The organism is Rahnella sp. CFA14(1/10), assembly GCF_004195095.1.
Taxonomy (GTDB): domain Bacteria; phylum Pseudomonadota; class Gammaproteobacteria; order Enterobacterales; family Enterobacteriaceae; genus Rahnella; species Rahnella perminowiae.
Window position 1 is genome coordinate 346,029 of sequence record NZ_SEWS01000002.1, and the last position, 230,686, is coordinate 576,714.

General features: G+C 52.6%; 186 protein-coding genes, 1 other RNA gene and 2 pseudogenes. 90 read left to right on the forward strand and 99 right to left on the reverse strand.

The annotated features are described in order from the left end of the window. Nucleotides 1-26: 26 nt before the first annotated feature. The 3 genes from EVX52_RS05240 to EVX52_RS05250 all read right to left on the reverse strand — a co-directional run bounded on the left by EVX52_RS05240 (nt 27) and on the right by EVX52_RS05250 (nt 2,588). Nucleotides 27-356 carry a hypothetical protein gene (locus tag EVX52_RS05240; RefSeq protein ID WP_129951197.1) on the reverse strand — a complete coding sequence of 110 codons (330 nt, stop codon included), beginning with the start codon at nt 354-356 and terminating at the stop codon, nt 27-29. A 1-nt stretch (nt 357) separates the two neighbouring features. Continuing rightward, nucleotides 358-921 carry a hypothetical protein gene (locus tag EVX52_RS25445; RefSeq protein WP_370278309.1) on the reverse strand — a complete coding sequence of 188 codons (564 nt, stop codon included), beginning with the start codon at nt 919-921 and terminating at the stop codon, nt 358-360. 158 nt (nt 922-1,079) lie between these two features. Further along, entirely contained in the window at nt 1,080-2,588 is a 1,509-nt protein-coding gene (locus tag EVX52_RS05250) for a YchO/YchP family invasin (protein ID WP_129990768.1), read from the reverse strand. A 348-nt stretch (nt 2,589-2,936) separates the two neighbouring features. Here EVX52_RS05250 and EVX52_RS05255 point away from each other — a divergent pair, with 348 nt between their 5' ends. The 3 genes from EVX52_RS05255 to EVX52_RS05265 are packed head-to-tail and all read left to right on the forward strand — an operon-like array spanning nt 2,937 to nt 6,697. Continuing rightward, nucleotides 2,937-3,686: a gluconate 2-dehydrogenase subunit 3 family protein gene (locus EVX52_RS05255; RefSeq protein ID WP_129990769.1), complete on the forward strand. Its 750-nt coding sequence runs from the start codon at nt 2,937-2,939 to the stop codon at nt 3,684-3,686. 15 nt (nt 3,687-3,701) lie between these two features. Further along, nucleotides 3,702-5,465, forward strand: a complete 1,764-nt coding sequence (locus EVX52_RS05260) for a GMC family oxidoreductase (RefSeq protein WP_129951194.1) — start codon at nt 3,702-3,704, stop codon at nt 5,463-5,465. Then, nucleotides 5,462-6,697 carry a cytochrome c gene (locus EVX52_RS05265; RefSeq protein ID WP_129990770.1) on the forward strand — a complete coding sequence of 412 codons (1,236 nt, stop codon included), beginning with the start codon at nt 5,462-5,464 and terminating at the stop codon, nt 6,695-6,697. Before EVX52_RS05260 ends, EVX52_RS05265 begins: the two co-directional genes overlap by 4 nt. A 63-nt stretch (nt 6,698-6,760) precedes the next feature. Here EVX52_RS05265 and EVX52_RS05270 read toward each other — a convergent pair whose 3' ends face one another. Beyond that, nucleotides 6,761-7,180: a hypothetical protein gene (locus tag EVX52_RS05270; RefSeq protein WP_129951192.1), complete on the reverse strand. Its 420-nt coding sequence runs from the start codon at nt 7,178-7,180 to the stop codon at nt 6,761-6,763. Nucleotides 7,181-7,463: 283 nt separating this feature from the next. Here EVX52_RS05270 and rstA point away from each other — a divergent pair, with 283 nt between their 5' ends. The 5 genes from rstA (at nt 7,464) to EVX52_RS05295 (ending at nt 13,407) form a co-directional block, all read left to right on the forward strand. Then, nucleotides 7,464-8,195 (forward strand): two-component system response regulator RstA, encoded by a 732-nt coding sequence (gene rstA / locus EVX52_RS05275; RefSeq protein ID WP_129951191.1) that lies wholly within the window; start codon nt 7,464-7,466, stop codon nt 8,193-8,195. After that, nucleotides 8,192-9,535, forward strand: coding sequence for a two-component system sensor histidine kinase RstB (gene rstB, locus EVX52_RS05280; RefSeq protein WP_129951190.1), 1,344 nt, complete (start codon nt 8,192-8,194; stop codon nt 9,533-9,535). The genes rstA and rstB overlap by 4 nt, the downstream gene beginning before the upstream one ends. Beyond that, complete coding sequence (locus EVX52_RS05285; RefSeq protein WP_129990771.1) at nt 9,519-11,000, forward strand: carboxypeptidase M32; 1,482 nt, start codon at nt 9,519-9,521, stop codon at nt 10,998-11,000. The genes rstB and EVX52_RS05285 overlap by 17 nt, the downstream gene beginning before the upstream one ends. Nucleotides 11,001-11,757: 757 nt before the next feature. Next, complete coding sequence (asr, locus tag EVX52_RS05290) at nt 11,758-12,186, forward strand: acid resistance repetitive basic protein Asr (RefSeq protein ID WP_129951188.1); 429 nt, start codon at nt 11,758-11,760, stop codon at nt 12,184-12,186. A 339-nt stretch (nt 12,187-12,525) separates the two neighbouring features. Next, entirely contained in the window at nt 12,526-13,407 is an 882-nt protein-coding gene (locus tag EVX52_RS05295) for a serine protease (protein ID WP_129990772.1), read from the forward strand. 77 nt (nt 13,408-13,484) lie between these two features. On the opposite strand, the gene hrpA is transcribed toward EVX52_RS05295, so the two are convergent. Further along, on the reverse strand, nt 13,485-17,360 hold the full coding sequence (hrpA, locus tag EVX52_RS05300) for an ATP-dependent RNA helicase HrpA (protein WP_129990773.1): 3,876 nt from the start codon (nt 17,358-17,360) through the stop codon (nt 13,485-13,487). 300 nt (nt 17,361-17,660) lie between these two features. On the opposite strand from hrpA, the gene EVX52_RS05305 reads away from it, so the two are divergent. After that, complete coding sequence (locus EVX52_RS05305) at nt 17,661-18,278, forward strand: FMN-dependent NADH-azoreductase (RefSeq protein WP_129951185.1); 618 nt, start codon at nt 17,661-17,663, stop codon at nt 18,276-18,278. A 123-nt stretch (nt 18,279-18,401) separates the two neighbouring features. On the opposite strand, the gene EVX52_RS05310 is transcribed toward EVX52_RS05305, so the two are convergent. From EVX52_RS05310 to EVX52_RS05320, 3 genes are read right to left on the reverse strand one after another with little or no spacing between them, the layout of a single operon-like run. Next, nucleotides 18,402-18,755, reverse strand: coding sequence for a YdbL family protein (locus EVX52_RS05310; protein WP_370278311.1), 354 nt, complete (start codon nt 18,753-18,755; stop codon nt 18,402-18,404). Between the two features lie 8 nt (nt 18,756-18,763). Further along, nucleotides 18,764-18,958: a YnbE family lipoprotein gene (locus EVX52_RS05315; RefSeq protein ID WP_129951184.1), complete on the reverse strand. Its 195-nt coding sequence runs from the start codon at nt 18,956-18,958 to the stop codon at nt 18,764-18,766. After that, nucleotides 18,955-21,681 carry a YdbH family protein gene (locus tag EVX52_RS05320; protein ID WP_129990774.1) on the reverse strand — a complete coding sequence of 909 codons (2,727 nt, stop codon included), beginning with the start codon at nt 21,679-21,681 and terminating at the stop codon, nt 18,955-18,957. Before EVX52_RS05320 ends, EVX52_RS05315 begins: the two co-directional genes overlap by 4 nt. A gap of 242 nt (nt 21,682-21,923) precedes the next feature. Here EVX52_RS05320 and EVX52_RS05325 point away from each other — a divergent pair, with 242 nt between their 5' ends. Continuing rightward, nucleotides 21,924-22,910, forward strand: coding sequence for a 2-hydroxyacid dehydrogenase (locus EVX52_RS05325; RefSeq protein WP_129951182.1), 987 nt, complete (start codon nt 21,924-21,926; stop codon nt 22,908-22,910). A gap of 73 nt (nt 22,911-22,983) precedes the next feature. Here the strand turns inward: EVX52_RS05325 and EVX52_RS05330 are convergent, their stop codons facing one another. From EVX52_RS05330 to EVX52_RS05350, 5 genes are all read right to left on the reverse strand, one after another. After that, nucleotides 22,984-23,913: a metallophosphoesterase gene (locus EVX52_RS05330; RefSeq protein WP_129990775.1), complete on the reverse strand. Its 930-nt coding sequence runs from the start codon at nt 23,911-23,913 to the stop codon at nt 22,984-22,986. 20 nt (nt 23,914-23,933) lie between these two features. Then, a complete protein-coding gene (locus EVX52_RS05335) occupies nt 23,934-24,749 on the reverse strand; it encodes a carbohydrate ABC transporter permease (RefSeq protein ID WP_129951180.1) in 816 nt (271 codons plus the stop codon). After that, on the reverse strand, nt 24,746-25,657 hold the full coding sequence (locus tag EVX52_RS05340; RefSeq protein WP_129990776.1) for a carbohydrate ABC transporter permease: 912 nt from the start codon (nt 25,655-25,657) through the stop codon (nt 24,746-24,748). Before EVX52_RS05340 ends, EVX52_RS05335 begins: the two co-directional genes overlap by 4 nt. Nucleotides 25,658-25,674: 17 nt before the next feature. Then, on the reverse strand, nt 25,675-26,955 hold the full coding sequence (locus EVX52_RS05345) for an ABC transporter substrate-binding protein (RefSeq protein ID WP_129990777.1): 1,281 nt from the start codon (nt 26,953-26,955) through the stop codon (nt 25,675-25,677). Nucleotides 26,956-27,019: 64 nt separating this feature from the next. After that, nucleotides 27,020-28,123: an ABC transporter ATP-binding protein gene (locus tag EVX52_RS05350; protein ID WP_129951177.1), complete on the reverse strand. Its 1,104-nt coding sequence runs from the start codon at nt 28,121-28,123 to the stop codon at nt 27,020-27,022. A 243-nt stretch (nt 28,124-28,366) separates the two neighbouring features. On the opposite strand from EVX52_RS05350, the gene hslJ reads away from it, so the two are divergent. Continuing rightward, nucleotides 28,367-28,789 (forward strand): heat shock protein HslJ, encoded by a 423-nt coding sequence (gene hslJ, locus EVX52_RS05355; RefSeq protein WP_129990778.1) that lies wholly within the window; start codon nt 28,367-28,369, stop codon nt 28,787-28,789. 57 nt (nt 28,790-28,846) lie between these two features. Here hslJ and EVX52_RS05360 read toward each other — a convergent pair whose 3' ends face one another. Beyond that, nucleotides 28,847-29,128, reverse strand: a complete 282-nt coding sequence (locus EVX52_RS05360; protein WP_129951175.1) for a DUF333 domain-containing protein — start codon at nt 29,126-29,128, stop codon at nt 28,847-28,849. Nucleotides 29,129-29,363: 235 nt separating this feature from the next. Between EVX52_RS05360 and EVX52_RS05365 the strand changes: the two genes are divergently transcribed. The 3 genes from EVX52_RS05365 (at nt 29,364) to EVX52_RS05375 (ending at nt 34,205) form a co-directional block, all read left to right on the forward strand. Then, nucleotides 29,364-30,020: an MgtC/SapB family protein gene (locus EVX52_RS05365; protein WP_129990779.1), complete on the forward strand. Its 657-nt coding sequence runs from the start codon at nt 29,364-29,366 to the stop codon at nt 30,018-30,020. Between the two features lie 241 nt (nt 30,021-30,261). Next, nucleotides 30,262-33,792: a pyruvate:ferredoxin (flavodoxin) oxidoreductase gene (nifJ, locus tag EVX52_RS05370; protein WP_129990780.1), complete on the forward strand. Its 3,531-nt coding sequence runs from the start codon at nt 30,262-30,264 to the stop codon at nt 33,790-33,792. 330 nt (nt 33,793-34,122) lie between these two features. After that, nucleotides 34,123-34,205, forward strand: a non-coding RNA gene (locus EVX52_RS05375) — RtT sRNA. Nucleotides 34,206-34,407: 202 nt separating this feature from the next. On the opposite strand, the gene EVX52_RS05380 is transcribed toward EVX52_RS05375, so the two are convergent. The 7 genes from EVX52_RS05380 to EVX52_RS05410 all read right to left on the reverse strand — a co-directional run bounded on the left by EVX52_RS05380 (nt 34,408) and on the right by EVX52_RS05410 (nt 44,720). Then, entirely contained in the window at nt 34,408-37,065 is a 2,658-nt protein-coding gene (locus tag EVX52_RS05380) for a glycoside hydrolase family 78 protein (protein WP_129990781.1), read from the reverse strand. Between the two features lie 46 nt (nt 37,066-37,111). Then, nucleotides 37,112-38,410: an MFS transporter gene (locus tag EVX52_RS05385; RefSeq protein WP_129990782.1), complete on the reverse strand. Its 1,299-nt coding sequence runs from the start codon at nt 38,408-38,410 to the stop codon at nt 37,112-37,114. A 109-nt stretch (nt 38,411-38,519) separates the two neighbouring features. After that, nucleotides 38,520-39,386, reverse strand: a complete 867-nt coding sequence (locus EVX52_RS05390; protein ID WP_129951170.1) for a helix-turn-helix domain-containing protein — start codon at nt 39,384-39,386, stop codon at nt 38,520-38,522. Nucleotides 39,387-39,637: 251 nt separating this feature from the next. Continuing rightward, nucleotides 39,638-40,348, reverse strand: coding sequence for a FadR/GntR family transcriptional regulator (locus tag EVX52_RS05395; protein ID WP_129951169.1), 711 nt, complete (start codon nt 40,346-40,348; stop codon nt 39,638-39,640). Nucleotides 40,349-40,442: 94 nt separating this feature from the next. Then, nucleotides 40,443-41,219 carry an SDR family NAD(P)-dependent oxidoreductase gene (locus EVX52_RS05400; RefSeq protein WP_129951168.1) on the reverse strand — a complete coding sequence of 259 codons (777 nt, stop codon included), beginning with the start codon at nt 41,217-41,219 and terminating at the stop codon, nt 40,443-40,445. 10 nt (nt 41,220-41,229) lie between these two features. Beyond that, on the reverse strand, nt 41,230-43,368 hold the full coding sequence (locus EVX52_RS05405) for a heparinase II/III family protein (RefSeq protein ID WP_129990783.1): 2,139 nt from the start codon (nt 43,366-43,368) through the stop codon (nt 41,230-41,232). Next, nucleotides 43,365-44,720 (reverse strand): alginate lyase family protein, encoded by a 1,356-nt coding sequence (locus tag EVX52_RS05410; protein WP_129990784.1) that lies wholly within the window; start codon nt 44,718-44,720, stop codon nt 43,365-43,367. Before EVX52_RS05410 ends, EVX52_RS05405 begins: the two co-directional genes overlap by 4 nt. A 257-nt stretch (nt 44,721-44,977) precedes the next feature. Here EVX52_RS05410 and EVX52_RS05415 point away from each other — a divergent pair, with 257 nt between their 5' ends. Beyond that, nucleotides 44,978-46,777, forward strand: coding sequence for a transporter (locus EVX52_RS05415; protein WP_129951165.1), 1,800 nt, complete (start codon nt 44,978-44,980; stop codon nt 46,775-46,777). A gap of 43 nt (nt 46,778-46,820) precedes the next feature. On the opposite strand, the gene nudI is transcribed toward EVX52_RS05415, so the two are convergent. The 3 genes from nudI to EVX52_RS05430 all read right to left on the reverse strand — a co-directional run bounded on the left by nudI (nt 46,821) and on the right by EVX52_RS05430 (nt 47,895). Beyond that, nucleotides 46,821-47,246: a nucleoside triphosphatase NudI gene (nudI, locus tag EVX52_RS05420; protein WP_129951164.1), complete on the reverse strand. Its 426-nt coding sequence runs from the start codon at nt 47,244-47,246 to the stop codon at nt 46,821-46,823. Between the two features lie 140 nt (nt 47,247-47,386). Next, entirely contained in the window at nt 47,387-47,629 is a 243-nt protein-coding gene (locus EVX52_RS05425; RefSeq protein WP_129951163.1) for a YgdI/YgdR family lipoprotein, read from the reverse strand. Between the two features lie 32 nt (nt 47,630-47,661). Next, nucleotides 47,662-47,895, reverse strand: a complete 234-nt coding sequence (locus EVX52_RS05430) for a YgdI/YgdR family lipoprotein (protein ID WP_015689902.1) — start codon at nt 47,893-47,895, stop codon at nt 47,662-47,664. A gap of 155 nt (nt 47,896-48,050) precedes the next feature. On the opposite strand from EVX52_RS05430, the pseudogene EVX52_RS25450 reads away from it, so the two are divergent. Further along, nucleotides 48,051-48,182: pseudogene (locus EVX52_RS25450) on the forward strand (site-specific integrase); the annotation flags it as partial. 101 nt (nt 48,183-48,283) lie between these two features. After that, nucleotides 48,284-49,219, forward strand: a complete 936-nt coding sequence (ttcA, locus tag EVX52_RS05435; protein WP_129990785.1) for a tRNA 2-thiocytidine(32) synthetase TtcA — start codon at nt 48,284-48,286, stop codon at nt 49,217-49,219. 59 nt (nt 49,220-49,278) lie between these two features. On the opposite strand, the gene EVX52_RS05440 is transcribed toward ttcA, so the two are convergent. The 3 genes from EVX52_RS05440 to EVX52_RS05450 form a co-directional block, all read right to left on the reverse strand. Further along, nucleotides 49,279-49,956 carry a hypothetical protein gene (locus EVX52_RS05440; RefSeq protein WP_129990786.1) on the reverse strand — a complete coding sequence of 226 codons (678 nt, stop codon included), beginning with the start codon at nt 49,954-49,956 and terminating at the stop codon, nt 49,279-49,281. Nucleotides 49,957-50,236: 280 nt separating this feature from the next. Next, a complete protein-coding gene (zntB, locus tag EVX52_RS05445; RefSeq protein ID WP_129951159.1) occupies nt 50,237-51,220 on the reverse strand; it encodes a zinc transporter ZntB in 984 nt (327 codons plus the stop codon). Nucleotides 51,221-51,369: 149 nt separating this feature from the next. Beyond that, on the reverse strand, nt 51,370-52,335 hold the full coding sequence (locus EVX52_RS05450; protein ID WP_129990787.1) for a LysR family transcriptional regulator: 966 nt from the start codon (nt 52,333-52,335) through the stop codon (nt 51,370-51,372). A gap of 113 nt (nt 52,336-52,448) precedes the next feature. Between EVX52_RS05450 and EVX52_RS05455 the strand changes: the two genes are divergently transcribed. Then, entirely contained in the window at nt 52,449-53,651 is a 1,203-nt protein-coding gene (locus EVX52_RS05455) for an MFS transporter (protein ID WP_129990788.1), read from the forward strand. A gap of 64 nt (nt 53,652-53,715) precedes the next feature. On the opposite strand, the gene EVX52_RS05460 is transcribed toward EVX52_RS05455, so the two are convergent. Further along, nucleotides 53,716-55,350, reverse strand: coding sequence for an ABC transporter substrate-binding protein (locus EVX52_RS05460; protein ID WP_129990789.1), 1,635 nt, complete (start codon nt 55,348-55,350; stop codon nt 53,716-53,718). A 145-nt stretch (nt 55,351-55,495) separates the two neighbouring features. Next, entirely contained in the window at nt 55,496-56,473 is a 978-nt protein-coding gene (ycjG, locus tag EVX52_RS05465) for an L-Ala-D/L-Glu epimerase (RefSeq protein ID WP_129990790.1), read from the reverse strand. A gap of 136 nt (nt 56,474-56,609) precedes the next feature. On the opposite strand from ycjG, the gene tpx reads away from it, so the two are divergent. Next, nucleotides 56,610-57,113, forward strand: a complete 504-nt coding sequence (tpx, locus tag EVX52_RS05470) for a thiol peroxidase (protein WP_129951154.1) — start codon at nt 56,610-56,612, stop codon at nt 57,111-57,113. A gap of 84 nt (nt 57,114-57,197) precedes the next feature. On the opposite strand, the gene tyrR is transcribed toward tpx, so the two are convergent. Beyond that, nucleotides 57,198-58,772: a transcriptional regulator TyrR gene (gene tyrR, locus EVX52_RS05475; RefSeq protein WP_129951153.1), complete on the reverse strand. Its 1,575-nt coding sequence runs from the start codon at nt 58,770-58,772 to the stop codon at nt 57,198-57,200. Between the two features lie 255 nt (nt 58,773-59,027). Between tyrR and xthA the strand changes: the two genes are divergently transcribed. Together xthA and EVX52_RS05485 are read left to right on the forward strand one after the other, a co-directional pair. Further along, complete coding sequence (xthA, locus tag EVX52_RS05480) at nt 59,028-59,837, forward strand: exodeoxyribonuclease III (protein WP_129990791.1); 810 nt, start codon at nt 59,028-59,030, stop codon at nt 59,835-59,837. Between the two features lie 4 nt (nt 59,838-59,841). Beyond that, the gene (locus tag EVX52_RS05485; protein ID WP_129990792.1) at nt 59,842-60,237 is read left to right on the forward strand and encodes a pyrimidine (deoxy)nucleoside triphosphate diphosphatase; all 396 of its coding nucleotides are present in this window, start codon (nt 59,842-59,844) and stop codon (nt 60,235-60,237) included. Between the two features lie 75 nt (nt 60,238-60,312). Here EVX52_RS05485 and EVX52_RS05490 read toward each other — a convergent pair whose 3' ends face one another. The 3 genes from EVX52_RS05490 to EVX52_RS05500 form a co-directional block, all read right to left on the reverse strand. After that, a complete protein-coding gene (locus EVX52_RS05490; RefSeq protein ID WP_129990793.1) occupies nt 60,313-60,627 on the reverse strand; it encodes a DUF1496 domain-containing protein in 315 nt (104 codons plus the stop codon). After that, a complete protein-coding gene (locus tag EVX52_RS05495; protein WP_165383681.1) occupies nt 60,620-62,569 on the reverse strand; it encodes a DNA topoisomerase III in 1,950 nt (649 codons plus the stop codon). The genes EVX52_RS05490 and EVX52_RS05495 overlap by 8 nt, the downstream gene beginning before the upstream one ends. Nucleotides 62,570-62,789: 220 nt before the next feature. Then, the gene (locus EVX52_RS05500; RefSeq protein WP_129951148.1) at nt 62,790-63,341 is read right to left on the reverse strand and encodes an NAD(P)H nitroreductase; all 552 of its coding nucleotides are present in this window, start codon (nt 63,339-63,341) and stop codon (nt 62,790-62,792) included. A 179-nt stretch (nt 63,342-63,520) separates the two neighbouring features. Between EVX52_RS05500 and sppA the strand changes: the two genes are divergently transcribed. From sppA to pncA, 3 genes are all read left to right on the forward strand, one after another. Continuing rightward, entirely contained in the window at nt 63,521-65,374 is a 1,854-nt protein-coding gene (gene sppA, locus EVX52_RS05505) for a signal peptide peptidase SppA (RefSeq protein WP_129951147.1), read from the forward strand. Nucleotides 65,375-65,521: 147 nt separating this feature from the next. Beyond that, complete coding sequence (gene ansA, locus EVX52_RS05510; RefSeq protein ID WP_129951146.1) at nt 65,522-66,535, forward strand: asparaginase; 1,014 nt, start codon at nt 65,522-65,524, stop codon at nt 66,533-66,535. A gap of 14 nt (nt 66,536-66,549) precedes the next feature. Beyond that, entirely contained in the window at nt 66,550-67,179 is a 630-nt protein-coding gene (pncA, locus tag EVX52_RS05515) for a bifunctional nicotinamidase/pyrazinamidase (RefSeq protein WP_129951145.1), read from the forward strand. Between the two features lie 78 nt (nt 67,180-67,257). Here pncA and EVX52_RS05520 read toward each other — a convergent pair whose 3' ends face one another. Next, nucleotides 67,258-68,418 carry a Gfo/Idh/MocA family protein gene (locus EVX52_RS05520; RefSeq protein WP_129951144.1) on the reverse strand — a complete coding sequence of 387 codons (1,161 nt, stop codon included), beginning with the start codon at nt 68,416-68,418 and terminating at the stop codon, nt 67,258-67,260. A gap of 318 nt (nt 68,419-68,736) precedes the next feature. On the opposite strand from EVX52_RS05520, the gene EVX52_RS05525 reads away from it, so the two are divergent. Together EVX52_RS05525 and EVX52_RS05530 are read left to right on the forward strand one after the other, a co-directional pair. Then, nucleotides 68,737-69,663 carry a BadF/BadG/BcrA/BcrD ATPase family protein gene (locus tag EVX52_RS05525; RefSeq protein WP_129990794.1) on the forward strand — a complete coding sequence of 309 codons (927 nt, stop codon included), beginning with the start codon at nt 68,737-68,739 and terminating at the stop codon, nt 69,661-69,663. Next, nucleotides 69,660-70,787 carry an ROK family transcriptional regulator gene (locus tag EVX52_RS05530; protein ID WP_129990795.1) on the forward strand — a complete coding sequence of 376 codons (1,128 nt, stop codon included), beginning with the start codon at nt 69,660-69,662 and terminating at the stop codon, nt 70,785-70,787. The genes EVX52_RS05525 and EVX52_RS05530 overlap by 4 nt, the downstream gene beginning before the upstream one ends. 48 nt (nt 70,788-70,835) lie before the next feature. On the opposite strand, the gene EVX52_RS05535 is transcribed toward EVX52_RS05530, so the two are convergent. Together EVX52_RS05535 and EVX52_RS05540 are read right to left on the reverse strand one after the other, a co-directional pair. Next, nucleotides 70,836-71,921, reverse strand: a complete 1,086-nt coding sequence (locus EVX52_RS05535) for an ABC transporter ATP-binding protein (protein ID WP_129990796.1) — start codon at nt 71,919-71,921, stop codon at nt 70,836-70,838. Between the two features lie 10 nt (nt 71,922-71,931). Continuing rightward, nucleotides 71,932-72,534 carry a GNAT family N-acetyltransferase gene (locus EVX52_RS05540; RefSeq protein ID WP_129951140.1) on the reverse strand — a complete coding sequence of 201 codons (603 nt, stop codon included), beginning with the start codon at nt 72,532-72,534 and terminating at the stop codon, nt 71,932-71,934. A gap of 555 nt (nt 72,535-73,089) precedes the next feature. Between EVX52_RS05540 and EVX52_RS05545 the strand changes: the two genes are divergently transcribed. The 3 genes from EVX52_RS05545 to EVX52_RS05555 all read left to right on the forward strand — a co-directional run bounded on the left by EVX52_RS05545 (nt 73,090) and on the right by EVX52_RS05555 (nt 76,222). Further along, nucleotides 73,090-74,436 (forward strand): extracellular solute-binding protein, encoded by a 1,347-nt coding sequence (locus EVX52_RS05545; RefSeq protein ID WP_129990797.1) that lies wholly within the window; start codon nt 73,090-73,092, stop codon nt 74,434-74,436. A gap of 98 nt (nt 74,437-74,534) precedes the next feature. Next, complete coding sequence (locus EVX52_RS05550) at nt 74,535-75,407, forward strand: carbohydrate ABC transporter permease (protein ID WP_129990798.1); 873 nt, start codon at nt 74,535-74,537, stop codon at nt 75,405-75,407. Then, nucleotides 75,407-76,222, forward strand: a complete 816-nt coding sequence (locus tag EVX52_RS05555; protein ID WP_129990799.1) for a carbohydrate ABC transporter permease — start codon at nt 75,407-75,409, stop codon at nt 76,220-76,222. The genes EVX52_RS05550 and EVX52_RS05555 overlap by 1 nt, the downstream gene beginning before the upstream one ends. Before the next feature lie 92 nt (nt 76,223-76,314). Here the strand turns inward: EVX52_RS05555 and EVX52_RS05560 are convergent, their stop codons facing one another. Together EVX52_RS05560 and msrB are read right to left on the reverse strand one after the other, a co-directional pair. After that, nucleotides 76,315-76,587 (reverse strand): YeaC family protein, encoded by a 273-nt coding sequence (locus EVX52_RS05560; RefSeq protein WP_129990800.1) that lies wholly within the window; start codon nt 76,585-76,587, stop codon nt 76,315-76,317. 95 nt (nt 76,588-76,682) lie between these two features. Next, nucleotides 76,683-77,096, reverse strand: a complete 414-nt coding sequence (gene msrB, locus EVX52_RS05565) for a peptide-methionine (R)-S-oxide reductase MsrB (protein ID WP_129990801.1) — start codon at nt 77,094-77,096, stop codon at nt 76,683-76,685. A gap of 350 nt (nt 77,097-77,446) precedes the next feature. Here msrB and gapA point away from each other — a divergent pair, with 350 nt between their 5' ends. Further along, complete coding sequence (gapA, locus tag EVX52_RS05570) at nt 77,447-78,445, forward strand: glyceraldehyde-3-phosphate dehydrogenase (RefSeq protein WP_013575362.1); 999 nt, start codon at nt 77,447-77,449, stop codon at nt 78,443-78,445. 166 nt (nt 78,446-78,611) lie between these two features. Continuing rightward, nucleotides 78,612-79,481 (forward strand): D-hexose-6-phosphate mutarotase, encoded by an 870-nt coding sequence (locus EVX52_RS05575; protein ID WP_129990802.1) that lies wholly within the window; start codon nt 78,612-78,614, stop codon nt 79,479-79,481. Between the two features lie 82 nt (nt 79,482-79,563). Here the strand turns inward: EVX52_RS05575 and EVX52_RS05580 are convergent, their stop codons facing one another. Then, a complete protein-coding gene (locus EVX52_RS05580) occupies nt 79,564-80,418 on the reverse strand; it encodes an aldo/keto reductase (RefSeq protein WP_129951133.1) in 855 nt (284 codons plus the stop codon). A gap of 110 nt (nt 80,419-80,528) precedes the next feature. Then, nucleotides 80,529-81,278 carry a MipA/OmpV family protein gene (locus tag EVX52_RS05585; RefSeq protein ID WP_129951132.1) on the reverse strand — a complete coding sequence of 250 codons (750 nt, stop codon included), beginning with the start codon at nt 81,276-81,278 and terminating at the stop codon, nt 80,529-80,531. Nucleotides 81,279-81,808: 530 nt separating this feature from the next. On the opposite strand from EVX52_RS05585, the gene yeaG reads away from it, so the two are divergent. Continuing rightward, nucleotides 81,809-83,743, forward strand: a complete 1,935-nt coding sequence (gene yeaG / locus EVX52_RS05590) for a protein kinase YeaG (RefSeq protein WP_129951131.1) — start codon at nt 81,809-81,811, stop codon at nt 83,741-83,743. 34 nt (nt 83,744-83,777) lie between these two features. After that, nucleotides 83,778-85,052 (forward strand): YeaH/YhbH family protein, encoded by a 1,275-nt coding sequence (locus tag EVX52_RS05595; RefSeq protein WP_129990803.1) that lies wholly within the window; start codon nt 83,778-83,780, stop codon nt 85,050-85,052. A gap of 804 nt (nt 85,053-85,856) precedes the next feature. Here EVX52_RS05595 and EVX52_RS05600 read toward each other — a convergent pair. The 3 genes and pseudogenes from EVX52_RS05600 to EVX52_RS25460 form a co-directional block, all read right to left on the reverse strand. Next, complete coding sequence (locus tag EVX52_RS05600) at nt 85,857-86,294, reverse strand: hypothetical protein (protein WP_015697206.1); 438 nt, start codon at nt 86,292-86,294, stop codon at nt 85,857-85,859. Continuing rightward, a complete protein-coding gene (locus EVX52_RS25455) occupies nt 86,291-87,241 on the reverse strand; it encodes a VENN motif pre-toxin domain-containing protein (protein WP_217138567.1) in 951 nt (316 codons plus the stop codon). Before EVX52_RS25455 ends, EVX52_RS05600 begins: the two co-directional genes overlap by 4 nt. 89 nt (nt 87,242-87,330) lie before the next feature. Next, a pseudogene (locus EVX52_RS25460) lies at nt 87,331-87,420 on the reverse strand (transposase); the annotation flags it as partial. A 176-nt stretch (nt 87,421-87,596) separates the two neighbouring features. On the opposite strand from EVX52_RS25460, the gene EVX52_RS05610 reads away from it, so the two are divergent. Next, the gene (locus EVX52_RS05610) at nt 87,597-88,145 is read left to right on the forward strand and encodes an RNA 2'-phosphotransferase (RefSeq protein ID WP_129952107.1); all 549 of its coding nucleotides are present in this window, start codon (nt 87,597-87,599) and stop codon (nt 88,143-88,145) included. On the opposite strand, the gene EVX52_RS05615 is transcribed toward EVX52_RS05610, so the two are convergent. The 4 genes from EVX52_RS05615 to EVX52_RS05630 all read right to left on the reverse strand — a co-directional run bounded on the left by EVX52_RS05615 (nt 88,136) and on the right by EVX52_RS05630 (nt 102,042). Further along, nucleotides 88,136-88,570, reverse strand: a complete 435-nt coding sequence (locus EVX52_RS05615; RefSeq protein ID WP_013575348.1) for a hypothetical protein — start codon at nt 88,568-88,570, stop codon at nt 88,136-88,138. The genes EVX52_RS05610 and EVX52_RS05615 overlap by 10 nt on opposite strands. Next, entirely contained in the window at nt 88,570-99,099 is a 10,530-nt protein-coding gene (locus EVX52_RS05620; RefSeq protein WP_129990804.1) for a hemagglutinin repeat-containing protein, read from the reverse strand. Before EVX52_RS05620 ends, EVX52_RS05615 begins: the two co-directional genes overlap by 1 nt. A 36-nt stretch (nt 99,100-99,135) precedes the next feature. Further along, a complete protein-coding gene (locus EVX52_RS05625; RefSeq protein ID WP_165385163.1) occupies nt 99,136-100,770 on the reverse strand; it encodes a ShlB/FhaC/HecB family hemolysin secretion/activation protein in 1,635 nt (544 codons plus the stop codon). 507 nt (nt 100,771-101,277) lie between these two features. Then, nucleotides 101,278-102,042: a YdiY family protein gene (locus EVX52_RS05630; protein WP_129951128.1), complete on the reverse strand. Its 765-nt coding sequence runs from the start codon at nt 102,040-102,042 to the stop codon at nt 101,278-101,280. A gap of 467 nt (nt 102,043-102,509) precedes the next feature. Between EVX52_RS05630 and nadE the strand changes: the two genes are divergently transcribed. Next, on the forward strand, nt 102,510-103,340 hold the full coding sequence (nadE, locus tag EVX52_RS05635; RefSeq protein ID WP_129990805.1) for an ammonia-dependent NAD(+) synthetase: 831 nt from the start codon (nt 102,510-102,512) through the stop codon (nt 103,338-103,340). A gap of 150 nt (nt 103,341-103,490) precedes the next feature. After that, a complete protein-coding gene (locus EVX52_RS05640; protein WP_129990806.1) occupies nt 103,491-104,687 on the forward strand; it encodes a multidrug effflux MFS transporter in 1,197 nt (398 codons plus the stop codon). Between the two features lie 6 nt (nt 104,688-104,693). On the opposite strand, the gene dadX is transcribed toward EVX52_RS05640, so the two are convergent. Further along, nucleotides 104,694-105,767 (reverse strand): catabolic alanine racemase DadX, encoded by a 1,074-nt coding sequence (gene dadX / locus EVX52_RS05645; protein ID WP_129951125.1) that lies wholly within the window; start codon nt 105,765-105,767, stop codon nt 104,694-104,696. 72 nt (nt 105,768-105,839) lie between these two features. Then, nucleotides 105,840-107,141: a D-amino acid dehydrogenase gene (locus EVX52_RS05650; RefSeq protein ID WP_129990807.1), complete on the reverse strand. Its 1,302-nt coding sequence runs from the start codon at nt 107,139-107,141 to the stop codon at nt 105,840-105,842. 646 nt (nt 107,142-107,787) lie between these two features. On the opposite strand from EVX52_RS05650, the gene EVX52_RS05655 reads away from it, so the two are divergent. Both EVX52_RS05655 and EVX52_RS05660 read left to right on the forward strand, forming a co-directional pair. Next, complete coding sequence (locus EVX52_RS05655) at nt 107,788-108,618, forward strand: alpha/beta fold hydrolase (protein WP_129990808.1); 831 nt, start codon at nt 107,788-107,790, stop codon at nt 108,616-108,618. A 251-nt stretch (nt 108,619-108,869) separates the two neighbouring features. After that, nucleotides 108,870-110,405: a SpoVR family protein gene (locus tag EVX52_RS05660; RefSeq protein ID WP_129990809.1), complete on the forward strand. Its 1,536-nt coding sequence runs from the start codon at nt 108,870-108,872 to the stop codon at nt 110,403-110,405. A 66-nt stretch (nt 110,406-110,471) separates the two neighbouring features. On the opposite strand, the gene fadR is transcribed toward EVX52_RS05660, so the two are convergent. Then, nucleotides 110,472-111,194, reverse strand: coding sequence for a fatty acid metabolism transcriptional regulator FadR (fadR, locus tag EVX52_RS05665; RefSeq protein WP_129951121.1), 723 nt, complete (start codon nt 111,192-111,194; stop codon nt 110,472-110,474). Between the two features lie 242 nt (nt 111,195-111,436). Between fadR and nhaB the strand changes: the two genes are divergently transcribed. From nhaB to iraP, 4 genes are all read left to right on the forward strand, one after another. Further along, a complete protein-coding gene (gene nhaB, locus EVX52_RS05670) occupies nt 111,437-113,014 on the forward strand; it encodes a sodium/proton antiporter NhaB (protein WP_129951120.1) in 1,578 nt (525 codons plus the stop codon). A gap of 181 nt (nt 113,015-113,195) precedes the next feature. Continuing rightward, complete coding sequence (dsbB, locus tag EVX52_RS05675; RefSeq protein ID WP_015697193.1) at nt 113,196-113,726, forward strand: disulfide bond formation protein DsbB; 531 nt, start codon at nt 113,196-113,198, stop codon at nt 113,724-113,726. 492 nt (nt 113,727-114,218) lie between these two features. Continuing rightward, nucleotides 114,219-115,328: an AI-2E family transporter gene (locus EVX52_RS05685; RefSeq protein ID WP_129951119.1), complete on the forward strand. Its 1,110-nt coding sequence runs from the start codon at nt 114,219-114,221 to the stop codon at nt 115,326-115,328. Nucleotides 115,329-115,442: 114 nt separating this feature from the next. Further along, the gene (iraP, locus tag EVX52_RS05690) at nt 115,443-115,784 is read left to right on the forward strand and encodes an anti-adapter protein IraP (protein ID WP_129951118.1); all 342 of its coding nucleotides are present in this window, start codon (nt 115,443-115,445) and stop codon (nt 115,782-115,784) included. Between the two features lie 79 nt (nt 115,785-115,863). Here iraP and EVX52_RS05695 read toward each other — a convergent pair whose 3' ends face one another. The 4 genes from EVX52_RS05695 to EVX52_RS05710 all read right to left on the reverse strand — a co-directional run bounded on the left by EVX52_RS05695 (nt 115,864) and on the right by EVX52_RS05710 (nt 118,662). After that, a complete protein-coding gene (locus EVX52_RS05695) occupies nt 115,864-116,313 on the reverse strand; it encodes a YcgN family cysteine cluster protein (RefSeq protein ID WP_129951117.1) in 450 nt (149 codons plus the stop codon). A 107-nt stretch (nt 116,314-116,420) separates the two neighbouring features. Beyond that, nucleotides 116,421-117,077, reverse strand: a complete 657-nt coding sequence (locus EVX52_RS05700; RefSeq protein ID WP_129951116.1) for a fumarylacetoacetate hydrolase family protein — start codon at nt 117,075-117,077, stop codon at nt 116,421-116,423. A gap of 26 nt (nt 117,078-117,103) precedes the next feature. After that, nucleotides 117,104-118,267, reverse strand: coding sequence for a lytic transglycosylase domain-containing protein (locus EVX52_RS05705; protein ID WP_129990810.1), 1,164 nt, complete (start codon nt 118,265-118,267; stop codon nt 117,104-117,106). Nucleotides 118,268-118,389: 122 nt separating this feature from the next. After that, nucleotides 118,390-118,662 (reverse strand): YcgL domain-containing protein, encoded by a 273-nt coding sequence (locus EVX52_RS05710; protein ID WP_129951114.1) that lies wholly within the window; start codon nt 118,660-118,662, stop codon nt 118,390-118,392. Nucleotides 118,663-118,798: 136 nt separating this feature from the next. On the opposite strand from EVX52_RS05710, the gene minC reads away from it, so the two are divergent. From minC to minE, 3 genes are read left to right on the forward strand one after another with little or no spacing between them, the layout of a single operon-like run. Beyond that, a complete protein-coding gene (gene minC, locus EVX52_RS05715; protein ID WP_129951113.1) occupies nt 118,799-119,488 on the forward strand; it encodes a septum site-determining protein MinC in 690 nt (229 codons plus the stop codon). 24 nt (nt 119,489-119,512) lie between these two features. Then, nucleotides 119,513-120,325 carry a septum site-determining protein MinD gene (gene minD, locus EVX52_RS05720; protein WP_013575324.1) on the forward strand — a complete coding sequence of 271 codons (813 nt, stop codon included), beginning with the start codon at nt 119,513-119,515 and terminating at the stop codon, nt 120,323-120,325. A gap of 3 nt (nt 120,326-120,328) precedes the next feature. Beyond that, entirely contained in the window at nt 120,329-120,598 is a 270-nt protein-coding gene (gene minE, locus EVX52_RS05725) for a cell division topological specificity factor MinE (protein ID WP_112290033.1), read from the forward strand. A gap of 336 nt (nt 120,599-120,934) precedes the next feature. Here minE and rnd read toward each other — a convergent pair whose 3' ends face one another. The 5 genes from rnd to EVX52_RS05750 all read right to left on the reverse strand — a co-directional run bounded on the left by rnd (nt 120,935) and on the right by EVX52_RS05750 (nt 127,679). Further along, nucleotides 120,935-122,056 carry a ribonuclease D gene (gene rnd, locus EVX52_RS05730; protein WP_129990811.1) on the reverse strand — a complete coding sequence of 374 codons (1,122 nt, stop codon included), beginning with the start codon at nt 122,054-122,056 and terminating at the stop codon, nt 120,935-120,937. Between the two features lie 97 nt (nt 122,057-122,153). Further along, nucleotides 122,154-123,851: a long-chain-fatty-acid--CoA ligase FadD gene (gene fadD, locus EVX52_RS05735; RefSeq protein ID WP_129951111.1), complete on the reverse strand. Its 1,698-nt coding sequence runs from the start codon at nt 123,849-123,851 to the stop codon at nt 122,154-122,156. Nucleotides 123,852-124,171: 320 nt separating this feature from the next. After that, nucleotides 124,172-124,804 carry a Slp family lipoprotein gene (locus EVX52_RS05740; RefSeq protein ID WP_129951110.1) on the reverse strand — a complete coding sequence of 211 codons (633 nt, stop codon included), beginning with the start codon at nt 124,802-124,804 and terminating at the stop codon, nt 124,172-124,174. Between the two features lie 62 nt (nt 124,805-124,866). Next, on the reverse strand, nt 124,867-125,568 hold the full coding sequence (gene tsaB / locus EVX52_RS05745; RefSeq protein WP_129951109.1) for a tRNA (adenosine(37)-N6)-threonylcarbamoyltransferase complex dimerization subunit type 1 TsaB: 702 nt from the start codon (nt 125,566-125,568) through the stop codon (nt 124,867-124,869). A 197-nt stretch (nt 125,569-125,765) separates the two neighbouring features. Then, complete coding sequence (locus EVX52_RS05750) at nt 125,766-127,679, reverse strand: ATP-dependent DNA helicase (protein WP_129951108.1); 1,914 nt, start codon at nt 127,677-127,679, stop codon at nt 125,766-125,768. A gap of 143 nt (nt 127,680-127,822) precedes the next feature. Between EVX52_RS05750 and EVX52_RS05755 the strand changes: the two genes are divergently transcribed. Then, nucleotides 127,823-128,167, forward strand: coding sequence for a RidA family protein (locus tag EVX52_RS05755; protein ID WP_129951107.1), 345 nt, complete (start codon nt 127,823-127,825; stop codon nt 128,165-128,167). A gap of 64 nt (nt 128,168-128,231) precedes the next feature. Here the strand turns inward: EVX52_RS05755 and EVX52_RS05760 are convergent, their stop codons facing one another. Both EVX52_RS05760 and zwf read right to left on the reverse strand, forming a co-directional pair. Further along, nucleotides 128,232-128,873: a bifunctional 4-hydroxy-2-oxoglutarate aldolase/2-dehydro-3-deoxy-phosphogluconate aldolase gene (locus tag EVX52_RS05760; protein WP_129990812.1), complete on the reverse strand. Its 642-nt coding sequence runs from the start codon at nt 128,871-128,873 to the stop codon at nt 128,232-128,234. A 258-nt stretch (nt 128,874-129,131) separates the two neighbouring features. After that, the gene (zwf, locus tag EVX52_RS05765) at nt 129,132-130,607 is read right to left on the reverse strand and encodes a glucose-6-phosphate dehydrogenase (protein WP_129951105.1); all 1,476 of its coding nucleotides are present in this window, start codon (nt 130,605-130,607) and stop codon (nt 129,132-129,134) included. 408 nt (nt 130,608-131,015) lie between these two features. Between zwf and EVX52_RS05770 the strand changes: the two genes are divergently transcribed. From EVX52_RS05770 to EVX52_RS05795, 6 genes are all read left to right on the forward strand, one after another. Beyond that, a complete protein-coding gene (locus EVX52_RS05770; RefSeq protein WP_129951104.1) occupies nt 131,016-131,885 on the forward strand; it encodes a MurR/RpiR family transcriptional regulator in 870 nt (289 codons plus the stop codon). 232 nt (nt 131,886-132,117) lie between these two features. Next, nucleotides 132,118-133,560, forward strand: a complete 1,443-nt coding sequence (gene pyk, locus EVX52_RS05775; RefSeq protein WP_129951103.1) for a pyruvate kinase — start codon at nt 132,118-132,120, stop codon at nt 133,558-133,560. A 658-nt stretch (nt 133,561-134,218) separates the two neighbouring features. Further along, complete coding sequence (locus tag EVX52_RS05780; RefSeq protein ID WP_370278317.1) at nt 134,219-135,760, forward strand: aspartate aminotransferase family protein; 1,542 nt, start codon at nt 134,219-134,221, stop codon at nt 135,758-135,760. Nucleotides 135,761-135,773: 13 nt separating this feature from the next. Then, nucleotides 135,774-137,084: a lysine N(6)-hydroxylase/L-ornithine N(5)-oxygenase family protein gene (locus tag EVX52_RS05785; protein ID WP_129990814.1), complete on the forward strand. Its 1,311-nt coding sequence runs from the start codon at nt 135,774-135,776 to the stop codon at nt 137,082-137,084. Nucleotides 137,085-137,097: 13 nt separating this feature from the next. Next, entirely contained in the window at nt 137,098-139,482 is a 2,385-nt protein-coding gene (locus EVX52_RS05790; protein ID WP_129990815.1) for a GNAT family N-acetyltransferase, read from the forward strand. A gap of 84 nt (nt 139,483-139,566) precedes the next feature. Next, a complete protein-coding gene (locus EVX52_RS05795) occupies nt 139,567-140,799 on the forward strand; it encodes an MFS transporter (RefSeq protein ID WP_129990816.1) in 1,233 nt (410 codons plus the stop codon). A 33-nt stretch (nt 140,800-140,832) separates the two neighbouring features. Here EVX52_RS05795 and lpxM read toward each other — a convergent pair whose 3' ends face one another. The 3 genes from lpxM to znuA form a co-directional block, all read right to left on the reverse strand. After that, the gene (gene lpxM, locus EVX52_RS05800; protein ID WP_129990817.1) at nt 140,833-141,813 is read right to left on the reverse strand and encodes a lauroyl-Kdo(2)-lipid IV(A) myristoyltransferase; all 981 of its coding nucleotides are present in this window, start codon (nt 141,811-141,813) and stop codon (nt 140,833-140,835) included. Nucleotides 141,814-141,906: 93 nt separating this feature from the next. Further along, complete coding sequence (gene mepM / locus EVX52_RS05805) at nt 141,907-143,241, reverse strand: murein DD-endopeptidase MepM (RefSeq protein WP_129951097.1); 1,335 nt, start codon at nt 143,239-143,241, stop codon at nt 141,907-141,909. Between the two features lie 20 nt (nt 143,242-143,261). Further along, on the reverse strand, nt 143,262-144,194 hold the full coding sequence (gene znuA / locus EVX52_RS05810; RefSeq protein ID WP_129990818.1) for a zinc ABC transporter substrate-binding protein ZnuA: 933 nt from the start codon (nt 144,192-144,194) through the stop codon (nt 143,262-143,264). A gap of 95 nt (nt 144,195-144,289) precedes the next feature. Between znuA and znuC the strand changes: the two genes are divergently transcribed. Both znuC and znuB read left to right on the forward strand, forming a co-directional pair. Beyond that, complete coding sequence (gene znuC, locus EVX52_RS05815) at nt 144,290-145,048, forward strand: zinc ABC transporter ATP-binding protein ZnuC (protein ID WP_129951095.1); 759 nt, start codon at nt 144,290-144,292, stop codon at nt 145,046-145,048. Next, nucleotides 145,045-145,830, forward strand: a complete 786-nt coding sequence (gene znuB / locus EVX52_RS05820; RefSeq protein WP_129951094.1) for a zinc ABC transporter permease subunit ZnuB — start codon at nt 145,045-145,047, stop codon at nt 145,828-145,830. The genes znuC and znuB overlap by 4 nt, the downstream gene beginning before the upstream one ends. A 45-nt stretch (nt 145,831-145,875) precedes the next feature. On the opposite strand, the gene EVX52_RS05825 is transcribed toward znuB, so the two are convergent. Continuing rightward, a complete protein-coding gene (locus EVX52_RS05825) occupies nt 145,876-147,255 on the reverse strand; it encodes a sodium:proton antiporter (RefSeq protein WP_129951093.1) in 1,380 nt (459 codons plus the stop codon). A gap of 154 nt (nt 147,256-147,409) precedes the next feature. Between EVX52_RS05825 and EVX52_RS05830 the strand changes: the two genes are divergently transcribed. Beyond that, complete coding sequence (locus tag EVX52_RS05830; RefSeq protein WP_129951092.1) at nt 147,410-147,715, forward strand: EthD family reductase; 306 nt, start codon at nt 147,410-147,412, stop codon at nt 147,713-147,715. Nucleotides 147,716-147,816: 101 nt separating this feature from the next. Here EVX52_RS05830 and EVX52_RS05835 read toward each other — a convergent pair whose 3' ends face one another. Next, nucleotides 147,817-148,143 carry a hypothetical protein gene (locus EVX52_RS05835; RefSeq protein WP_129951091.1) on the reverse strand — a complete coding sequence of 109 codons (327 nt, stop codon included), beginning with the start codon at nt 148,141-148,143 and terminating at the stop codon, nt 147,817-147,819. A 331-nt stretch (nt 148,144-148,474) separates the two neighbouring features. Between EVX52_RS05835 and EVX52_RS25470 the strand changes: the two genes are divergently transcribed. The 3 genes from EVX52_RS25470 (at nt 148,475) to wrbA (ending at nt 150,956) form a co-directional block, all read left to right on the forward strand. Continuing rightward, nucleotides 148,475-149,755: a YadA C-terminal domain-containing protein gene (locus tag EVX52_RS25470; RefSeq protein WP_240783434.1), complete on the forward strand. Its 1,281-nt coding sequence runs from the start codon at nt 148,475-148,477 to the stop codon at nt 149,753-149,755. Between the two features lie 62 nt (nt 149,756-149,817). Then, complete coding sequence (locus EVX52_RS05845; RefSeq protein ID WP_129951090.1) at nt 149,818-150,039, forward strand: hypothetical protein; 222 nt, start codon at nt 149,818-149,820, stop codon at nt 150,037-150,039. Nucleotides 150,040-150,356: 317 nt separating this feature from the next. Beyond that, nucleotides 150,357-150,956: an NAD(P)H:quinone oxidoreductase gene (gene wrbA / locus EVX52_RS05850; protein ID WP_129990819.1), complete on the forward strand. Its 600-nt coding sequence runs from the start codon at nt 150,357-150,359 to the stop codon at nt 150,954-150,956. Nucleotides 150,957-150,992: 36 nt separating this feature from the next. Here wrbA and EVX52_RS05855 read toward each other — a convergent pair whose 3' ends face one another. The 3 genes from EVX52_RS05855 to fusA form a co-directional block, all read right to left on the reverse strand. After that, nucleotides 150,993-151,304: a CcdB family protein gene (locus EVX52_RS05855; RefSeq protein WP_129990820.1), complete on the reverse strand. Its 312-nt coding sequence runs from the start codon at nt 151,302-151,304 to the stop codon at nt 150,993-150,995. Continuing rightward, nucleotides 151,304-151,540, reverse strand: a complete 237-nt coding sequence (locus EVX52_RS05860; RefSeq protein ID WP_129951087.1) for a type II toxin-antitoxin system CcdA family antitoxin — start codon at nt 151,538-151,540, stop codon at nt 151,304-151,306. The genes EVX52_RS05855 and EVX52_RS05860 overlap by 1 nt, the downstream gene beginning before the upstream one ends. 139 nt (nt 151,541-151,679) lie before the next feature. After that, nucleotides 151,680-153,785, reverse strand: coding sequence for an elongation factor G (gene fusA, locus EVX52_RS05865; protein ID WP_129990821.1), 2,106 nt, complete (start codon nt 153,783-153,785; stop codon nt 151,680-151,682). Nucleotides 153,786-154,022: 237 nt separating this feature from the next. Between fusA and EVX52_RS05870 the strand changes: the two genes are divergently transcribed. Next, on the forward strand, nt 154,023-154,376 hold the full coding sequence (locus EVX52_RS05870; RefSeq protein WP_129951085.1) for a helix-turn-helix transcriptional regulator: 354 nt from the start codon (nt 154,023-154,025) through the stop codon (nt 154,374-154,376). Here EVX52_RS05870 and EVX52_RS05875 read toward each other — a convergent pair. Next, nucleotides 154,373-155,290 (reverse strand): LysR family transcriptional regulator, encoded by a 918-nt coding sequence (locus tag EVX52_RS05875; RefSeq protein WP_205952631.1) that lies wholly within the window; start codon nt 155,288-155,290, stop codon nt 154,373-154,375. The two genes, EVX52_RS05870 and EVX52_RS05875, sit on opposite strands and share 4 nt — an antisense overlap. A gap of 123 nt (nt 155,291-155,413) precedes the next feature. On the opposite strand from EVX52_RS05875, the gene EVX52_RS05880 reads away from it, so the two are divergent. Beyond that, on the forward strand, nt 155,414-155,998 hold the full coding sequence (locus EVX52_RS05880) for a chromate transporter (RefSeq protein WP_129990822.1): 585 nt from the start codon (nt 155,414-155,416) through the stop codon (nt 155,996-155,998). Then, nucleotides 155,998-156,516 carry a chromate transporter gene (locus EVX52_RS05885; RefSeq protein ID WP_129990823.1) on the forward strand — a complete coding sequence of 173 codons (519 nt, stop codon included), beginning with the start codon at nt 155,998-156,000 and terminating at the stop codon, nt 156,514-156,516. The genes EVX52_RS05880 and EVX52_RS05885 overlap by 1 nt, the downstream gene beginning before the upstream one ends. Nucleotides 156,517-156,574: 58 nt before the next feature. On the opposite strand, the gene EVX52_RS05890 is transcribed toward EVX52_RS05885, so the two are convergent. Beyond that, a complete protein-coding gene (locus EVX52_RS05890; protein ID WP_129951082.1) occupies nt 156,575-156,862 on the reverse strand; it encodes a Bor family protein in 288 nt (95 codons plus the stop codon). A 256-nt stretch (nt 156,863-157,118) separates the two neighbouring features. Between EVX52_RS05890 and EVX52_RS05895 the strand changes: the two genes are divergently transcribed. Next, a complete protein-coding gene (locus EVX52_RS05895; protein WP_129990824.1) occupies nt 157,119-159,077 on the forward strand; it encodes a glycoside hydrolase family 3 protein in 1,959 nt (652 codons plus the stop codon). 6 nt (nt 159,078-159,083) lie between these two features. Here the strand turns inward: EVX52_RS05895 and EVX52_RS05900 are convergent, their stop codons facing one another. Further along, the gene (locus EVX52_RS05900) at nt 159,084-159,767 is read right to left on the reverse strand and encodes an O-methyltransferase (RefSeq protein WP_129990825.1); all 684 of its coding nucleotides are present in this window, start codon (nt 159,765-159,767) and stop codon (nt 159,084-159,086) included. A gap of 352 nt (nt 159,768-160,119) precedes the next feature. On the opposite strand from EVX52_RS05900, the gene EVX52_RS05905 reads away from it, so the two are divergent. Further along, nucleotides 160,120-162,231 (forward strand): TonB-dependent siderophore receptor, encoded by a 2,112-nt coding sequence (locus tag EVX52_RS05905; RefSeq protein ID WP_129951079.1) that lies wholly within the window; start codon nt 160,120-160,122, stop codon nt 162,229-162,231. 85 nt (nt 162,232-162,316) lie between these two features. Here the strand turns inward: EVX52_RS05905 and EVX52_RS05910 are convergent, their stop codons facing one another. Both EVX52_RS05910 and EVX52_RS05915 read right to left on the reverse strand, forming a co-directional pair. After that, entirely contained in the window at nt 162,317-162,904 is a 588-nt protein-coding gene (locus EVX52_RS05910) for a TetR/AcrR family transcriptional regulator (protein ID WP_129990826.1), read from the reverse strand. A gap of 37 nt (nt 162,905-162,941) precedes the next feature. Next, entirely contained in the window at nt 162,942-164,066 is a 1,125-nt protein-coding gene (locus EVX52_RS05915; RefSeq protein ID WP_129990827.1) for an HlyD family secretion protein, read from the reverse strand. A gap of 79 nt (nt 164,067-164,145) precedes the next feature. Here EVX52_RS05915 and EVX52_RS05920 point away from each other — a divergent pair, with 79 nt between their 5' ends. From EVX52_RS05920 to phoA, 3 genes are all read left to right on the forward strand, one after another. Then, entirely contained in the window at nt 164,146-165,699 is a 1,554-nt protein-coding gene (locus EVX52_RS05920) for a DHA2 family efflux MFS transporter permease subunit (RefSeq protein WP_129990828.1), read from the forward strand. Between the two features lie 261 nt (nt 165,700-165,960). Continuing rightward, nucleotides 165,961-166,881, forward strand: coding sequence for a L,D-transpeptidase family protein (locus tag EVX52_RS05925; protein WP_129951075.1), 921 nt, complete (start codon nt 165,961-165,963; stop codon nt 166,879-166,881). A gap of 228 nt (nt 166,882-167,109) precedes the next feature. After that, nucleotides 167,110-168,534 (forward strand): alkaline phosphatase, encoded by a 1,425-nt coding sequence (phoA, locus tag EVX52_RS05930; RefSeq protein WP_129990829.1) that lies wholly within the window; start codon nt 167,110-167,112, stop codon nt 168,532-168,534. Nucleotides 168,535-169,003: 469 nt separating this feature from the next. Here the strand turns inward: phoA and EVX52_RS05935 are convergent, their stop codons facing one another. Then, the gene (locus EVX52_RS05935) at nt 169,004-169,915 is read right to left on the reverse strand and encodes a cation diffusion facilitator family transporter (protein ID WP_129990830.1); all 912 of its coding nucleotides are present in this window, start codon (nt 169,913-169,915) and stop codon (nt 169,004-169,006) included. 261 nt (nt 169,916-170,176) lie between these two features. On the opposite strand from EVX52_RS05935, the gene EVX52_RS05940 reads away from it, so the two are divergent. From EVX52_RS05940 to EVX52_RS05950, 3 genes are read left to right on the forward strand one after another with little or no spacing between them, the layout of a single operon-like run. Next, complete coding sequence (locus EVX52_RS05940) at nt 170,177-171,367, forward strand: HlyD family secretion protein (protein ID WP_129951072.1); 1,191 nt, start codon at nt 170,177-170,179, stop codon at nt 171,365-171,367. After that, nucleotides 171,364-172,932, forward strand: coding sequence for a DHA2 family efflux MFS transporter permease subunit (locus tag EVX52_RS05945; RefSeq protein WP_129990831.1), 1,569 nt, complete (start codon nt 171,364-171,366; stop codon nt 172,930-172,932). Before EVX52_RS05940 ends, EVX52_RS05945 begins: the two co-directional genes overlap by 4 nt. After that, the gene (locus tag EVX52_RS05950) at nt 172,916-174,595 is read left to right on the forward strand and encodes an efflux transporter outer membrane subunit (protein WP_129990832.1); all 1,680 of its coding nucleotides are present in this window, start codon (nt 172,916-172,918) and stop codon (nt 174,593-174,595) included. The genes EVX52_RS05945 and EVX52_RS05950 overlap by 17 nt, the downstream gene beginning before the upstream one ends. Nucleotides 174,596-174,602: 7 nt before the next feature. Here the strand turns inward: EVX52_RS05950 and EVX52_RS05955 are convergent, their stop codons facing one another. Then, nucleotides 174,603-175,544, reverse strand: coding sequence for an AraC family transcriptional regulator (locus tag EVX52_RS05955; RefSeq protein ID WP_129951069.1), 942 nt, complete (start codon nt 175,542-175,544; stop codon nt 174,603-174,605). Nucleotides 175,545-175,707: 163 nt separating this feature from the next. Here EVX52_RS05955 and EVX52_RS05960 point away from each other — a divergent pair, with 163 nt between their 5' ends. The 7 genes from EVX52_RS05960 (at nt 175,708) to EVX52_RS05990 (ending at nt 184,349) form a co-directional block, all read left to right on the forward strand. Further along, nucleotides 175,708-176,541, forward strand: a complete 834-nt coding sequence (locus EVX52_RS05960; protein WP_129951068.1) for an oxidoreductase — start codon at nt 175,708-175,710, stop codon at nt 176,539-176,541. A gap of 118 nt (nt 176,542-176,659) precedes the next feature. Next, nucleotides 176,660-177,667 carry a magnesium/cobalt transporter CorA gene (gene corA / locus EVX52_RS05965; RefSeq protein ID WP_129951067.1) on the forward strand — a complete coding sequence of 336 codons (1,008 nt, stop codon included), beginning with the start codon at nt 176,660-176,662 and terminating at the stop codon, nt 177,665-177,667. Between the two features lie 177 nt (nt 177,668-177,844). After that, on the forward strand, nt 177,845-178,264 hold the full coding sequence (locus tag EVX52_RS05970) for a hypothetical protein (protein ID WP_129990833.1): 420 nt from the start codon (nt 177,845-177,847) through the stop codon (nt 178,262-178,264). Nucleotides 178,265-178,451: 187 nt separating this feature from the next. Continuing rightward, entirely contained in the window at nt 178,452-178,718 is a 267-nt protein-coding gene (locus EVX52_RS05975) for a copper-binding protein (protein ID WP_235174085.1), read from the forward strand. Nucleotides 178,719-178,732: 14 nt separating this feature from the next. Then, on the forward strand, nt 178,733-179,986 hold the full coding sequence (locus EVX52_RS05980; protein WP_129990835.1) for a TolC family protein: 1,254 nt from the start codon (nt 178,733-178,735) through the stop codon (nt 179,984-179,986). After that, nucleotides 179,986-181,230 (forward strand): efflux RND transporter periplasmic adaptor subunit, encoded by a 1,245-nt coding sequence (locus tag EVX52_RS05985; protein ID WP_129990836.1) that lies wholly within the window; start codon nt 179,986-179,988, stop codon nt 181,228-181,230. Before EVX52_RS05980 ends, EVX52_RS05985 begins: the two co-directional genes overlap by 1 nt. After that, nucleotides 181,227-184,349, forward strand: a complete 3,123-nt coding sequence (locus EVX52_RS05990) for an efflux RND transporter permease subunit (protein ID WP_129990837.1) — start codon at nt 181,227-181,229, stop codon at nt 184,347-184,349. Before EVX52_RS05985 ends, EVX52_RS05990 begins: the two co-directional genes overlap by 4 nt. A 639-nt stretch (nt 184,350-184,988) precedes the next feature. Here EVX52_RS05990 and EVX52_RS05995 read toward each other — a convergent pair. From EVX52_RS05995 to EVX52_RS06010, 4 genes are all read right to left on the reverse strand, one after another. After that, a complete protein-coding gene (locus EVX52_RS05995) occupies nt 184,989-187,415 on the reverse strand; it encodes a DUF3772 domain-containing protein (protein ID WP_129951061.1) in 2,427 nt (808 codons plus the stop codon). 109 nt (nt 187,416-187,524) lie between these two features. Further along, complete coding sequence (locus tag EVX52_RS06000; protein ID WP_129990838.1) at nt 187,525-188,343, reverse strand: hypothetical protein; 819 nt, start codon at nt 188,341-188,343, stop codon at nt 187,525-187,527. Between the two features lie 25 nt (nt 188,344-188,368). Next, entirely contained in the window at nt 188,369-190,030 is a 1,662-nt protein-coding gene (locus EVX52_RS06005; protein ID WP_129990839.1) for a multidrug ABC transporter permease/ATP-binding protein, read from the reverse strand. Nucleotides 190,031-190,109: 79 nt separating this feature from the next. Further along, nucleotides 190,110-191,498 (reverse strand): MFS transporter, encoded by a 1,389-nt coding sequence (locus tag EVX52_RS06010; protein ID WP_129951058.1) that lies wholly within the window; start codon nt 191,496-191,498, stop codon nt 190,110-190,112. Nucleotides 191,499-191,669: 171 nt separating this feature from the next. On the opposite strand from EVX52_RS06010, the gene EVX52_RS06015 reads away from it, so the two are divergent. Beyond that, nucleotides 191,670-192,605: a LysR family transcriptional regulator gene (locus tag EVX52_RS06015; protein WP_129990840.1), complete on the forward strand. Its 936-nt coding sequence runs from the start codon at nt 191,670-191,672 to the stop codon at nt 192,603-192,605. On the opposite strand, the gene EVX52_RS06020 is transcribed toward EVX52_RS06015, so the two are convergent. Then, entirely contained in the window at nt 192,597-194,855 is a 2,259-nt protein-coding gene (locus EVX52_RS06020) for an FAD-dependent oxidoreductase (protein ID WP_129990841.1), read from the reverse strand. The genes EVX52_RS06015 and EVX52_RS06020 overlap by 9 nt on opposite strands. Nucleotides 194,856-194,918: 63 nt before the next feature. Here EVX52_RS06020 and EVX52_RS06025 point away from each other — a divergent pair, with 63 nt between their 5' ends. Continuing rightward, nucleotides 194,919-195,614, forward strand: a complete 696-nt coding sequence (locus EVX52_RS06025; protein WP_129990842.1) for an IclR family transcriptional regulator — start codon at nt 194,919-194,921, stop codon at nt 195,612-195,614. Here EVX52_RS06025 and EVX52_RS06030 read toward each other — a convergent pair. Next, complete coding sequence (locus tag EVX52_RS06030; protein ID WP_129990843.1) at nt 195,583-196,920, reverse strand: MFS transporter; 1,338 nt, start codon at nt 196,918-196,920, stop codon at nt 195,583-195,585. The two genes, EVX52_RS06025 and EVX52_RS06030, sit on opposite strands and share 32 nt — an antisense overlap. Before the next feature lie 238 nt (nt 196,921-197,158). Between EVX52_RS06030 and EVX52_RS06035 the strand changes: the two genes are divergently transcribed. Beyond that, nucleotides 197,159-198,445 (forward strand): DUF445 domain-containing protein, encoded by a 1,287-nt coding sequence (locus EVX52_RS06035; protein WP_129990844.1) that lies wholly within the window; start codon nt 197,159-197,161, stop codon nt 198,443-198,445. Between the two features lie 130 nt (nt 198,446-198,575). Here the strand turns inward: EVX52_RS06035 and EVX52_RS06040 are convergent, their stop codons facing one another. The 8 genes from EVX52_RS06040 to EVX52_RS06075 all read right to left on the reverse strand — a co-directional run bounded on the left by EVX52_RS06040 (nt 198,576) and on the right by EVX52_RS06075 (nt 208,053). After that, a complete protein-coding gene (locus tag EVX52_RS06040) occupies nt 198,576-199,646 on the reverse strand; it encodes a hypothetical protein (RefSeq protein ID WP_129990845.1) in 1,071 nt (356 codons plus the stop codon). Continuing rightward, entirely contained in the window at nt 199,643-199,903 is a 261-nt protein-coding gene (locus EVX52_RS06045) for a PAAR domain-containing protein (protein ID WP_129951051.1), read from the reverse strand. Before EVX52_RS06045 ends, EVX52_RS06040 begins: the two co-directional genes overlap by 4 nt. A 1-nt stretch (nt 199,904) precedes the next feature. Next, the gene (locus tag EVX52_RS06050) at nt 199,905-200,648 is read right to left on the reverse strand and encodes a hypothetical protein (protein WP_129990846.1); all 744 of its coding nucleotides are present in this window, start codon (nt 200,646-200,648) and stop codon (nt 199,905-199,907) included. A gap of 13 nt (nt 200,649-200,661) precedes the next feature. Continuing rightward, the gene (locus EVX52_RS06055) at nt 200,662-201,357 is read right to left on the reverse strand and encodes a hypothetical protein (RefSeq protein ID WP_129990847.1); all 696 of its coding nucleotides are present in this window, start codon (nt 201,355-201,357) and stop codon (nt 200,662-200,664) included. A gap of 13 nt (nt 201,358-201,370) precedes the next feature. Next, complete coding sequence (locus EVX52_RS06060) at nt 201,371-202,066, reverse strand: hypothetical protein (protein ID WP_165385161.1); 696 nt, start codon at nt 202,064-202,066, stop codon at nt 201,371-201,373. 10 nt (nt 202,067-202,076) lie between these two features. Beyond that, nucleotides 202,077-204,212 carry a DUF3274 domain-containing protein gene (locus EVX52_RS06065; RefSeq protein ID WP_129990848.1) on the reverse strand — a complete coding sequence of 712 codons (2,136 nt, stop codon included), beginning with the start codon at nt 204,210-204,212 and terminating at the stop codon, nt 202,077-202,079. After that, entirely contained in the window at nt 204,205-206,712 is a 2,508-nt protein-coding gene (locus EVX52_RS06070) for a type VI secretion system Vgr family protein (RefSeq protein WP_129990849.1), read from the reverse strand. Before EVX52_RS06070 ends, EVX52_RS06065 begins: the two co-directional genes overlap by 8 nt. Nucleotides 206,713-206,955: 243 nt before the next feature. Next, nucleotides 206,956-208,053 (reverse strand): glycerol dehydrogenase, encoded by a 1,098-nt coding sequence (locus EVX52_RS06075; RefSeq protein WP_129990850.1) that lies wholly within the window; start codon nt 208,051-208,053, stop codon nt 206,956-206,958. Between the two features lie 390 nt (nt 208,054-208,443). On the opposite strand from EVX52_RS06075, the gene EVX52_RS06080 reads away from it, so the two are divergent. After that, complete coding sequence (locus EVX52_RS06080) at nt 208,444-208,626, forward strand: hypothetical protein (RefSeq protein ID WP_129951045.1); 183 nt, start codon at nt 208,444-208,446, stop codon at nt 208,624-208,626. Between the two features lie 158 nt (nt 208,627-208,784). On the opposite strand, the gene EVX52_RS06085 is transcribed toward EVX52_RS06080, so the two are convergent. Then, entirely contained in the window at nt 208,785-210,443 is a 1,659-nt protein-coding gene (locus EVX52_RS06085; protein ID WP_129990851.1) for a glucan biosynthesis protein D, read from the reverse strand. A gap of 415 nt (nt 210,444-210,858) precedes the next feature. On the opposite strand from EVX52_RS06085, the gene EVX52_RS06090 reads away from it, so the two are divergent. Further along, nucleotides 210,859-212,241 carry a CoA transferase gene (locus EVX52_RS06090; RefSeq protein WP_129990852.1) on the forward strand — a complete coding sequence of 461 codons (1,383 nt, stop codon included), beginning with the start codon at nt 210,859-210,861 and terminating at the stop codon, nt 212,239-212,241. On the opposite strand, the gene EVX52_RS06095 is transcribed toward EVX52_RS06090, so the two are convergent. After that, nucleotides 212,238-213,089, reverse strand: coding sequence for a helix-turn-helix domain-containing protein (locus EVX52_RS06095; protein ID WP_129951042.1), 852 nt, complete (start codon nt 213,087-213,089; stop codon nt 212,238-212,240). The two genes, EVX52_RS06090 and EVX52_RS06095, sit on opposite strands and share 4 nt — an antisense overlap. 261 nt (nt 213,090-213,350) lie before the next feature. Between EVX52_RS06095 and EVX52_RS06100 the strand changes: the two genes are divergently transcribed. The 5 genes from EVX52_RS06100 (at nt 213,351) to EVX52_RS06120 (ending at nt 220,638) form a co-directional block, all read left to right on the forward strand. Beyond that, nucleotides 213,351-215,189, forward strand: a complete 1,839-nt coding sequence (locus EVX52_RS06100; RefSeq protein ID WP_129990853.1) for a DUF2264 domain-containing protein — start codon at nt 213,351-213,353, stop codon at nt 215,187-215,189. A gap of 26 nt (nt 215,190-215,215) precedes the next feature. Beyond that, entirely contained in the window at nt 215,216-216,505 is a 1,290-nt protein-coding gene (locus tag EVX52_RS06105; RefSeq protein WP_129990854.1) for an oligosaccharide MFS transporter, read from the forward strand. Further along, nucleotides 216,502-217,692, forward strand: a complete 1,191-nt coding sequence (locus tag EVX52_RS06110) for a glycoside hydrolase family 88 protein (protein ID WP_129990855.1) — start codon at nt 216,502-216,504, stop codon at nt 217,690-217,692. The genes EVX52_RS06105 and EVX52_RS06110 overlap by 4 nt, the downstream gene beginning before the upstream one ends. Nucleotides 217,693-218,080: 388 nt before the next feature. Continuing rightward, complete coding sequence (gene rcsA / locus EVX52_RS06115; RefSeq protein WP_129951038.1) at nt 218,081-218,695, forward strand: transcriptional regulator RcsA; 615 nt, start codon at nt 218,081-218,083, stop codon at nt 218,693-218,695. Between the two features lie 242 nt (nt 218,696-218,937). Continuing rightward, nucleotides 218,938-220,638, forward strand: coding sequence for a methyl-accepting chemotaxis protein (locus EVX52_RS06120; RefSeq protein WP_129951037.1), 1,701 nt, complete (start codon nt 218,938-218,940; stop codon nt 220,636-220,638). Between the two features lie 101 nt (nt 220,639-220,739). Here EVX52_RS06120 and dsrB read toward each other — a convergent pair whose 3' ends face one another. The 6 genes from dsrB to EVX52_RS06150 form a co-directional block, all read right to left on the reverse strand. After that, nucleotides 220,740-220,937: a protein DsrB gene (gene dsrB / locus EVX52_RS06125; RefSeq protein ID WP_015697634.1), complete on the reverse strand. Its 198-nt coding sequence runs from the start codon at nt 220,935-220,937 to the stop codon at nt 220,740-220,742. A gap of 408 nt (nt 220,938-221,345) precedes the next feature. Beyond that, complete coding sequence (cspE, locus tag EVX52_RS06130) at nt 221,346-221,555, reverse strand: transcription antiterminator/RNA stability regulator CspE (protein WP_013575246.1); 210 nt, start codon at nt 221,553-221,555, stop codon at nt 221,346-221,348. Nucleotides 221,556-221,853: 298 nt separating this feature from the next. After that, on the reverse strand, nt 221,854-222,777 hold the full coding sequence (locus EVX52_RS06135) for a potassium channel family protein (RefSeq protein ID WP_129951036.1): 924 nt from the start codon (nt 222,775-222,777) through the stop codon (nt 221,854-221,856). 109 nt (nt 222,778-222,886) lie between these two features. Next, nucleotides 222,887-223,225: a hypothetical protein gene (locus EVX52_RS06140; RefSeq protein WP_129951035.1), complete on the reverse strand. Its 339-nt coding sequence runs from the start codon at nt 223,223-223,225 to the stop codon at nt 222,887-222,889. 187 nt (nt 223,226-223,412) lie between these two features. After that, nucleotides 223,413-224,471, reverse strand: a complete 1,059-nt coding sequence (locus tag EVX52_RS06145; RefSeq protein WP_129951034.1) for an NAD(P)-dependent alcohol dehydrogenase — start codon at nt 224,469-224,471, stop codon at nt 223,413-223,415. A 206-nt stretch (nt 224,472-224,677) separates the two neighbouring features. Continuing rightward, nucleotides 224,678-225,688 (reverse strand): AI-2E family transporter, encoded by a 1,011-nt coding sequence (locus EVX52_RS06150; RefSeq protein WP_129951033.1) that lies wholly within the window; start codon nt 225,686-225,688, stop codon nt 224,678-224,680. Between the two features lie 185 nt (nt 225,689-225,873). On the opposite strand from EVX52_RS06150, the gene EVX52_RS06155 reads away from it, so the two are divergent. The 4 genes from EVX52_RS06155 to EVX52_RS06170 all read left to right on the forward strand — a co-directional run bounded on the left by EVX52_RS06155 (nt 225,874) and on the right by EVX52_RS06170 (nt 229,541). Beyond that, nucleotides 225,874-226,533, forward strand: a complete 660-nt coding sequence (locus EVX52_RS06155) for an epoxyqueuosine reductase QueH (RefSeq protein ID WP_129951032.1) — start codon at nt 225,874-225,876, stop codon at nt 226,531-226,533. Nucleotides 226,534-226,869: 336 nt separating this feature from the next. After that, nucleotides 226,870-227,559 carry a DUF969 domain-containing protein gene (locus tag EVX52_RS06160; protein ID WP_129951031.1) on the forward strand — a complete coding sequence of 230 codons (690 nt, stop codon included), beginning with the start codon at nt 226,870-226,872 and terminating at the stop codon, nt 227,557-227,559. Further along, a complete protein-coding gene (locus EVX52_RS06165) occupies nt 227,556-228,506 on the forward strand; it encodes a DUF979 domain-containing protein (protein WP_129951030.1) in 951 nt (316 codons plus the stop codon). Before EVX52_RS06160 ends, EVX52_RS06165 begins: the two co-directional genes overlap by 4 nt. Nucleotides 228,507-228,518: 12 nt before the next feature. Then, nucleotides 228,519-229,541 (forward strand): DUF2891 domain-containing protein, encoded by a 1,023-nt coding sequence (locus EVX52_RS06170; protein ID WP_129951029.1) that lies wholly within the window; start codon nt 228,519-228,521, stop codon nt 229,539-229,541. 43 nt (nt 229,542-229,584) lie between these two features. Here the strand turns inward: EVX52_RS06170 and lpxA are convergent, their stop codons facing one another. Next, a complete protein-coding gene (gene lpxA / locus EVX52_RS06175; RefSeq protein WP_238485999.1) occupies nt 229,585-230,373 on the reverse strand; it encodes an acyl-ACP--UDP-N-acetylglucosamine O-acyltransferase in 789 nt (262 codons plus the stop codon). Between the last annotated feature and the right edge of the window lie 313 nt (nt 230,374-230,686).

Consider the following 230,686-nt stretch of genomic DNA (forward strand, 5'->3'; position numbering starts at 1 on the left):
GTGGAGGAGCACTCCGAGTATTAAGGTCAAAAATAAAAGAATACGCCAGTATTGTACTCAATCGCTTTATTTATTTGGGACACCAATACTTCAGCATTGGCACGATCTGATGGAGAAACCTGCCCCAGAATACTCTTAGCCAATGTTAAATCACGAATGCCGATAATTTTCTCATCTTCGAATTCGTCTATGTTAATTTCGATGAACTGGTTCAATTGACTGATAACACCTGTATCGATTAGAGACTGAAATTGTTCATCAGTTATCGTAACTTCGATCAAATCTCCCTCAAGAGATACATCAAGATCAAGACGTTGCATGGCATCTTGGCTGGTCGGTACAGAGATACATTTCATGTTATTTACGTCCTGGAATGTTAAAATGCGTGACTTCATTATATTCACTCTGAGTCCTTCCTATTTGCTTGCCCCCTTCAAGTATTTTGTTATTTGGAACAATACCATCAAGATCTAAATAGGTTCTTTTGCCTGACAGGGAGGGGTCATTGATGCGGAAATAGTCGCCGTTTAAGTCTTCAACGACTTGTACACCAGTCTCAGGGTGAGCGTAAATCCGTTTTCCTGAGTTCGTAGTTGTAACCAAAGGATGATTTCCGGCAAATTTCTTCAATGCTGCATCCAGATCCGCAGTCGGCCAATTTCCTGAAAATTTCTTAGCGCGGACAGCCCCTGCTGCTAACGTGCTGTGTCTTGGAGCTAGTCTTTCTAACTGGGAAATTTCACTGACAGCCCCTAACCCACTAAGCCCGAGCCCGGCCACCACTGACGTGATTGCAATAGCAGAACCCACAGTTGTCTCATTTAATACCTGATCATAACCGGCCTGAGCATCCCCGCCGAGTTGCTGCGCTGTTTTAGCAAAACCTTCATTATTTCCATTATAAATGCCTCCGGCGGCCAATAAACGGCCTGCTGCTTTGCTGTTGATCGTCCTTGCAGCCTGATCTTGATGAGGAGATCTGATAAAGAGACTGCTCGCAGGGGGAGGAGCAAAAAGCTAAACCCTCAGTGGCCAGGTCGGCTCCCTTCCCCTGCGAAGGGGGGGAGCGAAAAACCCGATCAGAAATTCAGCCCTGAATCATTACCGTATTGCGGCTGAGCCGTCAGTGGCGGGGATACATTCAGCGTGATCCAGTTGGAGGTGACTTTCTGCGATTTGCTGTCTTCCACAGTCACCGACAGATGATAAATGTTGGTGGCGTCCGGGGAATCATCCCATGGTGGCACAATCACACTCCAGCCATCAGGATTCCGGTTATTCGCAGGTGGCGTCAGGCTCAGCGCCTGCGTATCGCCCTGCCAGCTCAGCGCCACCACAGAATTCAGCGCGTGCAGTTGCAGTTTCAGCGGTACCGTTTCGCCTGGCTGTAATGACCACGGCGGCGTGGCCAGAAATACCGACAAGGTCTTACGCTGTTTGAATTCCATCACCGGCATATTATTGCGGTCAACCATGTCCATCCGGCTTCCGCGCAGCGAGCGCGCTGCCGCGACGTTCTGTGAGGACAACTGCTGCGACAGTGGCACCCCCAGCCGGTAATTCAGTGTCAGTTTCACTACATCCTGATTATCCCCATCCTGTCCGGCCTGATGCTCAGCCATCACCGTCACGATCGGCACCGGGGTGTAATTGACGCCAAACGACACTGCCGACGGATTACTCTGCCGCGTGCCGTTGCCGAACAAATCCACCTGATTACCGAAATACTGCTCATAACTCAGCGAAGCGCCTAACTGGCGGTAGAAAGGTAAATAGCCTTTGGTGGTAATGTCGTAGCCACGCGCCTGACGCCGCAGTTGCGCAGACGTGCTGCTGTCGGCTTTATAGGAGGAAAACGGCTGATAATAATTGGTAGAAAAGCGCAGGTAATCTGTCCCCGCCTCCGCGCCCAGACTGCCGCGCGTCAGCTGATGGTCGAAGTCGTTATCCACAAACGCGTTATACCCCAGCATCCACGTACCGGTATTAAAGCGCTGGCCGAGGCCGAAATTACCAACCGTGGCATCCGTCTCGCTTTGCAGACCGATCTGGCTGTAAACCAGATTGGTTTCAGACTGGTACAGCGGGCTGAATAACCGACCGGAACTGCCGTCAAGATTATGGCCGGTCATGTCCAGCGAGGTGCTGACGGTGCCCAGCGGCGAAAGCAAACTGCTGGTTTCTTTTTGCACCAGTTTCGCCGCCTGACTCAGTGCCAGCGTTTCCGCCTGCACCCGTAAGGGATCATCGCTGTCCGCCGTCGTGGTTCCCAGCTCTTTCAGAGCGGTGGCAAGCTGTTTTTCCATGGCCGTGGGCCCGGTATTGTTCTGTATGTACTGGCTGCCGAGGCTCGGCAACATCCCGGCGGGTTGTGCCGGCGTTCCGTTATTAAAGACGGAACTTTGGTCACTGGCGGGCAGAAAACCGTTGAGGTTATAACCGGGAACGCCGTATTCGCCAGATCCTACCGTCAGCGCACTGGCGCTTACAGCATAGAAGGCGGCTCCCCCTGCAAGCAGCAAAGAGGCGCAGGTGTTTCCTGCAAATCGCTTCAATAAATCAGAAAAAAAATCTGTGACTTCAGTCATACCTTACACATTTCATAAGTAAGGTATGATCTTACCGTACAGTCAGCATAATTCAACCTTCACGCCACGAACGGCCACACACCGCCTTATCGCCAGTCAAATCATGCTCATTCATTTCCAGAGTGAATGCAGGGCTAATTTGTTGCCACATCGCAAAAAATATCGCCTAAAATTACATCAAAGATATCAATCACACACATTTAATAACATTTTTAACAAACGAACTATTTATCTTTACATTCTATTTTCATTTATCCTTAGCAGGTTAACGATTATCCCGATGCCACCCGACTGCCCTGGCAGAGTGCGTCCGGACCTTAAAGTGATATGTACAAACAGGGAACATAAATGAGCAAAAAAACCTTGCCCGGCGTGACCCGCAGACAAATTCTCTCATTCACGGCCGCCTCCGCAGTATTGGGTGCAGCCAAAGCCGCAAATGCGGTGACGCTCAAAGGCACGCCCGTGTGGAGCCCCTTTGACGCCAGCCCGCCGCCGCACATCGAGACCGATGGCTGGGTGTTCTTCACCGAAGCCGAAGCCGCCGCCATGGAAGCCATTGTTGACCGTCTGGTGCCCGCCGATGATCTGAGCGTGGGCGGAAAAGACGCCGGATGCGCGGTATTTATTGACCGCCAGCTGGCCGGATTCTACGGCACCGCCTCCCGGCTTTATATGCAAGGCCCTTTCCAGGATGGCACGCCGGAACAAGGCGATCAGTCGTCGCTGGTTCCGCAACAGCGCTACCGTCTTGGCCTGGCCGCATTAGATAAATACACCCGGTCACAGCATCAGAAGTTATTCAAAGATCTGCCCGGTGAGCAGCAGGATCACATCCTGTCAGGTCTCGAGAGCGGAAAAATTGCCCTTGAAGGGATCGATTCTAAAATGTTCTTTGCCATTGCACTGAAGAACACGATGGAAGGTTTCTTTGCTGACCCGATTTACGGCGGTAACCGCAATATGGTGTCGTGGAAAATGCTGGGCTTCCCCGGCGCACGTTACGACTACCGCGACTATATCGGCAAGCACAATCAGAAACTCGATCTCGAACCGCTGAGTATTTCCGGCGGTGACGCATGGAAAATAAAAAGCTAAGGGCAGAACACGATTATGGCAAAAAAATTACCTAAAACCGACGTCGTGGTGATCGGGCTCGGCTGGGCAGGTTCGATCATCGCCAATGAGTTGTGCGACGAAGGGCTGAATGTGGTGGCGATTGAACGCGGCCCGTGGCGTGATACCGCCCGTGATTTTAACGTGTCGACGGTGACAGATGAGTTACGCTACAGCTCCCGGCAGGAACTGATGTTACGTACCCGCCAGAACACCATTACCATCCGCAACAACCCGGCGCAAACCGCGTTGCCGATGCGCGAATGGGGTTCTTTTCACCCGGGAAATGGCACCGGCGGCGCAGGCAACCACTGGGCGGGGATTACTTTCCGCTTTCAGCCGGATGAATTCCGCCTGAAAAGTCATCTGACCGAGCGTTACGGCGCTAACGCCATCCCGGAAGAGTTGGTTCTGCAAGACTGGGGCACCGACTGGGATGAAATGGAACCGCATTACGCCTCTTTCGAACGTCTGGCCGGGGTTTCCGGTAAAGCCAGCAACGTCAAAGGGGAACATCATGAAGGCGGTAACCCGTATGAAGGGATGCGCTCGATTGAATATCCGACCCGCCCGCTCGATCAGCCCTATGGCCCGACATTGTTTGCTGAAGCGGCGCGCAATATGGGTTACAAAGCGTTCCCGGTGCCCTCCTCCCTGATTTCCGAGCCTTATACTAACCCGCTCGGGGTGAAAATGGGGCCGTGCACCTTCTGCGGTTTCTGCACAAACTTCGGCTGCGCGAACTACTCCAAGGCCAGCGCCATCACCACCGTATTACCGGCGCTGATCCGCAAGGAGAATTTCGAAGCCCGCACTAACTGTGAAGTGATGCAGGTGCTGACCGACTCTACCGGCAAACGCGCCACGGGCGTGGTCTATATCGATTCTTCGGGCGATGAATGGGAACAACCGGCTGACCTGGTGATTGTGAGTGCGTTTACCTTCGAAAACGTCCGCCTGATGCTACTTTCCGGCATCGGCAAACCCTATGATCCGGTTACGTTAAGCGGCACCACTGGCCGTAATTATGCCTATCAGACCGCGAACGGCGTACAGCTCTTCTTTGATGACAAAAACTTTAACCCGTTCATCGGCGCAGGCGCGGTAGGAATGGGCATTGATGATTTCAATAACGATAACTTTGACCACAGCGGCCTGGGCTTCTTTGGCGGTGGCAGTATCCGCGTAACGCCCATCGGCGGAGCGCCCATCGGCTACCGCCCTGTTCCGCCGGGAACGCCGAAATGGGGCAGCGAATGGAAAAAAGCCACAGTCGCCAATTATCTCAGTTCGATGTCGATCGGTTGTGAAGCCAGTAGCTACACCACTAAAACCAACTATCTGTCGCTTGATCCGAACTATAAAGACCGTCTGGGGCGTCCGCTGCTGCGCGTCACTTTTGACTTCCCGGCAAATGACCTGAAAATGGCCGCCTATTGCACCGGTAAAGTAGCCGAAATCGCCAAGGCGATGAATCCTCGTCAATTGGTGGCCACCCCGATGAAAGGTCACTGGAACGGTACGCCGTATCAGTCTTCGCACGTCGTCGGCGGGTTTGTGATGGGTGCGGATCCGTCCACCAGTTCGGTGAATAAACATCTGCAGGTCTGGGATGTGCCTAATCTGTTTGTGGTCGGCGCGTCTGCCTTTCCGCAAAACCCGGGCTATAACCCGACCGGAACCGTCGGCGCACTGGCGTTTAAAGCCGCCCATGCAATCCGTAACTACTATCTGAAAAAACCGGGAGAGATGATCGCATGAAAAAGTTAACGTCATTCTCACTCGGTTTAGTGGCTTTGAGCATCAGCGGACTGAGCCACGCGGCGGGCGATGGCTCTTTCGAACAGGTTGAACGTGGCCGTTATCTGGCAACCGTGGGCGACTGCGCCGCCTGTCATACCGCCTCCACGCCGGACGCCAAACCCTTTGCCGGCGGTGTGCCAATTGAAACCCCGTTCGGCCGTTTAGTCGGTGCAAACATTACGCCGGATGTGCAAACCGGTATCGGCAGATGGAGTTTCGATGATTTCCAGCGCGCCATGTCGGAGGGCATCGGTCACGGCGGAAAACGTCTTTACGGCGCGATGCCGTTCACGGCGTACACGAAAGTGACACGCGAAGATAACGCCGCCATCTGGGCGTATCTGCAAACTCTGCAACCGGTGCATAATGAAATTGAAACCAACCAGTTGCCCTTCCCGTTCAACGTGCGTACCAGTCTGATGGGCTGGAACTGGCTGAACTTCAACAAAGGCGAATTTAAACCGCAGATGGATAAGTCGGCGCAATGGAATCGCGGTGCTTACATCGTTGAAGGTCTGGGACACTGCGGTACCTGTCATACGCCGAAGAACCTGCTCGGCGGCGACAAAGACAGTGAATTCCTGCAAGGGACCGTGATAGAAGGCTGGGTCGCGCCGGATATCACCAGCAACAAACACACCGGTGTCGGTAACTGGACGCAGGAAGATCTGATGCAATATCTGAAAACCGGTTCTAACCGTTTCGATATTGCTTCCGGTCCGATGGCGGAAGAAGTCACCAATTCGTCCCGTCACTGGACGGATGATGATCTTAAGGCCGTGGCGGTTTATCTGAAAGACAGCGGACATGACAGCGGTAACAACGCCCCTGAGCCAGTAAAAGCTGACGATAAGGCGATGATAGCCGGCAAGAATATTTATGCTGATCGTTGTTCTGCCTGCCATACCCCAACCGGTATGGGCCAGGAAGGTTTGTTCCCTCGTCTGGCCGATTCACCGCTTATCAACCAGACCGACGCCACTTCACTTATGCGCGTAGTACTGGCGGGCAGCCGTCCTGTGGCAACGGACAGCAAACCGACCGCGCCATCAATGCCATCGTTTGATGCCACCATGAGCGATGCCGATGTGGCTAATGTGCTGACGTATATCCGTAACAGCTGGGGAAATGCCGCCGCGCCGGTTTCTGCCTCAGACGTGAAAGACTTACGCGCAGAACTGAAAAAATAAGCGGAAAGCCTGAAAACATAAAGGCCGCGAAAGCGGTCTTTTTCATGAATGCAGCCGGGGAAATCAATGCCGGGGAGGCATCTGCATAATCTGGACTAACAAATGATCATTATTCTGGCTTAACTGCACCAGGTGTTTGCATTCTACTTTTATTGCTGTGAGTTGTTCTTCCGTCAGCGAGTAAGGCAGATTGATATCAATACTGTACATATTTTGCTGCTCAGCCAGTTCTATCAGCCGGACAATATTGGTCTCGTCGCTGACCTGGGTGGAAACCACCTGTAAGGCCAGTGCACGCAAAGCTTCCTGCCTGGATTTTTCTTTTTTCGAACGGGATTTCAGAACCATACCAAAAAATGGCATCACGCCATAAATAGCATCAACAAAACTCCATTTCTTTTTGCAGGATGCGGACAGGTATTCCATATAGTCAAAGGATACTTTTTGACTGCGCGCATCGGGTACCAGGCGGTTTTCATTCATCCCCTCTTCCTCTTCCTGGTCAGGGTCAATCAATTATTTAATCAATGTATAACGCCGAAGATATTCATCTATATAATGGCATAATTCACTGACACTTTGCCAGTCGCTTGCGGTGCTTTGCGTAACGGAAACTGACAACGGCAATATTTCAGAATTTGACCAAAGTATTTTGCGGTTATGGAAAATACCGCGCAAAACTGACATGTTCTATTACGCTAGCACGATAGCGTCGCCCTGCGGGTCACGTTATGCTAATCACCGGATTTCTTAAAGCAGCAAGCCAATGAATAAAATCGTTTTTGTTGAAGATGATGCAGAAGTCGGCAACCTGATCGCCGCCTATCTGGGTAAACATGATATTGACGTGCTGGTTGAACCACGTGGCGATACCGCGCAGGCACGTATTGAAAAAGAAAAACCCGATCTGGTTCTGCTCGACATCATGTTGCCGGGCAAAGATGGCATGACACTGTGCCGGGATTTACGGCCGGTGTTCCCCGGTCCGATTGTGTTGCTTACGTCGCTCGACAGCGACATGAACCACATTTTATCGCTGGAAATGGGGGCCAACGATTACATTCTGAAAACGACGCCACCGGCGGTGCTTCTGGCCCGTTTGCGGCTGCATTTACGTCAGAGTCCGGCGCAGAATACCCAAAATGAACAACCGGTTCAGACACTCCGCAGTGGCAATGCCCTGCATTTCGGTCAGTTGTGCATCGACCCGGTTAACCGTGAAGTGACGCTGGTGGATGAAACGATAGTGCTTTCTACTTCCGACTTTGATTTATTGTGGGAACTGGCGACACACGCAGGCCGCATTATGGATCGCGAAGCGCTGCTGAAAAACCTTCGCGGGGTCAGCTATGACGGGTTGGATCGTAGCATTGATGTCGCGATTTCCCGCCTGCGCCGCAAACTGTACGACAACACTCTGGAGCCCTTTCGCATCAAAACCGTACGCAATAAAGGCTATTTGTTTGCTCCCAATGCCTGGGAGACCTTGCAGGAATGAAAAAGCTTTTCATTCAGTTCTTTCTGTTACTGCTGGTCTGTTTTCTGGTAATGGCGATGCTGGTCGGGCTGGTTTACAAAGTCACCGCAGAACGCACCGGCCGTCAGTCCATGAACGATTTGATGAAAAGCTCGCTCTACCTGATGCGTAGTGAGCTGCGGGAAATTCCGATAAAAGACTGGAACAAGACCATCAATACGCTGGATCTGAATCTGTCTTTCAAACTGCATATCGAGCCGCTAGGTAAACGCAAACTCAGTCCCGCACTGGATCAGCGTCTTAAAGATGGCGAAATTATTGCGCTCGATGACGAATATACCTTTATTCAGCGTGTGCCGCGCAGCCATTACGTACTGGTCGTTGGCCCTATTCCGTACCTGTTTTATATGCACGAAATGCGGCTGCTGGATCTGGGGTTGCTGATCTTCATCGGTTTATCGCTGGCCCTGCCGGTATTTCTGTGGATGCGCCCACACTGGCAGGATTTGCTGCGGCTGGAGAATTCCGCGCTGCGCCTCGGTAACGGTCATCTCGACGAACGTATTGATTTTGATTCGACATCCAGCCTCAACCGGCTGGGCGTTGCCTTTAACCAGATGGCAGACAACATCAGCACCCTGGTTGCCAGTAAAAAACTTCTGATTGACGGCATCGCCCATGAACTGCGTACGCCGCTGGTGCGCCTGCGTTACCGGCTGGCAATCAGTGAAAATCTGCCGGAGTCGGAACAAAACGCCATTAACCGCGATATCGGCCAGCTTGAAGCGCTGATCGACGAATTGCTCACTTATGCACGCCTGGACCGTCCGCAGGTGGCACTTAATCTGGAAAAAGTTAATCTGGCCGAATGGCTGGAAGACAAAGTCGATGATTTCCGGCTGATCACCGCGCGCACGATCCTTTATGACGCGCCGCAAAATACCGATTTCGGCGGCGTGGATTTACGCCTGATGGAACGCGTGCTCGACAATCTGGTCAACAACGGTCTGCGTTATTCTCAGGAGACATTGCGCGTCAGCCTGTGGCTCGACGGTGAACTGGCCTGCCTGCAGGTGGAAGACGACGGGCCGGGCATCCCGCCGGAAGAACGGACCCGCATCTTTGAGCCCTTTGTTCGCCTTGATCCGAGCCGCGACCGCGCCACCGGCGGCTGCGGGCTGGGGCTGGCAATCGTCCATTCCATCGCCGTCGCTTATCAGGGGCGGGTTGCTGTTGACGGCAGCCCGCTCGGCGGTGCCAGCCTGCGTTTCAGCTGGCCGGTAAAACCCACATTCAACCTGGCTGCAGAACAGCCTAATAACGAAAATCAGGAAGGGAGCCACAATGACCAGCGCCTATAAAAAATTACACGATACCTTCGCCCGCTTGTCCCGCTTTGGCCATTTATCGGCGATTGCAGGCTGGGATGCAGCAGCCATGATGCCTCCGGAAGGCGGCCAGGCCCGCTCGGAAGCGCTGGCCGAGCTGAGCGTGCTGACGCATCAGATCCTCACCGCGAAGCAGGTTGGTGAATGGCTGGAACAGGCCGGCGGCGAACAGCTTAATGACCTGGAACAGGCCAATCTGCGTGAAATGCGCCGTCATTATCAGCAGGCCGCTTTACTGCCGGAAAGCCTGGTTCAGGCCAAATCGCTGGCAGGCGCACGTTGTGAACAGGCGTGGCGTATCCAGCGTAAATCGAATGACTGGGAAGGCTTCTCAGAAAATCTCAAAGAAGTGGTGAAACTGAGCCGTCAGGAGGCGCAGTTACGCGCTGAGGCCGCGGGCATAAGCCGCTATGATGCCCTGCTCGATTTATACGAACCGGGCATGACCTCGCAGAAACTGGATGTGCTGTTTGGCGATCTCAAAACCTGGCTGCCGGATCTGTTACAAACCGTGGTCGAAAAGCAAAAAACGGAGACACGCATTTCGCCACAGGGGCCCTTTGACATCGAAAAACAGCGCCAACTGGGTCTGAAAGTGATGGGCAAACTGGGCTTTAATTTCGATGCCGGTCGTCTGGATGTCAGCGCGCACCCGTTCTGCGGCGGTGTCCCGCAGGATGTGCGTATCACCACCCGTTACAACGAAAATGAATTCCTCAGCGCCATGATGGGCGTTATCCATGAAACCGGTCATGCACGTTACGAGCAAAATCTGCCAAAAGAATGGCTGGGCCAGCCGGTTTCCAACGCCCGTTCAATGGGAGTACACGAATCTCAAAGCCTGCTGTTTGAAATGCAACTGGGTTGCAGTGAGCCGTTCCTGAAATCTGTCTATCCGCTGGTTATCGAACAATTCGGCCATCGCGAAGGACTGGACGAAAGCAACTTTATGAAGCTGAACCAGCGCGTCCAGCCGGGCTTTATCCGGGTTGACGCCGATGAACTGAGCTATCCGGCGCACGTCATCCTGCGTTATGAAATCGAAAAAGCGCTGATGGAAGGTGAAATTGAAGTGGATGATATCCCGGCCCTGTGGAACAGAAAGATGAAGGAATATCTGGGCATCGATACCGTTGGCAACTACCGCGACGGCTGTATGCAGGATATCCACTGGACCGACGGCGGCTTCGGTTACTTCCCGACCTACACCCTGGGCGCGATGTACGCTGCACAACTGTTCCGGACTGCCAATAAAGCCATACCCACGTTGCAGGATGATATTGTCCGTGGCGACCTGACAGCGCTGTTCCAGTGGCTGCAACAGAATATCTGGCAGCATGGCAGCCGGTTCACGACAGATCAGCTGATGAAAAACGCGACAGGCGAAACGCTGAACCCGGCATTCTTCCGGGCGCATCTGGAAGGGCGATACTTGTAGGCGGAGGGAGTGGCCTTAAGGTCAAAGTCAAGACTGTGGGTTGCCACCCACACCGGCAAAACCGTGGGTTGCCACCCAAACCGGCCTTAAGGTCAAGACCTTGGGTTGCCACCCAAACCGGCCTTAAGAGGCGCCTATCGCCGCACCTCTTAAGAATCTCCGGCTCTTTTACTGCGCGCTCCGCTCGCTGGCTATGTTTCAGGTACCGCAGCGACAGGCTGGAAATCATGCCGCTACGCGGTTCCTTCTCTCGGTCCTGGAGCCTTGGGTCTCCAGGCCGCTCCGTTCAGCAAGATTTCTGAATCGCCCGCACGATCTTAAATTCAACAACAAAATGTCTTTTATCTTTTAGATAAGTTTATTGGTGTGCTCAAAAATGGCACCGAATGAACGGTTCGAGACCCAAGGCTCGAATCCTGAAATTCGGGAATCGCGCAGCGATGACATTTTGCGCCACTCACTAATGTGGCAGGACATGTCCTTCATAACCGCGACAGCGCGCAGTGAAAAAAGCGCGGAGTCCAGAGGCCCGCGCGTTACCGGGTCTCTGGTCGGTGTGGGCCGACGCCCACGGTTTTGAAGTTGAATTTGAAGTTGAAAGACTATCTTATTGATTTTCCTAAAACCCCTCCTTTGTACATTCCGTTACACGCCGAAACCAATCACTCACGGACAACCTGACCTGACACGCCTAGTATTCCTCATACCGGCCCCGCAGTGGGGTGGACACTTAAACAAAAATTCTGAGGAATTAAAGATGAAAAAAGTATTAGCTCTGGTTGTAGCCGCTGCAATGGGTCTGTCTTCTGTCGCTTTCGCTGCTGAAACTACTGCAGCTCCGGCACCTGCTGCTGCAGCAACTACCGCTGCTCCGGCACCGGCTGCCAAGCACGTGACTAAGCACAAGACTCACAAGAAAGTCGCCCAGAAAGCGCAGGCTGCTAAAAAACACAAAAAACACGCTAAGAAAGCAGCTCCTGTAGCTCAGAAAGCGCAAGCGGCTAAAAAACACGTGAAACACGCTAAGAAAGCAGCTCCTGTAGCTCAGAAAGCGCAGGCTGCCAAAAAACACGTGAAACACGCTAAAAAAGCGGCTCCTGTAGCTCAGAAAGCGCAGGCTGCTAAAAAACACGTAAAACACGCTAAAAAAGCTGCACCGGCTGCAAAAGCAACACCAGCAGCATAAGTAGTCAGTAAGAAGTCTTTGTGAGCGTATCTACTCACCATTATCAAGACTGATGATTTAACACCCGGTTCGCCGGGTGTTTTTTTCTCCGGTTTTCTATCTTGAGGTACTGATGGAAGATGCTGCGCCGCTATCTGTTCGAAATCACCCTGTGCTCTCTGATCCTTTGCGGACTGATCACCCTGTTCTTCTACTTCTGAAGTACCCCGCGATGACGCCCGTCATCGGCTCAAAAGGCTGAGTTACCGGACAAATATATCCACCACGAAATATAACCGTCTATAATCGTTCCATAATAACGGCTTCCTGGGTTCTCCCTGTTTTCAAGGTCAGAATGTTATGCGCATCGCGTTACCGCTGTTTTTGTGCTTTTTCTGTTTTACCGCCAGTCCCCTCGTACATGCAGACTCTCCTGATGATGCAGATTCCGACACACCTTCAATCAGTTTGAAAGAAAAAACAGCCCTATTCTTTGGCCACGATCAACGCATACCGGTGGCCGCTGCGGCGCACTGGCCATGGCAGGCCATCGGGCAAATTGAAACCGAGAGCGGCAATTTATGCACTGCAACCCTCATTTCTAAACATCTTGTCCTCACGGCAGGCCACTGTGTGCTGGCACCTCCGGGTAAAATAGACAAAGTTGTGGCACTGCGATTCATTTCTCATCATCAGAAATGGCGATATCAGATCACCGCATTACAAACGCTGGTCGATCCGAAATTGGGCAAGAAGCTGAAAGCCGATGGCGATGGCTGGATTGTTCCGCCTAAGGCGGCGCCGTTTGATTTTGCACTGGTTCGCCTGACGGATGAACAGCTGGCATTGCCGATTAAACCCCTGCCATTGTGGGAAGGCACACGCGACGATCTGACCGCTCTGCTAAAACAGGAAGGCAGAAAAGTGACTCAGGCAGGATACCCGGAAGATCATCTGGATGATTTGTACGTCCATCAGGATTGTCTGATCACCGGATGGGCACAGCCAGGCGTGTTATCGCACCGCTGCGATACTTTGCCGGGAGACAGCGGCTCACCACTGTTGCTGAAAAACGCCGATGGCTGGTCGCTGGTCGCAATTCAAAGCTCCGCGCCGGCAGCAAAAGACCGGTATCTGGCCGATAACCGCGCACTGGCCGTTCCGGCTATCCGCGATGCCCTGAATACCCTTTCTTCAGGGATAATCAGCGCGAGTACTGCGGTAACGATGCCCGCTCAGTAACCGTAAGCATCACCATTTCAGAACATAAAAAAACCGCCTTTGAGGGTATAAGGCGGTTTCTTAGTGTTGAGAACCCGTTAAATCAGTTGCTCCATCGTCTGCAAAATCCTTTTATCCGAGATGGGATACGGGGTACCCAGTTGCTGGGCAAAGTAGCTGACACGCAATTCTTCAATCATCCAGCGCACTTCTTTCACTTCCTCACTTTGCTGACGCACCGGCGGCAATTTATTGAACCACTGCTGCCATTGCTGCTGGATGTGTTCTACTTTCAACATCTGCGCACGGTCGCGGTGAGGGTCCATGGCCAGTTTGTCCATCCTGCGCTCAATCGCCTGCAAATAACGCAGCGTATCCGGCAACCGTTTCCAGCCATTTTGTGTCACGAATCCACGATAAATCAGCCCGGACATCTGCGCCTTGATATCTGAAAGCGCCAGTGCCAGGGTGATATCAATTCGTCCTTTCAGCCGTTTATTAATGCTGAATACTGTCGTCAGGATCTGTTCCACCTGAATGGCGATTTGCACCACCGTATCATTCAGATTTGCGCGAACATGCTCATGTAATTTGGCAAAATCTTCTTCGCGCCACACCAGCCCGCCGGACTCTGCAATCAGTTTGTCGATGCCGCACGAAATGCAGTCGTCAATCAGATCCAGCACTTTACCGTACGGGTTAAAATACAATCCCAGTTTGGCTTTGTTCGGCAACTTCTCGTGCAGGTATTTGACGGGCGAAGGAATGTTCAGCAACAGCAAACGCCGCATCCCGCTGAGCATGGCCTGCTGCTGTTCCAGTTCACTGTCGAACAGGCGGATTGCCACGCTGTCCTTTTCATCGACAATCGCCGGATAAGCCTTCACTTCATAGCCGCCGCGCTTTTGTTCATAGCGTTCCGGCAAGGTGCCAAAGCTCCAGACATGCAGATCGCGCTGTTCGATGCCGTCATCAGCCACCGCAGAAAGCGTTTGCTGCACCTGCTCTTTCAGACCCGATTTCAGCGCAGTGAGATCCTTACCCTCACGAAGTGTTTTGTTTTTATCATCGACGATGCGGAACGTCATTTTGAGATGATCCGGGACCTGATCCCATTGCCAGCTTTCCCGTGACACTGTCACGCCGCTCATTTTACGCAGTTCTTTTTCCATCGCATCCAGCAACGGCATCTCAAACGGTTTGATGCGCCCGAGCAAGGCATCGGCGTAATTTGGTGCGGGCACAAAGTTACGACGAACCGGTTTTGGCAGCGATTTGATCAGCGCCATAATCAGATCACGGCGGATCCCCGGAATTTGCCAGTCGAAACCTTCCTCACTCACCTGATTGAGCAGAGGTAAAGGAATATGTACGGTCACGCCATCCGCATCGGTACCTGGCTCAAACTGGTACGTAATACGCAGCTTGAGGTTACCCTGATGCCAGAAATTCGGGTAATCGTGGGCGCTGATATTGCCCGCACCCTCTTTAATCAGCATACTTTTTTCAAAGTTCAGGCTGTCCTGCGGCTGCGTTTTCCACCAGGTATCAAAGTGACGCGCCGATACTACTTCCTGCCCGATGCGTTGTTCGTAGAACAGGAAGAGAGTCTCGTCATCGACCAGAATATCGCGACGACGGGATTTATGTTCCAGCTCTTCCACTTCGGTACGCAGGCGCAGGTTAGCGCGGAAGAACGCATGACGCGTCTGCCAGTCGCCTTCCACCAGTGCATGACGGATAAACAGTTCGCGCGAGACTACCGGATCGATGGTGCCGTAATTCACCCGACGCGCCGCCACAATCGGCAGTCCGTAGAGTGTCACTTTCTCCGTTGCCATCACAGCGCCCTGCGCTTTTTCCCAGTGCGGCTCACTGTAACTGCTTTTCGCCAGATGCCTGGCCAGCGGCTCGATCCATTCCGGTTCGATTCGTGCGGCAATGCGCCCCCACAGACGACTGGTTTCCACCAGTTCGGCCACCATCACCCATTTCGGTGGCTTTTTGAATAATCCGGAGCCCGGGAAGACGGCAAAACGGGCATTGCGCGCACCGGTATATTCCTGTTTATCGGCATCTTTCTGGCCGATATGCGACAGCAAACCGGTCAGCAATGCACAGTGGATTTCACGGTATTCGGCGGGTGTGCTGTTAACCGGCAGCCCCAGTTCTTTCACTACCTGTCGCAGCTGGGTATAAATATCCTGCCATTCGCGCACGCGCAAATAATTGAGGAAATCGCTGCGGCACAACTTGCGGAACTGTGCTGAAGACAGCTCTTTTTGCTGCACTTTCAGATAATCCCACAAATTCACAAATGCCAGGAAATCAGAATCTTTATCAGCAAAACGGCGATGTTTTTCATCAGACGCCTGCTGTTTATCCATCGGGCGTTCACGCGGATCCTGAATCGACAGCGCGGCGGTAATGATCATCACTTCGCGTACGCAGCCATTTTTCTGTGCTTCCAGCACCATGCGGGCCAGACGCGGATCCACCGGCAATTGCGCCAGCTGACGCCCCAGCGGCGTCAGCGTATAGCGGCCATCGACAGCACTGTTAATGGCGTTCAGCTCTTCCAGCAGACGTACGCCGTCCTGAATATTGCGTTTATCCGGCGCTTCAACAAACGGGAACGCAGCGATATCACCGAGACCCAGCGACGTCATTTGTAAAATGACGGAAGCCAGATTGGTGCGCAGGATTTCAGGATCGGTAAATTCCGGGCGCGACAGGAAATCCTGCTCAGAATACAGGCGAATACAGATACCTTCAGAAACGCGTCCGCAACGGCCTTTACGCTGGTTAGCGGAAGCCTGCGAAACCGGCTCAATCGGCAGGCGCTGCACTTTAGTGCGGAAACTGTAACGGCTGATACGCGCGGTGCCAGGATCAATGACATATTTAATGCCCGGCACGGTCAGCGAGGTTTCGGCAACGTTGGTCGCCAGCACGATACGGCGGCCGGAATGCGACTGGAATACGCGGTTCTGTTCGCTGTTCGACAGCCGTGCATACAGCGGCAAAATCTCCGTGTGCGGCAAATCGAGCCGGTTCAGTGCATCGGCAGTATCACGAATTTCACGTTCACCGCTCATGAATATCAGAATGTCGCCCATGCTTTCACGACCCAGTTCATCGACTGCGTCGAAAATCGCCTGCAACTGATCACGATCCACATCATCTGCGTCATCCACAATCGGACGATAACGCACGTCAACCGGATAAGTCCGGCCGGAGACTTCAATGACCGGCGCATGATTAAAATGACGTGAAAACCGCTGAGGATCGATGGTCGCCGAGGTAATAATGACTTTCAGATCCGGGCGTTTGGGCAGCAACTGGCGCAGATAACCGAGAATAAAGTCGATGTTCAGGCTGCGCTCATGCGCTTCATCGATGATCAGCGTGTCGTACTGCATCAGCATGCGATCTTGCTGGATTTCGGCCAGCAAAATGCCGTCGGTCATCAGCTTAACGAGGGTGTTTTCACTGATCTGATCGTTAAATCGCACTTTATAACCGACCGTGTTACCCAGCGTGGTATCCAGCTCGTCAGCAATACGGTTGGCCACGGTACGCGCGGCCAGACGACGCGGCTGGGTATGACCAATCACGCCTTTGATACCGCGCCCGAGTTCCATACAGATTTTAGGGATCTGCGTGGTTTTACCGGAACCGGTTTCACCCGCCACAATCACCACCTGATGATCACGGATGGCGTTATAAATATCGTCTTTCTTCTGACTGACCGGCAGGTTTTCCGGGTAGCTGATTTTTGGCCGCGAGGCTTCACGGGCGCTGACTTTTTTCAGGCTCTCGTTGATGGCAGTCTGGATCTCAGCACGTAACGCATCGAGTGCTTCGGGTTTATCAATCTTTCTGGCACCCTGCAAACGACGTTGCAGGCGTTGCCGGTCACGTAGCATCAGCCCGTCTAACTGCGCTGATAGTGCCGCGAGCGGTGATTTCACGTTCACAATTCCTTGTTGCATGTCAGCCGGAGGACATGGGCCGCCACCGGCTGAATCTGAATGGGTGATGAGGAAGGTTTATGCCTTACCTGCTTGCGTCTATGTTAACACAAGGGATTGAACATGCTGAAAACAGGCGTGCGATGCCTGGATTTTAAGTTGTTCAAAAAAATCGATGATAGGTCTCTAAATATTGCGCTATCACTGAATAAGCTTTGTGAATAAAGTAAGTTCCATTCCGGGGACATCGTGGTTATAAAAACCAATACCCTATGTATCACACCGTTAAGGAACTCACTAATGAGCAAAATACTCGTTCTGAAATCAAGCATTCTGGCTAACTTCTCTCAGTCAAACCAGCTGGCCGATTACCTGGTTGCGCAGTATCAGGCTGCAAACAGCGGTTCTGCCGTAACAGTTCGTGACCTGGCTGCTGATCCGATCCCGGTACTTGACGGTGAACTGGTTGGCGCACTGCGTCCATCCGATGCTCCGCTGACACCACGTCAGGAAGAAGCCCTGGCGCTGTCCAATACCCTGATTGAAGAATTGCAGGCGCATGACGTGATCGTGATCGCGGCACCCATGTACAACTTCAACATTCCTACCCAGCTGAAAAACTATTTTGATCTGGTGGCACGTGCCGGTGTGACCTTCAAATACACCGAGAAAGGCCCGGAAGGCCTGGTGAAAGGTAAACGTGTTATCGTTCTGACCAGCCGTGGTGGCATCCATAAAGACACCCCGAGTGACCTGGTTGCGCCATACCTGTCGCTGTTCCTGGGCTTCCTGGGCATGAGCGACGTAGAGTTCGTTTACGCGGAAGGCATCGCATACGGTCCTGAAGTCGCCACAAAAGCGCAGGCTGATGCGAAAACAGCAATCGATGCCGCTATCAAAGAACTGTCTGCCGCATAATTATCGTTATCACAATCTGAGCACCCATTCACTTAAGAATCTGTCCGTTCCGCTCAGATGATGTTGTGATAAAGCTATTGCGCGCTGAAAGGCGCGCTTTTTTTTGCCCTGTGTTTCCCCCGTTTACTTTTGCAACCACTGCCCGTTGATGCCCCGGACATATTCGCCCTTACCGGCTCTGGCGACCAGTTTTTGCCCGGCCAGTTTAGCCACATCCTCGGTGCTGACGTTGTTGTCCCGCGCAACTTGGGTGTATTGCTGCTTGCGGGCGTCGTTGATTTTTACAGCAAGTGCGACACTTTCCGGGTCCTGTTTAAGCGGAGCCAGATAGCCAGACAGCGTTTCACCCACGCGCCCCTGCTGTTTGGCTTCACTGAGCGTTAACGCGAATGCCTGGCTGCAAAACAGTAATCCGCTGATCAGCCACATCAGGCTGATTTTTTTAATGCCGTTCTTTTTGATAAATAGCCCGGACATACGTGCTCCTAGAATAAATCACTTTGATTTTTCAGCAGATCTTCCACATCTTTATCCACTTTAATATGAATTTCGTGTTCAATTTTCACGTTCATGTTGATGGTGATCGGCTCTTTCGGCGCGGCCAGTTCGATACGTGGCACACAGCCGCTGAGCATCATTACGCAAAGCACCATGCCCGGGCCGACAAGTCGCAATTTCATTGTTCCTTCCTCACTGTTGGATCCTTTTTCTGTCCCGCTGCGGGCGGACGTTTTGACAGCGCATCAGCAGGCAAAGACATCTGCTGTTGCAGCCACTCCTGAAGATTGTCGCCAAAACGCAAACTGCGCCAAAGCTGATAGATATTTTCCTCATGGGAATAATTGAGGACGATTTCACGTTTTTCTTTGTTGCCACCGTGCGTCGTGTCGGTGTAATTCACGCCGTCAACTTTGGCCTTCATGGTCAGCACACCAAGATTATCCAGGCTGACCCGCGCATCGGAACGGCTGATTTCCAGATACCGCAGCAGGCCAATTACCATACTATTGGCGAAATTACCGCTGGCCATGGCATCGGCAAACTGCGGATCGAGGCGCAGCGTCAGGCTGCCGTCGTTTTTGATCCAGCCGTTATGAATGATCCATTGCGGATTTTCCACATACAGCGGCAGCTCACCATAAATCACCCCCGACATCGCCAGTTGCTTAGGCTTAAGCGCCGTAAACAGTTCGCTGAGATTGATTTTTTCGAGCTTCAGCACTGCCGCATCATGTTGCGGCATGCGCAGCGCCGACAGGCTGAGATGGCCGCGCAACATATCAACGCCCAGATTGCTCAGGGTCAGCGGCGATTGTTCACTCCACGGATAATGCCCCTGTAAATCGGCCGTCACGTTCTGCATTTTGACCAGATTATTCACTTCGCCGATACGCAGCGTCACCGGCTTTTTCACGCCAAGCTGCCAGACCTGGTCCTGAAGGCGGTACGGCAGGCTGAAATCCAGCCCGCTCAGGTCGCCGTCTTTCATCCAGAAGCCACCGTTTTTCACCACCCAGTGGCCACCGGCCACAAACCCCTGACCACGGGCAGCCGAAAAAGCCGACTGTGCGTAGAAGGTTCCTTCACGTAATTTGATGTTCAGATCGGGTGTGAGCAGCGTCTGGAATGCCGTCAGTTGTTGTTTCGGCCACCAGCCTTCACCGCGCAGCCTTTCGCCGTCCCAGCGTCCGTTGAGTCGGATCGGGCCGATCGGTTTGGCATCCAGCATCCCGCGCATCATGAAACTGTCCGGACTGTCGCCGCTGAGCTGTAACGCCAGCGTGGCAGGCGGCAGGTAGCCTCCGTTCGCCAGCGAAATCTTCCTGGCCACCAGCCTGATGTCCCCCTTAAATGCCGTCGGCATATCAGGATACTGCGGTTTGAAGCGGGCGGAGGGCGGACGTTTCCAGAGTAAAGGGTGTACAAGCGTAAGACGTGGGGCATCGACATCCACCAGCCCGTAATGCAGGCGGTCAAAGCCGGTCGAGAGCGAATTAATGCTGATCAGATTATCATGCCACTGGCCTTTGCCGGACATGTCCCAGCGGCCATTGAGTGGCGGCAGATGGCCATTGCCCCAGTAATTGAAATTCCACAGTCCGACATCCGGCCAGAATGCCAGCGACTTGCCGCTGAGATGCAGATCAAACGCGCCCCAGAAACGGTGACGGGCTTTCAGGATCGCCTGTAACGGCCCGCTCACGCCCTCTGCGGACACTTTGACCCCTGCCAGCGGCCATCGCGCATCGCTGATGGTCAGTTCCGGCGTCGGCTTACCCCATGCACGTAACAGCGAACCACTGCGCAACGAAAGCGTCGGGTTCAGCAGCGATCCGCTGAGCTGACCGGGCAATGACGCACTCAGGGACGTGGCCTGGAGATTTGCCTGACCGGTCAGGCGAAAGCCTACATCGCTGTCGAGTAAACCGATACGTCCCGGCCCGAGTGTCAGTACCACGTTGGCCTTGCCGTTGTGGCCCTGCGTCAGCACGTTCAGCCGGGCGGTGATGTTGGTCTGATCAAACGCCGGTGACCAGTCGCTGAGCGTCAGGTTTACGCCCCCGGCCAGCGGTTGTGTGCCATAAGGCCAGCGCCATTGTCCCTGCGTGATCTGTAATTCATTATTGTTCAGTTTCCAGGGCAGCATCGCCAGAGGCTTATCGCTGCCCTTTTCGGCCAGCGTCAGTATGCCTTCGGTTGTCTGCCAGCTCAGCGTAATATCCAGCGGCTGAGGCACTTGTGCCGTCTGCATTTCGGCATGCAGTTCGCCGGATTCAGGCAACTGATCGAGATTCGCCGGAAGCAGCAGTTTACCGCTGAGCATCACCGGCTGCGGGCTGCCCGGCGGTGTCAGGCTGAATGAACGGATGGCAAGCTGAAGGTTGCCGTCAAGTTCGGCCTCAAGTTTCAGGGCATCGCCGCTGGCCGACAGATGCTGTACGCCGTCAAGATTGGTGATCTGAACATTGGCGGCGTAACGTTGCCACGGCGTTACGGAAAGCTGACCAATGCTGACGCTGCCGGCAGGCAGCATGTTTTGAATGTCTGAGAGGGAAAACGTTGTCTGACTGTCGTTTTTGGGCAGTTTTGCCAGACAGGCGGTGTCGACCGTCAGTGCATCGAGCTTCAGCGCCCAGCGACCGGTGTCGTGACTCAGACGGGCATTTCGCGCCGTTGCAAGGGTGCAGTCGCCGGCCAGATAGCGCAGGCCCGGCAATTGCAGATTACCGCCGGACCAGCGCGGCGTCCCCTTCAGCACCAGTTGTGTTCCGCCAGGCAGCCAGTGGCTGGCGATAACCGGTAACCAGCGCGGCACAGTTTTCCATAACACCCACAGCAGCAGCGCCATAATCACCACTATACTCAGGAGTATCTGCGCGCCTTTCTTTAGTCCGTTCCTCATGACTTGCCTTGTCTTATGCTTCACTAAAAGGTCTAAACGCCCGCAAGATATCATAATTAGCGTAATAACTGATGACAGGAATGCCAGGACGCCTGAATCAAATAGCACAGGATAAATTGTCTGCCTTCCTGCGCTCTGCTAGTTTGGTAACATATTGCGAATAGTTTCTGAAACTGTTTATTCCTTATAAAACATGCAGAAAGCATTTCGCCAGAGATTCAAACTCACTGCGGAGAAACACCATGAAAGTGGCTGTCTACAGTACTAAAAATTACGACCGGAAATATCTGGAACTGGTCAACGAACACTATGGCTATCAACTGGAATTTTTCGATTTTTTGCTGACCCCGCAAACGGCGAAAACGGCGGTAGGTGCCGATGCAGTCTGCCTTTTCGTTAATGACGATGGCAGCCGCGAAGTACTGCAGGAACTGGCGTCTCTGGGGATAAAAACGCTGGCCCTGCGTTGCGCGGGTTTTAACAATGTCGATTTAGACGCCGCGAAAGAACTGGGGATTTCCGTTGTCCGCGTACCGGCCTATTCGCCGGAAGCGGTGGCCGAGCATGCAGTGGGTATGATGATGTGTCTTAACCGCCACATCCATCGCGCTTATCAGCGCACACGTGAAGCCAACTTCTCGCTGGAAGGCCTGATCGGTTTTAATATGTATCAGCGCACCGCAGGTATTATCGGTACAGGTAAAATTGGCGTGGCTACGATGCGTATCCTGAAAGGTTTCGGCATGCGCATTCTGGCGTTTGATCCGTATCCAAGCCCGCTGGCACTGGAGCTCGGTGCGGAATATGTTGATCTGGATACGCTGTATGCAGAATCTGATGTCATTTCCCTGCACTGCCCGCTGACGCCGGAAAATCATCATCTGCTCAACGCAGAAGCGTTCTCTAAAATGAAGGACGGTGTGATGATCGTCAACACCAGCCGTGGCGGATTGCTGGATGCCACCGCCGCTATCGATGCCCTGAAAAAGCAAAAAATCGGCGCGCTGGGTATGGACGTTTACGAGAATGAACGCGATTTATTCTTCGAGGATAATTCTAATGAAGTGATCCTTGACGACGTTTTCCGCCGCCTGTCGTCCTGCCACAACGTGCTGTTCACCGGCCATCAGGCCTTCCTGACCAGCGACGCGCTGACCAGCATTTCAGAAACCACACTGATGAATATTGATCAGCTGGCGAAAGGGGTGGCCTGCCCGAATCTGCTCTGATCGCATTATCCGGTCAGGTGTCTGAGGCTCACTCAGGTGAGCCTTTTCTTTTAGCATTACTGCCGAAGCGCATTCAGCGACTCAGCACCCGGCTGATTTCCGTGCCGTAACCGGTGAGGGTCAGCACATCATCAGCCAACGTGACCGAGGCAAATGGCAGGCTGCTTTCCCCGTCGACCATGCCTTTGAGGGTAATAAAATCCGTATTATCCACACGGTCGTAGCCACCCCGGTGATCGTGGCCGGCGAAGTAAGCACGAACGTCGTAACGGCACAGCAATTCCACCAGCGTTTCGCAATTCCACAAGTTGTGGCTGTTAACCGGTGTCAGCGGGTAATGACCGAAAACCAGTACGGCCTCGCGCTGCTCACGCGCTTCATGCAGATTTTTCTCAATCCATTCAAGTTGTTTCCGCCCGACAGCACCGTTCCACGGCTGCGCCTGTGACTGCTGGCATTCGGTCAGTTCTGCCAGCATATATTCCGCTAACTGACGGTCATCGCCATTGGCGTGGTTGCAGTACAAACTGACGTCGTTACCGTCGATGATCAGGAAACGATAACCCGGCAAACTGAAGGAATAATAACTTTTCGGTAAGCCGAGGGCCGGTTTCTGCGCCCCGAGATGCTCGGAAATAACCTGTGCGTCGTGGTTGCCGATCACCGCCGCATGCGGGTGACGAAGCGCGTCATAACGGGCAAGAACGGCCTGAAAACTGCTCCAGTCTCTGTCCACCAGATCGCCAAGGGTGACGACAAAATCGAGTTTGAGATCATTAAGCTCATTGATGGCGGTGGCCAGTTTATTCAGGCTGTTGCGGTAGTAACGGATTTTCTCTGGTTCAGCATCGGCGTATTGCGGGTCAGCAATCAGCCCGAAGCGCAGCCTTGCGCCATTGACCAGCGCGTCGTGGACTTCCGGCAACTGATAGAGCGAACTGACATTGCCCAGTGCCTGTTCCTGCCGTTCAGATAATAAAGGGGATAACGTGGACACGGTCATAATATTCTCCTGTCGGGATCTTACCGGATCCCTGCCCGCATAAAAGATTGAACAAACTGACGCTGAAATATCAGGAACAGCACCAGCAGCGGTAACACCGTCATCAGGGTGGCGGCGCTGATCAGCGCCCATTGCACGCCCTGCTCCGGCGCAGAAAATAACTGCAATCCGACCGTGACCGGCCGCACTTTGACTGAATCGGTGATCACTAACGGCCAGAGGAAATCGTTCCAGTGGAAGCTGACGGATACCAGCGCGAAGGCGACGTAGATCGGTTTCGCCAGCGGAATGTAGATTTTGCGCAGGATATAAAACCGGCTGGCACCTTCCACCACCGCCGCTTCTTCCAGTACCAGCGGGATACTTTTAAACGTCTGGCGCAGCAGGAAAATGGCAAACGCCGAGGCAAAATACGGCAGCGCGATGCCCGCCAGCGTATCGCGCAACCCGAGCGCACCAATGGTTTTGTAGTTATTCAGGATCAGCACATCGGGGCTTATCATCAGTTGCAGCAGGATCAGCGCGAAGATAAGCCCGGCACCTTTGAGTTTAAACCGCACCAGGGCATACGCTGCCAGTGTTGCCAGAATCAGCTGACAGACCACAATCATCAGCACCAGCAAGGTGGTATTCATAAAGTAGCGGGCAAACGGTGCCGCCTGCCAGGCATTAATGAAATTCTGCAAAGTGAGCGGCGCAAACAGTGAAAAACTGCCCTGCACCGATGCCGGATGAATAGCCACCCAGACCGCGACCAGCACCGGTAAAAACCACAGTAACGCCGCCAGCCAGATAGTGAAATTCAGGATCAGACGGCTGAAAGAAAATGGTTTCACTGATAGTGCGTCCTTTTATCCAGCAGGTTGAATTTAATCAGCGCGATAACGGCCAGGATCACCAGCAGTACCACAGTCATTGCCGACGCGGCCGGTAAATCCCAGTAACTGAATGCCGTGCGGTAAATGTAAAACAGCAGCAAGCTGGTGCTGTTGTCGGGTCCGCCGTTGGTCATCGCAATCACCTGATCGACAATCCTGAAGGCATTCATCGAGGCGTTGATCAGCACGAATAATGTGGTCGGCATCAGCAATGGCCACTGCACCCGCCGGAAGAAATAGCGGCGCGATGCCCCTTCGATTTGTGCCGCTTCAGCCAGTCGCGGGTCGATTTGCTGTAATGCGGCCAGATAGAAAATCATGAAGAATCCGGCCTCACGCCAGACTGAAACCGCCATCAGGCTGTAAAGTGCCGTACCCGGCTCGCCCAGCCAGTTGACCGCTGGCAACGAAAACAACGCCAGCATTTTGTTAAGCAAACCGAGCTGAGGCGTATAGAAAAACAGCCACAGATTGGCAATCGCCACCATCGGTAACAGCGAAGGAATAAAGAAAGCGGCGCGGGTCAGAGCATTCCCCCGCAGACGGCGGTTTACCGCCAGCGCCATCAGCAGCGCAATCGCGACGGACAGCGGAATGGTGATCAGGGCGTACAGTAAATTATTGCGTAATGACAACATAAACACATCGTCATCGAGCAGCGCACGGTAGTTATCCAGTCCGACAAACTGCGCCGGATGCCCGCTGCGGGCAGCGCTGAACAGGCTTTCCCATACCGTTGCCAGCGCCGGATAGTGGGTAAATAACAGCAGAAATCCTAAAGCAGGCAACACCAACAGATAGCCATAAAGTTGTAATGACAACCCGCGTGTGCGGGTGGCCGGAAGGACCGCGTGAAATGTGCTCATGCTGTTCCTTTTTATCCTTACTGATAAGGTTTCAGCAGCCGGTCAGCCTGTTTCTGCGCCGAACTCAGCGCCTCGGCTGGCGTTTTTGCCTGCGTGACGGCAGCTTCAATCGCGTGGTTCATCAGTTCCTGGATTTGCACACTGTTATAAGTTGAAAGTTCCGGCTGTGAATATTTCAGCTGTTCGCGGGCCACCAGTGCCTGCGGAACCTGTTTCACATAATCCTGCATGACCGGGGTTTCCCACGCGGCAGGCGATGTCGCGACATACCCGGTGGCGATGCTCCAGCGCGCGGCCTGCTCCGGAGCGGAAACCCAGCGGATAAACGTCAGCGCCGCTTTCTGTTGTTCCGGCGTAGTGTTTTTGAAGACGTAAAGATTGCCACCGCCGGTCGGGCTGCCACGCTGCGTTTTCTCCGGTAGCATCGCTACGCCGAAAGGGAATTTGGCATTTTCACGCACGGTAGTCAGGTTGCCGGTGGTCGTGACCATCATCGCGGTTTTACCGTCGATAAAGTCCTGCGGCGTGGTGCCCCAGGCAATAGTACCTTTCGGCGAAACCGCTTCCTTCTGCGCCAGATCAGTCAGCCATTGCAGGGCTTCTACGTTGGCTGGCGTGTCGAAAGTCACCGCCGTACCTTTACCATTATCCAGATGGCCGCCGTTGGTGGCTGCAATCCCCTGGAAATTCCAGTAACCGTTTGGGGTGGAAGGAATTTCAATGCCCCACTGCTTCACCTGAGAACCGTCATGTACGACCAGTTTTTTACCGAAATCGACCACCTGCTGCCAGCTGGCAGGCGGTGTGTCGCCATTCAGACCGGCCTTCTCAAACGCCTGTTTATTCCAGTACAACACGACCGTCGAACGCTGGAACGGAATGCTCCACACTTTGCCCTGAATATGGCGGATAAAGGCCGGATAAAAACCGTCGATCCATTGTTTGCCGTCCGCGTCATTCGCCAGATCGCTGACTGGCAAAATCGCGCCCGCGTCGATCAGGGAATATGCTTCGATATCGCCGATTACCGCGATTTGCGGAGCATTGCCGCCACGAAATGCAGTAAGCGCTTTGGTGACCGTCGTGGCGTAATCACCGGTATAGACCGGCTGAATGCTGATATCAGGATGCGTTTTCTGGAAATCTTCCACCAGCGTATCCACCGTGTGACTGATTTTCCCACCGACAGCAATCGGGTAATACATTTGGAGTTTCACCGGATCTGCTGCAAAAGCAGAGGTGCTGGTGATGAGCAGAACGGCGGTAGCAAGACGTGAAAAACGGTGAACAATAGACATAATTTTCCCTTCGGCAATAGGCGTTGTATGAGTCAGAAAAATAAATAACTGCAAAAAATGACAACTACACGGCAACTCTCTGATCTGACTGCAAACAGGATTGCTCAGCGTGGAAGCAGCGTTTTCCGTCTGCTGTGATGAAAAAATATTGTGCGCCCGTGGTCCATTGCAGCCCGATTCTCTGGCCGTCGGCAAAACGTTTCATGCCCGCAACTTTCACTGTCAGCAGCGCCGGATAGCCGGTCAGTGCGCAGGCCACCAGGGTATCTGCCCCCATGTATTCATGGCTGACCACCTGCGCGGTCAAACTGGCGTGTTCAGGCGAAATCAGCTGAATATCTTCGGCTCGCAGGCCAAGACTCAGATCGTTTTCATTAAAGTTTTCCACCACGGGCAACGGCGTACCGGCAAGATAGTGATGCTGCCCGCGGCGTTCGAGCGGCAGAATATTCATCGGCGGCGCGCCAATAAATTGTGCGGCAAAAATACTGGTCGGGTTGTTGTAAAGGTTATCCGGCGTGTCGTGCTGTTCAATACAGCCGTCGTTGAGCAGGATGATTTTGTCGGCCATGCTCATCGCTTCTGTCTGATCGTGGGTGACATATAACAAGGTCAGGCCGAGCTTTTTCTGAATTGCACGGATTTCGCGGCGCATACTCTGGCGCAGTTTGGCATCAAGATTAGACAGCGGCTCATCCATCAGGCACAGCCTGTTATTGGCGATCACCGCCCGGCCCAGCGCCACGCGCTGTTGCTGACCACCGGAAAGCTGCGCAGGTAACCTGTCGAGCAGAGGTTCCAGTTCCATCAGCTTGCTGACATCCGCCAGCCGCGTCGCAAAATGCCGCTTGTCTTCACCGCGTGCGCGCAATCCGAATAGCAGATTTTCGCGAACATTCATGTGCGGGAATAATGCATAAGACTGGAACACCATCGACAGCTTGCGCTGAGAAGGCGTCAGCGTGGTGACATCAGATTGCTGAAAATATAACGTGCCGCTTTCTGCTGTTTCCAGCCCGGCAATGGTCCGTAGTAATGTCGATTTTCCGCAGCCTGAGGGACCGAGTAAGGCAATAAAATCACCCTCTTCCACATCAAAGCTGATGTCATTGAGTGCAATTTTTGTTCCCCAGGATTTCCGGATATGACGGAGTGATAAAAAGCTCATGCCGCGATGCATCTCTCTGAACCATGATGGGCATAACCTAGCGGGCTAAAATGACGTTTTTATGATGGGAAGATGACGGGATAAAGACGGACAAGGTTTTAAGCTCCTTCCCCTTCGCAGGCGAGGGAGTTAAGGGCTTAAAATTCTCATTCATTCACGCTATAATGCTCCAGAAAATATCGCATAAGTCAGTTGAATGTATCGACATGGCAAGCACCAAAGGAATATTTCTCAGGAGAGAAGATGAAAAAGTCACTGTTTGTTCTGGCCGCCGCAATAACTCTGGGGGCTTGCAGCATGAATCAGAACACTGGCGTTAAACAGACTGATCTGCAGCATCACCGTTTTGAGTTGCTGAGCGTAGATGGGCAGACTGTCCCTGCTGCGCAAGGACGCATTCCGGAAATTGAATTTGGCTCAAACATGCACATATCCGGCAAAATGTGTAATAACTTCCTGGGTCAGGGTCAGTTGCATAATAATGTACTGACCGTAAAAGGGCTCGCATCCACCATGATGTTATGCCCGGATGAAAACCTGAATAAATGGGATCATGTGATCAGTGATGTGCTCAATAACGGTGCGGCGCTCACCTTGCAGGATAGCAAGCTGACCCTCACCCAGGGCAAACACCAGTTGGTTTATCGTTTGAAAGACCGGATGTAAACGGGCAATTTGCTGCCGCGTTAAATGCAAAAACGCCAGACGGCTGTCTGGCGATTATCAGGCTTTACACACGCCCTGCATCAAAGCACTTTCCGAGCACTGGCGACCGTTGGCCAGCGAACACATACCGACGCGGCTGCCATCGAGTTGCGGCGCCATCCGTAATTGCCCGCCCGCCATTGAACAGGCTGCATAGGCCGGGCTGTCCATGTTCACGGTACGTTGCCCGATATTAACGCTGTTACCTTTTTGGGGAACATCAGCCGAATCGTCATGGCTGCTGCATGCGGCTAACACCAGCACACCGGCGGCCAGTAACACGCGAAACGCAGTGATCATCTGTACTGCTCCTGAATATGACGGTTTTTTTTGCGAGTCGCCATCATATCCGACGTTTTTCGCCTGAGTCGAGCCCTTCAGTAAAATAACATCAACTTTTTCCTAAAATAATCTTAAATTTAAACACTCAGACACATTTTATTTCTACGGGTTATTTCTTTGGCTAATAAAATTAACAGTAATTAACCACTTTTTCCCCTGCATTGTCTGGAAAATATAATGATAAGGAGCTTGTATGCTGACAGACTTTTTACTTCGTATTGCCCTCGCCGGTGCCCTGGGCGGCTTAATTGGTATTGAGCGTCAGTTACGTGCCAAAGAGGCCGGTCTGCGTACTCATATACTGGTAGGGATTGGCAGCGCTATGTTTATGATTGTATCGAAATACGGCTTTGCCGATATTCTGATGCAAACTCACGTCAGCTTTGACCCGAGCCGTGTGGCGGCACAGGTGGTCAGTGGCATGGGGTTCCTTGGCGCCGGAACCATTATTATTCAGAAACAGATTGTGAAAGGTTTAACCACCGCGGCCGGACTCTGGGTGACCGCCGCCATCGGGCTGGTGATAGGTAGCGGACTCTATGAAATCGGCATCTATGGCGCGTTCATGACATTAATTGTGCTGGAGGTTTTCCGCCAGATCAGCAACCACTGGGTCGGACATCACCATTTAATTGAAATACGTCTGCTGCCGGAAAGTGTGCCGGTGGTGTTACTGGAGTTACAAAAAATGCGAATTCGTCCGGGCCATATCAAAATTAATCAGCGCGACGAAGATGACAGTAAATGTGAACTGGTTCTGGATGTGATCCTGCGGCCGAAACAAAGTGTGGATAAATTGTATGAAGCGCTGATGTCGGTGAAAGGAATAAAACGTATCGATATTAATTAATCCCCTCGGGCATTTCTTCTGTACCCTATTTAGCCGCTGTCTCAAACCGGTTGAAGCACAGCGGCTAATAATAATCCCAGTGCCTGTGGTCATTGCGTAACCACTTCAAATACCAGCTGAAATAGCCCTGCACACAATCAGGATAAATCGATTAATCCGGCCTCTGCTAAGCTTTTAACATTCTCGCCAGCAAAACGACTTTTCCGCTGGCCGCCATTATGAGCAAAGCAAAAGGTATTCCATGATCACCACTGATGGTAATAATGCAGTCGCTTCCGTGGCTTATCGCACCAATGAAGTGATTGCTATCTACCCGATCACGCCCAGTTCAACCATGGCCGAAATTGCGGGAGCCTGGTCAGGCGAAGGAAAGAAAAATCTGTGGGGCGATGTCCCGGCCGTCATGGAAATGCAGTCGGAAGCCGGTGCGATTTCTACCGTCCATGGCGCGTTACAAACCGGCGCACTGTCAACCTCGTTCACGTCGTCGCAGGGTCTGTTGCTGATGATCCCGACGCTGTACAAGCTGGCCGGTGAGCTGACGCCGTTTGTGCTGCATGTGGCGGCGCGTACCGTGGCAACCCATGCTTTGTCAATTTTTGGTGATCATTCTGATGTCATGGCCGTGCGCCAGACTGGCTGCGCCCTGCTCTCTGCGGCCAGCGTGCAGGAAGCGCAGGATTTTGCGCTGATTTCTCAGGTTGCCAGTCTCAACAGCCGCGTACCCTTTATCCATTTCTTCGATGGTTTCCGTACCTCACACGAAATCAACAAAATTGCGCCGCTCAGTGATGACACCCTTCGGCTGATGTTGCCGCAGGCGCAGATTGACGCCCACCGCGCCCGCGCGCTGTCACCGGATCATCCGGTGATCCGCGGCACCTCGGCTAACCCGGACACCTATTTCCAGTCCCGTGAAGCCACTAATCCTTATTACAATGCTACCTGCCAGCACGTTATCGACGCGATGAAGGCCTTTGCTGCCCTCACCGGTCGTGAATATAAGCCGTTCGAATATATCGGTGATCCGCAGGCTGAACGGGTGATTGTGCTGATGGGTTCCGGGATCGGCACCGCAGAAGAAGTGATTGAAACCCTGATGGCCCGCGGCGAGAAAGTGGGCGTGCTGAAAGTGCGGCTGTACCGGCCATTCAGCGCTGAATATTTGTTATCTGTGCTGCCGCAAACGGTAAAAAGCATTGCCGTGCTTGACCGCACCAAAGAACCGGGTGCGCTGGCAGAACCGTTATACCTTGATGTGATGACTGCGCTGGCGGAAGCGTATTCGCGTGGCGAACGTGATTCACTGCCAAAAGTGACCGGCGGCCGTTACGGCTTATCCTCAAAAGAATTCGGGCCGGATTGCGTGCTCGCCGTGTTCCGTGAACTGTCACTCAGCCAGCCGCGCCCGCGTTTTACCGTCGGCATTTATGACGACATCACCGGCTTGTCGCTGCCGGTCGCAGAAGAAGAGTTACCACAGCACGCGTCGCTCGAAGCCCTGTTCTACGGGCTGGGCAGCGATGGTTCCGTGTCGGCCACCAAAAACAATATCAAGATTATCGGCAACAGCACGCCAATGTACGCACAGGGTTATTTTGTTTATGACTCTAAAAAGGCCGGTGGCCTGACGGTGTCGCATCTGCGCGTCAGTACAAAGCCGATCAAATCCGCCTATCTGGTGAGTCAGGCGCATTTTGTCGCCTGCCATCAGTGGCAGTTTATCGATTTGTACCAGATGGCAGAACGTCTGCGTCCGGGGGGCATTTTCCTGCTCAATACCCCGTTCAGCGCCGGTGAGGTCTGGTCACGTTTACCGCTCGAAGTACAGGCCACACTGCTTGAGCGCGGGGCGCGTTTCTATGTGATTAACGCAGCCAAAATCGCCCGCGAATGTAAACTTGGTGCACGCATTAATACCGTCATGCAGATGGCGTTTTTCCACCTGACACAGATTCTGCCGGGCGATGACGCGCTGAAAGAATTGCAGGGCGCGATTGCCCGCAGTTACCGCAGCAAAGGTGAAGAGATCGTGACCCGCAACTGGATGGCGCTGGCCGCCACGCTGGAAGAACTGGTCGCCGTGCCGCTGCAACCTGTTCCTGAAAATCCCCGCAAACGTCCGCCGATTGTGTCCGACGCAGCACCGGATTTCGTCAAAACCGTCACTGCCACTATGCTGGCAGGTCTTGGCGATGCGCTGCCGGTCTCGGCCTTCCCGCCGGATGGCACCTGGCCGACCGGCACCACCCAATGGGAAAAACGTAACATTGCCGAAGAAGTGCCGATCTGGAAGCCGGATTTGTGCACGCAATGCAATCACTGTGTCGCCGCCTGCCCGCATTCGGCGATCCGCGCCAAAGTGGTTCAGCCGGAATTTATGGCAGACGCCCCGTCTGCGCTGCAATCGCTGGATGTGAAATCCCGCGACATGCGCGGTCAGAAATATGTCTTGCAGGTCGCACCGGAAGACTGCACCGGCTGTAATCTGTGCGTTGAAGTCTGTCCGGCGAAAGACCGTCAGGATCCGTCGGTCAAAGCCATTAATATGGCGGATCGCATCACCCATCTTGAAGAAGAACGCGCCAGTTACGATTTCTTCCTTAAACTGCCGGAAATTGATAAAACCACGCTGGAACGTATTGATATCCGCACCTCTCAGTTGATCACCCCGTTGTTTGAGTACTCCGGTGCCTGTTCAGGCTGTGGTGAAACACCTTACATCAAACTGCTGACTCAGCTTTATGGCGACCGTTTGCTGATCGCTAATGCCACCGGTTGTTCCTCTATTTATGGCGGTAATCTGCCCTCAACGCCTTACACCACCAACGCTGATGGCCGTGGTCCGGCATGGGCAAACTCTCTGTTTGAAGACAACGCCGAGTTCGGGCTGGGCTTCCGCCTGACCGTTGATCAGCATCGCCGCCGCGTGCTGCGTCTGCTGACTTCACTGGAAGAGCATATTCCGGCTGACGTGCTCGGCGGACTGCGCGATGACACCTCCGCACCGGAAGTGAAACGCGGACATGTCACGGCGTTGCGTAAAATTCTGGCAGATATCGGCACACCGGATGCGCGTCAGTTATCAACGGATGCGGATTATCTGGTAGACAAATCCATCTGGCTGATTGGCGGTGACGGCTGGGCTTATGACATTGGTTTCGGCGGGCTGGATCATGTGCTGAGTCTGACCGAAAACGTCAACGTACTGGTGCTCGATACACAATGTTATTCCAACACCGGCGGACAACAATCGAAAGCCACCCCGCTCGGCGCAGTCACGAAATTCGCTGAGCAGGGTAAACGCAAATCGCGCAAAGATCTGGGGGTGAGCATGATGATGTACGGTCATGTGTATGTCGCGCAGATATCGCTCGGTGCCCAGCTTAACCAGACCGTCAAAGCTATACAGGAAGCCGAAGCGTATCCGGGGCCGTCGCTGATTATTGCGTACAGCCCGTGTGAAGAACACGGCTATGATCTGGCGCTCAGCCACGACCAGATGAAACAACTGACCACCACCGGTTTCTGGCCGCTGTACCGCTTCGATCCGCGTCGCGTGGAAGAAGGTAAACCGGCACTGACTCTCGATTCCAGACCGCCATCCGGCGGGCTGACCGATACGCTCAATAATGAGCAGCGGTTCAGAAGATTAAATGCCCAACAGCCGGAAGTGGCAGACATGTTGTATGCGGCGGCGGAGAAAGAGTTACAACAGAAATATGACTTTTTGGCCATGCTGGCGGGGAAGAAGACCGAATCAGAGTCTTGAGTCTTTTTTCTCAACTTCAAGTTCAAAGTCGTGGGCGTCGGCCCACACCGACTTGGGGGCGGCTTATCGCCGCCGCCCCCAAGACCCCCGGGCTCTTTCACTGCGCGCTCCGCTGGAGGCTATGTTTCAGCGGGCGCGGTGATAGCCGCAAAATTCCGCCGCTGCGCGGTGCCCTCCCATCGGGTTACAACCCGCGCAAAATACCGCGCGGTTTTCCACCTCTCGTCCGGCGTGATTTTGGAACCGGCCTCTGGCTTCTACTGCGCAACTTAACTGATTGTGGTTTTAAAAAAGCTGAAGGCGATTCAGAAATCTTGCTGAACGGAGCGGCTTCGAGACCTGTGGCTCGGGTCGAGCTATGCGAGACAACGTCACGAAGTGACGGCCCGAAGGGCGAGGCCACAGGCCGAGTAACACCGAGAGAAGGCACCGCGCAGCGGCAAGATTTCAAGCCTGTCACTGCGGTACCTGAAACATAGCCAGCAAGCGGTAGCGGGCAGTTAAAAAAGCGCGGAGTCCAGAGGCCCGCGCGTTACCGGGTCTCTGGTCGGTGTGGGCCGACGCCCACGGTCTTGACCTTGAAGCCCGTTTGGGTGGCAACCCAATGTCTTGACCTTAAACTAACCGGTACTCGATCCGATATTCCCCCGAACCCACCTCAGCGGTATATCCGTCAGCACAGCGCACAAAATCAATCCCGTCCGCCTCCTGCACAGATTGACCGTCCGTCAGGACCACGGTGGCGGAGGTATTCGCCGGAACAGTGACGTTAAGGAACACGGTCTGACCGCTCACTTCCCAGCGCACACCGATTGCACCGTAAATGGACTGATAGCGGGTATCCAGCCAGCTCAGGCCGCCGCCGGTCTGTGGTCTGATGATGGCGTGTTTGAAACCCGGCTGCTCTTCATCGGCTTCAATCCCGGCCGCCACCCGGTAGAGCCATTCGCCCACCGCGCCGTAAGCATAGTGATTGAAGGAGTTCATGTCCGCGCTCCACATGCTGCCGTCCGGTTTGATGCCGTCCCAGTGTTCCCAGACCGTGGTGGCACCGGCTTTCACCTGGTACAGCCATGACGGGAAATCATCTTTCAGCAGTAAACTCCACGCCTCTTTGTTCCGGCCATTCTGGCTGAGTGCGTGACAGAAATATGGCGTGCCGATGAAGCCGGTGACTAAATGCCCGTCGTGTTCATTAAGCAGTTCTACCAGCGTATCGGTGGTGCGCTGACGGAACGCATCAGGAACCAGATTAAAGTACAGGGCCAGAATATGTGCGGTTTGCGTTCTGGCCGCCAGACGGCCGGATGGAGTGAAGAATTCCTCCTGAAAACGCCTGACAATGGCCTGATGTAAGGCATCGTAATGCTGATAGTCTTCAGTGCGGTTCAGCGCTTTCGCCGCTTTGGCGAACAATTGCGTGGAATACGCATAATACGCCGTGCACGTCAGGTCATCGGGCGTGGCACCGAAATAACTGCCCTCTTTGGCATCCAGCGCCACCCAATCGCCAAACTGTAATTTGTAATGCCAGAGGTGGTTTTCAGCATGCGCGGTCATGAAATCTATCCAGCCTTTCATGCTGGCGTACTGGTTTTCCAGCACCCGCGTATCGCCATACATCAGGTACATCGTCCACGGGTTGATCACTGCGGCATCCGCCCAGGCCGATGCGGAATGGGTTCCGCCTTCGGACAGCAGCCGGTCTTTGCCACAATAGCCGGTCAGGATATCCGGGACAACGTGAGGCACACCGCCCTCAGGCGTCTGATCATAACGAAGATCGGTCAGCCATTTGGCGAAAAAATTACGGGTTTGCATCAGGTAACTCGCGGTACGGCAAAAAATCTGCGCATCGCCCGTCCAGCCCAGCCGCTCGTCGCGTTGCGGGCAGTCCGTCGGCACATCAACAAAATTACCTTTCAGCCCCCAAAGGATATTGTGATGTAGCTGATTCAGCGCCGGGTCTGAGCAGGCGAAATGCCCGGTCTGTTCCATCGAGGAGTGCAAAACAATGGCGGTGAAGTTATTCAGATCCAGCGGCGCCGGATATTGCTCAACTTTCACAAAGCGGAAACCTTGCCAGGTAAAGTGCGGATGCCAGGTCTCTTCGGCCTCGCCTTTGAGCACATACTCGGTTCGCTGTCTGGCAGTGCGCAGATTATCCAGATACACATTACCCTGCGCATCGAGCACCTCAAAGTGTCGCAATACCACTTTATCACCCGCCTTGCCGCTGGCCCTGAACGCAACCCAGCCACTGAGATTCTGGCCAAAATCAATAACAGTGTCGCCCTGCGGCGTCGTGATCAGCGCAACAGGCTTAATTTCTCCCATTTTTCTGACCGTGTTACTTCCCTGCGCCACCAGCGTGGATTTTTCATGCGCCACCACGCTGACGGGCCGCCAGCCATCCTCTGCGAAACCCTGCGCACACCAGCCGGGAGTTTCCCGGCGTGCATCGTAAATTTCACCGTCATAGATTTCTGAAAACAGAATGGCTGAATCGTATCCTTTCCAGCTTTCATCACTGACCACAATTTCACGTGAGCCATCTTTATAATTAATCATCAGCTGAGAAATAAGCGCGCTCCGTTCACCATAATAATTACGATGACGGCTGAAACCCATGTCACCTTTGTACCAGCCTGCACCTAAAATGGCACCCAGGACATTTTCACCTTTTTTCAGATGACCGGTTACCTCGTAAGTCTGATAAAGTAAATGGTTGTGATAACTCGTCCAACCCGGCGTCAGGCTATCTTCTCCGACTTTACAACCGTTGAGATGGCATTCATAAAGCCCGAGCGCACTGACATGAATAAAAGCCGACTGAATATCTGCTGCCCGGTTCAGAACAAAAGATTTCCGTAACAGTGTCGCCCTGGAATTATCTTTATCTGCCGGCGTTTCGACGGTGATGAAATCAGCCAGCCATTCACGGGGATAAAGCACGCCGGAAATCATCTCCGCAGGCGAACTCCAGGCACTGGTGTCGCCATAATTATCACGGATCTGCACCCGGATAAAATAATGCTGTGAAGAGATGAGAGTGAATTCATTCAGGGTGACATTATTAGAATATTCGCTGTCCTGCCATTCGCCCCGAAACAGGATTTTATCAAAACCCTGATCCTGGCTAATTTGGATCCGGTAAGCGGTTTGCCGGACATTTCTGTTATGGCTTGCAATTTCCCAGCCTAATACCGGAAATTCCTGCACACCGTACAATGCTGATTCCTGATTTAATGTAAGTCTGATCACTGTGAGCATATTCCTGACTCCTCATGTAATATTGCCTGAGCGGTAAAATAAACCACTAGATTTGCTTGATAACGGATGCCGGATATTCAGATGCCGTTTCTTTAGTCACCGTACCGGCCTCGCTGTTGAATTCATTCCGTTGTTTGCCATGGAAACAGATCCAGCCGATCAACAAACCGGAAGCCACCGTAGCGGATAAAAGGGTATACAACACCAGCGGACCGGCATCGAGCAGCAGAGGCGTAATAAATGCCAGTACACCGCATAACAACCGGGAAATAGCGACGATAATACCTTGCGCAGTAGAGCGGAGCATGGTCGGGAAAGATTCCTGCGACCAGACTTTCATTATCCCTTCAAATGCCAGGCCGCTGCCTATGGCAGTAAAAAATAAGCAGCAGAACCAGGATGCGGGAGAAAATTTAAATAATACCGGCAGGAAGAATCCCCCCGCAAAACAACATGCCCCCAGAATAAATACCGGGATGCGTTTTGGTGTATCGACAAAACGCATAAACATGATCCCGGCAAATACACCGACCGGCATAGTCAGCAGGTCCCACAGTGAATGTTGCCCGACGGAAATACCCACGACATTCACCGCAATATACGTGCCAAACTGACCGCCGGTATTCGCGGCCAGATTGGTAAAGGCATAGAACAGACACAGCGCTACAAAAGGCCACAGGTATTTCCCGTGAATAAGATCCTTAAACGAGGCTTTCTGCGCACGTACCGTGACAATCCCTGCACGCCGTTCGTTTCGGGCAATCAGCCACAATGGAGACTCCGGGATTGTCCAGCGCAACGCCAGCAAAATCACGGCCACAGCGCAGACATGCAGATACATAATCTGCGCACCCGGACGCCCCCAGCCGCCGACGATGGCTGAAATCGCCATGGTTGTACCAATCCCCAAAAACCACAGTAAATTCGACAGTCCGATAATTTTCCCGCGATTTTTATCCGTTGCGGCTTCGGCAATGGTCGCCAGAGATACCGGCAAGTCTGCGCCGGTAGCCAGCCCGACCAGTAATGTGCCGGTCAGCAGCACCGGAAAGGTATTACCGAAAGCCAGCAACAGCGTACCCATAATGATCATCGCCATAGTGACAATAAAGACTTTGCGTCTGCCATAACAATCCCCCAGCCTGCCGCCCAGAAAAGCACCCAGTGCAATACTCAGCGTTAATATGCCGGAAAGTATGCCGATCTGAGCCGATGTTGTTCCTATTGCTTTCTGATAAATAACCAGGGCCGTTCCGTTTGAAACAATTGCGGCAGAATCAATATATGATGCCATGCCGGAAACCACCCCGACGTACCAGGGATTAGGTTGTTTAATGGTTGACATAATCATGTCCTTCAGAGGTAACGGTGAAAAAAATAATTCGTGAGCTGTCCTTAACACCTGCTGTTATTATGATTCCCTATTGGACGTTTCTTGTTTATGACGGTTATTATTAATAGTGCGCTTTAAGGACACTATTACTGACTCTCATTCGTTCCTGAGAGGGGGTTCTGTGAAATTGTTTTTTATAGGCCTCCGTCAGACGTGATGTGGTGGAGAAACCGCACCGGGTAGCAATTTTGCCGACAGTTAAATCGGAGGTGCGTAATAACTCCTGGGTTTTTAATAAACGGTAACGCAACTGAAATTTTTCGGGCGTAAAGCCGGTCATTTCTTTGATAAATCTGAACATGGTTCTTTTTGCCACACCACTTTCCTCACACAAATAATCCCAGTTAATACTGCACGCGTAATTTTCGCGTAAATAATTCAGCAGATGTCGCTTGCCGGATTCTGTCGGACTGGCCCGGCATTCCCTGCGGGTGGCACATTGGTACAGCATGACTATCATCGATAAGAGATAAGATTCTGAAGCAGCAAAGTAGGCGTTATCATAACGGGTGTCCCACTGACAGGTAATTTTATCGGTCAGTTCAGTCACTGTCGTCAGTTCCGCGTCCGTTAATCCGGTACGCCGTTTTTTTATTGAGGTGGTATATTCTTTTATCCCCGCAGTGAGTTGATCAATGTTATTGATAAAATGAAAGGGTCGTTGTTTATGCAGTAATATATTGGTAATTGATAGTTTATTGGTGGATTCATAGCAGTGGGCATCATGAGCGCTGACGATAAAAAAATCGCCTTTATGAATAAATTCCACCTGGTCGTTAATGATATGAAATCCGCTGCCGTTGCGGACAATAACCAACTCATCGAATTCATGCCTGTGCACATCTTCCATCGACTGACGGTTCATATCGAATAAACTAAAAGCATGATGTTTCGAAAGGAAGAAATCACTGACCTTGAGTATTTTCATACATTCACCGGCTTAATGAATAAAATAATTAACTTTAATCAATGTGTGTAATAAAAATATATTTTCCTGATAAAATGATTAGACCGTAATAATTATGACAAGTCTATATGAGCCACTGGCACTGTGGCGTAACCGCCCGTGACATTTGTTTCATTTTTGTATCAGAAATCACTTCCGGGGATCATCAGACATAAAAATGCGCAGAAAGATCTGCGCAGCGGGGAAATAGAATGAGACGGTTTTACTGGGCGTTATCTCTGGTGTAACCGGTGCTTATGCCCTTTCATCAGGCTCAGTGAGGCTGAAAACGCCGCGCCTTCGTCGCCGGCCATGATGGCTTCGTAAATGCGTTGATGTTCGCTGAGGCACATCCCCCCTTCTTTTGAGGAATACTCAAAAAACCATTTAAAAATGGTGGTCAGAACGTTGCCGAACGGCACGTAAAAACAGTTACCGGAAGCGATGAAGATCATCCTGTGGAACTGCGTATCGATATCCACCCAATGTTGGGCATCGAAATTTTCAGCGACGTGGCACATCTGGCGGTAAATACGCGACAGTTCAATGCGTTGCTCTTTACTGGCATTCACCGCAGCCAGCGCGGTAGCATGCGGTTCAATCGCCTTGCGGAATTCCAGAAACTGATGATAGATCTCTTCTGTCGCTTCCATGCCCTGCATCCATTCCAGCAACTGCGGATCCAGCATGTTCCATTGCGGACGCTCTTTCACACGGGTACCAATTTTGGGCCGCGACTCAAGTAACCCCTTGGAGGTCAGTAATTTCAGCGCTTCACGCAGCGCGGTGCGGCTGACGCCAAACTGTTCGCCCAGTTCAATTTCACTCGGCAGGATCGCGCCCGACGCCAGTTCGCCCGACAGAATTTTGCGGGCGATATCGCGGGCGATATGGGTATTCAGGCCACGGGTCATGCCTGCAGCGGTTTCAAACTGCATCGTCATATTCTTCCCTTTTTCCTGTGCAGGTTGCCGTCATCATAGTTCAGGCGGCGGTGAGCTGCATGCCTGCGCCGCACTGAAACTCCCGAACTGTGCGCTATGGCGCCATCTGGCCGCCATTCACATCCAGAATCTGACCGGTTATGTAGCCACTGCAGGCATGCGAGGCGAAAAACAGATAAGACGGTGCCAGCTCTTCAGCCGTGCCGAAGCGCCCCATTGCGATGGAACCGGCAATTTTCTCCCGCACTTCCGCACTTTTATCCGCATGGAAGACGGTGTCGATGGTGCCCGGCGCAATCACGTTAAAGCGGATGTTGTCCCGGGTGAACTCCTTCACCCAGTTGCGGTGCACATTGTGCAGCCAGGCTTTCGAGGCGGCGTAGAGACTGGCACCTGGCCCGCCGCCTTCCCGGCCGGCAATCGAGCCGGTGCTGATCACCGAGGTGGTTCTGCCGCTCTGTTTCGCCGCGTGACGCAAATGCGGAATGGCAAATTTCGTCACCATCAGCGCCGAACGGGCATTAAGATCCATCACGTGGTCATAAAAATCATCATCGATGTTTTCCAGCCCCTGCCGTCCGCCGAGTCCGCCTGCGTTATTGACCAGCACATCAATGCCGCCAAACCGTTCGACAAAGTTCGCCACCAGCGTTTCGCATTCTGCAGACTTTGTGACATCTGCGCCAAAATAGACCACCTCACCGCCGTTTGTAGCGATTTCTGTCGCCAGTTTGTCGAGACTGGCATCATGACGGTGGCCGTTAATACCGACTTTTGCGCCTGCCGCCGCGAACGCTTTTGCCGCAGCCAGCCCGATGCCTTTGGTTGAACCGGTGATCAGGACTCGCTGACCTTTCAAATCGTTAAACATAATGACTCCTTTATGATTCAGGGATATTCAGGGGTGAAACGGATTGCCACGCCACGCTGAAAGCGTCTTGCGCTGCCGGCGCGTCGCGGTTACTGATACGAACGTTTAGCGTCCGTTGAGCAGCAAAGAAAATATTCAGTTCGGTTTGTTGATCATCATGACTGACCACGCTGACCCGCTCGACCTTGCCACGCGCGTCCAGGGACGTTTCGCTGGCTTCATCGAAGTTACCGTGAGTTTCAAATACGCTGGCAAAAAGGGCGTGAGTGCCGTGGGTTCGCAGCAGTAATGCCGGTTCATTACGCAGGTTGAAATGCGGGTCGCTGGCACCGGTACGGGCGACAATCAGTTCGCCGCCATCCGGGAAGGCGCTGATCAGCGTGCGGTAGCTGTCACCGTCGAGCCAGCTGAATAAGGCCGAATCCCCCGCCGCCATCCCAGCCCGTGCGCAATCCCACAAATGCTGATATCCGTGCCCTTCGCCAAGCGGCGTTAGCTGGCTGGCTGCATGAAGGCTGGTATCAGTGCGGACAAACTGACCGAGATGATGCAGGCAATAATCGTACTGATGGAGTTCATGACTGGTAAGCCGGAATACATCGACGATCAGCGGCGAGGACAGTTCCGGCAGGTTCAGCATCAGCACCGTGCGTTGCTGATTGACACCCGGATAGTAGCTGCCGAGCCGCGCACTCATGCCTTGTCCGGCCGGATTATCCGTGACAAAGAAATGCCGTTCGCCCCAGCGTTTTTCTGCCTCCAGACTGTTACCGCCATTCTGGCTTTGTTCGTCAACCACCACGGTGTTATGTGCGACGGTCTGCTTACAATAACTATTGTTTTCAGGAATATAGCGACCACCGAATTTGGGCTCGACGTTAACCCAGCGGCCAAAGCCATAATCACGCAGGAACTCGCGTCCGCAGCTGAACAGGCTCAGATGCAGTCCGTCAAAATGGCCGTGATTAAGTGCCGAATGCAGGCGCGGGATACTGCCGTGCTGGCCATACCACATCAGCGCCATAGCCTGATTTTCTGCGCCACTGCGCAAAATTCCGATGCCGCCCTGCGCGCCTTGCGGCCCATCACGCAGTTCGATGCTTCCCCAGTCCACGGGCGTTGCCGGAGCATCTTTCAGGGCAGCTGAAAGTTCCAGCGCAGCCTCACTGGCCCATACCGTCTGTTGTTGTTGCGCGACAGCGATCCACTGCGGGTGGTGACCATAGCGGGAATAGCAGACGCTGGCGGCGATCACCGCGCCGTCATCACGAATATTGATGGTTTTAGAGGAATCATTCAGTGCAGGCCAGACGCCATCGGGGAATGCCGTCTGCATCAGGGCTTCACAGGTTTTACGGATAATCTGATCGCGGAACTGATAAATCTTTAACGCCGGCTGACGCCGTTCAATGGCCTCCGCCAGCAGCAGCAACGGGCGCAGCGCGAAACGGTGATAATAGGGCCCTTCAATGTAATAACCGTCCGGCGAAAAAAGCTGACTGAGCTGGGCAAAGAATCCGCCACTTTCACTGTCACCTTTCAGACCATACAACGCTTTTTCGACCAGCGCCGGATCGCCCAGCGCGTAACCGCTGATCGCCGCCGCCGCCACCGACCAGATCCCGTGGTTATGCACGATATCAAAATCGCGGCTGTGCCGCTTCAGTGCATCATCCGCCATCACCCGAAACAGATTAGCTTCAATATATTCACGCTGAGCTGCATCAAGTGAGGGCATCACGCAGTGATAACCTTCGGCGGCGTACAGCCAGAACATATTCTCATTCAGTGTCTGATGGAACAGGCGTCCTGGAGTATTGCTGTCTTTGCTGGTTGCGCTGCCCAGCGAGGGATAAATGTCAGCATAAGCGTTCAGCAGTGCCAGCGCGTAATCCGTATAACGGGGCTCCCCTGTGATCAACGCGAAACGCCCTGCCAGGTTGATCCCCAGATAGTTCTGCTTATGCTGCGTATGCTCCGGGCCGCCCGCTTCACCCTGGCCGGGAACCGACACGGGCTGCATGAGCATGTTTTCCAGCGTGGCGATTTGCGCACGCAGCGCCACCCCCAGAGGGGAATCTGCGTTAATCTGCCTGTGCAGTTTTTCCGCCCCGTCAGGGCTTATCAGCAACGGCTGCCAGTGATTCATTTTTGTACCTCCGGCGGCTGCGGCGCGACATAACCAGCCGCAAAAGACGGCAATGACAGCAGCCAGGTGTCACGTTCGGCTTCCATTACCGCACCACGCGTAACATCTTCGTGATAACCGCCGGATGCCGGTTTCACCGCCGGCGGCAAGGTAAATTTCGCGCTGCGGATGTACTGTTCGTAACGTTTTTCCCCCGTCGCGTTATCCGCCCACGAGAGCAAAGGCACCGGACGCACTCGGATCTGATCGAGTGATTTGTACGGCCACGGCACCGCCGGATCGGTAAAGCGCGCCATGAAATCCAGCGAGGTCAGCACGCTGCCGCCTTGTGGTGTTTTGTAATGCCAGAGGTCAATGCCGTTTTTCTGCGCCAGCACCGCCATCATGCTGATCGCCTGTAAATTGAAATAGCTGTAATGAAAAGAACGTGTGCGCGCCAGCTCGGCGGGCTGAGTACCGTCAGGTTTCAGCTGTACATCAAGCTTACTTTTCATCAGTTTCGCCATATCGCCAATCACCGCGTTATCCCCCAGATACCATGCAATGCCCGATACCTGCGTCACATACCAGTTACCGTGATTGTTCTCTGTGCGCCCTTCTTTTTTCGCGATTTTACTGGCCTGTAACCAGCGGAGATACGCCTGCATCCACGCCCGCATTTGCTGTTCGTCGTTGTCCGTCCATGCCGGATCCCCGCGCAACAACACTAATGAATCCACGATCCGGGTGGAAAAATAGCGACCATCCAGCACACCGGCGTTGCGTCCCGGCGAGATGCCCGGTACGCCCTGCGCAAAATTCAGATTCGGGTTCATGCGCGTTTCCGGCGTGATAAACCAGGTACGCAGCAGGCTGACCGCCTTATCCGCGTATTTCTGTTCGCCGGAGAAATACCACGCCAGCGTCAGGTTCTGCACCCGTGCGGTAAAATCGGCCAGCCGCACCCCGTCGCTCTGATCGTTTTTACTGGCGGGATTCACATGGCCATCCTTGCGGATCCAGGGCAGCCCGTCGGATTTACTTTCGTCCGGCCACCAGTACGCACTCAGGCTGAGATAATCGTGCTTCGATCCCCCGGGCGGCGTCATCCCTTTGTCAGTGACGCTCAGTTCAGGCTTCTTCAGCGCGGAATCCGCCGCCGCCAGCAAGTGCTGATAGGCCTCTGCCGTTTGCGGTGCCGCACGGTGATCATGCAGTTGCTGACGGACAACGGCCATTTGTGCCGTATTTAAAAATGCCGGTTCGCCCGCCAGTGCATCCGCAGAAGCGGCCATCAGCGTCAGTATCAGCATCGCGCCCACCGTGATCCCCGTTCCCGCATCTTTCACATTACAGCGCTGAATTAACTTCATGTTTTCTCCCGGCTACACGCCGCTGCTCCGTTGAGATTTCACGCTTTAGTCATACTAATAAAGCAATGAACCTTCAGTTTCGCCAGTCGGAATTGACTCAAAAGCAGACAATAAGCCCAAATAGCGACCAGAATCACAATTTGATAACAAACTAAGCATTTCTTATTTGTCCGACTTTTAATTTCCATTCCCTCTTCTACGCTTGCTCATTACATAACCAAAAAACATCTCACCCTACAAACGAGAGAGTAACGACAATGGATATTAACGTTCTGGTCATGATCGGTTACTTCGTCTTAATGATTGCCATCAGTTATGCCTTCAAAAAAATGGCGTCCGGTTCCTCCAGCCATTATTTCCGCGGCGGCGGGCGAATGCTCTGGTGGATGGTTGGCGCGACCGCCTTTATGATTCAGTTCAGCGCCTGGACGTTTACCGGCGCGGCCGGTCAGGCTTACCGCTACGGTTTCAATGTCGTCAGCGTATTTGCAGGTAACGTGTTCGGTTATCTGATTGCCTGGTGGTGGTTTGCCGCACGCTTTCGCCAGTTGCGCGTCGATACTGCCACCGAGGCCATCAACCATCGCTTCGGCAAAGGCAACGAACAGTTTTTCACCTGGATGATCATTCCGCTGAGCATCCTCAGTGCCGGCGTATGGCTGAACAGCCTGGCGGTGTTTGCCAGTGCAGTATTCCGGCATGACATCACGCTGACACTGTGGGTGACGGGCACCGTGGTGCTGGTGATTTCGCTGCTGAGTGGTGCCTGGGGCGTGGTGGCCAGTGACTTTGTGCAGACGCTGGTAGTAGCAATTATTTCTATCGCCTGTGCGGCAGTGGCACTGTTTAAAGTCGGCGGCCCGGTCAAACTGGTGACTGAGTTTCCGTCCGGCTTCATTACCGGCCCTGACGTTGGGCCGCATTACATTTCCCTGCTGGTGGCCTGTTTTCTGTTCTTCTTTATCAAGAATGTACAGAGCATCAATAACCTGCAGGATTCGTACCGTTTCCTGAATGCTAAAGACAGCTTCAATGCCAAAAAAGCGGCATTGTTCGCGTTAGTGTTGATGCTGGCCGGTACGATTATCTGGTTCATTCCGCCATGGGCGGTAGCGATCTTGTATCCTGACGCGGCAACTGCACATCCGGAACTCGGCAAAAACGCAACGGATGCGGTGTATTTGATTTTCGCTGAACGCGCGATGCCGGCAGGCACCGTGGGCCTGCTGATGGCCGGATTGTTTGCTGCCACCATGTCCTCAATGGATTGTGCACTGAACCGAAACTCGGGAATTTTTGTACGCAGTTTCTGGACGCCCGTCATCAACCGCCACAGCGAGCGCAGCGACAAATACCAGTTGCGCGTTGGCCAGATTGCCTGCGTGGTGAATGGTGTACTGGTGATCCTGGTCGCGCAGTATATGCATACCATGCAGACGGTCAGCCTGTTCGATCTGATGATGAAAGTCGGCACGCTGATGCAGGCACCGATTGTCGTCCCGCTGTTCCTCGGCGTGTTTATCCGCAAAACTCCGGACTGGGCCGCGTGGGTGACTGTACTGTTTGGATTATGCGTGTCTTATGTCGTCGCCAATCTGTTCACGGCACCGGATGTCGCCCGCCTGCTGGGTATCTCGCTGACGACACGTGAGCTGCTGGATGTGGCCATCATGTGGAACATCTTTGCGCATCTGGTGTTTACCGGCGGGTTTTTCTGCCTGACCACCTTGTTTTATCGTGAGACTAATACAGCGCGTGAAACCCGGCGCAAACAGTTCTTCACCGATAGGGAAACGCCTGTCTATGCCGACCATGAACAGGATGAATTTGACCGGTTGCAACGCGATAAAATCGGCCGAATTTCGATGTACATGGGTGCGGGTTTGCTGCTGATGGTGCTGGTACCTAACCCGCTGTGGGGACGACTCCTGTTCCTGCTGTGCGCCCTGTCAATTCTGCTCTTTGGCTGGATATTGCATCGCAGCGCAGAAAAAGGCATGAAAGCGGCTCAGGCTGAAAAAGCCTTAAAACGGCATGTAGTAACGTCACAACGATAGGGAAAATCACGCAGGGTTTCCGCCGGAAGCCCTGCCCGTTTATTTACAACAGTCCGCGCTGTTTCAGCGTCATGCGCGTGGCTTCATTGAGATCGTACTTCGCCAAATCTTCTTTGCGCACCCAGGCATAACGTTCAAATTCATCGTTAAGGGTGATGAGGGTATTCTTCGCCTGGCAATGGAAGATCAGATAAATCATGTAGATCTCTTCTTTGCGACCATCCGGATAAGTTTTAGTGCGAATATCATCACGGAAGGTCCAGGGCGTGATATGGGACAGTTCCAGCGATTCACCCAACTCTTCCCGCACTTCACGCAGTAATGCCTGTTCGATGGTTTCTCCCGGCTCCATCCCTCCCCCTGACAGTGCCCACTGACCGGGAAAGACACCCCGGCCGGAGGGCATTTTACACAGCAGATATGTTTCTTCATGTTCAATTAACGGGCAGACAATAGTTCTCTGGCGCATATTTTCCTACACAGTTATCGGGGATTTTCAGCAGGGAAAAATAGCATATTGCGGGGAACGGATACCGGTATTCATGTCATAAAAAACCCGTCCTGACGACGGGTTTTAATAGGAAACAAAATAAAGATTACGCACCGGATTTATTTCGGGAGTTCTGATACCTGTTTCACTTCAGTTTTGCTGATTTGCTGTTTCACACCATTAGCATCAGTGTATTCGAGCAAGCCGGAATCGGCCTCTTTCGGTTTACCGTCACTGATTATGGTTCGCGCATCATTGGTCTGAATGGCATAACTGGTACGGGTGCAGCCTGATAGCGCAGCGACACACATGATAGCAGCTAAAGGTAATAGCATTTTTTGTGGCAATAAATTCCTGTTCATCGTTCTCTCCTTAGGGGTTGTTTCAGGGTAAATCAGTTATCCAGTTCACTCATATTTTTAACCTGGTCGCGGTTAATCTGCTCGGTTTTACCCGTCTCGGCATTTTTATAAGACACCAGACCGGTATCATCATCTACCTGAGGTTTACCGTCCGTGACGATGGTTTTCCCGTCCGTGGTTTTAATCGCCTGATTAGACGCACAACCTGCAACAAAAAGAATGGATACGGCAGCAAGTGATGCGGCAATAAGGTTTTTCCTGTTCATACTTTCTCTCCTGAAAGGGATCCTGATTTAACAATTTTTTGAGTAAGCTTAGTTAACATTTCAGACTCTTCATTCAGAAACATCTGTATTTGCCCTTCGTCACTTTATAAGCGGCGCGTCATTAAAAGCACAAAAACCCTTAACAGACCGGCGACTCCCTTTCCCCAATCGGCGCATGCTGGAATGCTGCTATAAAACGCGCTGACTTTTCACGGCGTAATCCGTATCATACGCGCCACACGTACGCATGCCGGATGCTGACTGCGGGAACGAACCCGCCTTTTATCATCCGCCGGTAAAGCATGAAAGCGACCCGACCGGTATGCTGAACAAGAAACTCGCGTTACAGGTTTTCCCTGTTGCGTCATCAGATGAATCGAACATAAAAATGTCAGATAATCAAACAGTTAATAAAAAAGAGCAGTACAACCTCAATAAATTGCAAAAACGCCTGCGTCGTGACGTAGGGAAAGCGATTGCTGACTTCGATATGATCGAAGAAGGTGATCGCATTATGGTGTGTCTCTCCGGCGGGAAAGACAGCTACACCATGCTGGAAATTTTGCGCAATCTGCAACAAAGCGCGCCGGTGAATTTTTCACTGGTGGCGGTCAATCTTGACCAGAAACAACCGGGTTTCCCGGCACACATCCTGCCTGAGTATTTAGAAACACTGGGCGTGGAATATAAGATTGTCACCGAAGACACCTATTCCATCGTCAAAGATAAAATCCCGGAAGGCAAAACAACCTGTTCACTGTGTTCACGTCTGCGCCGCGGCATTTTGTACCGTACTGCGACAGAACTGGGTTGTACCAAAATTGCCCTCGGCCATCACCGCGATGACATTCTGCAGACGCTGTTCCTGAATATGTTCTACGGCGGCAAGCTGAAAGGGATGCCACCAAAACTGATGAGCGACGACGGCAAACACATCGTGATCCGCCCGCTGGCCTACTGCCGCGAGAAAGATATCGAGCGTTTTGCGATTGCGCGCGAATACCCGATTATCCCTTGTAACCTGTGCGGTTCGCAGCCAAATCTTCAACGCCAGGTGATCGGCGACATGCTGAAAGACTGGGATAAAAAATATCCGGGCCGTATTGAGACCATGTTCAGCGCAATGCAAAATGTGGTGCCTTCACATCTTAACGACATGAATCTTTTCGATTTTAAAGGGATCCGTCACGGCGACGAGGTTGTGGGCGGCGGCGACCTGGCCTTTGATCGCGAAGATATTCCGCTGCAACCGGCTGGCTGGCAACCGGAAGAAGATGAAGCGACGGCGCCGGCTGAGCGCCTGAACGTACTGGAAATTAAATAGTCTCCGGCGCAGCGTTCGTTGTGAATCTTATAGCCCGCGCAATGCGGGCTTTTTGTTTTTCAGGCTAATGTGAACGTTTCAGTCCAGTTGTAATTCGTCATGACCAGTTTCACCGGCAGACTCAGCGAGCCAAAGTCTTTCTGCCGGTTTTCCCGGAACCAGACACGCAGCGTTTCGGGCAGGTATTGCGCGCTGTAACGCAGCAACGTGCTGTGCCAGAAAACTTGCGGGATTTCCGTGTTGGGATATCGCTCTCTGATTTTTACTGCCCAGGACGTATTCAGTAAATGCTCCACCAGCGCCTGCCTCAACCGCAAACTTTCCGCATCCGGAAATCCCGCCAGCAAAAGTTGATCCGGTAAAGCCACCAGCCGCAAATCGCTTATCTGCATAACATGGCTGCGGCAATATTGTTCAAAGATACTGATCAGATCCGCGAGATCTTCCGCGTCTTCCGGTTTGTCATACAACGCCTGCGTGATGGCGAAAAAGGTGAAATGCATTCCGTTCACCTGTGCCACATCGGCCAGCGGATCCCCCTGCGCCGCAGTGGCTAACTCGTCCAGTAACGCTGCCATCGGGGAGCCTGCGCGATGGCCACTGGTGATAGCAAGCCGTGTCGGGTGATAGAAAGGTTCAGTGCGGATTTCGCCCGTTCCGCGGTGGGTATTCCAGATTGCTGACGTTTTAGCCGTCGTATTTTCATACGCCTGATGAATAATTTCCCGTGTGTGCAAAGCCACCTCCTGTTATGTCGAAAATAAGATCGTCAGGCGAAAATGCCTGTGCAGGCCTTCCGCAGCGAGAAACCCCAAAAAGATTGAGCGAAATCAACATTAGACAGGCCGGATCGGTGCAATATCTATTCCGCAGGTGAATGCAACGTCAAGCGATGGGCGTTGTGCTCCATATTGTCTTATTTCCAAATTTTTAGAATTAATGCATAGCACAATTTAATTCGAACGACGCCGGTCTTATGACCGGCTTTTTTTTGCTTTTTTTCAGCAGGTTAACCTTCTACAGCCAGCGACTTTTCTTCATCCACAGTGCCACCCCTCCGCCCAGTGCCACCAGACAGGCACAGAAAATTCCGAAGCCAAACGGTGACGTATTACCGGGAATACCGCCCAGATTGACCCCAAACAGCCCCGTCAGGAACGTCGCCGGCAGGAAGACCATCGCCAGCAGTGACATGGTGTAAGTGCGGCGGTTCAGTGAATCAGCCATCAGTGAACTGATTTCATCCGAGAGCACCGCTGTACGCGCAATGCTGGCATCCAGATCATCGAGCCCGCGCCCTAAACGGTCCGAAATTTCCTGCATCAGACGGCGGTCATCATCATTCATCCACGGCAGGCGTTCACTGGCAAGGCGCGAGAATACATCGCGCTGCGGTGCCATATAGCGACGTAATACAATAAGTTGTTTGCGCAGCAACGCCATTGCGCCCCGCTCCGGCACCTGCTGCTCCATCAAATCATCTTCAATATCGATAATTTTATCATGCAGGTCCTCAATGAAATTACTGGTGTGTTCAGTCAGCGCATCACAAATTTCCACCAACCAGCGCCCCGTATTCTTCGGCCCGCTGCCTTGTTTCATATCCCCGATCATCTCTTCCATGGAAAACACTTTCCGGTGACGCGTGGAAACAATCATTTTGTCGGTAAGATAGACACGGATAGTGACCAGCTGATCGGGCCGTGCATCGGCATTAAGGTTGATACTACGTAAGGTGATCAGCGTACCCTCGCCAACGCGCATGACTTTCGGACGGACGCTGTCCCCGGCCAGGGCTTCACGCACGGTATCCGGCAGCACCGGGGTGCTGTTAATCCATTGTTCGCTGGCGGGAAGCGTGTAATCGAGATGCAACCAACAGGGTTTATCTTCACTGGCGACACATTGCGGGCTGATGACATTCACACCGCCCTGTCCGTCCATCTGGAAAGCATAAACGGCATCTGAAACCTGTAATTCTTTTCCCTTAATGACTTCCACGACGTTCCTCGCTTTTTCTTCGTTATCAGTGTTAAGTCTGGCGTTAAGTCTCTGACATTCAAAAACCCGACTCAGGCCAACATGGCTGGCATCCCCTGCCAAAGCAGATCATGCCACGGGATTTATCTAAAGATGTTACACATATGCTGTTAAATATGTCGTGATATCACAGAGTGTGTCTCTCCGCCGGGCGCCTGCATTTCGGCCAGTTCAGGCATCACGCTGCGCATCATTTCGAGGAATTTACGCAGGCGCGCCGGATAATAACTGGAGTACGGATAAACCAGATACACCGGCAGCGGTAAGGCGTTCCAGCCGGGTAATACCCGCTGCAATCGCCCTTCAGCGATATCTTCTTTAACAATCCATGCCGACACAATGCCGGCTCCTAATCCCGACAGAACGGCCTTTCGCACGGCGTATAAACTGTCAGTCGCCATACGCGGCGAGATGCTGCAACTTTCCATTCTGCCGTCGTTATCATGTTTTAGCGCGAATTCGTTGCGGTAAAAGGTGCTTAAAGAAATCCAGGGCAATTGTGGCAGTTCGCTGACCCGGTTAACCGGATGCTGTTGCAGCAGTTCCGGTGTCGCCACCACAATACGAGGTACCTCGGCCAGCAAAATGGCGACCATCGACGGATCGACAATATTCCCCACCTGAATGGCGCAATCGATATCTTCCGAAATGAAGTCCGGCGTGCGGTCATTCAGCATCCAGTCCACGGAAAGATTCGGATAACGCTGTAAATAACGGGTCAGCGGCGCGATCAGCTGGTCCTGCCCGAACGCATGCGGCGCACGCACCCGCAGGATCCCCACCGGTTCATCGCCCGCACCGTTTAACTGATCTTCCAGCGAAACCCACCGCTCAAGCAGTAATTTTGCCTGCTCATAACACCGCTGACCGTCGTCGGTGAGCTTCATCGCGTGGGTGGTGCGCAGGATAAGTTTCGCACCCAGCAGACGCTCAAGTGACTGCAAACGGCGGCTGACGGTCGGCTGGCTGGTGCTCAGTTGCGACGCGGCGGCGGACAAACTGCCGCTTTCCACTATCCGCACAAAGGTTTGCATCAGGTCGATGCGGTCGATACCACTGGTGCCGGGATTGTTCATACGCCTCACGTATAACAGTTTTACCTTTCTGCAGGCTACCACTTATAACCGTTTGGGTGAAGAATGCATTCCACGTACTTGCAGTTATAAACTTATTATTCAGGGGTCAGGCCATGTCAGAACTTACCAGCACATCCCATGTTGAGGGATCCGCCCTGTCGGGCAAAATCATTTTTACGCTGGCCGCCGGTGCGGGATTAAGCGTCGCCTCGATTTACTACAGTCAGCCGATGCTCGGCATTATGGGCGATAATCTGCACGCCAGCCCCCCATCTGTCGGCCTTATACCGACGCTTACTCAGGCCGGTTATGCATTGGGGATCCTGTTCCTCATTCCGCTGGGTGACCGCCATGACCGCCGCACCATTATTTTGCTGAAAAGCATGCTGCTGGCCGCGGCGTTGCTGCTGTGTGGTTTTGTACCGGGCATTCACGGCTTGCTGGTAGCCAGCCTGATCACCGGCATCGGTGCAACCATGGCGCAGGATATCGTGCCCGCCTCAGCGCATCTTGCACCCGCCGCGCTACGGGGGAAAACGGTCGGCACCGTGATGACCGGACTTCTGGTCGGGATTTTACTGTCCCGCGTACTCAGTGGTTTTGTGGCAGAGTATTTTGGCTGGCGGGTGATGTATCAGCTGGCGGCGCTGAGCGTCGCGCTGATTGGCATTGCGTTGTGGCGGGTTCTGCCGCGTTTTACGCCGGACACACGCCTCAGTTATGCCAGCCTGTTGCATTCAATGTTTGGTCTGTGGAAAAACTATAAAACACTACGCCATGCCGCGCTGGCTCAGGGGTTATTGTCCGTAGCGTTCAGCGCCTTCTGGTCCACGCTGGCGATTATGCTCAACGAACAGTTCCACCTGGGCAGTGCGGTGGCCGGCGCATTTGGTCTGGCGGGGGCAGCAGGCGCCCTGGCAGCACCGCTGGCCGGTGCGTTAGCGGATAAAAAAGGGCCGGCGCGCGTAACCCAGATGGGCTCAGCGCTGGTGATGATTTCTTTTGCGGCAATGTTTCTGTTACCGCTGTTGTCACCGCACGCTCAGCTGGCGCTGATTGTTCTGAGTGCCATCGGTTTTGACTTAGGTATTCAGGCTACGCTGGTAGCACATCAGACGCTGGTTTATGGTCTTGAACCGGCCGCCCGTGGTCGTCTGAATGCCCTGCTGTTCACCGTCGTCTTTATCGGCATGTCAGCCGGGGCGGCGCTGGGCAGTAAAGCGCTGGCAACCGGGGGCTGGACAGGTGTAGTGGCGTTGGCAACGATTGCGGCGGGTGCGGCACTTTTGCTGCGTCTGTTCAGCCGTAAAAGCTGAAGGGTGGGATAAAAGATCAGCGCCCGCGGCTATTCGCTGCGGGCGCTTTTTTATGTCAGTCAGATCAGTGTTTCAGAATATACATTTCCTGACTGTAAGCCACGTCTTCAGGATTATCAATCGGATAACCTTTCACCCAGGGCTTAATCAGACGCCCGTTGGTGTACTGATAAATCGGCGCAATCGGTGCCTGTCCGGCGATAATTTGCTCGGCTTTGTTGTAGTCATTGTTGCGGCGTGCGTCATTCGTTTCACGGCTGGCGTCACTGATGACTTTGTCATATTCCGCGTTGCTGAATTTGCTGATGTTGCCATTGTGCGTGGACGTCAGCAGCGACAGGAAGGTGGAGGCTTCGTTGTAATCGCCCACCCAGGAGGCACGGATCACATCGAAATTGCCGGTATTGCGGCTGTCGATGTAGGTTTTCCATTCCTGATTCACCAGTTTCACATCGGCACCCAGCGTTTTTTTCCACATTGAGGCCACTGCGATGGCAATCTTCTGATGACTTTCCGACGTGTTATACAACAGCGTCAGATGCAGCGGTTTAGCCGGGCCGTAACCTGCCGCCGCCAGCAGGCTTTTCGCCTGTGCGTTCAGTTCTTCCTGCGAATATTGTTGTAACTCACTTTCAGCCGGTTTGAAGCCGTTCGTCACATCCGGTGTAAAGCGCCACGCCGGTTTTTCACCGGTGCCCAGCACTTTTTCAGCAATAATTTTACGATCGATACTCAGTGAGAGTGCCTGACGCACGCGGGCATCATCGGTCGGCGCACGACGGGTATTGAAAGCGTAATAGTACGTTCCCAGCTGATACGGCGTGTAAACCTGTCCCGGCAGATCATGCAGCAACTTTTTATACTGGTCTTTTGGGAAGGATTCGGTGATATCGATATCATTAGCCAGATAACGTTTCGTCGCGTTGGACTCTTTATTGATCGGCACAAAAGTGACTTTGGTCAGCACCGTATGGGCATGATCCCAGTAATACGGATTCGGCTCCAGCACCAGCTTTTCATTGACCACGCGGTCTTTCAGCACATACGCGCCGTTACCCACCAGATTGCCCGGTTTAGTCCAGTCATCACCGTATTTTTCAACAGTGGCTTTATGTACCGGGAACAGGCTGAAGTTCGCCAGCAGACTGACAAAATAAGGCACCGGCTTATCCAGAGTAACGCGCAAAAGCGTCGGGCTGACAGCGGTCACGCCAAGTTTATCCACCGGCATTTTCCCGGCGATGATCGCATCAGCGTTAGCAATACCAGCCAGACCGGCAAACCACGCGCCGGATGATGACCCTTTCGGATCCACCAGACGCTGCCAGCTGTAAACGAAATCTTGTGCAGTCACCGGATCGCCATTCGACCATTTGGCGTCTTTGCGCAAGGTAAACAGGAATACCTGATTGTTCTGGTTTTGCCAGCTTTCCGCTACGCCCGGAATACTTTTCCCGGTGGCATCCTGATTTACCAGCCCTTCGAATAAGTCACGCGCCACCTGCGCTTCAGGCAAACCGACAACTTTAGCCGGATCCAGTGAGGCGGGTTCGTCTTTAATATGACGGACAATTTCCTGTTTCGCAGCAAGCTGGGTACCGGCGGGAACCTGTGCTGCCGTAGCCTGACCGGCAGTCAGTGCGACCAGTGCGGCGCATGCGGAATAGGATAAAAGCGGAAATGAATTTCCCTGCGGCATAAATTCTCCTGAACTGACAAAGGGCTACGCCCTGAAACATTCACGAGTTTTATCATTATCGGTAAGAATCCCCTATAAGAAATCGTTACAGATTTGCCTTCACGCACAAAACCGCCGGGTTTGATGAATAAAAAGCCGGATGAAATCAGTCCGAACCGGCAACATCAATGCCGCCGCAGTGGAATTTCAGCGCCGGTTCGACATCCTGTGCCAGCCAGGTCGGTCCATCAAGATCGATAAACTTCGCCCCTGCCGTCAGCGGTAAAGCGGCGCGAACCGCCCGTGATGTGCACAACATGCAGCCGGGCATGATCTCAAAACCCTGTTCACGCGCGGCGGCTGCCAGCAGCAGTGCGCCGGTCAGACCGCCGGTTTTATCCAGTTTAATATTCACCATGTCATAACGGTTTTTCAGCGCGGGTAAGCCTTCCACCGTATGACAACTTTCGTCGGCGCAAACCGGCAGCGGGTGGATAAAATTTTCCAGCGCCGAATCTTCACCGGCGGGCAGCGGTTGTTCGAGCATCAGGATGCCAAGGTCAGCCAGCAACTGACAGCGCGCCGCCAGCCCGTCGCTCTGCCAGGCTTCATTGGCATCGACAATCAGCGAGGCATTCGGCACGGCGGCCCGCACAGCCACCAGACGCTCTGCGATCAGCCGGTCATCAAGTTTGATTTTCAGCAGCGTCGCCCCCTTCTGTTGCAAGGCCAGCGCCGCTTCGGCCATGGCTTCCGGCGTACCCATGCTCACGGTCTGCGCCATGCTGACGGATGCCAGTGGTTCTGTGCCGGTCAGTTGCCATAAATTCAGGCCACTCGTCCGGGATTCAAGGTTCCACAGCGCACAGTCCAGCGCATTACGTGCAGCACCCGCCGGAAGCATATGTTGCAATTGTTCACGGGTAGCGCCCTGTTCAATCGCCGTTGCCACGCTGCCAATTTGCGCCATCACCGATGTTTCACTTTCATCATAACGCGGATACGGCGTACATTCCCCGACGCCACGAATGCCGTTTTCTTCAATTTCAACCACGACTACCCGCGCTTCAGTACGGCTGCCACGCGAAATGACGAACGGTGTATGTAACGGCCAGGCTTCCGGATAAAAACGAACATTTCTCATAACGTCTCCAGTGGTGAAATGCGCCCTGCGGGTTACAATCAACATATACAAGTTATTAACAAATAATCTATATCCAACATAGCATTGTTACCCTAAACTGAAAGCCGTTTGACTCCAATGGACATAGGAAATAATCATGACCCAGACAGTACACTTTCAGAGCAACCCGGTTAGCGTTGCAGGCAAAATCCCACAAAAAGGCGATGTCGCCAAGCCTTTCAGCCTGGTCGCTAAAGATCTTTCTGATGTCAGCCTGAGCAGCTTTGCAGGCAAGCGTAAAGTCCTGAACATTTTCCCAAGTATTGATACCGGCGTTTGCGCCACGTCTGTGCGCAAATTCAATCAGCTGGCGGGCGAAATCGACAACACCGTGGTACTGTGCATTTCGGCTGATCTGCCCTTCGCCCAGTCCCGTTTCTGCGGCGCGGAAGGTCTGTCTAACGTGGTCACATTGTCCACCCTGCGTGGCGGTGATTTCAAATCCGAATACGGCGTGGGTATCACCGACGGCGCATTGGCGGGTCTGACCGCGCGTGCCGTGGTGGTTCTGGATGGTCAGGACAACGTGCTGTACAGCGAACTGGTGAATGAAATCACCACCGAGCCTGACTATGAATCTGCGCTGGCTGTGCTGAAGTAATCACCGCTTCACAGGCAACAGATGAAAAAAAAGCAACGGCGTAATCCGTTGCTTTTTTTATGTATGCGATCCCTGAGAAGCAAATTACTCTTCGCTGTCGCCCGTTTCTCCCCGACGGCTGCTGAGGCCGTATTCGCGCAGTTTATTGGCAATGGCCGTATGCGACACCCCCAGACGTTTCGCCAGTTTACGCGTACTCGGATAAGTGCGGTAAAGACGGGTCAGCACGGAACGTTCGAAACGTTTACTGATATCGTCGAGCGAGCCGTTCAGCGCTTCCTCACCGAGGGTCACTTCCGCATCAAAATCTGGCAGAACGATGTCCTGCGGGCGCAGTTCGCCGCCTTCCAGTTGCGTCAGTGCGCGATAAATGGCGTTCTTCAACTGACGGACGTTGCCCGGCCAGCCGTAATGCGTCAGGTAATTCGCCAACTGTGAGGACAGCCTTGGACGCGGCATGCCCTGTTCATCAGAGAAACGCGCCACGAACAGCTCGGTCAGTGGCATCACATCCGCCGGGCGATCGCGCAGTGGTGGCAGTGTCAGGCTCAGCACGTTAAGACGGTAATACAGATCCTCACGGAATTCGCCACGCTGCACCAGTTCCACCAGATTTTTTTGGGTGGCGCACATCACACGGACGTCCACCTTCACTTCATGCTCTTCACCCACGCGGCGGAAGGTACCGTCATTGAGAAAACGCAGCAGTTTGATCTGCATCCGGGGTGACATCTCACCGATTTCATCGAGAAGTACGGAACCGCCGTTAGCCTGTTCGAAGAAGCCTTTCTTGCCTTCCAGCGCATTCGGATAGGCGCCGGCAGCGTAACCAAACAGCTCGCTTTCTACTACGTCATCCGGCAAAGAGGCACAGTTAAGGCCGAGGAACGGTTTCTTACCCCGTGCGCTGCGCAGATGGCAGGCGTGAGCCAGTAAATCTTTGCCGGTGCCGGTGTCACCGACAATCAGCAGCGGCGCATCCAGCATGGCAAGTTTGCGCGCCTGATCTAAAACGTGACGCATTTTGGTACTGACCGCGACGATGTGGTCAAACTCGCTGTCGTCGTTAACGGTCAGATCCTGCAACTGGCGCCCCATGCGGGCGGCCGATTTGAGCATGACAACAGCGCCGGCAATCCCGCCTTTTTTGTCTTCGTCATCCACGTGGATTGGCGTGAGGTCCATCAGAAAATCCTGACTGCGGATCACAATACGTTCAGTATGTGGCTGGGCATTGTCGCTTTCCAGCCAGCGCGTGACGTTGTAACCGGTGATCAGGTTTGCTGCCGTCACGGTGCGGATTTTGTCTTCATCGAGTTCAAACAATGCCATCGCGGCCGGGTTAGCCTGTTCGACCTTGCCTTTCATATCAATGGAAAAAACCGGTTCCGGCATGGAAACCAGCAAAGCGCGCAGCGCGCGGTGTTCGCGCTCGGAAGGCATGAACGGCACGGTCCGCACATCCGTTACGCCATCGATGCGGCGGATTTCAGCCATCAGGGCGCGAAAAGTATCAAAATCCAGTTGGGAAAAATTCAGGTAAATGCGGCCAATCGAGGCAATCTCGATACCGCGTAAATCGATACTGCGTAAAACCAGTAAATCGAGGAGTTCACGGGTGAGACCCAGGCGGTCTTCGCAAAAAACTTCCAGACGCATCAGTGTTGACCTTTTTCTGCCGGTGCGGAAATCGCTGCAGGCATAATACTCTTTCATGTACAGCGGAAGAAGAGACTGTCACGAAAAGTTGACAAAATAATTCACTTAATGACCACGGCCCACCCTGATGATCCGGTCTGTATTTTGCTGTGGCAGTGATTTGTGCTGTCCGCACCCGCCATATGCCGGTTTCTCCCTTCGCCCTTTTTCTGCTACTATCGCCCTTCTGATTTCATCGCCCAATGGTTCCCGACTATGAAGTTCGTCTCCTTTAATATCAACGGATTGCGCGCCCGCCCACATCAGCTTGCGGCAATAATCGAACAGCACCAGCCTGACGTTATTGGTTTACAAGAAACCAAGGTGCATGACGATATGTTCCCGCTGGAAGAAGTCAGCCAGCATGGTTACCACGTCTTTTATCATGGACAAAAAGGCCATTACGGCGTCGCCATGCTGACGAAGCAAGAACCCGTCGCTGTACGCCGGGGTTTCCCCGGTGATGATGAAGAATCTCAGCGCCGTATCATCATGACCGATATCGAAACGCCGCAAGGTATTCTGACGGTGATCAACGGTTATTTCCCGCAAGGCGAGAGCCGTGACCATCCGACCAAATTCCCGGCCAAAGAGAAATTTTACCGTGATTTGCAGGATTATCTGACCACCAGCTTGTCGGTGAATAATCCGGTCGTGGTGATGGGCGATGTGAATATCAGTCCGACTGATCTGGACATCGGTATCGGCGAAGATAGCCGTAAACGCTGGCTGCGCACCGGTAAATGTTCCTTCCTGCCGGAAGAGCGTGAGTGGATGGATCGCCTGAAAGGCTGGGGGCTGGTAGACACCTTTCGCGCGGCGAACCCGGACACTGCCGATCAATTTTCGTGGTTTGATTACCGCTCGCGCGGCTTCGATGAAAACCGCGGTCTGCGTATCGATCTGATCATGGCGAGCACGCCGCTGGCCGCGCGTTGCACCGCCACCGGGATTGATTACGCTATCCGCGGGATGGAAAAGCCGTCTGACCATGCGCCTATCTGGGCAACGTTCGATCTGAAATAATGCCATGAAGACGATTGAGGTGGTCGCTGCCCTGATTGAGTGCGAAGGCAAATTGCTGATCGCCCGACGGGATGCGTCCGGCGATCAGGCCGGTTTGTGGGAATTCCCCGGCGGAAAAGTGGAAGCCGGGGAAAGTCAGCCCGCCGCATTAGTGCGTGAGTTGTGGGAAGAAATGCGCATTAACGCGACGGTGACCGGTTTTGTCGCCACCAGCGAGGTACAACACGCGGCACGGCTGATCCGTCTGCACGGCTGGCGGGTCAGCGGATTCACCGGGACAATAACGTTACAGTGTCACTCTGAAATCCGCTGGGTAACGCCCGCCGAAGTGTTATCGTTTGAACTGGCACCGGCAGATGTTCCGCTTATCGAAGCTTATCTGATGAAACTTGCCACGTAACCGGCTACTGCAAACAAAAAGGCGCGGACTGTTGCCCGTCACGCGCCTTTTCTTTATCTGAAGATTGAGACGGTGTTATTTCTTCAACACTTCCCATTTCAGCTCGTTGGTGCCCACCACGTTCGGGTCACGTGAGCATTGCAACACCACGCTGTCTTCCGTAACCACCGCACCTTCGCTGTAACTCTGGTTATTGTAGATGCAACAATTGTGACAGGTCGGCGCACTGTTATTGTTGTTGCCGCTGTTCTCCCAGATTTGCGGCGGCAAGGGCACCACAACATCCGCGCCGTTGCCAATATTGCTGCGGTTAGCCATTGCGGGTGCAGCCAGCAATGCGGAACTGATCAGCCATGTCATCAGCGCTTTACGGATAAAAATATTATTCATCACTGTTTGCGTCCTTCCCTTTGGTGCTCGCTTTGCGTCGTTTAGGGGCGCTTTTGCCTTTCGCTGCAGCGCCTGCTGGTTTGGAAGGCAGACTGCGGAATGCTGAAGACACCCGGTTCGTTTTGGCCTGCATGATGAGATTCTGCAACGTGGCGACCAGCGGTTGCATGAAATCCTGATAACGGCAGCTTTTTTCACTGATACGCGTCAGCGTGGATTCCCAGTCAGCGGTCATATCCGGGCGGGCAGCGATGTCCGGCAGCGAGTGGATCAAGGCACGCCCCGTATCGCTGGAATGAATATAGCGCCCTTTCTTATACAAAAATTCGCGGCGAAACAGCAGTTCGATAATCCCGGCACGCGTCGCTTCGGTCCCCAGTCCGTCAGTCGCACGCAGAATTTTTTTCAGTTCCTTATCCTGCACAAAACGCGCAATCCCGGTCATGGCGGAAAGTAATGTCGCATCGGTAAAAGGCCGCGGCGGCTGGGTCTGACGCTCAACCACTTCTCCGTGCTCGCACAACAGTTCATCACCTTTTGCGACCACCGGCAGCGGAGTACCTTCGTTTTCCTCGTCGCGTTCTTTACTGCCCAGCAATGTGCGCCAGCCTGCCTCAGCCAGGAAACGCGCTTTGGCGATAAATTTACCGCCCGCGATATCCAGGTCGATCACACATTTGCGATACACCGCATCCGGGCAGAATTGCATCAGATACTGACGTGCCACCAGACCGTAAATCTTACGTTCGTCATCGGTCAGGTTGACGTGACTGCTGCGCGCTGTCGGGATGATCGCATGGTGCGCATCGACCTTTTTGTCGTCCCAGCAGCGGTTACGCAAATCAGTATCTATCACCGGTTGTGGCATCAGATCAGGACGGTGAATACCGATAGCGTTCAGCACGGCGTGACGCCCGGCAAAGTGCTCTTCTGGCAGATATCGGCAATCCGAACGCGGATACGTAATCAATTTGTGCGTTTCGTACAATTTCTGGCAGATATCGAGGATCTGCTGGGCGCTCAGGCCAAAGGCTTTTGAGCCTTCAATCTGCAATGTGGAGAGCGAAAACGGCAACGGCGCAATGTCATTCTCACGCTTGTCATTATAGCCGGTGACCATTGCCGGTTGTCCGGCAATGCGGGCCACAACGTGATCGGCCAGCGGACGGTGCAGCAAACGGCCCTCTTCATCCTGATAGGGTTCGCAGGAATCACTCGGCTGCCACAGCGCCACAAAACGCTCTTCGGCAGGCGTAACAATGTGGGCTTTCACTTCAAAGAAATCTTTCGGCACGAAGTTTTCGATATCTTCGTCGCGGCGTACCACCAGCCCGAGAACCGGCGTCTGCACGCGTCCGACGGAAAGCACACCGTTGTAACCGGCGTTGCGCCCCAGAATTGTATAGGCGCGGGTCATGTTGATGCCGTAAAGCCAGTCGGCGCGGGCGCGGGCCAGCGCGGAGACACACAGCGGAATAAAATCGCGGTTATCACGCAGACGTTCAATAGCGCGCTCAACGGCCTGCGGGTTGAGATCGTTAATCAGGCAGCGCTGGGTAGCCTGGCGTTTTTCCGGCGTCAGTTCGAGATAATCCAGCACTTCATCCACCAGTAATTGCCCTTCGCGATCCGGGTCGCCGGCGTGGACGACCTGCGAGGCTTCGAGCAATAAACGCTTAATCACGTTGAGTTGTTTGGCGACTGAAGCGCGCGGCTGAAGCTGCCATTTTTCAGGAATAATGGGCAGATCCGCCAGTGACCAGCGCGCAAAACGGCTGTCGTAGGCGTCGGGTTGCGCCTGTTCAAGTAAGTGCCCGACGCACCAGGTCACTACCTGATCGTTACCACAGGCAATATAACCATCACCGCGGCGATGAGGTTTCGGCAGGACATCCGCAATCGCACGGGCAAGGCTGGGCTTTTCGGCAATGAACAGACGCATCAACAGGCACCTGTTTGCGGTGTAATCGCGACAAAAATTTCCATTCCACCCTTCATTTCACTACGTCCTCATCATGCAGAATGGCTATGTTAGCCGCTGGCGGCGTAATTAGTAAGATGGTTAAAAGGATCCGCGAGAGTGGTCGCTCATTTAGGCAGCAAAAAACCGGTTTAATCGGAAAAGGCCGATCAAAACCGGTTAATCAGTGAGCATTCTGGTTTTATAAATGCGTGACGAAGGGTGAGCTGTCGGCCGGGATCACCTGCAGACTGGCTTTCAGCTGCGGCGTGCCGAGATACAGGAAACCGACAATTTTGTCGTTTTCACCGCATTTGAATGCCTTGCGCACGTCCGGATGATCGGTCCACGCGCCGGTACGCCAGATGCCATTAAAACCCTGCGCCAGCGCGGCCATCTGCATGGCGTGCACGGCGCATCCGGCGGAAAGCAGCTGTTCCCACTGTGGCACTTTCGGGCTTTCTTTGCAGGCAGCAATCACGGTAATAATTTGTGGTGCACGCAAGGGGGCCTGCGTGGCTTTTTCGATGGCTTTTTCATCGGCACCGTCTTTGATGGCTGCCGCGCGCAGCACTTCGCTGAAGCGGGTCAGACCGTCGTTTTCAGCAATCACAAACCGCCAGGGCTGGAGCGCACCGTGATCCGGAGCCCGCATACCGGCATGGATGATATTTTGCAGTGCTTCGCCCGCCGGTGCCGGAGCAGCCAGACGGGAAGCAGAACGGCGGTTAAGTAATAAATCCAAAGCGTCCATGGTGTTCTCCTGAGAATAATTGCTATTTGGATTACGTTAACATAAGCGTAACGCCTTTTTCCAACAGTCAGATGGCTTTCAGATAATGCATCACTGCCAAATTCTGACATGATTTAAAGCTGACATTTTTCTGGCGGGTCATTAGGATAGCGGGACTTATCTGTCTTGTTGGAGAGACCATGCGCACATTGTGGCGAATTATCGCCGGTTTTTTTAAGTGGACCTGGCGTCTTCTTAATTTCGTCAGAGAATTTATTCTCAACGTATTTCTGATCCTCATCATTCTGGCCGGTGTTGGCATCTGGTATGCCGTACAGGACAAACCGGTTGAGGCGACTAAAGGCGCGCTGCTGGTTGACCTGAGCGGAACGGTGGTCGATAAACCTTCTGTGAATAATAAAATTCGCCAGTGGGGTCGCGAATTGCTCGGCACCTCGAGCAGCCGTCTGCAGGAAAACTCACTGTTTGATCTCGTCGATACGATTCGCGCGGCAAAAGATGACAAAAACGTTACCGGGATTGTGTTACAGCTGACCGATTTCACCGGTACGGATCAGTCATCGATGCAGTATATCGGTAAAGCACTGCGTGAATTCCGCGATACAGGCAAACCGGTTTACGCCATCGGCGACAGTTATAACCAGTCGCAATATTATCTGGCCAGCTATGCCAACAAAATTTACCTGTCGCCACAGGGCGCGGTCGATCTTCACGGTTTTGCAACCAATAATCTGTATTACAAATCGCTGCTGGATAAGCTGAAAGTCACCACCCATATCTTCCGCGTCGGAACCTATAAATCTGCCGTTGAGCCATTGATCCGTGATGATATGTCCCCTGCCGCCCGTGAGGCCGATAGCCGCTGGATCGGCGGACTCTGGACCAACTATCTCAATACCGTCTCAGCTAACCGCCAGATAACCCCTGAACAATTGTTCCCGGGGGCAGCGGGCGTGCTGGCGGGGATGCAGGCAACCGGCGGTGACATGGCGCAATATGCGCTGAAAGCCAAACTCGTTGATGCACTGGCGTCACGCACCGAAGCCGACAATGAAATGGTAAAAGCCTTTGGCTGGAATAAAAACACCAAAGACTTTAATTACACCAGCATTTACGATTACTCGCCGAAACCAAAACCGGACAATAACGATCCGCAAATCGCAGTGATCTTTGCGACCGGTGCGATCAACGACGGTGAGGAACAACCGGGTGCCGTCGGTGGTGACACCACAGCACAGCAAATTCGTGATGCCCGTCTGGATCCGAAAGTGAAAGCGATTATCCTGCGCGTTAACAGCCCGGGCGGCAGCGTCAGTGCTTCTGAAGTGATCCGTTCTGAACTGGCTGCCGCAAAAGCCGCAGGCAAGCCGGTTGTGGTATCAATGGGCGGGATGGCGGCATCCGGCGGTTACTGGATTTCAACCCCGGCCAACTATATTATCGCCAGCCCGAGCACCCTCACCGGCTCCATCGGTATCTTTGGCGTGATCAACACCTATCAGAACACGCTCGATTATGCGGGCGTGCATACCGATGGCGTGGCAACGTCGCCGCTGGCGGATATCGCTTCCACCAAAGCGCTGCCACCAGAATTCTCGCAGATGATGCAGCTGAACATTGAGAATGGTTACAAAACCTTCCTGGGTCTGGTGGCCGATTCCCGCCACAGAACACCTGAGCAAATCGATCAGATTGCCCAGGGTCATGTGTGGATCGGTTCTGATGCCAAAGCCAATGGTCTGGTGGATGAGCTGGGTGATTTCGATGATGCCGTGAAGAAAGCCGCTGAACTGGCGAAGCTACCAAACTGGCAACTGAACTGGTATGTCAGTGAACCAAGCCTGAGCGACCTGGTGTTCTCGCAGGTCAGCACATCGGTCCATGCCATGTTACCGGCTGCGATCCAGGCTTATTTGCCTGCGCCTGTCAGCAAAATGGCGACGGAGTTGAAATCGCAGGCTGATCTGTTCAGCAATATGAATGACCCGCAAAACCGTTACGCACTTTGCCTGACCTGTGGGGATGTGAAGTAAGGTTCAGTGTTGGGATAAAGAATCACCCTAATATACAGCCCGGAGCTTCTTGCTGAGAACTCCGGGCTTTTTTATGGTGGGACGCCAGCCGCGAAGTCTTTATACTTAGGGCAGTTGCTTTCACCTTTCTAAAAAAAGAACCTCTCGATGACTAAAAAATCTATTTACGTTGCCTATACCGGCGGCACAATCGGTATGCAGCGTTCTGAACAGGGTTACATTCCGGTTTCCGGCCATTTACAACGCCAGCTGGCGCTGATGCCGGAGTTCCACCGCCCGGAAATGCCTGAATTCACTATTCAGGAATATGCGCCCCTGATGGATTCCTCCGACATGACGCCGGAAGACTGGCAACACATTGCCGACGATATCCAGGCGCATTATGACGACTATGACGGTTTCGTTATCCTGCACGGCACCGACACCATGGCGTTTACCGCTTCCGCCCTGTCGTTCATGCTGGAAAACCTGAGCAAGCCGGTTATTGTGACAGGGTCACAAATCCCACTGGAAGCATTGCGTTCTGACGGGCAAATCAACCTGCTGAACTCGCTGTATATCGCGGCGAATCATCCGGTCAACGAAGTCACCCTGTTCTTCAATAACCGCCTGTACCGGGGTAACCGCAGCACCAAGGCACATGCCGATGGTTTCGATGCCTTTGCGTCACCGAACCTTTCGCCACTGCTGGAAGCCGGGATCCACATCCGCCGCCTTTCCACCCCCTCACTGCCACAAGTGCCTGCGGCGAAACTGAAAGTTCACCACATTACACCGCAGCCCATTGGCGTGGTGACAATTTATCCGGGCATTTCAGCCGAAGTGGTACAAAATTTCCTGATGCAACCGGTGAAAGCGCTGATCCTGCGTTCGTACGGCGTCGGTAACGCCCCGCAAAAAGGTGATCTGCTGAAAGTGCTGAAAGACGCGTCTGAGCGTGGCATCGTGGTAGTCAATCTGACCCAATGCATCTCAGGACGCGTCAACATGGGCGGCTATGCCACCGGCAATGCCCTTGCCCATTCAGGCGTGATCAGCGGCTTTGATATGACCGTAGAAGCGGCGCTGACTAAACTGCATTATCTGCTGAGTCAGTCGCATTCTCCGCAGGTCATCCGCGAACTGATGCAGCAAAATCTGCGCGGTGAACTGACTGAATAAATAAGGGGAGCGAGATGAAATCTGCTTTGTTGCTGGTCGATCTGCAAAACGATTTTTGTCGCGGTGGCGCACTGGCCGTGACTGACGGCGACGCCACGGTTGCGGTCGCCAATAAAATGATGACGTGGTGTAAAGAACAAGATATTGCCGTGGTGGCGTCGCAGGACTGGCATCCTGCCGGTCATCGCAGCTTTGCTACCAATTCCCGCGCGGAGCCCTGGACGCAGGGCGAGCTTAACGGCCTGCCGCAGGTCTGGTGGCCGGTTCACTGCGTTCAGCATGAACCGGGCGCAGAATTTCATCCGGCACTGAACCTGCCGTTGGTGGATTTTGTGGTGCAGAAAGGCACCAATCCTGACATCGACAGTTACAGTGCATTCTTCGACAACGGACATCGTGCTGCAACGGTGCTCAATGACTGGCTGAAAGCGGCGCAGATCACGCATTTATATGTGATGGGGCTGGCGACGGACTACTGTGTGAAATTCACCGTGCTGGATGCGCTGGAACTGGGATATCAGGTGACCCTGCTGACCGACGGCTGCCGTGGTGTCAACTTACAGCCAGAAGACAGTACTGAAGCGGTTGTGACCCTGCGTAAGGCGGGTGCGAAAATCAGTACGTCTGCGGATATTACCGGCTGACGCTGTCTTCCGGCTTATGAAAAAAACCGCCCCGAAAAGGAGGGCGGTTTGCCGCAAAGGTTTCCCTGGTGTCGGGGGTCAAGATGATGATACGCGGCCTAACTCTTGATCGAAACGCTGCCAGCTTTCTGTTAAATCGATGACTGAACGTTTTTTTCGCGCTTCGTCGATTTTTATTGCCGTTAACCCGGCCTCAAGTGCATCCACCACAGAGACATTAAGCGGGCTGCCTGTCTTAAGATGTTTCACTACATGTTCGGCCATCAGTGCATCCGCACCGTAATGACCGTCATAGGCATTACCTTCGTATTCGGTAGAAATTACTTTATCCCCCGAACGTGCATCATGAACCCGGAAGAAATTACGTACAAAGTCCCCCTCTGCCATGCCCTGTGAGCCAATCACGCAGAAACGGCGGAATTCATCAGGAACGTTCAGATTGGCGTGAAACGCCAGCGTTGCACCGCCGCTATATTCAATCAACGCAGTCTGGTAATCGATAATGTCGGCATCGCTGGTAAATACCGCATCGGTACCTGACCAGCCGCTGGGTTTACTATGGTAAAGCCCGGCACTGGCGTTAAAATCACCCCGGGGTTCCTGATCTGGTGTGAACGACTTTCGCCCGCCAAAACTCGCCACTCTCACCGGTCTTTCCCCCATCAGGCCCTGATAGAGATCGATATCGTGGCAGCATTTTTCCAGAATGTACGGGCCGGCATATTTCTCATAGCGACGCCAGTCCCGTTGGAAAAAAGCGCCATGGAACGGGCGGATGTGCTCGGTGGCCTCAATCGAAGCAATCTCCCCCAACAACCCTTGCTGCCTGGCGTGCATCAAATCAATAAACAACGGCGAATAGCGCAGCACCAGACCCACAATAATATTGTCTGAGCCGTATTGCCTGATCAGCGCGGCCATCGCCAGGGTTTGCTCTTCGTTAATCACCACTGGCTTTTCAGTAAACACTCGCTTACCCGCCTCAAGGCCAGCCCTGACATGCTCCAGATGCAGATAATTTGGTGAGCCCACCATTAACAGGTCGAAATCGGCATTTTTAAGCAGATCATCGAGCGACGAATACGCATCTCCCGGCTTGATACCAAAGGTATGAAGATTAGGCAGACCGGCAGGCGCGGGGTCAACGTACCCGGCGATACTAAATTCCGGGTCTACCTTATGAAACTCATTAACCACATTGGACATGCGAAAACCGAGACCGACAATGCCTACTTTCATGTTTTATCCCCTGGCTGCCTTAATAAGGTGAGCTCAATGCTAAGGTCTGCGCCGGAGGAAGGTCGCCCGGCATACAATTGTATAATGATTAAACACCAACTTATTACGGTGATAAAAGTAATGTCAACAAACCTGACAGCGCATAAAGAGCATTATTGATTTATATCATTGAATATATTGATATTAATTTTATAATTATTTTCGATGTTTTTTACTGTTGCGATTTATGTTTTTTTACCCTATCTTTTGGCTCATCACAGGTCATCCGTTTCAATAGCTTATAAGGCTTGTGCTGCGGCGTCAGGCAGGAGGGGAATTTTGCAACCAGAATACTTCGTTGGAATTGATGCCGGTGGAACACAATGTCGGGCACGACTTACCGACCATCAGGGCAATGTGTTGGCACATAGCAGCACAGGCTCAGCCAACATATTCAGCGACTTTAAGGGCGCAATCGACGCCGCGCTGGCCGCCGTTGAAAACTGCTTCAGTATTGCTGAACTCCCCGCAGGTTCGCATCAAAAAACCGCTGCCGCCTTTGGTTTTGCCGGTGCAAATGTTACCCGCATTCGTCAGCAGGCGCTGGACTGGCCGATGCCCTTTCTGCAACGGGACATCGCCTCCGATGTGGAGATTGCCTGCCTCGGCGCACACGCGGGCCAGCCAGGCGCGGTGCTGATTGTCGGCACCGGAAGTCAGGGAACGGCCTACGACGGTCAGCACTTTCATTCCGTCGGTGGATGGGGATTTGCCCTTTCCGATGGCGGCTCCGGCGCGCAGCTGGGCCGCAGCGCACTTCGGCTCGCCCTGCGTTGCCACGAGGGTCTTTCCGCGCCCTCGCCGCTCACAGATATCGTCATGGCGTATTTCGACAACAGCCCTGAAAATATGCTCCAGTGGACGCTTGCGGCAACGCCCGCGCAATGGGGAACATTTGCACCGTGGGTTTTCGAACATGCCGCGCGTCAGGACAGCAACGCTCTGTCGCTGGTTCATCGCCTTGCCGCAGATATCGGGCAACATCTTTCCTTTCTGGTGAACACCAGTCAGGCTAAAGTTTGCCTGATGGGCGGCATTGCACAACCTGTGACTCCCTATCTTTCACCCAAATTACAGCAACAACTGGTTGCACCGCAGGGTGATGCCCTGCAGGGCGCGTTGTTGTTGGCAGCACATCATCAAACGCTTGTGCTAAATTCAACGCAACGCCCCCCTTACACAAAAGATGACCGCCTAAAATTATGACCGCTGCTAACAAAATTGCTCCTAACGTTTCGGCCCGCCTCCTGCGTCTGATTGTCGAAAACGCCCCCATCAGCCAGTCTGATTTGAAAGTCCGCAGCGGATTAAGTATGTCGACGGTTTCTCAGGCCACTAACCGGCTGCTGGCAAAAGGCATCATCCACGAACTTGGTCTGCGCCGGGAATCGATGGGACGCCCCAAAATTTTACTGGGTCTTGATCCGGATCAGGCAGCCGTAGTGGGTATTCAGCTTAACGCTGAACGCAATCTGATTGTGATGACCGATCTTAACGGCAGGCTGATTGGCGAACAGCAAATTCCGAGCGGCGCCATGACGCCTAAACAGCTCAGCGATGCGCTGGCGAAATTCCTTAAAAGTGTAGATGCCAACAAAGTCGGAGCAATCGGGCTGGCGTTATCGGGTATTGTCGACCCTGACAGCGGCTCGTGCGTTCGCTCCAAAGTCCTGGACTGGACAAATGTGCCCATTGCCAACATTCTGGCCGAGCGCTTCAACATACCGGTTTATATCGAAAACGATGCCAACGCCATGGCACTGGCCACACTGGTGTTCGGTCAGTTGGGCAATGCGCAATCGGCGATTATTGCCACCTACGGCAAGGGGATTGGCGCGGGGATCATTATCGAACGCCAGCTCTATCGCGGCAGGCACGGGACGGCGGGAGAAATTGGAAACGGCCTGATTGGTGACGGGACATCAGCCAATCTGGAGGAAGTCGCATCTTCAGGCGCTATTCTCAAGGCGCTGGCGGCACAAACTAATAGCCCTGAAATGACCAATCTGCTTGAAATTGATCAACATCCCTCTCCCGCCGCACTTGAAATTTTGGCCAGTGCCGGGCAGTACATCGGCATCTCACTTGCCAACCTCTCGATAGCACTCGATCCGGATGTTGTTTATCTGGCGATGGAACCTTCTATGGCCTCGCGGATCTTGCTGGAAAACATCACCATGAATTTTCAGGCAAACCGCCTGAAACTCACGCCGCAACTGACGCCGCTGATGTTTCTCACTGATTCAAACAGGATGTGGGCGCTGGGCGCAGCGGGCTTTGCGGTGAATAAACTGATTGATATTTTAGCGGCATCGGCAGACGAAGAGTAACTGAGCGGAGCCTCCTCCCGTCGGGAGGAGGCAACCGACGGGAAAAACTTAGCGAATTCTCTCACCGCTTTGCGCAAACAGCAGGCACTCTTTTGCATTGATGCCAAACCTGACGGTGTCGCCGTTGGCACACAACTCCAGCTGACGTTGTTCAACAACCAACGTTTTCTCGTCCTCATAATCCAGATAAAGGTAGTTAGTGTGGCCCAGCCGTTCAGCAAAGGTTAATGTGGCGCTGAACTGGCAATCCGCGCTGTCCGGAGAAACGAAATGTTCAGGACGGACCCCCAGCCAGACCTTTCCGCCCTCACCCGGTGGATGCAGGAGCGGTACAATCAGGCTTTCTACACCCAGCGCCGCAATACGTAGTTGAACGTGCCCCCCGGTGGCCGCCACCACCTCAGCCGCCATAAAGTTAATCCGCGGAGAACCGATAAAACCGGCGACAAACATGTTGTCAGGATCATGGTAAAGCCCGAGCGGTGAACCCACCTGTTCAATCACGCCCTGTCGCAGCACAACAATGCGGTCCGCCAGCGTCATCGCTTCAAGCTGATCGTGAGTCACATAAATCATGGTGTTGCCCAGGGATTCATGGAGTTTGGCAATTTCAATGCGCATTTGCAGACGCAATTCGGCGTCCAGGTTCGACAGCGGCTCATCAAAAAGGAAAATTCGTGGCTCGCGGATAATCGCCCGCCCGATGGCGACACGCTGGCGCTGACCACCGGAGAGCGCGCGCGGCATGCGGTCAAGCAGTTCGTTTAAATGCAACTTCTGTGCTGTCAACCCGACCAGCCGTTTGATCTCCGCTTTCGGGCGTTTCGCCACTTCCAGCGGATAGCTTAGATTACCGCGCACGGTCATATTGGGGTACAGAGCGTAAGACTGAAACACCATGGCAATCCCGCGTTCGGTTGCGGGTTGCTGAGTCATATCTACGCCGTCTACCCAGAGGCTTCCCTGTGTAATCTCTTCCAGTCCGGCAATCATGCGCAGCAGCGTTGACTTGCCGCAGCCCGACGGGCCGACAAACACCACAAATTCACCGTCGTTAATCTCCAGATCGATGCCGTGGATCACATTGACGTTTTCATAGGACTTCTTGATCGCCTTGAGCTGTAGGTTAGCCATAAGTCCTCTTTTATAAGATTAAGCCCATATAAATGGCATTGCTGCGCATCAGAAATTTGAATCCCAGCCTGGAATAGAACCCGCAAACTTGCTCGTTTTGCAGGCTGACACCAAGATGTACGCCGCTGACGCCCGCTGCACGTAATGCATTGAGTTCAGTTTCAATCATCATCCGGCCATGTCCGCCCTTCTGTGCGGCGGGCAAGATATTAATATGCAGATGTGCGGGATAAGTGCCGGTCAGTTCATCGGAAGCAGGAGAAGGTTGGCGAATGGCATCCAGCACTTTGTCATCAAGCGGCGCGACAGGCTGACGACCGGCAAACTTTTCACGCAGGGCTGGCCACCACTGCGTTTCGAGACGCCGGTTAAACGCCACCGTATCCCGGGTGCCGACCACATAGCCAACAACCTGATCGTTCTGACACAGCACAAAGGCTAAATCAGGTTCTAATACGGCATAGGGTACAGAGAAGCGCAGCCCAGGATAGGTGGCATCGCTGTACAGCGCCGTGCCATCCTGGCCGGCGTCGGACGTTTTCAAACAAATTGCGGACAGGACGTCGAGGTCACCGGTTGTGGCCTGGCGAATAATAACAGACGGCGTTGGCATAAAAAGTCCCCAGGGTTGTATAAAACCTGTCTTTAAACTAAAGAATGCCTACTTAGTTTGCAATATATAATAATTGCCATTCCGGGCAATCAGTCAACCTATGACGACGATCACAGGTTCACCCAAAAGAAAAACTGATTACCGGCTCATTCCCCGTTAACATCCTATCCTTTATTACCCGGCTAACGCGCTGTAAAGATTACGCAACTCCGTGCACATAACCATAAATTTATCCTATGACTGACAATAAGTTAGCCGGGAAATCACTGTTCAGTATATTCATATGAATTTCTCACTGACATTTAAAATAATTACATTGCAGTGAGCATATTGTACAGTGTTTAACCGCATGATTTAGCCCTAACAGCAGTGATTAATCTGGTTTTAAATCGGTCACAAGTCATACGAAAAGCTGTTTGACTTTATTTTATGATTAAAGTAAGTATTGATAGTCGGGTGAATTTTGAGTCAAAACATCATGCAAAGTGCCGGATGTGCCTTTGCCGCCAAAGAAAGGGATGCCTGTTTGTGTTGGATTGAGAGGAACGCACCACCATGTCTAAAGCCTTGCATGCACCACATCTTCATCACACCGTCGGCAATCGTGCGCCACGCGCCCTGCTTTCACTGCTGGCTCTCTCCCTCGGACTGAGTATCCTGCCGGCACAGGCCGGGACAATCGCTGCCTGGGATATCTATAACCACCCTTCGCAAACTGAGGTCATTGATCAGGCCATCAAAGATTTCGAGGCCCAGAATCCGGGTGAGAAAATCACCCGCAGCGTTCACTCCTTTGACGACACGCGCATTCCGCTGAAGCTGGCGCTTTCCTCCGGCGAAGGCCCGCAGGTGGCACAGGTTAACCAGGGCGGCGGTGACATGGGGGCTCTGGTCAAAGAGAAGTTGCTTTTTCCCATGGACGCCTACGCCAAGCAGTACGGCTGGGAAACGCGTTTTCCGAGTTCGATCCTCAAACGCAACCGTTGGTCTGATACACAAGACTTTGGCAGCGGTCATCTTTATGGCGTAGCCAGCCTCGGCGAAATGGTGGGTTTGTACTACAACAAAGCCGTGCTGGATAAAGCCGGAATACCGGTACCTAAAACTATGCCGGAGTTTGAAGCCGCGCTGGCCAGGTTAAAACAACAAGGCACCGTGCCCATCATGCTCGGTCTGCTCGATGGTTCTGTGGGTGCACAGTTGCTTTCAACCCTCTGGGAAGAGCAAATTGAAAGCAGCGATCGCAAAACGCTGGACGATCTGATTTATGACGTGGGAGGTTCGTTTAAAGACAGCAAGCTGGTAAAAGCCGCTCAAATCATGAAGGACTGGAATGCCCAAGGCTATTTCTTCCCGGGTTATCAGGGGATGGGTCGCGATGATGCCGCTTCACTGTTTCAGAATGGCCAGGCCGCCTTTTTCATCAGTGGCACCTGGTACATGGGGCAGTTTAAACCGAATAAAGACATTCATTTCTCGGCAATGCCTGCCGTGCCAGGCGTAAAAGCACCGCTGATGGTGGGCGGAACTGATTTACCGTTCTCTATTACAGTCACCGCCAAAACCAAAGCGCAGCAGGACACTGCGGCGAAATACATTAATTACATTGTTTCTGACAAGGTTGCCGAAGCCTGGCTTAAAGCCGGTTTCCTGCCCGCCTCGGCAGATAAAAATGCCAAACTTCCCGCTGATAATCCGCTGCTGGCCGACGTGTACCAAGTCTGGACTACCGTCAATGCTAATGACGGACTGGGCCATTATGTCGACTGGGCAACGCCGACCATGGGTGACGTATTGAATGCCAACGTGCAACAACTGCTGGCCGGACGCATAACACCTCAGCAATTGACTGAAAAGCTTGACGAAAATTACCAGCAATACCTTAAAACCCTAAAGCATTAAGGCGCAAAGACAGCCCAAAATGTGACAACAGGCTAACAGGCCTGTTGTCACCTCAGTAAAGCAGAAGGTCATGATGAGGGTAACCATGAGGCGTATCCATGCTCAATAAATCAATGCTGCAAAATATGCTTTTTGTTTTGCCGTCGCTGCTGATCTACGGCGTATTTCTGCTGGCACCGCTGCTGTTTTCAATCTGGGCGAGTTTTACTGCCTGGGATGGAACCTCGTGGCCTGTATTCATCGGCATACAGAATTTTGTTCGTATGTTTTCCGATGCAACATTCTGGACTTCCATTGCTAACAACGCCCTGCTGCTGCTGTTTTACACGCTTTGCCCGATAGTCATTGGCCTCGCGCTTTGCAGTTTCCTTAACGATACCCGTCACCACGTTGAGCGCAGCATGCTGCGTATTCTGTTTTTCCTGCCCTATATCATGCCAATGGCGGTGCTGGGTGTGGTGTGGCGCTGGCTGTACAACCCGGCATTTGGCCCGATCGATCAATTGCTGCGCGCCGTTGGACAGCCACAACTCGCCTTAGCCTGGCTGGGCGATTTTAACTGGGCGCTGCCTGCGGTGGGCTTCGTCGCAACCTGGTATTTTTTTGGCTTCTGCCTGGTGCTGTTCATGGCTGGTTTGCAACGCATGGATCCCTCACTGCTTGAGGCGGCGGAACTTGACGGCTCAAGCCGCCGGCAGAAATTCATGCGCATTACGCTGCCGGCCCTAAAACCGGAAATCCGCGTCGCGCTGCTGTTGACAGTGATCGCGGGCATCAAATCCTTCGACCTGGTCTACGTCATGACCCATGGCGGGCCTGGTACTTCGACTCTGGTCACTAATATTTATATGTATCAACAAGGTTTTGACTTACGCCATTTTGGCTATGCCTCCGCTGTGGCGATTATCGGTATGGTGATGGTGTTTATTCTAAATGGATTAATCCATCTGGCACTCAGGGAGCGTCGTTAATGCGTAGCACTTCTCTTTTCTCACGCAGTGTGATTTGGCTGATAGCAATAATGACTATTCTGCCCTTTTTGCTGGCCCTGATGACCTCTTTCAAGACCCAGGCAGAACTGTTTCAGGGAGCCTTCACCCTGCCGGGCAGCCTGCAACTCGGCAACTATCTTTCCGCCTGGCGCGAAGGTCATTTTAATGTTTACTTTCTGAATTCAGTGATTGTGGTCATTCCGGTGATCGTCATCAGCATTTTTGCCGGGATTTTGTCGGGATTTGGTTTTGCTTTTTTGCGCCTGCCGGGGAAAAAATTCCTGGCATTTTTGCTGGGGCTGGGCATGGTCTTACCTTCGGAAGCTTTTATTATTCCGCTTTACCATGAGCTGCACTGGGTGGGCATGACAAACACTTATCTGGCGCTGATTATTCCGCAGGTTGCGCTTTCGATCCCCTTCAGCACGCTAATGGTCGCCACTGCGTTCCAGCAGGTGCCGAAAGAGCTGGTCGAAGCGGCTGTGATGGACGGTTCGAGCCGCAGCAAGATTTTGTGGGGGATATTGGTACCGGCTATCTGGCCAACGCTGTCAACGCTGTCGCTGTTACTGTTTATCTGGACCTGGAACGAGTTTCTGATCCCGCTGATCCTGGTCAATAAAGATGAACTGCGCACTTTGCCGATCGGCATGATGTTTTTCCAGAATAAAAACACCTTAAATATTCCGGAACTGATGGCCGGTGCCATGATTGCTATTCTGCCCATCGTGGCGGTATTTCTGGCATTTCAGCGCAAATTTATCAGCGGCGTGACGGAAGGTGCCGTCAAATAGAGCCAATATCTTCCCGCTGCCTTAAAAAATTCATCCTTAAAGGCGCTCATCTGCGCCTTTTATCAGTCACCCCCCTTTCGCTAGCAGGGCACTCACTCAGGCTTAAGCTTAATCAGCATATCCTGCGCGAATTGCTGTTTCAGTTCCTGCTTGCTTTTCGTAACGATCTGCCCGTCCGTGCCAATGCTCATATGCTGGGCATCAACATTGTGACGCGACTGGTACAGCATTACGGCCTGCAGGCTGTGTTCTTTCTGTTGCGGTGTCAGTGCGACACCATCGGGCCATTTCCCGAGTTCAACAGCCAGGGCGAGGCGTGAATAAATTTCCGGCGTCATCACATCAATAAGTTGATTAATTTCCATCTGGGCACCTCGTTTTCGTGCGCGATTATTCATACGGCTTGAATAATAGCTGAATCGATTTTGTCGGTTAGATTACATCACCATTTTCATACGCATTAACCGGCGGTTTTATCGCCGCTTTTGCCATCAGTGAAGCTCATTGAAGCAGAGTTTATGCAGTAACGCTCACCCGTCGGCTTCGGGCCATCCGGGAAAACATGTCCCAAATGGGCCCCGCAGCAGGTGCAGCGGATTTCAATACGCGCCATATTATGCAAATTATCAGTGAGATAATTTATCGCATCCGGGTGAACGGGTTGATAAAAACTTGGCCAGCCACATCCGGAATCGTATTTGGTATCAGAGTAGAACAAGGCTGAGTCACAGACCACGCAATGATAAATCCCTTCGCGGCGGTTGTGCAGCAGCTTTCCGGTGAACGGGGGTTCAGTGCCGCGTTTCTGTGTGACATAACGTTGTATTTCAGTGAGTTGTTCGAGTGTACAGGAGGATTTAGTTTCTATGCCCATAGTTTTCGTTCTCTGACGAATATAAAAATCAACGTAAATAACAGTTTATAATAACAAAAAATTAACAACGAGTCTGTCTGTTTTGTCCTAAACTGTATGGCATCAGCGTTAGCCAGCTTACAACTTGTGATGGCGATCACACTCTTGTTCATCCGGCTCTTTATATTCTGTTTTTCGCCCCCATGTGGTTGTGAGCCGATTAAAAAACCGGAACGTGCAATAAGCGAGCAGCAGTAGGTCGTCGCTTTGACTTACAGCAATAATTGACACGATTCCGCTTGACGCTCAGCAAGGTTTTTGTAATTTTACAACCAACCTTTTATTCACTAAAAAAATAGCTGGTGGAATATATGACTATCAAAGTAGGTATCAACGGTTTTGGCCGTATCGGTCGCATTGTTTTCCGTGCTGCTCAAGAACGTTCTGACATCGAGATCGTAGCAATCAACGATCTGTTAGACGCGGACTACATGGCATACATGCTGAAGTACGACTCAACTCATGGTCGTTTCAACGGTACTGTTGAAGTTAAAGACGGTCACCTGGTTGTTAATGGCAAAACCATCCGTGTTACCGCTGAGCGTGATCCAGCTAACCTGAAATGGAACGAAGTTAACGTTGACGTTGTAGCTGAAGCGACAGGTTTGTTCCTGGATGATGCAACTGCGCGTAAACACATCACTGCGGGCGCTAAGAAAGTTGTTCTGACTGGTCCTTCTAAAGACAACACGCCAATGTTCGTTATGGGTGTTAACCATAAAGAATACGCAGGTCAGGAAATTGTTTCTAACGCATCTTGCACCACTAACTGCCTGGCACCACTGGCTAAAGTTATCAACGACAACTTCGGTATCGTTGAAGCGCTGATGACCACCGTGCATGCAACTACCGCAACACAGAAAACTGTCGATGGCCCGTCTCACAAAGACTGGCGCGGCGGCCGCGGCGCATCCCAGAACATCATCCCTTCTTCTACCGGTGCAGCTAAAGCTGTAGGTAAAGTAATCCCGGCTCTGAACGGTAAACTGACAGGTATGGCGTTCCGCGTTCCTACTCCTAACGTTTCTGTTGTTGACCTGACTGCACGTCTGGAAAAACCAGCTTCTTACAAAGAAATCTGCGCAGTAATCAAAGCAGCTTCTGAAGCAGGCGATCTGAAAGGCGTTCTGGGTTACACCGAAGACGACGTAGTATCTACCGACTTCAACGGCGAAAAACTGACTTCCGTATTCGATGCGAAAGCAGGTATCGCGCTGAACGACAACTTTGTGAAACTGGTTTCCTGGTACGATAACGAAACTGGCTACTCAAACAAAGTATTGGATCTGATCGCTCACGTTTCCAAATAATTGGTAATGTGGATGAACTGATTGAAGGGCGACGCAAGTCGCCCTTTTGCTTTCTGTCGGATGCACTTTTTTATCAGCACATGAGTGCGATCAAACAGACAGGTTTGGTTCATGTGTAGTCTTGGTTCAAAATCGTAATTGTTTAACCCTGACAGGACTTTAGATAATGACAGAACAACTCTTTTCTCTTCCGGTCGTAAATCAGATCTCTACCTCCGTCAGCCAGCGTCTTATCGACGAACTGCCGGTGCTCGTGGTTACCCATCCTAAAGTACGTGCTGCGATTGCCCTGCAAGGCGCGCATCTGCTGTCATGGCAGCCTGAAGGCGAAGCACCTGTACTGTGGATGAGCAGCGCCAGTGCGTTCAAAGAAGGCGTCGCGATTCGTGGCGGTATTCCCATTTGCTGGCCGTGGTTTGGTCCGGCAGGCAAACCTTCCCACGGTTTCGCGCGTAACGTGGCATGGGAACTGACTGATCGTCAGGAAACTGCTGAAGGTGTAGTACTGACTTTAACGCTGAAAAGCTCCCCTGAAACGCTGGAGTTGTGGCCGCATGAGTTCACGCTGACCGCACGCTTCACACTCGGCTCAACCTGCCATATCGAGCTGGAATCTACCGGTGATTTCGAAGCCAACAGCGCCCTGCACACTTATTTCAACATTGGTGATATCGCCGGTGTCAGCATCAAAGGTCTGGGCAACAGCTTTATCGATAAAGTCGATGGCGCAAAAGCCAAGCAGGAAGAAGGTGACCTGACCTTCACGGGCCAGACTGACCGCATCTATACCCAGCCACAAGCCACCAGCGAAATCGTTGATCCGGTTCTGAAACGTACGCTGGTTGTTGCGCATGAAAATAATGCTGATGTAGTGGCCTGGAACCCGGGTTCAGCACTCTCGGTGAGCATGGCTGATATGCCGGATGATGGGTATAAAACCATGGTGTGTGTGGAAACAGCGCAGGTTTCCCAGACACATAAATCAACACATGCTGCCCCGGCGCGTCTGGCGGTGACCTTCTCAATCCGGAAATAACCGGTTTGTGGGGGTAATCAAGACGAAAAAGGGGCAATTTTGCCCCTTTTTGTCGTCAGATGATTGATATGAAGGGCTGATGTCAGACCATGTCCAGCGGCGTTTTATGATCCGGCGCCGGAAACGCTGTGTCAATTCGTGCTATTTCCTCTTCCGTCAGGCTAAGCGTCAACGCCGCCGCATTCTCTTTCACGTGCTGGGGTTGTACCGCTTTAGGAATGGCGATGACATTACCCGTGCGTATTACCCAGGCCAGTGCAATCTGTGCACCGCTGACACCCCGTGTTTGGGCGATTTCCTGGATCACCGGTGCCGTCAGCACCTCGTGACGTAACTTTCCTGCCTGTGCCAGCGGGCAATAGGCCATCACAGGAACACTGTGCTCCTCACACCATGGCAGCAGGTCAAACTCAATGCCACGGGCCGCCGCGTGATACAGCACCTGATTGGTCATACATTCATTGCCACCGGGGATTTTCCACAACGCCTGCATATCGTCAGTGTCCAGATTAGAGACACCCCAGCGGCGAATTTTGCCCGATTGCTGCAATGTTTCCATCGCCGCGACAGTGTCATGTAGCGGAATCGAACCACGCCAGTGCAACAGATACAGATCCAGACAATCGGTTTTTAATCGCTTCAGACTCTGCTCACAGGCGGCAATCGCTTTCGCACCACCTGCATGGTGCGGATAGACTTTTGACACCAGAAACACATCATCGCGACGACCGGCGATGGCTTCACCTACCACCCTCTCCGCGCCGCCATCGGCGTACATTTCTGCGGTATCGATCAGCGTCATACCGCTATCCAACCCTTGCTGTAAGGCTTTCACTTCGGCACGGAGGTCGCTGTTCCGTTCCCCCATATACCAGGTACCTTGTCCGATTGCGGGTATTGTCGTGCCATCAGGCAACTGCACGGTTTTCGCTTTCATCTGTTTCCTCCGGTTGGGTCATGGGTGAAAAGCCCGTTGAACCATAAATGTGCAAATGGGGCGAATCGCCCCATTACTGTGCACATCACTCACCAGAACAGTGCATCAGATCAGAAGGTGTAAGTCACTCCCGTCCACAGTACGCCTGTCCATTCTTTTTCAATGATCGGGCTGTCAGTCACTTCACTGGACAGGCGCAGGTAGCGGCCGGTCACGAATCCTTGCCAGTCAGGCGTGAAGTTGTATTTAGCGGAAACTTCGACGTACGGGCTAAAGCTGTCGCCCGGGGAATAGCTTTCGAAGCCACTACGACGAGATTCGTCTTTGGTGACGCCATAATAATACTCATTGAGATTCGAGCTGAACCAGGTCACGCCAAAGCCCGGCACCACAGCCCAGTTAGCCCCTTTAATCGCATACAGATAACCCAGATCAGCGGTCATGCCGTTGCTGGTGTCAAGCGTATCGGCATTAAAGCTGGCGCGGACAGTCCCCCACTCAGCGTTATGCGAATAAGCCAGACCAGCCATCAGTGTTGAGTGACGTTTATCAAGTCGCTTCATGCGCTTATCATCGCTGTCACTTGGGTCGAAGCTTAATGGAAAGTAGCTGCCGGTGATGCTGAGTTTGTTGACGTCATCATTCCACAAGTAATAACCCGCCATCAGGGTGTGGAAGTAGAAGTCATCATTGTCGTAGTTGATGATCGGCACCGGGTAAACATGATCGTTATTCCCACGATACGGATCAGGGGCAACTAACGCTGAAGCACCCAGCTGCCAGGTCCCTGCAACGGCAACATGACTGCAAAGCACTGCCGCGCCGGCGAGTGACAGTGTTTTAAGATTAATCATTTTCATTGTCTTAATTCCATTAAGTAAAAAATCATCGCTAGTTTAAATGAACCGTAAACGTCGCGCTTAGCAATTTTCGGCCTATAAAAAGACATCTCCGGAAAAACCGTGGCGATCGCACAATTTAACTGCAAAATATGAAATAAAAATGACTAAAGAAACAACTTCCGCTCTGCAGAGCACGTCCTGTAAGGCTTTTCAGAGCATTCCTGATAACTGAGTCATTGATATGACTTAAAAAACGCCTAAACCATAGAGGAAATTTTCTTAATGCCAAACTACGCTTATAAATAGATGAAAGACTTAGCCTGAACGGTTGCCCGTCCCACCGGGTCTGACAGTGACACATCATCAAGACTGTCAGCTTTGAAGGGTTCTGCAAGTTGGCATAAGGGTTGCTGTAATCAGGTGGGAGATCTTTCTTCCGGGGGCGCTGAAAAAGCTCTCATTAACCTGTGCGTTACCCGAATATTTGGAATTACAGCACGTTGGTGGTTCCAGAGACGAAGGGTAAAATAACGAAGGACGGGCATCGTATGAACATATTTGACCACTATCGCCAGCGCTATGAGGCTGCCAAGGACGAAGAGTTCACACTGCAGGAATTTCTTACCATTGCACGGCAAGATCGCAGTGCTTATGTCAATGCGGCGGAACGTCTGTTGATGGCAATCGGTGAACCAGTGATGGTAGATACCGCGCTTGAACCACGCCTGTCGCGTTTATTCTCGAACCGTGTTGTTGCACGTTACCCTGCATTTGAAGAATTTTACGGCATGGAAGAGGCTATTGAACAGATTGTCTCCTACCTGAAACATGCCGCGCAGGGTCTGGAAGAAAAGAAACAAATCCTTTATTTACTGGGCCCGGTGGGTGGTGGTAAATCGTCACTGGCCGAACGGCTGAAATCCCTGATGCAACGCGTCCCGATTTACGTGCTGAGCGCCAACGGCGAACGCAGCCCGGTAAACGATCACCCGCTGTGCCTGTTTAACCCGCAGGAAGATGCGCATATTCTCGAAAAAGAATACAACATTCCGCCGCGCTATCTCGGCACGATCATGTCGCCATGGGCGGCAAAACGTCTGCATGAATTCGGGGGCGACATCACGAAGTTTAAAGTCGTGAAAGTCTGGCCGTCGATTCTCGAACAAATCGCCATCGCTAAAACGGAACCGGGCGATGAAAACAACCAGGACATTTCCGCGCTGGTCGGGAAAGTGGATATCCGTAAACTGGAAAACCACGCGCAAAACGATCCGGATGCTTACGGTTATTCCGGTGCATTATGCCGCGCAAACCAGGGTTTAATGGAATTCGTCGAAATGTTTAAGGCACCGATTAAAGTGCTGCATCCGTTACTGACGGCGACTCAGGAAGGTAACTATAACGGTACGGAGGGGATCTCCGCCCTGCCGTTCAATGGCATTATTCTGGCGCACTCCAACGAATCTGAATGGGTGACGTTCCGTAACAACAAGAATAATGAAGCGTTCCTTGACCGTGTATACATCGTCAAAGTGCCATACTGCCTGCGTGTGTCTGAAGAGATGAAAATCTACGATAAACTGCTCAGCAACAGTGAGCTCTCGCATGCCCCTTGCGCACCGGGAACCCTGGAAACGCTCGCGCGCTTTTCGATTCTCTCGCGTCTGAAAACACCAGAAAACTCCAGCAGCTATTCCAAAATGCGGGTGTATGACGGTGAAAGCCTGAAAGATACCGATCCGAAAGCCAAGTCCTATCAGGAATACCGCGATTATGCGGGCGTGGACGAAGGCATGAACGGGCTGTCGACACGTTTTGCATTTAAAATTCTCTCCCGTGTTTTCAACTTTGACCATGCCGAAGTGGCCGCCAACCCGGTTCATCTGTTCTACGTGCTGGAACAGCAAATCGAGCGTGAACAGTTCCCGCAGGATATCGCCGAGAAATATCTGGAGCACCTGAAAGGTTATCTGATCCCAAAATACGCTGAGTTTATCGGCAAAGAGATCCAGACCGCTTATCTTGAGTCCTACTCAGAATACGGACAAAACATTTTCGACCGTTATGTCACGTACGCTGACTTCTGGATCCAGGATCAGGAATACCGCGATCCGGATACCGGACAACTCTTCGACCGTGAATCGCTGAATGCCGAGCTGGAGAAAATTGAAAAACCGGCCGGGATCAGTAATCCAAAAGATTTCCGTAACGAAATCGTCAACTTCGTGCTGCGTGCCCGCGCTAATAACAGCGGCCGCAATCCAAACTGGACCAGTTACGAAAAACTGCGCACGGTGATTGAGAAAAAAATGTTCTCAAATACCGAGGAATTACTGCCAGTTATCTCGTTTAACGCCAAGACGTCGACTGATGAACAGAAAAAACATGATGATTTTGTCGACAGAATGATGGAGAAAGGATACACACGTAAACAGGTCCGCCTGCTATGTGAATGGTACCTGCGCGTGAGAAAATCCTCATAACAGAAGATCGTTGGCAACGTCGTTTGGGGGAAATATGACGTATTTTATTGACCGCCGGCTGAATGGCAAAAATAAAAGCGCGGTGAACCGCCAGCGCTTTTTGCGCCGCTATAAGTCGCAAATCAAACAGTCGATTGCCGAGGCCATCAACAAGCGTTCGGTCACCGACGTGGATAGTGGGGAGTCGGTTTCGATCCCCAATTCCGATATCAACGAGCCCATGTTTCATCAGGGCCGCGGTGGCTTGCGCCACCGTGTTCACCCCGGCAACGACCACTTTGTACAGAATGACCGCATCGAACGACCGCAGGGGGGCGGCGGCGGCGGCAGTGGTCAGGGCGAAGCCAGTCAGGACGGTGAAGGCGAAGATGAGTTTTCATTCCAGATTTCAAAGGACGAATATCTCGATCTGCTGTTTGAAGATCTGGCGCTGCCAAACCTGAGGAAAAACCAGCACAAGCAGCTGAATGAATTCAAAACCCACCGCTCCGGTTACACGTCTAATGGTGTGCCGGCCAATATCAGTGTGGTACGTTCTTTGCAAAACTCGCTGGCACGCCGTACGGCGATGACCGCGGGTAAAAAACGGGAGCTGCGTCAACTGGAATCGACGCTGACCGAGGTCGAGCACAGCGAACCGGCACAGTTACTGGAAGAAGAACGGTTGCGCAAAGCGATTGCTGAGCTGCGGGCAAAAATTGCCAAAACGCCGTTTATCGATACCTTTGATTTACGTTACCGTAACTATGAACGTCGCCCCGAGCCTTCCAGCCAGGCGGTGATGTTCTGTCTGATGGATGTCTCCGGTTCGATGGATCAGGCAACCAAGGACATGGCCAAACGTTTCTATATCCTGCTTTATCTGTTCCTGAGCCGGACGTACAAGAACGTCGATGTGGTCTATATCCGTCACCATACACAAGCTAAAGAAGTGGATGAACAGGAGTTCTTCTACTCGCAGGAGACCGGCGGCACCATTGTGTCGAGTGCCCTGAAACTGATGGATGAAGTCATTCAGGAACGCTACGACCCGGCGCAGTGGAATATTTATGCCGCGCAGGCCTCCGATGGCGATAACTGGGCTGACGACTCCCCGCTCTGTCACCAGCTTCTGGCACAGAAGATCCTGCCGATGGTGCGTTATTACAGCTATATCGAAATCACCCGCCGCGCCCACCAGACGCTGTGGCGTGAATACGAAGTGCTACAGGAGAAATTCGATAATTTCGCTATGCAGCATATCCGCGAGCAGGAAGATATTTATCCGGTATTCAGGGAGCTGTTTCATAAACAAGTTCAAGAACGCTGATGTTTAGCCTTTAAAACAGCTGGTTAAGTGGCATTATCCAGCTGTTTTTCCTCTTCCCAAGCGCCTTTCCCTTTTCAATGAGAGCAGATATTTACCCTTCATTCTGGGGAAGCGCTCCTCTCTGCAAAATCTTTTCTTACGATTGCCTATGAGGCCATGACGTGTATGAATGAAAATATTACGTCCTTGTAAGCACATTCTGCTGCTAACTAGGTGCATCATATAACGGATCTTTAACGCCATTACCAGCCCACTGCGCTTCACTCGCCAGAGACTTATTTAGATTCAGGCACTCATCGCCCCCAGACTGCGCAATATCTTGAACAACTCCAGCAGTTTCTTAGCACCAACTGAATTTTAAATATTTATAGCTAACAATTCCCGATTGTCTTGATATGCGGGGCGCTTACAGATCGTCTTTGCCCGCCAGTAAGTCACCTACAGATGCTTTTACAGGCTGAAAAATAAAACTGAGCTTTTGCGAAGCCTTTGACACGGACGCGGCAGCGAAATGGATGAAGCATTACCCCGGCGGCCTGATGTTTGCCGAGTAATCACACCCTCATCCCCGGCCAGCGCCGGGGTTTTTATTTTAACGCTAGGGTGTCGGGGCATGGCCCTGACCGGATGGTTTCGTCATACCGTCGGCATGACGGTAATGACAAAACATTTCCAGCCCGGTTGCTGAAGCATTTCCAGGCAACCGCCAAAGATCACGAACAAGAGCAATGGGATGAAGGCAGCACGGAGAGTCTGACCGGTAAAAATAACGTTCCCGGCGCGAGGGCTAGGACGTTTTTAACGTTAAATAGGTTCACTTGTTTCTAAAACTGCTTCCTTATATCCTTCAAGATTACTACTTAACCAATTTTCGTTCTGACGCTTCACATGAAACTTAACCACTGCACCAAATTCATCATGAGAAATAATCACATTTAATTTCTGGGACTGATTGTATTTTTTCCAGCAAGCTAATATTTGCTCACAAAATAAAAATGAGTAATCCAGATACCGTTCGGATACATAATCATCAATATGAAAAGAGTTTACAAAACATTCAACCCCTGTCCTATCAGGGAAATTATCTAACCCTTGGTAATTTTTGTATAGAGAGCGTAAAAAAACACAGCCGTTATCTTCTAAAAAACCGCCATTAATCCATGACTGCAAATCATCAGGAAGAGATAACCCCCTCCAATCTGCAACCTTCATTTCCTTTTCCATCAAATAATTACACTTCATTTCTTCTCTCCTAAATACTGAGTCAACCCTTTATTGATCGCCTTCTTAAATGATGGGTCATTCAATAGATTATTTACCGACTTAGGTGCATCGGGGAATGAATCCGTCTTGGGATCATAAAGATATTTATTATCCTTATTATCTTGATAATGTAGTTGCCCCGCTCTTTGTCCTGGTGCAGGATTTTCAACATCTATTCGTTCCTTACCGGCACCTTTCCATATAGTTTTACTGGACGTCTGAACTCCATTGGCCCCCAACATATGCCCATCAGCCAAATAAGCCAAGTCATCCTTATTCGGCCCATCCGGGATCGGCGTCGTGGTGGTATTTCCGGCAGTAGACGGTGCGCCATCGGTATTTCCGGTATGACTGGCTCCGTTCTTATCCGACTGATCCGGGGTCGTCAGCGTGGTGGCTGTGCTCTCCGCCGGGGCCGGATTTTCGAGCTTACCGCCGGTCGGATCTTTATCCGCTATCGGTAACTCCGTATGCCCCGGTCCACGGGTGCCGTCACGCACCGCGCACTGTTCGCGGGTACCTTCACAAGTATATCCCGCACCTTGATCTTCTTTAGTATCCTGTTGTTGCTGGCTTCCATTTCCAATTGCACCAGAGATTGCTGCATTCAGTGCAGATGCAGTGCTGCCTAATGCCAGCGCATTATTCTCAACCGCATTCTTCCCCGCCTGCGCCCCTGTCGTCGCAGAAGACAGGTTATTGCCCGCTGTTGCTCCGGCAACACCCGCCGCCAGCGTACTCAGTAAGCTGATTTCCTGCCGGTCGCTCTGCGAAAGTTTATCTATATCCGCCTGAGTGGTCGCATGGTAATAATATTCCGCTATATAACGCGCGGCAAGTTCACCACTGAACGCGCCGGCAGCACCCGCTGCTGCATTGCCTCCGGACATTTGCGCTGCTACAGCGCCCCAGACGGCATGGGCCATCGCATTAGCCGCGACATTGGTCGTACCGTCGTCATTCAGCGTGTGACTTTTGATTTCCCGGGCAATCAGCGGGCTTATTCCCCCTGCGATTTACGGCAGACTTCAGGCACCGGTGTTCCCTGCTCGGCCTGTTTTAGGGCAAAAACACTCTGCTCTTCGGTGAATCGTGACTTTTTCATCGGCACATCCTCCGTTCAGGGGAGTCATTATCATGCCGGAATCCTGTTTCTGAATGGGGCAGGATTTTGGGGTAAGGTCAATATTCGGGGTCAGGGTCATAAACGTGGAAGAGACGTGTTTTGGGTGTGCTAATATCTCAGGCATCACACCCATGGCAAACATAATTAGGGCAATCATGGACAGCAAGATGCTTAACGAAATAAGTAAATTTCTAAGTTATATTTTACGTCATAAACCTGACACCATCGGATTGCAACTTGATGTAGAAGGCTGGGCAGATATCAATACTTTGATTCTCGGCGCGGCGAAAGAAGGCCGCGTACTTGATCAGGCAATAATTCAGACAGTAGTAAATAGCAGTGATAAGAAACGTTTTACTCTCTCCGAAGATGGCCAGCGTATTCGTGCAGTTCAGGGACATTCTACACCAGACGTGAACCTTCAATATATGGAGAAAAAACCGCCAGAATTCCTCTACCATGGCACTGCAACACGCTTTCTTGAATCTATTCTTCAGCAAGGATTGATTGCAGGTTCACGTCACCATGTGCATCTATCACAAGACATAACCACAGCCGTAGCTGTCGGACAGCGATATGGAAAGCCTGCGGTGCTAAAAGTTGAAGCCCTGCGGATGCACCAACAGGGATTCAACTTTTTTCAGGCTGAGAATGGCGTATGGTTAACGAACCATGTCCCCAATTTTTTCATATATCAGGAATAGCCATTGTCTTTGTCTTCGACTTGCTCGGCTTTATAGCGGGAAGACTCTTCTTTGGCAGCACTAAACCATTCAGAGAAACCAGAATAAGACAAATTATCCCAAGGACTTAACTTCGGTTTTGAATAATCATAAATCCGGACACCCGTAGTGCCATCCTTACCTCCCCCATCAAAACAAGCAAGAACAACCCAGCCATCATTATACAGCCCTGACTCATCTTGAATAATTGCAAAGGGAACCAGGGCAGCCCCCGAAAACTTCAAAAGCATCGAGCTGTAATAAAAAAGAGATGTCGCCATATCTTTCGATAGAAGCCGCCAAGGCTCTATATCTAAAAACTCATCAGCTAAAACCACATCTAAATAATCAACAGGGAATTCAAAACTATTGGGTAAAATTGGAAGGTCGTACAAAAAAGGCTTCATTATTTAGCACCTCCAGAAATACGTGGTGGTTCTGTTGAACCGTAAGGATTAGAAGTAGAAAACCCCCCTGACTGTTTGTTTATACGACCAGTAATGGCCTCACCCCAAGTATTAAAATTCTGCCACCCTCTAGCCTCTTGAATAGCTGGCGTCAATGGATCATCAAATCCACGGACGCTAGCTTTAACGTCGATCCCCGCCTCTCTGGCCGCGGCAATTCGAGTGTTATCCATGCTAGTCAGCTTGCCATCAGGCATTTTAACGACGTCAACTGGATCACCTTTCCAACCATTAGTCCGCATGCTTTGTACCAAATCGTCGTATGTGTAATTTTTACCCGTGTCTCGGTCAGTTTTATTGAATGAAAAGCTATTTTGCGAGAACCGAATATCATCAGCCGCATGGAATGTGACACTGCCAGCGCCTTTTGTACCTACATCGGCAGTAACTGACGTCGCTTTTCCTACTCCGCCAATCCCCGCCGCGCCCACCTGCGTCAGACCATAAATCCCTTCCGAGTACTCCGGAGAAACGCCCAATCCTTCAAGTAAATACGCACCGCTGGTTTTCTGGTTGATGCCTGACAGGAAACTATTAGCACCCGCGTAAGCCGTATCTATTCCAGAGGCTGCCAGATAAGTACCCGCCAGGCAAGCCACGCCGGTCGTGCACATTGCCATGCCGCCCAGCGCCTGCAGCTCTCCTCCGGTGGTTTGCACCAAACCACCTAAACGCGTCCCCACACCGTAGTGAGATAGCGCATCCCCGGTTTGATCACTAACCGAATACCCGAACATCGGCAAACTGGCGCTGGCATAGCTGCCCATTGCGTAGATCAGCTGGTTGCCGCTCTGTGATGCCAGTAGTGTACGCTCACTGGCATACGCATCACTGTTACCTAACTGTTCCAGCGCCTGCGCTTTCACATAATCCGCAGAACCTTCCGCAAACTCAGCGGAACATTTCACCAGCGCACAGGCCGCCGCTTTCAGACGCGCTTCTTTATCTTTATCCCCCCCGGACAATTGCTTGATCCGGGCTACTTCATCCGGGTGTAACTGGCGGTTATAGCGTTCAGCATCCAGTGAGACGGCTGCGCCGGACTGTGCACCGGTCGTTCCGCCAATAATTCCGCCAATTGCACTACCACTTAACGTGGCGGCCCACTGGGTGATAGCCCCTCTTTCATTGCGGTCCAGTTGTGTGTTGTTACTCAGATAAGTATCGATCATCTGACTAAACGCTTCGCTGCTCATCCCGGCCAACCCGCCGGCCAGCGCATTGCCGCCGCCGAAACTCGCCTGGATTGCACCTATCACACCGTGGATCGCGGCTTTTTCGGGGCTATTCGGTCCCCAGCCCATCGCCTCACCAAGATCACCGGCAGCTGAGTTCGCCATCTGCCCGAACACCGCCGCCAGTTCCTGTTGCTCGGCAATTTTCTTCTCATCGAAGATCTTATCGATATGACCATTGGCGTTGTCGGTATCGCGGCTTAGCCCTGCAATATCCTGCGTCTGCTTCTCACTGTCTCGGATGACGATACTGCCCGCAGCAATGGCCGATTGCGTTGTACCTGAAGCGTCACCGCTGCTCTTAACACCAATAACAGGGACAACGCCGCCGCCGTTAACCCGCTCGCCTTTATTATTTTTTTCCGATGAAAAGCCACCGGCAAGCCCTTGGCTACTGGCACTGTACTGCGCTTCGTTATTGATATCGCTCCAGCCCAACGAACCGGTATCAAGAAGGTTCTTATCGGCTGTTGCAGTGCTCGCTATGACTGCACCACCCAGTTGGGTATGGTTGCCTACCGTAATATCGAACCCTTTATCCCCGGCAAACAACCCGCTTTGCTCACCAACGCTGGCATAGTCGCTGTCGGTTTTACTTTTATTAATACTCAGTGAGGCTGAACCGGTCATTGACCCGAAAGTGAAACTGGCGCCGCCACTCACACTTTTCTGCTGGCTGTGGTACTCGTCAGTATCCTGCAGGCTGGTTATGGTCAGATCGCGCCCCACCTCAGCAGTGATTTTTTCACCCAACACCTGCGCACCGGAAATAACCGTATCCCGTCCGCTGCTCAGGCTCAGCCCATCACTGGCGTTGACCCGCGTATTAACATATTCGGTACTCTTACCGTCAGCCGTTCCTTTTGACTGGTAACCGCTGGCCGACACACCAATTCCCGTTTCCTGACCCAGCGATATATGCACACCGACATTCCAGCCGCTGCTGTTATTCTTACTGGTTTGCTCGGTGTTGTTCGATGCGGCATCCAGCAGCAGATCATTCTGCGCCACAAGGGTGACATTATTGCCCGTCACACCACTGCCGCTGATATGAAGATCACCGCTGGTACCTTTGTTACCCGTAGCCACCAGCGTGGTATTTCCGCCTGCGCTGAGGGTGCTCCCGCGTACCTGATTTTGTGTGGAACTGGATTCAGATGAGCTTTTACTCGAACCTACGCTGAGTTCCACCTTCACGGCGTTCAGATTGCCCTGGGCTACATCAGTCGCCATGGAAGAGGCACCCGCGACAGCTATCCATGCGTTATCTGCTGCCTGCACGGCATACAGCGTTTTCAGCCGTTCGTCGCTGACCTCCCCACTTCGTTTGAGTGTGCTGTTCGCTGCAAGAATGGCATCGGTCACCGGGCTGGACACTGACAATGTCAGACCGCTCTTTTTCTGTTCGTAACTCTCTTTACGTCTCAACAGATCGTTACCGGGGTCAACCACAATTTCGCCCGCGACAACGTTCAGGTTTTTATCGGCAATCACATCCGCGCCGCTGATATGTGCTTTTTCACCCGCGATAATATTTGCGTTACCGCCGGTTGAACCAATAGTGCTGACACTCTGACTTTGCGTGGTGCCATCTTCATTGAGCTGATGTCGCGATTGTGCGCTGCCGATGGTTACACCAAAACCTCCCGTGCCCATCAGCCCGCTTTTTTTAGTCTCGCTCAGGCGGTAGCTGGAACTGGTATCGGTGGCTGCAAGGATATTGACATCTTTCCCCGCTTTCAGCGTCACATCCTCGTCACCGACCACGGATGAACCTTTCACCGTCAGGTCCTGCCCGGCAACAACTGACACCTTGTCGCCACTCAGCTGCGAGGCTTTTTCAGTAGTGGCATAGTCCTCAGCGACCGTGTGCGTGGTCGTGCTGGAGAACAGGTGTTTCTTGGTTTTAGTTTTTTCGTCGTAGCTGTACTGGCTTTCCTGTGCGGTAGTGATATTCACATCCCGCCCGGCGTTCAGGGTCAGGTCGCCGGTGGCCTGTACTTGCGCAGCCTGTGTCGTAATGTCACGCCCGGCGGCAATGCTGGTGCTTCCGCCGCTCACCACTGCTGTCCCTTCCTGCCCGACATTTTCACGGATACTCACGCTTTTGCTGCCGTGGGTTTCGCTGTAGGTGCTGGTCTGCTGCGCGTTCAGGTTGACGTCGCGACCGGCGCTGAGTGAGGCGTTGAGATCGGCGGTCAGTTGCGCCGCCTGCGAGTTCAAATCCCGGCCTGCACTGAGCGTCAGGTCGCCGCCGCTGCTCACCACCGTGCGGGTGGCGTTGTTGCTGTCAGCCTGATTTTTTCCGCTGGTCTGATAGCTGCTCTGGTCCATCGTGTTGAGGTTGATGTCGTTAACTGCTGCCAGCGTGGCGTCGCCTTTAGCGGTCACGGCGCTGCCCGCCACCGTCAGGTCGTGCCCCGCGCTGGCCGATAAATTACCGCCCGCGCTGACCGTGCTGGCCTGGCTGTCGGTGGTCTGCGCGCTGCTTTTCGCCGTGGTTTTGCTGGTGCTGAGCGCGTTGCCGGTGATGTTAACGTCGTTCAGCGCCACCAACTGCAGGTCACTGCCCGCCGTGAGCCGGGCGCCGGTGTTGTTGATGTCGTGACCGGCGGTAAGCGAGAGCCCGTCAGTGGCCGAGATACCGGCCACGTCGCCGGTCTGGGTCTGGCTGAAGGTCAGCTGAGACGTTTTGCTTTTGCTGGTGGTCGGCGCGGCCGTCCACTGCTGCGCCTGCGTGACGTTGTTAATATCGCCGCTGACCGAAGCCAGTGCCACGGTCTGTCCGCTAATCGAAGAACCGATATTATTGATATCACCCAGCGCGCTCAGCTGCAGGCTGCCGTTAGAGGCAATCAGCCCGGCGCTGAGGTTATCCAGCGAACTGCTGCTTTTTGCGGCCAGTTCCGTCTGGGCCTGCAGGGTACTGCCCGCGTTGACGATATGCCCGGCGTCGAGATTGACGGTGTTCCCGGAAATCACGCTGCCGGTCACCGCGTGGGTGTCGTTGGCAGAAAGATAGAGTTTAGGGGCCAGAACCGTCTGGCCGTTGACGGTGGTTTTTTCCCACCAGACGATGCTTTTGGTCAGGGCCGCGACCTGTTCCGGCGACAGGCTAACGCCAAGTTGCAGACCCAGACCGGCCTGCTGTTCGGCGGCGTTATCAATCAGATACTGCATCTGCGCGAGGTCTGACCCTGTGCCGCCGACGTAGCGCTGCCCGGTCTGACTGAGCACGGCGTTATCGACATAACGGGTATCGAAGGCGGCATCGCCGAGGAACTTATAGTCATAGTCCGGCGTCAGCTTCAGCCGGTCCATAAAGTAGGCCGAGCCGAGAAATTTGCTCTCGTCGGTATAGACCGGTGCCGTTTCAATGCGCGGGTTGGACGGCGTGCCGGGCTGAACCGCAGGCGTCAGCGTGCCGGACGTCGGGTGCGCGAGATAATCATTAAGCGCATTAAACAGCGAAGGATCAGTTTTCCCCAGACTGCCCAGTTGCGGGTTGGTAGTGATCAGATACGGGCTGGCAGGATTAGTGCTCGCCACAAACAAACCGTTATTGCCGGTCGGCAGCGGGTAATCCGTCAGCGCAGCGCCCTGATTGCCAATCTGCTTTAACGCATCGGTGACGGAATTGTTCCACTGAACGGATCCGACGGTCAGGTTTTGAGCGGATGCCAGCTGTTTGCTTTGCGAACCGCTGACCGGTTGCAGGCCCGACGTGCCGTTCAGTGACGGTGCGCTTATCGCATGGGATAAACCGCCTGCGTTAGCAGAGGTCGTGGTATTGCTGATGTTATTACTGAAACTGGCGTTAACCGCCCCACCGGCCTGAATAACGGCGCGGAGACCTTCGCCGGTGCTGAGGGTTTCGTAAGCGGGTCCACCGGTTAATGTGTAGGTAAACTTATCCCCTAAATCCGTCCTGTACTCTACCCCCCTTCTTTTCCCTTTCCGGATATCAGGGATAACGGTGGCATCGGCCGGTTGCACCCCTGTTGTGCCACTGTACTGATAGGTCAGGTACTCATTCTCAATGCTGTTTTCATAGGACTGGTTGTTCAGGTTGGTGCCGGAAAGCGTTATGTTGCTTCCGGCAAGAACAGTACTGGCAATATTATCTAACGTGTCGCCAGATATCGTTAAATTGCGGTTTGCGGCAATGCGGCCCGGCCCGCCGCTGGCAATGGCGGTTACAGTGGAAGTACCTACAAGAAATTTTCTGTCAGAGGCAGCTTTCGTAGGCGCTAAACCAACAAAAGTATATTCTTCTTCAGCGCCGTCTCCTTTGCCATTGCTCCCACCGGTGTGACGCCAGCCCGTTCCGGTATAAACCCCAATTTCATCATCATCTAACAAGCCGAGCTGAATGCTCATCGTGGCCTGCCCCAGCGATGCCGGGCTATTCGCCGCCTGATAGGTACTCGACGTGCTCAACCCGTCCCGCTGATTCAGCAGATGCCCGGTATTGATGGTGATATCGCCGTTAGTAGTCTCAATATCCCCCGACGTGTTGACCACTTCGCTGTTGGCGTTGCCCGCCGCGTCCCGCTGCAGCCACAGGCTGTTGCCTGCCAGAATATCGCCGTAGTTATTGTGAATACTGTCGGCCAGCAACTGCATGTTGTTACCGGCGTACAGCAGCGCGCTGTTGGTCAGTTGGCCGCCAGCGGACATCACCACGTTGCCCGCCCCGCCGACAAAGCCGCTGTTGTTAAGCACGCCACGGCTGGCCAGGCGGATATCCCCGCCGGACTGCACGCTGCCGCTGCCGTTGAGCTGGATGTTGCCGGCGTCCACGCCCACCGAGCCACCGCCGCCGCGCAGCTGACCGCTGTTGGTAAAGTTGCCCGTGGAACTGAGCTGGATGCCGTTGCCCTGCAGGGTGCCGAGCACGTTCAGGTCGCCCTGCGTGCTGAGGCTGAGGGTCTGCCCCGCGGCCAGCGTGCCGGTCTGGGTAAAGCCCGAACCGAGTTGCAGCGTCATATCCCCCAGCGCCAGCAGGCTGCCCGCCTGATTGAGCACCGGCGTCACCAGCGTCAGGTTGCCTGCGCTGTAGAGTTTTCCGCCCGCCTGGTTGTCGGCGTTCTGAACGTTAAGCCCCAGCGACTGGCTGCCCAATACAGTGCCGGTGTTATGCAGTTCGTTACCGGTCAGCGTCAGCCGGTCGCCCTGAAGCTGGCCCTGATTGGTCATCTGCGTGACGTTCAGCGCGCTGTCGCCCTGTCCGGTCAGCGTACCGCTGTTGGCAAGCGTGCCGCCGGTCAGGGTCAGGCCCTGCGCCTGCAGCGTGCCGCTGTTGGTCAGCACCGGTGCAGACACCGTCAGCCTGCCGCCGGTCAGTAAGGTGCCCTGATTATTGAGGTTACCGGTGAGGGTCAGATGAGTGACGCCGTCGCCCTGCATCTGGCCCTGATTGAGCAGCGTCTGTGCGCCCAAATCTAACGTGCCCTGACTGCGTACGGTGCCGCCGCTCAGGTTGGTGATGCCGTTTTGAACCGTGCCCTGCAGGCTTTGCTGGCCCTGTAACTGCCCGGCGTTTAAAATGCTGTTGGTGGTGAGCGTCAGGTTACCGGCCTGAAGCGTACCGCTGTTAGCAATATTCCCGGCGTTCACCGTGGCGCTGCCGCCGCTGAGTAATGTGCCGCCCTGCTGAACCTGAAGTTGCCCGCTGAGCGTGGCCGTAAGCGCGCTGACACCGCTGATGCCGCCGCTGCTGGTCAGCGAACCGCCGGTCAGGGTCAGGTTATCCGCCGACCAGCTCCCCTGATTATTCAGGTTCGCCGCCTGCAAAATAGCCAGACCGGTGGAGATGATTTTGCCCTGCGCCTGCGTGTTGAGCGCACCGGTCAGGTTGAGGTTCGCGCGCGAAGCGGTCTGGATAGCGCCGTTAAGATCTAACTGCCCGGCGTGTACATCGGCGCTGTCGGCCTGCCAGTTGCCGTTGTTGGTGACGTGCGCGGCGGTGACGGTGAGTGCGCCCTGCGTCAGCATCTTGCCGGACGTGGCGTTGGTTAAATCCTGCTGCAGTTGCGCCGTCAGGCCCTTCAGGCCAATCAGGTTGCCGCTGTTGTCCGCGTTGTTCGCCGTAAGCGCCAGCGTGTCGCCCTGGATTTGCCCCTGATTGGTCAGATGGTCAGCCGTCACCGTGGCGGTTTTATCGCTGAGCAACTGGCCACTGTTTTCCAGCGTGGCGGCGTTCACCGTGACGTTACCGGATGAGAGCAGGCTGCCGCTGTTGGTGAGGTCACCCTGCATCTGCGCGTTCAGGCCATTCGTGCCTAATGCCGTGCCGCCGTTGGTCAGGCTGTTGCCGGTAAGAGTAAGCTGGCTGCCCTGTAAACGTCCCTGATTCTGGGTATCACCCACCCGCACCCCCAGCGTGCCGCCGGACAATACCTGCCCCTGCGCGCCGTTGGTTAAGGTGCTGGCGGTAAGCGTGGTGCCGCCGTTGCCCTGCATCAGCCCGTTATTGCTGATACCCGTGGCATTCACGCCGACCGTTTGTGCCAGAAGCTGGCCGCTGTTGGTCACAACCGGTGCCGTCACGGTCAGACCATTACCCGCCGATATCACGCCGGTGCCCTGATTGGTCAGGCTGCCGGTGACATTCACGCCGACGTTACCGCCCGACACGTTGCCCTGATTGACCAGCGTCTGGCCTTCCAGCGTCATCTGGCTCAGCGCAGACAGGCTGCCTTGCTGCTGCAAGGTACCGGCTTTCACATGCAGGCCGTCGTCGGCGGTGATGGCACCGTTGTTGGTCAGCGAGGTGGCGGTGATATCCACATTGTCCGCGCCCAGCGCCGCGCCGTTGGTCAGCGTACCGGCCTGAACTGTCAGCGTGCCCGGTGTCACCAGTTTCCCGGCCAGATCGGCTTTTTCAGACGCACTGATCCCCAGCGCGTTTTTACCCTGCGTCTGCGAGCCGTTGCCGGTGGTGAGCTGTTGCGTGGTCAGCGCCGCGTTGCCGTCGGCGGAGAGAAAACCGTTTAAGTTCGCAGTATCAGTCTTCAGATCCACATCGCCCTGGCTGGACTGTACCGATCCGGCGCGGGTGGTTAGCGCGGTGGCGTTAAGCGTTGCCCCCTGCGTGCCGGTCAGCGTGCCGCCCAGATCTGCCTGGGCGGTATTGAGCGTAAACTGACCATCGGCCAGTAAGGTTGCCGTATCACCGTTGGTCACGCCGTCCCGCGCGTTCAGTATGATGTCGCCGCGGGTACCGGTCAGCCCCTGATTGTTGAGCTGATTCAGGGTCAGCGTCTGGTCACCGCCGGACTGCGCCGTGCCGTTGTTATTGAAAGTGTCGCCGTCAAGCTGCTGCGTGCCGAGGGACTGCAGCAGGCCGTTATTGGTCAGGGTGCCGAAGCTGAACTGGCCGTTGCGGTTGGCGGCCAGCGTACCGCCGTTGCTGAAATCGTGTGCGGTAAAGTGCAGGTCACGCCCGGCGATCAGGCTGCCGGACCACTGCCCGCCGCTGGCAACCGTGGCCTGCACGTCATTTTGCGCCGAGGTTTTACCACCCTGTGCGGCATTAAGCTGGTCAGCGTTAATCGAAAGAGTATTGCCCGCGCTGGTGGTGCCGTCGAGCTGCTGCTGCGCGGCAGATAACTGCATATCTCCCGTGGAGGCCAGCGAACCGCTGCCGGTCACCTGCAATGTGCCGCCACCGGCTTGCAACGTGTTGCCGTCGAGCGCACCGGCCAGCGTGGCGCTGCCGGTTGCCGTCAGGGATAAATCTTTATCGCTGTGAACGGACCCCTGCGCCCCGACGGACAGATCCGTAGCGTTCAGGCCCACGTTGCCGGAGGTCGACAGCTGGCCGCCCAGCGCCTGCTGCGCGGCATTGAGCTGAATATCGCCGAGGCTGGTGATCAGCGAGTGTTGCCCGGCGTTCAGGGAAGTACTGTTGAGCGTCAGGCCATTTTTGCCGGTCAGTGTACCGTCCACGTTCATCTGACCGCCGCCGATGTTCAGCCGGTCACCGGCAAACAGCGAGCCTTGTTCACCCACGTCCATCTGGTCCGCAACCTGTAAATCCAGCCCCTGCTGCGAGCCGATCAGCCCCTGATTGCTGAGGGTATTAGCGGTGATGTTTTGCGCGCCGCCGGACTGCATTTTGCCGCTGTTGTTCAGGGCCGACGCACTGACGGTCTGTGCGCCCTGCGCCTGGATCAGCCCGCCGTTGGTCAGCGTTTGTGCCCGCAATTGTGCGTTACCGCCCGCCACCAGTGTGCCGTTGCTGGTGAGGTCACCCGCCGATGTGAGCGCCATATCGCCGCCCGACTGCTGGGTACCGTTAAGGGCGATGGCCTGCGCATTCGCCGTCAGCTTGCCGGTGGCGGTCGCATTACTCAGCGTCAGCCTGCCGCTGGCATCAATCTGCATATCGCCGACCGAGGCGTTCAGGTTGCCGAGGTTGACCCCGACGCCTTTGTCGCTGGAGACCAGATGAATGCGGTTGGCGTACATGCCGCCGAGTGCGCCGGTGTCAATTGCCACCGCCGGTACGCCTGCGCCGGATATCGGCGTGGCATTACCCTGCGCATCGACGTGATTGGCACCCAGGGTGACGTTCAGGTCTCTGGCGTACAGCCCGGCGTTAATCTGCGCGGCGCGGGAAATCAATGAAAAAGAATCGCTCGTGCGGGCATCCAGCCCCTGACCTTCAACGGTGATCGCACCCTGCGTGACCTCGAGGGACTGCAGCGAGCCGTCCGCATTCAGCACCGGTTTACCGGTGGTCAGCGTGGCGTTCGGGGTGTTGAGGAAGCCGCAGCCGTTACAGGTGATGCCGTAGGGGTTGGCGACCATGACGTTGGCGGCTTTTCCCGCGACTTCCATGTAGCCGTTAAGCTGTGAAGGGTTCGACGACACCACTTCGTTAATGATGCCCTTCGCTTCCTGACCTGCCGTAAGATTGGGGTTGTTCTGGATCAGCCCGCCCAGCTGAGTCCGGGGCAGTTTGCCGGTGGCGTTGTTGAGAATGAGGCCCTGCTGGCCGACGTTGAAATCGTTGTATTTGTTATGCGAAATCCCGGCCTGATTCGGGGTGGCGATGTTCACCACCGGCACGCCGTTACCCGCCTGATCGGTGCGGGTGTTGCCTTCGGCTACCGTGATACCGGCCGCAAATGCGGGCATCACCGGTTGCCAGACCAGCCACCCCATTAGCCCGTAGGCCAGTGCCTTACGCCATAACGCGACCGGTTGCTCTGTGATCGATTTCATCGCCGAATTCCTTCTCTCTTATGTAGAGTTACAACGCTAAAGTGCAAAGCCGATACGGTAGTAGACCGTGACGCGATCCGGTGCCAGTGAGTCCGGATAGCTCAGCGGCCAGCCGACGGTAAACTGGCTGGAGAAATGTGCGTTACTGCTCGATAAACCCACCGCCCCGCCCCATAAGGTGCCGGACGCATTGGTGTCGTGATTGCTGCGTTGCAGGTAGCCGCCGTCAAGCGCGGTCACGGCGCTGATTTGTCCGAGCACCGGCAGCGTGAACAGTTGGGTATCCAGCTCATTACGCCAGTAGCCGCCGTTGTCGCCGGAGAGGTATTGCTCTTTGAACCCCCGCACCGAGCTTTCACCGCCAATCGTCAGGCGTTCGCTGCCGTAAAGACGGTCATCGCCCCACTGGCCGTAGGCGCTGGTCAGCCAGGTAATGCGTTGCGTGACAGGCCGGTAATAGCTGGTGGACAGCGTCCATTTAGAGAACTCCGCGCGCGGGGCATCCGGATTTTTATCTTCATCGCTTTCGCCGCCAAACCACGCCACGCCACGGCTGAACGCCGGGTTGAGCGTGGCGTATCCGCCCCAGAGTTTCTGGCTGTGATTAATGCCTGCGGTCCAGCTGGTCAGGCTGCGGGTGCTGCTTTCCAGCGGGGCATCGTTGAGATAATTTCGGTTGAGGCGGTGCGTCAGCCCGAGGCTGGCGGCGGTTTTCATGTCGCCGTTGCGAAACAGTACGCGGGAAAGGGTGAAGCGGTGCGCCTGGCTGTCGCCGGTGGAGCGCCACAGATAGCCCTGCGATTCAATGGTGCTCAGGTAGTCGCTGTAGCTGTAGTTGTAATCAAACAGCCAGTAGCCGTAAGGCAGATTGACGCCCGCCTGCACGCTTTTCGCGTCGTGGTCGCTTGCGCCGTCGCTGCTGCGTGACGCGCTGACAAACCACTGGTCCGCCAGCCCGAGCAGGTTATTGCCGGTCAGCGAGCCGCTGACCTGTCCGGTGCCGGTGCTTTTCTGCCCTGAGTTATCAAAACCGGCGCTGGCCTGCAGGGGAAGCTCAGGCTTTGAGGTGAGGTTGACGATGGAGTATCCTGGCTGGCTGCCGGGCTGGATTTCAATCTGCACCGGCGTTTTGCGCAGCCGGTTAATCTGCTCCATCCCCTGTTCGATATCACGCAGGTTAAGGATATTGCCGGTCAGCCCCGGAAACGCCATCGCCAGCATTGCGCCGCGCTGGTTTTCCATTTTGATGGCTTCGAGTTTGCCTTCCATCACCGTGAGTTGCAGCGTGCCGGAAGATAAATCCTGTTCGGTGAGAAACGCGCGGCTGGTGATGTAACCCTGGCCGATATACCAGTCGGAGACCTGTTTCACCAGGGCATTAATCTGGCCAATGCCGAGGCACTGTTGCAGATAGGGTTGAGTCAGTTTTTGCTGTATTCGCGCGGGCATATGGTCTGCGCCGCTGAGGGTAATGTCGTGAATATCGAAGCACGGGCCGCCGGGTTGCGCTGGGGTTTGCGGTGCGGGTGTTATCGGTGTGCTGCGCTCCAGTTCCTGACGCTGCTGCTGGTTCTGCTGCAGAAGTTGCCGCTGCTGCTGTTCGATACTGTCGCGGTCGGCGGGGCTGAGCGGCGCGGCCTGCACGGCAAGGGAAAATATCACCGGTAGCATCAGCAGACAGGAAACGCGCCATCGCTGGGCAAGACGCACGTACGCTGAAACAGTGCGGGCTAATGGTGTAACAGTGCTTATGATTTCCATATCCGCTGTTTTCTCGGGCCTGCACCACTTTGCTGTATGCCTCAAAAACACAGCATCAGAAATGGCTATGGCATTGATCTAAGATTAAACATTCACCTCCTATCGGCAGGGATAAAATTTACTTTAGGCATTTTTTTTAAATTTCCGTAAAAAATTCTACAAGAGAAAAAATTGAATCATAAGAAATTATGATTTGTAGGGGTATTCATCCCGTTTATGCTGCCTGCAGGGTTACCGGTCTTTTCCAGGTATTTTCGTATGCTTAAAAAAAACAGAATTCAGACAATGAAAGTCAGACGTTTCGTTTAACAGCCCTCCGCTTATTTAAAATCCAGTTTAATATTCTGGCAAAATAAGCCATAAAAAAAGCCAGAGGATTTCTCCTCTGACTTTTTGGCATAACGTCCCGAAAGGAAGTTACAGACCGTACACCAGGTTTACAGACGTCACGGTATCGGTTTTATCCGGCGCGCTGGCTGGTGGCTTGGTGTTATAGGTGACGTCATACGCCACTTTCAACGAGAAGTGGGAGTTGATCGCAACGGTCAGCGCGGTTTCTGAGTTCAGCGTCGTTTCGTCGTTCGCTAATACAGACACACCCTGCGTGAAGCGCGCAGTATCGCTGATCTGATAACCGTAAGTGCCTGAGGCATAAGCCAGCGCACGGGTGGTGTTACCGCCCTGTTCGAACTCATCATGACGTACACCCGGACCGGCTTCCAGATTCAGTGTATGAACCGGACCGCTCCAGATCTGACGTCCATAACCGACGGCACCCACAGTACGTGAACGGTAACCGTTATAACGGTCACTCAGCCAGCTGCCCTGACCGAAAACATAGTTCGCGTTGTCAAGGTTATAACGTGTACGGCCACCGGCCTGATACTTCTCGGAGGAACGCACACCGGAAGAAGAGGTATTACGCGCAGAACCCCACAGGCTGTATGCCGTGTTGGTATCAAACCAGGTCATGGTGGTATCAGCATTCAGCGTGGAGTTGCTGGTGTTACCGGTTTGCGCACTGTAACCCGCCTGAACATTGCCCTCGAACGGCTTTTTCGCCTGAGCAGGGTCATCTAACGCGGTGAAAATGGTGGTGTCTGCAAGGCTTGAAATACTGAACAGCGCTGCACCGCAGACTACGGCACAAGCTGGTAAACGACGAACAACCCGAAAAAACATTTTGTTTCCCCAATAGGACTTAAGGCAAATAACGACACTGGAACCACACGATTTATGCCATTAATTAGGATCCGTTAATCAAGCCTGGCAACTCCATTTCGATGGCATATGCATACAAATATTTCTACCGCAACAAATATAACGCACTCAGCCCAGGATATCTTAATAAAGCGGCTTTTTTGGATAGTTCCGAGTGACATATATTTCCGGCAATAGAAACATACGAAATCATTACAATCCTGTTCATTGATTTTTTATTCCAATGAGGGGCGAAAATGATTTATTACGCGCCACACTTTACTTCTTCCTGCCGCTTTGGTTCGAAATATTGCGAGCCGGCAGCGTACAGATTTCCGCCTAACTCGTCGCTGAATCTTGTCCTTTTGAGTAATGCGGGGTAGTTTTACCCTGATAACGTCTTATTTTTGCCTCGGGTTCCTCGAAGGCAGCCTTCAGGAGGAGTAGTCATGGCTTTACAACAAGAGATTATTCAGGCTCTGCACGTTAAACCCCACATCGATGCCGCACAGGAAGTTCGTGTCAGCGTTGATTTTCTCAAAAGTTACCTGCTGGCCCACCCGTTCATCAAGACACTGGTTCTGGGTATCAGCGGCGGGCAAGATTCTACTCTTACCGGCAAACTTTGCCAAACAGCAATTAATGAATTACGTGCACAAACCCATGATGGCGACTACCAGTTCATTGCCGTGCGCTTGCCGTATGGCGTGCAGGCGGATGAATCGGACTGTCAGGATGCCATTGCGTTCATTCAGCCGGATCAGGTTCTGACCGTCAATATCAAAAATGCTGTCCTGGCGAGCGAAGCGACCTTACGTGAAATTGGCATTGAACTGAGCGATTTTATTAAAGGGAACGAAAAAGCCCGTGAGCGCATGAAAGCGCAGTACAGCATCGCCGGGATGAAAAAAGGCGTGGTCGTCGGGACGGATCATGCCGCCGAAGCCGTAACCGGTTTCTATACCAAATATGGCGATGGCGGTACGGATATTAATCCCCTTTTCCGTCTGAATAAACGTCAGGGGAAAGCACTGCTCAGGGAAATGGGTTGCCCGGCGCATCTGTATACAAAAGCCCCGACGGCGGATCTTGAAGACAACCGCCCTGCCTTGCCGGATGAAGCCGCGCTCGGTGTAACCTATGATTTGATCGACGACTATCTGGAAGGCAAGAAAATCGACGATAAATATGCCGCCATTATTGAGGGCTGGTACCTGCGCACTGAGCATAAACGTCAGCTGCCGGTAACCGTATTTGATGATTTCTGGAAGAAAAAATAAGCCTTCCGTCATGGCTTAGCTACCGGGCACCTGCGGGTGTCCGGATTTATTCACCGTGCTCACCGGTCTGATTATCACAAGCTTCTTTCCATTCATTAACGAAATCATTACCCTTAGCGTCCTTCCGGATGACTGACAGTGATGTTTTCAATGCAAAAATTTCTTTTCCTGCTGCTGAGTATGGTGCTGCTTGGCCCTTTAGGTATTGATTTATACCTGCCTGCCATTCCCGCCATTGCACTCGGTTTACAGAGCACCGAGGCGGTGATCCAGTCCTCAATTTCATTATTTATTCTGGTGATGGGGCTCGGACAGCTGGTGGCCGGTCCGCTGGTTGATAAATGGGGTCGTCGCCCGATCGCCATTATCGGCGTTGTGGTGTATCTGGCGGGTGCAATCGTTGCCGCGACGTCCGTCACACCGTGGATGTTTTTATTATCCCGCGTCATTCAGGGGCTGGCTGTCTGCTGCACGTCCGTGGTGATTTTCAGCAGCGTGCGCGACCGGATGAGTGGCAATGAGGCCGCCCGCGCATATGGTTTTCTCAACGGCACACTGAATATTATCCCTGCACTGGCCCCGCTGATCGGCGGCCTGATCGCCCAGTATTATGGCTGGCGTGCACCTTTCTGGGCATTGGCCGGTTATACGCTGGCGGTGATGTTGCTGGTGATATTCAAACTACCGGAGACACGCCCTGCTGATACCCAGACCAACAGCGGTCTGCCTTTCCGTCAGTATGCCCGCATTTTGTTCAACGCCCGCTTCGTGACCTTTGCACTGGTAAATGCCGGCGCCATGGGGATGGCGCTGACGTATGTATCGCTGGCACCGACCGTATTGATGAACATCGCCGGGCTGACGCCATTGCAATTTTCGCTGGTATTCGGGGCGAACGGCTTCTGGATTATGGCGGTGAGTTTTATCGCCAACCGCATTATTCATAAAGTGGGACGCCCGGTTTGTCTGACTGCCGGCGGCATTCTTATGTTTGCCGGTTGCCTCGGGCTGATTGCCGGTATTACGCTGGTTTCACCTGCAGACCAAACCGCCACCTGGCTGTATATGCTGCCGGTCGCCAGCGCCTGTGCCGGTCTGGCGTTTCTGGTGGGTCCGGCCACCAGTTATGCACTGGAACCGTTCTCCGGCGAAGCAGGCGTTGCTTCAGCCCTGGTAGGTTCGGTGCAAATGGCGGGCGGTGCACTACTCGGTTTTATCGCCATGGCATTACCGTTACAGCCTAAACTGAGCCTGTCGCTGGTGATGCTGGCAGGCGGATGTCTGGCAGTGCTGGCACGTCGTGCGAGCAAAAAATCGACGGGCCGTCTGACCCGCCTGGAACCGTAATACTTTCTAACCGATTGTCGATACCGGTACGCGGGGTGCCAGCGCACTCAGCAATTCGTAGCCCAGCGTACCGGCCGCCGTTGCCACTTCATCCACCGGTAAATTATTTCCCCACAACTCAACCGGCGAACCAATCTGTGCCTGCGGACAGGGTGTTAAATCCACGGCCAGCATATCCATTGAAACCGTGCCGACCGTCGTTGTTCGCACGCCATCAACCCAAACCGGCGTACCGGAAGTGGCATGGCGCGGATATCCGTCTGCATAACCACAGGCCACCACGCCGATGCGCTGAGGCCGCGTGACACTGTAACGCCCGCCGTAACCCACCCGTGCGCCGGCGTTAAGCTCCTGTATGGCGATCAGCTCACTGTTAAGCGTCATCACCGGTTGCAGGCCGGTATGCGCAATATCTTTCCACTCACCGCTCGGCGACGCACCATAGATAATAATTCCCGGGCGGATCCAGTCATGATGCGTATGCGGATGCCACAACGTCGCAGCGGAATTCGCCAGACATCGCGGGCCGCGGATATTCTGCCCGGCGAGGTTAATCGCAGCCATCTGCGCGTCAACCCCCTCCACGCTGTCAGCAGTGGCGAAATGGCTCATCAGCGTCATTTCTCCCACCTGCTTCAGCTCGCGTAACTGCTGCCAGACATCCCCGGCACGTTCCGGCGCAAAACCCAGACGGTTCATACCACTGTTTACTTTCAGGTAGATATCGACCGGCTGGCTGACGCTGGCATGTGCAAGGGCTTTTATTTGCCATTCGCTGTGTACGGACGTGGTCAGACGATATTGATCAACCCTCGTCAAATCCTCAGCCGTAAAAAAACCTTCGAGCAGTAATATCGGCCCCTGCCAGCCGGACTCACGCAATAAAATAGCTTCATTGAAATCAAGCAACGCGAAACCATCGGTGGCCGATAAACTGCGCCAGATACGGGAAATACCATGACCGTAACCGTTCGCTTTCACCACCGTCCAGACTTTACTGCGAGGGGCAAAGCCGCGAATGAGGTGTAAATTATGGGTTAATGCAGACAGGGATAATGTGGCTGAAATCGGGCGTGGCATACCGGCTCCGGCAATAAGCAAAGTAAAACCCATACAATGTCAGTCACCGTATGGGATGGGATTACAGCAGATTCAGCCTACCGGATGCATGTTATGCGGACCTGCCGGACGGGCGATGAAATCCGGGCTGTAACGCTCAACCGACAGATCATCGGACGGGATCGCAGGCGTCACGCCGGACATAATATCCGACAGCAACTGCCCGGAGCCACAGGCCATCGTCCAGCCGAGCGTCCCGTGGCCGGTATTGAGATACAAATTCTTAATGCGCGTACGTCCGACAATCGGCGTGCCATCCGGTGTCATCGGTCGTAACCCCGTCCAGAAGGTTGCCTGTCCGACATTACCGCCGTGAGGATAGAGATCTTTCACCACCATCTCCAGCGTTTCACGGCGCGCCTGCGCCAGCTTCAGGTTGAAGCCGACAATCTCCGCCATCCCCCCCACGCGGATGCGGTTATCAAAACGGGTGATGGCAATTTTGTAGGTTTCATCAAGCACGGTAGACACCGGTGCAGAGGCCGGATCGGTAATCGGAATGGTCAGCGAATAGCCTTTCAGCGGATAAACCGGAATGGCGATCAGATCGCGCAACAACGCAGTCGAATATGAACCGAATGCCACAACGTAAGCATCCGCCCTGACGATCTCATTGCCACACTGCACGCCGGTGATCTCGCCATTTTCAACATGCAGCTTATCTACCGTGCGGTTGAATTCGAAAACAACGCCCGCCTGACGCGCCATATCGGCCAGTTTACGGGTAAACATCTGGCAGTCACCGGTTTCATCATTAGGTAAACGCAGGCCACCGGTCAGTTTGTGCGCGACCTGTGCCAGCGCCGGCTCTGCGGTCGCCAGCTGGCTGGATTCGAGCAACTGATACGGCACACCGGCGTCTTCCAGCACGGCAATATCTTTCGCTGCACTTTCGAACTGCTGTGCGGTACGGAAAAGCTGCAATGTGCCGCCCTGCCGGCCCTCGTACTGAATGCCGGTGTCGTCACGCAGCGCTTTCATGCAGTCACGGCTGTATTCCGCCAGACGAACCATGCGGCTCTTGTTAGTCTGATAATGGTCCATATTGCAGTTACGCAACATTTGCCACATCCATTTCAGCTGAAACTGCGTTCCGTCGAGACGGATCGCCAGAGGCGCATGCTTCTGGAACATCCATTTAACGGCTTTGACCGGAACACCCGGAGCCGCCCATGGCGCGGCATAGCCCGGTGAGATCTGTCCCGCATTGCCCGCGCTGGTTTCTTCTGCCGGGCCTGGCTGACGATCAATGACCGTCACCTGATGGCCCGCTTTAGCCAGATACCATGCACTGGCGACACCGACCACACCACTGCCTAAAATCACCACACGCATATCGACTCCACTCCGCGACAAAACAAAGCATAATATTCTGATGACAGGAAATTAACCTGACTAAGAAAAATCACCAACACAGCCACTCATAACCGTGAGGTCTTTCACATTTATTTATCGTTCATGACAGCATTTTTTTCAATAGCCACAAATAAATAACGATATTTCGCAACATTCTGGCCATCCGGGAAGAAATTTATGGCGATATGACAGCAATGACTTCATTGAAATCAGAAGATATCCGGTACTTCAGGCGGCGTTTTGTTTTAGTTTTTTATTCTTTTATATCGTTACATTTAAAGAACAAAACACCACAAACCATCGCAAGTGTGATATTCCCTCGTCCCGGACAGAAAATTGACGTTCCGGTTGAACGGGGATTTATAAACGAGGCAAAGCAGAAGCTGATCCGTAAGGCGCTGAGAGCAGGGAGAATAGTGCCCTTAATAAGCAAAATTCTGGCGGCGTCACCGGGACACCAGGTTTCAATATATCCCCCCGCGTTCAACATCGGTTAATTTTTGCCACCCAGTCCTGCGATATTGTCAGTTTAAAATGTGATGCACATCGCAACTGTTTAATTACTGACCTACACTTCGAGTGGATTCATATCCGCACTGTTCATTTCAGCCATAAGGAGTCGCCTGTGAATAACTCAAACTTTCTGAAGCTTAAAGATGGTACACAACTTTTTTATAAGGACTGGGGCAGCGGCCAGCCGGTGGTTTTCAGTCACGGCTGGCCCCTGTCATCTGATGCTTTTGAAGATCAAATGCTGTTTCTGGCGAATAGAGGTTATCGCGTTATCGCCCATGACCGCCGCGGCCACGGACGTTCTTCCCAGACCTGGGAGGGCAATAATATGGACCAGTACGGTGATGATATGGCCGAGCTGACAGCGCATCTGGACCTTAAGGATGCCATTCACGTCGGGCACTCCACCGGCGGTGGCGAGGTGGCCCGTTATATCGGCCGGCATGGCACTTCACGTGTGGCAAAAGCGGTGCTGATTGGCGCGGTGCCACCGATTATGATCAAAACTGAATTCAACCCGGTCGGTTTGCCGCTTTCTGTTTTCGACGGGATCCGTGAAGGCGTACGGAAAGACCGTTCACAGTTCTTCCTCGATTTGCCTGATGCCTTTTATGGCTTTAACCGCCCGGGTGCGCAGGCATCCGAAGGCTTGCGTCAGAGCTTCTGGTTGCAGGGTATGCAGGGTTCAATCAAGGCACTTTATGATTGTGTCAAAGCGTTTTCTGAAACCGACCAGCGCGAAGATCTGAAAAAAATGACTATCCCGACGCTGGTGATTTACGGTGATGATGACCAGATTGTGCCACCGGCATCCTCCAGCGAAGCCGCGCTTAAATTGTTACCGAATGGTAAACGTAAAGTTTATCCGGGTGCCTCTCATGGTTTGTGCAGCACCCATAAAGATCAGATAAATCAAGATTTGTTAGAATTTATCCGCAGTTAATCCCCGCCGTTCGTTTTATTCTCTCCGGTTGTTCACCCAAAGCCTGACTGCCTGCGGCTTTGGGTTCTTCATGGCCCCCGATTGACAGTGTCCTGCCATAAGGATATAGATTTGTTGAGGAAGGGATTCAAGGTGTTTATCTAACGACACACTCAGATTGAGCTACGATTATCAATGGACGTACGAAATCTTAAGAAAAGGTTGTGAATCAAACACTCTGTAACGTCCATAACTGAATGAGGGTGCGGCTTATGACGACAGTGACCCATGAGCAAAAAACTGCGGACAAACGTCTTAGCGATGGACCGGACTGGACGTTTGAGTTATTGCAAACCTATCTTGAAGAGATTGACCGGGTGGCAAAGTCCTACCGGCTGGAAACTTATCCGCATCAAATCGAGATCATTACCTCCGAACAAATGATGGATGCCTATTCCAGTATTGGCATGCCGATCAATTACACACACTGGTCGTTCGGGAAGAAATTCATCGAAACCGAACAATTGTACAAACACGGGCAGCAAGGTCTGGCGTACGAAATCGTCATTAACTCCAATCCCTGTATCGCCTATCTGATGGAAGAAAATACCATCACCATGCAGGCGCTGGTGATGGCGCACGCCTGCTACGGGCATAATTCTTTCTTCAAAAATAACTATCTGTTTAAAAGCTGGACCGACGCCAGTTCCATCGTCGATTACCTGCTGTTCGCCAAACGTTATATCAGCGAATGCGAAGAGCGTTACGGGGTCGATGAAGTCGAGAAACTGCTGGACTCCTGCCATGCGCTGATGAATTACGGGGTTGACCGCTATAAGCGTCCGCAAAAAATATCGCTGCAGGAGGAACTGGCACGGCAAAAAAGCCGCGAGGAATACCTGCAAAGCCAGGTGAATTCCCTGTGGAAAACATTGCCGCGCAAAGACAGCGTAGACACACCAGAACAGGCACGCCGTTTCCCGCCGGAACCGCAGGAAAATCTGCTGTATTTTATGGAAAAAAATGCCCCTCTGCTGGAATCCTGGCAGCGGGAAATTTTGCGTATTGTGCGTAAAATCAGCCAGTATTTTTACCCGCAGAAGCAAACACAGGTCATGAACGAAGGCTGGGCGACGTTCTGGCATTACACCATCCTGAATCATCTGTATGACGAAGGAAAAGTCTCCGACCGTTTCATCCTGGAGTTTCTGCACAGTCACACGAATGTGGTGTATCAGCCGCCTTATAACAGCCCGTATTACAGTGGCATCAACCCGTATGCTCTGGGTTTTGCGATGATGCAGGACATCAAGCGTATCTGTCAGGAGCCGACGGAGGAAGACCGCTACTGGTTCCCGGATATCGCCGGGTCAGACTGGCTCGACACGCTGCATTTTGCGATGCGTGACTTTAAGGACGAAAGCTTCATCAGCCAGTTTCTTTCACCGAAAGTGATGCGTGATTTCCGTTTGTTTACGGTGCTCGATGATGATCACAATAACTACCTGGAAATCGCCGCCATCCATAATGAGGAAGGTTATCGTGCAATCCGTCAGGAATTATCGGCGCAATACAATCTGAGCAATCACGAACCGAATATTCAGGTCTGGAATGTGGATTTGCGCGGAGACCGTTCGCTGACCTTGCGCTATATTCCTCAGGATCGCGCGCCGCTTGATAAGAGCCGTCGTGAAGTCATGAAACACGTCCACCGTCTGTGGGGCTTCGATGTCTTCATCGAGCAACTCAATGAAGATGGCAGCGTTGAACTGCTGGAGCGCTGCCCGCCACGTCCGACGCCGCTGTAACTGAATAGACTTCTGGCATTAAAAAAGGGCGCTGAGCGCCCTTTCTGATATTTGTCTATCTCACTCTTAACGATGCTTTTGCTCAGTCAGATCACCCGGCATCGCGCCCTGCATGCTGTGCCAGATTTCACCACTCTGACGTCCATAATTGCGCACACAATCCACAATTTGTTCGTAGCTTTTTTCGTGGCAAATTTCTGACAGTTTTTTATAAAAGCTGATGGCTAATTTGCGCGCTTCAGGGTTGGAGAAGTAATAGCGTCCGACGCGGGTATAAAGACCCCGCAGCCCGTTGATGATAAGACCATAAATCGGGTTACCGGAAGCAAATGCCAGACCACGGAAAATACCGTAATCAAGCGCCGTAAACGCTTCGGCATGATCTTCCACCTCTGTAGCCTTAGCGAGAACCTGCTGGGTTTCCTCCGGGTTGGTACGCATCGCTTTACGGATAAAAATCGTCGCGATGTTAGTACGCACGGACAGAAGATTATCAATCAGTTGCGGTACGCTGTCGTGATCCAGACGCGCCAGCGTTTCAAGAATATTCAGGCCGGATGTTTCCCAGAAATTATTCACTTTCGTCGGCTTGCCATGCTGGATAGTTAACCAACCGTCTCGGGCAAGCCGCTGTAACACTTCACGCAATGTGGTTCGGGTCACGCCAATGAGTTCTGAAAGCTCTCTCTCAGCAGGCAAAATGGAGCCCGGAGGGAAGCGGCTGTTCCAGATACTTTCGATGATATACTCTTCGGCAAAACCGGCAGGACTTTGTGCCTTAATAACCATGTGTTTGTCGTTCCGTGTGGGGCTTTTATTAGGGATATAGTTCTGCTCATCATACCAGATGAAAATGCCCTGTTATAGCGTCCGCAGGGAACTAATGCTGAAACTGTGGAAGGGCTTACAGAATTTCACCTTTTTCAAGCGTTTATTACCTTGTCCCTGGCATTGGAAAAATCCAGTCAGACGATTAAACTTACTTATCTTTTTGACATATTGACAAGCTATATAAAGGATCTTTAGGGAATATGGAAACAACCTACAGTCGTGCATTTATAAAGAATTTTCTCGGTCAGTCGCCAGCCTGGTACAAAATAGCAATTCTGGCTTTTCTGATCATTAACCCGCTGATTTTCTTCCTGGTCAGTCCTTTTATCGCGGGCTGGTTGCTGGTCGTCGAGTTCATTTTAACATTAGGCATGGCGCTTAAATGCTACCCGCTGCAGCCGGGTGGATTGCTCGCCATCGAAGCCGTGATGATCGGCATGACCAGCGCAGAGCGCATCCGCGAAGAAGTCTCTGCTAATCTGGAAGTCATCTTGTTGCTGATTTTCATGGTTGCTGGCATCTATTTCATGAAGCAGCTGCTGTTAACCGTGTTCACCAAACTGTTATTGAATCTGCGCAACAAAATCGCCCTTTCACTGGCTTTCTGTTTTGCTGCGGCATTTCTCTCCGCATTCCTGGACGCATTGACCGTGATTGCCGTGGTGATCAGCGTTTCAGCGGGCTTTTATTCGATTTATCACAACGTCGCTTCAAATCAGAACGAAAATGCTGAGATCACCGATGACAGCTCGTTTACGGGTAATCAGCAGCACCAGGCGGTACTTGAACAATTCCGCGCATTTTTACGCAGCCTGATGATGCACGCCGGTGTCGGTACGGCACTCGGCGGCGTGATGACGATGGTTGGCGAACCGCAAAACCTGATCATCGCGAAAAGTGCAGGCTGGCAATTCACTGATTTCCTGATCCGCATGTCGCCCGTCAGCGTGCCCGTTTTTATCTGCGGATTAATCGTATGTGCCCTGGTAGAACGCTTCCGCTGGTTTGGCTACGGTGCGCAACTGCCACACCCGGTGTATGAAGTACTTAAAAAGTTTGATCAAAAGAACAGCGAGAACAGCACCCGGCAGGAACGTATTAAACTGGCCATACAGGCGCTGATTGGCGTGTGGCTGATTGTTGCGCTGGCATTCCATCTGGCTGAAGTTGGCCTGATTGGCCTTACGGTGATTATCTTTGCAACCGCATTATGCGGCGTCACGGATGAACATGCGATCGGCAAGGCATTCCAGGATTCACTGCCGTTTACCGCCCTGCTGACGGTGTTTTTTGCCATTGTCGCCGTGATCGTAGAACAACATCTGTTCAGCCCTATCATTCACTTTGTGCTTCAGGCTGCGCCATCGAGCCAGCTTTCGCTATTTTACCTGTTCAACGGATTGCTTTCCTCGGTGTCAGATAACGTTTTCGTCGGTACGGTTTACATCAACGAAGCAAAATCGGCGCTGGAAAATGGCATCATCGATCTGAAACAATTTGAGATGCTGGCGGTGGCGATTAATACCGGTACTAACCTGCCTTCCGTGGCGACACCAAATGGTCAGGCGGCATTCCTGTTCCTGCTGACTTCTGCCCTCGCACCGCTGATCCGGCTTTCTTATGGAAGAATGGTCTGGATGGCATTGCCATACACCGTCGTCATGACGCTGGTTGGCCTGTTGTGTGTTCAGTATCTGCTGCCCGATATGACGCAGTGGTTTAACGACATGGGATGGCTGAGTTTGCCCCCGGTAACGCAAATCATGACGGTGCATTGATCGGGGTAAGCGTGAGTCAGTAATTTCCTCTAAACGGCTTCACTCAGAAAATTACAGAATTTAAAGTCGAATTGTCCGATTTATATTAATTATTTACCGAATATTTAATCGGACAGGCTGGCAGCGGCAAGCAATTGGTTTACACTGCGTGTCAGTAGCTCACTGCAGGGAAAAATTTTCTATGTTGCAATATCTTAACCGCTGTTCACAAGGCCGCGGTGCATGGCTTCTGATGGCTCTGACTGCACTGGCACTTGAGCTGGTTGCACTGTATTTCCAACACGTGATGTTACTTAAGCCCTGTGTCATGTGTATTTATGAACGTTGTGCCCTGATGGGGATTCTGCTGGCTGGCCTCGTCGGTGCTATCGCGCCTTCTACGTGGTTGCGTTATGCCGGGATCCTTATCTGGATCTACAGCGCTTACGAAGGTATCCGCCTGTCATGGGAACACACCATGATTCAGCTGCACCCTTCTCCGTTCGCCACCTGTGATTTTGCCGCGCGTTTCCCAACATGGTTACCACTGGACAAGTGGTTCCCGTGGATGTTTATCGCCAGCGGTGATTGTGCAGAAAAACAGTGGGAATTCCTGTCACTGGGCATGCCCCAGTGGCTGGTTGTGATTTTCAGCGTGTTCATGGTAATTGCTGTTCTGGTGCTGCTGGCTCAGTTCGTCAAACCCAAACGCCGCGATTTATTTGGTCGTTAATTAAACTATCGTTGAAACAAAAAAGCGCCTATCATGGCGCTTTTTTTATGTCTGTGGAGGAGAAGATGTTATCCCTAACAGACGTGATGTATTATCTGCAGCGCCCGATCAACACGGGCTTTCTGCCTCTGTGAGTTTTATTACCATTATTGGAACGTGCAATGAAAAATCTTCCCGTCTGGGCCATTTGGGTCATTTGTGTTGGAGCCTGCGTCGCCTTCTGGATCGTCGCTGGTTTCGTGTTATACGGCCTGTTTAAATAAACTTTAAACATCAGGGAAGAAGGCAGCAGTGGCATTTAAGGGAAATGGAATGACAAGGTATTAACGCGGGGGCAATGGCGGAGTCCCATTAATCCCGACGTTGGTTTTGATCAGAGGTCACATTTTCTCCTTCCCGGCACGCTGCGCTGCATAAAAAGAAACCTACCTTTGTAAATTTCTCAATGCATTCTATGCTACGAGGGCTAAAAGATTTATCAGAGGAAAAAACATGTTCATTAAGGGATTTTCAAAAGGCTTTTTCATTGCGATTCTTCTTATCGTAACTTTGGCTTTTTTTGATGTATTAAGGCCTTACTATTCTTCCGTACTATGGGCAATTATTCTTGCTGTCATCTTCAATCCGCTAAAAAACCGGCTTAAACAGGTTGTCGGCGATCGTAACGGTATCGTCTCTCTGCTGACCGTTTTGATTATTTGTCTGATTGTCTTCACACCGCTGGCGATTATAACCTCGTCGCTGGCGCTTGAATTCAATACGGTTTACACCAAACTGCAGGGAAATCAGACACAGTTACCCGTGATCCTGGCGGATTTTATCCACCATTTACCACGGTGGGCACGACACTTCCTGTCGGATAACGATCTCGACAGCACGGCGGAGATCCAGAAAAAACTTTCTGATGCAGCACTTCAGGGCAGCCAGTATCTTGCCGGGAGTGTTTTCGTGATAGGTAAGAGCACGTTCGGCTTTGTCGTAGGTTTCGGCATCATGCTGTATATCTTGTTCTTCCTGATCAAAGATGGCGCTTATCTGGTCAATATGACTCTCGCCACGCTGCCGCTGTCACGCTATGTGAAGCATCACCTGTTTATGAAGTTTGCAGCAGTTTCGCGCGCGACAGTAAAAGGGACCGTTGTGGTGGCGATTGTACAGGGTGCGCTGGGCGGTGTTGCATTTTACATCGCCGGTCTGGACGGAAGTCTGCTTTGGGGCGCGCTGATGGCGTTCCTGTCGATCATTCCGGCAGTGGGATCGGCCATTATCTGGGTACCCGCAGCGATTTATTTCTTCGCGTCCGGCATGCTTTGGCAGGGGATCTTTATTGTGGTCTTCTTCGTTGTGGTGATTGGCATTGTGGATAACGTCTTACGCCCGTTACTGGTCGGTAAAGACACTAAAATGCCGGATTACCTTATCCTGATCACCACCCTGGGTGGCATGGAAGTGTATGGCATCAATGGCTTCGTGATTGGTCCGCTGATTGCAGCATTATTCATCGCCTGCTGGAACATTCTTTCCGGCAGAGATCATCAGAATAATACCGATGAGATTGATGAAGATTTTATCGAAGAAGGGAAAAAGCGTCCTGATGCCTGATGTTCTCAGCGGCTTCGACAATCCGCTGAGTTTTACCAAATATGATTATGAAGTTTTCATAACCTGGCGTAGAAATAAGAAGCAACAAATACTCTTTGTCTGAAGGGGCAATGAATGAAAAATATCATCTTAAGTATGGTCGCAAAGATCTCCAGGATGGAAGCTGATTCCAAGCAACTTACCGCTCAGGTTGAGGCTCAGTCCCTTTTGCTGAGTGCAGTATTTTTAACGCTTGGTAAAAATGGCGGCCCCCAGGAAACTATCGAAAGCGTCAATAAAGCCATCAATTCAGTGCTCGATTCTGCTGATGAGATGCTTAAATCAGACGCGACGATTTTATTCGAACAATTCCAGGCACTTATTGAACTAACCCGGCTGATTGATAAAGCCGATCCGGAGCTGGATGCTGAAGCACTGAGTGCCATGAACGGTGTCACACCCGACTCCGGGATCTAGTGTAAAAGCATCGGTAATAAAAAAGCCCCGGCCATAAATTGCCGGGGCTTTTTGCTTTCTGATGACGGACAAAATCAGCTTATTTCGCCCAGCTTGGCTTGTTCAGGATGTGATCCTGCCAGTCTTCCACGTCATCTTCACGCACAGCGATGTAGCGTACGGAAATCTGTGCCGTGTGCATGGCTGATTTTGATGCTTTGTTCAGCAGCGGATGCCACGGGAGCAACGGGCGTCCTTCACCGATCAGACGATAGGCGCAGGTTGGCGGCAGCCAGTCGAAGGTTGTCAGATTTTCGCGGGTCAGTTTGATGCAATCTTCTTCCAGCGTGAAACGACGTTCGTAGTTGCGACACTGGCACGATTTGATGTTGAGCTGATTACAGGCAACGTTGGTGAAGTAGATTTCATCGGTGTCTTCATCGATCAGCTTATGCAAGCAGCATTGTCCGCAGCCATCGCACAATGCTTCCCATTCTTCGTCGGTCATTTCAGACAGCGTTTTTTGCTGCCAAAAAGCGGGTTCAGTCATGATGTGCATCCGGTATAGAGAAAATGAGGGTGCTTATATAGACGCTTTAGCCTGCAGATGCAAGTAAAGCCGCCGGAAAACAGCTCCGGTGGAGAGGAGAAACACCGTCAGATCACGCGTGAGTTAACCTGTTTACCATTAAGTGTAGCCACAATTTCGTCACCCGCTTTTAACGGGCCGATGCCATGTGGCGTACCGGTCAGAATGATGTCACCCGCACGCAGCGTAAAGAAGCGGCTCATATAGGCAATCAGCGGCAGAAGCGGTGTCAGCATATCGCGGGTATTCCCGGCCTGACGGACTTCTCCGTTGATCTCTAACCGGAGTTCAGCCTGTTGTGCATCACCAAATTCGCTCACCGGAATAAATCCGCTCATCGGACAGGAACCGTCAAACCCTTTGGCTTTTTCCCAGGGTTGTCCGGCTTGTTTGAACGCCGTCTGCAAATCCCGCAGCGTCAGATCAAGCGCCAGCCCGTAACCGGCGATAGCATTGGCGACACGATCTTCCGTCGCCTGCTTCAACGGTGTGCCGATAAGCACTGCCAGCTCGATTTCATGATGTACCGAACCCAGATCCTTCGGAATGGCAATGGGCTGACGAAAATCGCATAAGGCGGTTTCCGGCTTGATAAATAGCACCGGTTCCGCCGCTTTCTTCCCGCCCATCTCTTTAATATGATCGGCATAGTTACTGCCGACACACACTACTTTGTTGACCGGGAAATCCAGTAACGCGCCATGCCAGTCTCTGTGTTGGTACATACAGCCCCTCCTTGAGGTTAGGAATTTCAGCCGCTGAACGGGTTATGCGGTGCCGGCGCTAACGGTGCAGCAGGTGCCGGAGCGGAATCGCCGGAAATCACCGGCACCTGAGCGCCCGTAATAGCATCGGCCATCATGCCGATACTCAGGGCGAAATAGGTTGAACGGTTCCAGCGCATGATCGTGCGGAAGTTATCGTAAACCAGGAATGCGCGCCCCTGCGTATCATCCGGTGTGATAATCCATGCACGGGTGGCTGTCGAGGACAGCGGGCTGCCGTCAACCTGCGTTACACCGCGCTGCTGCCAGTAACTGGCAGGATGCATCTGGTTGTTTTTCAGCCCCGCCAGAGCGCCATCAAAGTTAGCCGGTAATTTCACTTCCTGACCCCAGCCCTGATCGCCCTTCCAACCTTCTTTTGCTAAATAATTGGCTGTAGAGGCAAAAACATCATCGGTGTTTTTCCAGATGTCTATTTTGCCATCGCCGTTACCGTCAGCACCGTAGGTCAGATAAGAACTTGGCATAAACTGCGACTGTCCCATCGCACCTGCCCAGGAACCTTTCATCATATCGCTGGTGGCGTGTCCTGAATCGACAATTTTAAGCGCAGACATAAATTCTTTCGTGAAGAACGCTTCACGACGCCCTTCGAAAGCCAGTGTGGCCAGCGCGGAGAAGACATCTTCTTTACCCTGTATTTTCCCGAAGCTGCTTTCCATAGCCCATAACGCCACAATGTACTGCGGCTGAACGCCATAGCGGTCGCTGGCGCGGGTCAGCGCAGGCAAATTACGCTGAAACTGCTCCTGTCCCTGCTTAATTTTCCACTCAGGCAGAACGCGGGTCAGATAATCGTCGAGGGTAATTTTCTTTTCGAGCTGATTGCGATCTGAATTGATCACGCGGTCAACAAAATGAATGTTGGCGAAGGTGCTGTCTATTGTCTGCTGGCTGATCCCTTGTGTGCGGGCTTGTACTTTGAGTTGTTCGACATAAGCCGGAAATTCAGCAGGATCCCGCCCCTGTTCAGCCAGAGATGTTTTGCCTGAAGGCGCTGCCGGTGCGGCGGCAATTGGCGGGTTAGCCGTAGTGGACGGGGCGGGAGTTTGCTCTGATGTAGCTTTCTGTGCTGCACAACCGCTGAGGATGATCAGCGGTGTTAACACGGCCAGTGCCGACAATTTCATCAATTTCTTCCTTTTGACTTCTGCAAGTGATTCATCACTCTAAGCTTTGAGCACGACAACCCTGAATGCAAGTCATGCCGTCCGAAAGTTCGAGGATTGCCGTAACAAATGTCAGGAATACGTTATTTACTGGCGTCGTTAAGATGAATATTCAATAAACTTTCTGCTGGCGGCGGAACTTGCAGATAATAACCCTGTTCTTCCAGCGACTGACGCACGTTAGCAATATCCGCCGTGGCCAGTTTTTCACGGTTCGCCAGGTTTAACATCATTGAAAATTGTGGCACGCCAAAACCTTTCAGTAATTCTTCAGGTACACGGGAAAAATCGTCTTTTTTTTCGACATACAGATAAGTCTGGTCGCGTTTAGTACTTCTATAGATCACACAAAGCATTTTTTTAACTCTATTTTATTGAAACGGTGGCTTGCCTAGATATAACTGTAACTATAACATGCTTATCGTACATCGGAATATCGCCCCCCGAGTGGTATTCCGGGGATTTAGAGTTGCTGAGACTGAGTCAGGATAGATGTCACAATCGCCAATAGAACTAAAAGGCAGCAGTTTTACCTTATCGGTTGTTCATTTACATAGTTCACAACCTGAGGTTATTTATCAGGCATTACAGGAAAAAGTGGAGCAAGCGCCTGCTTTTTTGAAAAATGCCCCTGTTGTTATCAACGTTGCCTCGCTGAACGGTGAAGCAAACTGGAAAGACATTCAACAGGCTGTCGCTTCTGCAGGCTTTCGCATTGTTGGCATCAGTGGTTGCAAAGATGAAGCGCAAAAACGCGCACTTTCCCGCACCGGCTTACCGCTGCTGAGTGAAGGCCGTGCACAGCGTATCGCCTCAGAACCACCGGCTCCTGTTGTGCCCGACAATGCCCCGGCTAAAACCCGCATTGTCAGTACCCCGGTCAGATCCGGCCAACAAATTTATGCCCGTAACAGCGACCTCATCATAACCAACAGTGTCAGCGCAGGTGCGGAGCTGATTGCCGATGGCAATATCCATATCTACGGCATGATGAGAGGCAGAGCGCTGGCTGGCGCCGCAGGCGATGCAAATTGTCAGATCTTTTGCACGCAGCTAGGCGCTGAACTCGTCTCTATCGCAGGGCAATACTGGCTGAGTGATCAAATCCCGGCCGATTATCTCGGTCAGGCTGCACGCCTTAGCCTGTTAAATAATGTGTTAACCATACAACCTTTAAACTAAGCCCTTTTGACAAGGAATCCATTCATGGCACGCATCATAGTTGTTACATCGGGTAAAGGGGGCGTTGGCAAGACCACTTCAAGCGCGGCCATTGCTACCGGTTTAGCTCAAAAAGGCAAAAAGACTGTTGTTATCGATTTTGATATCGGTCTGCGTAATCTCGACCTGATTATGGGCTGTGAGCGCCGGGTGGTTTATGATTTCGTTAACGTGATCCAGGGTGATGCCACGCTGAATCAGGCGCTTATCAAAGATAAACGCACCGAAAACCTGTTCATTCTTCCGGCTTCGCAAACCCGCGACAAAGACGCACTGACCCGCGAAGGCGTAGAGAAAATCCTCAACGATTTAGCCGAAATGGAATTTGACTTCGTCGTGTGTGATTCTCCGGCGGGCATCGAAACCGGCGCACTGATGGCGTTGTATTTCGCCGATGAAGCCGTGATTACTACTAACCCTGAAGTCTCGTCCGTTCGTGACTCCGACCGCATTCTGGGCATTTTGTCTTCAAAATCCCGTCGTGCGGAACAAGGCTTAGAGCCTATCAAAGAACATCTGCTTCTTACCCGTTACAACCCGGGCCGTGTCAGCCGTGGCGACATGCTGAGCATGGAAGATGTGCTGGAAATCTTGCGTATTCCTCTGATCGGCGTTATTCCGGAAGATCAGTCTGTACTGCGTGCGTCCAACCAGGGCGAGCCGGTCATTCTGGATCAGGAATCTGATGCAGGGAAAGCGTATGACGATACTGTCAGCCGTCTGCTTGGGGAAGAACGCGCATTCCGTTTCATTGAGGAAGAGAAGAAGAGTTTCCTGAAACGCCTTTTTGGGGGATAAACCATGGCATTGTTAGATTTCTTTCTGTCCCGCAAAAAATCGACAGCCAATATAGCCAAGGAACGGCTACAGATCATCGTAGCCGAACGGCGTCGAGGGGATAGTGAACCATCATATCTGCCTGAACTGAAACGAGACATTCTGGCGGTCATCTGTAAGTACATTAAGATTGACCCCGAAATGCTGCAGGTTCAGTTCGAGCAAAAAGGTGACGATATTTCCGTACTGGAACTTAACGTCACCCTGCCTGAATCAGAAGAAGCGCCTAAATGACAGCAGCTTGTTTGCAGGTGTTTTTTTCAGTATAGCGCCCCCTGTTACCGCAGGGGGCTACTGCCCTTTATCTCGATCCCTTCTGTTATTGTCTCTGCGCCGCAAATAATCACTGTATATATATCCATGTAAGAAGCTCATTTCCCCTCTGTTTGTTTTTATTATTGATAAATTTGATTAAGACTCATCTTATTCAGGCTGGAATTTACTCTCTCTACACTGCCTAATACGCATTTTTTATGCTTAAGCGTTATCGGGATAATATAAAATTAAAAGAGCGGGACATATGCCCGCTCTTTTTTTAACGCTTACCCACTTTCTTTCATAAAAGAAGGATCAGTAATTACTCAAAATTTCTTTCAGTCTTTCGGCTAACAACTTCCCCCGCCAGCCACTGATTAATTCCGGCTGTGATTCTTTATCTTTTAACTTCCAGTGATAGGTCAGTAACTGATTAATCTGGCGACGTGAAGCCAGCATTTCCACGCTCAGTTTGCTTTCCTCACTGACAGTCTGAATGAGTGCTTTAATATCCTTAAACACTTTGCGGTAACCCGGCTGGTCAATCAGGTTCAGAACCGGTGCGGGGAGTTCAGTTTCCTCCAGTGCATGAGATTCTTCCACCAGCGCCAGCAACGTACGTCCGTGATAGCGAATTTCCGGACCACTCAGACCCAGCGCTTCCAGCTCCCCCAGCGACGTTGGCTGATAGCGCGCCACCTGCCAGAGGTTTTCCTCACGTACGACAAAATTAACGGCCAGATCACGCTGGCGGGCCTGGTTAAGGCGCCACGCGGCTAACAATTTCAGGCAACCCAGCTGACGCGGACGCAACTGAAAAGCGTTACTGATTTCCAGATAAGCCAGTTCCGGTTGCAGCACCTCTTTACGACGCCGGCACAGGGCAAGGCATTCATCCAGTGCAGCGTCCATCCACCCTGCTTCCCGGGTTTCGCGCATCAATTGATCGGCCAGCGGCAGCAAATACCACACATCTGCAGCGGCATAGACGCACTGTTTTTCGCTCAGCGGACGGGCGATCCAGTCGGTGCGCGATTCACTTTTATCCAGCTCGACGCCGGTGGTTTCCGCCACCAGACGCGCAAAACCACAGGATAATGGGCGCCCGCTGAAGGCGGCGAGGATCTGCGTGTCAATCAGCGGCGAAGGCATCACCCCGAAGGCATTCAGAAACACTTCAAGGTCTTCACTGCCTGCGTGAAGGAATTTGATAACATCAGGGTTAACCAGCAAATCGATGAAAGGTTGCCAGGCGGTGATCGGCAAAGGGTCAATCAGCGTCAGACGTTCGCCATCAAATAGCTGGATGAGCCCCAGTTGCGGGTAGTAAGTGCGGGTGCGGACAAATTCGGTATCCAGCGCAATTTTACTGTGCGCTTTTGCCTGAAGACAAACTTGCTCAAGCGCGTCATTGGTGGTGATCAACTGATAATTCAAAACGTCATTCTCTTAATCATTACTGCGTTATAACGTGACAACGCCGGACAGCGCCGGCGTTATGAATCTGACTCTTTCTGACTGAACAGGCAATCTGCTATGCCGCATCCTGCTTCGGACGGGCTTTAGGTTTCACCTGCTCGTCACGAAGTTCCCTTCTGAGGATTTTACCGACATTTGACTTCGGCAACTCATCGCGGAACTCAACAATCTTCGGTACTTTGTAACCGGTTAATAACCGGCGGCAATGTGCGAGTAGCTCTTCGCTGGTCAGTGAGGCGTCTTTCTTCACCACGCAAATTTTGACGATTTCACCCGACGACTCATCCGGCACACCAATGGCGGCAACTTCGAGTACCTTGTCATGTTGTGAAACCACCTCTTCAATTTCGTTAGGGTAAACATTGAAACCGGAAACCAGAATCATGTCTTTTTTACGATCGACAATCCGTAAGAAGCCCTGCTCATCCACTGTAACGATATCGCCCGTCGATAACCAGCCATCTTTTAGCACCTCGTCGGTGGCGGCAGGGCGTTGCCAGTAACCCAGCATAACCTGTGGACCTTTGACCCACAGCTCTCCAGGCTGGCCCGGTGCAACATCCTGTCCGTTATCATCCACAAGACGGACTTCCGTGGACGGGACCGGCAGGCCGATACTGCCACTGTAATGTTTCAGATCATACGGATTGCCCGCCACCAGGGGTGAACATTCTGTCAGCCCGTAACCTTCCAGCAGATGTTTACCGGTCAGCTTTTCCCACTTCTCAGCCACTGATTTCTGAACCGACATTCCGCCGCCGACCGAAAGACGCAGCGAGGAGAAATCAAGCTCACGGAAATCTTCATTATTGAGCAACGCGTTGAACAACGTATTTACACCGCTGATGGCGGTGAACGGATATTTACCGAGCTCTTTGACCATCCCCGCGACATCGCGCGGGTTGGTGATAAGCAGGCTCTTACCCCCCAGTTCAAGAAACAGCAGACAATTCACTGTCAGGGCGAAAATGTGGTACAGCGGGAGCGCGGTCACTACCAGCTCATGCCCCGGCTGTAATAATGGCGCATAGGCTGCTTTCGCCTGCTCCAGATTCGCCTGCATGTTACGGTGAGTCAGCATCGCCCCTTTCGCCACCCCTGTGGTTCCACCGGTATATTGCAGGAACGCCAGATCATCATTAATGATTTCAGGTTTGATGTATTGCAGACGACGCCCGCGCTGTAAGGCGGTGCGGAAGGAAATCGCGTTCGGCAAGTGGTATTTCGGCACCAGCCGTTTGATATATTTCACCACAAAGTTAACCAGGGTACCCTTCGCCGCAGAAAGCTGATCGCCCATCCGGGTGAGGATCACATGCTTAATCTGGGTTTTGTACACCACTTTTTCCAGGGTATGGGCGAAGTTGGAAACAATCACAATGGCACTGGCACCGCTGTCGTTAAGCTGATGCTCAAGTTCGCGCGGCGTATACAGCGGATTGACGTTGACCACCACCATACCGGCGCGCAATACACCAAACAGGGCAATCGGATATTGCAGCAAATTAGGCATCATCAGGGCAACGCGATCGCCCTTTCTGAGTCCCAGTTCATTTTGTAAATAGGCGGCGAAAGCACGGCTGCGCTCTTCGAGCTTGCGGTAAGTCATCACCTCGCCCATGTTGATAAATGCCGCGTTGTCTGCGTAACGCAGTGTGGCATTTTCAAACATCTCGACCAGCGAACTGTAGCGGTCTGGATCGATGTTCTCAGGAACATCTGCCGGATATCGTTTTAGCCAAACCTTTTCCAAGGTATCACTCCTGAAATCATGTTCTGTTGCCGTCTCTATTCGACGAGTTTTATCACGTCTTTAACAATATTTTAACTCAGCTTACCAGTTGCGTTTCAAACAATGTCGAGGTTGAGAGGCGGGTCACTTTTTCTGCGCCCTGACTTTGCCAAACCGTCCATGGCGAAAAATAAAAAGGCGGCAATTAAGCCGCCTTAACAACGATCTTTTCTTCATGTCATTTCTTTGGCAGCAGCACAACCCCATGTGCCGCTGCCGGTTTTACTGCCGCCGGGCGTGGTGCGCCACGAGCAGGCGGTGCGCCGTGCGGCGGAGGCGGTCTACTCGGTGACGACGTTTTCGACCCGTGCCGGTGCAGCGTTATACCAGCCTGGCCCCCAGCCGGGACCAAACCCTCGCCCCCAGGAATCATAAGGTCCACCAAAACCATAGCCCCACGGACCGATAGGTTGCGGAGGCATAACGACTTGTTGCTGTATCCGCCAGCGTTTGTAGCTGTTGACATTAACGGTGACGAAATCATAAGACGTCTGGCCGATGGTGCCTTTTTCCACACCGGTAATAGGCCCGACGACGGTCACCAGTTGATTACGGTAATCCACCGGATCCACAAAGCCGTTAATGTAGGCCATGATACGCCCGCGCGATGCCGCCCCTAAAATCGGACGAGCACCGTCATCCAGCGGAACGGTGGCGATTTCCAGACGCGTCCTGTTTTGCAGGTTGGTCACAGAGATTACTTTTCCGCCAAAACGCGACTCCTGGCCGACATACAAACCAGGCGCACCTTGTACGGCCTGTAAATTCATTTGCGGCGTAGCCGTCGTACCCCGAATCTCATCGGGTACCGTGACACAACCGGATAATACCAGCACACTGAGCGCCACGGCACTCAGCGCCATTTTCTTACCCGCAATACCTGATAACTGCTGAACAACAGACCACTTACGCATTACGATGACTCCTGTGCAAACTCTTCATTTTGACCGTCTTTTGATGCACAAGTTGCCATCGTTTATCGGCCCGGCAGCTTTTTCCACGTAACTTCATTACGCAGGTAAGTCGGTTCAGCGTCTTGCGGATTAACGCGAACACCGTTTTCCCAGAGCCGGAGCGCCAGCGGCAGCATGTCTTCCGCCTGTGGCAGTAACATTTTGCCATCAAATAATTCCACCACCGGCGATTCACCCAGTAAATCTGGGTAAGCTTCCCAGCCGGTGCCTACTGTGGCAAAACGCCCGGTTAACTCACCTGCACGCGCCAGAAGCTGTTCAGGTTTGATGACCTTTTCGGTATTCTCGCCGTGCCAGACACCTTGTACATCACGGGTAAATTCCCCCCAGTACACTTCGCCCATACGTGCATCAATGGCGGCAAGCACACGATCAGCGCCGGTCTGGCGATAAGCACCCTGTGCCATCGTTTGCAACGTTGAGACAGGTAACAAAGGCAGTTCCGCGCCAAGCGATAAGCCCTGGGCAATACCAATACCGATGCGCACGCCGGTGAAACTGCCCGGGCCTCGGCCGAAAGCCAGTGCGTCGAGTTGTTTCAGGGAAAGTCCCGCTTCGGCGAGAATTTGCTGCACCAGCGGCAAAATACGCTGCGTATGTTCGCGGGCGCAGAGTTCGAAATGAGCGAGCGTTTCGCCCTGATTGTAAAGCGCAACCGAACAGGCTTCTGTCGCCGTATCAATTGCTAAAATTCGCGTGGACATGCCAGACCTCAGGCGGGGAGATTAATAAGTTATACCCTAAATACTTCGAGTTGCAGGGAGACCACAAGCTCGTGAATTCCCGGGAACTTAGATAACTAAGTGACTGGGGTGAGCGAGCGCAGTCAACGCATCTGCAACGTGAAATATGACGGGTATAAGAGCCTTTTTCGGGGCGGCATCTTAGCATAAACAAAGGGCTAATTCTGCTCTTCGGCGTTCTGTAAAAAGCGAATCGCGTGTGTGAGATCACGGGTACGTGGTGTGGGCGGCAAACTGTTGAGGAAAACTTCGCCATAAGGGCGCATAACCAACCGGTTATCACAAATCACCATCACACCGCGGTCATCCGTATCACGGATCAAACGTCCGACGCCCTGCTTAAGGGTGATAACGGCATCCGGGAGTTGTACGTCATTAAACGGATCTCCGCCGCGCAGACGGCAATCTTCAATACGGGCTTTGAGCAACGGATCGTCAGGGGACGTGAACGGCAATTTGTCGATAATCACGCATGACAGCGTGTCCCCGCGCACGTCCACGCCTTCCCAGAAACTGCTGGTGGCAACCAGTAACGCATTACCGGCTTCGACAAATTGCGCCAGCAGCTGACCTTTACTGGTTTCGCCCTGCAATAAAACCGGCAGCGTCAGGCTGGCCCTGAATTCTTCTGCCAGCTCGCGCATCATTTTATGAGACGTGCACAGGAAGAAACAGCGGCCTTTGTTGGCTTCGATAAGCGGGCGCAGCATACGTGCCAGCTGTTTTGCACCGCCCTGCACATTCGATTCGGGCAAAAAGCGCGGAACACATAACAGAGCCTGTCTGGCGTAATCAAACGGGCTCGGCAGCAACAACGTTTCTGCCTCATCCAGACCCAGCCGTTCCGTAAAATGATGCAACTGGTCGTTCACCGACAACGTTGCAGAGGTGAAAATCCATGCCCCCGGTTTTTCTTTCATCATTTCGCTGAACTTGTCAGTCACCGACAACGGCGTCAGCGCCAGGACGAAATGACGTGAATTGCATTCGTACCAGTAGCTGTAACCGGGGATCGACACATCTTTCAGGCGCTTGAGACGGTTGCGGTAAAGCGTGGCGCGCTCGAAAGCGGCATCCAGCAGCGCAGAACGGCCGAGAGAGAGTTTGACCACGTCATAACAAAGTTCCAGCGCGTCATCAAGCAACAGTAAGGCGCGCTGAATGGCCGGCTGGCTAAGGACATCACGAAGATTGCCGCGAAATCCGGGCTCACCGAGCGCCAGACGGAAATCCATCGTGCTCTGGCTTAACCGGTCAGCGCTTTTCTGCAATTGCACAGAGTCACGGACCTCAGTCCGGTAAGCAATAGTGATGTCTTTCGCCATATCAAGCAGTTGGCGGCTGGTGACTTGCTGACCAAAATACTGGCTGGCAATATCTGGGATCTGATGGGCTTCGTCGAAAATCATCACGTCAGCTTCGGGGATCAGCTCGCCAAAGCCGCTCTCTTTCACCACCATGTCCGCCATAAACAGATGATGGTTTACCACCACCACATCGGCGTCCATCGCCTTACGGCGGGCTTTCACCACAAAACATTCTTTGTAAAGCGGGCAGTCACTACCCAGACAGTTATCGTTAGTACTGGTTACCAACGGCCAGACAAAGCTGTCTTCCGGCACCACGGTGCAGGTGCTGATATCACCCTCTTCCGTACTGCTTGACCAGTGACGCAGATGCGCCAGTTCACTGAGTGCCTGGCTGGCCAGATCGCCGCCGGAAAGCGATTGCTGCTCCAGCCGTTCCAGGCACAAATAGTTTGAGCGCCCTTTCAGCAGGGCCAGACGGCCTTTGAAGTTCAGCGCACTGGCAACTTTGGGCAAATCGCGGGAATAGAGCTGATCTTGTAAGTTTTTCGAACCGGTGGAAATAATGACTTTTTTGCCGGAACGCAATGCGGGTGCCAGATACGCATAGGTTTTACCGGTCCCGGTTCCGGCTTCCACCACCAGCCCTTGTTTACCGCTGATGGCTTTGCTGACAGCCTGCGCCATCAGGCGCTGAGGTTCACGGGGTTTAAAACCTTCAATTTTCTGCGCCAGTGCGCCGTCTGTTGCGAAATCGTCTGTCACTGCGTCTCTCTGCCTGTACGGATCAGCAGTGATTATGCCAATCCCCCGGCCCGACTACCACCGCCATCTGTCAATCCAACGTATTCATGCTTTGTGATACCCTTAGCGGCATCATAAAAAAGTCACTAACGGGAGCTATAAACATGACCATCGAGCGTATCCGCCCTGAGCCACGGATGTCCGACATCGTTATCCATAACAACACCATTTACTACACGGCGGTACCGGAAAATCTGGACGCGGATGCAAAAGATCAGACAGCGGAAACGCTGGCGATTATTGACGCCGCGCTGGCGGAAGCAGGCTCAGACAAGAGTAAAATTCTTGATGCCACCTTGTTTCTGGTCAATAAAGATGATTTCCCGGCAATGAATGAAGCCTGGGACGCATGGGTATCGCCGGGCAATGCACCGGTGCGCTGTACGGTGCAGGCCAACCTGATGAACCCGAAGTATAAAATTGAAATTAAAATCATTGCCGCACGCTAATTGCTGATCAGCAGATATAAAAAAACCTCCCGCAGGAGGTTTTCATTCTTCGTACGTCGCAGTTTTAGATCGTAGCACCAGCAACCGCTTCTTTTGCCAGTTCAGTGATACGTGCGTAATCACCACTTTCCAGCGCATCAGCTGGCACCAGCCATGAACCACCGATACACAACACACTTTTCAGCGCCAGGTAATCACGATAGTTCTTCGGTGAAATCCCGCCGGTCGGGCAGAAACGCACCTGCGGGAACGGACCGGCAATCGCCTGCAACGCTTTCACGCCGCCATTGGCTTCAGCCGGGAAGAATTTAAATTCACGCAGACCGGCATCCAGCCCCATCATCAGTTCGGATACGGTGCAGATCCCCGGAATTAAAGGAATAGAACCGGCATTGGCTGCTTTCAGCAGAGCATCAGTCAGGCCAGGGCTAATCGCAAACTGGGCACCCGCTTCGGTCACTTCAGCCAGTTGCTCAGGATTGAGCACAGTCCCGGCGCCAATGATAGCGTCCGGTACTTCTTTGGCAATGGCGCGGATCGCATCCATTGCGCATGGGGTACGCAACGTTACTTCCAGCACACGTACGCCGCCAGCGACCAATGCTTTGGCCAGCGGAACGGCATGCTCCAGTTTGTTGATAACAATCACAGGAACAACCGGCCCTGAGGTCAGAATTTGTTCCGCGCTTGTTTTCCAGTTTTTCATCTTTTTCTCCATTTATGCCCGCAGGCACCGTTGTGATTGATGGCGCGCCCCTGCCACAGGGACCGGCAGAGACTTTCTCCGCCAGTAACCGACCACACCCGATTGGACGATACTTCTCTCCCCGTCATATCTGAAGCCGCAGCGGCTGTGCGTGTTAACCCGAATCAAGGACGCATGTCAGCTCACCGGGTCTCACTTACTTGCCGCCTTGCGGCGACTTCATTTATCTGGGGGAGTCATGACTCCCTACATTATCCGTTACTCGAATTCGTTCCAGGAACGCCCGTCGCGGGTGATCATCGCCACAGAAGCGACGGGTCCCCAGGTCCCGGACTGATACGGTTTTGGTGCTTCGCTCTCTGCCGCCCATGCGTTCATGATGGAGTCAACCCACTTCCAGGCCTCTTCCACTTCATCACGACGCACAAACAACGCCTGGATCCCGCGCATGGTTTCCAGCAGCAGACGCTCGTAAGCATCGGCAATATGCTGTTCATTAAAGGTTTCAGTAAAGCTCAGATCCAGCTTGGTCGTTTGCAGACGATGCTTGTGTTCAAGACCTGGCACTTTGTTCAGCACTTCGATCTCAATACCTTCGTCCGGTTGCAGACGAATGGTCAGTTTGTTCTGCGGCAGTTGCTGGTAAGAATCACGGAACAGGTTCAGCGCAGGATTTTTGAAATACACCACGACCTCGGAACACTTGCTCGGCAGACGTTTACCGGTACGCAGATAGAACGGCACTCCAGCCCATTGCCAGTTGTCGATATCCACACGAATAGACACGAAGGTTTCGGTGCTGCTGGTTTTTTTCGCCCCTTCTTCTTCCAGATAACCGGGAACTTTTTTGCCCTGCACAAAGCCCGCGGTGTATTGTCCGCGCACCGTGTTTTCACGCACGTTTGACTGGTCGATACGACGCAGGGAACGCAGCACCTTGACTTTTTCATCACGAATACGGTCGGTACTCAGATCAGCCGGAGGCGACATGGCGATCATGGTCAGAATTTGCAACAGGTGGTTCTGGATCATGTCGCGCATCTGACCCGCGTCATCGAAGTAACCCCAGCGGCCTTCGATACCGACCTCTTCAGCGACCGTGATCTGCACATGATCGATCGTGCGGTTATCCCAGTTGCTGGCAAACAGATTGTTAGCAAAACGCAGCGCCAGAAGGTTCAGTACCGTTTCTTTACCCAGATAGTGGTCAATACGGTAAACCTGGGACTCAGCAAAGTATTCAGCCACCTGATCGTTGATGACCTGAGAAGACTCCAGAGAGTGTCCCAGTGGTTTTTCCATCACGACCCGCGCAGGCTCTTTGTTCAGTCCTGCTTCACCCAGGCCGCGGCAAATCGCACCAAAGTGACTTGGCGCAATCGCAAAGTAGTTAATGGTAGCGCGGTTTTGCTGGTCGAGCATTTTGCCCAACACTTTGAAATGCTTAACATCGTTGACATCAAGGTTACAGAAATCAAGACGGGCACTGAGTTTATCCCACAGTTCCGGATCAATTTTTTCTTTCATGAAGGTGGTCAGTGCTTCTTTAACCACTTCGGTATAGGCCGCTTTGTCCCATTCCGCACGTCCCACACCGATGATGCGGGTGTCGGGGTGAATGTGACCTGCTTTCTCTAACTGATACAGGGAAGGCAACAGCTTACGGCGCGCAAGATCGCCCTTTGCACCGAAAATTACCAGATCACACGCCTGGGCTGTCTGAGTTACCGCCATGTTCTTCTCCTCAATGCAGGAATACCTAACATATTTCTGGTTGCTGTGCGTGAGCTGCAACTCGAATTATCTCGGGTACATATTGTAATTTTATTTCAGCAACAATGTACTCTGATTGCCTGTGAGCCGTAAACCATGATCTGACAAGGGGATAACTCTGCGTAAAACCTTGTTTTTATCATAAGTATCTCAGCTGCTGTCAAAACCCACAACATTCTGTAATTTTATGACAAAACTGAACAGAATTTACCATACTGAAAGTTAGATCTCGGTCAAACTCTGACAAAAAAAGCGGTTTTTTCGTCTGACTGACGCTGCCAACGGCATTAAGCGCGTAGTATATTTTCATCAAATCACTACGATTTCCTCTTTTCAAAGAAATCGTTGAAACCTATGAGTGTCATGCTTATGAATACATTGGAAAAAATCCAGACCCACCTTGACATTCTGAGTAAGTCAGAACGCAAAGTCGCCGAAGTTATTCTGGCATCTCCGCACATTGCCATTCACTCCAGTATTGCCACTCTCGCCCGCATGGCGGACGTCAGTGAACCTACTGTAAACCGTTTTTGCCGTCGCCTCGACACAAAAGGGTTTCCAGATTTTAAATTACATCTGGCACAAAGTCTGGCAAACGGTACACCTTATGTGAACCGTAACGTGGATGAAAGCGACAGCGTCAGCGCTTACACCAGTAAAATTTTCGAATCAGCCATGGCCAGCCTCGATCAGGTGAAAAACACCCTCGATATTACAGCTATCAACCGCGCGGTCGATTTACTCACCCAGGCAAAAAAGATTTCCTTCTTCGGACTGGGTGCATCAGCCGCCGTGGCGCATGATGCCATGAACAAATTCTTCCGGTTTAACATTCCCGTGGTGTATTTCGATGACATTGTTATGCAGCGCATGAGTTGCATGAATTCCAGCGAAGGCGATGTGGTGGTGTTGATTTCCCACACGGGCCGCACTAAAAATCTGGTCGAGCTGGCGCAACTTGCCCGCGAAAATGACGCCACGGTCATTGCCATCACCTCCTTTAATACGCCACTCGCGCATGAGGCAACGCTGGCTCTGTTACTGGATGTTCCGGAAGATACCGACGTTTATATGCCGATGGTTTCGCGTATCGCACAACTGACGTTGATTGATGTGCTGGCTACCGGGTTTACGTTGCGCCGTGGGACAAAATTCAGAGATAACCTGAAGCGGGTCAAAGAAGCGTTGAAAGAATCGCGCTTTGATAAGGGGATAGTCGTCCCTAACCTGTCAGAATAAGCTCGCCCACGGGTCGGCACATCAAATCATTCACAGAACATATGAACACAGCACCATTGATTTAATAGGGAGTCTGGCGGGAAATCTACGCGCAAAGTGCGCAGGGTAAATGTCAGACATGAGGTCAGCGGGTCACACAGGTGAAACCCTTTTGTATTACAATTACACCTAAACCTAATGTGGGCTCGCTGTTTTTTGCATTACCATTTTTCATCAGTTAACGGAGTTAGGCATGTCCAGAAGGCTCAGAAGAACGAAGATCGTTACCACACTCGGCCCTGCAACTGACCGCGACAATAATCTAGAGAAGATCATTGCTGCTGGTGCAAATGTTGTGCGTATGAATTTCTCCCACGGAACCCCTGAAGATCACATCCTCCGCGCTAACAAAGTCCGTGAAATAGCCGCGCGTCTCGGCCGCCACGTCGCGATCCTTGGCGATCTGCAAGGCCCAAAAATCCGCGTATCAACCTTTAAGGAAGGTAAAGTTTTCCTCAATATCGGCGACAAATTCCTGCTTGATGCCAATATGAGTAAAGGTGAAGGCGATAAAGAAAAAGTAGGTATTGATTATAAAGGTCTGCCGGCCGATGTGGTGCCTGGTGACATTCTGTTACTTGATGACGGCCGTGTGCAGCTGAAAGTACTGGAAGTTCAGGGCATGAAAGTGTTCACCGAAGTTACCGTGGGCGGCCCGCTCTCTAATAATAAAGGCATCAACAAGCTGGGCGGTGGCCTTTCTGCCGAAGCCCTGACTGAGAAAGATAAAGCAGACATTATTACTGCGGCCAAAATGGACGTAGATTATCTGGCAGTTTCATTCCCACGCACTGGCGAAGATCTTAACTATGCGCGCCGTCTGGCCCGCGATGCAGGCTGTAATGCGCAGATTGTTTCTAAAGTTGAACGTGCTGAAGCGGTAGCGACAGATGAAGCAATGGATGACATCATTCTGGCTTCCGACGTTGTCATGGTGGCCCGTGGAGACCTGGGTGTCGAGATCGGTGACCCTGAGCTGGTCGGTATCCAGAAAAAACTGATCCGTCGTGCACGTCAGTTAAACCGCGCGGTGATCACGGCGACCCAGATGATGGAATCAATGATCACCAACCCGATGCCAACCCGCGCAGAAGTGATGGACGTGGCGAACGCCGTGCTCGATGGCACCGATGCGGTGATGCTGTCAGCGGAAACGGCAGCGGGTCAGTATCCGGCTGAAACCGTGGCGGCCATGGCACGCGTTTGTCTGGGTGCAGAAAAAATCCCCAGCATTAACGTCTCCAAGCACCGCCTGGACGTGGAATTCGATAATATCGAAGAAGCCATTGCGATGTCTGCCATGTACGCAGCAAACCATCTGAAAGGCGTGACAGCCATCATTTCCATGACTGAATCGGGTCGTACTGCGCTGATGTTGTCCCGTATCAGCTCCGGTCTGCCGATCTTTGCCATGTCACGTCACGAACACACCCTGAACCTGACCGCGATTTACCGTGGCGTCACCCCTGTCTTCTTCGACAGCGTAAATGACGGGGTAGCGGGTGCACAAGATGCCGTGAATTTACTGCGTGATAAAGGTTATCTTTTGTCCGGCGATCTGGTGATCATCACCCAGGGTGATGTCATGAGTACCATCGGCACCACCAATACCAGCCGTATATTGCGTGTAGAATAATGGCAAAATGTAATAAGATATAAATATAGGGCCGATCATGATGATCGGCCTTCTTATTTACTCCCCCGCCCGAAAATTTACTCCCCTTTTGCATATCCGCCCAAATGCTTAATGCGAATATTATTGTTGCCATTGTTTTGAAATAATCAGGCGCTGCGTGCAAACGTTCCGTCGGTAAAAGTTATTACACTTACAAACACTGCGTCTAAATATAACTTTTGATAGTAAAATACGCCCCCACTTAGACAAAATAATGTATAAAAAATACAGATTCTTCCCATAGGAATATTAAGAGCTTAATATTCACCCGCTTATTTATGTGACGAACATCACATTAAACAATCAAAAAGTTCTGTTATGCGCAAATGTTTACTCTCGTTGTTGAATGATAATGATTTGCATTTATAATGATTCTCAATCGTTAAAACATTGCATAAATCCGTACTAAGGAAATCAAACAAGACATAACACTTATTATTTTACATAAGATAAAATATTTAACCATACACTTTACAGGCATGGCCATCAGCCCTGCCTGCTAATGCTTACGTTCACTGCTAAATCCTGACTTTATCCGGGCGGCCGCCCCACGCCTGCTGAGGATGAAAAGGACTAACCCAAAGGATACAGAATGAGCCAGATAAATAACTGGGAATTAATGCAATCCGGTAGCCAAAATCTCCCCCCAGCCCAGGCAAATATAAGCAAAAATAAGGGTTATATTTTTAACCACCACAATACCCCTGAATGGCAGGCGCAGATTGAACAAGGCGTTGAATTAATTAAATCCCATATTAACCATACTGAGAAACCCTTTTCCGGTGTTTCTCCGGCTGAATTAGCCGAGCAATTTCGCCATATTGACCTGACTAAACCTCTGGACGGAACGCGGCTGGCGCTGGAAGAACTGGATGATTTATATCTTCAGCACGCGGTCTATTTCCATCATCCGAAATACCTAGCGCATCTCAACTGTCCGACCGTCTTACCTTCCCAACTGGCGGAGCTGTTTATCAGTGCCATCAACTCCTCGGTGGATACCTGGGATCAGAGCGCAGGCGGCACGCTCATCGAGCAAAAAGTCATTGACTGGACACTCGCCCGTATCGGTTTTGGCGCACAGTCAGACGGTATTTTCACCAGCGGCGGGACCCAGTCCAACCTGATGGCCATGCTGCTGGCGCGCGACAGCCATTGCAAACGCACCCGACCGCAGCACAGCATCAAATATCAGGGTCTGCCGCCGGAAGCCAACCGCTGGCGTATTTTCAGTTCACAGGTCAGCCACTTCAGTATTCAGAAATCCGCTGCCCTGCTCGGCCTGGGTTATGACGCCGTGGTGCCGGTCGCCTGCGACAGCGCTTTTCGCATGGATATTGCCGCACTCCGTCAGGAAATTGAGCGCTGCCACGCTGAAGGGTTGATTCCGATTGCCGTCGTGGCAACCGCCGGTACGACTGACTTTGGCAGTATCGACCCGCTGAATGAGATCGCTGAAATCTGCCGCCAGGAAAAAATCTGGATGCATGCAGATGCCGCATACGGCTGTGGTTTGCTGGTTTCGCCACAGCATCGTCAGCGGATTGACGGCATCCATCTGGCCGATTCCGTCACCGTGGATTACCACAAATCCTTCTTCCAGCCGGTAAGCTGCAGCGCGTTTCTGGTTAATGACCACCGTCATCTGGAGCACGTGACACATCACGCCGAATATCTGAATCCGCTGAGTGCGAAACTGGAAGGCACGCCGAATCTGGTGAATAAAAGTATCCAGACCACCAAACGTTTTGATGCCCTCAAAATGTGGCTGACGTTGCGCATTATGGGTCAGCAGGCATTAGGAGAATCCTTTGATGTGCTGCTGGCCCGCGCGACACAAACGCATCAGATGATGGAAGAGAATCCGAATATTGAAGTGCTGCATAAGCCGGAGCTGAGCACGCTGGTGTTTCGGTTCGTACCGCGTTTATCCATGACGCATGAACAGATTGACGACATCAACGCCGGGATCCGTAAGGCCATTTTCCGCGACGGCAGCGCCGTTATCGCCGGAACCAAAGTACATCAGCGCCAGTATCTGAAATTTACCTTACTCAACCCAGCCACCACCACGGAAGACGTTGCCGATGTGCTTAGCCTGATTACTCATTACGGCAAAGAACTCACTGCCAGTGCGCTGAGCGCCGCGAAAAACCGGTAAAAGGAGCCACACCATGAATACCCACCCAAACGACCCTATGTATGATTTTATCGCCGTAGGAATCGGTCCGTTTAACCTCGGGCTGGCCTGTCTGACTGAACCACTGAAAGCGCTGAACGGCCTGTTTTTAGACCAGAATGACAGCTTCGACTGGCACACCGGCATGATGCTGGAAAGCGCACATTTACAGACCCCGTTTATGGCCGATCTGGTGACGCTTGCCGATCCGACCAGCCCTTACAGTTTTCTTAATTATCTTAAATTAAAGGGAAAACTCTACTCATTCTACATCCGTGAAGATTTCTTCATGATGCGTAAAGAGTTCAATCAGTATTGTCAGTGGGCATGCAGCCAGCTGACCAGCCTGCAATTCTCCACGCGCGTGGAGGGCGTTACCTGGGATGCGGCACAGGAATGCTATCGGATAGAGGCGCGCTCGACGAAAAGCGGCGAAAAACAGATTTACCGTACCCGAAGGCTGGTTCTCGGCACAGGGCCGTCAGCGTGGATGCCTGCCTGTGCGCGGGATGCCGGTAGAAACGTGCTTCACTCCTCGGCCTATTTACCGAATAAACAGCAGGTACAAAATTCAAAATCCATTACCGTAGTCGGCAGTGGCCAGAGCGCCGCAGAAATTTACTATGACCTGCTCTCCGACATCGACACGCACAATTATCATCTGACGTGGGTAACCCGTGCACCGCGTTTCTACCCGCTGGAATACAGCAAACTGACGCTGGAAATGACCTCACCGGAATATATCGACTATTTCCACGCGCTGCCGGTAAGCAAGCGCGATCAGCTCAATCGGGAACAAAAATGTCTGTATAAGGGCATTAACATCAGTCTGATCAACGATATTTATGACCTGATGTACGTCAAACGCCTCGACGGCCCGCTGAGTGTCGATTTGTACACACATTCGGAACTGACAGCGCTGACCCGCAGCCGCAGCGGCGAACTTGAAATGACCTTGTTCCACCACGAACAGCAACAGCAATACCGGCACCGCACGGAATCAGTGATCCTCGCGACCGGGTACGGCTATCAGCCACCGCAGTTTGTGGAGGGCATTTATAACCGCATTCAGTGGGATGAAGCCGGTCGTTACGCCGTCAACCGCAATTACAGCATCGATGCGCACAACCAGATTTTCGTACAAAACGCCGAGCTTCATACGCACGGTTTCGTCACACCGGATCTGGGCATGGCGTGCTACCGCAACAGCACTATTATCCGCGAAATGCTCGGCCATGAAGTGTATCCGGTGGAAAAAACCATTGCTTTCCAGACCTTTGGCACCCGCAGCCCTGACGCAAACTAACGGAGATTTACTCATGTCTGATGCCATTTCTACCGCCGTATTCTCCTGCCTGCGCGATGCAGGGAAACTGTCTTTACGCCCGCTGTCTCCGGAAAAAGACGCCGCCGTTTTACATGGCTGGATGACGCAGCCCTACGCGCATTTCTGGGGGATGCAAAACAGCACCATTGCAGAAGTCAGCAATTTCTATCGCGACCTGACTCAGGATAAACCGCTGGCAGCGCTGATGGGCGAAATCGACGGACAGCCGCAATTTCTCATCGAATGCTATCCGGTTGAGGATGACCCGTTGCATGAGCATTACGCTGTACAACCCGGTGATATGGGCATGCATATTCTGCTGTCACCGGCTGAAAAGCCGGTGACTGGCTTCAGCTGGCAGGTGTTTTCAGCGGTGATGGAGTACCTGTTCAGCCAGCCCGATGTCCGGCGCGTGGTAGTCGAGCCGGATGTTCGCAATGAAAAAATTCATAAGCTGAATAAACGCGCCGGTTTCCGCTATCAGAAACAAATCCAACTGACACACAAAACTGCATGGCTGGCATTTTGCCAGCGCGAAGATTTTTTTCAGGCCAGCCAGAAGGAAAAACACACCATGACCCCTGCTAATCTGCAAACCGGGCAGCACCTGCAACCTGAAATCTGGGCGAAAGCGAATGCCCTGCTGCTGCGTAAATGCCTGTCCGAGCTAACCCATGAACGTCTGCTCACACCTCAGGCATTAAAAACAACCGGCACCTGGACGGATTATCAGCTGACGGTTCCCGCCTCGGAAATTGAATACCATTTCCGGGCACGCTTGCTGCCACTCAATGACTGGATGATTGATCTCAAGAGCATTAAGCGTCTGGATAATTTTACCGTGCAACCCCTGGATGCCGTTAAATTTATCATTGAATTCGCAGAACATATTGGTATCTCACAAGCCATGCTGCCGACTTATCTGGAAGAAATCAGCAGCACGCTTTACAGCAGCGCTTATAAACTGGCGAATAATCACACGACAGCAAAGCAACTGTCAGAAGCCGATTTCCAGACTGTCGAAACCAGCATGACTGAAGGCCATCCAGGCTTTATCGCTAACAATGGCCGTATCGGTTTTGATGCCGGTGATTATGTTCGCTATGCACCGGAAGCGGCCAGCCCACTGCAACTGGTCTGGGTTGCGGTTCATCATGACAAAGCACATTTCGCCAGTGTCGAAGGTTTGCCCTATGAAAAGCTGATCGCAGAAGAGTTGGGCGAAGCGCAGATTTGTGCTTTCACGCAGAAGCTGATTGATAAAGGTGTCGATCCGAAAAATTACTATTTCATGCCGGTGCATCCGTGGCAGTGGCAGAACAAATTACTGACCGTTTTCGCACCGGATATTGCCCGTCAGTTTCTGATTTTTCTTGGTGAAGGTGAGGATAACTATCTGGCGCAGCAGTCAATCCGCACCTTCTACAATACCAGCCGTCCGCAAGGGCGTTACGTTAAAACAGCGTTGTCGATCCTGAATATGGGCTTTATGCGCGGGCTTTCGCCGTACTATATGGCGACGACGCCGGGCATCAATGAATGGCTGGCGGATCTGGTGGAAAACGATTCGTATCTGCAATCCACCGGTTTCAGCATTTTGCAGGAAGTGGCGTCGCTCGGTTATCACAATCACTATTTCGAAGACGCCATAAAAGGTGACAGCGCATACAAGAAAATGTTTGCGGCGCTGTGGCGTGAAAATCCGGTCGCCCTGTTGCAACCCAACCAGCGCCTGATGACCATGGCTGCCCTGCTGCATACCGACAAACATGGCGATGCGCTGATTGTCGAGATGATCAAATCATCCGGTCTGGCCACCGGAGACTGGCTTAAACGTTACATGCACGCCTATCTCAGCCCGCTGCTGCACTGTTTCTATCAGTACGATCTGGTGTTCATGCCGCATGGCGAAAACCTGATTCTGCGTTTCGAAAACAATATCCCGATCAATGCCTTCATGAAGGATATCGCCGAGGAAATTGCAGTGATGAACCCGGATGCCTGTCTGCCTGAAAAAGCCAAACGTCTGGCGGTAGATGTGCCGGATGATCTGAAAATTTTGTCGATTTTCACTGACGTCTTTGCCGGCGTATTCCGGTTTATTGCCCGCATTCTGGAAGAGCATGGCGATTATCCTGCCGGGCAGTTCTGGCAGGTGGTGGCAGAAGTGGTCCGCGATTATCAGACTCAGTATCCGGAACTGGCCGGGAAATTTGCCCGGTATGATATGTTCGGTGCCGAGTTTACGCACTCGTGTCTGAACCGCCTGCAACTGGCGAATAATCAGCAAATGATCAATCTTTCAGATCCGGCGCAGAATCTTAAGTTCGCCGGCACGCTGGAAAATCCGATTGCCGCCTACGCCAACCGTTACTGAAACCCCTTTTTCTAATCTGCAGAATTTTAGCGCGGCTTTCACAGGCCGCGCTTTTTTGATGTGAAATCCTGGAGTATTAACGTTATGTCGTCCGTTTCCGAACCCGCTTCGCGGTTGAATTTTCGCCAGAGGTTGTTCCCGCTGTCGCTGGTGTTATTCGAATTTGCCACCTATATCGCCCACGATATGATCCAGCCGGGTATGTTGCGGGTGGTCAGTGATTTCAGTGCCAGTGCCGACTGGGTTTCCACCTCACTGACCGCGTATCTGTGCGGCGGTATTTTGCTGCAATGGCTGCTGGGTCCGCTGTCCGACAGGCTCGGACGCAGACCTGTCCTGCTGGCAGGCGTGGCCTTCTTCACCGCCACGTGCCTGCTGACAGTTTTTACCCAAAACATTGAACAATTCATTCTGATGCGCTTTTTACAGGGCATGAGTCTGTGCTTTATCGGTGCAGTGGGTTATGCCGCCATTCAGGAAGCATTCAGTGAAACAATGAGCGTTAAACTGATGGCGCTGATGGCTAACATCACGCTGATAGCCCCCCTGCTCGGGCCGCTGGCTGGCGCGGTATTTATTCATTATGCGCCATGGAAAGCCATGTTTGTGTTGTTCTCGCTGGTCTCTGCATTTTCATTCTGGGGTCTGTGGCGCAGCATGCCGGAAACTGCCACCGGACGCGGGGAAAGATTTTCAATACGCCGCTTACTGACCGATTACCGCGAAGTGTTCAGCAATACCGGCGTGATTCTCGGGTCGCTGTCCATCGGGCTGATCACCCTTCCGCTGCTGGCGTGGGTGGCGCAGTCACCGGTATTACTGATTCAGGATGCCGGTATGACGCCGCTAAAGTACGGATGGTTACAGGTGCCGGTATTCGCCGGGCTGATTATCGGTAATATCACACTCAGCAAAATCAGTGGGAAAGTGAATATCCGCACACCCGTCTGGATAGGCATTGTCCCAATAGTGCTCGGTCTGGCGGTCAGCGCCGGTGCCGCGCTGTTTATGGTGCACGCCTGGGGCTGGATAATTGGCGGGCTCAGCCTGTATGCGCTGGGCTCAGGGCTGGTAAATGCCGGGCTTTACCGTCTGACACTGTTTTCCAGCCCAACCGGCAAAGGCACCGTTGCGGCGACGCTGGGGCTGATCACAATTGTGGTATTTGCGGCGGGCATCGAAGTGGCAAAGCAGTTGTATTTCGTACTCGGCAGCGGCATGTTTATGCTGACGGGTATGATTTCCGGCGCGACCGGCGTATTGCTGATTGCCGCGTTCCTCAGGCGTATCCCTGAAAAAAATATAAAAAAAAGCTGAGGTGTGAGCCTCAGCCTTTCAAGTTTTTAACGGTTACTTTTTGGGATAAAGTTCTTTGCGCGAATAAGGCTCAGGTTCACCCGGCTTTCGGGTTTTAAGCAGCTTGAGGATCCAGGTGTACTGTTCCGGATTCGGTCCGACCAGCACTTCCACCTCCTCGTTCATCCGCCGTGCGATGCGATTGTCATCGGCAGTGGCCAGATCATCCATCGGCGGGCGCACATAAATATCCAGCCTTTGTTCGTGGCCGTTATAGACAGGGAACAGCGGGATGATCGACGCACGGCACACTTTCATCAGACGTCCGACCGCAGGCAATGTTGCCTTGTAGGTGGCAAAGAAATCGACGAACTCACTGTGCTCAGCGCCGTGATCCTGATCCGGCAGATAGTAACCCCAGTACCCCTGACGCACTGAACTGATGAACGGCTTGATGCCGTCATTACGCGCATGCATTCGACCACCAAAACGACGGCGAACGGTATTCCACAGATAATCGGTCAGCGGGTTTTTCTGATTATGGAACATAGCGGCCATCGGCTGTCCGTCAGCGGCCATCAGCATCGCCGGGATATCCACAGCCCATCCGTGTGGCACCAGAAAAATCACATTTTTGCCTTCGGCATGCATCTGGTCGACAATTTCTTTGCCGTGCCAGTGAACACGCTGCATGATTTTTTTAGGATCACGGAGGGCCAGTTCAGCCATCATCACCATAGATTGCGGAGCGGTGGCAAACATCTCATCGATGATATGTTCACGTTCAGCTTCAGGTGTTTCGGGCAGACAATACAGCAGATTAATTTGCGCACGACGACGTGCGCCTTTCGCAAATTTTCCGGCCAGACGGCCAAGGCTGCCTAAAATAGGGTCGCGAACCTTCGCCGGCAGATATGCCATTCCGGCCATCGCTCCGACGCCCAGCCAGACGCCCCAGTAGCGCGGATGATAGAAGGCTTTCTGAAATTGCGGAATAAATTCAATAGTCGATCGTTTTTCTTTTTCTGGCTGCATGCTCAGGCTCTTATGACAAATTCTGCCTTAATGATAAGTGCAGTGATTTATTTTGCAATAAATCACTGCCTTGGAAAATTAAGCGCGAAGAGATCAGTCAAGCTTCAGTTGAGGAACAACCTCACGAACAGTGGCCAGATAAGTACTGCGATCTTTACCTGTCAGCCCTTCCGTTCTCGGCAGTTTTGCCGTCAGCGGATTCACAGCCAGCTGGTTAATCCACATTTCAAAATGCAAATGCGGGCCGGTTGAACGGCCGGTATTGCCGGACAGTGCGATGCGATCGCCCCGTTTCACTTTCTGACCGGGTTTCACCAACAGCTTACGCAAATGCATATAACGGGTCATGTACTGACGACCGTGACGGATGGCAACATAGTTACCCGCAGCGCCGCCATTCTTGGCAACGACCACTTCACCATCGCCCACCGCCAGCACCGGCGTACCGACAGGTACGGCGAAATCGACGCCACGGTGCGGTGCTATGCGCCCGGTCACCGGGTTCAGACGACGCGGGTTGAAATTAGAAGAAACGCGGTATTGTTTACCGGTCGGGAAACGCAGGAAGCCCTTCGCCAGCCCGCTGCCGGTGCGGTCATAAAATTTGCCGTCTTCAGCCCGGACAGCGTAATAGTCTTTGCCGCCGGTACGCATATGCACGGCCTGCAATTCACTTTGCTCATTCTTACCGTCCAGTACTTCGTGGGACATCAGCACCGCAAAGTCGTCGCCTTTCTTCAATTTACGGAAATCAAGTTGCCACTGCAGTGCTTTAATAACAGCACTGACTTCAGCGCTGCTCAGCCCTGCGGCTTTGGCGCTGGTGACAAAACTGCCGTTCAGAGTCCCTTTCAATACTGAATCTTTCCATTCCCCTTTCAGGGTTTCCAGAGAGGATTTAAACGTGTTGCCCGAACGGTCAAAGGTGTAAGTTTCGCGACGTGATTTTTCCCATGTCAGGCGTTGCAAATCACCGGCATCATTGAGCGTCCACGAAATTTGCTGACCGATTTTCAGATTACGTAAATCACGGTTGGCATCTGAAAGTGCAGCAATTTCTGACATATCAATGCCGTACTGATTCAGAATGCTACTCAGCGTATCGCCGGTAGAAACCACATATTCATGTACGCCGGCTTCATTGACTGTTTTATCGTCAAGATCATCTTGCGGAATGTCATCATCGGCGGGGGGAGACTGGTCGATAGGCTCGCTGGCTTCAGGAAGCAGTGAACGTAATTGCTGGTTATCAAGGGTGATATTTTTAACCAGCGGTTTGGTATCGGAAAGGTCATTGTCCGGGTGATAGGCTAACGGTTTCCATACGGCCACAGCCAGTGTGACGACGGTAAGTGACCCCAGCATAATGCGATGGGGCCGCGGAAGGTTGCTATACGCCAGAGCGATAGATCGGGCTATCAGCTGCACTTAAATTCTGTCCTTTTAGCTTACTTCAGGCAGCTCAGGTACTGGTTCGCCAGCTGTGACAAAAAGTTCACGTAGCTGTCCGCACCGAGTGCAATGCTGCTCCCCAAGGGATCCAATGTGCCCATACGCACTTTTGTTCCCTGGGCAACAGCCGTTATGACGGCTGGCCTGAATTGTGGCTCAGCAAAAACGCAGGTCGCTTTTTGCTCAACCAACTGTGTTCGAATGAGATGTAATCGCTGTGCACCAGGTTGAATTTCGGGGTTGATCGTAAAGTGACCACGTGGCGAAAGGCCGAAGTGTTTTTCAAAGTAGCCATAAGCGTCGTGAAAAACAAAATATCCCTTACCCTGCACAGGCTGCAGCATAGTACCAATATTTTTGTCAGTTTTTGTCAGCCCGTCTTCAAAACGTGCCAAATTTACATCTAATTGTTGCTTTTTCTGCGGAACCAGCTCTGCGAGCTTGTTGTGGATCTCAATGGCGGCTTCGCGGGCGATTTCCGGTGACAACCAGACGTGCATATTATATTCGCCATGGCGGTGTTCATCCGCCTCATGCTCATGCTCATGAGCCTCGTCATGTTCATCGTCATCACTGCCTTTCATCAGCAATGGTTTCACTGCCGGTAACGTCGCGATGGCGACCTGACGGATTGGTGGCAGTTGCGCTGCTGACTTGGTCATAAACGCTTCCATTTCCGGCCCCACCCATACCACCAGGTCGGCGCTGCGCATACGCTGAATATCGGAAGGGCGTAATGCAAAATCATGAGGCGACGCCCCGTCCGGCAGCAACACTTGCGTCGGCATGACGCCGTCGGCAATAGCGGATGCGATAAAACCCAGCGGGCGTACGGAAGCCAGAACAGCGGCCTGCGTGCTGAAAACCGCACCTGAACTTAATATTGCGGCGGCCAGAAACATCCGTTTAACGCTTTTTTTCTGTATCATGCTGAGTGAACTCATCTTCGGGTTGGGGGAAAACTGGTTATTTTTAGCGAAACGCAATATTATAACATCCGATTTGTTCTGCAAGACCCTATGACATGTCCACATTAGCTACGCTCCAAAATATTTCAGTGACTTTCGGTGCACGACGGGTGTTGTCCAACATCTCGTTAAGTCTGCAACCGGGGAAAATTCTGACCCTTCTCGGCCCGAATGGCGCGGGAAAGTCCACATTAGTGCGCGTTGTGCTTGGCCTGATTGCGCCAACAGAAGGCAAGATGACCTGCGAACCCGGTTTACGTATCGGCTATGTTCCGCAGAAAATTCATCTCGATCCTACCATGCCGCTGACCGTCAGCCGTTTTATGCGACTGAAGCCCGGTGTGAAGAAAAGCGATATTTTGCCCGCCCTGAAACGCGTACAGGCCGCGCATCTGCTGGATCAACCGATGCAAAAACTCTCCGGCGGCGAAAACCAGCGTGTTCTGCTGGCGCGTGCGTTAATGAACAGCCCGCAGTTATTGGTACTCGATGAGCCGACCCAGGGCGTTGACGTCAACGGACAACTGGCGCTGTACAACCTGATCGACAGCCTGCGCTGCGAATTGGGTTGCGCCGTGCTGATGGTTTCGCATGATTTGCATCTGGTGATGGCGAAAACGGATGAAGTGTTGTGCCTGAACCAGCATATCTGCTGTTCCGGCTCGCCGGAAGTGGTCTCTGCGCACCCTGAATTTATTGCGATGTTCGGTAATCGTGGCGCAGAACAGCTGGCTATTTACCGACATAACCATAACCATCGTCATGATTTAAAGGGAAAGATAATTTTGCGCAACACCGGAGGTCGTGACGCATGATCGCGCTGTTATTACCTGGCTGGCTGGCAGGTGTTTTACTGGCAATTGCCGCCGGCCCGCTGGGCTCGTTCGTCGTCTGGCGTCGTATGTCCTATTTCGGCGATACGCTGGCTCATGCGTCACTCCTCGGCGTAGCCTTTGGTTTACTGCTTAATATTAATCCTTTTTATACCGTTATCGCCGTCACTTTATTGCTGGCCGTATTGCTGGTATTGCTCGAACGTAAACCGCACCTGGCTGTCGATACCCTGCTCGGGATTATGGCGCACAGCGCACTGTCACTCGGGCTGGTGGTCGTCAGCCTGATGTCCGGCGTGCGTGTGGATCTGATGGCATATTTGTTCGGTGATTTGTTGTCGGTGACATACAGCGACATCTGGATGATTGGCGTTGGCGTAACGGTGGTGATTGCAGTGCTGTGCTGGCAATGGCGGGCGCTGCTTTCCATGACCATCAGTCCGGAACTGGCGCATGTCGATGGCGTAAACCTGCAACGTTCGCGCATCATCCTGATGCTGGTAACGGCGCTGACCATCGGTCTGGCGATGAAATTCGTCGGTGCGCTGATCATCACCTCATTGCTGATTATTCCCGCCGCGACCGCGCGGCGCTTCGCTAAAACGCCGGAACAAATGGCGTATGTGGCGGTGATAACGGGCATTGTTGCCGTGACCGGCGGCCTGACGTTCTCGGCATTCTATGATACACCTGCCGGCCCTTCTGTCGTGCTGTGTGCCGCGGTGTTATTTATGTTCAGCCTCAGTAAAAAACAGATTGCCTGACCGCAACGCCAGAGACAAAAACGGACGCCCTGAGCGTCCGTTTTTTTATGCATCTTCCTGCTGCCTTTTTTCCCGTGCCTCCCGTTCTTCCTGCGCCGCCTCCTGCCTCGCCTGCCGCCAGTGCAACACCGGTGATACCGTTATGCCGTGGATAACCACGCTGGCGACAATCACCGTGAACGCAATGTTGGTCATATAGTTGGCGTCCGCACCGTGCAGTCCGTGCGTCCAGGCATAAGCGATATAGTTCATACTGCCGATACCGCGAATGCCAAACCAGCCGAGCATCAGCCGTCTCCCCTTCGGTACATGTACGCCGATTGTCGTGATATAAACAGCCAGAGGACGGATGACAATAAACAGCAGCGCGGCGATCAGCAGTCCCGTCGGTTCCCAGTGTTCTGCCAGCGTGATTCCAAGCACCATGACAATTCCCGCAGCAAAAATCCGCTCAATGGTATCGCCGAACGACAGTGCATCACCCACCATCAGTCCGATCGAATTGCGCGGCATTTCCGCTTGCATCGAGTGACGCTGGTGAGGATTGACCATGACTTCAGCGGGTGGCGGACGCGACCCCTCACTCAGATCTTCCGGCGGATGCAGGGAAACGACGCGTACTTCCGCGCTGCGAAGCCCGACACCGGCGGCAAATGCCGCAAGGAAACCGGAAGCATCGAGAGATTGCGCGGCCGCATAGCTGAGCGCTATCAGCGACAGCGCCAGAAAATCACTCGGTGCAACCGTACGCTGACGGCTGTGAAAACGCGTCGCACTGAGCCCGACCAGTTTCCCCATCGCAAAACCAATTGCCAACCCGCCGAGCAACGCCCAGACCACATCGCGCCATGCCCAGTGCCACCATTCGTGTGAAGATAATCCGTCCTGCGCCGTGAACAGCATCAGCGCCAGCATCAGCACAGGCAGCGCCGAACCATCGTTCATCCCTGCCTCGCTGGAAAGCGCAACCCGCAGCCCGTCGTCATCATTGGCATCATTCACGGCAATCATGCTGGCCAGCACCGGATCCGTCGGCGCGATAATGGCACCCAATGCAAGGGCCAGCGGCCAGGAAATACCGGTAATGTAATGAGCAATAGCGGCGACGCACAGGACGGTGAGTAACATGGCAGGAAAAGCGAGTAACACACCAACACGCCAGCTTTGTGCGCGAAAAGGCAAGCGGAGTTTCAGTCCGGTAATAAATAATGACGCCGCCATGGCGATTTCAGTGAAATGCGCGGTGAGCGTGGAATACGCCACCAGATCGATATGCAATAAATTCAGAACCCAGGGACCACAAACGATCCCCGCAGCCAGATATAAACCGAACGTTGTCACCGGACCGCGGGAAATCCACCCGGATGCGAGCGACATAATCAATAGCAGTCCTCCGACCGCCGCTGTCCAACCTAAAAATCCCATGTTTATCCCATGCTAAATATCAGTTCATTAAGCATAGTACATGTATGCAGATGAATGATTTTTCAGATAAATAACATCGGGCACAAATGGCGCGGCATATCATTAGCCGGTAAGCTAAAATTGATTTTTATCCGGGAATAAGACGAGACATAAAATGATTAAATACAGTGTGCTGTATCCAAATATTGAAAACGGAACCTTTGATCATGATTATTATCGGGATGTACATTTACCCTTGATCAAACGCCGGATGGGGGAGTTTTGCCATTCTTACGCCATCGATAAAATACCCGCAGATGCACCGGCGGAGGCGCCCTTCATCGCCGCCTGCCATATTTATTGCAACTCAATGGAAGACTTCGAAAAAGGCATGCAAGGTAATGCTGCAGATTTCGTCGCTGACGTGGCGAACTTCACTAATATCGAACCGGTGAAGATGATTTTCGACGTTGTGGTCTGACGTTTCCACCCAGCCCTGATCGTAAAAAAGGCGATTAACCTCTCTGGGTAATCGCCTTTTTTCGCGTTCTTTATCTCGCACACCACGTCCTGTCAGCGCAATTATTGGGTCAGCAACTTTTTGATGGGCGCACTCGGTTCGCGCTTAATGGTATGTAAAAACTCCTGGGCTTTGTCATTGACGGCATAATCGGCAGTCACACCAAAGTCCTGCACCATCGCCCACTTTTCAAACAGGGCTTCATCACTGTTACGTATAAACCACAACATTCTCACTGCGGTTACCGCCACCTGAGGGATCTGTGTCACCGTACCATTGATCCACTTATTTAACGTGCTGCGTGGCAGTCCCAGCAGAATACACAACGCGGGCTGATCAATATCCAGCCTCCGGACATAGTCCAGGAATTCTTTTGCGTTATCTGCCATTCACTTATCCCCAATTTCTTAAACCCGCGCATATTGTACAAGAATCTTATAGATATTTCATCTGGTCGCTACTGGCGACTAAAAACGCTCCTTTTGATAGTTACAGAAACAAAAACTCGTGTCTGCTAGCCACCAAAGATGGCTCTGGATGAAACAAACTCATGTAGCGCAATAACTTTACGTTTCTTGACATAAGTCAAATGACCGGTTGATGTGTGAAGCAAGTCACATTCATTGTATGTATGATTTTGTTGAAGAGACAAAAACATCATCCTGATAACACTTCTTATTTGTCGCTAGTAGATACTTATTTCAAGATCGGAAAAAACAAATGAACACTCAGTTTACAGAATGCAACATTCAGATCATCGCCGCTGGTAAAGCCGGTAAGAAACACAGGCTTCAGGCTCCGGCGGACTTCCGGGCACTACGCATAGCCGTTCAGCGCATATGCCTTGGTGTGGTGCTCTCAACAAGTGTTATTCCGGCTGTTCATGCACAACTTTCGGGGGATGACCTGGAGGCTGCCAAAGCCTACTTTGCCAATAATCCGGAAATTCCTTCAGATAAGCAGAATGAGATCTTGCGGAAAAACGACCTTATTCAGGTTTCCGACTATCTCAAAAACAACACCTACTGGAATGGTTCAAGCAATGTTCAGATGCCTGTTTTTGATCCCCTGGCAAGAATGGAAACGCCGATGACACAGACAGCCACTCTTCCCATGACCAACCTGACTCCGGCGGAACACACGATTTCGGTTGCGCAACCACCTGTCAAAAATGATCCAACAGGAACGCCGGTATTACTCACCCCCATAAAAAATGATCCCACTGGTATACCGGTAGACGTTCAGACACAGATGCAAAAAAAACAAGCTGAACAGGTTGCTTTGCGTTATGCGGCGGCGAATGCCCCTCATGATGGCCTTGATGGTAAAGATGGAATCGATGGCAAAGATGGCGCTAAGGGCGATACCGGCTTAGCAGGTACTGACGGAAAAGATGCCGACATGTCTAAAGTTAATGCCAACAGCGAAGCTATCCAGGGTGATGAAATGGCAGAAGCGAATCGTCAGCGGACTTCGATGCAACATGTGGATGTGGTTGCTCTCGCCCAGACAGCTCAGGACTCAACACAGAAAACGCAGGCAGAAACGAAAAAACAGATCGCCGCCGCTCAGGCTAAAGTTGCCCATGAACAGCAGATCGAACATATATACTACGATCAGCAAATCCAGCAATTAGCCGCAGGAGCTCGCGCCGAAGTCTTAGCGGAATCCCACAGCCGGGCTGCGGGCGATGCCCGTACACTGGCTCAGGCAAATGACTACACCAATAAAAGATTCTCTGATCTGAAAACGCGGGTTGATGACAACAAAAAAGAAGCGGCGGCCGGTTCAGCCTCTGCCATGGCTCAGGCCAATATTCCGCAGGTGCAGGAATCTCAGCAGTTCGCGGTGGGTGCTGGTGTGGGCGGTTATGATTCAGAGAATGCGCTGTCAGTCGGTGCTTCCTTCCACGCGGGCAGGGCCACCATCGTAAAAATGTCAGTCTCCGACGACTCACAGAATAACGTGGGTTATGGCGCAGGCATGAGCGTTGGCTGGTAATCGCACGATTAAAAAGAGGCTGACCGTTTCAGCCTCTTCATCTCTTTCAAGGCCAGTCACAAATGAAAAAACGCCATAGCGATAAATTCAAACACCTGCCGCCGGAGCAGCAATATGTCTGCCTGAAAATGTTACAGCGCGTCGAGGAAACCCCTCTGACCGAGGGTGTGACGGGCGTTGCCGTCTCGGTGATAATGAAAGACGGTCACACTGCCACGCTCAGTAAGTTTATTGCCAAACCGGATGAAGTCTCCATATTGGTCAGTTGGGAAAGCGCCCCCTGACAGGGCTTCATCTCCCCTCCCGCGAAATGCGCACATCTGTTCTAGTATGTAGATGAGTGAAACGTTCCTTCCACTTGTTTCTTATTAATCAGGCAATGCATTTATCCGACCCATTGCTCTAATTAATTGAAGAGACTGTTCAAAAATTTGCGTTTGTAACTCCCCGATGATGCGCGGACGATGGACTTTCCCGCTCATTACAATCACCGACTGGTGGAGGAGAAAACGTGGGATTTTTAAGCGGATTTTTCGCCCGGATTACCGGACAGAAGCCCGCATCCGATACGGAAAAAACATCACCTCATGAGGAGTTAAAAATGGCAAAAGTACTGGTTCTCTATCATTCCATGTATGGTCATATTGAAACGATGGCACAAAGTGTTGCAGAAGGTGCACGCAGCGTACCCGGGGTTGAAGTCACGATAAAACGCGTACCCGAAACCATGCCTGATGAGGCTTTTAAAGCCGCTGGCGGTAAAACTGACCAGATTGCGGAAGTGGCATCGCCCGCTGAGCTCGCTGATTACGATGCCATCATTTTCGGGACACCGACCCGTTTTGGTAATATGTCAGGACAAATGCGTACCTTCCTCGATCAAACCGGCGGGCTATGGGCTAAAGGCGCACTGGCAGGCAAAGTCGCCAGCGTATTCAGTTCAACCGGCACCGGCGGCGGACAGGAAACGACCATCACCTCGACCTGGACCACCCTCGCCCACCACGGCATGATTATCGTCCCGATTGGTTACACTACGCCGGAACTGTTTGATATTTCACAGGTTCGCGGCGGTACCCCTTACGGTGCAACCACGCTTGCCGGTGGCGATGGTTCACGACAGCCGAGCGCAGAAGAACTGCGTATTGCCGTACATCAGGGCAAACACGTCGCGAACATCGTCAGTAAACTGGTCAGCTAATTCGGCGTGTATAAATAAGGCGCAAATGTCTGCGCCTTAAATTCCTGTCACCAGTAAATCCAGAGCAGCCACGACATCCGCACGATGAATATCGGCATTAAACTCGGGCTCATGTCGCAACTGCGTTGTACTGACGCTGGTGAGCAGATTTGTCATCAGCACATATTGTTGATTTTGTATACGCACCAGAGGGTGAAGATGCCTGACGGGCCTCAGATTACTGAGTGAAGTCAGCGGGATCACTACCCGTTCGTTCAGTCTTTCAAATAATGGATTCTGAATCTCCATAAAATAGGGATAAAGGTTTTTGCCATCCCCCCTGTTTTCATACACATCAAATTGCGCCATTACAATACTCCGCGTCCCTGAGAGAAGAGTCCTGCCTTTTCAGTAAAGGCATTGCATGAATCCATTGCTTGCTGATTTTCTTCTAAAAACAGTGCCCTTTGTTTCTCTTTCACCGCTTCTCCTAATGCTTTATCAAACGTGGCTGACAGGTTAATGCCGAATGCTTTGGCCTGTTCAAGCAGATCGGCACTCAATGTGACATTGGTTCGCTTCTTATTTCCTGCTATGGATAACATAACACCCTCTTTATGCGCACATGACATGCGCATAAGAGTGTCACACAATGAAGCCATAATCTATCGCATCCTTTTCAAAAACCAAAAAAACGGCCCTTGCGGACCGTTTTGTCTCTGGCGGAGAGTACGCCTGTTATGCTTATTTTCCACGCGAAGCAATGATATTTTCTGCCACATTGCGTGGTGCCTCGGCATAGTGGTTGAACTCCATGCTGTAGGTTGCACGGCCTTGCGACATCGACCGCAAAACGGTGGAGTAGCCGAACATTTCAGACAGCGGCACTTCGGCTTTGATAATTTTACCGCCACCGCCCGCAATCTCTTCCATGCCCTGCACCGTACCGCGACGCGATGATAAATCTCCCATCACGCCACCGGCATACTCTTCCGGTGTTTCCACTTCCACTTTCATCATCGGTTCCAGAATCACCGGATCGGCACGTTTCGCGGCTTCTTTGAAACCAAAGATCGCCGCCATTTTGAACGCCATTTCTGAGGAATCGACCTCGTGGTAAGAACCAAAGGTAAGCGTCACCTTCACATCCACCACCGGATAGCCCGCCAGAATGCCGTTGTTCAGCGCTTCCGTGACCCCTTTTTCGACAGCGGGGATATAGTCGCGCGGTACCACACCTCCCTTGGTGGCGTCAACGAACTCAAAGCCCGTTCCCGCAGGCAGCGGTTCGAGGGTGAAGACCACATGACCATACTGACCTTTACCGCCGGACTGACGCACAAACTTCCCTTCGACGTCGGTGACCGTTTTGCGCACCGTTTCACGGTACGTTACCTGAGGTTTGCCGATGTTGGCTTCCACACCAAACTCACGCTTCATACGGTCAACGATGATTTCCAGATGCAGTTCGCCCATGCCGGAAATGATCGTCTGGCCGGATTCCTCATCCGTACGGATGCGAAACGACGGATCTTCTGACGCCAGCCGTGACAGCGCGATGCCCATTTTCTCCTGGTCAGCTTTGGTCTTTGGCTCGATGGCCTGCGAAATCACCGGGTCCGGGAATTCCATGCGCACCAGCGTGATGATATCAGACGGGTCACACAGCGTTTCCCCGGTGGTGACATCTTTCAGCCCCACACAGGCGGCAATATCACCGGCACGGATTTCGTCAATCTCGATACGATCATTGGCATGCATCTGCACGATACGGCCAATGCGCTCTTTCTTGCCGCGTACCGGGTTATACACGCTGTCGCCTTTTTTCAGCACGCCGGAATAAACGCGAACAAACGTCAGCTGGCCAACATACGGGTCCGTCATCAGTTTGAACGCCAGGGCCGAGAATTTCTCACCGTCATCGGAATGACGGAAGGCTTCGTTACCGTCTTCATCCGTGCCGGCAACCGGTGGAATATCCAGCGGAGAAGGCATCAGTTCGATCACGGCATCGAGCATGCGCTGCACGCCTTTATTCTTGAATGCACTGCCACACAACATCGGCTGGATTTCCCCGGCGATGGTGCGCAGGCGCAATCCTTCGGTAATTTCATCCTCGGTCAGCGAGCCTTCCTCAAGATATTTATCCATCAGTGCGTCATTGGCTTCGGCGGCTGCCGAGACCATTTTCTCGCGCCACTCTTCCGCCAGTGCCTGCAATTCTGCCGGGATGGCTTCATAGGTAAAGGTCATACCCTGTGTCGCGTCGTCCCAAAAAATGGCGCGCATTTTGCGCAAATCCACGACACCGGTGAAATGTTCTTCTTTACCGATGGGGATCACAACCGGCACCGGATTGGCTTTCAGACGGTCCACCATCATCTGACGGACACGAAAGAAATCTGCACCCTGACGGTCCATTTTGTTAACGAACGCCAGACGCGGCACTTTGTATTTATTGGCCTGACGCCAGACGGTTTCAGACTGTGGCTGCACGCCGCCCACGGCGTCGTACACCATCACCGCACCGTCGAGTACACGCATGGAACGTTCCACCTCAATGGTGAAATCCACGTGCCCCGGGGTATCGATAATGTTAATGCGGTGCTCATCGAACGAGTGATCCATCCCGCGCCAGAAACAGGTCACGGCGGCAGAGGTAATCGTAATGCCGCGCTCCTGTTCCTGAGCCATCCAGTCTGTGGTCGCACCGCCGTCATGCACTTCTCCCAGCTTATGATTCATGCCGGTGTAGAAAAGTATACGCTCGGTGGTGGTGGTTTTACCTGCGTCGATGTGTGCTGAGATACCGATATTGCGGTAGCGCTCGATTGGCGTTTTGCGAGCCATATAACGTCCTTACTGGTTGATGGCTAAGTTGGCGGAGAGTGGTTTTCACGTCCCGTCACAAAGTAATGGGTACTAAAATTCTTAATGCGAAGAGTATACTACAATTGTACGTGTATAATCGTACAATTATTTTATTCTATCGATGAAATCGGTCAGTGGCCGTCGCGTTGTACAGCAGCAGAGGGATAGGCTATATTGCGCGGCCGCCGATGAGCGTCGTTAACGTAAAGGAACAATATGATAGCCAACCACCCTGAGCGGGAGCAGATCCGCCTCGAAAATGTTCTAACTGCGCTGGGAAATCCGTTACGCCTGGCCGTTGTGCGCACGCTGGCCAAAGGTGGCGAGCATCCCTGCGGCACGTTATTGCAGGGTTTGTCGAAATCGACGCTGACCCATCACTGGCGTGTATTACGTGACAGCGGTGTCATCTGGCAGCGCCCGGACGGCCGCGCCAATTTGCTTTCACTGCGCCGCGACGATCTGGACGCGCGCTTCCCCGGCCTGCTCGATTCGCTGCTGAATGCCATCGAATCTGACGGCATTACGCTGGAATCCACCCGCAAACACATTTCCGGGCAACATCTTTAATCTGCCTTCAGTTGCGTTTTCACGAGATCGCAAAACATATTGATTATAGCGGATGAATGACTGTCTTCCCGCCGCGCAAGATACAACGGTGCGCTAAGTTGTGTGGCGGTGTCCAGCGGCAAAAATACCACGCCGTCTCCGCCAAGCCGGGTCATGGATTCCGGCACAATAGAAATCCCCAGTCCGGCACCGACCAGACTCAGACAGGAAGTTAAACGCGGCGCTTCCTGCACAATGTGCGGACTGAAACCGGCGCGGACATATGCCCCGAGTATGGCATCGTACAACCCCTGCCCGGCCCGCCGCCGGTATAAGACAAAAGGTTCGTTACTCAGATCTTCAAGTCTGAGCGGCTGACCGGCCATTTGCGACGCCAGTTTGTGCCCCGCCGGCACGGCCACCCACATCGGTTCATCCAGCACTTTTTCCATCTCTAATTCCGGCATATCTTTGACCCGCATGCGCACAAAAGCGACATCCAGCTCCCCCGCCACCACGGCGGACAGCAACTCGCCGCTGCCACTTTCCTCAAGCTGAGTACTGACCGCCGGATAAATTGTCCGATAGCGGCGCAGCAGTGCGGGGACGAAGGTATGCAGCGCGGCGGAACTGGTAAAACCGATGCGGATCCGTCCCTGTTCGCCCTGCGCAGCGCGGCGCATGGCGGCACTGAGCTGAGCGGCGCGCGCCAGCACGGCACGGGCCTCCTGTAATAATACTTCACCCGCTTCGGTCGGAACCACACCGCGCGGCAGGCGCTCTAATAAAGAGATACCAAATTCCTGTTCCAGTCCCTGTAACAGGCGCGTCAGCGGTGGCTGCTGGATAAACAGCAGTTCTGCGGCGCGGGTAATGCTGCCCGCTTCCACCACGGTGACAAACGCATTCAGACGTTTCAGTTCAATCATAACCATACCTTCAGGGTATCTTTCGCCATTAATAAATGCATTAGACATCATGGCACATCCACGCGCATGATCCTTAACAGAATTTTACGTCTCAGGTGGCTTTGAATGACTTTAAGGGGGTGTGTGAAAATGTCAGCACAAACGCAGGATAAATTAATGACTGATACAGAGGTTCAGAGCGCGCCGCAGCCCGGTTGCCGGCAACTGTTTATGGGTTTTTTCATCCTTGGCCTGACCGGTTTCGGTGGCGTATTGCCCATGGCGCGGCACATGCTGGTGGAAAAACGCCGCTGGCTGACTGCAGATCAGTTCACCGAACTGCTAGGACTGTGCCAGTTTTTACCCGGCGGTAATATTATTAATCTGTCGGTCGCCCTTGGGATGGAGTTTCGCGGGTTACGTGGCGCATTATCGGCGCTGCTCGGGCTGATCCTCGCACCGACGATTTGTGTGGTGCTGCTCGGCCTGGTGTATGCACGTTATCAGAACCAACCGCTGGTGGAACATCTGTTCGCCGGGATGGCGGCGGCCGCCGCCGGTTTACTGCTCTCGACCGGCATCAAAATGCTCGCCCCGTTACGGGGTAAATGGTTGCAACTGGCGCTGGTCGCTGTCGGTGTGATGGCGATTGCTGCGTTTCGCATGCCTATGCTGCCCGTCATGCTGGTGCTGGCCCCGGTCAGTATTTTCATCTGCGCGAGGAGTAAATTCTGATGCCGGTTCTGCTTTCTCTTGCCCTGTTATTTACCGAACTTTCCGTGCTGGCATTTGGTGGCGGAAATACCATTCTGCCTGAGATGCAACGGGCGGTGGTACAGGTGCATCACTGGATGAGCGCGCAGGAATTCAGCGCCCTGTTCGCTCTGGCACAGGCCGCTCCCGGCCCGAATATGATGATCGTGCCGCTGATTGGCTGGCAGGTTGCCGGATGGTCAGGCCTGCTGGTGTCCTCGCTGGCAAAATTTGGCCCGTCCTCGATTATTACGCTTATTGTGATGGGCGGCTGGAAACGTTACAAAGACCGTCCCTGGCGGCAAATTGTGCAGCGCGGGCTGGTACCGGTAACCGTCGGGCTGGTGGTATCAAGCGGATTACTGATCGCCAAAGCGTCAGCGACCACACTGCCCCTGGCTGGGGTGATCGCGCTGTGCACGCTGCTGTCGCTGAGTAAGCGAATCCATCCGTTGTGGGTGCTGAGCGCCGGTGCGGTGCTGGGTCTGGCCTTTGGTTAAGCGTCCTTACAACGAAAAAGGCTGCCATAAGGCAGCCTTGGCGTGATATCCGGCGCGATCAAGAACAGAACACGCGGGCTTCACGCGGGGTGTAGATACCAAACGTCACGACACCCAGAAGACCGTTGACGAAAGTTTGTTGTGATTCAACACGTACCACTTTATCTGCGCCACCGCAAACTTTAGCCGCATCAATGGTTTTTTTCTGGCCAATACCGCTGACGAAGAAGTGATGCGTGGTCACTTGCTTAGGCGCGGTCGCAATACCCTGACCCATGTTGAAAGTTTGCTGTGCACAGCCGGATAACAGTACGGCAACAGCCGCAGCAAAAATCACCTTTTTCATGACAATCCCTTATAGAAGACCTTAAATGGCCATTAAGCCTCAGTAGCCGTCTGCAGGTATGCCCCATAACGAAACGGGACGAACCAACAGATCCAAAGGGGGTTATCGGAAGATTGACGAAAAAATGTAGGCTAAAGAGTGAAAAAAGTCGGTTTATTGTGGTTTTTAATTGAGAAGCCGCTCTCAGCATCTGTCCGATAAATAGCGTATTGATAATTCATTGAGTTTTTATATATAAAAAACGTTAAGGATGATAATGAAAAGTAAACCTCTGAGCCTTGCCAGTGCTGCCCTTTTGCTTTCTGCCACTGCCTCCGCCACCCCTATCCAGCCTGACCTCAGCCAGCGTGACGTAACACGGCTGACCGTTGACGGATTGCAGTTCAAAGATCTCAATCATTCCGGGAAACTGGAACCTTATGAAGACTGGCGGTTGACGCCGCAGGCACGCGCAGCGGATCTGGTGAAACGCATGACGCTGGAAGAAAAAGCCGGTGTGATGATGCACGGTTCCGCACCGACCGCCAGCAGTCCGGTTGGGGCCGGGACGTATTATGATACAGATGCGGCGGAAAAGATGATTGCCGGCGCCAAAGTGAACAGTCTGATCACCCGGCTTTCTGCGGATGATCCGGCCGTGATGGCCCGGGAAAACAATAAACTGCAACAGATTGCCGAAAACACCCGACTCGGCATTCCGGTCACCATCAGCAGCGATCCGCGTAACTCATTTGAATATCTGGTCGGCGCGAGTACCTCTTCCGGTAAATTCACCCGGTGGCCGGAAACTTTAGGACTGGCAGCGATTGGGGATGAAAAACTTACCCGTCGTTACGCCGATATTGTCCGCCAGGAATATCTGGCCGTCGGCATTCGTGAGGCACTTTCACCGCAGGCTGATCTGGCAACAGAGCCGCGTTGGGCACGTATCAGCGGTACCTTCGGCGAAGATCCGACGCGGGTGCATAACATGGTGCGCGGTTATATCGAAGGGATGCAAAACGGTGCCGACGGGCTCAATCAGGGCAGCGTGATCGCTGTGGTCAAACATTGGGTCGGGTACGGTGCGGCTGAAAACGGTTTCGACAGTCACAATGTTTACGGCAAAAACGCCGTCTTCCCCGGCAACAATCTCAAAGAACACATTTATCCTTTTACCGGCGCGTTTGAAGCCAATGTCGCCAGCGTAATGCCGACGTATTCGATCCTGAAAAATGTCTCCGTGGACGGTAAACCGCTCGAACAGGTCGGTGCCGGATTCAGCCATCAGTTGCTGACCGATATTCTGCGCGGACAATACGGTTTCAAAGGCGTCATTCTCAGCGACTGGCTGATCACCAGCAATTGTGAAAATGATTGCCTGAACGGTTCGCCGCAAGGCAAAGAACCGGTGCCGGGCGGCATGTCATGGGGCGTTGAAAACCTGACGCCGCAGCAGCGTTTCGTGAAAGCCGTGCAGGCGGGTGTTGATCAGTTTGGCGGCGTGACCGACTCGCAGTTGCTGGTCAATGCGGTGAATGAAAAGCAGCTGACTGAACAGCGTCTGGACGAATCTGTCGTGCGTATTCTTGAACAAAAATTCAGGACCGGTCTGTTTGAAAATCCGTATGTGGATGTGGAGTACGCCACCCGGACCGTCGGGCGGGCTGACTGGCAAAAAGAAGCCGATGCGGCTCAGGGACATTCGCTGGTACTGCTGCAAAACACCGGCGACGTGCTGCCGCTGAAAAAAGGCAAAAAAATCTGGCTGTATGGCATCGGACAGCAGGCCGCAAAAGCAGCCGGTTTTACCGTGGTGGATACGCCGGAGAAAGCCGATATTGCGCTGATCCGCGCCCATGCGCCGTATGAACAACCGCATAAAGCCTGGTTCTTCGGCAAACGCCATCATGAAGGTTCACTGGCCTTTACCGGCGACAATGCGGATTATCAGGCCATTGTGAAAGCCAGCAAAGCGGTGCCGACAATCGTGACTGTTTATCTCGACCGTCCGGCGATCCTGACCAATGTGACAGACAAAGCGAAAGCGGTTATCGGTAATTTTGGTGTCAGCGATACCGTGCTGTTTAGCCGCCTGACCAGCCCTGAAGCTTATACCGGAAAGCTACCGTTTGAACTGCCATCGTCTGAGGAAGCGGTGCTCAGACAACAATCCGATATGCCGCATGACAGCGAAAACCCGCTGTTTGACATTGGCTTCGGGCTGGCGCGTTAAGCCCGGTTAACCGGTGACCCGTGCCAGCACAAAACCGTCCCAGCCTTTGCTGCCGACGGTTTGCAGCGCGGTCGCAGATAAACGCGGCTCCTGTTCGATCATCTCAATGAAGCGACGCACGCCCTGTACCCGGGCGTCGTCGCTGTGCGGATCCACCACCGCACCCTCCCGCACCACGTTATCGCCAATAATCAATGTACCCGGTTTCGACAGTTTCAGCGCCCACTCGAGATACAACGGATTACCCGGTTTGTCTGCATCAATGAAAATCAGATCAAACGGGGCTTCTGCCTGAAGCCCTGGCAGCGTTTGGGCGGCAGGACCGACGTGTAAGGTAATTTTGTCCTGCAAACCGGCCAGTTCAATATTGGTTTTTGCGACACGGGCGTGATGCGGATCGGCTTCCAGTGTCACGACTTTTCCGAGCGCCGGTAATGCCCGCGCCAGCCAGAGTGTGCTGTACGCGCCGAGCGTGCCGATTTCCAAAACTTTTTGCGCGCCGGTAATTTGTGCCAGGAGCGCCAGTAATTTCCCCTGATTGGGTGCCACATCGTGCGCGGGTAAACCGGCCTGATGGTTATTTTTCAGCACCTGTTCCAGAACCGGATCGCTTTCCACGAGATGACTTACCAGATAATCATCGACCGCAGCCCATTTCCCGTTGTACTCCTCCTGACTCCCCTGACTCATTTTCGCCTCCCGGCAGTGAATTTTAGGTAATGAAAATATTTAAAAATGCCCTATTAACCGTAATCACTCGCGGCCATTTTTGCCCGAATTTTTAGTGCCACTCTCAAAAAACCCTCGTTTTCATCAGGTTAAAAATGCGTCACCTCACACTTTTTGAAGAAAGTTCCCTTGAATTTACAAAATAATAATGATAACAATTATCATTAAGTTTAACATTTGCCAGGTTTGGTTACGTTACCGTCTGTCACGTATAGCCGTTTTTAGGCGGAACAAATGTTGGCTTTTGGGTTTATTACACATGCATCAATTAATCACTCAATAATTTATTGAGTTATTTATAGGGATTATGAATATGTTGTTGGCTTTCCCCCTCAAACGCTCGGTGCTCATGTGCGCGCTGGCAATGCCGGTTGCCTCAATGGCAGCTGAAGACACCGTCATTGTCAAAGCCGCGCCTGCGGATACCGCCGATGCGCCGACCCAGGGTTACAGCGCGAAAACCAGTAAAAGCGCGACCAAAACGGATCAGCCGCTGATTACCACGGGCCAGGCAGTTTCTGTCGTAACCCGTCAGCAAATGACGGATCAGAATGCCACCACCGTCAACGCTGCGCTGAACTATACACCGGGCGTATTCACCAACTTTGCCGGCGGCGCAACGCGTTATGACACCATCTCCCTGCGCGGTTTCCATGGCGGTGACGTCAACAACACCTTCCTCGATGGCCTGCGTATCCTCAGCGATGGCTCGACCTACAACTCCATCCAGGTTGACCCATGGTTCCTGGAACGTATTGATGTGGTGAAAGGCCCCTCTTCTGCCCTCTACGGTCAGAGCATTCCTGGCGGCGTGGTGGTGGAATCGACCAAGCGCCCGCAGTTTGCTGAAGAAGGTCATTTCCAGCTTTCCGGTGGCACGCAAAATACTAAAGGCGGCGCGTTCGACTACACCAACGCCATCAATGATCAGCTGGCGTTCCGTCTGACCGGTATGACCCGCAGCAGCGATACGCAGTATGATCATCAGCGTGAAGAGCGTTACGCGATTTCGCCACAACTGTTGTGGACGCCGGATGAAAACACCTCGCTGTTACTTCGCGCGTATCTGCAAAAAGATCCGTCCGGTGGCTACCATGCCGCCGTTCCGGCTGACGGCAGCCTCTATGGACAGAAACTGAGCCGCGGTTTCTTTGATGGTGAAAGCACCCGCAATCAGTTCAAACGCTGGGAACAAATCTACAGCTACGAATTCCAGCATGCATTTAACGATGTATGGTCATTCCGCCAGAACGCCAACTACACCCATTCCAATACCGAACTGGATCAGGTGTATCAGGCCGGCTGGAATGCGGATCGTACCGAGATGAGCCGTTATTATTCCGGTGAAAAATCATCCCTGGATACCTTCGCGATCGATAACCAGCTTGAAGCGGATTTCGCCACCGGCGAACTGGCGCATAAAGTGGTGCTGGGCTTTGACTATTCCCACTTTATCAATGATGTGAAATCTGACGCTGCTTACGCTGAAAACCTCAACCCGTACACCGGCGTGGGCGGTGATGCACTGGATTATTACAGCCTTAAACGCGGTAAAAACCGTTATGAGCAGATGGGTACCTATCTGCAAGATGAGATGAACTGGAACAAATGGTATCTGACCCTGTCAGGCCGTTACGACACGCTGAAAACCTCCAGCCGCAGCTACGAAAGCATTTACGGCACGCAGAGCAACAGCGAACGTAAAGACAGCCACTTTAACAGCCGCGCTTCCCTGCTGTACGCCTTCGACAACGGGATTTCTCCGTACGTCAGCTACAGCCAGGCGATGACGCCATCTGCCTTGCCGGGCGCTGACGGCACGCTGCTGAAACCGATGCAGAGTGAGCAATACGAAGCCGGGATCAAATACCAGCCTGTCGGTACTTCTGATATGTACACCGCGGCGCTGTATGATCTGACTCAGAAAGACGTGGGTAACCGCGTGGTGGTCGGCAGCTACTACGAGCCGGCGGGTAAAATCCGCTCACAGGGGCTGGAGCTGGAAGCTAAGAAACAGGTTACCGAACGCTTCAACGTGATGGCCGGTTACACCTACAACAAAGTGCGTATCCGTGATGCGGCTGAGAACAACGGTAACACACCGTATGTGACGCCAAAACAAATGGCTTCCATCTGGGGTCAGTACAACACGCCGATTGGTGTGGATATGGGTGCAGGTGTTCGTTACATCGGCACCCAATGGGCGGATAACGAAAACACCCGCCACATGCCTTCCGCCACGCTGGTTGACGCGTCACTGCGTATGAATCTGGTGCAGTTCAATCCGCAACTGAAAGGCGCCTATGTGCAGCTGAATGCTAACAACCTGTTCGACAAAAAATATGTCGCAGCCTGTTACGGCACCAGCTACTGCTACTGGGGTCAGGAACGGACGGTGGTGGCTACAGTAGGTTACGATTTCTGATAGATTTTTCAGCTCCTCCCCCTGCGAAGTAATACCCCACCACAACCCTCCCCTTCGCAGGGGAGGGAGCGATTCTGAGAGTTTATTATCCCGGCAAATTTAACCGCACCTTCAGCGCTTTCTTCGCACTTTCCAGCAAGGCATCCGATACCTGCCGGTCCGGCTCACAGCGTGCCAGTGACAAACTGCCCATCAGTTCCGCACTCACCGAAATCGCCAGCGTTTGCGGATCATCGACACCCATCTCTGTTATCTGACGGATAATCATTTCACGGATACGTCCGATACCACGCGCAAACTCTGCCTGACAGGGTGCCGACATACGGGGGGTTTCAGAGGCCAGCGCCGATACCGGACAACCCTGCGCACGGTTATCGCGGTGCCACGGCGACAAATAAAAATCGATATACCCTGCCAGTTGCTTCTGCGCCGTCAGTCCCTGATTTTCTTTATCCCAGCGGGCCATAACCTGATTAAACATCTGCCCGATGGCCGCCTCAATCAACGCCTCTTTTGAGGCAAAGTGCGCATAAAACCCACCGTGCGTCAGGCCGGCTTTGCTCATCACACCTGCCACGCTGACCTGCAATGGCCCTTTGGCGCGGATGGCTTTCGCCGCTTCCTTCACGATCCGCTCACGGATTTTAGGTTTATGTTCACTTTCGTAGCGCATAGTAACACCCTGATAATCAGAAAATTGCCGTCATAGTTTACCTGACAGGATCAGTTAGCGAAACGCGTGCATCCACCGATAATCCGGGGCGCAGCGCCGCTAAATCAGGCTGACCGGTGTCCAGACGGATGCGCACCGGCACCCGCTGAACAATTTTGGTGAAATTACCCGTGCCCGGCTCAAACGGCAGCAATGCGAACGTTGAGCCAGAACCCGGCGCGAGGCTGTCGACTTCACCGTGAAATGTCACGCCCGGCAACGCATCCACATGCACATCCGCGCGTTGTCCCGGCTGCATTCTGCCGGTCTGCGTTTCTTTGAAGTTGGCCGTTACATAAATGCCCTGCTCCGGTACCAGTGTCATCAAACGCTGACCGGGTGTGACGTAATCGCCTATCTGTACCTGCCGGTTGCCCGCCACGCCATCAACAGCGGCAAAAATAGTGGTGTGATTGAGATCCTGCTGCGCAAGCGCTTTTGCTGCCTGCGCTTTCACCACAGCAGCCTTCGCCAGCGCCAGTGCCGCCTGAATTTCTGCCCGCTGTGCATGTGTTACCGCTGCCTGATTTTGGGCGACATCCAGCATAGCTGCGGCGTGCGCAGAGGTTTGCTCTGCCGTCACCGCCACCGTTTTATACCGGTCTGCATCGTTACGTGACGTGGCCCCGCTAACCGCCAGCGACTGATAACGCTGCTGCTCGGCCTCTGCATGTTGCTGTTCAGCACGCGAGGAACGGATCGCCGTGCGCGCGGCCTCGATTTGGGTGAGCGCCAGCTGCTCCTGCGCCTGCTGGCTCAGCAATGCGGCTTCCTGTTGTGCCACCTGTGCGCGGGCATCTTCAAGTTCCCCCTGCGCAGCGGCCAGACGCGCCGTAAACTCTTCGCTATCGATCAGTACCAGTTTATCGCCGGCATGCACCCGCTGGTTATGATTCACCAGCACCTGCGACACAAAGCCTTTTACTTTTGGCGCAACGAGGGTCGCATCCGCTGTCAGATACGCATCATCCGTCGATTCTGACGCGGGTGCAGCCAGTAACCATGCCGCACCGCCAAGGGCTACCACCAGCGCAATACCGCTGACCACGAAGATCCGCTTAGATCGTTTATTGACCTTCTCTACCGGGACCGGCATCCCTTCTCCTGTCGTTGCTTCGCTCATTTTTAATTCCACTCATTGCATGATGAACATCATATTAATATGATACCCATCATACAAACAAGCTCCGGGATTTCACACTATGTCTGCCAACCTGCCGCCAGCCGCGACGCTCTCGCCTGCGGATTACCCGACATCACGCAAATTTCTGATTTTCAGCATTATGGCGTTTGGTATGTTTCTGGCGCTGATCGACATCCAGATCGTCGCCGCTTCGTTAAACGATGTGCAGGCCGGGCTTTCCGCCGGACCAGATGAAATCAGTTGGGTGCAAACCTCGTATCTGATCGCCGAACTGGTGATGATCCCCTTCTCCGCATTCCTGGCGCAGGCACTTTCTACCCGCTGGCTGTTCAGCGCATCGGCGGCGTTATTTACCCTCAGCAGCATCGGTTGCGGATTGTCGTGGAATATTGAGTCGATGATCTTCTTTCGCGCATTGCAGGGTTTTACCGGCGGCGCGATGGTGCCGACAGTATTCGCGACCGGATTCGCGATGTTTCAGGGTAAACAGCAGGCGCTGATCCCGGCGATCCTCGGCATGGTCAGCGTGCTGGCCCCCACACTGGGACCGACGGTGGGTGGCGTGGTGACGCAATTACTCGACTGGCGATGGATTTTCTTCATCAATATCCTGCCAGGCGCTCTGGTTGCCACCGGCGCCGTGTTATTTATTCATGTGGATAAAGCCGATTTCCCGATGCTTAAACGTATCGACTGGGTACATTTATTGTCGATGGCGATAGCTCTCGGCTGTCTGGAGTATGTGCTGGAAGAAGGCCCGCGAAAAAACTGGTTCAGCGAACCGCAAATCCAGATTTCGGCGTGGTTCTCGCTGGTGGCCTTTGTACTGTTTCTCGAGCGATCCTTTTATTCAAAAAACCCGATCGTACGCCTGAGCCCCTTCCGTGACCCCACATTCACCTTTGCCTGTCTGTTCAATCTGGTGGTCGGTTTTGGTCTGTATGCCTCAACATATCTGACGCCGGTTTTCCTCGGCCGCATCCGAGATTTCAACAGCCTGGAAATTGGCACAACGGTGTTTGTGGTCGGCGTCGGGCAATTCTTCAGTACGATTATCGCCGCCCGATTAATCAGCCGTGTCGACCGGCGGGTCCTGATTACGGTGGGTTTATCCGGTTTCGCACTGAGTTTATGGCTGACGACGACGGTCACAACCTACTGGGGAGCAGAACAGTTCTTCTGGCCGCAGGTGGTGCGCGGCCTGTTCATTATGTTGTGCATCGTGCCGAGTGTGAACATGGCCCTGACCGCGTTTCAGGGGCCGGAACTGCGCTACGCATCAGGGCTGTTTAATCTGATGCGTAATCTCGGCGGCGCGATTGGTATTGCCACGGTGAATACCTGGCTGCAGGACTGGACCCGCGTGCACGCTGCACGTTTCGGCGAATCGCTGGGACACTATGGGGATCATGCGCAGGAGAAGATAGATTCGCTGGCGCAAAAAATTGTCCACCTGACGCCGGACACCGCTCAGGCATTGCTGATGGCAAAAGGGATATTTGGCGCGAAAGTCGCGGCGCAATCCCTGACACTGGCGTTCAACGACATCTTTCAGGTCATGGCGTGGATGTTTGTTGCCGCGCTGGTCATGGTGCCGTTTTGCCGTAAATAAAGTCAGGAATGTGAAGAAAATGTGCAGGCTGCCGCAAAAAATGCGGTTGTGGCAGGGAACTTTTCGAACAAGATGAGAAAGCTTTGGCCTGTTTGAAATAAATCCTTATAATTAGCGGCCCTGAAATGCGATTCGTTACACATACCGTGTCCCTTTCAAGTGCTATGTGCAAGTACACTATTCCTCCGGCCGGTTACGATCGGATCGGGGGGAATTAACATCCTGACAACTGCCAGTGTGGCATTAACGACCAACGAAAATATGAAAATGAGCATTCGCGCAATCCTTACCCTGGTTTTGGCAGTTGCTGCATATAGCCAGGCGTCTTTTGCTGTGGTCTACCCTCTTCCGGCCAATAATGGCCGTCTGGTCGGTGAAAACATCACAGTTACCGTTCCGCAGGGCAGCAGCCTGCCGCTGGAACATTTTGCAGCGCAATACCAGATGGGTTTGAGCAATATGCTCGAAGCTAACCCTGGCGTTGATCCTTATCTGCCAACCCCGGGCACCGTGCTGACTATCCCTCAGCAATTAATCCTGCCTGATACCCCGCATGAAGGCATCGTGATCAACAGTGCTGAAATGCGTCTGTATTACTACCCGAAAGGCACCAATACTGTGGTCGTGCTGCCAATCGGTATCGGTGAACTGGGCAAAGACACCCCGATGAACTGGGTGACTACGGTTCAGCGTAAAAAAGCTGGCCCGACCTGGACCCCGACGGCGAAAATGCATGAAGAATATGCTTCCCGTGGTGAATTCCTGCCCGCCGTCTTCCCTGCTGGCCCGGACAACCCGATGGGGCTGTACGCACTGTATGTTGGCCGTCTGTATGCAGTTCACGGCACCAACGCCAACTTCGGTATCGGTCTGCGCGTGAGCCACGGTTGTGTACGTTTGCGTGATGCCGACATCAAATGGCTGTTCGACAACGTTCCGCAAGGCACCCGCGTTCAGTTTATCAACGAGCCGGTGAAAGCCACCGTTGAGCCGGACGGTAAACGTTATATTGAGATCCATAACCCGCTGTCCTCTAACCAGGAAGAGTTTGATTCCCAGCAGCCGCTGCCAATCACTCTGACCGGTAACGCAAGCAGCGTATCGATGGATCCTGCGGTCAACCAGACTGTGGTTCAGCGCGCTATTGAGATGCGTTCAGGGATGCCGGTTCAGGTTAATTAATTGCGTCCCTGACGTTTTAGTGAAAAAGCTCCGTTCATCGGGGCTTTTTTTTTGCAAACGCAAAAGGAGACTACGGATAACTCCCTCCCCTGCGAAGGGAAGGAGTAAAGCAACATCCCCTCCATCACTGTCATTAAAATGTCACAACTCTGACTTAACCTTTCGGTAACAAAAAATATCTATATGTGTATTTTTATTTCCGATGGTTTATGAAAAGGAGTTTTGACAATGCAACAATCCGTATCTCTTGTGGCCCGCGCCGTGACTGCCGCCCTGCTGCTTTCCACCTCTGCCACTGTCCTCGCCACTGAAACTGACTCGCTGACTGACCGCGCAGCAAAAGGTGTGCTGACAGAACCGGGTGGCGCGCGTCGCCTGAGCGGTGACCAGACCGCCGCGCTGAAAGCGTCACTTTCAGACAAAACGGTGAAAAACGTGATTTTACTGATTGGCGACGGTATGGGGGATTCTGAAATCACCTCCGCCCGCAACTATGCAGAAGGTGCCGGCGGCTATTTTAAAGGTATCGATGCCCTGCCGCTGACCGGTCAGTACACCCATTATTCTCTGGATAAGAAAACGCAGAAACCGAGTTACGTGACCGATTCTGCAGCATCCGCCACCGCCTGGGCGACAGGTGTTAAAAGCTATAACGGCGCGATTGGTGTAGATGTTAACGGTAAAGATCACCAGACTATTCTTGAGATCGCCAAAGCCGCAGGCAAGGCCACCGGCAACGTCTCCACTGCCGAATTGCAGGATGCAACCCCTGCTGCGCAAATCGCCCACGTAACCTCACGTAAGTGCTACGGTCCGGAAGAAACGGCGGAGAAATGTGCCAGCAACGGGCTGGAAAACGGCGGACGTGGTTCGATCACCGAACAGTTATTGCAAACCCGCGCAGACGTCACGCTGGGCGGCGGCAGAAAATCTTTCAGCCAGTTGGCTAAAGCCGGTGAGTTCCAGGGTAAATCCCTGAAAGATCAGGCACTGGCACAGGGTTACGTGTGGGTGGAAAACGCGGAGCAGCTCAGTGCTGTCACGCAGGCAGACCAGAAGAAACCGGTTCTTGGCCTGTTCTCCGAGGGCAACATGCCGGTACGCTGGCAGGGTCCGAAGGCCACTTATCACGGCAACATTGATAAACCGGCTGTTACCTGTGAAGCCAATCCGCAACGCACTGCCGACATCCCGACGCTGGCCGTTATGACTGAAAAAGCCATCGACTTGCTGAAAACGAATCAGAACGGTTTCTTCCTGCAGGTTGAAGGCGCATCGATTGATAAACAAGATCACGCCGCTAATCCGTGCGGCCAGTTCGGGGAAACAGTGGATCTGGATGAAGCGGTGCAAAAAGCGCTGGCGTTCGCCCGACAGGACGGCAACACGCTGGTTATCGTCACCGCCGATCATGCCCATTCCAGCCAGATTATCGAAACCGATGCCAAAGCGCCCGGCCTGACGCAAACACTGACCACCAAAGACGGTGCGCCGATGACTATCAGTTACGGCAACTCAGAAGAGGATTCACAGGGGCACACCGGGACACAACTGCGTATCGCCGCGTTCGGGCCGCATGCAGCGAATGTGGTCGGTCTGACCGACCAGACGGATTTGTTCTATACGATGCGGGATGCCATGGCGATTAAGTGATAGTTTTTCAAAGGGAGATGTCCCTTTGGAACCCTTCGAAACCGGATTGGGTAAGTTTTGGTTTCTCAGTTGCACTGAACGCCTGATCGAGAAACTTTCGGTTTCTTACGTGCGATGCTCACTTAACGCGCTGCGCCGAAACCGCCCAAGAGGGAAAAGTGCTTTTTCCCTCTTGGATCTCCCTTCGCTTTTTCAACAAGCGCTTCCACTCGCTGGCTATGTTTCAGGTATCACCCGGTTCCAAAATACCGCCGGAGGGAAAGGTGGAAAACCGCGCATCTGTTTGCGCGGGTTGTAACCCGAACGAAGGGCACCGCGCAGCGGCGGGATTTTGCGGCTATCACACACCTATCTGAAACATAGCCTCCAGCGGCAGCGCGCAGTTAAAAAGCGCGGAGTCCAAAGGCCCGCGCGTTACCGGGTCTCTGGTCGGGGTGGGCCGACGCCCACGACCTTGAATTTGAAGCAATCAGCTCAGGATATTATCCAGTCTGTCGTCATCAATCCCGTCCGGCTCCAGATGCGCTGTCACATCCGCTGACTTGAATAATTTACTGACCGCCATTTCAGCAGCATCACCAATATCGTGTCCGATATCCACCGTCAGATTGCCATCCACCTCAAGGTGGAACTCGACAAACACACGGTCACCGCCGTTGCGGGTGCGGATGTCATGCACGCCACGCACACCTTCCACACTTAATACTGCCGCTTTAACGCGTTTACGATCGTCAGCACTCAGCTCCCTGTCCAGCAACTGAGTTAAGGCATCGGCCGCCATACCACGCGCGTTCCAGAGCATGTAGAAGGAAATCAACAGCGCGCCGATGGAGTCGGAACGCGTCCAGCCAAAGTAACGTTCGAAAATCAGCGCCAGCAATACAGCGATATTCACAGCCACATCTGTGATGTAGTGCGCGCGGTCAGCAGCGATGGCCGTTGAACCGGTGCGTTTCACCACATAGGTTTGCATCAGCACCAGGCCGGTCGCGGCCAGGGAACTGCCGATAATCACCCAGATGCCCAGACCAAGTTGCGCCAGCGGTTCGGGATTAATGATCCGCCCGATGGATTCCCCGCCGAGCACCAGCCCCGCGCCACCCAGTAACAGCGCCTGCACAAACGCCGCCACGGCTTCGGCTTTGCCGTGTCCGTAACGATGGCCTTTATCGGCCGGACGTCCGGCATAACGCACACCAATCAGCGTCACCATTGAGGCCAGCACATCCACCAGACCGTCGGCCGCAGAAGTCAGCAGCGCAATCGAGCCGGTGGCGGCCCATGCCCAAACTTTGACGCAAACCAGGATTAATGCGACACACAGCGACACCAGCGAGGCAATACGTGTCAGCCCTTTATAAGACGGTGCAGGACGGGTCATGGTTTGCCCCACAGGAGCAGTTGTTGTTGGGAATCTTTCACACGAATTTCCTGAAGCAGAGAACTACTTATTTTAAAAAACCAATGCCAGCCCGGCATTATAACCCATTTCCCACTTTTAAGACGTTCCCTATGGTTTGGATCTTTGTGCCTTCACTAAGGTTAATTGACATGGATTTACTTGCATTTACATCAATACGTTCTAGCTTAAGACAAGATTTCTTTGTTCAGGCGCGCGGCCGCCAATAATCAGAAGAGCACTATGACAAACGATAACAAAGCACAGCCTTCCGCGTCCGATGACGCAAACACTGAACTCGATTCCAGCCAGGTAAAATCTGGAGAAGGTCACACGCAGGCACCCAAAGACCAGAAAAAACCTGATGACGGCAAGCAGGATAACGATGAAAAGCGTAAAGGCCCCGGCAAGAAGCCGCTAATCATCCTCGGGATTGTCGTGGTCATCATGGTGGTTGTGGCACTGGTCTGGTGGCTGATGACAAAAGATCAGGTCAGTACTGATGATGCCTTTACCGAAGGTGATGCCGTGACCATCGCCCCGAAAATTGCCGGTTATGTCACCAGTCTTGCCGTGAAAGATAACCAGTTTGTTAAAAAAGGCGATTTGCTGGTGGAAATCGATCCGCGTGACGCCACCGCGCAGCGCGATCAGGCACAGGCGCAACTGGGTCTGGCCATCGCGCAGTTACATCAGGCGCAGGCGCAGTACGATCTGGCGAAAGTGCAATATCCGGCGCAGCTTGCTCAGGCAAAAGCCCAGCAGACGCGCGCGGAAGCCAATTTGCTTAATGCCACCGCCGATTTCCGCCGTCAGCGCGGCGTCGATCCTCGTGCCACCACCCAACAAAATATCGATACGTCCAATGCGCAGGTACGGTCTGCGACCGCTGATCTGGAAAATGCCAAAGCGCAGGTGCAGGTGGCCGCGCAGGTCCAGCTGAATATTCGTCAGGCAGAAACCAACGTCGAAGCCCGCCAGCAACAGGTTGAACAGGCGAAAGCCCAGCTGGAAACGGCGACGCTGAATCTGTCATATGCACAGGTACGCGCCCCGTTCGACGGTTACGTTACCAAGCGTAATGTGCAGCTCGGCACGCTGGTGCAGGCCGGGACCTCGCTGTTCTCAGTGGTGTCGAAAGATATCTGGATTGCCGCGAACTATAAAGAATCGCAGCTCGAACGCATGCGCCCGGGTAACAAAGTGGAAATCACCGTCGATGCCTTCCCGGACATCAAACTTCATGGTCACGTTGACAGTATTCAGCAAGGCACCGGCTCACGCTTCTCGGCCTTCCCGGCTGAAAATGCCACCGGAAACTACGTGAAAATCGTTCAGCGCGTGCCGGTGAAAATCATCATCGACAGCGGACTGGATGAAAATCACCACCTGCCACTGGGGCTGTCTGTTGAACCGACGGTGACCGTCGAATGAATGAAGATCGCAGCTACTGGAAACCCAAGGCTAATCCATGGGCAGTCGCCGCCGTCGTGACCATCGCGGTGTTCATGGAAATCCTGGACACCACCATCGTTAACGTGGCGCTGCCGCACGTCGCCGGTTCGCTGTCTTCCAGTTATGACGAATCGACCTGGGTCCTGACGTCCTATCTGGTCGCGAACGGTATCGTGCTGCCGATTTCAGCGTTTCTCAGCCGTGTGATGGGCCGCAAAACGTACTTCCTGATATGTATCGGCATGTTCACCGTCTGCTCCTTCCTGTGCGGGGTCGCCACTGAACTTTGGCAGATGATCTTATTCCGCATCCTGCAGGGCTTTTTCGGTGGGGGTTTGCAACCGATTCAGCAATCGGTATTGCTCGATTACTTTAAACCGGAAGACCGGGGCAAGGCGTTTGGCCTATCCTCGATTGCCATCATTGTTGCGCCGGTAGTTGGCCCGACGCTCGGCGGTTACATCACTGATAACTTCAGCTGGCGCTGGGTATTCCTGATCAACATTCCGGTGGGGATCATCGCGTTACTGGCGATTTATCAGCTGCTGGAAGACCCGCCGTGGGAACGTAAAGCCAAGGGGAAACTCAGTATTGATTACATTGGTATCGGGCTGATTGCGCTGGGTCTGGGTTGCTTACAGGTGATGATGGACCGTGGCGAGGACGACGACTGGTTCCAGTCCGGTTTCATTGTCACCTTTGCCGTACTGGCGGTCACCGGGATTGTCGGCGCAGTTTACTGGCTGCTTTACGCCAAAAAGCCGGTGGTGGATCTGCGTTGTCTTAAGGATAAAAACTTTGCGGTCGCCGGTTTGCTGATGGCCGGAATGGCGATGATTTTGTATGGCAGTTCGGTGGTGATCCCGCAACTGGCACAACAGCAACTGGGTTACACTGCCACGCTCTCTGGGCTGGTGATGTCGCCCGGCGCGGTGCTGATCGTGCTGTCGATCCCGCTGGTGCTCAAGCTGATGCCCGTGGTGCAGACGCGTTACATCATTGCCTTCGGTTTCTTCCTGCTGGCGGCTTCGTTTATTTATTCGGCCACGCTGACCCCGGATGTGGATTTTGAAACACTGGTGCTTTTCCGCAGTGCGCAGTCGATAGGGCTCGGTTTCCTGTTTGTGCCGCTGACCACCATTGCGTTTATTACGATCCCGCAAAAGATGAACGCTGATGCTGCCGCGCTGTTTACCATGTTCCGTAACGTCGCCGGCTCGATCGGCATCTCGCTGGCAACAGCCGGTGTCACCGAACGTACTCAGGCGCACAGTGCGCACATGGTGCACAACATGTCACCGCTCGATGAGCAGTTTAATCAGGCAGTCAGTAAAAGCGCGGCGGCGATCCGTGATTTTGCCCACATCGCCGGCGACCCGATACAACTGGCGACTGCGCGGATGTATCAGGAAATGATTTCACAATCGCGCATTCTGGCCTATATCGACGTGTTCGGTTACTGCGCCATCGTCGCCGTTATTTTGATCCCATTTTGTTTCCTGCTTTCGCCGGTTAAGAGCGAAGGTAATGCCGGAGCACATTAAGTTGAACAAGAAAAGCTCTACTCTGAGAAATCAGCCATCAATGATGCCGCCCTGCTCCTCCTGCGAAGGGAGAGGCCGGGAGAGGGTTTTAAATACAGGCACCCGTTTCCTGACACTCTCGACATTAACGCTGGTATTAGCTGCATGCTCCGTTGGCCCTGATTATCAGAAGCCAAACCCGGTAACGCCACCGGCCTATAACGACATGACGCAACCGAAAGATAAAGATGGCGCGTCTATTGCCCTGCCTTCGGAACCCAATCCGTTATGGTGGAAAGCGTTTAATGACCCGCAGCTCGACAGTCTGATCACCCGGGCGATTGCCGGTAATATCTCCCTGCAACAGGCGGTGCTGCGCATTGCCGGTGCCCGTGAACAGGTAAAACAGGCGGAAGGTGCCTGGTTACCGTCGGTTCAGGGCAGCGCTAAAGTGACGCGTCAGCAACTCGGGCTGAAAGGGATTATCGATTCGAGCGGTGCATCGCAGCAGATTGATCAGCTCGGTCCGGAAGCTTCCGGTGCCATCGGCGCGGCCACGCGACCGGTGAATTTGTATCAGGGCAATTTCGATGCCAGCTGGGAACTGGATTTGTTCGGCGGCACAAGACGTCAGGTCGAAGCCGCGAATGCCCAGACGCAGTCGTCCGTTGAACAGCGCAACGATGCATTAGTGTCGCTGGAAGCCGAAGTTGCCCGTACTTATCTCCAGTTGCGTGGTGCGCAAAGCGTGACAGCCGCTATCGAAACGCAAATCGACGTGGCGCAGCAAACCTTAGACCTGACGCAAAACCGTCAGCAAAACGGTCTGTCACCGCAGCTTGATGTTGAAAATGCCCGCGCACAGTTAGGCTCTCTGCGTGCTCAGTTGCCGCAATATCAGGCGCAGGAACGTCAGGCAATGAACGGTCTGGCCGTCCTGCTCGGCCAGACGCCGGGTTCGCTTGATGCTGAACTCTCCGCGCCGAAACCGTTGCCAGCCCTGCCCGCTGCGGTGCCGGTCGGTGTGCCTTCACAGCTGGCACGCCGTCGTCCTGACGTGCGCCAGGCTGAGGCCGATCTCCATGCGGCAACCGCAAATATCGGTGTATCCGTCGCGCAGTTGTTCCCAAGTATTTCGCTCACCGGCCAGTTTGGCATGCGTAATACCGACGCCAGCTATCTCGATAACTGGAGCAGCCATTTCTACTCCTTTGGCCCGCAGATTTCCCTGCCGATTTTCCAGGGCGGACGTCTGGTTTCCGGCGTGCATCTTTCCCGTGCGCAACAGGCTAATGCCGCGCTCAGTTATCGCCAGACCGTGCTGACCGCACTACAGGATGTGGATAACGCGCTGGTCAGTTACCGCACCGATCAGGATCAGGTCAACGGACTTGAGCAGACTACGGCAGCGTTGCAGACCGCGTTTGATCTGGCCAGCGACAGCTACCGTCAGGGGCTTTCCACCTTTATCAACGTGCTTGATGCCCAGCGTCAGCTGGCACAGGCGCATCAGCAATCCGCCGAAGCGAAAGTGAAAACCAGCACCGATCTGGTCTCGCTGTATAAAGCGTTAGGCGGCGGCTGGGAGCCCTATCAGAATGTAGAATTACCGACTTACACCGTGTTTGGCCCGGCGGCTACACCGGATGTAAAAGTCAACACCACCGCGGGCGTAACGCCGTAATCACGGCTTAATGCGAAGAGATAAAATCAGAAGGCGTGGCCGGGGCAGGTAATGAAAAATTCTGCCTCATGCGCGCCACTTCACTCACCGGAGTCAGCCCGAATAAGCGTTTAAATTCGCGGCTGAACTGCGACACACTTTCATAACCCACCTGCGCGCTGGCTGCTGAGGCGGTCAGATTATTACGCAACATCAGTAATCTGGCCTGATGCAAACGGGTGGACTTGAGGTATTGCATCGGCGATGTATCAGTAATGCTTTTAAAGTGACTGTGAAACGTCGGCACGCTCATCCCCGCCTCTTTTGCCAGCGCATTTACATCCAGATGCATGGGGTATTCTGCGTGCAATTTCCGCAGGGCTTTCATCACCTTGCCAAATTGCCCCTGCAGGGCCAGCGCACTGCGCAATGTACCGCCCTGAGCGCCTGTCAGCACGCGATAATACAGCTCCCGCATCATCGGCCTGCCCAGAATTTCAGCATCCTGCGCAGACGCCATGACCTGTAAAAATCGCAAGACTGACGCCCGCATGGCTTCGTCCATTAAACTCGACACCATACTTTTGGGCGCGTCTACCTGTGGCGGGTCATACGCATCCAGTTGCAACATCAGTTCTGCCGCCAGCGTGAAATCCAGCCGAAGATAAATCGCCAGCATCGGTTCGCTGACGCTGGCGTCGGTTTCCATCGTAAAAGGCACCGGCACTGAGACGGCCAGATAATGTTGCGCGTCATACAAATAGACATTATTGCCTAAAAAACCGCGTTTACTTCCCTGCACGACAATCACAATCCCCGGCTCATACAAAACCGGCGTACGCAAAAGCGGACGATCGGAACGCAGAAAACGCACATCCGCCAGAGCCGTGAGGTTGTAGCCTTCACGGGGCGTAAGCCGGTCCAAAAGCGCGATCATTTGCTCAGTCACACTCAACGTCAGATGCGTCATATCACCCTGAAAATACCTGGCAAAAAGTGAATAAAGTGTCGCACCCAGAACCCGCCGTGTCCAGATGACTCAGAGGAACAGGCAAACATCAGAGAGGATCGGGGCTACAGCTCCGGGGTTGCACGCCCTATGCTACAAGTCCGTTTTTTATTGAGGAGTGTGTATGAGCCGGTCAAAATTATTATTCATCACAGGTGTAAGCAGCGGATTTGGCCGCGCGCTGGCAGAGGAGGCTCTGCAAGCCGGGCACCGCGTGGTCGGCACATTACGTAATGCGCAGGCTTGTGAAAAATTCGAGGCGCTGGCCCCTGGCCGCAGTTTTGGCCGCGTACTGGATGTCACGGATTTCGAGGCTATCACCCCGCTGGCCGCTGCCGTAGAACAGGAAATCGGTGCCGTTGACGTACTGGTTAACAATGCCGGTTACGGACATGAAGGCATTATGGAGGAATCACCGTTAAGTGAAGCGCGGCATCAGTTTGATGTGAATGTCTTTGGCGCGGTGGCCGTCATCAAAGCCTTTCTGCCCTATTTCCGTCAACGCCGCGCCGGGCAGGTGCTCAATATCACATCAATGGGTGGCTTTATCACTCTGCCCGGCATCAGTTATTACTGTGGCAGCAAGTTCGCCTTACAGGGGATTTCTGAAACGCTGAGCAAAGAGCTTAAACCGTTCAATATTTCCGTCACGGCCATTCAGCCCGGATCGTTCCGCACTGACTGGGCAGGACGTTCAATGGTACGCTCGCCGCGCACGATCAGTGATTACGACGCCAGTTTCGGCCCCGTGCGTGAAACCCGGGCAAAACGCAGCGGCCACCAGCCAGGTGATCCGCAAAAAGCCGCCCGGGCTATTTTACAACTGATTAATTCGCCGGCACCGCCTGCCTCGCTGTTACTCGGCAGTGACGCGGTAAAATTTGTCAGGGAAAAACTGCAACAAATGAATACCGATATTGATGCCTGGGAAGCGCTAAGCCAGTCCACCGATGGCTGAAACATTCTTTTAAATATCCCGACAGCGCATTTCCCGGAGACTGCGCTATTCTGTTCAGACACTGAATTCATCCTGCCTGCGGGCAGGATTTTCGTCTGAATAACAATCGGGTAAAACAATGAACTCCATTTCCAACGAAGAGAAAAAACCCAGCTGTGATTCAGTGATCAACAGCGTGGCTTACCGTGACGGTAAGCGATTACAGGATGTGACGGTCGAAGACATCAGCGAAGTGTTGAAAGAGCCCGATACCTTTGTCTGGCTTGGATTATGGCAGCCTGAAGATGCCTATATGCGCAGCATTCAGGAAGAATTCGGCCTGCATGATCTGGCGATTGAAGACGCGCTGACGGCGCATCAGCGCCCGAAAATCGAGCAGTACGGTGAGTCCCTGTTTATTGTTACGCACACCGCGCAGAAAGTGAATGAAACCATTGAGTACGGCGAAACACATCTGTTCCTTGGCAAAAACTTTCTGATCACCGTGCGTCATGGCGCATCATCGAGTTACAAAGAGATCCGTAAACATGCGGAAGAACGCCCTGAAATGATGAATAAAGGACCGGGTTATGCGTTGTATTGCGTGCTCGATTCCATTGTTGATAACTATCTGGAAATTCTGCATCAGTACACTGAACAGTTTGCTGCCATCGAAAAACTGATGTTCCGTAACACCTTTAATCAGCAGGCGGTGCAGCAGGTGTATAGCCTGCGGCGGGATCTGTTGTCGCTGCGCAATGCGGCAGTGCCGATGGAAGATATCTGTAATCAGCTCAGTCATCACTTTGAGGAGCTGATGCCCAAAAGCCTGCGCGCGTATGTGCGCGATGTGCAGGATCATACCAATCAGGTCATCCGCACCACAGATGATCTCCGCGAAATGCTCTCGAACGCCATGCATGTGAATCTGGCACTGGTGTCAGTGCATCAGAACGAAGTGGTGCAGCGGCTGGCGGGCTGGGGCGCGATCCTGGCGATCCCGACGGTGATTTTCAGCCTGTACGGCATGAACTTCAAAAACATGCCGGAACTGGATGACTGGTGGGGATATCCGCTGACGCTGGGCGTCACTGTCGCCGGTTGTGCGTGGCTATACTGGAAGCTTAAAAAATCAGGCTGGCTGTAAGTTAATTATTACCTGAAGCCACACGTTAATTAACATGCGAATAACAGAACCCGTTGTTATTCGCCTTCTTTAATTATCCTGACAATTTTAATCCTGACTTATTCTGTTTGCCCTTTCCTCTTCGCATTATTTCCTTATATACTCAGTCGCATCTTTCTTACGGAAATAATATTGATCATGTCAGTCCGTTTCGCGATTTCACAGTTTATGCATTCACTGCGCTTGCCCGGCAAGCGGGTCAGTGCGTTGCTGTTCGCGTTATGCTGGCTTATTCTCAATTCCCAGCTGGCGCTTGCCAGCCATCAGTGCGATATGCGCCCGCCGGTGGAAAATACCCCCATGGCGCATAACATGACTATGCAAATGCCTGATTCGCCTGAGTATATGCAAAGTCAGTCCGTATTGTGTGAGAAGCACTGCATCCCTGAAAGAACCCCGTCTGACAGTGGTTCCGTGCCGCTGGTAGCACTGCCGGTCCTTCCGGCATTAGCCATGATCACCGTCGATGCCAGCACAGCGGTCACTACCGCAGACTGGGTTGCCCCTCCGGTCACTCCCCCTCCTGCCGAAGTTCAGTTCTGCCGATACAGAGAATAGCCCCTGCTGTCCTGAGTGTTTTCCAGCACTCAATATTCAATGAAATTTATTTGCCATTTATTTTCCAGAACAATGGCTATTTTTATCTGATGACAGTATCGGAGTATTCCCCATGCGTGCAATTTTTAATTTAATTTTCGCTAGTCTTTTCTTTATTCCCTTTTATTCCTCCGCAGAGTCCATGCCGATGAGTACGGATCATGATCATATGACGATGCAGCAGAATGTGCAGACATATGAATCCGAAGGCGTGATCACCCAATGGCAATCTGATCGTGTCGGGATTTCCCATCACGCCATCCCTGCGCTGAAATGGCCGGCCATGACCATGAATTTCCGTCTGCCGCCAGAAATTGCCGCCCGCTCCCTGCCCGCCGGTACACCGGTCACCTTTAGCTTTGTCAAAACTGATTCCGCTTATCAGTTGCAGACACTGTCACCCCTGAAACGCTGACCGGGAGATTCACCATGTCTGTTTTACCGCGTCACCACCGGGTGACGTGGCAATGGCTGCTGGCTTTTGTGCCCGTCAGCGCGTTTGCCACACCCGTTACCCTGCCGCAGGCACTGATTGCTGCGCAGGATTATTCCGCCGAGCTTTCTGCCAGCCGTCACCAGGCAGATGCGCTGGATAACCGCGCCGGTTTGGCCATGCAATTGCCGGATCCGAAGCTGAAATTTGGCATCGAAAATCTGCCGGTCAGCGGCGGCAACACCGACCGGTTTAGCCGTGAAGGCATGACGATGGAACGTATCGGCATCATGCAGGATTACATCAGCAGTGATAAACGTCAGCGCAAAGCGGACACGCTGCGGGCGGAGTCCCGGGAAGTCGCGGCTACCCGCCAAAGTATCCGGGCACGTTTGCAGCGCGAGGCCGCCCTGGCCTGGATGGAGATGGCGATCGGCGGGCAAACTGTCTCGCAATTGCAAAAACTGGTGGACGAAAGTCAGCATCAGATTGGTGTTCAGCGGGGTGGCGTCAGTGGCGGCAGTTCGCTGCCCGCCTCGGTGCTGGACGCACGCCTGACACTTATCAGCATGCAGGACAAACTGACTGAGGCCGGACGCGATGTTCAGCTGGCCCGCACCCGTTTAAGTCAGCTGACAGGTATCGGTCAGCCTGAAATTAACGGCGCCATTCCGTCTTTCACCGAACTTCCGGCGCAGGCGTTACAGGCCGGAAGCGTCGAACAGCATCCTGAAATTATTCAGGCCAGGCGCGAAGCCGAGGTGGCGCAGGCGAAATCCTCACAGTCGGCCATTGCGGCACTGCCCGACGTCGGTGTGGAAGTGTATTACGGCCACCGCGCTGACGGCTATGAAGATCTGGCGGGTGTGATGTTTACCGTTGATCTGCCCCTGTTTACCGCCTCACGTCAGGATAAAGATCACGCCGCCGATCAGTCGATGGCAATGGAAAGCAATGACCGGCTGGCGCAACGGGTACGCGATCATCAGGCGCAGCTGACCAGCTTGCTGACGCAATATCAGGCGGCCACGACATTATGGCAGCGGCAAAAAAATGACGTAATCCCGCTGCAACAGCAGCGTATCAGCGTGATTCAGGCGCAATATCGCGCCGGGAAAAGCAGCCTGAATGAGGTTCTCGACGCCCGCCGTAACCTGATCGACAGCCAGATTGCCGAACGTAATGCCGCGCTGGAAGTGGCCCGTTATTGGGTCGCCCTGCGTTATCTGGCCCCACAGGAGATTCAATAATGACTGATGCTAAAACTTATAGCCTGCTGACCATCACGATCGTGGCCTCGCTGAGCGCCGGTTACGTCGCCGGCCGCCACAGTCATCCGGAACCAACGCAGACAGCTGCCGCGCCCGTCGGGCGCAAAGTGCTGTACTGGTATGATCCGATGACACCCGGCCAGCGTTTTGATAAGCCGGGTAAATCGCCGTTTATGGATATGGAACTGATGCCACGTTACGCCGATGAAGTCACCGGTAACGACGGTGTGACGGTCAGTGCCCGCCAGCAACAGAATCTGGGATTACGCAGTGAGAAAGTGCAACGCCGGGTGTTATCCGCCACGCTGAATGTCTACGGCACGGTCAGTGCCGATGAACGCAGCCTGCGCACCGTCGCCGCGCGTGCGAACGGTTTAGTCGAAAAACTTTACGTTGCCGCCAGTCAGCAGCGGGTGAAAAAGGGCCAGAAACTGGCCACGTTGTGGATCCCCGACTGGACCGCCGCGCAGCAGGAATACCTGGCCGTGCGTCAGCTTGGCGACCGCAGCCTGACCACCGCCGCCCGTCAGCGGCTGGCCTTACAGTTTATGCCGGAAGACATTTTGCGCCGCGTGGATAAAACCGGTCAGCCGCAAAACCGCATCGACGTCGTGGCGCCGGAAGACGGTTATCTCAGTCAGCTTGCCGTACGTGAAGGTGCACAGGTCAGCGCCACGCAGCCGTTGTTCGAACTGACCAGTCTGAAGCAGGTATGGATTGTGATGGATTATCCGCCTTCCGCCGCCAGCCAGATCCGGATCGGCAGCAAAGTCACGGCCAGCGCCGACAGTCAGCCGGGCGAAGTTTTTCACGGCACGGTCAGTGAATTGCTGCCGGATATCGATGCCGTCAGCCGGACACTGAAAGCCCGCGTAATAATGGAGAATCCGCAGGAGACCCTGCGTCCCGGCATGTACCTGAATTTGTCGCCGGATGTCGGTGACGGGGCTGCGGTTCTGGCCATTCCCCAGGAAGCGTTGATCCAGACAGGTAGCCGCAATACCGTGCTGCTCGACGACGGTAACGGGCATTTCACCCCGCAAGCGGTCACCACGGGCGCGACGCGTGATGGCTGGACACAAATACTATCCGGCCTCGATGAAGGCCAGGCGGTGGTGACATCAGGACAGTTCCTGATCGACTCCGAAGCCAGCCTGCGCAGCGCGCTGCCGGCGACAGAAACTCCGCTGTCAGACACGCATCAGCACGGGGGGGATTTATGATTGCCGCCGTGATCCGCTGGTCGCTGAAAAACCGGCTGCTGGTGTTACTCGCCGCGCTGATGATGGCGGGATGGGGCATCTGGTCATTACAAAAAGCCCCGCTCGATGCCCTGCCGGATCTCTCTGACGTGCAGGTGATTGTGCGCGTGAGTTATCCGGGTAAGGCACCGCAAATCATCGAAGATCAGGTGACCTACCCGCTGACCACTACCCTGCTGTCGGTGCCCGGTGCGAAAACCGTGCGCGGTTTTTCAATGTTTGGCGATGCCTATGTTTACGTGCTGTTCGATGACGGCACCGATCCTTACTGGGCGCGCTCCCGCGTGCTGGAATATCTGAGCCAGGTGCAGTCCTCACTGCCGGCAGGTGCAAAAGCCTCGCTGGGGCCGGATGCGACCGGTGTCGGCTGGATTTATGAGTATGTACTGACCGACAAAACCGGCAAACACAGCCTCGAACAACTGCGCGCCCTGCAGGACTGGACGCTGCGTTACGATCTGAAAACGGTGCCGGATGTCTCTGAGGTCGCCAGCATCGGTGGCATGGTGCGTCAGTATCAGGTAGTGGCTGATCCGCAACGAATGCGCGCCCGTGGCGTAACACACCAGCAACTGGTGACCGCGTTGCAAAACGCCAATCAGGAAAGCAGCGGTTCACTGCTGGAAATGGGTGAGGCTGAATATATGGTCCGCACCTCCGGCTATCTCAAAAGTCCGGAGGACTTCAACAACGTGGTGGTGACGGTTAACAGCGGGATCCCGGTGCTGCTGGCGGATGTTGCCACCGTGCGTACCGGCCCGGAACTGCGGCGCGGTGTGGCGGAGCTCAACGGTGAAGGCGAGGTGGCGGGCGGCGTAATTATTATGCGCTCGGGTAAAAACGCACTGGAAACCCTGAAAGCGGTCAAACAGCGGTTACATGCTCTCGCCCGCACATTGCCGGCGGGCGTGGAGATTGTACCGGTGTACGATCGTCAGCCACTGATCGAAAATGCCATCGACACGTTATCCCATAAATTACTGGAAGAGTTTGTGGTAGTTGCGGTGGTTTGCGCGCTGTTTCTGTTTCACTTCCGCTCTGCGCTGGTGGCCATTATCACCCTGCCGCTTGGCATTCTCGGTGCATTTATCGTCATGCATTATCAGGGCGTCAGCGCCAATATCATGTCACTGGGCGGCATCGCGATTGCCATCGGTGCGATGGTCGATGCCGCGATTGTGATGATCGAGAATATGCATAAGGTACTGGAACAGTGGCGGCATGAGCATCCCGGTCAGCAACCGGCACCGGCAGATTACTGGAAAGTGTCTGAGCGGGCTGCCACGGAAGTCGGTCCGGCGCTGTTTTGCAGTTTGCTGATCATCACCCTGTCGTTTATTCCGGTGTTTTCGCTGGAAGCACAGGAGGGCCGGATGTTTTCCCCGCTGGCATTCACCAAAACTTATGCGATGGCGGTGTCTGCCGGGCTGGGCATCACGCTGGTACCGGTGCTGATGGGCTATTTTATCCGTGGCAAAATTCCTGATGAGAATGCCAGCCCGCTCAACCGCTGGCTGGTCGCTGTCTATCAGCCGGCCCTTTCCGCCGTGCTGAAACGCCCGAAAATCACGCTGTTATGCAGCGGTCTGTTCCTGCTGGTGTCCCTGTATCCGCTGGCAAAACTGGGCAGTGAATTTATGCCGCCGCTCGATGAAGGCGACCTGCTGTATATGCCGTCGACGCTGCCGGGGATTTCAGCCCGGGAAGCGGCGCGGCTGTTGCAGCAAACGGACCGGTTAATCAAAACAGTGCCGGAGGTCGCCAGTGTATTTGGCAAAGCCGGACGGGCAGACAGCGCCACTGACCCGGCTCCCCTGACGATGGTCGAAACCACGATCCGCTTTAAACCGCGCGACCAGTGGCGGCCGGGTATGACACCGGACAAACTGGTGACGGAGCTCGACAATGCGGTGAAATTACCGGGTATCGCCAATGTCTGGGTACCGCCTATCCGCAACCGTCTCGACATGCTGGCCACCGGCATCAAAAGCCCCGTAGGCATTAAGGTGAACGGTAATAATATTGCGCAAATCGAGCAGATTGCTCAGCAGATCGAGCATATCGTGAAAAAAGTGCCGGGTGTAACCTCAGCGCTGGCCGAAAGGCTGGAAGGCGGCCGTTACGTCGATATTACAATCAACCGGCGCGAAGCTGCACGTTACGGTGTCACGGTTGCTGAACTACAATCGCTGGTCTCGACACTGGTCGGTGGAGAAAATATCGGTGAAACCCTGGAAGGCCGCGAACGTTATCCGATCAACCTGCGCTATCCGCGTGAACTGCGGGACAACGGGCAGGCGCTGCGTGACTTACCGGTGCTGACAGCCTCCGGTGCACAGGTACCGTTGTCGGCGTTGGCATCGGTCAGCGTCACCGACGGTCCGCCGATGCTGAAAAGTGAGAACGCCCGTCTTTCTGACTGGATCTATGTTGACTTGCGCGGACGCGATTTGAAATCTGCGGTCGACGACATGCAACGGGCGGTGAACCAGCAGGTAAAATTACCGGAAGGCGTGACGGTCAGCTGGTCAGGACAATTTGAGTATCTTGAGCGCGCTACGGCAAAACTGAAAATAGTGCTGCCGGTGACCCTTCTGATTATCTTCGTACTGTTATATGTCACGTTCAGCAGTGTCCGTGACGCGCTGCTGATCATGGCGGCCTTGCCGTTTGCCCTGACCGGCGGCGTCTGGTTGTTGTTCCTGCTCAGCTTCAATTTGTCGGTCGCCGCCGCCGTCGGCTTTATCGCCCTGGCCGGTGTCGCTGCTGAATTCGGGGTAATCATGGTGTTGTATCTGAATCAGGCGGTGCAGCGCCAGCAGAAAGCCGGTGAGGAGATGAGTGAGGCAGAACTGTGCGACGCCATTCATCATGGCGCGGTGTTGCGTGTCCGGCCAAAAGCCATGACCGTCGCCACAATTATGGCGGGTTTACTGCCGATCATGTGGGGAAGCGGCACCGGTTCAGAAGTGATGCAGCGCATCGCCGCGCCGATGATCGGCGGCATGGTGAGTGCCCCGCTGCTGTCGATGCTGGTGATCCCGGCGGTTTATTTGCTGATACATCGGAGGCGGAATTAGCACTTGCAGTGCAGGCCTGATCGAGAAAATTTCGGTTTCTCACGTGCGGTGCTTACCTGACGCGCTGCGCCGAAACCGCCCAAGAGGGAGAAGTGCTTTCTCCCTCTTGGATCTCCCTCCGCTTTTTTACTGCGCGCTATCGCAGTCGGCCATGTTTCAGGTACATCAGTGACCGGCTGGAAATCTTGCCGCTACGCGGTGCCTTCTCTCGGTCCTGGAGCCTCTGGTCTCCAGGCCGCTCCGCTCAGCAAGATTTCTGAATCGCCCGCACGATCTTAAATTCAAAACCAATCCGCTTTTCATATCAAAATCAGTGAGGTTGTGAAGTAGAAGCCTGAGGCCGGTTCCAAAATCACGCCGGACGAGAGGTGGAAAACCGCGTGTCTTTATTACGCGGGTTGTAACCCGAAGGGAGGGAACCGCGCAGCGGCGGGATTTTGCGGCTATCGCTGTGATGCCTGAAACATAGCCAGCAAGCGGAGCGCGCAGTGAAAGAGCCGGAGATTCTTAAGAGGCGCGGCGATAGGCGCCTCTTAAGGCCAGTTTGGGTGGCAACCCAAGGTTTTGTCGGTGTGGGCCGACGCCCACGACCTTGAAGTTGAAGTTAAAACGGCGTGTGGGACCGTAATCCCACACATATCATTCTTCTGCCGGAACGACCCGATCATTCGTTTTCTCAAGGATCATCGTCTGCGTCTGACTCAGACTGATCCCCGCTGCCCGCAGCATTTTGAGGATTTCGTACAGCAAATCACTGCGCGTAGCGCTGACCATGCGCGGACTGTTCACGTAGCCGGTCACACTCAGCACGATCCCGGTCGGGCCGAGTTCTTTAAAACTGACCGATGGCGCAGGCGCTTCCAGAATGGATTCATGCAGATTGTAGGCTTCCAGTAATAAGGTGCGTACCTGTTCAGGGTCGATATCCAGCGGGAACGTCAGCGTGATGGTCGCCACGCCCTGCGCATTACCCATGGTGGCATTGCGTACGTTCTGTGAAATCAGCTGTGAGTTCGGCACAATCACCGTTGATTTATCACCGAGCTGAATTTCCGTAGCACGCACATTGATGCGACGGATATCCCCTTCCACACCGCTGATGCTGATCAAATCCCCGACTTTTACCGGACGCTCGGTCAGCAGGATCAGACCGGAGATAAAGTTCTTCACAATCTCCTGTAAACCAAAACCGATACCGACCGACAAGGCGCTGACGATCCACGCCAGTTTATTCCATTCAATGCCCAGCGACGACAGCGTCAGCAGGATGATCAGCACGTAGCCGACGTTGGTGAACAGTGTCACCAGCGACGCACGCATACCACGATCCATCATGGTTTTAGGCAGAAAATCGTTATCCAGCCAGCGGCGTGCCGAGCGCAAAATATACCAACCGATCACCAGACACAGCACCGCGTTGACCGCATGCGCCGGAATGATGTTCATGCTTTCGAGACCTTTTCCGCCCCAGATATCGACGATTTTGGCCAGCAGTTCCAGCGGGGTTGTCGTCCCGAAAGTCCCGTTAAGCAGCGCGACGGCGGCCATCAGCAGCAGTGCGGTTTTGCCGATTGCCGAGAATAAGGTTGCGGCCAGGGACAGATGACGGTCATTAACGCTCAGCGTGCCTTTCAGGATTTTGCCGCTGTGTGTTGTCGGTGAAAACAGGCTTTCGCACAGGTCAACCACAAAATGGATCAGCAGATACAGACAACTGACCACCAGACCTATCCACAGCAGTTCAAAGGTCACAAAACGGGCCAGCGGAATATAGCCAATCAGCAGCGCCATCAGAATGACAAATGCCGTCAGGCTTATTACCAGGTGGATAAGCCCGGCCAGCGTGGAGCGTGCTTCGGTCTGCTCGCCTTCGGCCTTCATCTTGCGACGCATACGGTTGATACGCACCGGCGCGATCAGGCAGTTGAGCGCCACAAGTAACGCCGCCAGCCCGTTGCCAAATAACGTTGCCGAAACGCTGGCACCGACCAGATTGTTTAGCTGTTCAATAATACCGAACAGGAAGATAAAGGTCGCCAGCAGGATCGGGAACGACGCCAGTGTTTTGGCCAGCGGATCAGCAATGCCCGGCAAACGCCATGACGGATGATTGTTGGAAAGTAACGCAATGCCCAGGCCTGCGATCACGGCGGAGAAATAGGTCAGCTCGACCAGTTGTTCAGCGAACTCTGTCACCCACGGTGAGGTATCCGGCAGACGTGTGAAAATATACCCGAGCAACTGAACACTGATGCCGAGCGTCAGCGTGGTGCTCAGCGTAGTGAAACAAGCCAGGAAACTGCGACGAAAACGCCCTTGCGGTAACCAGCGCGGCAGGATCCAGTTTATCGGTCTGTCGAGTACGCGACGCCCCGCCAGACCAATCGCCAGCGCCAGTAACAGGTAAATCGCGGTGCCGATGCGCCAGTCATCACTCCACGCCTGCGCCCAGGCGTCCTTAACCTGCGAACCGAAATCATCAAAACGCGCCGCATCGTCAGCGTTTGGCGTAATGAGCGGTGTCCAGAAATTGCCACCGAGAATGCTACCGGTATTGAGCGCAATCTGCGTTTTCAGCGCATCGCGACGTAATCCGGCGATTTGCGAAGACAGGTTTTGCGCGCCAACGGAGATGGCTTTGGTCTGCTCAATTTGCGTAGTCAGCAGCGTTTTGCTGTTGTTGAGCTTATTACGCTGGCTGATCACCTGCGGCGTTTCAGTGATGGTACCCGGCGCAGGTGCCGGACCCAGCACGTCGAGCTGCGCCTGTACCTGCGCCAGTTCCGGTGTCAGCGCGGCCGTCAGCTTGTCGGCATCTTCGGCCAGTTTCTGCGCTGCATCAGTCAGTCCGGTAAATTTCTTATCGGTTTTTGCCGAAGAGACCTGCTGTTTAAGCTGATCCAGACGCTTTTGTAATGCCGGCAGCGCAATCGTGGCGTTAACTTTAACCGGTTGTTCCGCCGTGGCGGGCTGGCCTGTACTTTCGTCGGCCTGGCTCAGCACCGGCGTTATCAGCAGACATGACAACAATGCCAGCAATAACGGCACTCTTAACATTTTTTGCATAGAAGGATGATTCCGGGAGTTCAGGAAATTATTGTTTGAAAAATCCGGCTAAGAATACGCTTTCTCAGCCGGAAAAATAGCGTTTAACTCTCTGAAAAGAGCCTGGGATTTAGTTGTTTTTACCTAGCATCATTCTGAGTATAGCCGCAGACTCTGCAGGCCTGAGCGCCAGGATACCGGAATAGAGGCTGACAGAGATTTCACACACTTTTTCGCGATCGACATCCGGCTGGGTCAGATCATTGAACATCTGTAACTGCTCGCCGTACATACTGGCCAGCGCCTCACGCACCGGTGCCATCATCTGCACCACTTTCTCCGTGCTTACAGGTGCTGGCATAGCAGTTTGCCCGCTGCCGGTTGCCAGCAGTAAATCATTCATGGTGTCGAGATCTTTGCGGAACAGTTCCGGCGGCAGCACCTGCGCGGTGTTCACACCGCCGCTGACTTGTGGATAAAGAAATTTAAAACAGCTGCCGTCTTTGCGCGCCTGCAGGGTCTGCATTTCTTCCAGATTCACCTGCATCGCCTGGTTCACATTGGCGTCCGGTGCATGGCTGATACGCTGCGAGAGCAGCGCTGACACCATCGGTTTAACGGTATCAATGGCTTCCTGCTGCGGTTTTCCTTCTTTCTTCATCGTCAGAATATGACTGCGGATCTGCGCATACAGGGCCGGTTCCTGCATTCTGATGGTGTTATACAACGGCAATGCAGCCAGCGCCTGATCAATTTTCTGCTCTTCGCTGTTGCCTGCCAGACGCGGCTTGATCACACCGCCCCACAACAGGTTGCCACCGATGATCAGCACCAGAAATAAGGTTACCGCAGGTACCCGGCCAATTTTGCCTTTTTTGTGTAATGCGCCAATCAGCGATCCCATCACTGCGCCACTGATGCCCCACACCATCACTTCATTCCAGTTCATTTTCCATTGCCTTCAGTAAAAAAATTTAGTGACTTCCAATCTGTGCGACCGCATCACGACTGGCATCAATACGTGCCTGTCCGTGCAGTTCGTGTAATTTGCCCTGTCGCATCTCCAGGAGTCGATCGGCGTGTTCAAAATAGTGATCATCATGGCTGATTGCCAGCACGGTTTTACCCATGTCACGCAATTGTGGCAACAGCTCACGGTAGAACGTACGGCGGAACTGCGGATCCTGATCGGCAGCCCACTCGTCGAGCAACAGGAAATCTCGCCCTTCGGCTGCCGCCAGCAACAGCGCCACACGCTTACGCTGTCCGGCAGACAGTTGCAGGTTAGTCACCTCATGGCCGCTGAACTGAAGTTTTTCTTTCATTTTCAGGCGTTGCAGCCAGTCTTCCACCAGCAGCGGATCAGGCTTCTGCCCCTGCGGACCCAGCAACTGACCGAAGAGGTGGAAATCAGTGAACACCGCCGAGAAAATCTGCCGGTATTGTTCGGCGTTTTCAGCAGTGACCGGCACGCCGTCAAGCAGGATTTGCCCGGAACGCGGCTGATACAAACCGGTCAGCAGCATCGCCATCGTCGATTTACCGCTGCCGTTGCCGCCAATCAGGAACACCAGTTCGCCACGGGTGAGTATCAGGTTCAGCGGACCTACGCCAAAACCTTCGCCTTCTTCTTTGCCGGCGTAACTGAACGTCAGGTCGCGCAGTTCAAGGGTGTGCCATTTTCCGCTGGCCAGGGCAGGTGTAAAGGCTTCTTTATACTCTGCCAGTTTAAGCGCTTTCAGTTTATCGAAAGCCACCTGCGCGCTGAGCAGCGTCGGCAATGCGCCTACTGCCTGTAACATCGGCGTACGCAGGAACAACAGCGTCAGGGAATAGGTCGCGGCAACGTCGGTATCCGACCAGCCCAGCGTGTTCGCCATGAAGAACACCAGGCCAATCGCGCCAAGCATCATAATATTGGACCAGTTCACGGCGCTGAGGTGGAAGGTATCAGCGCGGATAATGTGATGCCGGTACTCCTGCGCATCTTTACGGTACACATCATCAAACAAATGACGGGCGCGCTCGCGGTTCAGCGCCAGTTCCCTGCGCCCTTCAATCACTTTCTGATAATCGCTTTGCAGCTTGTCTTCAGCATCGCGCACTTTCGCCAGATGGCGATAAACATGTGATACCAGTTTGAAACCCCCGAAAATGGTGATCAGCAGCCAGATCACCGTCACCAGCAGCATTTCCGGCGACAACCACGCCAGATAACCGGCGCAGCCAAGGGTCAGAATAATCCCCTGCACCAGCTCCGGTAAGCGCACAAACGCCAGCGTGATATTACGGATGTCGCTGCCGAGGCTGGCAAGCAGTTGCGCATTGCCGATTTGCTCAATGCGTTCGATATCAGTATCAAGGATACGTTTAATGAACTGGCCGCGCAGACGGTAAATGAAATGATGACCCAGCACAGTCAGTGCCAGCTGTGAGCCCAGCGTGACGGCCATCAGCAGCAGCAGTAATCCGAGGAATTGCGGAAGAACACTCAGGGAGCCTTGTGTGGTTTCAATCAGCTTGAGATTGATAAACGCGATCAGCCCGATACCCAGAACGGCGCTGAGCAGGCTCAGCGCCATAACGCCTAAAAACGGCCAGCGATATTGCTTAAAGACAACACGTAACAACTCCATGAATTTTTCTCATTCTGAATGCAGGGAAATAATGCTGCACGCAGTTTAATGACACGCATTGCCATATCAAGAACAATTCTCATTTTACCCGCGTATCCTGACGGATCACCATGCGCTCGAACTTGCCGGCAACCACCAGATAGCCAAACATGCCCAGCAAACCGTGCGCACCGACAAACCACAGCGCGAGGTTAAAGGAGCCGGTTACCGCGACGATATAACCGATCACGACAGGGGTAATAATCCCGGCAACGTTGCCCAGGCAGTTAAACACCCCGCCGCTCAGGCCGATCATTTTCTCCGGTGCGGTATCCGACATCACCGCCCAGCCGATGGCCGATAAGCCTTTGCCGAAAAATGCCAGCGTCATCAGCGCAATCACCGCCGCATCAGTGGTGACAAAATTGGCCATGGCCAGCATCGCCGCGAAGAACATCCCGAGCACAAACGGCGTTTTACGCGCTTTCGACGGGCTGACACCGCGGCGGATCATATAATCTGACATTACGCCACCGAGTACACCGCCTGTAAAACCACAGATGGCCGGTAACGCCACCACCCATCCGGCTTCCATGACCGTCATCCCCCGCCCTTTGATCAGGTAAATCGGGAACCAGGTCATAAAGAAGTAACTCATCGAGGTGATGCAGTACTGGCCGATATAAATGCCCCACAGCGTCCGGCTCTGGAAGAGTTGCATCACTTCACGCAAGGTGAATCGCTGACGTGAGGCTCGGCGGTTCAGTTCCAGATCAACCAGCGCACCGTTGGCGCGGATGTGTTCGAGTTCGGCTGGTTTAATGTGCGGACTGCTGTGTGGCTCTTTGTACAATGCGAACCAGAGGATCCCGGCAATCAGCCCGACGCAGCCCATCCACAGGAACACATGTTCCCAGCCCAGCGCGTGGGTCAGCCACGCCATGATCGGCGTAAACACGCCGATCGCCATGTATTGTGCGGAATTAAACAGTGAAGTGGCGGTGCCGCGTTCGTTGGTCGGGAACCAGCAGGCGACGATGCGCGCATTGGCAGGAAACGCCGGCGACTCCACCAGCCCGAGCATGAAGCGCAGGAAAAACAGCATGATTGCCGCCGAAATCCCGCTGACCCCGAACCAGCCCACCGTGCCCTGCAACAAAGTAAAGACGGACCAGAACACCAGACTGCAACCGTACACCCGCCGTGCGCCGTATTTATCCAGCAGCCAGCCGCCGGGAATTTGCCCGATCATATACGCCCAGGCGAACGCCGAAAAAACCATGCCGAGCATGACCGGATCCAGATTCAGCACCCGCGAGACTTCGGTACCGGCAATCGACAGCGTGGCACGGTCGGCGTAGTTAATCACCGTGATGGCAAAAATCATCCCGAGAACCACGTAACGGAAATGACCCGGTTTTGCCGCTTCAGCCGCTGACTCACGGATGACCGGCTTTGCGTTATCTGACACATCTGTAGGGGACGTCATGTTTTCTCTCCAGACTTATGATTGCATTCCCTGCTTTTTGTGACCGGATGCACAGTTTTTGGCGTTTCGGCCACGCCATTTAGATCTAAAAAATCCAAATTAATTAACAGAGTAGAAACATTTAACGATACGGTCTAAGTTAAAAAGACAATGGAACAAGTCAAAAATTGAATGATTGAATTAAACCAGTTGCGCTGTTTTGTAGCGGTCGCGGAGGAATTACATTTCGGCCGGGCGGCAAAAAGATTGTTCATGACGCAGCCACCGCTGAGCCGTCAGATCCAGTTACTCGAGCATGCGCTGGGTGCGCGTTTACTCGAACGGACCAACCGGCACGTCAGCCTGACGGCCTCGGGCAAGACATTTTTGCGCGATGCAAAACTGATCCTCGAATTTACCGGGCAGGCACAGGAGACGGTAAAACGGGTTGAAAAAGGAGAAATTGGCCGGCTGACGTTGGGATTCACAGCGGTCAGTGGTTACTGGCAGATCCCGCAGATTATTGCGCTGGCTGCAAAGGAATTACCTGAAATCACGCTGGTGATGAAGGAAATGGTGTCGTCAGCGCAGCTTCAGGCACTGGCGGCACGCACGCTGGATATCGGCTTTGTGCGCCAGCCTGTGGCGTTATTTCCGCTGGCCTATCACTGCGTGCTGCGCGAGCCGTTATGCGTTGCGCTGCCTGCCTCATCCGCACTGACCGCAAAACCGCGCATCCGTCTGCGTGACTTCGCCGGACAGCCATTCATTATGTACTCCGCCAGCGAAGGTAAATATTTTTACGACTGTATCGCCGGGCTGTTTGCGCAGGCTAATGTCGTGCCACATTACGTTCAACATTGCAGCCAGACCCATACCATTCTCGGGCTGGTGCGCGCCGGTGTCGGGCTGGCGATTGTGCCGGAAAGTGCCCGCCAGCTGGCCTTTTCAGGCATCGAATTCCGCCCGCTCAGCCACCCGGACGCCTTCGCTGAAATCCATATGGCGTGGCGTCAGGATGGTGAAACCCCCGCGCTGCTGGCGTTCAGACAAATGGTGACAGCACATAGCGCGGCGCAGAATATACCTGCGCCGCGGCGTAAGCCCCGTGCTCAAAAATCAGCGTAAATTAAGCGAATACAGCGCCGGCACACCGCCTGCGGTGCTGACGATGTCAAGACGGATCCGCCGGACAGACCGGGCGGACGGGATATTATGCTCACAGACTGAGTGCCGGTTACCCGTCACTTCCGCCAGCAACTCATCGTCTGCCCACAGGCGGTAATGCGTCACGCAATGCGGCGTCACCGCCAGCGCATGCCCCATCTGCACGCTTTCCATCGCATTATCAAAATCGTTATCAAATATCAGCGTCAGCGCCTGTATCTTCTGCGGCGTTTCCCAGTGCCAGCATACGGAAGGCGCAGGATCATTCAGGTCAGGCACCCAGGCGTTTGTTTGCTGCTCCGGACGCAGACGGCCATTTAGCAGATTACCGGCAGCGTAACAACGCAGCGCAGGCTGGCAGCGCAGTGCCGGGAGGATCTGATTCGGGTGGCGGCGCGGCAGCCAGAAATCAAACTCATCCACACCATAATCGCCGTCTGCAATCTGCCGCGTGTGTTTTGCCACGCGTGCATTCAGGCTGTTGAAAACGGTCATGATGCCGGGCAGAAGTTTCCCGCTCAGGGCGATATCCACCTGTTTATTGCTTTCAAAAGCGATAAACAGGTATTCGTCGCGCAGGCTCTGATGAGTAAATTTCACCGTATATTCCCCCTGACCGCTGACCTGAATTTCGCACGCATCCAGCGGGGTATCCGCCGTGAAATTCCCCACACGCGCTGATCCCAGCAGGCTGACTTTCAGCGGCTGCGGCGATGTGGAACGCAACGTAAAATGCATTACCGGCAGCGTTTCCCCGGCTTTCAGCGGCAGAAGCAATGCCATCCGCGCGTCAAGGGACGTCCATTCCCCGCTGGCGGCAAGTTCACGCAGTAACAGTTCGCTGCTGACCGAGACCTGCGCGCCCTGTGCCGGGTCTTCCAGCCACTGGCGCGGAATATAACAACCGGTCTGTTGCAGATGCTGTTGCAGCGCGCCGATGCGGTTTTTCTCCGCCAGTTGCGGCGCATTCAGCTGCCCGCGATGGCACAGTGCAGCGGCGCGACCGGCCACTTCGCCCAGTAAACCGCAGGTACACATCACCCGCGCACTGCCAAACGCCACATGGGAAGCCGAGATCAGCCGTCCGGTGAGAAACAGGTTTTCCAGCGAGCGGCTGTACAGGCTGCGGTAAGGGATGGTGTAAGTGCCTTTGCTGTGGAACTGGCGACAGCCGTCATGTTTGCTGTAAACACCATCAGCGGGATGCAAATCGATCGACCAGCCACCGTAAGCCACCGCGTCATAATGGTCGCGCTGTTCAATAATGTCCTGCTGGCAAAGGATATGGTCGCCGACAAACCGGCGGCTTTCGCGTTTGCCGGGAATGGCGCCGACCCATTCGATGGTCATGCAGGCGGCTTCCGGAAACTGGCCGGAGTTCTTAATGTGATCCCACACGCCCCAAACTATTTTCCACAGCTCCCATTTGATTTCTTCGCTGTCGTGGACGGTATCCAGCCGCCCGCCCCATTCCAGCCACCACAAATCACAACCGTTGAGCGTGGAGGTCAGACGGGTATAGCGCGGGATCTCTTCAATATTTTGCAGGGCAAAAGACGGCGGAACGAAATCCACCGGCGCCCCGCCTTTTTTGGTGTAGAAATAGATCGAGTGCCCGAGCTTATGACCGAAGTTATCACCCGGTGCCATTTTTTCACCGAATTCGCCAGGATCTTCCGCACCAACACGGTATTCCGCTCCGGCCAGATGCCCGAGTACGCCGTCACCGGTCGCATCGCAAAACTGTGTGGCGCTGATGTTGTAGAAGGTTTCGTTGATGGCGTTAAAACCTTTCACCCGTATGATTTTTCTCCCTTCGGTTTCCACCTCAAACAGGGCGGTATTGAGCAACAATGTCAGGTTCGGCTCGCTTCTGGCCATATCCAGTAACACCAGATCAAACATCACCGGATTGCCTTCTTTGTTGCGGTAAAGGTTTTCCTCCATGATTTCGCCCATGATACCGCCCTCGCGTGCCCAGCGGTTGTTGTTGCCCATATGCGAGGTGGCGCCATTCGCCCATAAGCGGACTTCGCTCGAGGCATTGCCGCCCAGCACCGGCCGGTCCTGAACCAGCACGACTTTCAGCCCGTCACGTGCAGCGGCCAATGCAGCACACAGCCCGGCCAGACCGCCACCGGCGACCAGAAAATCAGTGTGCATCTGTTGTTGCGGAAATTCACGGGCACCGGTTTGCGGAAAAATTTGCATAAAGTTTGTTTCCTCTAAAACTGACGATAAAATCGTTTTACGTATTTTCATTTGAAGCGCGCCATGTCATCACAACCGAATCAAAGCCTTATCGACGGCATACGCTGTCTGCAATATCTGGTTTCCAGTGACCGTGCCATTGGCTGTCGCGAACTGGCACGCCTGATGGATATCAACGCGACCCGGGTGAACCGGCTGCTGATGACCATGGCGGCCATGGGGCTGACCCAGCAGGATGATCAGCGGCGCTATCTTCCCGGTCCGGGCATCCACGCCCTTGCCGCGCAATCTATCCGCGGCTCCGCACTGTTTTCGCAGGCTCTGCCGCTGCTTGAGCGCCACGCCCCTAAAGACATCGTGGTGGCAATGGGCGTGCTGTGGGAGGATCAGGTCACTTATATTTATCACTCTGAACCGGGTCTTCAGGTCAGTCAGGCACTGGCCGGTTTTCATATGCTGCCCGCATGGCAATCTGTGATTGGCATGTCTCTGCTTGCGACTGAAAGTGATGACGCATTGCAGGCACGGTTCACACAGGAACAGTGGCAGACGATGGCACCTTATCTGGCGCAGCAGCGTGAGCAGGGTTATGTCGTCTGGCAGCATGACGACGGCGAGGTGTCGATGGCACAACCGCTGGGTGCACATAACGCCGCGCTGGCCTTCGCCGGCATGTGGAATACCGGTGAAGCTGACATCGCAACGCGCCTGACCGGCTTACGCCAGCTCACCGCGCAGCTCGTTCCTCATCCTGTGTAGGGTGTTCCGGGGGGTCAAGACTGATCCGCCCCACCACAAACAGGTAAGAACAGATCCCAAGCCCCGCCAGTACAGCAATAAACGCCAGCGCCGGGGCGAAGTTGTCTCCGCTTATCAACGCACCGATGGCAATCGGCACCACAATCGATGACAACGCGCCGGTAAAATTAAACACCCCACCCGCCAGCCCGATCAGGTGACGCGGCGCGAGTGCCGTGACGAATACCCAGGTGATGGTCGCCAGGCCGTTGCCAAAAAACGCCACCGACATAAAGACGATAATAAGCGTCGGATCATTGGTGTAATTCGCACCCAGAATGAACAGGGTCAGCGCCATACCCAAAATCACCGGTGCTTTACGGGCAAAACTGGCGCTGACGCCACGTTTGATTAACCGGTCAGAGACAAATCCCGCCAGCAACACGCCCACAAAAGCGGCCAGATAAGGTACCGAGGCGATATAGCCTGATTTGATGAAATCCATATGCCGGTACTGCACCAGATAGGTGGGGAACCAGGTGAGGAAAAACCAGAAGGTGGCTGAAATGGTGAACTGACCGAAATAAATGCCGGCCAGCTTGCGGCTGCGGAACATCAGCGCGAGGTCACTCCAGACAAATTTGCGCTTCGCCGCTTCCTGCCGGCTTTCAAGGATCGCGCCGCCGTCACGAATATGGTCAAGCTCTGCCTGAGAAACGCCTTTATGCTCCAGCGGTTCACGGTAAAGGCAATACCACACCAGCGCCCAGACCATGCCCGCCAAACCGGTGATCAGAAACAACCCTCGCCAGCCGTAAAGATCCTGTACATGAAATAACACCGGCGTCATGCAGGCCAGTCCGACAAATTGCGCGGAAGAATAGATGCCGATGGCGCTGGCCCTTTCTTCTTCAGGAAACCAGCTGGAAATCACCCGGTTATTGGAAGGCATCACCGGTGCCTCAAATGCCCCGACGCCGAGACGCAGACCAATCAGTGCGCCAAAACTGCTGGCCACGGCATGCAGCGCGGTGATCAGTGACCAGAGAAACAATCCCACGCCATACACTAGGCGGGCGCCAAAGCGGTCAATGATAAAGCCGCCGGGGATTTGCAATGCGGCATAAATCCAGCCAAATGCTGAAAATATCAGCCCCATCTGCAATGGTGTAAATTGTAATTCACCGGCCATTTGCGTGGCCGCCACCGACAGATTGGTTCTGTCCATGTAATTGATAATGATGTTGATAAACACCAGACCGAGCACCATAAAGCGTACGCGCCCGGTGCTTTTTGCCTTAACGCGGGTAAGTGGTTGTTCTGACATAAGAATGTTCTCTCATATTTATTCTCACGACCCGCCAGGCTGCGGCAGGATGACGTCACTTATCTTTCAGTGTTTCTTTTATAGAAACATTCAGGTCTCCGCAAAGTGTTATCGTTCATTTTGTGATCTGCATTGGAGAACGGGCTGACCCTTTACGAAATTTTAGAACGCCGTTTCCGTTACTTACCGGCGCAAGAAAAAAGCTGACAGTCCGACGCACGCTTCCTAAACTGAGGTAATGGATAAAGAACAAGAACTTCACCGAAGTAAACGTAACGCGCTGGGGCTGCTGCTGGTGGCCGCTGCCCTGTTTATCATCACCCTTTTCCTGCCGCCCAACTTTTGGGTGTCCGGGCTGAAAGCCATTTCTGAGGCTGCGATGGTCGGTGCCATGGCCGACTGGTTTGCCGTCGTGGCGCTGTTTCGTCGCGTACCGGTGCCCTTCGTCGCCTCGCATACGGCGATCATCCCTAAAAACAAAGACAAAATTGCCGATAATCTGGCAGTGTTCGTGCAGGAGAAATTCCTTGCGCCCGCCACGCTTATTACGCTCATTCGCCAGCATGATCCGGCACGCATGCTGACCGACTGGCTGAACGCGCCGGACAACGCGCAGCGGTTTGCGAAATATGCCGTGAAGATGATCCGCGGATTTCTCGATGTCACGGACGATCAGCGCATCGCACAACTTATCCGCCGTGCGCTGTACCGTGTGATCGACAAAATTGACTTGTCAGCCTCGGTTGCCACCTTGCTGGACAGTCTGACCAAAAACGGCCGCCATCAGGAACTGCTGGATCAGGCGATGGATCAGCTGGAAATTCTGCTGGCCAAAGACAGTACGCGACAGTTTATTTCCGCGCAGATTGTTGGCTGGATGAAACGCGAACATCCGCTGACCGCCAAATTGCTGCCCACCGGCTGGCTGGGGCGCAACGGCGCGGATATGGTGTCCAATGCGGTAAATTCAGTGCTCGATGATATGGGCAACGACAAAACCCATGCCTTCCGCAAAGGCTTTGATCAGTCCGTTCAGCGCTTTATCTGGAAGTTGCAAAATGACCCGGCCACTGCGCAGAAAGCGGAAGAGATCAAGCAATATCTGAAAGATGACGAGAAACTGAATATCTACGTATTGCAGTTATGGGGCGATATGCGCAACTGGCTGAAAGAAGATCTGGAAAGCGAGGATTCGCGGGTATTCGCTAAAGTCACCGAATCCGGGCAATGGCTGGGCAATGCGCTGGCGCAGGATGAAAAGCTGCGCCTCTCGCTGAATCAGCAGATGGAAAGTATTGCAGAGAAAGTCGCGCCGGAGTTCGCGCAATTCCTGACACGCCATATCAGTGACACGGTTAAAGGCTGGGATGCGCGTGATATGTCGCGCCAGATTGAGTTAAACATCGGCAAGGATTTACAGTTTATTCGCATCAACGGCACGCTGGTCGGCGCATTTATCGGGCTGATGCTGTATCTGTTGTCACAACTGCCGGTGGCTATTCCCTGGGTGATGGCGCGGATTTAAAAATTTACCCTCCGGAGAGCAAACGGGTCCTTTTTTCAGACCCGTTTATATTATTCTTGCGGATATTGCACATCATTTTCAGCAGATCTCACTGCAAATCGGGTAAGTAAAACGCCCAATACCGGGGTAATTAAAAACATTGCCCATACCTCGCAGCATCAGAAGCCACTGCCAGTGCAAGCCACCTGTAACCTGCGGTATATTCACCAAAAGCCAGTTCAAGATCGATTCTTTCCGCTGCCACTTTGCATTCGTTCAATGCATTCAGAAGTGGATATTTTTCTGTCTGTGCTAATCCGGTATGCCAAAGTATTTTGGGGGCAGTTGTTTGTTCACCTGCCAGATACACAGGTACCGAATCAGCAAGATCAGCGTCGCCGGTTAAAGGCTGGTAAAGATAAACAGGTTTGGGCTTTTCATTCACCGGATATTCTTTGCAAATAAATAAGGCTGTGGCACTTTCCATGCTGTTCACCGTTTCATCATTGTAGAGATCGGCAATAATAATTAAACGGCTATATTGCCATTGATTACCTGACTCTTCGATCATTGCTGCCAGCACGCTGTAATCCGGACATTCACAGAGCTGCGTTATTTCATTTTTAAATTTGAGACCATGTTCATCTAATACTCTGCGTAATTCTTCGGTTGTTGTATTATCACCTTCACGCAACCAATAGAATACCTCTACCTCAGGATATTTAATTATTTTATCCGCCAGAGTCTCAATAAGCTGATTAAAAATATACTGTGATTTCGTCACCTCAAATCTTTCCGCCATTTTTATCCTTAGCGGGGTTTTCGGCGCAAGGGGGAATTTCCCCTCTAATTTAAGCAATTGCACCGCAAGGTTATCTACAGGAGCGACGGAAGTGTATCCAACAATCACCAGGCGTCTCTGAGAAAACTTTTTCAGATAATATAAATCCCACTCCACGCACTGCCTTTTAACATCATAATAGTATCCCTCAACAGAGAGAAACATACCCGCATAGCATAAGCATGTTGTAATAATGACAAAAGGCACCACCACAGACTGGAGAAAAAATATGTCCTCAACGGGTTTATTGTCAGGCCAGGACAAAGCCCTTATCAATACCGCTACAACAATGACCACAATATATATCAGTAAGATAGGGAGCCAGGGGAAACGAAACTTTTCTCTCTTTTTAAGGGGTGGGTATAGTTTCCACTGACTCATTGACAGGCTCCGGCAATTTGCAGCGTGGTTTTAATTGCGCAACCACAGGCTGCCCTGCAATCATCGACAACAACGCCACGCCCGTTCATCGTCCAGGTTTCGCAACACTCTGTAATGGGAAATGTCCCTTTGTGTGCCAGACAAATGACCGTATCACCTTTGAGAGCAACGGCGATGCCCATAAACTGCGATCCGGAGGCCTGATTAACATATCCCCCGTTGACCAGAGGATCGTTCAAACGAATAACGCCTTTCATATTATTTCCCCGCATCCATATCGCAGCGCATGTGTTCCCATCCCAGGTAGTTCTTCACTTCAGGGACCTTATCGGGTAAGTCCTGCCAGTTGGTTTGCCCCCTGAGTGACGTTTGCCGCAGCTCATCTGCGGTAATATATAATGTCCCCCAGGACCAGCCACGAAAACCACCCGGCATCGCGACGGGTTTATAATCAGGACCTACGTCAATATTGATTGGCTTATCTGTATTCATTTCTGGTGCATCAAAAGGTTGTGACGACATAAATATCCACTTCTTTTGCTTCTCGCGAGGATTGTTATAGGGTCTGGTCAGTAAATAACCCCGTTGATTAACGACGGTAAAAGATATCGTATTTTCCCTGTCAGGATGCACGGGTTGATTTGACCATTGCTTAAGGCGCCATTCTAAATTCTCAGGCGCAAATACCGCTGTTTGCCAGGTTTTTCCATAGTCTTTCGATACAACAAATTCAGAAACATTCAATCCGGGAATGGCGATGTATTTTTCTGATGGATGAATAAATGGTTGGGTAAAAATCTGGTAAAATTGCTTAACAACTTCAGTATGAATCGTTTTTTGAGTATCGGTATACCAAAGCGCTCCGACACAATCCCACCCTTTTAATTCCAGATACCGGTGATCGTCAAAGCGATAAACCACCTGCGCCGGAGGCTCTTTTGCCTGCGCTGCGCCCACCACCAGCGTCATCAATAATCCGCCTAAAACTTTTAGCCCTTTCATTACTTGCTCCCTTTTATTTCCCTGTATCCATATCGCAGCGCATATGATCCCATCCCTGATAGTTCTTCACTTCCGGGACGTTATCCGGCAAGTTCATCCATTCAGACCTGAATTGACTTTTTGATTCCTCCAGCCCTCTTTTGGTCATATACACCATGCCCCATGCCCATCCTGGAGCACGCGGTTCGATTTTGTGAAATGTGCCATCAGACGCCGTATAAGGAATACCTGGCCCGCCAGGAAGGATGCGCGGATCGTCAAATCCTCTGGACGACATATAGAGGCTTTTTTTAGTCAGTAAAAAACCCTGATCGTTAACGACGGTGAAAGAAATGACATCTTCTGACGGGGGTTGATTCATTTCGTCAGGTTCATTAGGACCTGGAGAAAACATAGCTGTACTCCATGTTTGCCCATAATCTTTAGACACTCTAAAACCTCCTGCACTCCATCCTGTTAGGGCAATATATCGCTCAGAGGGATGTACAAGTTTTCGGGTGAATATGCGATAAAACTGACCCACAGGATTTGAACGACCCCCCCTTTTAGTATCGATGTACCAAAGTTCGCCTTCGCAATTCCAGCCTTTAAGTTCCAGATACCGGTGATCGTCAAAGCGATAAACCACCTGCGTCGGAGGCTCTTTTGCCTGCGCTGTGCCCATCACCAGCGTCATCAATAATCCGCCTAAAACTTTTAGCCCTTTCATTACATGCTCCCTTTTATTTCCCTGCATCCATATCGCAGCGCATATGATCCCATCCCTGATAGTTCTTCACTTCCGGGACGTTATCCGGCAAGTTCATCCATTCAGTTCTATATTGATTAGTTGCATCTGCCAGCCCTCTTTTGGTCATATAAACCATTCCCCAGGACCATCCCGGGGACCTTGGTTTTATTGTATCGAGGGTGCCATCTGGTGCTGTAAAAGTGATACCTGGCCCGCCTGGGAGGATGCGCGGATCATCAAATCCTCTGGGCGACATATAGAGGCTTTTTTTAGTCAGTAAAAAACCCTGATCGTTAACGACGGTGAAAGAAATGACATCTTCTGACGGGGGTTGATTCATTTCGTCAGGTTCATTAGGACCTGGAGAAAACATAGCTGTACTCCATGTTTGCCCATAATCTTTAGACACTCTAAAACCTCCTGCACTCCATCCTGTTAGGGCAATATATCGCTCAGAGGGATGTACAAGTTTTCGGGTGAATATGCGATAAAACTGACCCACAGGATTTGAACGAACCCCCCTTTTAGTATCGATGTACCAAAGTTCCCCTTCGCAATTCCAGCCTTTAAGTTCCAGATACCGGTGATCGTCAAAGCGATAAACCACCTGCGTCGGCACTTTTTTGGCCTGTACAGTGTTGGCTGCCGCAATCAGTAGTAAGCCTGTTAATAATTTCATTCCGTTCATCACGTCTCCTTTATGACTTCAACTGGCTGTCACTGAATGGTTGCGGCATTTCCCATTGTTTGATTGCTACCATTCCTGAACTTCCCGCCAGGAAGAGCCCCATTTCGATTTCAATACGGCTGCGCACATAAGGTTTTTCACGAGGACCATAACCATTGTCCACACCAAATTCTCCTATTGGTAAGATATCCTCAGGCTTATTCATAAACCATTTTGTTGTTTCTTCCTTAAGTAATCCCGTTTGATAATATTTTTTAGCTTGATCAAATTTATTCTGAGGATCCCGCCAGTCGGCCCGATGGAGCAAACTTTCCCAGAATTTGCCTTCCTGATAATCGAATGACTTGCACTGACCAATGGCCAGATCAAATGCCATGGCATGTGAGGGCGCAAATTCACTCATCACGATGGAGGAATGCTGGCTGTAACCCACCGGATCCGTTTTCAGCCATTCCTTTTCCAGTTCCTCGCGTGATTTCAGCCAGGTAAACTGAATACCGCGATATTCAGGCGTTCCTGTGATCACCCCTTTGATGATTTTCTTTTCACGGTAGATACTTTCGATAATCAGTTGTTGTTCACTGAGCACCGAACCCGGCATAAGGTCGCGGTAATCATATTTATCCAGCTGATAGATGGCCTTGCCTGTCCGGCTTATCGCGCCCGCTTTGGCAGAATAGGAAATCGTCTGATCGGGGCTGTCCGGATCAACGGCGTGTTCGTAATTTGTGTTCTGTCCCTGCAATACAAATTTAAAGGGTTCCGGCAACTCCTCAGCATTGGGTATCACGTCGCGGAAATAATAAGCGGCATTGATGCCTGATGCGGTGCTGAAATCGCCGGATTTCTTGATGGGATAAACAAAAGGTTGTCCGTCCGGAGCTTTCCCTACCTCACCATGCTGGACAAAGACGCGCTGATAAAGATTAGGGATATCCTGAGCAATCGCCTGTGGCACTCCCCGCCAGCCGATCCCCTGAACGTTTTGTAATGACACAATGTCATCATCGACACAGAAATAATTAAACACTCTGCCGTTATTATTCCGGCTGTAGCGCGGGTCAGTGTGCCACTGATTTTTCCTGGCCGACGGCAGCGCACACAATGTCTCAATGGCCGTTATTTCCTCCTCCGTGTGTTGTGTTCCCTGGTATTGCGTCGCCATCAGGTTGCAGAAGTTTCTAAAAGTCTTCTGTCTGGCCTCGGTGGTTTGCTGATTTCCTTCCTGAATGTTTTCACTTATCCGGCTTTCCAGAGAATACGGAGAGTGGTTCATGATCACGCAGTTTGCCGGTTCTCCGCCTGCCTGTTTAACCAGCATGTTCGCCAGCATGGTAATAATGGTTCCCTGGCTGTGGGCGACGACGTTTATCACATCATTTCTTGTGGCCTGGTTGCTTCGGATCTGCATAATTAAATCCGCCAGCCTTTGTGCGGCAAAAAACTGATAGATGCGGTGCGGGTTTGGGTAAATCGGGTGAGTGTAATCGCCGCCGTTCATATACAGCGTGGCGAAGCCTACCGGCGCCAGTACCGCGCCCCCTGAACCCGGCCCTAACATATCCGGTATGCTGGTGGTCGCGTTGGCAAACGTACCACCATTTTTTGCAAAATTGGCATCCAGCGCATTTTTAAAACTGTCGTTCTGAAATTTGACAGAATTGCCGCCGTCATTCCCCTGAGCCGCCATTTTTTTAGGATCATCTTCCTGGTAAGCGTCATAGGGGAGTCTGGCGTCGTCGTGTAAAGTCTTCAGTTCATCACGATACTTTTGTTGATCTTGAATGTAGTCGTCATGGGTAACGGGCTTATAGCCCCAGTAGAAAGGAATTACCGGTGAGCGGCCGGGAGCTTTGATTTTTTGCTGCGCACTTTCATTATGCATCAGCATAAAATCCCGCCATTCGTGCGCGTATAAATCGGCGCGGTCAAGACGCTTATTCAAACCGGCAATGATGCCTTTTTCCTGATTCTGGTACGCCTCGCCGACGTCATTCACACCGTGTACCAGAATGACAATGCACGGCATAGGCCGTTTAATCCCGATGTTACAGGTCTGTGCCGCTAAACCCAGTGAGTGATGTACACCAATTTCATGGGTGGCAATGACGCGGGGTTGATAAGGGCTACCCTTCTGATCAGTCATGTAAAATCTCCATTTTGAACATGTGAATATCATCAGCATCAAGCAGGGATGAATGTCCTTCACCATCCGTCATCCCCTCGGTAACCGTTCCGTCTGTGCCGGTTAAGCGGAATTTTTGATGAGAGACAGGCTGATCAGGATCATCAGAAGAATGGAGGTTGAATCGCCGCTTAAAGGTGCCTTTTTCAAAAACGGGGGCTGTGGTCGTAACACGTTCCGGCCCCATAAAAGCCAGATTCGGTCCTTTCAGTTCAATACCGGTCGGAGAGAATATTTCAACAGAGCCGTCGGCGTTAATGCGGATACCACCGCCGCCACAGGAAAATTGGATGCCTTTTTTGGCACTGGCGGTCATCTTGCCGTCTGTGGATGACAGCGTGAAATCCTGCTGTGACAGTAAATGCATTTCGCCACGCTGTGCCTGGGCTTCGACATTGCCCGCTGCGGCAATCAGCTGGATCCCCAGTCTCTGAGCAAATAAAGACAACTTTTCGCCGACGGCTAATGAGAATTTTTTAACAATGTTCAGGCTGGCATTGCTGCCTGCGGTGGCAATCAGATCTTCACCCGCTGAAAGCTGAAGCGCCGAGGGAGTGATGAATGCCTGTCCCTGGCCTGAATAGGCTAAAAGTGAGGATGACGTGAGCTGGTTAAGCGCCTTACTCAACTGCTGCTGTGCGCCTGTATCAACCGCACCGGCACCGGCTGTGGTGGCGGTTTGCTGTAATGTCCGGGCGAGTGCTAAGGCGCTTTGCAATGCACTGATGGCAGCCGTCATATCAAGCTGTTTTCCCTGTGCGCCTGGCTGTGGCTCCGTGGTGAGCATCAGCCCTTTAGCGGAACGTATCGTCCCCCACTTATCAGTGCGTAGCTCAAAACCTTCTCCGCGCTTTTGGCGTTCGGCATCGACCAGATGACCGGTATTGAGTTGTGTTTTGCCGTACTCGGTGGACAGCTTGATATGCTCTTGCCCGCGCTTATCCTCGAGTCTTATCTTGTTGAAAGAGGCCGTGCGGATAATGTTGCGTGTGTCGTTTTTGATGGTGACCAGATCAGGATTTGCGCCATCATGGAGCACATGGGAAATAAACGGTCTGTCAGGGTCGCCCAGCTCAAAGGCAACCGCGACCTCGGTATTATCCAGTAAGGGGAAGTGAAAACCGAAGGTATCGCCAGCGTAAGGTCTGCCAAGCCTGACAAAAGCACTTTCGTAACCTTTCTTTTTCTCATCGACATCAAAATCGAATTTAACGATGTAACGGCCTTGCACATCCGTCTCTGCATAAAGGGCATTACTTGTTCTGGCTGATACCCTCGCGGGTACTGTGCCGGAAATGACCGGACGGGGAAGACGTTCAGGGCGAAAACAATACACCTCACTGTAAGGGATGCCGCTGAGTGTCGAAGTAAAATGCTCTGCGCGACTGCCGCTGATTTCAATCTGACAGACGACAAAACCGCGCTTAAAACCCTCAGGGACATTCCCTGTGGGGTAGAACATCACACCCGGTGAAATTTGAGGATCATTGGTCACTGCGGTAAAAATACTTTGGTGATTCAGCAAATATTCGTGGCGCACACGGGCATAAAATGACGCCGATTCGCCCTCAGTCCCATAGTAATCGCCGGAAGTAAGCTGATTATCGCCATAACGATATTCCTGACCAGCACGGACGCTTTCTGAAACATTGTGTACGTAGACAGATTTATCAGCCTGAGGGGAAGACGGGTCACGGTAATTATAATTACGGGTTTTAACAGCATCAGAAACGACGTTGTAGAACTCCCTGAGATCGGTAATGTATTCTTTCTCATTGGTCATACCAGAGTTCCTGACAAAGGGAATTTTCTTGTCAGAAAACTGATAACCCGTACCACTGTCACTGAATATAATGAGGGTTTCAGTGGTTATTTTGGGATGATTTTCAAAATGAAACCAAATCCCAACTTCGCAGAGCAATCGCAGAATAAATTGTAAGTCTGTTTCCTGCCACTGAATGACCATTGCGCGTGACGGGTAAGTTGACTGGAGTGTTTCAAAGTCAATTTTGTAACTCTGGATCTGCTTGTGTTCCAGCATCACTTTTTTTACCAGCTCAGGAACGCTGATGCCGAGGTAGACAGCAGACTTACGGGTTTTATCAAGAAGCGCTAATTCGTTTTCTAAAACACATTCATAAAGAGCTTCATCTGATGAAGAATCAATACGTGAGAATGATGTAATTACACCGTTTACGTGCTTCATTTCCAGCCACTTCTGGTCAGATTCAAGAAATGCATGAATATTGGGGGCACGAAAAAGGAAAGAGGCGTTCGTGTTAAGAACCTGTTCTATAGGGATACTCTTATCCTGGCACGTGAATTTAATCATGTATTTGTAGGGTTTACTCAGGTGTTCGGTCGCGGTAAACGATAAGACATCTGCATTAATTTTTTCGTTAAATAGAAAGCATAACAAATACCGGTTTAATGAATCTTTATTCTGGAAGTGTTTGTTCATTTCCTTTCATCCTGAATAACGGGAAATATATCTTTATCTTTTCCTCAGCAATAAACAAAGACTTCATTTTGAAATGGCATTTATTATTAAAAAACAGACAAGCACATACATAATTAATATACACAACAGAAAATTATTCGCACAATGCATTATTTCGGCCATCTGAAAAAGCGCAATTTATACCATGCGATGTTTGGTTAAGTGTTAATGCTCCCCCTGCACACGGGGGAGCCGTTACAGCAATTACTTCACCGTTTTACTGAATGCATCCACCGCCAGAATAGCGTTCGCCACGTCTTCGGCGGAAAGATTGTGGTTAAGGTTACCCAGCGTATCGCCCTCGCCGCCTGCCAGCGCACCGATTTTCACCAGACTGGCAAAAGATTCGTTTTCCAGATGCATTTCTTTCAGCGTGGTTGGCATTTTAATGGCACGGTAGAAACGGACGTATTTCGCGATTTCTTCGTCCGGGCGCTGTTCCAGCACCATCTGCGTCAGTGTACCGTAGGCCACTTTTTCACCGTGGGTCAGATGATGAATATCACCTGAAATCGCCGTAAAACCATTGTGGATCGCGTGCGCACCTGCCAGACCGGCATTTTCAAAACCCAGACCGGAAAGCAGCGTGTTGGCTTCCACTACGGCTTCAACGGCTGGCGTCACCAGTTTCTGCTCAACCGCCGTATAGGCACTGTAACCATAGGTCAGCAACGTTTTCTCGCAAGCTTCGGCAATCGCCATCCCGGCGATAGTCGGGTCACCCCCGACCATTGACTGAGAATGCGAACGCAATACCGCCTGTGCTTCGACAAAGGTGGCCAGGCCGTCAGCGATCCCGGAGGCAAACAGGCGTACCGGTGCCTGAGCACACACATGGGTATCTACCAGCACCAGATCCGGATTTTTATTGTAGAAACGGTAAGATTCGAAAACACCTTCATCGGTGTAGATAACCGACAACGCGCTGCACGGTGCATCGGTTGAGGCCACGGTCGGCACGATCACGACGTTTTGTTTCAGTTCATCGGCAATCGCTTTCACGGTATCCAGTGTTTTACCGCCACCGAGGCCGACCACGACCTGGGTTCCCGCATGACGGGCAATGCCGGCCAGACGGGTAATTTCGCTGGCAGAGGCTTCGCCGCTAAAGCGCTCATAATGAAATGCCACGTCAGCTTTTTTTAATGAATGCTGAACACGCTCGCCGATAATTCCCCAAACAACATCATCAGCAATCAGGAATGATTTCCCTCCCAGTGCGGGCAGATAATCTCCTAACTCATCCAGCACACCGCTGCCCTGGACGTATTTTCTTGGCGAAGAAAAGATAAATTTACTCATGATAAAAACCTCTTTTCGTGGATAATGTGGATGTGAATAACTGCCCGAGCGTACCGCAGTGCAACAGCGAGCCCAACTGATTTGATTCACTTTAACAACATGACTCGCAAAGAATTTTTCCAAAAGGTGCGGATGTTTAAAATAATCGGGGAAATTCCTTTCGCCTGTTCTGATACCCCATAAGGATTATTAAAATCCACATAATTCATTACCGATAGCGTATAGGCAGATTGTTAGCTTTTAGCTATTGAATACATCAATAAAAGCGACTTTCGCTTAATAAGGAAACCCGTAGAATTCATTGCATTGGCAGCACGTCGTAAGCAGTGGTCATTAGCCAGCTCGCTGTTAGCCATTCCGTTAATATTTCTGAGATTAATAAGGAACAGCATGTATAACTTTCAGCGCTACAACGCCAAAGAACTGGCGCTTGCCTATATGAGCAGCAAACCACATGAGTTTTCGCCGAACGAATTTTTACAACAGTTGAAAGAGGTTGAAAAATCTTTCGACGCGGCGCTGAGACATCCTCAGCAACAGCCGCAAAACGGAATGCTGGTGAAGGCGTTTTGATTGCCATCTTGGCCTTCATCAGTTGAGTGCCGTGCGTTACCCTTGCGTTACCTTTGAAGTATCTTGCATGTTCCTGTGTCCGGTTCATCTGCAAAAAATAATGTAAAAAAGCAAAAGCCCCGAATATTCGGGGCTTTTTGTATTGAGGGATGACGGGATTATTGGGTCATCTGCCGGTCATCGATATATTTGCGTTTGTCCGGCGCTGGCGGGAAATACTGATACAGCCAGGTTTCAGACAGCGCAGTCTGGCCGTTGCGCAGGAACATACGCAGCTCGACCGGTGCGACTGAATCGCTGTCCGGATACCAGTCAAATAAGATGCGGTAACCGTCGAACGGCTGCACATACAAAATTTCGATGTTTTTAATTTTACCTGCCGAGACATTGATCACCGGTTCAATGCCTTTATCAGCAAAGGCTTTCAGCTCACCGCCAATAAAATCGATAGCAAAACGGCGCGCCCAGACTTGCGGATAATTCTCACCAGGTGCCCAGCCTTCCGGGAAACCGCCCATACCGGTACGGGTCGCCAGCACATTCGCCATCGGGCTGCGGTGAGGAGGTTCAGAACTCCAGTACAGTTTGTAGCTGAAACTGAATTCCGCGCCGGATTTCACCGGTTTTTCCGGCTGCCAGAAGCACACAACGTTATCCAGCGTTTCACCCGTGGTCGGGATTTCCATCAGATTAACGGCCCCCTTCCCCCAGTCTCCGACCGGTTCCACCCACAGGCTCGGACGCTTGTTGTACCAGCCGATCACATCCTGATAATTGTCAAAGTCATGGTCGAGCTGCAACAGACCAAAACCTTTCGGGCTGTTGTCGCTGAAAGCGTTGAACTGCAATCGCTGCGGATTGTTCAGCGGGCGACAAATCCATTCGCCGCTGCCGGTCCACATCTCCAGACGGTCTGAGTCGTGGATTTGCGGATGGATTGTGTCGCAACGGCCCCGTTCACTGGTGCCGCAACTGAACATACTGGTCATTGGGGAAATGCCCAATTGTTTGATGTCTTCACGGGCATGCAGATGGTTTTCAATTTCCATCACCACGCGGGTCGGTTCGCAGTGGATCACGAATTTATACGCGCCGGTGATGCTCATGCCGTCCAGCAAAGCGTAAACCGTAAACGTTGTGTCACCAGGTTTGGGTGTATCAAACCAGAACGCGGTGAAATCAGGGAATTCTTCCGGCTGATCGGTAAAGGTATCAACCGCCACGCCGCGCGCTGACAGGCCATACTGATAAGTATCATCGACCGCGCGGAAATAGCTGGCACCGAGGAAAGACACCACGTCGCGGCGCGTCAGCTCAGGGGCTTTATTGACTTTAAAACCGGCGAAACCAAGGTTGGAGAAACCTTCCAGTTGTTTGGTATCAACACCGGCATCGTGATAGTTAAACAATTCAGGGCGGAAATGGATTTCGCGCGCCAGATGTTTCACCGGATCCACGGAATACATGCGCACGCGGCGTTTGAAACCCATACCAACGTGGAACAGTTCCACATCAAGCTGGCGGTCAGGCAGACCATTCCACAGGGAATGTGCATGATCATACTGAATCGCGTTGTAGGCCTGCGGCGTGAGTTCAGCCAGCGTTTTCGGTAACGGCTGCGGCGCGCCACCATAAGGCTTATCCGCTAAATCTTTCGCCATCTTTTTCAGCGCATTGAAATCAAATGGCAGTTCGCCGCCGTCCGCTACATTCGCCTCTGCCGCCTCAGCGGAACGGGTAAACAGTGTGGACATAGCCGGCACACCACACCAGGCGGCGAGTGCCATAGATGCTTTAATAAATGCTCTTCGTTCCATGCCAGAATCGTTTCCTGTACTGGGCAAAAATCTGGAGACATCGTGCTGTGACGCCGTCCCCGCGTATTCAGAATTTTTCGACCCTAAGGCTAACGTAAAATTCACAAGCCGCGTACAAGAAATTGAATGCATTCAGCTAATATTTTGCTTGTAAAAGTCATCAGTTCTTACCGCGCCCGTTCCCCGTATGACAGGGGCTGAGCCGGTTTTCAGAAACCCGGATTTGAGCCGCTATTCCTGCCCTGTTTTGGCGCGCAAATCACGGCTGACTTTAGGAGCATTCTGTTACCGGAAGGTTACTGTTATTTCTCCCTCATCGAGTCATTCTCGCCAGATAGCGCGCCTTTTGCCCGTCCTGCTATGCTGAATGCTTATAGTTTGATGATTTTTTTGTTTATTGCATGGAGATTCCCGCATGTCCGATGAACAGATTCAGGAGAAAGCGCGTGAGCTATACGCACAGTTAAGCGGCAAAATTTCACTTCCCTGTACGCTCCATGTCAGCGGTACCGGCAATCTTCCGTCTTATTATCCGGTCACGCCACTGATTGCCGCCTCTGTGGCGCTGGCGGGTATTGCCGTTTCACAGCTTGTTGCTCTTAAAAACGATAAACACGATACGGTGACTGTGGATCGTCGCCTGGCCTCGCTGTGGTGCAAAACCAGTATCCGGCCTGAAGGCTGGGATATACCACCCGCCTGGGACAGCCTCGCGGGGGATTACGCCACTGCGGACGGCTGGATCCGTTTGCATACTAATGCCCCCGTCCACCGCAAGGTCGTAGAGACACTGCTCGGCAAAGCGGAAAACCATGAGGCGCTGGCGCTGCGGGTGAAGATGTGGAAAAAAGCAGAACTTGAACAAGCCGTTGTGCGGGCGGGTGGATGTGCCGCGCAGATGTTCAGCCCGGAAGAATGGCAGCAGCATGTACAGGGAAAGTCGCTGATTTCGGAACCTCTTTTTCAACATTCGGTGTCAGCTAAGGCTGCACTGCCGCAATGGGAATTGTCCCCGCTACAGCCGCTGGCAGGCGTGAAAGTGCTCGACCTGACAAGAATTCTCGCCGGTCCGGTGGCCACGCGTTTTCTCGCCGGACTGGGCGCCGAGGTATTGCGTATTGATCCTTTCGGCTGGGATGAAGCCAGTCAGGAAGCGGATATCACACTCGGCAAACATTGCGCACGGCTGAATCTGCATAACCCGCAGGACCGGCACCGTTTCGAAGAATTGCTGCGGGACGCGGATGTGATGGTTCATGGTTATCGCGCGGGCGCGCTGCACAGACTGGGATATGGCAGTGAAAAGCGTCGTGCGATTGCGCCGGGGCTGGTGGATGTGTGTCTGAATGCGTATGGCTGGAGCGGGCCATGGCGCGAACGGCGCGGATATGACAGTCTGGTACAAATGAGCTGCGGGATTGCAGCACAGGGAATGCGGCTTTCCGGTAGTCACAAACCGGTGCCGTTGCCGGTTCAGGGGCTGGATCACACGACCGGTTATCTGATGGCTGCCGCTGTGCTCCACGGGTTGGCGCAACGTATGCAAACCGGTCAGGGCAGTGAATGCAGACTTTCACTGGCACGCACTGCCTGTGAACTGATGAAAAATGGCGCATCAGCAGCATGTCACGAACCGCTGATTGAATCTGCAGAACAGGACGATTTTTCATCCGAGCCCGAACGCACGGTCTGGGGCAATGCCCGGCGACTGCTTCCTCCCGTTCACCTGGAAAACACAACCTTAAGGTGGCGCCTCCCCGCTTCCCCGCTCGGTTCTGCACCCGCCAGCTGGCGTTAAGTCGTCAGGGAAAACGCCGCCTTGCGATACTGCAACGGCGTTTTACCGATCATCTTTTTAAAACGGGTAATGAAATACGGCGCGTCAGTAAATCCGCATTGCAGCCCGATCGCTTCGACCGAACGGTCTGTGGAACGCAGCAATTCACATGCCCGTTTAACCCGCCGGGTGGCGAGATAATCCTGAATTGAGCCACCGGTTTCCTGCCCGAATACCCGCGAGATATAACTTTCTGACAATCCGAGGGCCACAGAGAGTTCCGCCAGCGAAAATTTTTGCACGTAATTTTCTTCAATCCATTGCATGACTTTAGAAGCTGTTGTCCGGCTGACAGTTTTTGGCAACACGTCTTCCGCTGGCATAAATGCCATCAGTTGCAAGATCAGCAGGGTAATTTCTTCCCACTGATCGGCCTGCGGTTCGGACAACTGATTGAACTGCTCGAGAATGACTTCTATATGGCTGGCATGTTCGCTGAGATCATAAATATGTGCTGCACGATCAGCATCCCACAAATTTGCGAACCTCGCCCGGCGTTGCGGGAATGATTGCAGGCAACCATCCAGCAACTGATGATCCAGATGGATGGTGGTGCGTAAATACAGGTTCTTTTCACCGGATTCGACAAACACTTTGTGCAGTTTAAAAGGCGGAAAAACGAACAAGCGCCCCGGACGCAGTGTGTATTGCTGATTATCCACAATGACAATCCCGTAGCCCTGACTGACAAAAAGTAATTCCAGACACTGATGCCAGTGAAAATAATTGGCACTCCCGCGGTTCATCCGGTTAAAGGAAACCTGACGTTCATTAAGGGCAATACGCTCCAGATAATCAGATACGGGCATACCTGTTTTCCTCATTTTCATTTGGCACCGTAAAACGACAAGGACAACAAAACACAATTTTCAGTCAGTTTTTTATAATTTAAGCCCTTTTAGTTGCGATTTAATAATCACAATTTCAAAAATCACCTCATTTTGTGAAGCACGTAACAATCAGTGTTTTTCATTTCTCTATATTTCACTCGCAGCACAGAGAATTGAAATAATATTTCAAATTAATAAACCCTTATTTTTTGCTTCCCTTACGTCACCGGGAGAATTTTTATGACGCTGAAAAAAGTGAACATTAATAATCCGTTACAGACCCGCGATGATGTGCAGCATCTGCTGAAAGAGTTGCTCTCGGCGGTGTCGCCTTATACGGAAGAAGGCAAAAGCGGAATCAACCTCGGAAATTCCACCACCCATTACGGAAAAAAAATTGCCGAAATGGAAGCACTGTCGCGCATGTTGTGGGGCATTTTCCCGCTGCTGGCCGGTGGGGGTGAATGTGAGGATTTATCTTTTTATCTGGATGCCATTCGTTTCGGCACTGATCCGCAGCATCCGCAATACTGGGGAGATATCCGCGATTTTGATCAGCGCTGTGTGGAAATGGCAGCGTTTGGTGTCGGGCTGACGCTGCTTGACACAAAACTGTTGCAGCATTTCAGCGTTCAGGAACAACAAAATCTGGCGGACTGGCTGAATCAGGGGCGTGATGCCACCATCCCGAATAACAACTGGAATTTCTTCCCGGTTATGGTGCAGATGGGCTTTAAAACATCCGGATTACCCTGGGATCAGGAAGCCGTGGCAGCCCGTTTTGCGCTGATGGAAGATTATTATCTGGGCGATGGCTGGTATTCCGACGGTCCCGGCAGGCCGCGTGATTACTACATTTCGATGGCGTTTCATTATTACGGCCTGCTGTACGCTCAGTATATGGCTGATGTGGATGCATCACGTGCAGCCATGCTGCGTGAACGGGCACAACGTTTCGCACAGGATTTCATTACGATGTTTTCCGCGGGTGGCGCAGCGGTGCCTTTCGGACGCAGCCTGACCTACCGTTTTGCCGAAGCAGCGTTCTGGAGTGCGGCAGCGTACAGCCAACTGGACGTGTTCACTCCGGGCATCATCAAGGGGCTGATTTTGCGCCATCTGCGTCACTGGCTGAAAGAGCCGATTTTCGACCGCGACGGCGTGCTCAGTATCGGTTATCACACACCGAACCTGGTGATGGCGGAAGACTATAACGCACCGGGCTCACCTTACTGGGCATGCAAACTGTTCCTGGTGCTGGCACTGCCGCCGGACGATGCCTTCTGGGCGGCAGAAGAGGCGCCCCTTCCGTCACTGCCCGACACTCATTGCATTCCTCATGCCAGTCAGATCCTGACCCGCGATGCCGGAGGTCAGCATGTTGTGATGCTCACGTCCGGTCAGCTTGAGCTGAATAATTTTGTGAATACCGAAGCCAAATACACCAAATTCGCCTATTCCAGTCAGTTCGGATTCACCCTGGATCGCGGCCGGTACGGTCTGAATCATGCCGGTTGCGATTCGATGCTGATGTTCTCTGAGGGCGACGGCTATTATCGCGGACGCCGCGACTGTGCCGACACCCGCATCACCGTCGGGATGATTTATTCCCGCTGGCTGCCGTGGCACGACGTAGCAGTACGCACCTGGCTGATCCCCTGCGGTGACTGGCATTTGCGGGTCCATCACATTGAGAATCAGCGTCCGCTGGAGACGGCCGAAGGCGGTTTTGCAGTGATGCAGACACCTTCAACGCAAATACTGCATCCGGCAGAAAAACAGGCGGTGACAGTCACAGCCGGTAACGGCATCAGCCGGATTGCCGCGCTGGAAGATAATACGTCGCGCGAAGCGTCCACCGTTATCACCCCGCCCAATAGCAGCATTATGTTCGCCGAAACCGCCGCCATACCCGTATTGAAAAATGCCCTGCCGGTGGGATCTCACTGGCTGATCACTGCCGTGTCGGCCTCGGCCAGCACGGATATCCGCAGCCTCCCTTTACCGGAAGTCTCCCGCGAAGGACAGCAGCTACGTTGGCAATATCCGGGTCATAACGGACAAATCATTTTAGCTTAACCGCAATAGCCGTTTCAGGAGTCACGATGAAAGCCATAAAAACAGCCAGTAAAACGGCTTATTACAAAATGAGCAGCTTTATATTCCTGTATTTCTTCACCTGGTCTTCGAGCTTCGGGCTATATGCCTTATGGCTGGGGCAAAAAGCCGGGCTCGACAGTGTCAGTATCGGCACCGTGTTTGCCATTAACGGCGTTTTCGCGGTGGTCATGAAGCCGGTTTACGGCTATATCATGGACAAAATCGGCATGAGCAAATCTCTGCTGTATTTTGTGGTGCTGGTTTCCGCCCTGATGGCACCGTTCTTTATTTTCGTTTACCAGCCACTGCTGAACAGCCACCTGATGGTCGGGATTATCGTCGGTGCGCTGTATCTGAGCCTCGGCTGGTACGCCGGTGTGGCAGCATCCGAATCGTATGCTGACCGTTTCAGTCGCTTGTATCATATGGAGTTTGGCCAGGTTCGCATGTGGGGGTCACTGGGCTGGGCACTGGCCGCGTCGTTTTCCGGCGTGCTGTTTAACCTCTCCCCTGCATGGAACTTTGGCCTGAGCAGCGCGACCTCGCTGGTCATGCTGATGGTGCTGCTTTCACTGAAAATTGGTGATGAAGAACTTAAAAATAACGACGTCATTTCACAGCAAAAGATCGTGTTCAGCGATGTGATTTTACTGCTCAAAAACCGCAAGTTCTGGATGTTCTCGCTGTATGTCGCTGGTGTCGCGTGGATGATGTTTGTCGCCGAACAACAATTCTCACGCTATTTCGTCACCTTCTTCGATACCAAAGAGCAAGGCAACGCCTGGTACGGCTATCTGAGCACGGTGCAGTCCGGTCTCGAATTTCTGATGATGATGGTTATCCCTTTCCTGGTGAACTACTTCGGTGCCAAGAAGAGCCTGCTGCTGGTCGGCGCACTGGTGGGATTACGCCTGATTGCCTCCGGGCTGACCCACGACCCGCTGCTGATTTCAATTATCAAACCGTTCTACGGGCTGGAAATCGCGTTGCTGCTGGTGTCAGTGTTCAAGTACATCGCCGAGCATTTCAGCAAACGCGTCAACGCCACCATGTATCTGTTGGGTTATCAGGCCATGATATACGTCGGCTCCATTGTGGTCGCCCCGCCTGCCGGTTACTTCTACGACCGTATTGGTTTTGAACACACTTATCTGATTATGGGCGGTATCGCGCTGTGCTTTACGTTGATTTCCGCCTTCACATTATCCGCCTGTCACAGCCTGCGCTCAGGCACCCCCGTGCCTGCGGTGCAGGTTGAAATTGAAACAATTGGAATGGAAAGGGAGAAAGTATGACGATCACCATCGCGAAAGAGACGTTGCTACCCGTGGAACTGAATCAGCTGGATAAAATCGCTTTTGCACAAAAGATGCAACGGGCGCGCCAGACGGTACTCAGCAAAATTTCCCGTAATCTGGAAAAGTTCGGCGATAAATTCCCGGCAGAAACCTGCGAAAACGGCCATTACCCGCTGACAGAGAATGTGGAATGGACTACCAGTTTCTGGACCGGCCAGCTCTGGCTGGCGTGGGAAATGACCGGCGATGACCGTTACCGTCTGGCAGCAGAAAAACAAGTGACATCGTTTGGTAACCGTATCGCCAACCGCATTGATACCGCGACGCATGACCTCGGTTTTCTCTACAGCCTCTCGTGCGTCAGCGCCTACAAACTGACCGGCAACCGGCAGGCTCGTGGTTTTGCACTGCTGGCAGCAGAAGCCCTGATGGAACGTTTTAATAGCCGGGCGAAAATCATACAGGCGTGGGGCGATTTGCATGACCCGGAACAGGCCGGCCGCATGATTATCGACTGCAATATGAATTTGCCCTTGTTGTACTGGGCGAGTGAACAAACCGGTGAACCGCGCTTCGCCGATGCTGCCCGCGCGCATGCAGAACAGGCGGCGAAATATATTGTGCGCCCGGACGCCTCCACCTATCACACGTATTACATGGATACTGTGACCGGCGAACCGCGTTTTGGTAATACGCATCAGGGATATGCCGATGACTCATGCTGGTCACGCGGCCAGGCCTGGGGTATCTACGGCTTTTTGCTCAGTTATCGTTATACCGGCGATGAAGATCAGGTGGAGCTGTCACGGCGTCTGGCACATTATTTCCTTAACCGCTTACCGGAAGACGATGTCTGCCACTGGGATTTAGCGTTGCTCGGCACCGATGCCGTTCGCGACAGTTCGGCTGCGGCGATTGGGGTCTGCGGTCTGCTGACGCTTGCGACCACGCTGCCAGCCACCGATGACAAACGGGTGTGCTATGAAGAAATGGCGCTGCGCATTATGGATTCACTGACCGAGAATTATCTTACCCGTGAGGACGAAGATTGTGACGGTTTACTTAAGCATTCTGTCTATCATATGGCCAGCGGTAAAGGTGTTGATGAGTGTTGCAGCTGGGGTGACTACTTTTATGTCGAAGCCCTGACCCGTGTGACGCAGTGCTGGCAATCCTACTGGTGATGACCGGGACGCAGTGTTTACGCACTGCGTCTGCTTTTCTGCCCTTTTTCATTCGTGAATTGTTTTTAAGCATAAGCAGGGTCTTCATCGTATTGACAGAGGTACCGGCGTGTTACCGTAACATCCTAATCAATTAGTTTTTTTTCTATGTCATTACAACCATTAAGAATAGTCTTAATGCGGGCCATTTTTTGTACAGTTACAAATTTAATTGTGACATAAAGCAAATTTATCAAATCCTTCCCTGCCCCTTAAGGGGTAAAAAAATCACTTCCAACTGTCCGATTTTCATGCAAAAAGTAGAGTCAGCGCGCAGTTTGTGCCTGCTGTGCTGACACAAAAAAATCCAATCATTATGCAGAACAGGGACGTCCTATGAGGACTTACTATGCATACGATAATCTTGGATCCATGCCGGTATACGCGTCTCGGATTGCAACAATTTCTCACCAGTGAACAAGATGTCAGTTACGTCAGCCATTTTGAGCAGTTTCTTAATGGTTGCAACAAACTGAATCCTTCGATTGTTTTTATTAACGAGGATTGCATATCACCTCATTCAGGCAATAAAGAACGTCTCGGAGAACTGATCACCGGCTCCCCTGATACGCTGTTTTTTATTTTTATGTCCCGTACACGTATTCATTTCGAAGAGTATATTTTTGTTCGTAAAAACGTGATTATTACCTCCAAATCCATTAAAGCCGACACACTGAAGCAATTAATAAATCATCCGTTATTACCTCAGGCGAAGGATCCCGCCGGCAGTGGAATGCTCGATACCCGGCCTGTGATGCTCAGTCGTTCTGAATCAGCGATGCTCAGAATGTGGATGTCCGGTAACGGCACCATTGAAATATCCGACAAGTTACAAATTAAAACCAAAACGGTGTCTTCCTATAAGGGAAATATTAAAAGGAAAATAAAATCACCGAATAAACATATTATTTATCACGTCGTTCGTTTATGTGATCAGCTCACCAATGGTATTTATGTGAATTAATCACCTCTCTTCTCTTTCGGCTACAGGTTACGCAACGGCGCAGCCTGTAGAAATCTTCGTTAATCTCTGAAAATGAGATCTCCGCCACAAATATAAACTGAATCCCTCCGCCGGAATGCCGATGACTCCTTATGGCGTCTTTTTCGTCACGGCCGGACTTGCCCGCTGGCAATGCCTTTATCGCTGTCACTGACCGCCCGGAACAGGCGGTATACAGGATCAATTGAGCGGAACAAAATAAAATGGATACTCCTACATTTTCAACGACCAGAACCTCTTTTATCAGCAACATTCGCCTTATCACCCTGATTAGCCTGATTCTTACCGGGATACTTTTCCTTTTTGCTGTTGCCGTCGGCACCTCCGGTTTCTTTCTAAAGCAAAGTAATGCCGCGCTGGCAAATGCTACCCAGGAGCTGCAAATCCGTCTGGCTCTTTCCAACAGTTCAAACCATCTGCGTACCGCACGTTTGTTGCTGATTCAGGCCGCCGCAGCGGCGCGTATTGGTGACCAGGATGTGTTTAACCAAAACCTGAAAGACGCTGCCAGCCGAATTAAACAGTCACAAACTTCGTTTGAGGCTTATATCAACCGGCCGAATAAAACCGATAAAGATCGGGAAATTGATGAACCGCTGAAAAAAGCCTATGACGATTATCTGACCAAAGGCATGGCACCGATGCTGGAATCGGCCAGACAGGCACATTTCGAGGAAGTCATTTCTCAGGAAGCAGAAACGGTACGTAGTCTGGATCTCGCCAATAATATCCCTCTGCTGGCGGCAATTGCTTATCGTACCGAAACGGCTAATGCCATCAATGATAAAGCGCAGCATAATGCCGTGCTCGGTTATACCCTGATGGGTGGCGGTTTCCTGCTGGCACTGGTGCTGACCTTCATCACTTACCTGGTGATGCGTAAAGTCATTATTCATCCGCTGAACAGACTGGTGATGCGCATTCAGAAAATTGCTGAGGGAGACCTGACGCAACCCGCACAAGTGCAGGGCCGCAATGAAATCGGCGTACTGAGTAATAATGTGGATCAAATGCAACGCTCGCTGGCATCAACGGTTCTGACTGTTCGTGAAGGCGCGGTGTCTATTTATCAGGGCTCGACGGAAATTGCTTCAGGTAATACCGATTTGTCTTCGCGGACCGAACAACAGGCCGCGGCACTGGAAGAAACGGCTGCCAGTATGGAACAGCTAACGGCTACGGTGAAACAGAACTCCGAAAATGCCCATCACGCCAGTAAACTGGCTGCAGACGCTTCAAACAAAGCGCAAAAAGGCGGGAATATTGTGGCGGACGTGGTCAGTACCATGGATAAGATTTCCCGGAGTTCGACCAAAATCGCCGAAATCACTAATGTGATCAACAGTATCGCTTTTCAGACAAACATTCTGGCACTCAATGCTGCTGTGGAAGCAGCACGCGCCGGTGAGCAGGGACGTGGATTTGCGGTGGTGGCCAGCGAAGTGCGCAATCTGGCGCAACGAAGCGCACAGGCAGCGAAAGAAATTGAAGCACTGATTGAAGAATCTGTCGATTACGTTGGTGAAGGCAGCATTCTGGTGGGTGACGCGGGAGACACAATGTCAGAAATTGTTACCGCTGTCAGCCATGTGACGGACATTATGGGCGAAATCGCTTCCGCATCGGATGAACAAAGTCGCGGGATCAGTCAGGTCAGCCAGGCAGTGTCAGAAATGGATGGTGTCACGCAGCAAAACGCCTCGCTGGTGCAGGAAGCATCTGCCGCCGCCGCGTCACTTGAAGAGCAGGCCGCCCGCCTGACACAGGCTGTGGCTGTGTTCCGTCTCGATGGCAGCATCCGCAGTGCGCAACCACAACCCCCGGCATCATCCCGCTCCCTGCCCGGCCAGGCTTCCCGTTCGCCTAAAGGGGGAAACGATGAACCGAACTGGGAAACGTTCTGATAACGGCCTCAGCGTCATTACCGGCAGGCAATAAGTAAAAAAAACCGGCGGCAAAAATCTTGCCCCGGTTTTTTTTATTCACGACAGACATCGCATAAATATTATTCAGAACCTTCGCGGGGTTCAACGAATGTGCCATCTTTAGTATCGCCTTCATTGAAGAACCAGATACCTGCCGGATAATCTTCCAGCGAAACCAGATACATGACGCCTTCATAAAACTCTTCTACGGCTAATACCTTACCTTCACGGCGCGGTCCGCCGTCAGTTTTTACTGTCACAAGATCATTAACTTTCATCAGGTTATCCCATGGTTTTCAATTATGATTATTGTAGTACAGACCATCGCACAAAGGCATGCCTGACAGGAAAGATGATGCGAAACGGTAAAATAACCCGGTGGAAATCATTTGCACTTTCTTAACGAATTCGGGCAAGAATCCTGAGTTTCATTTCTTCTATACTGGCTGCGTGCTCACCCCCGAGGGAGTGCAGAATGAATGTCATAAGAAATATTTTGCCCGCCTCTGTGCGGGCTTTTTTTTATCTTTTAGCCAGCGACCGCCGGTTAAGACAGCAGACGCTCGCGAAAATGACAAAAGACCTATCAGCAAAGAGTGAATGGGCAAACAACAGGCGTAAAAAAACCCGCGCATGCGGGTTTTTGTCATCTGTACTTTTATCGCTGAACCAGCGGTAAAGTAAGATTAGATAGCGGTAACGTTAGCCGCAGACGGACCTTTAGCACCGTTCTCGATAGTGAACTGTACGTTCTGGCCTTCAGCCAGGGTCTTGAAACCTTGATCCTGGATAGCGGAGAAGTGTACGAACACATCTTTGCTGCCGTCAGCAGGAGTGATGAAGCCAAAGCCTTTAGACTCGTTAAACCACTTAACCTGACCTTTCATCATTGACATAGGAATTACCTTTTAAAAATAAATTTCGCCACCATGGGCATGTTATAGCCGGATTTCAGTCGTTACTTATGGAGGCACTAAGAAGGAAATTCGTCAGAGCAGGGTTATCATGGATAACGCTTTAAATTGGAACAACTTTACTCAGGATGTCGTGCATAAATAGGTCTGTACCACAGGCCGGTATGTATTTACTCATGACTGCCCCTTAATAGCAACTCTTTTTAATGCAATGGGGCGGTAAAGCGTGAAATTAGTCATTTTTTGTACCAGACAGTACAATTGGCGTACAATTATCAGGCTACTTTTCAACGGGTTGTGAATTATCTGCTGCCAAAACCGCTCCACAGTGCGCGCAAAATTTTGCATCAATTTCGTGGCCGGAATGCAGACAAGTCTGACAGGAACGGGCAGCACGCCCTTTTTCCAATTCTTGTGACATATAAGCCGTTAAAATCCCGGTCGGCACGGCGATGATAGAGTACCCCAGCAGGATCAGCACCGACGCAAGCATTCTTCCCAGCGCGGTATGCGGCGTAATGTCACCGTATCCGACTGTCGTCAATGTCACCACGGCCCAGTAAACAGATGCGCCCAGCGAGGTGAATCCGTCACCGCCGCCTTCGACTGCAAACATCAGCCCGCCGAAAAGACAAAGAATGATGGCGACAAACCCAAAGAAGATGCTGAGCTTACGTTTCGCGCGCATCACGCTGCGCCATAAAACCCCGGCGTCGCTCATATAGCGCAGCAGCTTCAGCACCCGCAGCACACGTAAAATTCTCAGCAGGCGGATCAGGATCTCCAGATTCCCCGCCCCCGCAAAAGAAGGCAGCATCCACAGGATGTACATGGGCAGAATGGTGCAGAGATCAATAATGCCAAAAAAACTCACCGGATAGCGGGTTTTGCGCGGCGAACAGATCACCCGTAAAACGTATTCCAGCGTAAAAAGCGCGGTAAACCCCATTTCGACCAGGCCGAACAACGGGATGATCTCAGGTGTCGCCGGAAATAAGTCACGTGCACTGGATTCGATAAACAACACCAGCACGCTGAGCAGTGACAACAGGATCCAAAATATTTCCATCCGTCGTCCAGTGCGGGTGCGGTGTTCAAATAAAAGGGCATAACAACGGCGTCGGGCTGACGCGAAAAAACGATAATCCTGAGACATAACCGGCACCGGCAAAAAGGAATTATGGCAAGAATAGACGCTTTTCATTGCCGCGCCTACGGACAAACAGCCCATAAAAAAGCCGGTCACACAAAGTATTGGTGCAATACGCTGTGTGACCGGCTTTTAAGGGTGGGTCTGCTGGCGGAACGACGCATTAATCCATTAATTCAGATACCGCGTGGCGAACATACGCCGTAATTTGCGCGACGTCTTCTGCGTCCGCACTGCCGCCGCCAATCGACCGCACGGTATTCTCGAGATGGCCGATATCCTGCTCAACTTTCTTCGCAATCTGCACTTTTACGATGGTGTCGACTGAAGAGATAAAAGCCCGCATGACAGCCTTCAGCGCGAAAATCTCACCGAAAGAATCGTACGCAGGTTTGTCAGAGGCCGCTGGTTGAGCAGCCCGTGGGGGCAAGTTTTTCAGCCTGTCCACATGTTCAATCATCAGATCCATATCTCTGATGAGTTCGTCAAAACTCTTAGCCACTGGTTTTCCTTCGCCCGGCGAAAGGCAGCAGGATACCACCGCGCTTTCAAGCCGAGAAGTCACAGAAACGTGTAAAGAGTAAATTTCGCCACAATGCGCCCGCCCTGCCGTGTTCTTTCACTCAAAGAGTGATAAACCGGGCAGGCGCATCAGGTCGCTATTTAATCCATGTGATTCAATACGGCCTTCAGGCGTTTTTCAGTGACGCCATATCAACAACAAAGCGGTATTTCACGTCGCTTTTCAGCATACGTTCATACGCGCCGTTGATATCCTGCATGTCGATCATTTCCACATCACAGGAAATATCATGGGCGGCACAGAAATCCAGCATTTCCTGGGTTTCAGCGATACCACCGATCAGGGAACCGGCAACCGTTTTACGCCCCATAATCAGTTTGCCGCTGTGCAGCGCAGGTTCGATTGGTTCGATCAGACCGACCAAGATATGGGTGCCGTCACGTTTAAGCGTATCCAGGTACGGGTTCAGATCATGTGGGTTAGGTACGGTGTCCAGAATGAAATCGAAGTGGCTTTTAACTGCTGCCATTTGCGCTTCATCGGTTGACAACACGACGTGGTCAGCGCCCAGACGGTAAGCTTCCTGCTCTTTACCTTTGGAACGGGTGAACAGCGTAACGTCTGCGCCCAGTGCTTTGGCAAACTTCAGACCCATATGGCCCAGACCGCCCAGCCCCACCACAGCCACTTTGTGACCTTTACCGACTTTCCAGTGTTTCAGCGGAGAGTAAGTGGTAATACCCGCACACAGCAGCGGTGCCGCAGATTTGATGTCCAGCTTTTCAGAAACGCGCAGAACAAATTTTTCTGAAACCACAATTTGTTCAGAATAACCACCATAGGTCATCATGTTGTCATGACGATCATGGCTGTTATAAGTCATGGTAGCGCCTTCTTCACAGTACTGTTCCAGGCTTTCTGCACAGGATTCACAATGCTGACAAGAATCGACCATACAACCGACACCGACGGTATCGCCCACTTTGAAACCCGCGACTTTCGCACCAATCTGTTTCACGCGTCCGATAATTTCATGCCCCGGAACCATCGGATAAATGCTTTGATGCCATTCATTACGCGCCTGGTGGATGTCGGAGTGACAAACACCGCAGTACAGAATGTCGATCACAACGTCAGTATCACGCGGGTCACGGCGAACAAAATTATGAGGCGCAAGAGGCGCATCCGCTGAAAGTGCAGCGAAACCACGAACGTTAAGCGTCATTTTTATCTCCTGATTGGATTACGGAATACTGCATGCCCGCAGAAAAGGCAGGCACCGTAAAATTATGACGGCTTAAGGTGACTCACTGATATAACGATCCTCGCCATTACTTGCCTGAATCTGTTTTTTTCAGGATTTTTAGCATGGATTGTACAGAGACTAAACAATGGCGCTCTGCCCGCAAAGCGCCATGTTTTCAGAAAGGATTAAATCAGACCCGCTTCTTTCAGTTCGCTTTTCAGGTAAGCGTAATAGATAGGCGCCGCGACGACGCCGGGTATACCGAACGCCGCCTCGAAGATAAGCATCGCCAGTAAAACTTCCCAGGATTTCGCCTTGATACGGCTGCCCACAATACGGGCATTAAGAAAGTATTCCACTTTATGGATGATAATCAGATATGCCAGCACCAGCGCACCGACCCACAATGACAGCGACAGGCCGACAATGAAAATCAGTGTATTCGAAATCAGATTACCGATAACCGGCAGCAGTCCGCAGACGAATGTCACGACAACCAGTGTTTTCGCCAGCGGCAGATGAATGCCGAACAACGGTAAAATACCGAACAGGAAAATGCCGGACAGTACGGTATTGATCAGGGAAATCTGGAACTGCGCAAAGACTACGTTACGGAAGGCTTCGCCCAATAAATGCATCCGTTGCAATAACTCTTTTTTCAGTGGCGCGTGCAGTTCCCCCTTACGCGGCTGCTGAAGCGAGATAATCGCCCCGAGGATCATACCGATAATCATGGTCAGGAAAACATGGGCGGCGTTCTTGCCAACGGCCTGAATCATCACAATATGCTCACGCAACCACAGCAGGAAACTACGCTGCAACTCTTCAATATTCGCCGGTAAATAATGCAGTAATACGGGCGATAAGCGGCTTTGAGCGTCTGTCAGCAGACGCGATACCATGGCGTTAAATGCCACGGGATTACGCATATCTTCCATCAGAAAATCGGCAATGCCCGCAATCGCCAGCGTCAGACAACTGATAACCAGGGTCGCAATAATGGCCACCACTAGCCAGCGTGCACGTTCGCCACTGATAATTTTTTGAAAGTACGGAGTAAGCGCATTGATGAGTTCAAACACTAAAAAACCGGCAATAAAACATGCCAGTAAATGAAGAGGAAGAATCAGTAACAACCCGCCCGTCACAATCACCACACTGAGCCAGCGAATTTGATTCGATCTCATAATTTGCATTGCCTGTATCCTTAGATCTCTGTGTACCGGGCTTCCCCCGGATCGGGTCATATCATAGCACTGAAGTCCGGCGCACAATCCTCTGACAACTTAACCCGTTAAGAAAATTTTGACAGACAGAGAGGTTCTTCTATCATCTCCCCCTGAAAAGATCGTAAAGAAAATCCGAGAGTCTGGAGAATAATATGTCTGAAGTAATTCGCGAGAAACTGGCCCTGCCTGCCGGACACGATAAATTATTACTGCATTCCTGCTGTGCGCCCTGCTCAGGCGAAGTGATGGAAGCCATTCAGGCATCGGGGATCGACTATACGATTTTCTTCTACAATCCTAATATTCACCCGCAGAAAGAATATCTGCTACGTAAAGAAGAAAATATGCGTTTTGCCGAACTGCATGGCATTCCTTTTATCGATGCCGATTATGACACCGATAACTGGTTTGCGCGGGCAAAGGGAATGGAAAATGAACCTGAGCGTGGTGTGCGCTGCACCATGTGTTTTGATATGCGTTTTGAACGCACGGCATTATATGCCTTTGAACATGGTTTCAGCGCCATCACCAGTTGTCTGGGTATCTCCCGCTGGAAAGACATGAAGCAAATCACCGGCAGCGGCGAACGTGCCGCGGCACCTTACCCGGGCATGATTTACTGGGATTATAACTGGCGTAAAAAAGGCGGATCGGCGCGCATGATTGAAATCAGCAAGCGCGAACGCTTTTACCAACAGGAATACTGCGGCTGTGTTTATTCCTTGCGCGACAGTAACTTACACCGCAAAGCACAAGGCCGTGGGCTGATCAAACTCGGCGTCAAATATTACGGCGACGAAGACAACGAATAAAACTGCCTGAACCCTCTCTTTTTGTTATATCCGGTCAACAGGCCGGGTTAATTATTCTGTTATTTCGCCCGCCTCCTGTCAGATTCGCCAGTCATAATTGACACGTTAGTTATTTATTTTGCCAGCCCCTTAAGCCTGAGTTTTCTAGAATAATTTCCTATGACCTGCCCCGCCTTTGTGCCTTGTATTCACCACTGTTGCTTGTTACTTTCCGTCTCATATTTTTATATATATGTATTTAACATAAGCAATAACACCCGGTTATTACAGGTGTATCAACATTATTCAGGTTCATTAAAAATATAAAGCAAACACGTCATTATTGAGGGACAAAATATGTGGGTATTAATAGGTATTCCGATCGTTGTGCTGGGTTTTGCACTGCGGTTTAACTCTTTACTGGTGGTGACGGTCGCCGGTATTTCGACCGGCCTGGCGGGCGGAATGCACACCGTTGATATCATCAGCGCATTTGGCAAAGCGTTCACCGATAATCGCTATATGGGGTTGATATGGCTGACACTGCCGGTGATTGCCATCCTCGAGCGCAGCGGCCTGAAAGAACAGGCGCGTCATTTAATTTCCAAAGTACATGCTGCCACCACCGGTCGCGTGCTGATGCTGTACTTTTTCCTGCGCCAGATGACCGCCGCACTGGGGCTTAACTCGCTCGGTGGTCATGCGCAGATGGTACGCCCGCTGATCGCGCCGATGGCTGAAGCCGCAGCCACCACCAGATACGGCGATTTGCCCAATGATATCCGTCAGAAGATCCGGGCTCATGCCGCCGCAACCGATAATGTGGCCGTTTTCTTCGGCGAGGACATTTTCATTGCGGTGCAATCTATCCTCCTGATTAAAGGCTTTTTGGAACAGTACGGCATTAACGTTGAACCGTTGCACCTGTCTGTCTGGGCGATCCCGACGGCTATTGCTGCGCTGATTATCCATTTTATTCGTCTGTGGTTACTTGACCGTTCGCTGGCTAAGCGCTTTGACGTGCAACACGGGAGCGCGGCGAAATGATCACCTTGCAGACTGTTTATATTCTTGCGGGACTGATGTTCTGTGCTTATGCATTTTTCAACGTACGCGACAAAAGCCACTCACGCCGTTATGTCAATGCGCTGTTCTGGGGGATTTACGGCATAACTTTCCTGTTTGGTGCGCAATTGCCACACTTCATTACCGGTTGTATGGCGATTCTGCTGGCGATCATCGCCGGGAGCGGAAAACTGGGGAAAGGCAAATCAGAAAGCGGACAGCCTGATCAGGTTGAAAAGCGTGAAGCTGGCTCAAAACGTTTTGGCAATAAACTGTTTATTCCTGCCCTGTTGATCCCCCTGGTGACCCTGGCTGGCACCCTGACGCTGAAATACACGCCGCTGGTGGAAGCCAAAAACGTCACGCTGATTTCGCTGGTAATCGGCACGCTGGTGGCCTTCATCGTGGCGCTGATTATGCTGCGTGATTCGCCGGTCAAAGCAGTGAAAGCGGGGGGACAGACAATGGATACCGTTGGCTGGGCAGCTATTTTGCCACAAATGCTGGCCGCTCTTGGCGCGTTGTTTGCACTGGCGGGAGTCGGCGGCGTGGTGTCGGACCTGGTCAAAAATATCATTCCGCTCGGTTCACCGCTGGCGATTGTGATTGCCTATACCTTCGGCATGGCGCTTTTCACGATGATCATGGGAAACGGTTTTGCCGCCTTCCCGGTCATGACGGCGGGGATCGGGCTGCCACTTATCGTCAACCAGCTGGGCGGAAATCCGGCGATTATGGGCGCGATCGGCATGTTATCCGGTTTCTGCGGCACCCTGATGACCCCGATGGCAGCCAATTTTAATATCGTCCCCGCGGCGCTGCTGGAATTGCAGGATAAGAATGGCGTGATTAAAGCGCAGTGGAAAACCGGTGTATTACTGTTGCTGGTCAATACCGCGTTTATGTATTTCTTTGTGTTCCGTTTCTGATAAGGAAAGACGATGACGACGCAACAACATAGTGTACTGACGGCAGAGATGGCATCCCGTTTTGCTTCACTGGCACTGAATCACTTAACACGCGAATACCCGAATAAACTCATGCATGCCATGAGCAGCGCAGCGGATGCGCAAACGCCACGCCAGTTGCATCCGATCTTTTACGGCAGCTATGACTGGCATTCCTGTGTGCACGGATACTGGTTATTGCTGCGACTGCTGGATCGTTTTCCACAACTGCCGGAAGCAGAAAAAATCATTGAGGTGGCCGGCCGGCATTTCACGGCAGAAAATGTCGCCGGTGAAATGGCCTATCTGCAACAGACGCAACATGCCGGATTTGAACGGCCGTATGGCTGGGCGTGGTGTCTGGCGCTGAGCCAGCAATTGCATGAAATGACCCTGCCACAGGCTGCGGAATGGGCGAAAACGCTCGCGCCCATGAGCCGGTTCTTCGAAAAGAGTTTTAGCACGTTTCTGCCAAAGGCAACCTATCCCCTGCGGGTCGGCAGCCATTTCAACACAGCTTTTGCCCTGGCGTTAACACTGGATTATGCCCGCTGTGTTAAGCATCACAAACTGGCAGAATTGATCGAAGAAACGGCATTGCGCTGGCATCTTGAAGATGTGCATTGTCAGGCATGGGAACCGGGCGGTGATGAATTCCTTTCACCTTCCCTGATGGAAGCTGAACTGATGCGCCGAGTTTTACCGCCCGAAGCATTTGTGACCTGGTTTGGCCGTTTTTTACCGGATCTGGCGCACAGCCAGCCTGCGACACTGTTTATCCCCGCCACGGTCACTGACCGCAGCGACGGTAAAATTGGCCATCTGGACGGGCTGAATCTCAGCCGTGCCTGGTGTCAGCGTTCGCTGGCCTCTGCGCTGCCAGCGGGTGATCCGCGTGCGGTCTTGCTACGTCAGACGGCAGAAGCCCATCTGCACAGCGCGCTGAACCATCTCGACAGCACCTATATGGGCGAGCACTGGCTGGCAACCTTTGCCCTGTTAGCACTCGAAGCCTGACAGCCCGTCACCTCTGTTCAGCCGCAGGATTACCCTAAACCCGTTAACGAATGATCCCGCGCGCTGAATGAAGGAAAAAAGCATTGAAGTGGCACAGTAACGGATATTCCGTGCTGAGCCGCTCAATTTCTGACTTTACCCGTTCAATCGTTTCCTGCCGGTGATAAAGCAAATCGTACAGATAGCGGATGATATTTTGCTGCGTACTGCCAGCCCGGCAAAATTCTGCTGTCTGCTCGTTTATCCCTTTAGGTACCGCGCGGTTTCCGCCTGCCATCACAAACGGCGGCACATCCTGCACCACACACGTATTGGCAAGCAAACGGGCTCCCGCACCAATAATACAAAACTGATGCACTGCGCTCAGGGCATCAATCCGCGCATCATTACCTAATAAAACATGCCCTGCCAGAGCACTATGTTCGCCAATGAACGTGGCATTTCCCACCTGGCAGTCATGGCCGAGATGGACACCCCGCTCAAAAATATTCAGATGCCCTATCCGGGTCATACCGCCGCCCTGTACAGTGCCTCGATGTAATGTGGCATGGCAGCCAATCTGGTTTCCATTGCCGATTTCCAGCCCGGTAGGTTCTCCGGCGTATTTCAAATCCTGACTGATTTCGCCAATGGATGAGCCTCTGCCAATCTGATTATCCCTACCTATTTTGGTATTGCCGTTGATGATGACATGCGAAGAAATGCATGTTCCTTCGCCAATTTGCACACCCGCTGAAATAACACAAAAAGGCCCGATAACCACTCGCGGCCCAATAATCACACCGGGTTCAATAATGCTGCTGGCCGCAATGATGGCCGAAGATGAGATCAACACGAATATCCTTCTGACAGCCCGCAGACAGTCAGTGATGAATTAAACCGGTCAGGCATAATCAGGGAAAGACAAAATGAGCGGAGGGAAACGCGCTCAGAGAGGTTTAAACAAAGGGTGTTTCGTTGAACATCCACATCGCTACGCCGGTGAGCATAAGGCTTCATGCAAGAAAAGGCGGTCTCTTATATTTTATATATTTTCTGAACTTTTTCAGAAACGCTGCAGGATGAAGGATTTATGACGGGTAGATTAAGGCTTTCTTAAGCTTGGATGAATATTCTTATGAATATTCATTTCCGTACGTTATCTT

What these genes read in the sequence shown, in the direction of transcription:
- EVX52_RS05295 (WP_129990772.1), top strand. Translation starts at nt 12,526, where the DNA reads ATGCGCATCGCGTTACCGCTGTTTTTGTGCTTTTTCTGTTTTACCGCC.
- EVX52_RS25470 (WP_240783434.1), top strand. Translation starts at nt 148,475, where the DNA reads ATGAACACTCAGTTTACAGAATGCAACATTCAGATCATCGCCGCTGGT.
- EVX52_RS06005 (WP_129990839.1), bottom strand. Translation starts at nt 190,030, where the DNA reads ATGGAGTTGTTACGTGTTGTCTTTAAGCAATATCGCTGGCCGTTTTTA.
- cspE (WP_013575246.1), bottom strand. Translation starts at nt 221,555, where the DNA reads ATGTCAATGATGAAAGGTCAGGTTAAGTGGTTTAACGAGTCTAAAGGC.
- EVX52_RS05545 (WP_129990797.1), top strand. Translation starts at nt 73,090, where the DNA reads ATGTCTAAAGCCTTGCATGCACCACATCTTCATCACACCGTCGGCAAT.
- pyk (WP_129951103.1), top strand. Translation starts at nt 132,118, where the DNA reads ATGTCCAGAAGGCTCAGAAGAACGAAGATCGTTACCACACTCGGCCCT.
- EVX52_RS05870 (WP_129951085.1), top strand. Translation starts at nt 154,023, where the DNA reads ATGATAGCCAACCACCCTGAGCGGGAGCAGATCCGCCTCGAAAATGTT.
- corA (WP_129951067.1), top strand. Translation starts at nt 176,660, where the DNA reads ATGAACTCCATTTCCAACGAAGAGAAAAAACCCAGCTGTGATTCAGTG.
- EVX52_RS05625 (WP_165385163.1), bottom strand. Translation starts at nt 100,770, where the DNA reads ATGCTACCGGTGATATTTTCCCTTGCCGTGCAGGCCGCGCCGCTCAGC.
- EVX52_RS05995 (WP_129951061.1), bottom strand. Translation starts at nt 187,415, where the DNA reads ATGCAAAAAATGTTAAGAGTGCCGTTATTGCTGGCATTGTTGTCATGT.
- tpx (WP_129951154.1), top strand. Translation starts at nt 56,610, where the DNA reads ATGACCCAGACAGTACACTTTCAGAGCAACCCGGTTAGCGTTGCAGGC.
- znuA (WP_129990818.1), bottom strand. Translation starts at nt 144,194, where the DNA reads ATGATACAGAAAAAAAGCGTTAAACGGATGTTTCTGGCCGCCGCAATA.
- EVX52_RS05770 (WP_129951104.1), top strand. Translation starts at nt 131,016, where the DNA reads ATGAATACATTGGAAAAAATCCAGACCCACCTTGACATTCTGAGTAAG.
- EVX52_RS06095 (WP_129951042.1), bottom strand. Translation starts at nt 213,089, where the DNA reads ATGCCCGTATCTGATTATCTGGAGCGTATTGCCCTTAATGAACGTCAG.
- EVX52_RS06075 (WP_129990850.1), bottom strand. Translation starts at nt 208,053, where the DNA reads ATGAGTAAATTTATCTTTTCTTCGCCAAGAAAATACGTCCAGGGCAGC.
- yeaG (WP_129951131.1), top strand. Translation starts at nt 81,809, where the DNA reads ATGAACATATTTGACCACTATCGCCAGCGCTATGAGGCTGCCAAGGAC.
- EVX52_RS05270 (WP_129951192.1), bottom strand. Translation starts at nt 7,180, where the DNA reads ATGAATGAAAACCGCCTGGTACCCGATGCGCGCAGTCAAAAAGTATCC.
- EVX52_RS05250 (WP_129990768.1), bottom strand. Translation starts at nt 2,588, where the DNA reads ATGACTGAAGTCACAGATTTTTTTTCTGATTTATTGAAGCGATTTGCA.
- EVX52_RS06035 (WP_129990844.1), top strand. Translation starts at nt 197,159, where the DNA reads ATGGATAAAGAACAAGAACTTCACCGAAGTAAACGTAACGCGCTGGGG.
- iraP (WP_129951118.1), top strand. Translation starts at nt 115,443, where the DNA reads ATGAAAAATATCATCTTAAGTATGGTCGCAAAGATCTCCAGGATGGAA.
- EVX52_RS06160 (WP_129951031.1), top strand. Translation starts at nt 226,870, where the DNA reads ATGTGGGTATTAATAGGTATTCCGATCGTTGTGCTGGGTTTTGCACTG.
- EVX52_RS05695 (WP_129951117.1), bottom strand. Translation starts at nt 116,313, where the DNA reads ATGACTGAACCCGCTTTTTGGCAGCAAAAAACGCTGTCTGAAATGACC.
- EVX52_RS05320 (WP_129990774.1), bottom strand. Translation starts at nt 21,681, where the DNA reads ATGAGGAACGGACTAAAGAAAGGCGCGCAGATACTCCTGAGTATAGTG.
- fusA (WP_129990821.1), bottom strand. Translation starts at nt 153,785, where the DNA reads ATGGCTCGCAAAACGCCAATCGAGCGCTACCGCAATATCGGTATCTCA.
- EVX52_RS05985 (WP_129990836.1), top strand. Translation starts at nt 179,986, where the DNA reads ATGACTGATGCTAAAACTTATAGCCTGCTGACCATCACGATCGTGGCC.
- EVX52_RS05365 (WP_129990779.1), top strand. Translation starts at nt 29,364, where the DNA reads ATGCTGACAGACTTTTTACTTCGTATTGCCCTCGCCGGTGCCCTGGGC.
- EVX52_RS05425 (WP_129951163.1), bottom strand. Translation starts at nt 47,629, where the DNA reads ATGAACAGGAATTTATTGCCACAAAAAATGCTATTACCTTTAGCTGCT.
- EVX52_RS05600 (WP_015697206.1), bottom strand. Translation starts at nt 86,294, where the DNA reads ATGAAGTGTAATTATTTGATGGAAAAGGAAATGAAGGTTGCAGATTGG.
- EVX52_RS06080 (WP_129951045.1), top strand. Translation starts at nt 208,444, where the DNA reads ATGTATAACTTTCAGCGCTACAACGCCAAAGAACTGGCGCTTGCCTAT.
- EVX52_RS05660 (WP_129990809.1), top strand. Translation starts at nt 108,870, where the DNA reads ATGACGACAGTGACCCATGAGCAAAAAACTGCGGACAAACGTCTTAGC.
- EVX52_RS05560 (WP_129990800.1), bottom strand. Translation starts at nt 76,587, where the DNA reads ATGGAAATTAATCAACTTATTGATGTGATGACGCCGGAAATTTATTCA.
- msrB (WP_129990801.1), bottom strand. Translation starts at nt 77,096, where the DNA reads ATGGGCATAGAAACTAAATCCTCCTGTACACTCGAACAACTCACTGAA.
- EVX52_RS06135 (WP_129951036.1), bottom strand. Translation starts at nt 222,777, where the DNA reads ATGAAAAGCGTCTATTCTTGCCATAATTCCTTTTTGCCGGTGCCGGTT.
- EVX52_RS05350 (WP_129951177.1), bottom strand. Translation starts at nt 28,123, where the DNA reads ATGAGCTTTTTATCACTCCGTCATATCCGGAAATCCTGGGGAACAAAA.
- EVX52_RS06165 (WP_129951030.1), top strand. Translation starts at nt 227,556, where the DNA reads ATGATCACCTTGCAGACTGTTTATATTCTTGCGGGACTGATGTTCTGT.
- EVX52_RS05495 (WP_165383681.1), bottom strand. Translation starts at nt 62,569, where the DNA reads ATGCGTCTGTTCATTGCCGAAAAGCCCAGCCTTGCCCGTGCGATTGCG.
- EVX52_RS05910 (WP_129990826.1), bottom strand. Translation starts at nt 162,904, where the DNA reads ATGCGCTACGAAAGTGAACATAAACCTAAAATCCGTGAGCGGATCGTG.
- dsrB (WP_015697634.1), bottom strand. Translation starts at nt 220,937, where the DNA reads ATGAAAGTTAATGATCTTGTGACAGTAAAAACTGACGGCGGACCGCGC.
- ansA (WP_129951146.1), top strand. Translation starts at nt 65,522, where the DNA reads ATGACTAAAAAATCTATTTACGTTGCCTATACCGGCGGCACAATCGGT.
- EVX52_RS05410 (WP_129990784.1), bottom strand. Translation starts at nt 44,720, where the DNA reads ATGAAGTTAATTCAGCGCTGTAATGTGAAAGATGCGGGAACGGGGATC.
- EVX52_RS05920 (WP_129990828.1), top strand. Translation starts at nt 164,146, where the DNA reads ATGTCTGCCAACCTGCCGCCAGCCGCGACGCTCTCGCCTGCGGATTAC.
- EVX52_RS05990 (WP_129990837.1), top strand. Translation starts at nt 181,227, where the DNA reads ATGATTGCCGCCGTGATCCGCTGGTCGCTGAAAAACCGGCTGCTGGTG.
- nifJ (WP_129990780.1), top strand. Translation starts at nt 30,262, where the DNA reads ATGATCACCACTGATGGTAATAATGCAGTCGCTTCCGTGGCTTATCGC.
- minC (WP_129951113.1), top strand. Translation starts at nt 118,799, where the DNA reads ATGTCACAATCGCCAATAGAACTAAAAGGCAGCAGTTTTACCTTATCG.
- EVX52_RS05555 (WP_129990799.1), top strand. Translation starts at nt 75,407, where the DNA reads ATGCGTAGCACTTCTCTTTTCTCACGCAGTGTGATTTGGCTGATAGCA.
- EVX52_RS06070 (WP_129990849.1), bottom strand. Translation starts at nt 206,712, where the DNA reads ATGAACAAACACTTCCAGAATAAAGATTCATTAAACCGGTATTTGTTA.
- EVX52_RS05620 (WP_129990804.1), bottom strand. Translation starts at nt 99,099, where the DNA reads ATGAAATCGATCACAGAGCAACCGGTCGCGTTATGGCGTAAGGCACTG.
- zwf (WP_129951105.1), bottom strand. Translation starts at nt 130,607, where the DNA reads ATGGCGGTAACTCAGACAGCCCAGGCGTGTGATCTGGTAATTTTCGGT.
- EVX52_RS06020 (WP_129990841.1), bottom strand. Translation starts at nt 194,855, where the DNA reads ATGCAAATTTTTCCGCAAACCGGTGCCCGTGAATTTCCGCAACAACAG.
- EVX52_RS05385 (WP_129990782.1), bottom strand. Translation starts at nt 38,410, where the DNA reads ATGTCAACCATTAAACAACCTAATCCCTGGTACGTCGGGGTGGTTTCC.
- EVX52_RS05705 (WP_129990810.1), bottom strand. Translation starts at nt 118,267, where the DNA reads ATGAAATTGTCGGCACTGGCCGTGTTAACACCGCTGATCATCCTCAGC.
- EVX52_RS06155 (WP_129951032.1), top strand. Translation starts at nt 225,874, where the DNA reads ATGTCTGAAGTAATTCGCGAGAAACTGGCCCTGCCTGCCGGACACGAT.
- EVX52_RS05760 (WP_129990812.1), bottom strand. Translation starts at nt 128,873, where the DNA reads ATGAAAAACTGGAAAACAAGCGCGGAACAAATTCTGACCTCAGGGCCG.
- rstA (WP_129951191.1), top strand. Translation starts at nt 7,464, where the DNA reads ATGAATAAAATCGTTTTTGTTGAAGATGATGCAGAAGTCGGCAACCTG.
- EVX52_RS05650 (WP_129990807.1), bottom strand. Translation starts at nt 107,141, where the DNA reads ATGCGTGTGGTGATTTTAGGCAGTGGTGTGGTCGGTGTCGCCAGTGCA.
- EVX52_RS06085 (WP_129990851.1), bottom strand. Translation starts at nt 210,443, where the DNA reads ATGGAACGAAGAGCATTTATTAAAGCATCTATGGCACTCGCCGCCTGG.
- EVX52_RS05880 (WP_129990822.1), top strand. Translation starts at nt 155,414, where the DNA reads ATGTCAGCACAAACGCAGGATAAATTAATGACTGATACAGAGGTTCAG.
- EVX52_RS06055 (WP_129990847.1), bottom strand. Translation starts at nt 201,357, where the DNA reads ATGAAAGGGCTAAAAGTTTTAGGCGGATTATTGATGACGCTGGTGATG.
- EVX52_RS05860 (WP_129951087.1), bottom strand. Translation starts at nt 151,540, where the DNA reads ATGTTATCCATAGCAGGAAATAAGAAGCGAACCAATGTCACATTGAGT.
- EVX52_RS05265 (WP_129990770.1), top strand. Translation starts at nt 5,462, where the DNA reads ATGAAAAAGTTAACGTCATTCTCACTCGGTTTAGTGGCTTTGAGCATC.
- EVX52_RS05610 (WP_129952107.1), top strand. Translation starts at nt 87,597, where the DNA reads ATGGACAGCAAGATGCTTAACGAAATAAGTAAATTTCTAAGTTATATT.
- EVX52_RS05925 (WP_129951075.1), top strand. Translation starts at nt 165,961, where the DNA reads ATGAAAATGAGCATTCGCGCAATCCTTACCCTGGTTTTGGCAGTTGCT.
- EVX52_RS05935 (WP_129990830.1), bottom strand. Translation starts at nt 169,915, where the DNA reads ATGACCCGTCCTGCACCGTCTTATAAAGGGCTGACACGTATTGCCTCG.
- EVX52_RS05740 (WP_129951110.1), bottom strand. Translation starts at nt 124,804, where the DNA reads ATGCGTAAGTGGTCTGTTGTTCAGCAGTTATCAGGTATTGCGGGTAAG.
- EVX52_RS06010 (WP_129951058.1), bottom strand. Translation starts at nt 191,498, where the DNA reads ATGACGTCCCCTACAGATGTGTCAGATAACGCAAAGCCGGTCATCCGT.
- minD (WP_013575324.1), top strand. Translation starts at nt 119,513, where the DNA reads ATGGCACGCATCATAGTTGTTACATCGGGTAAAGGGGGCGTTGGCAAG.
- EVX52_RS05615 (WP_013575348.1), bottom strand. Translation starts at nt 88,570, where the DNA reads ATGAAGCCTTTTTTGTACGACCTTCCAATTTTACCCAATAGTTTTGAA.
- EVX52_RS05450 (WP_129990787.1), bottom strand. Translation starts at nt 52,335, where the DNA reads ATGAACAATCCCGGCACCAGTGGTATCGACCGCATCGACCTGATGCAA.
- xthA (WP_129990791.1), top strand. Translation starts at nt 59,028, where the DNA reads ATGAAGTTCGTCTCCTTTAATATCAACGGATTGCGCGCCCGCCCACAT.
- dsbB (WP_015697193.1), top strand. Translation starts at nt 113,196, where the DNA reads ATGTTGCAATATCTTAACCGCTGTTCACAAGGCCGCGGTGCATGGCTT.
- EVX52_RS05575 (WP_129990802.1), top strand. Translation starts at nt 78,612, where the DNA reads ATGACAGAACAACTCTTTTCTCTTCCGGTCGTAAATCAGATCTCTACC.
- EVX52_RS05960 (WP_129951068.1), top strand. Translation starts at nt 175,708, where the DNA reads ATGAGCCGGTCAAAATTATTATTCATCACAGGTGTAAGCAGCGGATTT.
- EVX52_RS05755 (WP_129951107.1), top strand. Translation starts at nt 127,823, where the DNA reads ATGACCATCGAGCGTATCCGCCCTGAGCCACGGATGTCCGACATCGTT.
- EVX52_RS05360 (WP_129951175.1), bottom strand. Translation starts at nt 29,128, where the DNA reads ATGATCACTGCGTTTCGCGTGTTACTGGCCGCCGGTGTGCTGGTGTTA.
- EVX52_RS06060 (WP_165385161.1), bottom strand. Translation starts at nt 202,066, where the DNA reads ATGAACGGAATGAAATTATTAACAGGCTTACTACTGATTGCGGCAGCC.
- EVX52_RS05795 (WP_129990816.1), top strand. Translation starts at nt 139,567, where the DNA reads ATGTCGTCCGTTTCCGAACCCGCTTCGCGGTTGAATTTTCGCCAGAGG.
- nhaB (WP_129951120.1), top strand. Translation starts at nt 111,437, where the DNA reads ATGGAAACAACCTACAGTCGTGCATTTATAAAGAATTTTCTCGGTCAG.
- EVX52_RS05460 (WP_129990789.1), bottom strand. Translation starts at nt 55,350, where the DNA reads ATGCCGCAGGGAAATTCATTTCCGCTTTTATCCTATTCCGCATGCGCC.
- EVX52_RS06105 (WP_129990854.1), top strand. Translation starts at nt 215,216, where the DNA reads ATGAAAGCCATAAAAACAGCCAGTAAAACGGCTTATTACAAAATGAGC.
- EVX52_RS05875 (WP_205952631.1), bottom strand. Translation starts at nt 155,290, where the DNA reads ATGGTTATGATTGAACTGAAACGTCTGAATGCGTTTGTCACCGTGGTG.
- EVX52_RS05780 (WP_370278317.1), top strand. Translation starts at nt 134,219, where the DNA reads ATGCAATCCGGTAGCCAAAATCTCCCCCCAGCCCAGGCAAATATAAGC.
- EVX52_RS05535 (WP_129990796.1), bottom strand. Translation starts at nt 71,921, where the DNA reads ATGGCTAACCTACAGCTCAAGGCGATCAAGAAGTCCTATGAAAACGTC.
- dadX (WP_129951125.1), bottom strand. Translation starts at nt 105,767, where the DNA reads ATGCCACGCCCGATTTCAGCCACATTATCCCTGTCTGCATTAACCCAT.
- EVX52_RS06090 (WP_129990852.1), top strand. Translation starts at nt 210,859, where the DNA reads ATGTCCGATGAACAGATTCAGGAGAAAGCGCGTGAGCTATACGCACAG.
- EVX52_RS06150 (WP_129951033.1), bottom strand. Translation starts at nt 225,688, where the DNA reads ATGCAAATTATGAGATCGAATCAAATTCGCTGGCTCAGTGTGGTGATT.
- EVX52_RS05685 (WP_129951119.1), top strand. Translation starts at nt 114,219, where the DNA reads ATGTTCATTAAGGGATTTTCAAAAGGCTTTTTCATTGCGATTCTTCTT.
- EVX52_RS05500 (WP_129951148.1), bottom strand. Translation starts at nt 63,341, where the DNA reads ATGGACGCTTTGGATTTATTACTTAACCGCCGTTCTGCTTCCCGTCTG.
- EVX52_RS05825 (WP_129951093.1), bottom strand. Translation starts at nt 147,255, where the DNA reads ATGGGATTTTTAGGTTGGACAGCGGCGGTCGGAGGACTGCTATTGATT.
- EVX52_RS05955 (WP_129951069.1), bottom strand. Translation starts at nt 175,544, where the DNA reads ATGACGCATCTGACGTTGAGTGTGACTGAGCAAATGATCGCGCTTTTG.
- EVX52_RS05330 (WP_129990775.1), bottom strand. Translation starts at nt 23,913, where the DNA reads ATGACCGTGTCCACGTTATCCCCTTTATTATCTGAACGGCAGGAACAG.
- EVX52_RS06145 (WP_129951034.1), bottom strand. Translation starts at nt 224,471, where the DNA reads ATGACGCTTAACGTTCGTGGTTTCGCTGCACTTTCAGCGGATGCGCCT.
- EVX52_RS05890 (WP_129951082.1), bottom strand. Translation starts at nt 156,862, where the DNA reads ATGAAAAAGGTGATTTTTGCTGCGGCTGTTGCCGTACTGTTATCCGGC.
- EVX52_RS05845 (WP_129951090.1), top strand. Translation starts at nt 149,818, where the DNA reads ATGAAAAAACGCCATAGCGATAAATTCAAACACCTGCCGCCGGAGCAG.
- EVX52_RS05580 (WP_129951133.1), bottom strand. Translation starts at nt 80,418, where the DNA reads ATGAAAGCGAAAACCGTGCAGTTGCCTGATGGCACGACAATACCCGCA.
- EVX52_RS05285 (WP_129990771.1), top strand. Translation starts at nt 9,519, where the DNA reads ATGACCAGCGCCTATAAAAAATTACACGATACCTTCGCCCGCTTGTCC.
- EVX52_RS06030 (WP_129990843.1), bottom strand. Translation starts at nt 196,920, where the DNA reads ATGTCAGAACAACCACTTACCCGCGTTAAGGCAAAAAGCACCGGGCGC.
- EVX52_RS05785 (WP_129990814.1), top strand. Translation starts at nt 135,774, where the DNA reads ATGAATACCCACCCAAACGACCCTATGTATGATTTTATCGCCGTAGGA.
- hslJ (WP_129990778.1), top strand. Translation starts at nt 28,367, where the DNA reads ATGAAAAAGTCACTGTTTGTTCTGGCCGCCGCAATAACTCTGGGGGCT.
- tyrR (WP_129951153.1), bottom strand. Translation starts at nt 58,772, where the DNA reads ATGCGTCTGGAAGTTTTTTGCGAAGACCGCCTGGGTCTCACCCGTGAA.
- EVX52_RS05485 (WP_129990792.1), top strand. Translation starts at nt 59,842, where the DNA reads ATGAAGACGATTGAGGTGGTCGCTGCCCTGATTGAGTGCGAAGGCAAA.
- fadR (WP_129951121.1), bottom strand. Translation starts at nt 111,194, where the DNA reads ATGGTTATTAAGGCACAAAGTCCTGCCGGTTTTGCCGAAGAGTATATC.
- EVX52_RS05395 (WP_129951169.1), bottom strand. Translation starts at nt 40,348, where the DNA reads ATGACGATGCAGTTTGAAACCGCTGCAGGCATGACCCGTGGCCTGAAT.
- EVX52_RS06025 (WP_129990842.1), top strand. Translation starts at nt 194,919, where the DNA reads ATGTCATCACAACCGAATCAAAGCCTTATCGACGGCATACGCTGTCTG.
- rstB (WP_129951190.1), top strand. Translation starts at nt 8,192, where the DNA reads ATGAAAAAGCTTTTCATTCAGTTCTTTCTGTTACTGCTGGTCTGTTTT.
- EVX52_RS05430 (WP_015689902.1), bottom strand. Translation starts at nt 47,895, where the DNA reads ATGAACAGGAAAAACCTTATTGCCGCATCACTTGCTGCCGTATCCATT.
- EVX52_RS05950 (WP_129990832.1), top strand. Translation starts at nt 172,916, where the DNA reads ATGCCGGAGCACATTAAGTTGAACAAGAAAAGCTCTACTCTGAGAAAT.
- phoA (WP_129990829.1), top strand. Translation starts at nt 167,110, where the DNA reads ATGCAACAATCCGTATCTCTTGTGGCCCGCGCCGTGACTGCCGCCCTG.
- EVX52_RS06065 (WP_129990848.1), bottom strand. Translation starts at nt 204,212, where the DNA reads ATGACTGATCAGAAGGGTAGCCCTTATCAACCCCGCGTCATTGCCACC.
- EVX52_RS06170 (WP_129951029.1), top strand. Translation starts at nt 228,519, where the DNA reads ATGACGACGCAACAACATAGTGTACTGACGGCAGAGATGGCATCCCGT.
- EVX52_RS05915 (WP_129990827.1), bottom strand. Translation starts at nt 164,066, where the DNA reads ATGAGCGAAGCAACGACAGGAGAAGGGATGCCGGTCCCGGTAGAGAAG.
- EVX52_RS05885 (WP_129990823.1), top strand. Translation starts at nt 155,998, where the DNA reads ATGCCGGTTCTGCTTTCTCTTGCCCTGTTATTTACCGAACTTTCCGTG.
- EVX52_RS05305 (WP_129951185.1), top strand. Translation starts at nt 17,661, where the DNA reads ATGAGCAAAATACTCGTTCTGAAATCAAGCATTCTGGCTAACTTCTCT.
- EVX52_RS05530 (WP_129990795.1), top strand. Translation starts at nt 69,660, where the DNA reads ATGACCGCTGCTAACAAAATTGCTCCTAACGTTTCGGCCCGCCTCCTG.
- znuC (WP_129951095.1), top strand. Translation starts at nt 144,290, where the DNA reads ATGTCCACATTAGCTACGCTCCAAAATATTTCAGTGACTTTCGGTGCA.
- EVX52_RS05700 (WP_129951116.1), bottom strand. Translation starts at nt 117,077, where the DNA reads ATGTACCAACACAGAGACTGGCATGGCGCGTTACTGGATTTCCCGGTC.
- EVX52_RS05520 (WP_129951144.1), bottom strand. Translation starts at nt 68,418, where the DNA reads ATGAAAGTAGGCATTGTCGGTCTCGGTTTTCGCATGTCCAATGTGGTT.
- EVX52_RS05240 (WP_129951197.1), bottom strand. Translation starts at nt 356, where the DNA reads ATGAAATGTATCTCTGTACCGACCAGCCAAGATGCCATGCAACGTCTT.
- EVX52_RS06040 (WP_129990845.1), bottom strand. Translation starts at nt 199,646, where the DNA reads ATGAGTCAGTGGAAACTATACCCACCCCTTAAAAAGAGAGAAAAGTTT.
- EVX52_RS05710 (WP_129951114.1), bottom strand. Translation starts at nt 118,662, where the DNA reads ATGCTTTGTGTGATCTATAGAAGTACTAAACGCGACCAGACTTATCTG.
- EVX52_RS05310 (WP_370278311.1), bottom strand. Translation starts at nt 18,755, where the DNA reads ATGTCCGGGCTATTTATCAAAAAGAACGGCATTAAAAAAATCAGCCTG.
- wrbA (WP_129990819.1), top strand. Translation starts at nt 150,357, where the DNA reads ATGGCAAAAGTACTGGTTCTCTATCATTCCATGTATGGTCATATTGAA.
- EVX52_RS05830 (WP_129951092.1), top strand. Translation starts at nt 147,410, where the DNA reads ATGATTAAATACAGTGTGCTGTATCCAAATATTGAAAACGGAACCTTT.
- EVX52_RS05540 (WP_129951140.1), bottom strand. Translation starts at nt 72,534, where the DNA reads ATGCCAACGCCGTCTGTTATTATTCGCCAGGCCACAACCGGTGACCTC.
- EVX52_RS06100 (WP_129990853.1), top strand. Translation starts at nt 213,351, where the DNA reads ATGACGCTGAAAAAAGTGAACATTAATAATCCGTTACAGACCCGCGAT.
- EVX52_RS05900 (WP_129990825.1), bottom strand. Translation starts at nt 159,767, where the DNA reads ATGAGTCAGGGGAGTCAGGAGGAGTACAACGGGAAATGGGCTGCGGTC.
- EVX52_RS05315 (WP_129951184.1), bottom strand. Translation starts at nt 18,958, where the DNA reads ATGAAATTGCGACTTGTCGGCCCGGGCATGGTGCTTTGCGTAATGATG.
- EVX52_RS05835 (WP_129951091.1), bottom strand. Translation starts at nt 148,143, where the DNA reads ATGGCAGATAACGCAAAAGAATTCCTGGACTATGTCCGGAGGCTGGAT.
- EVX52_RS05595 (WP_129990803.1), top strand. Translation starts at nt 83,778, where the DNA reads ATGACGTATTTTATTGACCGCCGGCTGAATGGCAAAAATAAAAGCGCG.
- EVX52_RS06050 (WP_129990846.1), bottom strand. Translation starts at nt 200,648, where the DNA reads ATGAAAGGGCTAAAAGTTTTAGGCGGATTATTGATGACGCTGGTGGTG.
- EVX52_RS05380 (WP_129990781.1), bottom strand. Translation starts at nt 37,065, where the DNA reads ATGCTCACAGTGATCAGACTTACATTAAATCAGGAATCAGCATTGTAC.
- EVX52_RS05400 (WP_129951168.1), bottom strand. Translation starts at nt 41,219, where the DNA reads ATGTTTAACGATTTGAAAGGTCAGCGAGTCCTGATCACCGGTTCAACC.
- EVX52_RS05405 (WP_129990783.1), bottom strand. Translation starts at nt 43,368, where the DNA reads ATGAATCACTGGCAGCCGTTGCTGATAAGCCCTGACGGGGCGGAAAAA.
- EVX52_RS06000 (WP_129990838.1), bottom strand. Translation starts at nt 188,343, where the DNA reads ATGAACTGGAATGAAGTGATGGTGTGGGGCATCAGTGGCGCAGTGATG.
- EVX52_RS05630 (WP_129951128.1), bottom strand. Translation starts at nt 102,042, where the DNA reads ATGTTTTTTCGGGTTGTTCGTCGTTTACCAGCTTGTGCCGTAGTCTGC.
- asr (WP_129951188.1), top strand. Translation starts at nt 11,758, where the DNA reads ATGAAAAAAGTATTAGCTCTGGTTGTAGCCGCTGCAATGGGTCTGTCT.
- tsaB (WP_129951109.1), bottom strand. Translation starts at nt 125,568, where the DNA reads ATGTCCACGCGAATTTTAGCAATTGATACGGCGACAGAAGCCTGTTCG.
- EVX52_RS05855 (WP_129990820.1), bottom strand. Translation starts at nt 151,304, where the DNA reads ATGGCGCAATTTGATGTGTATGAAAACAGGGGGGATGGCAAAAACCTT.
- EVX52_RS05415 (WP_129951165.1), top strand. Translation starts at nt 44,978, where the DNA reads ATGGATATTAACGTTCTGGTCATGATCGGTTACTTCGTCTTAATGATT.
- EVX52_RS05895 (WP_129990824.1), top strand. Translation starts at nt 157,119, where the DNA reads ATGAAAAGTAAACCTCTGAGCCTTGCCAGTGCTGCCCTTTTGCTTTCT.
- ttcA (WP_129990785.1), top strand. Translation starts at nt 48,284, where the DNA reads ATGTCAGATAATCAAACAGTTAATAAAAAAGAGCAGTACAACCTCAAT.
- EVX52_RS05905 (WP_129951079.1), top strand. Translation starts at nt 160,120, where the DNA reads ATGTTGTTGGCTTTCCCCCTCAAACGCTCGGTGCTCATGTGCGCGCTG.
- minE (WP_112290033.1), top strand. Translation starts at nt 120,329, where the DNA reads ATGGCATTGTTAGATTTCTTTCTGTCCCGCAAAAAATCGACAGCCAAT.
- pncA (WP_129951145.1), top strand. Translation starts at nt 66,550, where the DNA reads ATGAAATCTGCTTTGTTGCTGGTCGATCTGCAAAACGATTTTTGTCGC.
- EVX52_RS05490 (WP_129990793.1), bottom strand. Translation starts at nt 60,627, where the DNA reads ATGAATAATATTTTTATCCGTAAAGCGCTGATGACATGGCTGATCAGT.
- gapA (WP_013575362.1), top strand. Translation starts at nt 77,447, where the DNA reads ATGACTATCAAAGTAGGTATCAACGGTTTTGGCCGTATCGGTCGCATT.
- EVX52_RS05940 (WP_129951072.1), top strand. Translation starts at nt 170,177, where the DNA reads ATGACAAACGATAACAAAGCACAGCCTTCCGCGTCCGATGACGCAAAC.
- EVX52_RS06120 (WP_129951037.1), top strand. Translation starts at nt 218,938, where the DNA reads ATGGATACTCCTACATTTTCAACGACCAGAACCTCTTTTATCAGCAAC.
- EVX52_RS05340 (WP_129990776.1), bottom strand. Translation starts at nt 25,657, where the DNA reads ATGAGCACATTTCACGCGGTCCTTCCGGCCACCCGCACACGCGGGTTG.
- rcsA (WP_129951038.1), top strand. Translation starts at nt 218,081, where the DNA reads ATGCATACGATAATCTTGGATCCATGCCGGTATACGCGTCTCGGATTG.
- EVX52_RS05970 (WP_129990833.1), top strand. Translation starts at nt 177,845, where the DNA reads ATGTCAGTCCGTTTCGCGATTTCACAGTTTATGCATTCACTGCGCTTG.
- EVX52_RS05640 (WP_129990806.1), top strand. Translation starts at nt 103,491, where the DNA reads ATGCAAAAATTTCTTTTCCTGCTGCTGAGTATGGTGCTGCTTGGCCCT.
- EVX52_RS05790 (WP_129990815.1), top strand. Translation starts at nt 137,098, where the DNA reads ATGTCTGATGCCATTTCTACCGCCGTATTCTCCTGCCTGCGCGATGCA.
- EVX52_RS05945 (WP_129990831.1), top strand. Translation starts at nt 171,364, where the DNA reads ATGAATGAAGATCGCAGCTACTGGAAACCCAAGGCTAATCCATGGGCA.
- EVX52_RS05975 (WP_235174085.1), top strand. Translation starts at nt 178,452, where the DNA reads ATGAGTACGGATCATGATCATATGACGATGCAGCAGAATGTGCAGACA.
- EVX52_RS05255 (WP_129990769.1), top strand. Translation starts at nt 2,937, where the DNA reads ATGAGCAAAAAAACCTTGCCCGGCGTGACCCGCAGACAAATTCTCTCA.
- nudI (WP_129951164.1), bottom strand. Translation starts at nt 47,246, where the DNA reads ATGCGCCAGAGAACTATTGTCTGCCCGTTAATTGAACATGAAGAAACA.
- EVX52_RS05585 (WP_129951132.1), bottom strand. Translation starts at nt 81,278, where the DNA reads ATGAAAATGATTAATCTTAAAACACTGTCACTCGCCGGCGCGGCAGTG.
- EVX52_RS05325 (WP_129951182.1), top strand. Translation starts at nt 21,924, where the DNA reads ATGAAAGTGGCTGTCTACAGTACTAAAAATTACGACCGGAAATATCTG.
- EVX52_RS06045 (WP_129951051.1), bottom strand. Translation starts at nt 199,903, where the DNA reads ATGAAAGGCGTTATTCGTTTGAACGATCCTCTGGTCAACGGGGGATAT.
- EVX52_RS05260 (WP_129951194.1), top strand. Translation starts at nt 3,702, where the DNA reads ATGGCAAAAAAATTACCTAAAACCGACGTCGTGGTGATCGGGCTCGGC.
- nadE (WP_129990805.1), top strand. Translation starts at nt 102,510, where the DNA reads ATGGCTTTACAACAAGAGATTATTCAGGCTCTGCACGTTAAACCCCAC.
- sppA (WP_129951147.1), top strand. Translation starts at nt 63,521, where the DNA reads ATGCGCACATTGTGGCGAATTATCGCCGGTTTTTTTAAGTGGACCTGG.
- EVX52_RS05980 (WP_129990835.1), top strand. Translation starts at nt 178,733, where the DNA reads ATGTCTGTTTTACCGCGTCACCACCGGGTGACGTGGCAATGGCTGCTG.
- EVX52_RS05455 (WP_129990788.1), top strand. Translation starts at nt 52,449, where the DNA reads ATGTCAGAACTTACCAGCACATCCCATGTTGAGGGATCCGCCCTGTCG.
- EVX52_RS05390 (WP_129951170.1), bottom strand. Translation starts at nt 39,386, where the DNA reads ATGAAAATACTCAAGGTCAGTGATTTCTTCCTTTCGAAACATCATGCT.
- lpxM (WP_129990817.1), bottom strand. Translation starts at nt 141,813, where the DNA reads ATGCAGCCAGAAAAAGAAAAACGATCGACTATTGAATTTATTCCGCAA.
- ycjG (WP_129990790.1), bottom strand. Translation starts at nt 56,473, where the DNA reads ATGAGAAATGTTCGTTTTTATCCGGAAGCCTGGCCGTTACATACACCG.
- EVX52_RS25455 (WP_217138567.1), bottom strand. Translation starts at nt 87,241, where the DNA reads ATGGCCCATGCCGTCTGGGGCGCTGTAGCAGCGCAAATGTCCGGAGGC.
- EVX52_RS06110 (WP_129990855.1), top strand. Translation starts at nt 216,502, where the DNA reads ATGACGATCACCATCGCGAAAGAGACGTTGCTACCCGTGGAACTGAAT.
- EVX52_RS05345 (WP_129990777.1), bottom strand. Translation starts at nt 26,955, where the DNA reads ATGTCTATTGTTCACCGTTTTTCACGTCTTGCTACCGCCGTTCTGCTC.
- EVX52_RS05550 (WP_129990798.1), top strand. Translation starts at nt 74,535, where the DNA reads ATGCTCAATAAATCAATGCTGCAAAATATGCTTTTTGTTTTGCCGTCG.
- EVX52_RS06015 (WP_129990840.1), top strand. Translation starts at nt 191,670, where the DNA reads ATGATTGAATTAAACCAGTTGCGCTGTTTTGTAGCGGTCGCGGAGGAA.
- znuB (WP_129951094.1), top strand. Translation starts at nt 145,045, where the DNA reads ATGATCGCGCTGTTATTACCTGGCTGGCTGGCAGGTGTTTTACTGGCA.